This is a genomic window from Pseudomonas sp. HN8-3 (assembly GCF_020790195.1).
GTDB lineage: Bacteria > Pseudomonadota > Gammaproteobacteria > Pseudomonadales > Pseudomonadaceae > Aquipseudomonas > Aquipseudomonas synxantha_A.
Genome location: NZ_CP086206.1, coordinates 4,049,842 through 4,280,527 on the forward strand (window position 1 = coordinate 4,049,842; position 230,686 = coordinate 4,280,527).

Consider the following 230,686-nt stretch of genomic DNA (forward strand, 5'->3'; position numbering starts at 1 on the left):
CGCACATTCCACGCCATCGCTACACCACGCCCCAGCCGTTGCTGATTGCCATTGGCGTCAAAACCCTGCGCCAACGCGCCAACCGGATGCTCGCTAGACAACGCGCGGTTGCTGCCACTGGCGACCTGCATGTCGCGCGTGTAACCGACGCCACTGGACGGCACATGCCGCAACCGGGTCAGGTTGCCCCCCTCGTCATAAGCATAATGCTGGGTGTAGTTGCGACATAAACCGGCATCGGTCGAACCGAACGAAATACGCGCAGGCAGTGCTGGGGTGATGGCGGCGACGGTACTTTCCCGGCCTGTCGCCTGGGTCAGTTGGTACAGCGAGTCGTATTGATAGCAATAGGCGGCATTCACTTGCGTGTTGTGGCTCCATTGGGCCGGTTGCGCCTGATCCCGCAGCTTCGAAACATTTCCCACGGGATCATAGTCGTAGCGCAAATCCTGTAATGGCGCCGCCGGCTCATTTTGGCGGTACGCCATCAACCGGTTCATACGGCCATCCTCGGGCCGATAGGCGGCCAGACTGCTCACGCCATTGCCCAACCGGGCCGTCTCCACCTGACCGGCGGCATTATAGACGTAGCGGTCTATCACGGTTTTGCGTGCGCCACTTTTCAAGGCGAGGTGAATATGTTTCGTCTGTCCGTCCAACCCATAGGCAAACTGCCGACCATTACCCTTGGCGTCGACCTGTTCCAACGTGCCGCCGAGGGCATCAAATATCCAGCGTGTGGTGTAACGCTCGCCGTCCAACTGCGCGTCCTGATCGGCCTGAGCAAGCGGCCAGTCAACATCGCCCGGCGCCTCGCGAAATCGCCGCGTCTGCCGAAGCACTTGCCCGCTCATCCCATACGCTTCGAACACCTGGGTGCCAGCCGGGTCGGCATGGCACACCAGACGACCACCGCGGTTAAGGGCGCGGTGCTCAGACGTTGGAGTGGCATATACCAGGCGTTCGACACACCGGGGTCGCTCTTCGTCGGCAGCCTGTTCGAACACCGCCACCGGACGTTGCAAGTCATCGTAGTCGTGGCGCTGATAGGCCCCCCTACCATCCCAGACCTGCAACAGTTGCCCGGATGGCGCTGCCAGCATCAGCCGCATGCCGGCGTCCACATCGTGGTTGCGGATCAGCGTCCCGGACAGGCTGTACACCGACACCTGATTCGCCTCGATCAATGGTTCACGTGATTTAAGGGTATGCAGGCGAGAGTCCCACTGCTCAAGCATCAGGCCGCTGGCCCCATAGACTTGACGCCTGACACGGGCCGTCGGCGCAGCCTGGGGGGTAGCGCGCAGATAAGCGACACTGCGGACCGTCAACCCACGGGGGTCGAATGCTACAAGCGAGGGCGTATTTCGATGAAGTGAAGCAGACATATCACATGGCCTGAGTTGCACAATGGTCAGAAAAGCCTAGGGCTCATGTCTTGCACAGAGGTGGTATCGGTGTATAGGCACCTCAACCGGCGTGCGCCGACGACGCCTGTAAATACCTATACCTGGCCCCGTTAACCTGCGTGATAGCGTTTTTCATTGCCCGCCGGCACCCTCGGCGGGCGTGAAGGAACGTATGAATATGCAAACCGACAGCAGCCCCTTGCTCGCCAAGCTGATTGATCACTCACGTCCTCCCGCCCCCGGTCGGGACGATTTCAAGACCGCCCTGCAGCGCCTCAACCTCACCTCGGTATTGGACATCGTACGATTGTCCGAAAGCGCCTTTGCCGAGCAACTGGCAACGTACAACGATGACGATGCACACACGGTGTACCTCAAGGCCCAGAGCGCCGCCGCGCAACTGGAAACGCTATTTCGCGAACAGCAAGTCTCGTCCCCCCCTTCTTCACCGCGCAATAAACGCAGTCTCCCCCCCGAGACCAGCGCAACCTACCAGGCCTTGTTCAAGGAAAAGTGGGACCAGTTCTGCTCCAGTTCGTCGATTGCAGCGGTTGACTCACCGACTGCCTACCTGCGGGCGCTCTATTTGTTCGCCCAGCAGCTGGAAGAAAACACCAAGGACGCAAACGCGCTCAAGCTGTCGCAGCGACGCCCGGAACTCAAAGACCAGGTGATCAACCAACATAGCGTTTCGGGCCAGGTTCCCATGTTGTCGATCGTCAACCAGATCTTGCTCAAAAATATCGCGCCGGCCAAAGAAGAAGATACCTATAAGGTGCTGAGTGAAACCTGGTATCCGTTTTCTCTGCCCTATCATTTGCACCATCAGCAATGCCAACAGGGCCTGTCGGGCGACAAGCCGGCGTTGGGTGAGTTGAACTATCGCATCAGTCGCCAATTGCCTCTGGCGGGAGAAACCAGCACTTACGGGCAGGTCGGCGAACAGAACAACGAAGTCCAGTGTCAGTTATCGGGGTTGAGCCCTCAACAACAGAACATGCTGAAAAGTAGCTTGGTAACCCAAGCGGGCGCGAAAGGGTTCTATCACAACTATTACAACTGGAAGACTGATCTGATCGGACCGGCAGAACTCACTGACTTTCTGAACCATACACAACTGGATGCCGACCAACTTCAGGCGCTGCTTGCACAACAGACTCAGTCACCACGCCAATCGCCTAACTGCAAGCAAAACCCCGGCCTCACCTACGGTGCGTGCTATATCAACGGCACGACCACACCCGCTATCAGCCTGGACAACGCCAAGCTGACCCACGTTAGCCTTGAGCGCTTCGACAGGCTGCAACGCATGATTCGTCTACAGCGCTGGCTCGGCCTGCCTTTCGCGCAATTGGACACCCTGATAGTCAGCGCCATGCGCTGTGAAGGCCATCGCAACAGCACGCTGCTGATCACCCATAACACCCTCCGGTCGCTGGGGGTCTTTTGCTATTTGAGCAAACGCTACACGTTGCAAGCCGAAGAATTTGCCGCCCTGCTTCATCAGTTACCCGTCCATGCCTCAGGCGACCGCGTGTCATTGTTCGACCAGGTGTTCAATCGCACGGGTTCCGCCCTGCCTCCCCTGTATCTGGACAGCGCTACGTTCGACGGTACCACCCGGCAACAGCTCTGCGCGGGGTTGGGCCTGCAAGACACCCAGGATTCGCTTCAACTACTGATCAACCCCAACAAACCTGCAACCCGCACGATCGAGACGGTCAGCGAGATCTATCGGCAAGCGAGAGTCGCTCGCCTGTTCGGGTTATCGGTCGTGGAATGCCGACAGTTGGTGCAAATGCTCGGGAATGCGAACTTTCTCATGCAGCTGCGCAACCCAACGTTACGCAACAAACCGAAGGGCACGACTGACTTCCTCGACATGCTCATGCACCTGGAGTGGGCCAGCCGTTGGTTTAAAGAAAACGGCAGCAGCCTGGCGCTGCTCAGACGCCAGCTATTGCTGGATCGCCAGGTCCAGGACCCGATCATCAATCAGCTATTGAAGGAGTTCGCCAGCTATGACCAAGCGTCTCTTTCCGAAGCGTTGCACCGGTTTGATCTTCCTCAGCAACCCGATGACGAAACAGTTCGTTTACCCGCCGTTGACTGGGAATCCTTGGCCTATGCGGCGCTGCAACGGATGCGTCCCAATAACAGCATCGAGATGGCGCTCGATCAAGTGCTCTCCTCCGTTGAAATCAGCACTATGCCTGTACGTACGACACATTTGATCAACCAAGCGAAACCTACACTCAACACACTGCTGAGCAAGGTGCGTGATGAGTTGTGGGCTTTATATCTACGCCTTAAAGAAATCACCCAAGCCGTCCTCCATGAGCCAAGCAATACCAACGGCTATCAAAAATACGACAATGACCACCATTTCCTGCGTTTATATGCCCCCGCTGCTTCGCCGCTGCAAACGCTCAGTTATCTGATACTGCGGTTACCTCACGCCGCCGATATTCTGCAACTGCCCCTCAGCCCACAAGCACTTCACCAGTTCCTGGTCAATCCGCACTGGCTCGCGAGCAAGTACAAGATGTCTTCGTTACTTGAACTCACCCCGTACAACCTCTACCTCATGCAGCAGTTCAAACATTGCCTACACCACTGCGGCCTGACGGAAGAGCAACTGCTCGACTACTTCGAACACGCCAATACCTTGCCCAACGGCGCTACGCAAAACACCAGTGAAGAAACGAACGAGCGTCTCGCTCAACTTTTAGGTTGGAACGCCAGTGAAATCGACGTCTTCTGCGACAAACTGAGACCTCCACGCATTACCTCAATGATGCGCCTGGACTGGGTGCTGCGCTGCCGCCAAGCCAGCATCGACACAGGCCTGCCTGCCAACATGCTGATCAAAGCCAGCGAACTGAAAGCCGACTCTACATTTGCTGACTGGAAGAGCGTCGGCGAGGCGATCACAAGTGCGTATTCATAACCCATTCACACCCTACTCACATTCGACCTGCTCAAGGATTGATCATGTCTCACTCGCTTAATCAACAGCTCAATGAAAGCCTGCGCGACGCCATGCTCGCGTACTACCTGACCTACAAGGTACCTACCGACTTAAAGGAAAAGATCACCCATGTCGACGATCTTTACGAATACTGGCTGCTCGACGTACAAGTCAGCCAAGCCGTACCGACCAGCCCGGTAGCCTGTGCCATCTCCAGCCTGCAGCAGTACATCACGCGCATCCAACTCGGCCTGGAACCGGGCTATGAAAAGCAGGGCATGACCGCGCAACAGGACACCTTATGGCGCGAACAGTTGCACACCTACGCTCTCTGGAACGCCAACCAGCAGTTGCACTATCACCCCGCCAACTACTTGGACCCGACATTACGGCGTGACAAGACCGACAGTTTTGAACAGTTGGAAAACGACCTGAGCCAGTATCGAATTCAAGCGGATACCGTCACCACGGCGGTTCACAATTACCTGGCCAGGTTCGAGGAAACCGCCAACATACGCACGATCAACGGTTATATCGACGCCGACTTGAGCAAGCTGCATAGCGGCACCTATTACTTCGTCGGTAAATCGAGTTCCGAAAACACCTATTACTGGCGCTCCCTCGACCTGTCCAAGCGCGCAGGCTCGGTACTTTTTCAGGACGCCTGGTCAGACTGGGAGAGAATCAACTTGTCGGTCTCCGACGCCACCGCCGAGCAAAGTATCCGGCCGGTGTACTTCAATAACCGGTTATTTTTCATCTGGGCCGAATGCATCAAACCCGCCCCCACCAGTTCCGTCCCACCGGCGCAAACGGATTCAGAGGAAAAAAAACAGCTGACCGAATGGATCAACAGCCGCTACGTCAAGTTTCGCCTCAATTTTTCTTATAAAAAGCACGATGGTAGTTGGAGCGCGCCCAAAGCCTGCATCGAGGAGCACTGCGCCACCGAAGACGTCAATGCATTGACCTCTGCCTTTCTGAAAACCATTACGCAGACGGTAGCTATCGTCCACAGTGACGGCCCCCCGGTACTGTTTTTAAGTGTGCTGGCCACCAGCCGTAAAGACCCCAAACAGCAGGAGAACTTTATTGGCAAATTTTTCCAGGCTGTCCACGTCGACCAGTCCTTCAACATCACTACCATCGCCGATGGCGGCAGCCCCGAGCGCTACAGCGTGCTACCCGGCTCACAGGTGGACGAAGAGATAAACCGACTCCTGGAACACTTCGATCCATCGCAGAAGACAAAAGTGCAGACGGTGGTTCAAGGCAAAGATCAAAGCGTGAGTGGGTACTACAGTGAGTTGCTGCCTGACACCGCCCGGCAATACCTCACGTTCTTTGCTCATAAAAACCAAGGTAACTTGCAGTTCAAGGTGACACCCCCAAACAAGCACTCGATTTCCCCCCGGGAGGAAACGATTACCGAAGACAACAACTATTGGAACTTTGGAAAAAATCGAGAAAAAATAAAAAGCCCAGAAACAAGTGACGTCTCTTTTGATTCAAATACCAACGAACTCGTGTTTACCTCCACCCTCAATGAAAATTTCCGGCAATCGTACAGCGTCACATTAACAAAAGAAGCCCCTAAGGACATTAGCATCATACTGATAGTAGACGACGCACTGGATGATCCGAAAGCCACTCAGCTCAAACTGACCAGTGAGTCTAAAATTATCGGCCCAACAGACGCGTTAAAAACTGATTTTTACGCTCTTTATTTTAAAAATACGGCCACGCATGATGAGTTCCCCAACGCTGTACATATCAAAAACGGGTTACTCATTAACGCTAAATACAAAGACGGGAACACCGTCTCACTCGAAGATCATTATATCGACAAGAATGCGTTCATCAGTTTATATACAAGTACAAAAAACTCCATCCAGGTCGCCCTTGACCGCTACAGCAAATATCCAGACGCAAACAAAAAGACGTCGCTGCACGCACAAAATACGTTGACCATCAAAAGGCCCAACCTGCGCACATCTAATTTACGTGCCTATAAGCACATCATTATGAGAGCTAATTTTACAGACTATCCATTCACCGAAAAAATCAATGCCAACTCACATCAAATCATCAACTATCAGGACACTACCCACGAAAGCCTCACCGGATCAAATCCCGAATTACCCAGCGGGCATCGGGTCACGGCGCGGATTCCAGTGACCACGGAGGAAATAACGTCGGGCATCACCCTGATACACGGGGTGGTGACGCTTGAGCCTGCCAAAGAAGACGACTCGACAATTCTCGGCTATACCCTGAAAGCGACCACCTTGAAGCTGGCCCCTTCCACCTCTGACACAACGCTCAATCAACAACTGGCGCCGACGATCAAAAGACAGACGTCGGAAAAACTCGGCACCGCCGAATTTATTGATTTCCCAACGAGCACCTCAACCCCGCCTGCCGACACGCCCCCCCGCCTGCGCATGAATACCTGTTTTGCCGGCAATCTGGTCAAGGCGGCCAATGTCAGCCTTGAGCATTTGTTTTCGTTAACACCGAAAACGTGGCAAGAACCTCCACTCACGCCAGGTGGCGCAGCAGAGGACATTGACTTTAACGGGGCTCACGGCAAGTACTTCTGGGAGCTGTTCCTGTACGTGCCCTGGCTGGTTGCCCACCGCCTGAATCAGGAGCAGCAGTATGTCGAAGCCCAAGCCTGGCTAAAACACATCTTCGACCCAGGGCGATTGGCCGATACGACCAGCGAGCGCCCTGCATTTTGGGGGTTCAACGAGCTCGTTCGTACGGGGCCGCTCCCCGGTTCAGTCACTCACGACCCACATAAACTGGCGATTCGCTCACCGGTGCATTTTCGCAAAGCAATCTACCTGCTTTATCTCGACATACTGCTCAATCGTGGCGATGCAGCCTATCGGCAACTCACCCCCGACAGCCTGACCCAGGCCAAACTCTGGTACACGCGAGCCAATCACTTTCTCGGGCCACGCCCCCGCGTCACCACCACTGAACCGTGGGATGAAATCACCCTCGAAAGTTTGACGACGAACCGCTCTAAAGCCCTGGTAGAACTGGAGCAAGAAAACCCACCAATCAATGTCAACCCTGCGACCGAAAGCACCGCACTGGCTTCGCTCACGGACACCGATAATCTGTGCCTACCCTTCAATACCGATCTGGTGGCGCGCTGGGACAAGCTCGAAAGTCGCCTGCATAACCTGCGGTACAATCTCGATATCACTGGCAAACCCTTGCGCCTGTCGCTGTACGCAACCCCGCTCTCACCTCTAAAACTGTTGGCCAGCCGCAGCATAGGTGCCTTCGGCGAAGGAGGCGCGGCGCCGTTCATTGACGCGCAAGTCGGCCATTATCGCTTCCAGATCATGCTGGGCCACGCGCTCACGGCAACCGAGGCGGTGATTCAATTCGGCAACACGGTGCTGAGCCTGATTGAGCGCAAGGAACAGGCTGAATACCTGGAGTTGCAGCAACAACAAGCCTGGGACTTGGCCAATATCGTCGTCACCCAACAACACCAGGCATTGTTGCTCGACGAGAAAAACCGCCAGGCACTCGGCGCCAGTCGTAGCATGATCGAATCCCGGATGCGCCACTACGAACGCCTGCTCACCGAAGGCATCAGCCCCGCAGAAGCACACGCAGGCCAACTCTACCTGATCAGTAGCGGATTCGAGGCCGCAGGTTCCGCCGCCGCCGCAGCGGCCGGCATCGCGATGATCGCGCCGAACATCTTCGGTACGAGTACCGGCGGGTCGCGCTGGGAGGGCCCGTTTTATGCAGCCCAAGCCTTGGCTCAAGGCGTCGCGACAGTGTTGCGGGGCACTGCCGCAGACCTGGACCGTTCCGAGCAATTCAACCGTCGGGAGCAAGAGTGGGCGCATGCCCAGGATCAGGCCCGACTCGAATTGGCACAGGTCGATGCCCAGTTACAAGCCTATGCCGAGCAGGAAAAAGCCACGCGCCTGCAATTACGCCTGGCCGAGACCTCCCTGGCCCAGGCCTGGTCGAACTATCAATTGCTGGCCAAGCGCTTTACCAGGGCACAACTGTATGACTGGCTCAATGTACAACTGAGCAAGTTCTACTACCAAGTCTATGACCTTAGCCTTTCCCTGTGCCGCACCGCGCAAGCGTGCTGGCAGTACGAAGTCGCAGACTATGCGAGCACGTTTATCCAGCCCGGTGCCTGGAACAACAACTACCGCGGCTACCTGGCGGGTGAGGCCCTGAAGCTGTCGCTGTTGAAGATGAATGCGGCCTATGTGGACCAGAACGTGCGGGACCTGGAGATCGTCAAGACCATCTCCCTGCGTCATCGCATGATCGATTGCAAAGTCTCCACACCCACAACAGACACAACCGGCACTCAATCATCGAGTACACAAAACACATGGGCCGAGCATAAACGACAACTGGTCGATAACGGCACGCTGTGCTTCAAGTTGCCCGAGGCTCTGTTTGAAGAGGATTACCCCCACCACATCCTGCGGCGAATAAAAGGCATCAGCGTGTCGTTGCCCGCGACGCTAGGCCCCTATGAGGACATCAAGGCGATACTGACCCAAACCCATAACGAAATCGTATTGCCCGCAGGCGAGCGGCGCCGCGACATGCGTGCCCATCAGCAAATCGCACTGTCCACCGGCCTGGATGACAACGGCCTGTTCACCCTCAACTTCGAGAGCCACGATCGCTACTTGCCCTTCGAATACACCGGGGCCATCTCCAACTGGACCCTGGAATTCCCCAATCACAGCCGGCAAGAAGCCGTACTCCAATCAATCAACGATATCGTCATTCACCTGCGTTACACCGCCAGGGTGCCAGTTGCCAGCGGGGGTAAGGTATGAACGACGATACGCCCAACCTCCAAGTCAATACCCCGGCCCTGCCCAAAGGCGGCGGTGCCATTCAAGGCACCGGCAAAGGCTGGGGCGATGTCGGCGCCAGCGGTATGGCCACCTTTGAGATTCCCTTGCCGATCTCTCCCGCGCGCGGTTACGCGCCGGCCATGTCGCTGGCCTATCACAGCGGCGCTGGCAACGGCCCCTTCGGATTGGGTTGGGGGATACCCCTGCCGGCTGTCAGCCGGCGTACCTCCCATGGTGTGCCGGCCTACACGGAGCACGACGTACTGGTGGGCCCCGACGCGCAAATATGGCTACCCGAACGCGACGCCGAAGGTCGGATAGTCAGCCGCGCCGCGACCTCCTTCAATGGTTTGCCACTGACCATCGCCTACACGGCCACCCGGTACTTTCCCCGGGTTGAGAGCCATTTCGACCGTATCGAGCACTGGCACTCGGCAACCGATGCTGCAGGCTTCTGGTTGATACAAAGTGCCGATGGCAGTCAGCACTTTTACGGGAAGACCCCATTGGCCCGAATTGCCGATCCGGACCACCCGCACCATGTGGCGCAATGGTTGTTGCAGGAAAGCCTGAATACCCACGGCGAACACATTTATTATCACTACAAAAAAGAAACTGACTCCTCACGCTACCCGAGGGACTGTCGAGCCCAGCGTTACCTGGAGCGCGTCTGCTACGGCAACTTCACCGCCGAGGAGCAGGAACAACTCTACCTTTGGAAGACCGACGATGAGCCGGGCATGGGCTGGCACTTTCAGTTGCTCTTTGACTATGGCGAACGTGACCTTGAGCTGGATAAGCGGCCGACGTATCAGAAAATCCGGGAGTGGCCGACACGACCCGATCCTTGCTCGGATTTTTCGTTCGGCTTCGAGCTACGCACCCTGCGCTGTTGCAACCAGATTCTGATGTTTCACCACTTCCCCAAGGAAGCGCAAATGGGCACCGACCCGGTGCTGGTCAAACGTCTGCTGCTGGAATACCGCGCGCCCACCCATGTCAGCCTGTTGATTGGGGTCCATGAGCAGGCCTTCGACAGCTCGGGCAATAGTGTGAGCCGCCCGCCGCTGGAGTGTTTTTACCAATCGAGCCAGCTCAAGGTAGACAAGAGCGGCTATAAGCCCTTCAGTTCGCTGCCCGGGCTGCATGACAGCGATCGCTATCAACTGGTCGATCTGTATGGCGAAGGCATACCGGGTGTGTTGTATCGCACTGACAAGAGTTGGTACTACCGTGAACCGCTCAGGCCGCAGCACACGAAAACCAGCGACGAGGTGATTTACGGCGCGGCCCAGGAGTTGGCGCGGGTGCCGGTCGCCGACAGCAGCCGGCCCATCCACCAGGCGCTGGCCGATGTGGACGGCGATGGCCGTTTGGACTGGCTGGTTGCCCACCCAGGAATGAATGGCTTTTTCAGCCTGGATGAACAGCGTAACTGGTCAGCCTATACGTCGTTCGATGCATTCCCCTCGGAGTTCTTCCACCCCCAGGGCATCCTCGCCGACTTGATGGGGACGGGACGCCCTGACGTTGCCATGATCGGCCCCCGTAGCGTACGCCTGTATGCCAATCGCCGAAGAAAAGGCTTCGAACCCGCCATTGAGGTGCCTCATAAGCTCGATGACGTCTTGCCGATCGTTTCCGCCTCGCCTAACGAGCTGGTGGCGTTCAGCGATGTACTCGCCACGGGCCAACAGCATCTGGTGCGTATCCGGCATGACGAAGTGAAATGTTGGCCGAACCTGGGTCGAGGCCGCTTTGCCCGAGGGTTTGTGTTGGCTACGTTGCCACTGCGTTATGAAACGTTCAAGCCGGCCAATGTACTGCTCGTCGACCTTAATGGAGGTGGCGCTACGGACTTGCTGTATCTGAGCGCCGCCCACCTGTGGATTTTCCTCAATAAAGGCGGCAACGGTTTCGAGGCGCAGGCGATCAAGGTCCCGTGGCCAGAGGGTGTGCAGTATGACGACCACTGCCAGGTCAACATCGTCGACGTGAGCGGCCGGGGCTGCCCTAGCCTGATCCTGACCGCCGCCCACCAGACCCCCATCCATTGGCGCTACGACTTTTTCAGCCACAAGCCCTGGCTGCTCGTACGCACCGACAACAACATGGGCGCCCAGGCGTCGATCAAATATCGCAGCAGTGCCCAGGAGTGGCTGGACGAAAAACGCGAGCTGCATGCCAAGGGCCAGCCCGCTATCAGCCAGTTACCCTTCGCGCTGCTGCTGGCCAGCCAACAAACCCAACGAGACGAAATTACCGGCAACCAGCTGACCCAGCGCGTGAGCTATCGTCAGGCTTATTACGACCGTGTGGACCGCAAGTTTCGTGGCTTTGGGCTGTTGCTGCAAACCGACACCGACAGCCGCAAAGACGCCCCTCACGCGCCGGGGTCAAGCGCTCCCGTGCTCAGCAAAACCTGGTTTCATACCGGGCGCTCCCTGGACATGCCCTGCCTCGGCCAGAGCACTCACGACCCAGACGCCAAGGCTCCCGGCCGCACGCTGGTCAGCCGCTACAGGGGGACAGCTGGGGCACAACCGCTGGATCATCATGACGACTTGATCAGCGACCCCGCACCGGCGCTGGCACGCGACGTGGCCCGTGCACTCAGTGGCGCGGTGCTGCGGGTCGAAGTGATGGCAGCAGACCCGGCGCAAGACGCCGTGCCCTACTCGGTCAAACACCAGCGGTATCTGGTCCGTGAACTGGCCCCCGCCAGTGCTCATACGCCCTACCCCCGGTTGCTGCCATTAGCGCTGGAGTCGATCAGCTATCAATACGAAGGCGTGGAAAACGATCCCGTCTGCCAGCACCAGATCAATCTGCGCTGGGATGCCTATGGTTACCTGGTGCATAGCGTGACCCTGCATTATGCCCGCCGTACCACCACCGACAGCCCGCCGCCCGCCGTGCTGGTGGATGAGCACCAGCAGCGCTGGTGGCACGATACCCATGACAACGCGCAACAATTCTATTACCTGAGCGAAACGCTGGCGCAGCCCATTCATCTGGACGACGCACAGCAGTGGTGCCTGGCCTTGCCCTACCGCCAACGAGACAACGCCCTGGTGCTCGGCAAGGCGCCGGCGCCTGGCGGGCTGGACCCTGCGCGTATCGCCTATGAGGTGTTCATCGATACCAGCGTCGGGCCGCTGGCCGCAGGGGCCAGCCGCACCCTGAGCGGCTTGTCGCTGCAGTACTACCGGCAGGCCGGTAGCTCCGGTAAAACCCTGGAGCCTGGCGTCGCCACCGTCCAGGCATTGACTGACTATCTGGAAATCGCCGAGCTGGATGACCAGGCCATAAGTGCCTACAACGACATTCCGGCCATGCCCAACCAACCCAAGGTGGACCTGGTGCAAAAGCTCACCGACAGCGGCTATCACACCATGGAGTTGTTTTTTCTATTCGACGGCGAGGTGCCGCCCAAGGAAAACCGACTGTGGTCGATTCGCCGGCACTTTCCCCGCTATGGCAAGGCCACCCAGTTTTATCGGATAAGGGCGCTGCGGGCCACCGAGGCCCATGGCGAAACAAAGCTCACCTATGACCCCTACACGTTGCAAACCGTGCGCGTAAAAATGCCCGACGATTGTGTAACCAAGGCCGAATACGACTATCGATTGCTGCTGCCGATAAAAATCGTCGACCCCAATGGCACTATTCAAGAAGCGCTTTATGACGGTTTTGGGCAGTTACTCGCCAACACCTTTTACGGCCACGAACAAAGCCTCAGAGTGGGCTTCGCCGCTCTGGAAAGCTACCGCCCGCGCAAAAATGTAACGCCCGCATTGGCCATCGAACAGGCGCAAAGCGTGCTGCAAGACATGGCCAGCGCGCACTGCTACGCGCCTTTCAGTTGGATGGGCAGCATCGACTTGGCTCTGGTCAAGCCCGAGTGGATTACCAAGGGGTATCTGCTCCCCGGCGGGCATATCCGCATGAGCGCGCGATCGCGGCTGGGTGGTGCTCGCCAGCCCCTCAGTGACAGTGCAAAACAACTCAAGGCGTTGATCGATGAGGCCAGCCGTACGCCGGTACATGGGCTCATATTGCAAGCTGACCGCTACCCCGGCGATGCCGAACAACAGGTTCGCATGACCCTGACCTGCTGGGATGGCTTCGGCCGCTCATTGCAGACCAAGCAGAAGACCGAACCAGGCCCGGCCCATGCCGTCGACGACAAGGGCAACCTTTTGGTCGACGAACTGCCGGATGCAAACGCCACTTTGAAGAAACAGCTGCGCCAAGTGCAAGCCGACCCCCGCTGGCGCATCAGCGAGCGTGTCGAATACAACAACAAGGGCCTGGTCATTCGCGTCTACCGCCCCTACTTCGCCGACAAGCACACCTACGTCAATGATCAATCCATGCGCGAGCTGGGCCACAGCGACCGACAGTTCTACGACCCCCTCGGGCGCCCGACAAAGACATTGACCGCAGGAGGATTTATGCGGCGTAACACCTATTGGGCCTGGTACACCGTCAATGAGGACGAAAACGACACTTATGCAGAGCTGAACTCCGACAACATACTGACTGATACCCCCTAAAGACCTGGGTATCTACAGAACTTTTGCTCCTGCGCCAGACCTGTAGCGGTCTGGCCCCTCCAACGTGAGCCGTTCAAATGTGTGTGAGGCTTGCCTGCAAAGGCAGCCTTGAAGCCGACTGGGATGTTGAATGGGCCGCAGCGACGACCCATTCATGTTCTTGTCAGGATCGCCGGGCTGCGCCCCATCGCGACGCCAAGGTTGTATACCCGCGCCTGGCAAACGTTACGAAAAAGCCGCGCCATTCGGTCAATGATGCAATCACGCCGCGGGCCGCCATGACAATTGTTCGAGTGGTCCGGCCTTGAGCGGCCTGTGGCAGGCCCGTCAGCGCAACGGCCAATGCCTCGACACCGGACGCGGCCCAGTGCGTCCACACCTGATTGAACATTCTGCTCAGCCCACCGTGCGCCGTCGCGACAGGATCCGGCAGCTGTACGGTTTGGCCATGGGGATCGTGGACGGCGGTCCGGTGACCGCCACGCATCATCGCTCCCATCGCCCCATCGTAGGCTTCTATTGCAGGTGAGACATTGGGTTGCATCAGCGCAGGCACTTCCCCGCCATAAACAGCGTTGGCCACGGTAGCAAGGGCATAGGCGGCCGTCGCTCCGGCGGTGCGCGTGACCCTGCCGCGCAGGGGCGTGCTGCCCCAGGAGATGCCGGTACCGTGCCCACGAAGGACCTGCTGCACCAGTTCTCTGGAGAGCGCGCGCACATGTCCGCCCAACCGCTGGACCGCCACCGGGTCCCAGCTGTGCTCGGCTTGATCACCTATCGAGTCGCCATGCATGGCATACCCCATACCCGCGGCACCTGCAAAAATAGCACCGATCTGTGGCGCATATCGCGTCCAGTTACCGGCGATACCGGTGCTCATATGTGCCGTGGACACTGCATCCAGCACCGCAACGGTAAGGCGCAAGATTTGGTTGCGTTGTGCCGTGGGCTGGACGGTACTGAAGACCGCCAGATCGACGCCCGTCGCGATTGCATTGGCGATATAGGTGGATAAACCATCGCGAATCGCTGCCGCCGAGGCCGGTTGTATCCTCGGGCGCATAACCCTGCCTATATTCGCGAGCCTGCGGCTGATGGAAAGCCTGCGTATTTGTTTATCCTGCGACTCCTCCAAAGCCGGTGTGGTAGCCAGCCCTTGCGCATCGACCTTGCTAACCGGATTACCGCCAACCATGGCGTACAGATTCAAACCATCGGCATCGCCAATCGGGTCCGGGCTGATCCATCGGCATAACCACGGTGCGTAATACCTGAAGCCGTAGTAAGACAACCCACTGGCATCGCGCTCCTTGCCCGAGTAACGGATGAACCTGTAACTCGCCTCACTGGCATTCTTCGCCGCCCACCAGGCAGTCCCGCCGAAGGGGTAATAACTTTCCTGGCTGAGCAGTTGCGCCTGCTCGCCCAGTTCCAGGCTGCTGCTGCCCAAGTGGTCCGACAAGCCGTAACGGATCTGCGCGTCCTGGCGCCCCCCCGAAGGGTGGCGATCCCAAAGCAGGACGCGGACCGTGGTCGTACCGGCATCAAGGTTGAGTACATTCAGCTGCTCACCCGTTGCGCTGTCATGCCGTATTTCCAGCCCCGGCAAGTAGCGCACCTCGGCCCTATGCAGCACGCCCCGGGCCTGGGAGACCCGGCGCTTGAGGATGCGCTGGCCCGTGGCATCGTAGGCGTAACGTTCTTCATCGTCGTTGCCGCCCTCGCGCCGCACCTGCGTGAGGCGCACCAGTTGATTGCGCACATCCCAGCCCATCTTGTGATCGCCTGCCAACGCTTGCAGATTGCCGTTGCGGTCAAAGCCCTGGCCCAACCCCGGCGCAGCCTTTCCATCAGCCTGCGGCAGAAAATGATTGCTGCCCGCGGCCACGCTCATCTGCCGCGTGAAGCCCGTGCCGCTGCTGGGCACATGTTGCAACTCAAGCATATTTCCGGCGGCGTCATAGCTGAACCGCTGGGTGTAGCGACGCCATACGCTGTCGTCAGTCGAGCCGAACGTCACACTCGCTGGTAACGCCGGGCCTCCAGTGTTGCCGGCGGTTTCGCGGCCGGTGGCCTTGGTCAGTTGCGATAACGTGTCGTACTCATAAAGGCTGGTCGAACTGATTCGGGTGTTGCTGGACCATTGCGTCGGCTGGGCAAGGTCATCGATCCGCACGACGTTGCCAACGCCGTCATACTCGTAGCGCAGGTCTTGCAGCGCTGCGCCCGGTCGCGCGGGCAGATGGGCAGTCATTTGCCGCAAGCGACCATCGAATTCACGGTAGTGCATGGCACGCACAACGCCGTTGCCGGCGCGTTCGCTGAGCACCTGACCCGCTGCGTTATAGTGCCGCTGGCCCAGTACCTGCGTACGCTCGCCGCCCCTGGGCGTCACAAAGATGCTCGCCGGCTGGCCGTCAATGCGGTAGGCGTAGTCGAAGCGATTGCCCTTGGCGTCCGTGTGATGCAGGCGCTCACCCAGCGCGTTGAACCCAATGGATGTCTGGAATATCTCGGGCTCCAGGAGCACCTCGCGTTGTGCGTACAGCTGCGGCCAATCCAGCGCGGCATCCGCCTGCCGGAAGCGTCGGGTCTGCTGAGCAACTTCTGCGTGCACCCCATACCGCTCGTGGAACAACGAGCCGCCGCCGTCATCGTGGCGAACCACCCGGCCGCAGCGGTTGCGCGCCGCCTCTTCGTTCGAAGATGCAGCATAGGCAAGACGCTCGACGCACAACGCTTGCCCGTCACTGGCCGCCTGCTCGAAGACCGCCACCGGCCGCAGATATTGATCGTAGCGATGAGCCTGGTGAGCGCCCCGCCCATCCCATTCTTCCAGTAACTGCCCAGCCTCCCCCATCAGCGTCAGCCGCCAGCCGGCATCCACGCTGTCGGTGCGCAACGCTTGTCCACCAAGGCTATAGACCGTGCGTTGATTGGGCGCGGTGTCAGGCTGTGAGCGTGACAACTGCAACAAACGTGGGTCCCACTGTTCAATCATCAAGCCCGTACTGCCATACACCTGACGATGAATGCGCATCTGCGGTTCAACCTCTGTGCTTGAACGGTGGTAATCGATGTTACGAACAATTAACCCACGCGGGTCGACTGCGACCAGGGACGGCGTGTTTCGATGGATGGAATCAGACATGACCTCAGGACCTTATTGCTGAACAAGTAGTCCTGAGAGCCTAGGGATGAGGGGATGAGAAAGGTGGTGCTGGAGGATGCTTTTGTGTATCCAGTTACTGGCATCGCCCCGACCCGCTCACGTGTCAGCGTGCCGCCCGCCCTGACACCCTCGGACGGCTGGGCTTGTAGCGACGCCAAGCGGACGCGTTTGACTCCCAAGGCGCGTCGACCCGTTGTTGGTGTCGATAGAACGTCACGCGGCCTGCCAGTTGCAGACGATGCCGATAAAGCCAGCGCAGCTCGGAGGCCGTGGCAGATACCCCTTGCTTGCTGACGACGGCTCCTATGTCCAAATTGTCGAGAGCGAAATGGACCATCGCCGCACTTTGCGGGCTAGTCAAGGTTTCCAAAGCCGATTTGCTGCTTCGAGTGACGATTTTTTGCTGAATGGCCAATAGGTCTGTGCCAACGTGTTGGCGAGCCGTCGCCTCGAGTGAATACCTGCCTGCGGCAAGATCACTGACAAACCTCCTCGCGAATTGCTGGTTGCAGGAAGTTGACGTACAACCTGAATATTTCGAAACAATGCCCTCGTAAAACGGCCGGACGCCGACCGAAAGCTGCTCAATGAGCTCGGCCTTGAGTTCGTTAGCTTTCGCTGGGTCATGTGGATCTTGCGTCAAGTCGCTGAATAGCTCCGCATTCACGTTGCGAAATGCAGAGAAGGCGCGAACGGGAGGCGCCAGCCCGGCAGTCCAGCGCTGCAGTTCCGCGCCTGAAAAATAGGCCACCATCGCATCCCCGCGCGCGCTCAGCTTCGACCAGAAACTCCTGTAGGCAGCAACCGTCGCGGCCAAGCCAAAGAGAATATCGCCTCGACCGGGTTGGAATTGCTCGCCAAACGTCGTTTGCGTGCCATCGGCATCCCTGAACCCTACGGGATTGCCCCGGGCCATCGCATACAGGTTCAAGCCGTCCACATCGCCCATCGGGTCCGGGCTTATCCAGCGCTGCAACCACGGTGCGTAATAACGCGCACCGTAGTAGTACAGGCCCGTGGCGTCGCGTTCCTTGTCGGAGTAACGGCGAATCTTAGGGTGCCCCCGAACGATATTGCTGGTTGCCCACCACGCCGTTGCGCCATAAGGATAGTAATGCTCCTGGCTCAACAAGCGAGCCTGCTCGTCCAGTTCCAGCGCACAGCTCTTGAGGTGATCCAGAATGCTGAATCGCAGTGAGTGGGTACTCATCTCACTGGGTTTGCCCGACTCCCATTGCACCACGGTGACTCGCCCACCGCCCGTATCAATGTCCAGCACATTGAAGCGCTGTGCCCTTTGCTTGTGTACTTGCAGGCCCGGCAGGTAATAGGTTTCCTGGGTGTAAGGTTTTGCACGAGCCTCACGGCTGCGAACCTTGAGTGCGCGCAGGCCTTGACTGTCATACAGGTAACTCTCCACGTCAGGGTCACCGTTCTCACGCTGTACCTGGGTGGTGTAGGTCAATTGATTGCGCACATTCCAGGCCGCCTGCTGTGTGCCGTCGAGCGACAACTGATTGCCATTGGCATCGAACGCCCCATCCCATTGAACCTGCCACCCTTGCGCTACGGGCACGGCGCGGTTCGTGAGCGCCGCCACTTGCATTTCGCGGGTATAGCCTGTGCCGCTGGAGGGCACGTGTCGAAGGCGCGTCAGATTGCCCGCCTCATCATAGGCATAATGCTGGGTGTAATTGCGCCAGAGCCCCTGATCCGTCGCCCCGAACTGCACCTGCGTTGGCAAAGCCCGGCCCCCGGCATTGGCGCTATTTTCCCGACCGCTGGCCTGGATCAACTGATAAAGCGTGTCGTACTGGTAGCGATTAACCGCATCAATCCGGGTGTTGCTGTGCCATCGAGTCGGTTGCGCCAGGTCGCTGAGGCTGAGGATGTTGCCGACCGGATCGTACTCATATACCAGCTGCTGCAGCGGCGTGCCGGCCTGCCCTTGGCGGTACACCTCAAGTTGCTGCAAACGACCGTCGTGCTCGGCGTAACGGGCGACTTTGGTAACGTTATTGCCCGCCCGCTCGGACACGACTTGGCCGCTGGCGTTGTACACCCGCTGATTCATCAACACTTGGCGCTCGCCGGTCTTGAAGATCAGCAGCATTTCCAACACCCAGCCCTGTTGCCCATAGCGCCACTGTAGGCGGTTGCCCTTGGCATCGATCTGCTCCAGCATTGCACCCAGCGCATCGTAACGCCAGGTGGTGGTATAGGCCTGGCGTTCCGTCAGCAGATCCTGTGCCTCATCGCTGTTTGGCCAGTCGACCAGAGCGATATCGGCGCGAAACCGTCTGGTTTGCTTGATGACGCGTTGATCGATCGCGTACGCCTCCACCAGCAGCACACCCGCCGGGTCCGCATGGCGAATCAACCGTCCACAGCGATTGCCGACGACCTCGGCCGAGATTGCGGGCGCGTACGTCATACGCTCGACACAACGGGGTGACGGGTCCTCTGCAGATTGTTCGAACACCGCCACAGGGCGCAGCAAATGGTCATAGTGAAACGCTTGAAGGGCGCCGCGCGAGTCCCAGCTGTGCAACCGCTGCCGCGCTGCACCGTACATGACCAAGCGCCAACCGGCATCCATACTCTGGGTTCGCACGGTTTCACCCGACAGGCTGTAAAGGTTCGATTGCGCCGCCACCCCGGTCGAGCCAAGGGCGAACTGACGTGGGTCCCACTGTTCAAGCAAAAAACCACTGGCACTCAACACCTGGCGATTGACCCGCGGCTGAGGGGAGTCCGCGAGCGTTGCACGATGATACTGCACAGTGCGCACGGCTAACCCGCGAGGGTCAATGGCCGTCAAGGTAGGCGTATTTCGATGTAGGGCGTTAGACATGAATTCATGACCTGTTTTGCACTAAGGTCAACAAATCCTAGAGGTACCGGCCTCGATAAAGGGGTATAAAAAGTAGCCTTGTGTAACCAGATTCTGGCACTACCTGTCGAGACCAGCAGGCTTGGCACCTGCTGGCCTCAAAGGTTTTCAGTGCCCGCCGGCGCAGGTCGGCGAGGCCGGGGCTGCGTCGATTTTCGCCCATTCCTCAGGCGTGTAGGTATGCAGCGCCAACGCATGAAATTCGCTCATCAGGTCACCCAGGGTGGCGTAGACCTTCTGGTGGCGCTTGACGCGGTTGAGCCCTTCGAACTGCGGGCTGACCAGCACGGCCTTGAAGTGGGTCTGCAACCCACGGCTGTGCATGTGGCTTTCATCCAGCACACTCAAGTGTTCCGGCCCCAGGGCGGCGAGCGCCGTTTCGATACGCTGTTGCATGGTCATTGCTGCTTACTTCTTCTTGGCCGGTGCGGCACCTTTTGGCGCCAGCTCATTGGTCATGTCTTCCAACAGCTTGTTCACCACCGGTACGGCGCTTTCCAGTTTGGCCTGGGTCATCTGGGCCGATTGCTGAGTCAGCTGCGGCATTTTTTCCAGGACTTTCTTGCCCAGTGGCGACTGGTAGAACGCTACCAGGTCCTTGAGCTCGGATTCGCTGAAGTTGGTGGTGTAGAGCTTGACCATATCGGGCTTGAGCTTCGGCCAGCCGATGGCCTGGTCCAGGGCCGCGTTGGCCTTGGCCTGGTAGCTGTCCAGTACGGACTGCTTGGCGGCAGGCGCCTTGGTCTGTTCGAAACGCTGGGCGAACATTTGCTGCACTTGCATGTACACCGGGGTCCCCAGCTTGTCAGCGTGGGCCAGGGTAAGGAAGGCTTCGGCACTGGCGTTGTGGCTGGCGGTATCGGCAAAAACCTGGCCGCTGGCGCAAACCAGAGCAACCGCGGTACAGATGGCACGAAGACGAGTCATCGAGTTTCCTTTTCTAGCAGGCGAGGTAAGACCCCAAGGGCGCCCATTCTGCGCCTAAAAAACCTCGCGGCTCAACCCCACCCCACGCAGGCCCTGGTTTTGCGGGGCGCAATGGCACAAATGCGGATTTAGGGAACCCACGGCAGCCGCCAGGGCCTAAACTGACCAATCACGACTGGATAAGGAGGGTGCCCGATGAGCCGTATCGAAACCGACAGCCTGGGAGAAGTACAGGTCCCTGATGATGCCTATTGGGGCGCGCAAACCCAGCGCTCGCTGGTCAATTTTGCGATTGGCGAGCAGCGTATGCCGCTGGCGGTATTGCATGCCCTGGCCCTGATCAAGAAGGCCGCCGCCCGGGTCAATGACCGTAACGGCGACCTGCCCGCCGATATCGCCCGGCTGATCGAACAGGCTGCCGACGAAATCCTCGACGGCCAGCATGACGACCAGTTCCCGCTGGTGGTCTGGCAGACCGGCAGTGGCACCCAGAGCAACATGAACGCCAACGAAGTGATCGCCGGCCGCGCCAACGAACTGGCCGGCAACAATCGGGGCGGTAAAAGCCCGGTACACCCCAACGACCATGTGAACCGCTCCCAAAGCTCCAACGACTGCTTCCCAACCGCCATGAGCATTGCTGCGGTGCAAGCGGTGCACCAGCAACTGCTGCCTGCTATCGCGACGCTGTCCGGTGGCCTGGCGGAACTGGCCGCGCGGCATATGAAGCTGGTCAAGACCGGCCGCACCCACATGATGGACGCCACGCCCATCACCTTCGGCCAGGAGCTGTCGGCGTTTATCGCCCAGCTCGATTACGCCGAGCGCGCGATCCGTAGCGCCCTGCCCGCCGTGTGCGAGCTGGCCCAAGGCGGCACTGCTGTCGGCACCGGGCTCAACGCACCCCATGGCTTCGGCGAGGCGATTGCCTCCGAACTGGCGGCGCTGTCGGGCTTGCCCTTCGTGACCGCACCGAACAAATTTGCAGCCCTCTCCGGCCATGAACCGCTGGTCACCTTGCACGGCGCGCTGAAAACCCTGGCCGTGGCCCTGATGAAAATCGCCAACGACCTGCGCCTGCTGGGTTCCGGCCCACGCACAGGGCTGGCCGAAGTGAAGTTGCCGGCCAACGAACCGGGCAGTTCGATCATGCCCGGCAAGGTCAACCCCACACAGTGCGAAGCGCTGTCGATGCTGGCCTGCCAGGTATTGGGCAACGACGTGACCATCGGCATGGCCGCCAGCCAAGGGCACTTGCAGTTGAACGTGTACAAACCGGTGATCATTCACAACCTGCTGGAGTCGATCCGCCTGCTGGCCGATGGCTGCAACAACTTCCAGGAGCATTGCATCGCGGGTCTTGAGCCCGACGCCGCGCAAATGGCCGAACACCTGGAACGCGGGCTGATGCTGGTCACCGCGCTCAACCCGCATATCGGCTACGACAAGTCGGCAGAGATCGCCAAGAAGGCTTACGCCGAAGGGCTGACACTGCGCGAAGCCGCGCTGGAACTCGGCTACCTCACCGACGCCGAGTTCGACCAGTGGGTCCGCCCGGAAAACATGCTCGGCGCTTAAACCGATATCCGCAGCCGCCGGGCCCTGAGCCCGGCGAGCAGCGAAGGCGCCAACGCCACCATCGCCGACCCCGTCACCACCACCAGCGCCCCCACATACCCCAAGGCATTGATCTCTTCGGCCTGCACATAGTCAGGCCACAGCCAGGCCGCCAAGGCCACCGCCACAAAGGTCACCAACGGCGTCAACGCCAGGGTCGCACTGACCCGCGAGGCTTCCCAATGCGCCAGGGCTTCGGCAAATGCGCCGTAGGCCACCAGCGTATTCATGCAACACGCCAGCAGCAGCCATCCTTGCAGCGGGCTCAACTGCAACGCCTCCAGCGGATGCGCCCACGGCGTGAGCAACACCGCGCACGACAGGTAGATCACCATCATCACCTGCAACGAATTCCACACTGTCAGCAACTGCTTCTGCCCCAATGCATAGAACACCCAGATGGTGGTGGCGAGCAGGATCGTCAGCACACCGGCGGTGTAGGTGCCCATGGACGTCAGCAACTCCACCAGGCGTTGGTTGAAGAACAATCCAAAGCCGATAATCAGCACCACCAACCCCACACCCTGCCCCAGGCTGAAGCGCTCCTTGAACACAAACACACTGGCTACCATCAGAAAGATCGGGCCCATCTGCACTACCAGCTGCGCGGTGCCTGGGCTGAGCATTTTCAGCCCAACCAGATACAGCACGTAGTTGCCGACCAGGCCGCACACCGCCATGCCCACCAGCCAGCCGCCCCTGGGGCCGAGCACTTTACGGCTGGGCAAGCGCTTGGTGGCAGCCAGATAGACAAACAGGCAAGTACCGGCCACCGTGAGGCGAAACCAGGTGACGGTGATCGGGTCCATCACTTGCAGCACTTGCTTGAGCTTGACCGGAAGGATGCCCCACAGAAACGCGGTCAGCAGGGTCAGGAAAAAGCCGTAGACCCAGCGGCCGGAGGAGATGTGCATGAGTGCCCCAGATGCCAGAGGAAGTGGAACCGCATTCTAGGGGCAAGTCACTGGATTGGGATACGCCACAATCCTAAATGTGGGAGGGGGCTTGCCCCAATGCCAGTCAGTTAAGAGCTAGAGCAGACAACTAGTGAGATGTGGCCCGATAAGGGAGTGTCAGTCAGCACATCTGTGACTGACTCACCGCCATCGGGAGCAAGCCCCCTCCCACATTTGGACCGAGCCGGGTGCAGGCTATTTCTTTTTCTTTTTGTCGTGCTTATCGGTTTTAGCGAACGCATCCTCCAGCGCCCGGTTGATGGTGCGCAACACCTTGACCCGCGCCCAGCGCTTGTCATTGGCTTCTACCAGGGTCCAGGGCGCCACCTCGGTGCTGGTGCGATCAATCATGTCGCCCACCGCCGCGCGGTAGTCGTCCCATTTGTCGCGGTTGCGCCAATCATCTTCAGTGATCTTGAAGCGCTTGAACGGGATTTCCTCGCGGGCCTGGAAGCGCTCCAGTTGGGTGTCCTTGTCGATGGCCAGCCAGAACTTGACCACGATCACCCTCGCATCGCGCAATTGCTCTTCGAAGTCATTGATCTCGCCATAGGCGCGCATCCAGTCCGCCGGGGTGCAAAAGCCTTCGATGCGTTCCACCAGCACGCGGCCGTACCAGGAGCGGTCGAACACGGTGAACATGCCACGCGCCGGGATCTTCTGCCAGAACCGCCATAGATAAGGCTGGGCGCGTTCGTCTTCACTGGGCGCGGCAATCGGCACGATGTGGTACTGGCGCGGGTCCAGTGCTGCCGCCACACGACGGATCGCCCCGCCCTTGCCGGCTGCGTCGTTGCCTTCGAATACGCTCACCAGCGCGTGTTTGCGCATGCGTTTGTCGCGCATCAGGCCAGAGAAGCGCGCCTGCTCGGTGATCAGCTGTTCTTCGTAATCGTCCTTGTCCAGGCGCAGGGTCATGTCCAGGCTGTCGAGCAGGCTCTTCTGGTCAACCGAGGCAAGCAACGGCGCCGGGTTCATGCCGCTGGCCTTGACCTTGGCCTGTTTCAAGGCACTTTGCAGTCCATCCAGCAGGATCTTGCCCACGGTCAGCCCACGGTAATGGGGGTCGACGCCTTCGATCACATGCCACGGCGCGTAATCGCGGCTGGTGCGGCGCAGCACACGCTCACCGAAATGCACGAACTTGTCGTAGGTCTCGGACTGCTGCCAATCCAGCGGGCTGATGCGCCAGCTGTGCAGCGGGTCGTCGGCCAGGGCCTTGAGGCGCGCCTTCATCTGCTTTTTGGACAGGTGGAACCAGAACTTGAAGATCAGCGCACCTTCATCGCAGAGCATTTTTTCCAGACGTTCGGCGCCGGCGATGGCCTGGTCCAGGCGCGCATCCTTGATCTGCCCATGCACCCGGCCTTGCAGCATCTGGCTGTACCAGTTACCGAAAAAGATGCCCATGCGACCCTTGGCCGGCAGTTGCCGCCAATAGCGCCAGGCCGGCGGGCGCGCCAGTTCTTCGTCGGTCTGCTGATCGAAGGTGCGCACTTCGATCAGGCGCGGGTCCATCCATTCATTGAGCAGCTTGACGGTTTCGCCCTTGCCCGCGCCTTCGATGCCATTGATCAGGATGATCACCGGGAAGCGCTTCTGCTGCTGCAACTCGTACTGCACCTCCAACAAGGCTTCACGCAGGGCCGGCACTTCGGCGTCATAGGTGTCTTTGTCGATGGCGTGACCGATTTCGGCGGATTCGAACATGGGCAGCTCCGTTTCAAGATGGCTCAAGACTAGCGGATTGGGCACCACGGCAGGCAAGGAATTTCACTCGGCTTGCCGTGGATCAATCACCGCGGCTACGGTTAATACCCAGGAACGTGACATAGGCCCAGGTCCTGATGCTTCAACATCTGCTGTGTCAGGCGCTCCATCACTGCGGTTATTGCCTGCCGTCGCGGTGTGCGCAGGGCTTCCATTTGTTTGAAATACTCCCCGTCAGTAAGGTCCTGGCGATTCTCAAAAAGTGTTTGCTGCTGCGTATCGAAGGGCTCAGTCACCGATAGGAACTCAGCAGGAAACTGCTGTTTGAGATGGGTTTTCCAGAACGTCAACTGGGTAATAAAACGCAAGAAGGCAGGCGACAGCTCAGCTGTTCGCACCTGGGCTTGCGCCATCGCCAAATCGCTGCTGGGCACCTCGAAAAACGAGTCATAGACCATATGTTTCGGCTGCCCCGGCAGTTGCAGGTCCTTGGCCAACCCGATCCGAAATGCCAGGTTGATTTCCAGCGGATCCGAGGAGGCTTTTTCAACCGCGTATGTCGCCGCAATTTTCTCCAGCTCGCTGAGGCGAAACAAACCTCGACTCAAGTTCAACAGCGCCCCGGAGTTGCTCTGTGCACGACCCGCCTGCAGCGTTGCCTTCTCGACTTCCTTGAGAACCTCAATCTGGCTGAACATCTGCGCCGCCCCATCCTCACAACCAGTCGGATGGGCTGCCAGTTGGAAGACCTGCTCGCGCAGCCCGACATTGTCATGGGTCGCCTGCAATACGTCCCAGACACGTTGCGTCATATCCTCGCGCACACGGCGACTGTCAGCAGCACTGGTCAATTCAGCCAGCAACAGGAACAACTCTGTCGACTCCGGATCATCCCGCAGGTTGGCCCAGACGCTACGCTTGTTGGCATCGCGGGCAGCCACCTCGTCCGGCAACCACCGCGCCCTGGCCTTCAGTTCGCTCATACGAGGCTGATCGTCGTCTACATACCCCATACCAATACCCACGTCAGCGCGGTAACGCTCGAGTGCCTCTACTGTCGTGTCGGATAGCGGATTGCCGCCCAAGTCGATCGACTGGCTGAAAATGCGCGGCACCGTGAACAACCACTCGGGCAGCACGGTGATCAGGTTATCGCGCAGATCCACCTGCTCCAAGTGGGCCAACCGCCCGATGCCCGACGGCAGGTCGACGAGTCTGCTGTCCCGCAGCAACAGCGTGTGCAAGTCACGCATCCTGCTGACATCCACCAGCTTATCCAGTGGGTTATGGCTCAGGTCCAGCAGGCGCAGCGTATTCAGATCAGCCAGTTTCAGCTGGGTATGCTCGGTCAGTGCAAGACGGTTATGGGGCATCGACAAGCTTTCGAGGTCGAGCATCCGCGAGAATATTTCCGGCAAGCGCGTCAGGCGGTTACGGTCCAGCGCCAGATGCCGAATGCCTTTGAAACACTTGAGGAAATACGCGACGTCATCGCCCAATCGCATGTTCTTGAGTGACACCTGACGGACATGGTCGAAACGAATGTCGGCAGGCAGCGTCGGCAACGATCCGACGCGCATTCCGTCCAGGTTCAAACTGGCAACCGACATCTGATGTTCATCCAGAGCAAAGCTTTGACGCCGCCAACAGGCTTCAATGCGCTCAGCCACCTGCTCTCGGCTGGTACGAATGTCACTCAGGCCCGGCTGTTTATCCATGCCCTGGGTATCGGTCTTCCAGTGTTTGAGCAGCGCTCGCAGATGAGTAAGCTCTGCCTTCAAACGCTTTACCGCCCTGGCCCGGGAAAGATGGTCAGCACCCAAGGCCATCAGCAGCGAAGACACTTGTGCAGTGCTGAACAAGGGGTACAAACGCTTCACCTTGCGCACCAGCGCGCGAGGGTGCGCCAATGGCCCCGTCGGCGAATCAGCCATTTCACAGGGCATCGCGTCCAGCACCGGCTCGCTGCCCCTGCTGGAAAAAGCCTCGGCGGCCAGCTCCCGTTCCCCCTTGGCCTGGGAAGCGCTCATGTAGCGCAGGCGCCAGAGATTGTTGGCCTCGTTGAGCGGCAACCCCATTGCTACGCGCTGACTGTCGGTCAGCGCGCACTCAATCGCCTGAAACAAGCCGTCCGGTCCGGAGTAAGGCCCACCTAGACTCAGGCCGTTGTCGTCGAACGTTGCAAACCCAGCGTCCGAGCTGACCACTATTCGTCGCGCACCGGCGCCATTGCTCGCGCCCAGGGCCAATAAGTCACCCTGTGGCGAACCCTGGCGCAACTCAAGCCGCACCTCCCTGCCCCACCCTGCCAGATGCGGCATCGACCGAACCGCCACACACGCCGTATCCAGGCTGGCCAGCTCAGGCTGCTCAAACCCCATCAGGGCGCGGTCCAGGCGTTGCTCCCCGAGAGCACGCTGGACCGACTCGGCCAATGCCATGGGGATACGTTGATTATCGCGCAGGGTCTCGCGCTGCACCGTTGAGGTCTGGGCCATCAATTCGCGCATCAGCGTACAGGGCAGTTGCGGATAGGTACGCCTGAGCAACGCCCATTCGGGCGGTACAGGTCCGTCATGGGCCTGATACAACTGCTCGAACAACGGCCTGCAGTCAGCCTTGAGGTGTGCGAGCAACTGACGCTCCAATACGCCGCGCTCCTGATCAGCAGCAACCCCCTCTCCAAGCAGGCCGATTTTTTGTGCCTCGTCCAGCTCGGACAACAGCACATCAAACACTTTGCCCTCACGAAGCATCTGCTCAGTGAGCGTCAAACGCAGGCCTACATTGTCAAACGGCCCACCGGTGGGGTAACGCGCCTTGACGCGGCCCTGTGCATCCAGCACCTCAAAATAGCGCCCCACCGGCCACCCGTCTAACAAGGGCAGGGCATGCATCTGCAAGGTCAAGTTTTCTACACTGGGGGACGCACCGCTTTCCAACTGCCAGATCAGATCACGAATGGACTGGTCCAGCTTGAAACGCTCATACAAATCACGAAAACGTGCGGGAAAGGGCAGGCACTCTTCGGCCTGATAGACGCCCCATTCATGGGGCATATCCATAATGGCCTTGATCTGCACAAGCTTCCTGGGATGCAGCGAAGCACCTGGGCCTGCCGGGTTCAGGCGTGAAAAGAGATACTCCTGATCCTCCCATTCGTCGGGCGTTTCGAACGCAAAACGCCAGCGTCCTTCGCCGTTGTGCAGCAACAGCGGGCGATAAGCCGTCTGCCGCAGCGGGTGGCTGGCCCGCCATCGATCCAGTTTCGAGTCAAACGCAACCCGATGTACGCAATCATTGACCTTGACGTATGAATGCCCTCCGACTTTGTAAATTCCCGTAGCGTCCGCAACCTCGTCGTCGACAAGACGCTGATCATGGAAGTACGGCGTGACATTTGCCCGCCACAGCCGCAGATTGCCATCTGTGGGGCGTACCACTTCAAACTGGCGAAAAAAGTTATCCAGGTTAAGACCGCTGCGTTTCATCGCCGAACCGACAACCTTGCTCCCCGCCGCGAACAGCACCATCGAGGTGATGTTTTGCGCTACCGCTGCCAACTGCTTGAACGCCTCTTCTTTATCGCCACGGCGCCAGTCCTCAATGCCCTCATACAGCTCGCCGAGCATCTGGCCCACCGCCACGCCAGTCATCAATAGTCCCAACTCCGGCACAACAAACGCGGCGAGGTTGAGCACTGTCAAACCGGCATCCAGGTACGCTTGCAAGCGCTGCTCGCGGGCCACCTCATCCACGTCGGCTACCGGTACCGCCAGGGTCCGCGCGTCGGCTTGGAGTTTGGCGGCGTAAGTTGCGAAAAAATGCCCCGCCAGGCTAACCGTAATGGGGGTTGCCTCCAGCGCCCCCAAGGTACGGGATTGATCGAAATGGCTGAAGAAGCCGACCCGGTCATCCTGGCTCAGGTACCGGGTAAAGAAACTACGATAAGCCGGCACTTCAAGCTTGCCCTTGAGGTAGACCTGAAAGTCATCAAACGAGGAATACTCGAACAATGGCCGCTCCGGCTCATTGGGCATGTACACCACACAGGGTTCTTGCGGGTATTGCGCAACCGAGCGGCCGGAGAACACCAGGATGCTCCACAGGCAACTGCCCTGTACATTCAGCCATTGCCAAGTGACGGGGCGCCATTCAAACAAAATCCCTGCCGCCTGAGCCTGAGACGCTGTCAGCTTGCGGTCCAGCAATTTGCACAACACCTCGTAGACACCTTGGGAAATATCTGCGCGCATCAGGGCAATGTGGGCGTCGATTTTCATATCCAGGGTTTTCATCTGGCCGATATCGGTTGCGACATCATTGAGGTTGGGCTGATCACTCCCCAGCTTGAATACTTCACTGATGTGCTGCTGATACAGGCCACCCAGATCCAGGGCACGGCACCCCTGGGCAAACTCCAGGGGGGTTATGCCAATGACCCCGCGAGCGGCAGCCCCCAAGCGCAGCAGCGAGCCCGTCGGAAAGTGCTGCGCTCGCACTTCATCCTCGGAAAAATTCTGCATCGCCACATGCAGGAGACTGTCCTGCACCAGCCTCACCGTTTTCACATATTTCAATGGCAAGACTTCTTTCTCGTACTCGTTTACAGCACGCACCAAAAGATCTTTTTTCGGCTCCACGGTCAGTTGCCATCGGGTCTGACAGTAAGCCTTGAGCCGCTCACTGCAAAACTCATCCAGTGCTTGCAAAGGCTTCAATTGCTCGGCGACAACTGCCTGGGCATCTGCAACCCGTGCGGCATCCCTGGTCAGTGCGTCCAACACGCCAGGCGGTGCGTTGACCATCCAGCCCGGCAGTTGCTTTTGCAACACCTGGGCCTTGTCCAAATCACCCGTCATTTCCAGTAAGGCGGACTGCAGTTGCCGCTGGGTCAATTGGTTCAGTTTGCTGTTCAAATCGTCCTGCGGGCGCATCAGCAATGTCCTTTATTGCCTATAAATCAAGCCATTACGATACCGCAGCAACTTGCACAGAATTAACGCTGATAGTTGATGGATTGCAGGCCGGACGCAGCAGCTATTTCCATGCAAAACCTATGGGGCTACCACCTGGAATCGGCCCTGCGCGCCGCGATCGGCTAGAATGGCCGCCTTGTCTTTGCCTGCTGTATGTCTATGAGCCGCCCATGACCCCCATCACCCACGCCCAGCTCGACTGGGATGACCAAGGTCGCCCGCATTCGCGGGTGTTCGACGACGTGTACTTCTCCGACCAGTCGGGCCTTGCAGAAACCCGCTATGTGTTCCTGGAGCAGAACCGCTTGCAGGAGCGCTTTGCTGGCTTGCCAGCGGGCGGGCGGCTGGTGATCGGCGAAACCGGCTTCGGCACGGGTTTGAATTTTCTCTGCGCCTGGCAATTGTTTGAGCAACACGCACCGGCCGGCGCGCGCCTGCACTTTGTCAGCGTGGAAAAATATCCGCTGAGCCATGCCGACCTGCAACGCGCCCTCGCCCTCTGGCCTGAACTGCAACCCTTGGCCGAACAACTCTTGGCGCAATACATCGCCATTCACCAAGGCTTCCAACGCCTGGTACTGGATAACGGCCGCGTGGTCCTGACCCTGTTGATCGGCGATGCTCTGGAGCAATTGCCGCAACTGGATGCGCAGATCGACGCCTGGTTTCTGGACGGTTTCGCCCCGGCGAAAAACCCCGATATGTGGACCGCCGAACTGTTCGCTGAACTGGCGCGCCTGGCCGCTCCGGGCTCGACCATCAGCACCTTTACCAGCACCGGCTGGGTACGGCGCCTGATCAACGCCGCGGGCTTCAAGATGAAGCGCACGCCGGGCATCGGGCATAAGTGGGAGATCCTGCGTGGAGAGTTTCTCGGCTGGCCCGACGAGACGCCGCCGCCCGCAAAAAGCAAACCCTGGTTCGCTCGCCCCCCAGCCATCGACGGTGAACGCCACGCCATGGTTATTGGCGGTGGCCTGGCCGGTTGCGCAACGGCTGCCAGCCTGGCCGCCCGCGGTTGGCGCGTCAGCTTGCTGGAACGCCATGCCGGCCTGGCGCAGGAAGCCTCGGGCAACCCTCAGGGCGTGCTGTACCTCAAGCTGTCGGCCCATGGCACCGCATTGTCCCAACTGATACTCAGCGGTTTCGGCCACACCCGCCGCCTGCTGGAGCACTTGCACCGTGGCGTGGATTGGGATGGCTGTGGTGTGTTGCAACTGGCGTTCGACGCCAAGGAAGGCCAGCGCCAGGCCCAACTCGCCGACGCCTTCGCACCGAGCCTGCTGCACCTGCTCGACCGCGAGCAGGCGCAACAACAGGCTGGAATCCAACTGGCCCACGGCGGCCTGTTTTTCCCCGAGGGCGGCTGGGTGCATCCACCCGCACTGTGCCAGTGGCAGGCGACGCATCCGCTGATTGAGGTGCTCAGCCACCATGAGGCGCTTGAGCTGGACCGGCGAGACGACCAGTGGCACGCTCGCGCAGGCGATCGCGTGCTGGCCAGCGCCAGCGTGGTGGTGCTCGCCGGGGCGGCGGAGATCAAGCGTTTCCCCTTGAGCGCAGACATACCGCTCAAGCGTATTCGCGGGCAGATCACCCGGCTCGCACAAACCCCAGCCAGTGAGGCCCTTACTACTGTGGTCTGTGCCGAGGGTTACGTCGCACCAGCCCGCCTTGGTGAACATACCCTGGGCGCCAGTTTTGACTTCAACAACCAGGACCTCACACCCACGCTCGCTGAACACACCGGCAACCTGGAGATGCTGCGCGAGATCTCCACAGACCTGCTGCAGCGCCTGGGCGCCGACCGCCTGGCGGCCGAACAGTTGGAAGGGCGTGCTGCGTTTCGCTGCACCAGCCCCGATTACCTGCCGATCGTCGGGCCGCTGGCCGACCATGAAGCGTTCCAGCAGGCTTATGCCGTGCTGGGCAAAGACGCCCGGCAAGTACCGGATACGCCGTGCCCCTGGCTGCCCGGGCTGTACCTCAACAGTGGCCATGGCTCCCGCGGCCTGATCACCGCACCACTGTGCGGCGAACTCCTGGCCGCCTGGCTGAATGGCGAACCGCTGCCGGTACCGGCCAGCGTGGCCGCGGCTTGCCACCCCAACCGGTTTACCCTGCGCGCTCTGGTTCGAGGCCAGGCCGCAGCCCGTAAAGAGCGGGATTGATGGCTAGGCGGCCATCTGCCTTATAACTTATCGGTCTAAAACTCCACGCATAGCACTGGGTCAGTTTCTGGGTACGCGCCGTTTGGCGCATTGAGTATTGACCCCTCCCCAACGGAAAAACCGGTAAGGAACTTATGTGTGGATTAGCTGGCGAGTTACGCTTTGATCATCAACCTGCCGACCTGGCAGCCGTAGAACGCATCACTCATCACCTCGCCCCCCGTGGCCCCGACGCATGGGGCTTCCACGCCCAAGGGCCGATTGCCCTGGGCCACCGCCGCCTGAAAATCATGGACCTGTCGGACGGCTCCGCGCAGCCGATGGTTGACGCCCAACTGGGATTGTCCCTGGCGTTCAATGGCGCGATCTATAACTTCCCGGAACTACGAGAAGAGCTGGAAGCCCTGGGCTACGCCTTCTATTCCGGCGGTGATACCGAAGTGCTGCTCAAGGGCTACCACGCCTGGGGCGAAGCACTGCTGCCCAAGCTCAACGGCATGTTTGCCTTCGCCATCTGGGAACGTGACGCCCAACGTCTGTTCATCGCCCGTGACCGCTTGGGCGTAAAACCTTTGTACCTGTCGCGCACCGGCCAGCGCCTGCGTTTTGCCTCGGCGTTACCGGCGTTGCTCAAGGGCGGCGACATCAACCCGATCCTCGATCCGGTTGCGTTGAACCACTACCTCAATTTCCACGCCGTGGTACCCGCTCCGCGCACGCTGTTGGCCGGTATTGAAAAGCTGCCGCCCGCCAGCTGGATGCGCATTGATGCCAGCGGCAAGACCGAACAGAAAACCTGGTGGACCCTGCCCTACGGGCCCCATGAGGACGAAAAACACCTGACGCTGGAAGACTGGACCGACCGCGTGCTCGACAGCACCCGCGAAGCCGTGGCCATCCGCCAACGCGCCGCCGTGGATGTGGGCGTGCTGCTCTCCGGTGGCGTCGACTCGAGCATGCTCGTCGGCCTGCTGCGTGAAGTCGGTGTGCAGGACCTGTCCACGTTCTCCATCGGTTTTGAAGACGCCGGTGGCGAGCGCGGCGACGAATTCCAGTACTCGGACCTGATCGCCAAGCATTACGGAACTCGCCATCACCAACTGCGCATCGCCGAAAGCGAGATCATCGAGCAACTGCCGGCGGCGTTCCGCGCCATGAGCGAGCCGATGGTCAGCCATGACTGCATCGCGTTCTACCTGTTGTCGCGGGAAGTCGCCAAGCATTGCAAGGTGGTGCAGAGCGGCCAGGGCGCCGACGAATTGTTCGCCGGTTACCACTGGTACCCGCAGGTGGATGGCGCAAGCGACCCGTATGCCGCGTACCGCGAGGCGTTTTTCGACCGCAGCTACGATGACTACGCGGCCACCGTCGCACCGAAATGGCTGACCGCCAACGACGCTGCCGGCGACTTTGTGCGCGAACATTTTGCCATGCCGGGCGCGGAAGCCGCCGTAGACAAGGCCCTGCGCCTGGACAGCACGGTGATGCTGGTGGACGACCCAGTCAAACGCGTCGACAACATGACCATGGCCTGGGGCCTGGAAGCCCGGACACCGTTCCTCGACTACCGCCTGGTAGAACTCTCGGCCCGCGTACCGGGCAAGTTCAAACTGCCCGATGGCGGCAAACAGGTGCTCAAAGAGGCCGCGCGCCGGGTGATCCCCAGCGAAGTCATCGACCGTAAAAAAGGTTACTTCCCGGTCCCCGGCCTCAAGCATTTACAAGGCGACACCCTGAACTGGGTGCGCGAGTTGCTGCTGGACCCGAGCCAGGACCGTGGCCTGTTCAACCCGGCCATGCTCGATCGCCTGCTGACGGACCCTCAGGGTCAACTGACCCCATTGCGCGGCTCCAAGCTGTGGCAACTGGCGGCGCTGAACCTGTGGCTCAGCGAACAAGGAATCTGATCCATGAAACCTAACGCCGCGGCGTATAGCCAACGCTTGATCAAAGGCCAGGCGCCGACCTACGAGCGCCTGCAGGCCCGGCTTGCCGAAGACGGCAGCCCGCAAGGTCCCGAACCGATTGCCGTGCATTGCGGTTGGGGGCGCTTGTTGATCGGGCATACGTTTCCCGACCCTGCCAGCCTTGCCCTGGAGCTGCTCAACGAACAGCCCGGCGAACGTGATATCGCTCTGTATGTGGCCGCGCCCCAGCAAATCCTCGGGATCGACCCGCAGCAGTTATTCCTCGACCCGTCAGACACCTTGCGCCTGTGGTTCAGTGACTACCGCCCCGCCACCCGTGTGTTTCGCGGTTTTCGGATCCGTCGGGTACAGAGCGAAGCCGACTGGCACGCCGTCAACTTGCTGTATCAGGGCCGCGGCATGTTGCCCGTCGACGTCGAACGCCTCACACCGCGCCATCAAGGCGGCCCGGTGTATTGGCTGGCGGAAGACGAAGACAGCGGCGCCGTGATCGGCAGCGTGATGGGCCTCAACCATCAGAAAGCCTTTCACGACCCGGAAAACGGTTGCAGCCTGTGGTGCCTGGCGGTAGACCCACAGTGCACCCGCCCCGGCGTGGGTGAAGTGCTGGTGCGCCACCTGGTGGAACACTTCATGAGCCGTGGCTTGAGCTACCTGGACCTGTCGGTGCTGCACGATAACCGCCAGGCCAAGAGCCTTTACGCCAAGCTGGGTTTTCGCGCACTGACCACCTTTGCGATCAAGCACAAGAACGGCATCAACCAGCCGCTGTTTCTCGGCCCGGGGCCGCAGGCGGGGTTCAATCCGTATGCACGAATCATTGTCGAAGAAGCCCATCGGCGCGGTATCGATGTGCAGGTGGATGACGCCGATGCCGGGCTGTTCACCCTCAGCCACGGCGGGCGCCGCGTGCGGTGCCGCGAGTCGCTGAGCGATTTGACCAGCGCCATCAGCATGACCCTTTGCCAGGACAAGAGCCTGACCCACAAGGTGCTCAAGGCCGCTGGCCTGAAGTTGCCTGCGCAGCAGTTGGCAGGCAGTGCCGACGACAACCTGGAGTTTCTGGACGAGCACCAGCGCGTGGTGGTCAAGCCGTTGGATGGCGAACAAGGCCAGGGCGTGGCGGTGGACCTGCGAACGATCGAGGAGGTGCAGCAAGCCATCGAAACGGCACGCCAGTTCGACAGCCGCGTACTGCTCGAAAGCTTTCACGAGGGCCTGGACCTGCGCATCCTGGTGATCGGTTTCGACGTAGTCGCCGCCGCGATTCGCCGCCCCGCCGAAGTGATCGGCGACGGTCAGCATTCGATTCGTGCATTGATCCAAGCGCAAAGCCGACGTCGTCAAGCCGCCACCGATGGCGAAAGCAAGATCCCCCTGGACGGCGAGACCGAGCGCACGCTCAAGGCCGCCGGCTACGACTACGACAGCATCCTGCCCCGCGGCCAGACCCTGGCCGTGCGGCGAACTGCCAACCTGCATACCGGCGGTTGTCTGGAAGACGTCACCGCCATCCTGCACCCGACGCTGGTGGACGCCGCCGTGCGCGCCGCCCGCGCCCTGGATATTCCCATGGTCGGCCTGGACCTGATGGTACCGGCGGCCGACCAGCCGGAGTACGTATTTATCGAAGCCAATGAACGGGCCGGGCTGGCCAACCATGAACCGCAACCGACTGCAGAGAAGTTTGTGGATTTGTTGTTTCCACACAGTCAACCGGCCGCTTGAGGCTTGTGTTGAATGTGAAACCGCTATCGGGGGCAAGCCCCCTCCCACATTTTCCTGTGTTCACACATCAAGGGTGGGAGGGGGCTTGCCCCCGATGAGGCCGGCACTGGCAACGAATCTCTCAACCCTATCATCGAAACCATCGATGCCCTCAACTCATCAGGAGTTTCCATGACCAGAACCATCCCAGAACCCGATCTCGCCTACCTGCAAAAAGTGCTGCTGGAGATGCTCGCCATTCCCAGCCCCACCGGATTTACCGACACCATCGTGCGCTACGTCGCCGAACGCCTGGAAGAACTTGGCATCCCGTTTGAAATGACCCGGCGCGGCACTATTCGCGCCACCCTCAAGGGCCAGAAAAACAGCCCTGACCGTGCCGTCTCTGCGCACCTGGACACCATCGGCGCCGCCGTGCGAGCGATCAAGGACAACGGCCGCCTGACCCTGGCACCGGTGGGCTGCTGGTCGAGCCGCTTTGCCGAAGGCAGCCGGGTAAGCCTGTTCACCGATAACGGTGTCATCCGCGGCAGCGTATTGCCGTTGATGGCGTCCGGGCATGCGTTCAACACCGCCGTGGATGAAATGCCGGTCAGTTGGGACCATGTGGAACTGCGCCTGGACGCCTACTGCGCCACTCGTGCCGACTGTGACTCCTTGGGCATCAGCGTCGGTGACTATGTAGCGTTCGACCCACTGCCGGAGTTCACCGAAAGCGGGCATATCAGCGCCCGTCACCTGGACGACAAAGCTGGGGTCGCCGCCCTGCTCGCCGCGCTCAAGGCAATCGTCGACAGTGGCGAACCGCTGCTGATCGACTGCCACCCGCTGTTCACCATCACCGAGGAAACCGGCAGTGGCGCAGCGGCCGCCCTGCCCTGGGATGTCAGCGAGTTTGTCGGCATCGACATCGCCCCGGTCGCCCCGGGCCAGCACTCCAGCGAACACGCGGTGAGCGTGGCGATGCAGGACTCCGGCGGGCCGTACGACTATCACCTGTCGCGGCACTTGCTGCGCCTGGCCGCCGATAACGACTTGCCGGTGCGCCGCGATCTGTTCCGCTATTACTTCAGCGATGCGCACTCAGCGGTCACCGCCGGCCATGACATTCGCACCGCCCTGCTGGCCTTCGGTTGCGATGCCACCCACGGCTACGAGCGTACCCATATCGACAGCCTGGCCGCCCTGAGTCGCTTGCTGGGCGCCTATATCCTCAGCCCGCCGGTCTTTGCCAGCGATGCGCAACCGGCCCAGGGTTCCCTGGATCGGTTCAGTCATCAGATCGAGCATGAAACGCAAATGGAGAGCGACACCCGCGTGCCGTCGGTGGACAGCCTGGTCGGAAACAAGTCCTGACGCTGGCGACAGCTGCTACTGGCAACATAGGTCCCGGCGCAGTAGCATCGCCGGGACCTGACACCTGAGGCTTGTATGCTGATTCCCTACGATGCACTTGAAGTCGACACCCTGACCCGCCTCATCGAAGACTTCGTCACCCGCGACGGCACCGACAATGGCGACGACACGCCGCTGGAAACGCGTGTGCTGCGCGTACGCCAGGCGCTGACCAAGGGCCAGGCGCTGATCGTCTTCGACCCCGAGAGCGAGCAATGCCAACTGATGCTCAAGCACGATGTACCCAAGCATCTGTTCGACTGAAAACCCCGCCTAAGGATTGGGTACCGACACGGGATGCGTGACGGGCCCCTGGCGTTCGCGGATCTTCTGGTAAACCTCGGCGCGGTGCACATTGACGCCCACGGGGGCTTCGATACCGAATTTCACGTGGGTGCCGTTCACTTCGAGAATATAGACGGTGATGTCATCGCCAATAGCGATGGCTTCGCCTATGGTGCGGCTTAAGACCAGCATGGCGTGTGTCCTTTTCAAGTAGCAGGACCTGGACCATGCGCCCTTGGAAATGGACCGGCAATGGCTTGCTGGAAAATCAGGCATTACCTACACAGGTAGGTAATTTGCCTGACAGACTCCATCCAAATCAGCCCTTAACGACCTGCGCCTTCGCGCGCATCTTGTCGGCCATCAGCGTCATTTCGTCATACAGCAACTGCGGGTTTTTCTGCTTCAGGGCCCAGGCCATGCGCCCTTGCTCATGGGGCAGGATCATGAATTCGCCCGCGGCCACGCGCTGGTAGATGTAATCGGCGATATCGGTCGCCGAAATAGGTGAACTTTCAAGCAACTTGCCCACCTGCGCCTTCATGGCCGGGGTCGGCCCACGGAAGGAGTCGAGCAGGTTGGTCTGGAAAAACGATGGGCACACCACGTGCACGCCCACTTCCTGCTGCTTGAGCTCGACCAGCAGGCTTTCCGACAACGCCACTACGCCGGCCTTGGCCACGTTGTAGTTGCTCATGGCCGGCCCCTGCATCAATGCAGCCATCGACGCGATGTTGATGATCCGGCCCTTGCTCTTCTCCAACAGCGGCAGGAACGCCTTGCAGCCCTTGACCACGCCCATCAGATTGATTGCGATCTGCCAGTCCCAATCCTCCAGGGACAGTTCGGCGAAGAACCCACCCGAGGCCACGCCTGCGTTGTTGACGATCACATCAATGCCGCCGAGCTTGACCTCGCACGCCTGGGCAAACGCGGTGAGCTGGCTGTAGTCGCGCACGTCGCAGCGTTGGATAAACCCTTCACCCCCCGCCGCGCGCACAAGTTTGAGGGTCTCCTGCAAACCGGGCTCACTGACATCCGACAACGCCAACTGCCAGCCCTCACTGGCCCAGCGCAGAGCGATTTCACGACCCAGGCCGGACCCGGCGCCAGTGATCATCATGCGATTTTGCATAGGAAGTAGCCTTGTGGTTTACCGAAGAAGTGACCGGCAGTGTAGCGAAGGTTTTTCCCGCACCCACGCACCATCAGATTGATGAATGCCCCAGGCAAACCGTGGGCCGGGTCGCAGGCACGCATATAGCCCAAGTTCAATTTTTTTCAACTGATTAGTTCAAGTTGCGCACGGGTTAAAAGAAATAAGCAACTAATCAAAATGTTTTAGAAAAACAATGAATTTTCTGCGTAGTGCATGAGTCGGAATGGTTAAGACGTCCCGATGCACATGGACGAGATAACGGTCAAACAGCCGGTTTTTGCACAGAACCTATAAGGAATAAAACCATGAGCCTCATTCTAATCATTATCCTGATCCTTCTATTGGTCGGCGGCCTGCCAGTGTTCCCGCACTCGCGTAACTGGGGTTATGGACCGTCGGGTATCCTGGGTGTGGTGCTGGTCGTCCTGCTGGTGCTGTTGTTGCTCGGCAAGATATAAAAGCCGGGACAAAAAAAGAGGCCTCGATCGAGGCCTCTTTTTTATTGCCGGTCAGTTAGTCCGGCTTACCATCTACAACACCTGCGGTGTTATCCAGCAGGCTCTTGGTAGCGGTCTGCAGGAACGACTCAAGTTTCTGCTTGAGCGCAGCTTCGTCCGGCGACTCAGGGATCACCTTGCCAGTCGGTTCGGCGCCCAGGGTGTATTCCCACAACTTGGGTGGCATTTCCTTGGGCAATACCAGTACGCGGTCAGCGGTAAGCAAGGCCACGGTCTGGTCGCTGCCCGATGGCTTGATCACGCCGAAGCCCTTGTCGCCTTCCGGCAGGTTCAACAGGTCACGCCCCCAGCACTGGTGCAACGTGTCGCCACCCAGGCGGCCCATGATGGTCGGCACGATGTCGATCTGGGTGCCCACGGTGTGGTCACGTACGCCGAACTTTTCCTGCATGCCAGGTGCGATCATCAGCATCGGCACGTTGAAGCGGCCCAGGTCCATTTCAGTGATCTGTTGCTCGTTGCCGAAACCGTGGTCGCCCACAATCACGAACAGCGTTTCCTTGAAGTACGGCTCCTTGCGGGCCTTTTCAAAGAACTGGCCCAAGGCCCAGTCAGAGTAGCGCATGGCCGTCAAATGCTCGTTGAGACTGCCACGGTCGGTGACTTTTTCAACCGGCAATGGCGTCGGCAACGCGTACGGGGTGTGGTTGGACAAGGTTTGCAGCAATGCGTAGAACGGCTTGCCGCCTTCACGGGCTTTGAGTTCCTCCAGGCCACGGTTGAACATGTCCTGGTCGGACACGCCCCATGTCGGGTCGGAGAACACCGGGTCGACAAAGTCATTACGGCCGATGAAGTTGGTCATGCCCTGGTTGCTGAAGAAGCCCGACTGGTTGTCCCAGGCGAAATCGCCGTTGTAGACATACACATCGTCGAAATCACGCGCACTGAGCAACTGCGGCAGGCCCGACAACTTGTGGCTGCCTTCCGGGGTCTGCATCAGGTATTCGAAGCCCGGCAGGTTCGGGAAGCAGGCCATGGTGGCGAACATACCCTGGTGGGTGTGGGTACCGTTGGAGAAGAAGCGGTCGAACAGCAAGCCTTCCTTGGTCAGCTTGTCGAAGTACGGCGTGATATTGCCCGGACGCCCCAACGCGCCTACCGAGTGACCGGCGAAGCTTTCCATCAGGATCACTACGACGTTCTTGATCGGCAGGGTTTTCTCGGCCGGCGGCGTGAAATCACGGCGCACGGCAGCGGTGTCGGTATCCACCAGTTTTTCGCTCGGCAACACCAGCATGTCGCGCACGGTCTGGGTGGCCAGCGGTTGTTCGAGGGTGGCTTTCCAGATGTTGGCACGGTCTTCACCGAACCGCGCCTTGGCCGCCGCGATCAGCGACAGGGTGCCATTGAGGCCCAACTGGTTGGCGAAGTTCGAATCGGTGGTGTAGACATCCCCCCAACGCAATGGCGGGCCCTGACGCAGGGTGCCGCGAATGGCGACCACGGCGACCAGCAGGCAAACCACGAATACAGCGATGCGGCTGTACCACGGAGCCACCTGGCGCGTGCTGATCGTACCGCCGCTGAACGGGCCACGCGGGCGCGTTGCACGGTCGGCGCCCTTGAAGGCCATGCTCAGGATCAGCGTGCCCACGGCCCAGGCCAGCAGGTAGCGCACCACCGGGAAACCGTACCAGAGCATGCTCATCACGGTTTTCGGGTCTTCCTTCACATACTGGAAGACCAGGCCGTTGAGGCGCTGGTGGAATTCACGGTAGAAGTCCATTTCCATCAGCCCCAGGAACAAGGCGATGCTGGACACGACGGTCAGCCACAAACGGAAGAAACCCCGTGCCGCCATGGCCCGTACACTGAACAACGCCAGCAGCAACGGGATCAGCAGGTACATCACCAAGCGGATATCCAGGCGCAGGCCATTGACGAACGCTTCCAGGAACGTCGAGGCCGGCGTGTCCAGGATCATCTCGCGGTTGTAGACCAGCAACGCCAGGCGCAGCAGGGAAAACATCACCATCATGACCAGTGCGCAGAGCAGCGTGTACGCCAGATGGGATTTGACGGTCGGTTGCAGCAGGCGATTTGAAGCTCGCTGCTGATTCAGGGCGTCCGGGTTTGCCATGTCGTTTTAGGACCCATTGGAAGTTTAAGTTGCGAAATAATGCAGTGGCGTCCGCCCTCGCCCAGGCTGGCTGGGGTAAGCGGTTTACGCGGTGGCACAAATGGTGCCCGATCAAGGCCGGCAAGGCTATTAATTACTGAACGTGCAACCTTGTCGTGTCTTTAAAGGCCCCAGGGATAGAGCCTTGGCAGGCGAATAAAGCCGGCGAATTGTCTTGGATGGAATGTGAAAATTCTGTACAGCGAATATTTCGATACACAAATTTTTCGAACAAATGTGGGAGGGGGCTTGCTCCCGATAGCGGTGTGTCAGTGAGCTTATTTGTCACTGATCCACCGCTATCGGGAGCAAGCCCCCTCCCACATTGACTGCGCCGACTCCAGGAGGAGTGAGGCGCTCAGATCCGCACGTTACCGCGTGGCCCGGCAATAGCCCAGATAATCAGACCCAGTACCGGCAACAGCAGGATCAACAGGATCCACAGCACTTTGGCGCCCGTACTTGCGCCGCTTTTGAACACGTTGATGATCGCCCAGATATCCAGCGCGAGGATGATCAGGCCAATCAGGCCGTTGAAAGTGGAACCCATGGTGTCGCTCCTAAGTGAGGGCATGCACTTGTAGGATAGTCAGCCTTGGCGGGGGTTCCGTTTTAATTTCAGACGTGCACGGCGATCTTCAATGCCTCAAGCGACGGCTCAGCCTTGATGCCGACTTCAGCGCACAGTTGCAGCACGCGTGGCAGGTCGTTGCCGAACACCAATACGGCCTGGATCTCATCATCGAGCAACTGACTGAAGTTCATCAGCACATAACCGCCGTCTTCCGGGCTCAAGGCGCTCATCTGAATCTGGATGCGGTTCAACGCGGTCAGGTCTTCAGTCTTGGTCAATTGCTTGGGCTTGAGATTGAACGCCACGCCCGGACCAAACGAGGCGACGATCTGCGCGAACAGGTCGCCGTAGGTATCAGCCTGAAACAACACCGTGTCGGGCAGGCTGCCGACCACCACCCACTCCCCCAGCGGTATCGGGAAGCTGTCGTCGTAGTTGATATCCGGGTTAGCCGCCAGGAAAGCGGCCGGGTCTGCGTAGGCTTGCGCCGCTTCGTCGGCAATACGTGCCACCTCGTCCTCAGCCATGACGCCGGCGCTGATTTTGCTGATGAGTTCGACGAGGGCGGTTTTCATGGGCGATCCTGTAGCGGGCGGGTTTTCGAGGGCGCGTAGCCTACACCAGTTTCTGCAACTGCGCCGCCGTATCCACCGCGCCCATGGTCTGTGCCGCAGCCAGTGCCGTGGCACCTTGAGCGTCGGTAGCCTTGGGATTGGCGCCTTGACCGAGCAGGTATTCGACCATTTCAACGCGGTTGAACATCGCCGCCATCATCAACGCCGTACGCCCATCCGATGAGGCCGCCTCAACCGGCGTGCCGCCTTCGATCAGGGCCTGAACCACAGGCAGGTTGCCTTTGAACGCCGCGCCAGCAATCGGCAACTGGTTCTTGTCATTGGCGATCAAGGGGTCGGCCTTGAATTCCAGCAGTACTTTTACCGCCTCGGAGTGGCCGTGGTAGGCCGCGAGCATCAATAAGGTGTCGCCATTGTGATTACGAAAGTTGGCCGGCAAGCCCTTGGCCAACAACGCAGCAAGCATGGCTGCATCGCCGCGGCGGGCCACGTCGAAGACCTGCTCGGCAAATTCGGCGGCTTCGTCTTCGGTCATTTGTTTAGGCTGATCTGACATGGGGGCTCCTTGCTGAGGCGGCTTGTGTAACTGAATAAGGCGCCCAGTGTCGCGATGGAGTTCCCCCCTGTCATGGCTTTTTTGTCAAAAGCCGCCATAGCCAGAATCAATAACGAAAGTGCCCGCCCTGGATCTGCGCCAATAATTGCCCGGTAACCGGCACGTAGCTCTGCGAACCTGGCAGCCAGGCGTACACCGGGTCATTGCCGGCCTTGGCAGGGTCGAATGCTTCCTCTTTGAGTTTCATTTTCTGGTACTTGAAGGTGCCGGTGGTTTCCATTTTTACCTTGATCCGCAGGAACAGCGGCACCGCATAGTGCGGCAACTGGCCGTGGGCAAATTGCAGCAGTTCGCGCATGTCCAGGGCAGCCAGAGACTCACTCGGGGTGATGGCGACCATGCCAGCACGGCCATTGGTGTTCGCGATCTCGACACCATAAGCCACCACTTCGGCGATTTGCGGGTGTTGCAGCAGCACGTTTTCCACTTCGGTGGTCGAGACGTTTTCACCCTTCCATCGGTAGGTGTCCCCCAGGCGATCGACAAATTGCGCATGACCGAAGCCGATGCTGCGTACCAGATCGCCAGTATTGAAATACCGGTCGCCCTTCTCGAACACGTCGCTGATCACCACTTTGCGATTTTTTTGCGGGTCGGTGTAGCCATCGAACGGTGACTTTTCATCGATCTTCGCCAGCAACAAGCCCTGCCCGCCCGTTGAGACCTTGTGCATGAACCCATCACTGCCGCGAAACGGTTCCCCTGTGTCCGGAGCGTAATCCACCAACGCCCAATGCTGCAGGCAAAAGCCGATGGTGTTGTCAAAATTCAGCACGTTGGTAAAACCTATATTGCCGTCACTGGCCGCATACAGTTCGCAAATATGCTCCACCTCATAGCGCTGTTTGAACTGCGCCCATACACCGGGGCGCAGGCCATTGCCGACCATCTTGGTCACGCGGTTATCGCGATCCTGTTCGCTGAGGGGCTGGTCGAGCAAATAGCGGCATAACTCACCGACATAGCCGAGGGTGGTTGCGTTGAACTTGCGCGCATCCTCCCAGAACTGGCTGGCGCTGAACTTGCGCCGAATGGCGAAGCCGGACGCGCCGATAATGGCCGAGCCCCAGCACACGCACAAACCGGTGCCGTGGTACAGCGGCAAGGTGCAATAGAGAACGTCGTGCGGTGCCATGTCCAGGGCAATCCTGCCGAAGCTCACAGCGGTTTTGGTCCAGCGCCCATGCTTCATGATGCCGGCCTTGGGCAAGCCGGTGGTGCCGGAGGTGTAGATATAGAAGCAGGGATCGTTGTAGGAAATCTGCGCGCAGATCGCAAGGTTCTCCACCGGGTGCCCGGCACTGGCCGCCATCAGGTCGATGTAGCCCTCAGGAACTGCGCCATCGGGTTGATCCGCCACAAACCAGGTGCGCTCGGCCGGAATCTGCACCTGATCGCGCACCGCTGCGTAGGCGCTCAGCAACTCTGCCCCCACCACAATGGCAACCGGGTCGACCAGCGTCAGGCTGTGCACCAGCGCTCCCTGGGTTTGCGACGTATTGAGCATGGCGCAGACGCCGCCCAGCTTGGCCACGGCCAACACGTTGAGCAGCAACTCGGGGCGATTTTCAATTAACAGCGCTACCACGTCGCCTTTGCGAATGCCTTGGTCATGCAGGTGATGGGCGATGCGATTGGCCTGCTGATTGGCGTCGCGATAGCTGATCACCTGGTCAGCGTAAAGCAGCGCGGCACCGTCAGGATTGCGCAAGGTCGCTTGCTCGAAATGCCAGCCCAGGCCGCAGGGTTGCCTGGGGTCGGTGACATTGGCCGCGCGCATGCCGCGTACCACACGCGGGAGCGCCCGAACGATGGCAGGCACCTTTCGCAGCATCATGCCCCAGGTAATCATGTCGTTTTGCCGATGGCTCATGGCGGGACGTCCTTTTTCTTATTTTTGGTCGAGTCCAGATACATGACGAGCCCGTAGGCAGTCGCCCGATGCGTCACAGGAAAATACGTCAGCCCTTCTTGGGCTGTACACGCGGGATTTGAAAAGTTTTGTATCCCAAAGGGAAGTCGCCGCAGGCAACGGAATTTTCCGGCAAAAAAGGCGGTCAATAGCTGTAAGGCAAGCCCGACACCTTCGCAAAGGCGCCGACTAAATAACGCAAAATGCAGGATGCACGATGGCCTTTCATGCAAATTGCACGAAAATGAAAATTCGATTATTTTATAAGTGCCTGATTTTTAAAGAGTTTTTTCTTTAGGCAATACTGGCACAATCACTGCACCTATCACTCCATGCTTGCCAACTTGAGCCAATGGAGCTGATAGACATGAGCCTGATCCAAGATAAATTCGCTTCGGTATTCTCCAACTACGACGTCACCACCCAGCCACGTCCTGACGGTGGGATCCTGTTGACCCTGCGCAACAGCGAAGGCAAACAGGTCAAGCGCTCGATCTCGTACCAGCAATTGCACACCGCCGATCAATTGACCTGGGTGATCAGCGCCATTCGCCGTGACCTGGCCGAACAAGCCAGCGAGCTGCCGCAGATTTCCATGCTGCAAAGCCAGAACCGCTTTGCGCTGCCGACCTACCATTCGGCATAAGCGACAGACATGAAAAGGGCCGCGACGCCGTTGAGCGTCGCGGCCCTTTTTTGTGCCTTCAGCACAAGCCTTGGCGAGTGGCTTCGTTTTTCGCCTGTACCCGGTTGGTCACGTCCAGCTTGCCGTAGATATTGCGCAGATGAAACTTCACCGCCGCTTCGGAGGTGCCGCGAATCTGGCTGATCTCCCAGATGGTCTTGCCCTCGGAAGCCCACCGCAGGATTTCCAGCTCCGTTGGGGTCAGGGGCTTGCCGGACAAGTTCAGGCGTTTTCTGATAGCCGTCGGCACGCTATCGATGGGGGCACACGTCTGCTCTGGGCTGCTCATCGCTCTCTCCTTATATCTGCTGATGCGGCACCGCCTTTCGGACTCCTCCTATTGACAGATGACATAAACATTGGCGCCGCACAGAGAGTTACATAACCAGCGGAGTGAAAGCGTACAACACAGAACAAACAGCTTCGCCCTACGAATATTCAGGCGTTTTCCCACAACAAGTTCCAACTTGCCCGGGTTGAACATTTAGATATTTATGCTTAGTCGTCCAGCCCTGGAAAACGCGCGGCAATGTTATCTGCGCTGAACGTCGGCACCTCGCCCTGAGCGGTGTTGAACAAACGCAGCGCCACCAAGTGCGGGTTCTCGCCGATGTCGAGCCAGTGCGACATACCCGCCGGGATAACCAACAGGTCATTTTTCTCGGCGCGCACGCCGTATACATAATCACCCACATGCAGCATGAACAGGCCCTGGCCGGCGATGAAGAAATACGCGTTATCTTCACGATAGGTGCGCTCTACCAGGAACGGGTCACGCAATTCATGCATCTGGGGATGGTCGCCCGTCACGCTGATCACCTTCGCCGTGGCATAGCCGCGCGCATCGATCTGTGGACGGTACACCGCGATCATTTGCGCGTCACTGGCGCCTTTCTCGATAACGCTGGGCTGCCAACGTTCAAAGCCTATGCGGTGTTCGGCCAGGGTCGACTGGATGTCGTCGAAATGGGTCAGCACCTTGTTGGGTGTGTCCGCGGTGGCGATGTGGTAAACGGCTACGTAACTCATTGCACGGTTCCTTGATTCGGCTCTTGCAATCGAAGGCCAATGATAATGGCGGCGGCCAGCGCAGCGACGCTGGCGATACTGAACGTCAGGGTCGGGCCCAGCAGGTTCCAGCTATAACCGGAATACAGGGCGCCGAGGGCACCGCCAGTACCGGCCAAGGCAGCGTACAGGGCTTGGCCCTGGCCTTGCTGACGGTCACCGAAGCTGCGCTGCACAAAGGCAATCGCCGCCGCGTGAAAACTGCCGAATGTGGCTGCGTGCAGGAGCTGCGCCAACAGCAACACCCAGAAAAATTCGGCAAAGGAGCCCAGCAGCAACCAGCGCAGCGCCGCCAGCACAAAGCTGGCCAGCAGCACCCGGCGCACCGAAAAACGCGCCAGGATACGGCTCATGGCCAGGAACATCAGGACCTCCGCCACCACCCCCAGGGCCCACAACATCCCGATCACGCCACGGCTGTAGCCCAAGTGTTCCAGGTGCAGGGTGAGGAAGGTGTAATACGGGCCATGGCTCATTTGCATCAATGCCACGCAGGCATAGAACGCCAGCACCCCGGGACTGCGCAATTGCTTGAGGAAACCGTCACCGGCCAAGCGATTGCCATGGCTGGCAGGCTGGGCATTGGGCACCCACAGGCTGGCGCCGATGATGCCGGCCATGATCACTACCACCACGACCGGGTAGATATCCAGGCTCAGCCAGTCGAACAGCCGCCCCATGATCACTACAGTGAGGATAAAGCCGATGGAGCCCCACAGACGGATCTGGCTGTAGCGCGAGGTTTGCTTGTGCAGATGGGCCAGGGTGATGACCTCAAACTGCGGCAGCACCGCGTGCCAGAAGAATGCGTGCAGGGCCATGACCATCGCCAGCCAGGCGTAGGTCTTGCTGACGAAGATCAGGCAGAAACTGGCCAGGGTACAGGCCGCGCCAAATCGCACAATGGCCAGGCGCCGGCCGGTGAAGTCGCCGATCCAGCCCCACAGGTTAGGCGCCACGCAGCGCATCAGCATGGGGATGGCCACCAGTTCGCCGATACGCGCGCTGGAAAAGCCCAGGTGATCGAAGTACAACGCCAGGAACGGCGCCGTCGCCCCGAGCAGGGCGAAGTAGAACAGGTAAAAGCTGGAAAGGCGCCAGTATGGGAGCGGTGGGGTCATTTTATTGGGGCTGCTTCGCAGCCCGGCGCGAGCAAGCTCGCTCGCCACAACAAGCGCACTCACCCTGGCAAGCTCGCTTGCCGGCGGCGATCACAGTTGGCCCAGTACCGGTGTGGTCACGCGCACATCGGCATTTTGCCCACGGTTGCGCAGCAGGTGGTCCATCAACACGATGGCCATCATGGCTTCGGCAATCGGTGTGGCGCGGATGCCGACGCACGGGTCATGACGGCCCTTGGTGATCACGTCCACCGGGTTGCCGTGTACATCGATCGAACGGCCCGGTGTGGTAATGCTTGAGGTCGCCTTGAGCGCCAGGTGCGCAACAATCGGTTGGCCGGAGGAAATACCGCCAAGGATGCCACCCGCATTGTTGCTGAGGAAACCTTCAGGCGTCAGCTCATCGCGATGTTCGGTTCCGCGCTGGGCAACACAGGCGAAGCCTGCGCCGATTTCCACGCCTTTGACCGCGTTGATGCTCATCAGCGCGTGGGCCAGTTCGGCGTCGAGGCGGTCGAAGATCGGCTCGCCCAGGCCCGGCTTGACGCCTTCGGCCACCACGGTGATCTTGGCACCGACGGAGTCCTGGGCGCGGCGCAACTGGTCCATATAGACCTCCAGCTCCGGCACCTTGTCCGGGTCGGGACAGAAGAAGGCGTTGTCTTGCACGCTGTCCCAGCTCTTGAACGGGATCTCAATCGGACCCAACTGGCTCATGTAGCCACGGATGACGATGCCCTGGGTGGCCAGGTATTTCTTGGCGATGGCACCGGCGGCCACGCGCATGGCGGTTTCACGCGCCGAGCTGCGGCCACCGCCACGGTAGTCGCGCTCGCCGTATTTATGGTGGTAGGTGTAGTCGGCATGGGACGGACGGAACACATCCTTGATTGCCGAGTAGTCCTTGGACTTCTGGTCGGTGTTGCGAATCAACAAGCCAATGGCGCAGCCGGTGGTGCGGCCCTCGAACACCCCGGAAAGGATTTCGACTTCGTCCGGCTCCTGGCGCTGGGTGGTGTGGCGGCTGGTGCCGGGCTTGCGGCGGTCGAGGTCACGCTGCAGGTCGTCCAGGGACAGCTCAAGGCCTGGTGGGCAGCCGTCGACAATGGCGACCAACGCCGGGCCATGGCTTTCGCCCGCGGTGGTGACAGTGAACAGCTTGCCGAAGGTATTGCCGGACATGCAGGGCGCTCCGTGAAATCAGTTGAATCAAGTCAACCGTAATAACTTAAGGCGGCCAGTATACGCAGGCTAACCGACTAGTTCATCCTCGAAACCTTACCGGTAGACATTGGTCCAACCGGCACCTCACTGATGATGGCGCGATGATGCTGCGAGTTCTGCTGTTCACCCTTACCCTGTTTACCGCCGCGGTCCAGGCCGCCTCCCCTGTGGTACTGCAACGCCCTATCAGCCTGGACACCGGCAGCGGCCAACTGTTTGGCTCATTATTGTTGCCGCAGTCCGACAAACCGGTGCCGGTGGTGCTGATCATCGCCGGCTCCGGCCCTACCGACCGCAATGGCAACAGCGCCGACGGCGCCCGCAATGACAGCCTCAAGCGCCTGGCCTGGGTGCTTGCCCGACATAACATCGCCAGCGTGCGCTACGACAAGCGCGGGGTCGCCGCCAGCCTGGCCGCCACGCCGGATGAGCGCAACCTCACCCTGGACGCCTATGTGTCCGATGCGGTGGCCTGGGGCAAGCTACTCAAGGCCGACAAACGCATGGGCCCGTTGATTGTGCTGGGCCATAGCGAAGGCGCGCTGGTAGCCGCCCTCGCCGCGCCGCAACTGGCGCCGGCCGGGGTGATTTCCCTATCGGGCAGCGCCCGCCCGGTAGACCAGGTGATTCGCCAGCAACTGGCCGATCACTTGCCCCCTGCCCTGTTGTTGCGCAGCAATGAAATCCTCGACCACCTCAAGGCCGGCCAAGTGGATGCCGACGTGCCGCGCCCACTCGAAGGCATCTTCCGACCAAGCGTGCAGCCTTATCTGATCAGCCTGTTCCGCGCCGACCCATCGGCCGCCTTCGCCAGGCTGAACATGCCGGCGTTGATCATCCAGGGCACCAACGATATTCAGGTCGGCGTAGCGGATGCCCAGCAGTTGAAACACGCCAAGCCCGACGCGCAGTTGACGGTTATCGAAGGCATGAACCACGTGATGCGCATCGTGCCCAACAACGTGAAGCAGCAACTGGCGTCCTACAATGACCCGAAACTGCCCCTGGCTGCGGAACTGGGCCAGCGTATCGTCGCGTTTATCGACGGACTTCAACTCCGTTAAGCGACAATTTGCCTCCAGTCCTGGGCAAACCGGCCGATAAGTCCAGAGTCGACAGTAAAAAGACTGTCGGCTTGCTGGGCTTGGACAGGATCGCGCCGCATGACAACCACCGAAGCAACACCCGAATCTACCGCCGACACCTCGACTGCAACCGCGGCCGTCGAGGCGGCGGCCCTGCCGTGGGCGGACGTCCACGCCGAACACTTCAAGATGCTGCGCCTGGCTCCGCTGACCACCGACCGTGCCACTGGCGCACGGCCGTTGCGCTTTGTGCAGTTCGGCTATGCCGAGCGCCACGACAAGCACCACAGCCTGTTGCGCATGGTTATTCAACTGCCCGGCCAGCGAGTACGCCGAGAGCAGAACCACCTGGATATCTGGGTGGACCACGATAAACATCGCGTGCATTTCGGCCCAGGCAACAGCCTGGAAATCGAACCGGCCAACCGGGGGATCGGCCGTTTCCTGGTCGCTCAGGCCGCCGCCTGGGCGAAGAAGAAGTGGTCCCACTACCGCGTCGACGGCGTGGACCTGGCCAACAAGGACGCCCTCAACGAAGCCACGCGCCTGCGTCGTGATCACTTTTTGCGTATCCAGGGATTTGATGTGGCCTATGCCGACGTGCAGCACCTCAAAGGCAATGTGCAGCCGGGCAAGGTTGGCGACGTGCTGGACAGTTGGAACACCGAGAAGGTGCAGTTCGTGGAGATCCTCGAAGCCGCGCAGATGCTGCAACAGGCCGATCAGAACCTGGCGGAACAGGAAGTGAAGCTGCGCAAGGAAGAGGAAAAAGTCATCAAGTTCAAGCGCGAGGACAGCGGGCTGCGCTTTACCATCACGTGCCTGGTGGCGTTTACGGTGTTTCAGGCAGGGTTGTTGATCTGGATTGCCACTCACCGCTGATAGATTGAAATGCAATCAAAATGTGGGAGCTGGCTTGCCAGCTCCCACATTGACCGAGTTTCTGCAGTTATATCCGGGCAGCGAAAACGGCCTGGTGTTGGCGACACTGCTCAGCCGTCAGCATGAACACCCCATGCCCACCCCGCTGGAAGTCCAGCCAGGCAAAGTCGACTTCCGGATACAGCGCGTCAACATGCACCTGGCTGTTGCCCACTTCGACAATCAGCAAACCCTTCTCGGTCAGATGGTCCGCCGCTTCGGCCAGCATCCGGCGTACCAGGTTCAGGCCGTCGTCACCACAGGCCAGGCCCAGTTCCGGCTCGTGCTGGTATTCATCCGGCATGTCGGCAAAATCTTCGGCATCCACATACGGTGGGTTTGACACGATCAGGTCGAATCGCTGGCCGGGCAAGCCGTCAAAACCATCGCCCTGCACGGTATAGACCCGCTCATCGACGCCATGGCGCTCGATATTCTGGTTTGCCACTTCAAGGGCTTCGAAGGACAGGTCACCCAGTACCACTTCGGCCTCCTGGAACTCGTACGCACAGGCAATGCCGATGCAACCGGAGCCGGTGCACAGGTCGAGGATGCGCGCCGGCGGCTGCGCCAACCAGGGTTCGAAGCGGTTTTCGATCAGTTCGCCAATCGGTGAACGCGGGATCAACACGCGCTCATCGACAATAAACGACATGCCGCAGAACCACGCCTCTTTCAACAGGTACGCGGTGGGCACACGCTCGTGAATACGGCGATGCAGTAAACGCTGCACATGGGAGATTTCCTCTTCTTCGAGGTTGCAATCCAGGTAGCTGTCGGCAATTTCCCACGGCAGGTGCAAGGCGCCGAGCACCAATTGCCGAGCTTCGTCCCAGGCATTGTCGGTGCCATGGCCAAAAAACAGGTCTTCCCCATGGAAACGGCTGACAGCCCAACGGATATGGTCGCGCAACGTGCGCAGGCGGGAAGTGATCACGGGGCAAGCTCCTGGAAAAAACGACTGGCAATTCTAACAGCCTTCACCTGTACCGACGATGTACGAAAAAACTGGCGCCGTACGTCGGATTTCATCCAATTGCCCCGCATTGTGTTAAACAAGCCCACCTCTTGACATGGCTGCACGCCAGCAACGGCGTACCTTACGATAGTAGCGATTCACAGAAGCGCTCAGCCAGTGGACAATGTCGCAAAAGCCCCACTCACAGGAGCCCCAGAATGTCCGTTCCAAAGACGATGTTTCAACTCAGCGGTCGCGGTTACGCAGCAGCCAACCTCAGTCATGCGACCCTCGTGATCATCGACGCCCAGAAGGAATACCTCAGCGGCCCGCTCGCCCTCTCGGGCATGGACGCAGCTGTCGCTAATATCAAACAACTGGTCAGCGCCGCGCGCAATGCCGGGCGCCCGATTGTGCATGTACGCCACTTGGGTACCGTAGGCGGTCTGTTTGATCCACAGGGCGAGCGCGGCGAATTCATCCCGGGGCTTGAGCCAGAGGGTGACGAAACCATCATCGGCAAACTGCTGCCGAGCGCCTTCCACGGCACCGGCCTGGAAAAACACTTGCAGGACCTTGGCTCCCTGGACCTGATCGTCTGCGGCTTCATGAGCCACTCCAGCGTCAGCACCACCGTGCGTGCGGCCAAGAACCTGGGCTTTCGCTGCACCCTGGTGGAAGACGCCTGCGCCACTCGCGACCTGCCCTACAAGGGCGGCATCCTGAGCGCCGAACATGTGCAGCACACCGAAATGGCGATCATGGCCGACAACTTCGCCACCCTCGCACTGACTAAAGATCTGATCTGATCATTCTGGCGTTGAGCGGCGTGTTTATTGCTCCGCTCATCCGCAAAGCCCTTTCATTTGGCGCATTTACCCCTCCCTCCGGAACAACCTGTGTATTGTCCGGTCGAAGGGCCGATACCCTGGAGGAAAGGTCGGAATGAAGATATCCGATGGTTTTGATGCTCGTCGCTTGCGCCCCAAGGGCCCGAGCAACTGGCGTCTGCGCCTGGTGGCGGGCATTGCCGCGTTGCTGGCGATCATAGGCTTGTTGTTGGCAGGCGCTGGTGGCGCCGGCCTGTTTGGGCATTCGCCGGCACTGGGCGAGTTGAATGCCAGCCCGGGCGGCTCGGCGATCCTGTTGGGGATCGGCCTGCTGGTGCTGTGGTTGGGCGTATGGTTATGGCGCCGCAGCCGTCGGCGGATGCGTCAGCCCTTGTCGTTGAATATCGCCTCGCACCTGATGAAAAAGCACGACTGATGGCGCTTGGATAGCGTTTGCTGCGCCCTGGCCGCCGCGATTTAGGTAAACTGCCCGCCCTTCGCGGAGGCTGACATGCAAGACGACGATTTTTCCCTGTTCAAAAACGAGCTGCGCGGCGTCAAGCCGATCAAGCACGACCGCGCCGACACCGGCAAACCCAAGACCGACCGGGCACAGATCGCCAAGCTGCGCCAGGCCGCGACCGTGCGCAGCGACGCCACTACCGTGGATGGCCTGTCGGATCAGTTCGTGATTGACGTCGGCCCCGAAGATGAGCTGATGTGGGCCCGAGATGGTGTGCAAGAAAGCCAGATGCGCAAGCTCAAGGCCGGCCAGGTCCCGTTCGAAGGCAGCCTCGACCTGCACGGCATGAACGTGGAAAAGGCCCGGGAAACCCTGTGGGCGTTCCTCGCCGAAGCGACTAAATTCGAAATCCGCTGCGTGCGCGTCACCCACGGCAAGGCTGTGCGGCTGGATGGCAAGCGGCCAATGATCAAGAGCCACGTCAACACCTGGCTGCGTCAACATGCCCAGGTGCTCGGCTTTACTTCCTGCCAGGCCCGCCACGGCGGTGCCGGTGCGGTGTATGTGATGCTCAAGCGGACCATGCTCGAAGGCCGCGACGAGTAAAGTGCCATCGTCAGGCTTGCAGCGATGTGCCCGCCACCGTAACCTTGCGCTTTGCGAAAATCCCACAGGTAGTTTCATGTCCCTGGAACAGAATTACACAGAGATTCTCGGCCAACTCGGCGAGGACGTCTCCCGCGAGGGTCTGCTCGACACGCCAAAGCGTGCCGCCAAGGCGATGCAGTACCTTTGCCGCGGTTATGAACAGACGCTCGAAGAAGTCACCAACGGTGCCTTGTTCAGCTCCGATAACAGCGAAATGGTGCTGGTCAAGGACATCGAGCTGTACTCGTTGTGCGAACACCATCTGCTGCCGTTTATCGGCAAGGCCCATGTGGCCTACATTCCAAGCGGCAAAGTGCTGGGCCTGTCGAAGGTTGCACGAATCGTCGACATGTATGCGCGCCGCCTGCAGATCCAGGAAAACCTCAGCCGCCAGATCGCTGATGCGGTGCTGCAAGTGACCGGCGCCCTGGGCGTGGCCGTGGTAATCGAAGCCAAGCACATGTGCATGATGATGCGCGGTGTGGAAAAACAGAATTCGTCGATGATCACCTCGGTGATGCTCGGTGAGTTCCGCGATAACGCGGCCACTCGCAGCGAATTTCTCAGCCTGATCAAGTAACGGGCTGGGTAGGAAAGAACCGGCGTTCATCGCCGGTTTTTTTTCGCCTGCAGAAATCAGGTAAGCTGCGCCCCCTCAGTTATGGGCAAGAGGTAACAGCCATGTTCGTCAAAGCACTTCGAGTGGGCCTCGGCCAGATTATCATCGCGGGCGATTTCCTGACCCGCCCACGCAAAAAGCAGCGCCCCGCCGAACAACAGGCGCGGGTGAACGACGCGGCCAAGGCGCTGACGCTGTACCAATTCCACGCCTGCCCGTTTTGCGTGAAGACCCGCCGCACCCTGCATCGCCTGAACGTGCCGGTAGCCCTGAAGGACGCAAAGAACAACGAGCAGGACCGCCAGACCCTGCTGGAACAAGGCGGCAAGATCAAGGTGCCGTGCCTGCGCATCGAAGAGAACGGCCAGACCACCTGGATGTACGACTCCAAGGTGATCATCGACTACCTGGACAAGCGCTTCGCGGCAATCTGAAGCACGCGACGGTCAATGTAGGAGCGAGCTTGCTCGCGAAAAACTCACAGGCACCGCGTTTATTCAGGAAGCACGCGTTATCGTTGACGTTTTTCGCGAGCAAGCTCGCTCCTACAGAAATCAGATCGGTGTTGTCAGGTCCAGATCCAGCAGTGCCGAGCCCAGGCACTTGCCGTGGGCATCCAGCGCCAGCGAGCGGGTCACGCCGCCACGCAGGATGCCCGGCAACACGAAGTTCAGCGCCTGCACATTCGGCAATTCATAACGCCGAACCGGGGCCGCAAGCGGTTCGAGCAAATCCTTGAAAAACTCCGTGACGCGCTCGGCCGTCAGCTGTTCGCACAGCAATGGGTAGTCTTGCGCGCGATAGGCAATGATCGAGATGTTTGACGTGTCGCCCTTATCCCCTGTGCGGGAATGAGCCAGTCTGTGCAGTTTCATTCTTCAATCCTCGGTTTGACCGCTTCACGGGGCAACAGCAACGATGCCACCGCCACCACCTGACGCACGCTCTTGCTCGCCCCACCGCCGCCGGCCGGGCCGTTGGTGTAGAGGGTCTCCACTTCATTGCCAACCCGCACGGCGTCGCTGCGCTCGTCACAACGGGCGGCAACCCGCAGGCGCACTTCCCAAGGCTCGACGCTGCTGCGCGGGCCGTGCAATGAATCCATGCCGATCAATTCGGCGCGCAGGTCCTGCATGTTTACGCCGATCAACGCCAGGCGCCTGAGCACCACGTCCCGCGCCAACTCGGCCCGTGCGACAGCACCGGGACCGCCGTAGGACATCTGCCCTTCACCGATCCAACCGTCCAGATAACCGACGCTGACCTTCAGTTGATCAGGCCGAGCACGCCCGCTCGCCCCCTCAGCGCGCACCCGGTCCACGCCCTCCTCGACAAACCCCACCCGGGAAAAGTCGGCCGTCACATCCGGGGTCAAATAGGCTGCTGGGTCGTGAACTTCATAGATCAGTTGTTCAGCACAGGTCGCGCGACTGACCCGCCCACCGGAGCCTGCCACCTTGGTGATCACCGCATTGCCGTCGGCGTCGATCTCGGCCAGGGGAAAGCCCAGGCGCGCCAGATTCTCCACATCCTTGAAACCGGGATCAGCGAAGTAACCGCCACTGACCTGCCCCGCGCACTCCAGCAAATGCCCCACCAACGTGCCCCGGCCCAATCGTTGCCAATCATCGAAGGCCCAGCCAAACTCGAACATCTGAGGCGCCAGGAACAACGAAGGGTCGGCCACCCGCCCGGTGATGACGACATCGGCGTCGGCGCGCAGCGCCTCAAGAATGCCGTCAACACCCAGGTAGGCATTCGCAGAGATCAACCGCTCGCCAAGGGAGCCAACAGACTGGCCGTTATCCAGCACCTGCTCGGCAGGCAAAGCGTGCAGCACATCATCCCCCACCACCGCGACAACCTTCAGACCCAGGCCCAGCTCGGCAGCAATGCGCCGCACTTCAATGGCCGCCGACACCGGGTTGGCCGCGCCCATATTGGTGATCACCCGTAAGCGACGGCGACCGCCGGGCTGGCCCACGCAGGGCAATACTCGGCGCATGCGTTCACTCAGCAACGGGTCATAACCGCCCTGCGGGTCGCCGATGCGCGCCTGTTGTGCCAGGGCAATGGTGCGTTCGGCCAGGCATTCGAAGACCAGGTAATCCAGGTCGCCATGTTCGGCCAGTTCCACGGCAGGTTCGATACGGTCACCGGAATAGCCGGCGCCGGAGCCAATGCGCAAGGTGTTCATCTCAAATCACTCCCAGGAGCAACGCCGTCAGGGTCATCAACACCGAGGCGGCAAACAGAAAAGGAATCGTGAATCGCTGGTGATCGGCCAACTCGATCTTGCACAGGCCCACCAACAGGAAGGTCGCGGGCGTCAGCGGGCTGACCGGAAAACCGGTGGTGTGCACGCCCAGCAACGAGGCTTGGGCCACTTGCAGGGGATCGACGCCCAGCGCCTTGCCGACTTCGGCGATCACCGGCATCACGCCGAAGTAGTAGGAATCGGGGTCAAACAACATGCTCAGGGGCATCGACAGGAACCCCACGACCGCCGGGATCAACTTGCCGTGGCCCGCCGGAATCTGCGCCACCGCTACTTCGGCGATAGCCTTGAGCATGCCGGAGCCTTGCATGATGCCGGTGAACACCCCGGCGGCGAGCAGGATACTGGCCATGGTCAGGGCGGTTTTCGCATGGGCGTCGATGCGCGCACGCTGGGCGTCCACGTTGGGGTAGTTGATGCACAGCGCAACCACGGTGCCGAGCATGAACATCACCACCGGGTCGACCCAACCGGCAATCATCACCACCATCACCAGCACGGTCAGGATCAGGTTGACCCAGAACAACCGTGGGCGGCGCAGCTTGATATCGTCGTCGCTGAGCACCCGTTGCGGCACCGCCTCCACGCCGGAACCGGCGCCCAGGCCGAGGCGCTTTTCTTCACGATGGCCCAGCCACCAGGCGCACGCGAAGACGAAGATCAGCCCGACGATCTGCACCGGGATCAACGGCTGGAACAGATCGGCCACCGGCACATGCAGCGCCGCCGACGAACGCAGCACCGGGCCGGTCCAGGGCAGGAAGTTGACGCCTGCGGCCATCGCACACACGCAGGCGAGGATGCGTTTATCAATGCCCAGCCGCGTATACAGCGGCAGCATCGCCGGCACCGTCACCAGAAAGGTCACCGCGCCAGAGCCGTCCAGGTGCACCAGCAACGCCAGCGTCGCGGTGCCGACCACAATTCGTGTAGGACGCGTCCCTACCGTGCGCAGGATGCGATCAATGATGGGGTCGAGCATCCCGGCATCGGTCATGATCCCGAAAAACAGGATCGCGAACACAAACATGCCGACCACAGGGGCGACGTTCTTGATACCGGTGATGATAAAGGCACTGGTTTGCAGGCCGAACCCACCGACCAGCGCGGCGATGATCGGCAAGGCGATCAGGGCCACCAGTGGCGAGAGACGCTTGCTCATGACAGCGACAAGCAGGCTGAGAATGGTGATGACGCCCAGGGTTGCGAGCATGGATAACTCCAGGGTGGCCGTTTTGGGCCGGTTATTGTTTTCCCGGAGTATTGGAAGCGGGTTAGTCTTTGTAAATTGGAATATTCGGCCTAGCACGTTCGGAAAAACAAAATGAAGAACTCGATCCAGCACATCCAGGCCTTCCTCGCGGTGGCCCGCACCGGTAGTTTCACCAAGGCGGCCCACGAGCTGCACCTGTCGCCTTCGGCCCTGACCGTGCAAGTACAGCAATTGGAAGACTGGCTCGGCGTCGCCCTGCTCGACCGCAGCCCGCGCCATGTGAGCATCACCGCTGCCGGCCAGGATGCGCGCGGGCCCATGGAAAAACTGCTGCTGGACCTGGACAACATCGTCACCGGCTCACGCGACCTCGCAGCCTTGCGTCGCGGCGTGGTGACCATCGCCGCCCTGCCGTCAGTTTGCGCCGGCGCCCTGCCTCCGGCCTTGCGCCTGTTTCGCCAGCGCTTTGCCGGGATCGAGGTGCGCCTGCATGACCTGGTGGCCCATCGCATCCATGCCCAGGTCCGCAACGGCGAGGTGGATTTCGGCATCGGCGTACGGGCGCGCCTGAGCCATGGCCTGCAATTTCAGCCGGTGCTCAATGATCGCTTGTGCGCGTTTGTGCCGCTGGATCATGCGCTGACGCGCTATCGGTCACTGACCCTGGCGCAACTGGCCGACCAGCCAATTATCCTTACCGGACGTGACAGCAGCGTGCGCGAACAGGTCGACGCACTGTTCGACCAGACACGGCTGACGCTGAATGCGGGCATGGAGGCCAACTACATGTCGACGGTATTGGCGCTGGTGCGCCAGGGGTTGGGGATCAGCGTGCTGCCGGAATCGGCGGCGGACAGCCTGGAGGGATTGAAGCGAATCGACATCGATCATCCCGGCGTGAACCGGGAGATCGGCTTGATCACACGCAGCGCGATGGCATTGAGCCCGGCGGCGCAGCGCTGCTTTGAACTGCTCAACAGCACATTATCTACAAGCACATCGCTCTAAATGTGAACTCAATCCAGCATCGCCACGTGCTTGGGATGGCTGGCCACCCGCTGCAACCACGCCTGCACCGCCGGGTAAGGCGCCAAATCAAAGCCGCCTTCATGGGCTACATGGGTGTAGGCATACAGCGCGATATCAGCAATCGAATAGGTGTCGCCCACCAGGTACGGCGTGGCTTGCAACTGGCGCTCCATGACTCTCAATGCCTTGTAACCGCCCTTGTGGGTGGTCTTGTATTCCTCAAGACGGTCCTGCGGCATATTCAGGTAAAACTGGATAAACCGCGCCACCGCTATATACGGCTCATGGCTGTACTGCTCGAAAAACTGCCACTGCAATACCTGGGTGCGCAGGCGCGGTTCCGTGGGCAGGAACTCGCTGCCATCGGCGAGGAAATTGAGAATCGCATTGGACTCCCATAGGCAGGTGCCGTCTTCCAGCTCCAGCACCGGGATCTTGCCGTTGGGGTTCTTCGCCAGGAACTCAGGGGTCTGGGTGTCGCCCTTGAGGATGTCGATATCGATCCACTGAAACGGGATCCCCAACAAGCTAAGCATCAATTTGATCTTGTAGCAGTTGCCCGACTTGTAATCGCCATAAACCTTGTACATGGGCTCCCCTTATGCCGCTTTGCGCATTCCGAGCGAATGCTTGCGCCCTCAAAGTGCGGGTATTGCGGCAATGTTTCAAGGCGGCGGGCGGAATAAATCTACCTGTCCCCCTGGGAGTCAGCCTTTCATCCACTTTCGCCCAGACATTCGAAAACATTATTTGCTTTATTTGTATACAAAAGCATAATTCGCTTCGTGCGAGTTCCTGACCTTTTGGTCAACAAACCCGCCAGTACCTCAAAGCGCTGTTGCCCACTCATGTGACCGGCGCTGGACATAACAATAAAACGATTGAGGAGTACTCGCTGTGGATAGCCGTAAAACCGAAGCCCCTACGTTGGACCAGGCCACGCCGCAAGGCGGTTGGCTGGAACGCCTGTTCAAACTGCGCTTGCATGGCACCACAGTGAAGACCGAGCTGATCGCCGGCCTCACCACCTTCATCACCATGGCCTACATCATCTTCGTCAATCCCAACATCATGGCCGACGCCGGTATTGATCACGGTGCGGCCTTTGTCGCCACCTGCATCGCCGCAGCCCTGGGGTGCCTGTTGATGGGCCTGTACGCCAACTGGCCGGTGGGCCTGGCGCCGGGTATGGGCCTGAACGCGTTTTTCACTTACACCGTGGTCGGCACCATGGGCTACAACTGGGAAACCGCCCTCGGCGCGGTGTTTATCTCGGGCGTACTGTTCATGATTCTGACGCTGTCACGCATCCGAGAATGGCTGCTCAACAGTATTCCGGTCAGCCTGCGTCATGCCATGGGCGCAGGTGTGGGCCTGTTCCTCGGGGTGATCGGCCTGAAAACCGCCGGCATCATCGTCGACAGCCCGGCCACCCTGATCAAGCTCGGCTCCCTGCATGAACCCGCCCCGCTGCTGGCGGCGGTGTGCTTCCTGCTGATCGCCATCCTCAGTTATCACCGTGTATTCGGTGCAATTCTCATCAGCATCATCGCCGTGACCCTGGCCGGCTGGGGCCTGGGCCTGGTGCATTACAACGGCATTCTCTCCACCCCACCGAGCCTGGCACCGACCTGGATGGCGATGGACGTAATGGGTGTGTTCAATGTGAGCATGATCAGCGTGGTATTTGCCTTTCTTTTTGTACACATGTTCGACACTGCCGGTACACTGATGGGCGTTGCCCAACGGGCCGGGCTGGTCAAGGCCGACGGCAAGATCGACAACCTGTCCCGCGCATTGAAGGCCGACAGTGCTTCCAGTGTGTTCGGCGCCATGGTTGGCGTGCCGCCAGTGACCAGCTACGTGGAAAGCGCCGCAGGTGTGGCAGCCGGTGGCCGCACCGGGTTGACCGCTGTAACGGTGGGTGTGCTGTTCGTGGCGGCGATGTTCTTCGCACCGCTGGCCGGCATGATTCCCGCCTACGCCACCGCTGGCGCGCTGATCTACGTAGCGATGCTGATGATGGCGAGCATGGCCCATATCAATTGGGATGAAGCTACCGACAGCATTCCGGCGATCGTCACTGCCATCATGATGCCGCTGACGTTCTCGGTCGCCGACGGGATCGCTCTGGGCTTTATCACCTATGTAGCGCTGAAGGCCGGCACCGGCAAGTACCGCGAGATTTCTGTCAGCCTGTGGGTGTTGTGCGCGATTTTCGTTGCGAAATTCATATTTTTATAAAAAGGAGCAAATGATGAACCTGGATACCTGGCTGCTGTTCAGTGGGGCTGCATTGATCGTGATCCTGATTCCAGGGCCATTGTCGCTGCTGATGATCAGCAACAGTCTCAACTACGGCCTGCGCCGCTCGTACCCGGCGTTTTTGGGCGGAGTGTTTGCGTCGATCTGCCTGTTGAGTGCTTCGGCCTTGGGTCTGGGGGCCTTGTTGCTGGCCTCGGAACAGCTGTTCAGTGCCTTGAAAATTGTCGGCGCGCTGTACCTGTTCTACCTGGCCTGGCAGAGCTGGCAGCAATCGCGTCTGCCGAGCGAAGGCGCCGAAGTCCCACAAACGCCGTCTGTACCGCGCTTTCGTGCGTTGTTTGGGCGAGCCTTTGTGTTGGGCGCCAGCAACCCCAAGGACATCCTGTTTTTCGCTGCCTTCCTGCCGCAGTTTCTCAGCAGCCAGCAACCGTTCCTGCCGCAATTGCTGATCATGATCGCCACCTGGACGGTGCTCGACCTGCTGTGCAAGCTGGCCTACGGTCTGGGTGCCCATGGCGCGGCGCGTTACTTGCGCAGCGGTTCGGGCCAGAGCTGGTTCAACCGCATCAGCGCGGCACTGTTCGGCGGCGCCGGTGCGATGGCACTCATCAATGCTAAGGGGTCAATTTGACGAAATAAACAGTTGGATCGAGACGCCCCTTTGTGGGCCATTGGATGCCGGCCACAATCCGCACCAAGCGCTGTTCCTGCATCGCGGTGTCAACTGCCCTTAATAAAAGAGAGTCGGGGTGTGAGTTGATGGCTATCCGAACCCAACGGTTCGAAAGCTTCCCTCTCACGGTCATTCGCCCCAGTTCAAGCCATTGGTAGGCCACGTAGTAAATGGTGTTCGAACGGGGATGAGTAACGACTGATTCAATACTGGGTTCTCCAAAACGCATCCCTGCGCGCCGCACAGACAAGTCCTCGACGCGGTAACCCTGCTGCTCCAGCACGGTCCTGACGGCGGCGCGCTCCGCTTCAAGCCTCTGCGTCCTGACCGGGACGACACCATATTGCAGGCTCGGGTCTAACGGATGAGGCGGCGTGAAATCAACGCGCGTGAAGCCGGGTGCCTTGCCTTCGAAACCGACGTATAGATATTGCTTGCGCCGTTCATTAGTCCGCAACATCCGTAGTAAATCGTCCGTTTGGCCGCTCCTCGCAGGGAGCGGGGGTAGCCATTCGTCCAGCGTCGCGCGGATGCCGAGCAAATGGCTTGCCGTGGCAGAGTGGGAAGGATCTGCCAATTCAATCATTCTCATGACGGTAAACTTTCGAGCTTCATTCGTCATGGAGGGAAAGGCCCTGCCCACAGAGTGCTCCAACGAACTGTCGAACAGCGCCGAATGATGTTGCCATTCACCTGTAGGCAGGCGTGATACGGGAATGGGCTGGTCGCGAATATCAGTGCTGGTCCAGCGCATGATATCGGCTCGCGCGGATGGCCCCGGTGGCTCATTTCGGGTGATAAACACCAGGTCGGTCAACGATGCATGGTCGCCCTGCGGGAGCATCCGGTAAAAACCGCTGTTCGGATCCTGGAAGTCGGTATAAGGAGGAGCCACGCGCAAAAACCTGGCATTGAGCGAAGAACCTCTGGGAGCCGAGCCAACCTCAAACACTCCAGGCGCAGGGAAGCCCACAATGTCACGGGGGTGAACTTGAGCACGCCAACTCAACCACTGGGTGTCCGTTGTACGTGACTGGACAATCCGGTTCTCAGTCGCCATGCGCTCACGAGGGGGTTGCCAATCCGACGAGGGCGCCCGGGGAGCGCGCCATGGGTCATGCACCCCGGAGCTGGGCCCAGGTTGAGGATTATCGGCCTCCAGCAACCACTCCTTGGGCTGATGGATATTCAGGACCAACTCATCCTCACCGCTTTTCAGCATGTTTCTCAACCGAAACGCAGACTCGCTATCACGTTGGTAAACGGGATAATGGTGAGTGTCATCCGTTACAAATTGCTGACCGTCTTTCACATAAACGCCCTCCCTGCCACGCCCTTTGAGCGCCACAGCATCCGGAGGCACGCCCTTGACTTTGAAACGGTCCAAGGGTTTTAACGCGGCCGCAGAAGGCGCAGCCTGACGCAGCACTCGGCCACGGCTGAAATGCGAACGATGTATCCGATTCAACACCGCCCCCAGCGGGCGCCGCACGATACCCGCCGCTACGCCTCTGACCTTGGGGCCGGGGGTAAAGGTCTGCCACAAATCGAACACCAGATACTGGGTCATAAACACAATATCCACGACATCATTGGGGTCTGCGAAACGGTGAAAACGTCGTGCCACAATCAGCAATTCATAAAAGGAGTTAGCCAGCGCAAATAACGGAAAGAAAAACGATATGAGCGCTCGCAGGCTGCTATCAGTCTGCTCCGCAAGGCGGCGGACACGATACTCATCCAGCACCTTGCCGGAATTACTCGCCGCTTGAGTGCGGCGTTGCAAATCCAGCACATTGGCGTAATACAGCAATGCCCTGGGTTCACTGTGGGATATGGGAACGATCGCCAGCCAGTTTGACGGGTTAGTGGCAATTTGCTCGCGGATCAGTTTTTCGATCTCATCGAGCACTGGCGTCGGTTGCAGATGTGTAATGCTGAAGGAGCGAACAAAACCAGGGAGCCTCCACTTACCTTCGAAATAATAAGCATCCGGCATGACAGAAAGCCATCCAGGCTCTCCTGCTTCATCGGCGTCATGAATGATTGCGTCAAATGCCCAACCGGGCGCTACCTGCCGCGCCAGTAACTTTACAAGGTCAGCCGAAGCGGCAACGCGACTGAGTTCTACCCGCGCCACCGCCACGCTGATGTACTCGGTGATGATCAAGGCATGCGGCGCAGCAGGCCAGTAAACTACGCAACGCTCGCTGCCCTGATCCTGCATGACCACGACCCCTGAGATATAGCGATCATGCTGCATCGTGTGCGCCGCCAGATGAACGACGTACAACTTCAAATCATACCCATTTTTCAGCAGGTCCTCAGGCGTTCGCGCCGCCATCGCCGTGCTGAACAGGCTCTGTGCAAAGGTGCTGAGCCCTTGTTTAACCGCCGAAAAAAGCTGCATGTGCGCGCATTCATCCAGCGTGCGATTGATCAGCGCAGGAATGCGACCCGCATCCGAACTCGGTTTGGTTTTAACCGTGGGGTAGAAGGTGTGGTTGATCTGCGTGTTGTAGTTTCCGCCGATATCCAGCGAGGAGACTGTCTTGATCAGATAGTCCTTGTTCAGCCGTTGCTTCCACTGCGGTTGCAGATAGCTTGCTCGATTCAATCGCCAAGGCACCCAGGGTGCTTGCGGATCAAGATTATGCAATGCCAGCTGCAACATGCTGAAGGTTGTGGTTTGAGTACTTGGGGTCAGGACCTGCCCGCGATTGCCCGGCGTGCAGTGGCTTTGATTACCGCAGAAGCTGCCTCTGACATCGTCCGGCATCGTGATCAGGGGCTTGTCGATGTCCAGCTCCGGGTAGAAACCATCCTCGGTTAAACGGGCGATCAACTTGCGGCGGGCGAACGTTTCCAAGTCAGTCAGAGAGCGTTCAAGCAGGCTTTCAGAGGCAAAGGCGCTGCTCAGGTACCGGCGCTGCAAGCGCTTGAAGTGTTTAAGCTGGGCAGGTGTTGCGCCCGCTAACCACTGTGGCAATTTTTTTGCCTCAAGCGCAGCCTTGCGCAGAAGATCAATGTTGGCCTGAGCCTGGTTCAAGGCGGGACTGTCGGGAATCTTCAAGTGCGCGTCCAGCTCAGCCAATAGCAACAAACGGCTCAGCTCGGCATCTTTTACCTCATTGAACAGACCGGCAGTACCCTCAATGCGCTTGTTCAAGCGAAAGTAGTAGGCCATCAAGTGTTTGAAAGAAACCGTCGCAGGGTTCCCCTCAATGGGTTCATAGCGCACCGTCAGGGTTTCACGCCGGGCATGGTCACGTAAGTCGTGACGCTTATCGTGCTCTATACAGCCCCACAGGACCGAATCATCACTGCTCCCGAGGCTGGCTTTCAGACCGCGGGTCAAAGCGTCCAGGCCTGAAAAAGCCTTCAGCCCGCCATATTGCCCGAATGCATACAGCGCGACCGGAACCCCACGGGACGGGTGCTTCATCGCCGTCGCCCGAGCCACTACCCAAACGTTATGAAGCGGGTAGAAGGCAGCCTGCACGCTGCCCACAGAGACCGAAAACACCTGGGCTTTACCGCCCACGTATTTGGATGCCGACAGCCGCTCCACGACCTCCATCACCAAGTCCCGATGTGCAGTGGGTATCAGCTTGAGCCGGTGTTGCAACTGAACCTCACAGCGCAGGGCCTCGACATGGGCACGCAGGAACAAGGCATAACGTTTGTGCGCACCGGTTGGGCGCTCAATCCAAAAAGGCATATCGTAGAGCCGCTGCTGTGCACCGTTAATCAGCGAATTCAACGCTTCTTTATGCGCTTTGAGTTGGTTCTCAAACACCACAAATTCCTCAAGCGCTGCAGTCTCGACGCTCAGGTCATCGGCGTTGAATAGTGCGAGCAGACCTTTTTCGTAGCGTTTGACCTGCTGTTCTGCGGTGAGCAGGGCCAGGCCGGGCGCGGTGCTGGCAAAGATAATTTCTGCGCGTCGTCGCTGCTCGTCCCACTTGAGCAATTGATAGAGGAGGGTCCCAAGCCGGACTTTACCGACCAGTTGCTTCCTTGCACGCTCGATAAAACGCAGAAAAGGCACAGCGGTCAGCGGTTGAGGTCGCGGCTTTTTTGGAGAAAACACGTGTGCGTGATTGATCGCCAGCGCACAGGCCAGCTCGTTTTCCCATTGACCTTCCAGCAACGCTTGCGCGCTCATCGCCAGCGCATCACCGGAGATTGTCGAACCGCGATCCACGCTTAACGCGGGGGTCAGGTCCGTAGGCCGACACAACTCATGTCGGCGCTCTAACGGCAGGCATTGCCAGAGTTCGTCGAACAGTGACTCACTGGCCAACTTTACCAAACCGCATTGCAGGTCGAAGAAGGACGGGTACTCGTAGAAATTGCGCACCACACCCGGCAGGTAAATCACATGCGGTGCACCATCAGGATCGCCTTCACGGTAGATATGCAATGCACCGGGAATTGCAACCGCAGGCGTACCCGGCCACATCAACGAACTCGCTCGCACAGTGGCCCAATCGCCCCCTGCTCGCTGGCGCGCCCCAGCACTGGGTGCGTCGATCAGGGCCTGAAGCAGAGCCATCCCGGCACTCGACAGCTCGTCCAATTGCTGCGCCATAAAAGCCCGGTCAGCGAAGAGTTCGGCGTGCAGCTCTGCCCAATACCCCCTGCGTGTTTGCGAGGAACCGGGCTGCAGCGCGTCCCAATAAGGCGTGGCCGACCAGGCAATTCTGTCTTGCAGCTTCATGGCGATAACTCGCTGCAGCACTTGCAACGGCGTATAAGGCAACTGGCGAGTCGGGTCACCCTTGACGCTCAGGGCAGTGAACTGATTCAGGTTGATCGGCACTGCGGGCAAGGCCAGTGACAGCAGCGCCCGATCAGTCAGGCTGTCGACTTTCTGGGGTTCTGCTGGTGGTTTGGGCACGGTGAACAGCAGGGTGTCCGGGTCTATTTCAAACTCTTTGCGTAGCTCGTCGCGGATCACCCACAAAACTTTTGGCGCGCGCGCTATCAGCCTTCCAAGCACCTTTATTACCTCGACGCAGCGCAGTTCGGCAAAAGCAATCTGATTGATCAGGCGGCTTGGATGGGCGTGAGCGTTGATTCGCCGGGTCAGCTGGCTGCGCATACCCTGAAGCGTTGCTTGAGCAGCGATCTCCGGATCTTCTGGGTCGGGGATGTGGTTGAGTGAGGCCATGATGTTTTCTTGATTGAGGAAAACACCGAGCCTAGGCAACGCACAGGCACTTAAGGCTTTAGATAGTTGAACGCAGCACGCGCAAAAAAAGCCCGCAGTGTGCGCGGGCGAAACCAACGAAGAGCATTTTTTGGGGGGGGTGTGAAGCGAGGTGACGACTCAGCTACCGCGATAGGTGGAGTAGCTGTAAGGCGAAATCAGCAGTGGCACATGGTAATGGTCTTGTTCGGCGCTGATGCCGAAACGCAATACCACCACGTCGAGAAAAGCCTGCTCCGGCAGTTGCACACTGCGGGCGCGGTAGTAGTCGCCAGCGCTGAATTGCAATTGGTAGACACCGCTGCGGTAGTCATCGCCTTGCAGCAGCGGCGCGTCGCAACGGCCGTCGCTATTAGTCACGGCGCTACCCACCAGTTCAAGCTGCGCGCCTTCGACGCGATACAACTCGACCTTGATCGCGCTGCCGGGGCAGCCGTGTGCGGCGTCCAAAACGTGTGTGGTCAAACGTCCCATGGCTTTTATGCGCCTCCCGAAGTCAGTCATAGAGAAACCCGCACTCTTTCAGGGCAGTGAAAGAGCCGGCGATGGCCGATTAAGACACTTTTATAAAAAATTGTACACAATAAATTTCACAGCGCTTCCACCCTCCTGTAGGAGCGAGCTTGCTCGCGAAAAACGCCAACGATGACGCGGGCTCTCAGAATGAAAAGTGGCGCCCTCAGGGTTTTCGCGAGCAAGCTCGCTCCTGCAGTGGGCTTTTTCATTTTAACCTGACCACTTAGGCAAGTTTCTTGCAGACAGACCGTTCAGAAAAAATGCAGAAATGCAGGCTTACAAAGTTTGCGATAAGTTGTATACAATCACTCATCGCTGTGACGCCACCCAGTCTTTCCACTGCCCGGCCGCCACGCACCTAGCTACCACGAACAAGAAGGAAGACTGCAGTGAGCGCTGACTACCCACGCGACCTGATCGGTTACGGCAGTAACCCTCCTCACCCTCACTGGCCGGGCAACGCACGCATTGCGCTGTCGTTCGTACTCAACTACGAAGAAGGCGGCGAGCGCAATATCCTGCATGGCGACAAAGAGTCTGAAGCCTTCCTTTCGGAAATGGTCTCGGCCCAGCCGCTGCAAGGCGAGCGCAACATGAGCATGGAGTCGCTGTACGAATACGGCAGCCGTGCCGGGGTGTGGCGCATCCTCAAGTTGTTCAAAGAATTCGACATACCGCTGACTATCTTCGCCGTGGCGATGGCTGCCCAGCGTCATCCGGATGTAATCCGCGCCATGGTCGCCGCCGGCCACGAGATTTGCAGCCACGGCTACCGCTGGATCGACTACCAGTACATGGACGAGGCCCAGGAGCGCGAGCACATGCTCGAAGCCATCCGCATCCTCACCGAGCTGACCGGCGAACGCCCGCTGGGTTGGTACACCGGTCGTACCGGCCCCAACACCCGCCGCCTGGTGATGGAGGAAGGCGGTTTCCTGTATGACTGCGACACCTATGACGACGACCTGCCCTACTGGGAACCCAATACCCCTAACGGCAAGCCGCACCTGGTGATCCCCTACACCCTGGACACCAACGACATGCGCTTCACCCAGGTGCAGGGTTTCAACAAGGGTGACGACTTTTTCGAATACCTCAAGGATGCCTTCGACGTGCTGTATGCCGAAGGTGCCGAAGCGCCGAAGATGCTTTCGATCGGCCTGCATTGCCGCCTGATCGGCCGCCCGGCACGCCTGGCCTCGCTCAAGCGCTTCATTGAATACGTTAAAGGCCATGATCAGGTGTGGTTCACCCGCCGCGTGGACATCGCCCGTCACTGGCACCAAACCCACCCCTGCACGGGAGCGGCGAAATGACTGCGTTCCAGACCTTGCAACCGTCGACCCTGAGCCGCGACGCCTTCGTCGCAGCCTTTGCCGATATTTACGAACACTCGCCATGGGTAGCCGAAAAGGCCTTCGAGCTGGGCCAGGATGCGTCGATCGACCAGATCGAAATCCTGCACCAGCGCATGAGCGATATCCTGTTGAGCGCTGATCATCAAAGCCAGTTGGCTCTGATCAACGCCCACCCGGACCTGGCCGGTAAAGCCGCCGTCCAGGGCCAACTGACCGAAGCCAGCACCAATGAACAGGCTGGCGCCGGTATCCACCAATGCACGGCCGAAGAGTTTTCTCGCTTCACCGAGCTGAATGACGCCTACAAGGCCAAGTTCAAGTTTCCCTTCATCATGGCGGTAAAAGGCAGCAACCGGCACCAGATTCTCGCCGCGTTCGAAACGCGCATCCATAACTCGACAGACACCGAGTTCAAGTGCGCGCTGGACGAGATCAACAAGATCGCGTTGTTCCGTTTATTGACCCTCTAAACGACCATCCCCAGCCACTCTATCCAAGGCAGACAAGAAGAATGAAAGCTTACGCCGTACCTTTCGAAAAGTTCGTCAACCTGGCCGACGCCCGCCTGGGCACCAAGATCATCTCGGTGACCGATGACTGGTTCGCCGACGCCAACCGCCTGTTCCAGCCGACCCCGGCCGTGTGGAAGGAGGGCGTTTTCGATGACAACGGCAAGTGGATGGACGGCTGGGAGTCACGCCGCAAGCGCTTCGAAGGCTACGACAGCGCGGTGATCCGCCTGGGCGTGCCGGGTTCGATCAAAGGCGTGGACATCGACACTTCATTCTTCACCGGCAACTTCCCGCCGTCGGCCTCACTGGAAGCCTGCTTCCTGGCCTCGGGCGAGCCGGACGCCAATACCCAATGGGTTGAAGTGCTGTCGGCGGTAGAGCTGCAAGGCAACAGTCACCACTACCACGAGATCAACAACGACCAGGCGTTCAGCCACCTGCGCTTCAACATCTACCCGGATGGCGGCGTCGCCCGTCTGCGTGTGTATGGCGTGCCGTTCCGCGATTGGTCTTCGGTGGGCGACAACGAACAGGTCGACCTGGCTGCCGCGCTCAATGGCGGTCGTGCCCTGGCCTGCTCCGATGAACACTTCGGCCGCATGAGCAACATCCTCAACCCGGGCCGTGGCATCAACATGGGTGATGGCTGGGAAACCGCGCGTCGTCGTACACCGGGCAATGACTGGGTGATCGTCGCGTTGGGCCACCCGGGCGAGATCGAAAAGATCATCGTCGACACCCTGCACTTCAAGGGCAACTACCCGGACACCTGCTCGATCCAGGGCGCCTTCGTCAAAGGCGGAACCGACAGCCAGATCGAAACCCAATCGCTGTTCTGGCGTGAACTGTTGCCGGCGCAGAAACTGGAAATGCACGCAGAACACACCTTCGCCGAGCAGATCAAGGCGCTGGGGCCGATTACCCATATCCGCCTGAATGTGTTCCCGGATGGCGGTGTGAGTCGCCTGCGCGTCCTGGGCAAAGTGTCGAAATAAGCGGTGATGCCATCGCAGGCAAGCCAGTTCCCACAGGGGAATGCATTCCAAATGTGGGAGCGGGCTTGCCCGCGATAGCAATAGACCAAACAACACAGTATTCGGATAAGAGACAGCCATGCGCACACTGATGATCGAACCCCTGACCAAAGAAGCCTTCGCCCCTTTCGGAGACGTTATCGAAACCGATGGCAGCGATCACTTCATGATCAACAACGGGTCGACCATGCGCTTTCACAAACTGGCAACGGTCGAAACAGCACAGCCTGAAGACCACGCCATCATCAGCATCTTCCGCGCCGATGCGCAGGACATGCCGTTGACCGTGTGCATGCTGGAGAGACACCCGCTGGGCAGCCAGGCGTTCATACCGCTGCTCGGCAACCCCTTTCTGATCGTGGTCGCGCCACTTGGCGATGCACCTGTATCAGGCTTGGTCCGCGCCTTCGTTACCAACGGCAGGCAGGGCATCAATTACCATCGCGGCGTCTGGCACCACCCGGTGCTGACGATCGAAAAGCGGGATGACTTCCTGGTGGTTGATCGCAGTGGCACAGGCAATAACTGCGATGAGCATTTTTTCAAAGAGGATGAGCGGTTGATCCTCGCCCCCCACCAATAAGAGAAGGCCGGATCACCCGACAACAAGGGTGACAGGCGAGAGGTAAAGACTGTGGAAGCACATCTGTTGGAATGGCTGAACCTGAGCGTGCGCTGGGTTCACATGATCACTGGCGTCGCCTGGATCGGCGCTTCGTTCTACTTTGTCTGGCTGGAAAACAACCTCAATCGCGTCAACCCCAAGAACGGCCTGGCCGGTGACTTGTGGGCGATCCACGGTGGCGGTATCTACCACCTGGAAAAATACAAACTGGCTCCGCCGACCATGCCGGACAACCTGCACTGGTTCAAATGGGAAGCCTACTTCACCTGGATGTCGGGCGTCGCGCTGCTCTGCGTGGTGTTCTACCTCAACCCCACGCTGTACCTGCTCGCCCCCGGCAGCAGCCTCAGCGGCACCGAAGGCGTATTGCTGGGCATCGGCTCACTGTTCGCCGGCTGGTTCATCTACTCCTTCCTCTGCGACTCGGCCCTGGGCAAGCGCCCTGCCCTGCTCGGCTTGATCCTGTTCGTGCTGCTGATTGCGGCGGCGTATGGCTTCAGCAAGGTGTTCAGCGGCCGTGGCGCCTACCTGCACGTGGGTGCGGTGATCGGTACGATCATGGTCGGTAACGTGTTCCGCATCATCATGCCCGCCCAGCGTGCACTGGTGGCAGCCATCGCCGAGAACCGCACACCGGATCCGGCGCTGCCGGCCAAGGGCTTGCTGCGTTCACGCCACAACAACTACTTCACCTTGCCGGTGCTGTTCATCATGATCAGCAACCACTTCCCGAGTACCTACGGCAGCCAATACAACTGGCTGATCCTGGCCGGGATCGCAGTGGCGGCGGTGCTGGTAAGGCACTACTTCAACACCCGGCATGACAGCCAGAAGTATGCGTGGACCTTGCCGGTGGGCGCGTTGGCGATGATCAGCCTGGCGTATGTAACCGGGCCCAAACCTGCAGAACCGATTGCCAAGGCACCTGCTGCGATCGAGTACCAGCCGCTGCCGGAAACCGCCCTGGGCGGTGGCTTGAAACCCGCAGCGCCTGCCGCCCCCGCCGCTGAACCGGCACCGGCCCAGGCCGCGACCGACTTCGGCCAGGTGCACCATGTGATCGAGCAACGCTGCACCGTGTGCCATTCGGCCAAGCCCACCAGCCCGTTGTTCAGCACCGCTCCGGCTGGGGTGATGTTCGACACACCGGCACAGATCCAGCAGCAGGCCGCGCGTATTCAAGCGCAGGCCGTGGCCAGCCAGATCATGCCGTTGGGCAATATTACCCAGATGACCCAGCAGGAAAGAGACCTGATCGGCACCTGGATCAATCAGGGGGCCCGCACCAACTGACTGTTTCACACGGGACCAATGTGGGAGCTGGCTTGCCTGCGATAGCAGTGTGTCAGTCACCGGATGAGTTGCCGACCCTGCGCTATCGCAGGCAAGCCAGCTCCCACAATTGAGATCTGCCGTGTTTTGAAAATTGCTTTGCAAACAACACAAAAATAAAAAGATTCGAGGTGTTGCATGTCCCAGTTAGAAACGCAGACTCCTGCCGCACCCGCCATGGTGCGGCTGCCCCTCTTGCAACTGATTCTGGTTGGCTTGCAACACGTCTTGCTGATGTACGGCGGCGCCGTCGCCGTCCCCCTGATCATTGGCCAGGCCGCAGGCTTGAGCCGTGAAGAAATCGCCTTCCTGATCAACGCCGACCTGCTGGTGGCCGGTATCGCCACCATGGTGCAGTCGTTCGGCATCGGCCCGGTAGGTATCCGTATGCCGGTGATGATGGGTGCCAGCTTCGCCGCCGTCGGCAGCATGGTCGCCATGGCCGGTATGCCCGGTATCGGTTTGCAAGGCATCTTCGGCGCGACTATCGCCGCCGGGTTCTTCGGCATCCTTATCGCGCCATTCATGTCCAAGGTTGTGCGCTTTTTCCCGCCGCTGGTAACCGGTACCGTCATTACCGCCATCGGTCTCTCGCTGTTTCCCGTGGCCGTGAACTGGGCCGGTGGCGGCAGCGCTGCCGCCACGTTCGGCTCGCCGGTGTATCTGGCGATTGCCGCCCTGGTGCTGGCGACCATCCTGCTGATCAACCGCTTCATGCGCGGCTTCTGGGTGAATATCTCGGTGCTGATCGGCATGGGCCTGGGTTACGGGTTGTGCGGCGTTATCGGCATGGTCGACCTCAGTGGCCTGGCCCAGGCGCCCTGGGTGCAGGTGGTCACGCCGTTGCACTTCGGTATGCCCAAGTTCGAGTTGGCGCCGATCCTGTCGATGTGCCTGGTGGTGGTGATTATCTTTGTCGAGTCCACCGGCATGTTCCTCGCCCTGGGCAAGATCACCGGCCAGGAGGTCACCCCGAAAATGCTGCGCCGCGGCCTGTTGTGTGACGCCGGCGCGTCGTTCTTTGCCGGTTTCTTCAACACCTTTACCCACTCCTCCTTCGCGCAGAATATCGGCCTGGTACAAATGACCGGCGTGCGCTGCCGCTCGGTCACGATCATGGCCGGGGCCTTTCTGATTGTGCTGAGCCTGTTGCCCAAGGCCGCCTATCTGGTCGCGTCGATTCCGCCGGCAGTACTCGGTGGCGCGGCGATAGCCATGTTCGGCATGGTGGCGGCGACCGGGATCAAGATCCTGCAGGAAGCCGACATCGCCGACCGTCGCAACCAGCTATTGGTAGCGGTGAGCATCGGCATGGGCCTGATCCCCGTGGTACGGCCGGAGTTCTTCGCGCAACTGCCACTGTGGATGAGCCCGATTACCCACAGCGGGATCGCCATGGCCACACTCAGCGCGTTGTCGCTGAACATCCTGTTCAACATCCTCGGCGGCGCTGAACGCCCCGAAGTCGCCCATACGCATTGATTCCTTTGTTAGTACAAAAATAACAACAAACAGGGAACAGCCACATGCACAGCCTTCAACCGGGGCCGGCCACACGCCGCGCCCCATTCTCGCCCCTCGCGCTCTGTTACAGCGCACTTGAGCCCAGGCCTGGGAGCCAGTATTCTCCGCGCCCGCTCGAATCGACTCAAAAAAAAACAGCGAATGTAAAAGCTGACTTCAAGGCCAACTTATCCCGGCCTGATGTTGGCTGCCAAAGTGCGCAAAAGTCCTCTGAATTCGACTGCATCCGCTGCAGCCGACGGGGATTTTTTGGCTTTTCAAACACCTTGGCGCAGCTCTTGCTAACAGCATTAAAGCTGACCGAACAGACGATTTTTGCAGCGAACCAAAAGGCGCCATACCAGAGCGCCTGCGTAGAAGAAAAAAAACCATAAAACTTTAACTCGGGAGCAACCGAATGAAACCCATGTTCAAAGGCCTGATGCTGGCGGGATCCCTGCTGGCTGGTGGCCAGGCCGTCGCCGGTGACTTGTTGCAGTGGCAGAACAACAGCCTGACTTACCTGTGGGGCAAGAGCTTTACCGTCAACCCGCAGATCCAGCAAACCGTCACCTTCGAACATGCCGACGCATGGAAGTACGGCGACAACTTCTTCTTCCTCGACCGTATCTTTTACAACGGCAAGGAAGACGGCAATGTCGGCCCGAACACTTACTACGGCGAGTTCAGCCCGCGTTTGTCGTTCGGCAAGATTTTCGACAAGGACCTGTCGTTCGGCCCGATCAAGGACGTGCTGCTGGCCTTCACCTACGAGTTCGGCGAGGGCGATAACGAGTCCTACCTGCTGGGCCCGGCATTCGACTTGAACATCCCCGGTTTCGACTACTTCCAGTTGAATTTCTACCAGCGCCAGACCGAGGGCAATCGCCCGGGTGACGGTGTGTGGCAGATCACTCCGGTGTGGTCGTACACCATCCCCGTGGGCAACTCCGACGTGCTGATCGACGGTTTCATGGACTGGGTGGTGGATAACGACAAGAACGCCCGTGGCACTTATCACGCCAACCTGCACTTCAACCCGCAGGTCAAATACGACTTGGGCAAGGCGCTGCACTGGGGCGACAAGCAGTTGTATGTAGGTTTTGAATACGACTACTGGAAGAACAAGTACGGGATTGAAGACAGCGGCGCGTTCAAGACGACTCAGGACACCGCAAGCTTCCTGGTCAAGTACCACTTCTAAAGGTTGATCGCGGTTCCCTGTGGGAGCTGGCTTGCCTGCGATCGCGGTGTGTCTGTGCCAGCAGTGTTGGCTGGCATACCGCTATCGCAGGCAAGCCAGCTCCCACATTCAGTTAGGCGTCAGGCCGAGGAATCGGGTGATTTCGTCGCGCTTGGCCAGCGCATCCTTGCGCCCCAACTCGATCAACTCGCTGCAATACCCCGCCTCGAACAGCAAATAACTCAACACCCCCGCCCCACTGGTCTTGGTCGCCCCCGGTCCGCGCAAGAACAAGCGCAACGCCGCCGGTAATTCCTGGCGATGTCGCGCCGCGATTTCATCGATAGGCTGGCTGGGCGCAATCACCAGCACGTCTACCGGCGCCAGGCCCTGCACCGCGGCGTCGACAGGGACAACCCGACTAAACTGGTTCAAGCGCTCCAGCAGTTCGATATCGCTTTCCAGGCTGTCAATGAAGGTGCTGTTGAGCATATGCCCACCGATTTGCGCCAGGGTCGGTTGCTGGCCGGTGTAGGTACGTTGCGTCGACGCTTCATTGCCCCTGGGATTGCCGCTCACGCCGACCACCAACACGCGGCTGGCGCCCAGGTGCAAAGCCGGGCTGATGGGCGCTGACTGCCGCACCGCGCCATCGCCAAAGTACTCTTCGTCGAGTTTGACCGGAGCAAACAACAGCGGAATCGCCGAACTCGCCAGCAAGTGCTCCACCGTCAGTTGGGTCGGCACGCCGATACGCCGATGGCGCAGCCATGCATCGATGGTGCCGCCGCCCTGGTAGAAAGTCACCGCTTGCCCGGACTCATAGCCAAACGCCGTCACCGCCACTGCCTGCAAGTGCTTGCGGCGAATAGCCTCGTCGATGCCGTCCAGGTTCAAGCGTTCTTGCAGCAAGTCGCGCAGTGGCGAGCTGTTGAGCAGCGCCACGGGCACCTGGGCGCCCAGGCCCAATAGGCTGTGGATGAGGAAACGGCTGGCCTGGCGTATTACCCCAGGCCAGTCGCTGCGCAGCACCTGGTGGCTGCGAAAGCCCTGCCAGAATGCCGTCAGCCGTTGGATCGCTGCCGAGAAATCGGTAGCGCCACTGGCCAGGCTCACTGCATTGATCGCGCCGGCGGAGGTGCCGACAATCACCGGAAATGGATTCGGCGCCCCCGGTGGCAGCAACTCGGCAATCGCCGCCAACACCCCCACCTGATACGCCGCTCGCGCCCCGCCGCCGGAAAGAATCAAGCCTGTGACCGGTTCAACTGAGCGCATTGCGTCACTCCGTGTGGTAAAAATCAGCGTTATCGACGGCGCTTTTCATACAGTTTGGGCTCACCCGGCGGCCGGCTCTTGAAACGGCGATGGGTCCACAGGTATTGCTCGGGGCAATCGCGTACCGAGGCTTCGACCCATTGGTTGATGCGCAGGCAGTCGATTTCGTCGGTTTCACCCGGAAAATCGGTCAACGGTGGATGGATCACCAATCGGTAACCGCTGCCATCGGCCAGGCGCTCCTGGGTGAACGGCACCACCAACGCCTTGCCCAGGCGTGCGAACTTGCTGGTAGCGGTGACGGTAGCTGCCTGGATACCGAACAGCGGCACGAAGATGCTTTGCTTGGCGCCGTAATCCTGGTCCGGTGCGTACCAGATGGCCCGGCCGGCACGCAGCAGCTTGAGCATACCGCGCACGTCGTCGCGCTCCACGGCCAGGGAATCGAGGTTATGGCGCTCACGACCACGGCGCTGGATAAAATCGAACAGCGGGTTGCCATGCTCGCGGTACATGCCATCGATGGTGTGTTTCTGCCCCAGCAGCGCCGCGCCGATTTCCAGGGTGGTGAAGTGCAGGGCCATCAGGATCACGCCCTTGCCTTCCAAGTGTGCCTGCTTGAGGTGTTCCAGCCCTTCGACATGGGCCAGTCGCGCCAGGCGCGGCTTGGGCCACCACCAGCTCATGGCCATTTCAAAAAAGGCGATACCGGTGGAGGCAAAGTTTTCCTTGAGCAGGCGTTTGCGCTCCTGCACGGATTTTTCCGGGAAGCACAGCTCAAGGTTACGCGCCGCGATACGGCGGCGATCGCCAGCCACGCGGTACATCCCCGCACCCAGCAGGCGACCAATGGTCAACAACGCCCGGTACGGCAACTGGGTGACCAGCCACAGCAGGCCGAGCCCCAGCCATAGCAGCCAAAAACGCGGGTGAAGAAATACAGCTCGAAAACGCGGGCGATCCATTACAGATTCCGGTAAAGACAAGGGCCGCGCATTCTACAACGGTTCGACTCGGCTTGCGGCGGGTGAGTGTTCTCGTTATAAGTCTCGACACTTTTCGTGACAAGCCGCTTTCGCCGACCATGAGCCAAACCGAACCGCTAGACCAAGATCCCGTGTTCCAGCTAAAAGGCAGCATGCTCGCCATTACCGTGCTGGAACTGGCGCGCAATGACCTTGATGCCCTGGACCGCCAACTGGCCGCCAAGGTTGCCCTGGCGCCAAACTTTTTCAACAACGCCCCGCTGGTGCTGGCGCTGGACAAGCTGCCGGCCGGCCAGGGCGTGATTGATTTGCCCGGGCTGATGCGCGTGTGCCGCTCCCATGGCCTGCGCACCCTGGCGATTCGTGCCAGCCGCATCGAAGACATTGCCGCCGCCATCGCCATTGAACTGCCAGTACTGCCTCCATCCGGTGCCCGCGAGCGTCCCTTGGAACCGCTGGTCGGTGAAGAGAAGAAAAAACCGGAAAAACCACCCGAGCCTGCGATCAAGCCGACAAAGATCATCACCTCGCCGGTACGCGGCGGGCAGCAGATTTACGCCCAGGGCGGCGACCTGGTGGTGATCTCCTCGGTCAGCCCGGGGGCGGAACTTCTCGCCGATGGCAACATCCATGTATACGGCCCGATGCGCGGGCGTGCCCTCGCCGGCATCAAGGGTGATACCAGAGCGCGGATTTTCTGCCAGCAGTTGACCGCTGAGCTGGTTTCCATCGCGGGTCAGTACAAGGTTTCCGAAGATTTGCGCCGTGATCCGCTGTGGGGGGCTTCGGTACAGGTCAACCTGTCGGGCGATGTGTTGAACATCATCCGGCTTTAACGGATACTGCCGCATTTTCCAAGCATCTCTAGACTCTGATAGCAAAGCGAAACCGGCAAGACTTGTGTAGGACTTTTTGGAAGTTGGTGTTTCTCCATGGAAACTCCTTCTTTTTCCTGCAAAGGCTGTCCGCCTGCAGCGAGTTTCAAGAGATGTTTTTCAGGGACCGAAAGTCCTTTTTCCTTAGGGGTGAAACACCTTGGCCAAGATTCTCGTGGTTACATCCGGCAAGGGTGGTGTGGGTAAGACCACCACCAGCGCCGCTATCGGTACCGGCCTCGCTCTGCGCGGCCACAAGACAGTCATCGTCGACTTCGACGTCGGTTTGCGTAACCTCGACCTGATCATGGGCTGCGAACGCCGCGTGGTGTACGACTTCGTCAACGTGGTGAACGGCGAAGCCAACCTGCAACAGGCCCTGATCAAGGACAAGCGCCTTGAGAACCTGTATGTACTGGCCGCCAGCCAGACCCGCGACAAAGACGCGCTGACCAAGGAAGGCGTGGGCAAGGTTCTCGCCGAGCTCAAGGAAACCTTCGAATACGTGGTGTGCGATTCTCCGGCCGGTATTGAAACCGGTGCTCACCTGGCGATGTACTTCGCTGATGAAGCCATCGTGGTGACCAACCCGGAAGTTTCCTCGGTACGTGACTCGGACCGTATGCTGGGCCTCTTGGCCAGCAAGTCCAAGCGCGCTGAAGAAGGCCAGGACGCGATCAAGGAGCACCTGTTGCTCACCCGCTACAACCCGGAGCGCGTCAACAATGGCGAGATGCTCGGCGTTGAAGACGTGAAGGAAATCCTCGCCGTGACCCTGCTGGGCGTGATTCCGGAGTCCCAGGCCGTACTGAAGGCATCCAACCAGGGCGTGCCGGTGATTCTTGACGACCAGAGCGACGCCGGCCAGGCGTACAGCGATGCAGTCGATCGCTTGCTGGGCAAGACCGTGGAACACCGCTTCCTCGATGTTAAGAAGAAGGGATTCTTCGAGCGTATCTTTGGAGGCAACTAAACAATGAAATTTCTCGACTTCTTTCGCGCCAACAAAAAGCCAAGTACCGCGTCGGTAGCGAAAGAGCGTCTACAGATCATCGTGGCGCACGAACGCGGCCAACGCAGCACGCCGGATTACCTGCCAGCCTTGCAGAAGGAACTGGTCGAGGTGATCCGCAAGTACGTCAATATCGGCAACGATGACGTGCATGTCGCTCTGGAAAATGACGGCAGCTGCTCGATTCTGGAACTCAATATCACCCTGCCCGATCGTTGATCGAAAGGGCGGTCGCCACGGCGGCTCGATCACCTTGATCCTTCGGGAACCAGGTGGGCGAGCCGCCGTTGGCGTTTGTTACGAGGCTGTTTAATGCCGCTGTCCAATATACATATCCTGCATCAGGACGACGCTGTCCTGGTGGTGAACAAGCCGACCCTGCTGCTCTCGGTGCCTGGTCGCGCCGACGACAACAAGGATTGCCTGATTACCCGCCTGCAGGAAAACGGCTACCCCGAAGCCCGTATCGTCCATCGGCTTGACTGGGAAACCTCGGGGATCATCCTGCTGGCCCGGGATGCCGACACCCATCGCGAACTGTCCCGCCAGTTTCACGACCGCGAAACAGAAAAAGCCTACACCGCCCTGGCCTGGGGCCAGCCGGAACTGGACAGCGGCAGCATCGACCTGCCCCTGCGCTACGACCCGCCGACCAAGCCACGCCATGTGGTGGACCACGAGTTCGGCAAGCACGCCCTGACCTTCTGGAAAGTGCTGGAGCGTTGTGGCGACTGGTGCCGCGTGGAGCTGACGCCGATCACCGGGCGTTCGCACCAGTTGCGTGTGCATATGCTGTCCATCGGGCATCCGTTGCTGGGTGATGGTTTGTATGCTCATGAACAAGCCTTGGCTGCCTGGCCGCGGCTGTGCCTGCACGCAAGCATGCTCAGTTTCACCCATCCACAAAGCGGCGAGCGCTTGCGCTTCGAGTGCCCTGCCCCCTTTTAAGCTGCGAACACGGGTAAATGTGGGAGGAGGCTTGCCCCCGATGGCGGAGTGTCAGTCACTGTATTTGCTCACTGACACACCGCAATCGGGAGCAAGCCCCCTCCCACATTTGTTCTGTGCACTTCTGGCCATCGAACGGTAAACTCCGCGCATTGCTGTCTGGAGCTATTTATGCGCGAAGCGTTGAATCAAGGCCTGATCGACTTCCTCAAGGCCTCCCCTACTCCTTTTCATGCCACTGCGGCCCTCGCCCAGCGCCTGGAAGCGGCCGGTTACCAGCGTCTCGACGAGCGCGACACCTGGACCACCGAGGCCAATGGTCGCTACTACGTGACCCGCAACGACTCCTCGATCATCGCCTTCAAGCTCGGTCGCCACTCGCCGTTGCAGGGCGGCATCCGCCTGGTCGGCGCCCACACCGACAGCCCGTGCCTGCGGGTCAAACCCCAGCCTGAGCTGCAACGCCAGGGTTTCTGGCAGTTGGGCGTGGAAGTCTACGGCGGTGCGCTGCTCGCGCCGTGGTTCGACCGCGACCTGTCCCTGGCTGGCCGCGTCACCTTCCGCCGCGACGGTAAGGTCGAAAGCCAATTGATCGACTTCAAGCTGCCGATCGCCATCATTCCCAACCTGGCCATTCACCTGAACCGTGAGGCCAACCAGGGTTGGGCGATCAATGCCCAGACCGAGCTGCCGCCGATCCTTGCGCAATTTGCCGGTGACGAACGCGTGGACTTTCGCGCCGTGCTCACCGAACAGTTGGCCCGCGAGCATGGGTTGAACGCTGATGTGGTGCTCGACTACGAGCTGAGCTTCTACGACACCCAAAGCGCGGCGGTCATCGGCCTCAATGGCGATTTCATCGCCGGTGCGCGCCTGGACAATCTGCTGTCGTGCTACGCCGGCCTGCAAGCCTTGCTGACCAGCGAGACCGACGAAACCTGCGTGCTGGTGTGCAACGACCACGAAGAAGTCGGCTCCTGCTCGGCCTGCGGCGCCGATGGCCCGATGCTGGAGCAGACCCTGCGCCGCCTGTTGCCTGAAGGTGATGAGTTCGTACGCACCATTCAGAAATCACTGCTGGTATCGGCGGACAACGCCCACGGCGTGCACCCCAACTACGCCGAGAAGCACGACGCCAACCACGGTCCGAAACTCAATGCCGGGCCGGTGATCAAGGTCAACAGCAACCAGCGCTACGCCACCAACAGCGAAACCGCCGGGTTCTTCCGTCACCTGTGCATGGCCGAAGAAGTGCCGGTACAAAGCTTTGTGGTGCGCAGTGACATGGGCTGCGGCTCGACCATCGGCCCGATCACCGCCAGCCACCTGGGTGTACGCACCGTGGATATCGGCTTGCCGACGTTTGCCATGCACTCCATTCGAGAGCTGTGCGGCAGCCATGACCTGGCGCATCTGGTGAAGGTGCTGGGGGCGTTTTACGCGAGCCGCGACCTGCCCTGATTTGACGGGCAAAATGTGATCGAAATGTGGGAGGGGGCTTGCTCCCTCCCACATTTGGTTCGATGTACTGCCAAACTGACTTGTATCACCTGCACTTCCTGCAATCGCGCCTAGACTTGTCAAAACTTCCACTGCGACAAGGCTATTGCTCCCATGATTTCAATGTCCTCATTCCACGCCATGCTCATCCCCATCGTGATCGGCATGATCATGCTCGCGGTCGGCTTCAACTTTCGCGACAAGCCCCTCGGCGTGTTCGGCATGTGGATTGGTATGCTGCTGATCCTGGGCACCGTGGTCTACAAGATCCTCGCCAAACTGGCGCAATGACAAATGCGCTCGCATTGGGCATAGCGGCCTCGTACACTCGGTCAATTCGTTGCTTTGAAGGTTGACCGCCTCGTGCTTTCCCGTCTGTTTGCCCTGCCCTGCTACCTGCTGATCGCCCTGCTCACGCTGCTGCCGCTGTCATCCGCCCAAGCCGTAGGCTTGCCCGGAATGCTGGGTGGTTCCAGCAAGACCCAACCCCAGGCTGAAGTGCCCCTGGGGCAGTCGCTGGACGAGGTGATCAAGACCCTCGAAAACGACCAACAGCGCACCCAGCTGCTGAGCGACCTGAAAAAGCTGCGCGCCGCCACGCAAAAGGCCCAACCCGCTACAGAGCAAGGTGTGCTCGGGTTGATCGGCAGCACGCTGTCGGGCTTTGAACAGCAGTTTTCCGGCGCCGACAGCCCATTGGGGCGCTGGTCCAATGAAGTCGACCTGGCCAAGGATGAACTGGGCGCGCTGATGCTGCCGGCCAACGAATGGCTGCCGATCATCTTTGGTTTTGCCGTGATCCTGGCAGTGTGGAGCCTGCTGGCCGCCGCGCTGATCTGGCTCAGCCACCGGGTACGCGAGCGTTTCGGCCTGCCCGAAGAGTTGCCGCAACACCCGCGCACCTGGGACATGCTGCGCTTTGCCCTGCGCAAGCTGGGTCCCTGGTTGATCGCCCTGGTGATCACGGTTTACCTGAGCTACGCCCTGCCTTCCTCCCTGGGCAAATCCCTGGCGATGGTGCTGGCCTATGCCTTGGTAGTCGGCACCTGTTTTTCGGCAATCTGCGTAATTGCCTTCTCCGTACTTGACGGCCCGCACCGCCACCGCGCCCTGTATATCCTGCGCCATCAGGCGTTCCGCCCGCTGTGGTGGATCGGCAGCTTTGCCGCCTTCGGTGAAGCCTTGAGCGATCCGCGCCTGGTCGAGGCGCTCGGCCAGCACCTGGCCCACACCGCCGCAACCGTGGCCAATGTAATGGCGGCGCTGTCCACCGGCGTGTTTATCCTGCGTTTCCGCCGACCGATTGCACACCTGATCCGCAACCAGCCGCTGTCGCGCCGCCTGACCCGCCGCGCCCTCACCGACACCCTGTCGATCATCGGTACCTTCTGGTACATCCCGGCCTTGCTGCTGGTAGGTATCTCACTGTTCGCGACCTTCCTGTCGGCCGGCGACACCAGCACCGCCCTGCGCCAGTCGCTGCTGTGCACGGTGCTGCTGGTGTTGTGCATGGTGATCAACGGCCTGGTGCGCCGCCACGCCCTCAAGCCGCAGCGCGGGCACAAACGCCACGCGCTGTACTCCGAACGCCTCAAAGGGTTTGTCTACACCCTGGTGCACCTGGTGGTGTGGCTGGCGTTTATCGAGTTGGGGCTGCGGGTGTGGGGCCTGTCGATGATTCGCTTTACCGAAGGTGACGGCCATGAAATAGCCGTGAAGCTGTTTGGCCTCGGTGGGACCTTGCTGTTTGCCTGGCTGATCTGGATCCTCAGCGACACCGCCATCCACCACGCCCTGACCCGCTCACGCAAAGGCCTGGCCAACGCGCGTGCGCAAACCATGATGCCGCTGATCCGCAACGTGCTGTTCGTGACCATCTTCATCATCGCCGCCATTGTGGCGCTGGCGAACATGGGCATGAATGTCACCCCATTGCTGGCCGGTGCGGGTGTAATCGGTATCGCTATCGGCTTTGGTGCGCAGTCGCTGGTAGCGGACTTGATCACCGGCTTGTTCATCATCATCGAAGACTCCCTGGCCATCGACGACTACGTAGACGTCGGCGGCCACCTGGGTACGGTGGAGGGCCTGACCATCCGCACCGTGCGCCTGCGCGATATCGACGGCATCGTGCACACCATCCCGTTCAGCGAGATCAAGAGCATCAAGAACTACTCCCGAGAGTTCGGCTACGCGATCTTCCGGGTGGCAATCCCCTACAACATGGAAATTGACGACGCAATCAAGCTGATGCGCGATGTCGGCCACGCCATGCGCAATGACCCGCTGCAACGCCGCAATATCTGGTCGCCGCTGGAAATCCAGGGCGTGGAGAGTTTCGAATCCGGCAGCGCGATCCTGCGCGCACGCTTCAAGACCGCGCCAATCAAGCAGTGGGAAGTCTCGCGAGCGTTCAACCTCTCGCTCAAGCGGCACCTGGATGAAGCCGGCCTCGACCTGGCAACGCCGCGCTTGAGCGTGCAGGTAGTGACAGCAGGCAGCGTGCAGGAGAAAGATCCACAACAATAAGCAAGCAGAGGTTGGTATGCGAATGAACGGTCTGACACACCAATGGGTTTTGGGTTTGCTCTGCGCGGTCACGAGCAGTGCAGTGATTGCCGCCAGCAGCGGCCAGGACGGTGCCAGGGAAACCATTGCCTCCCAGGCAAAAATACTCGAACCCAGCCTGTTGGAAACCCGCCGCGACATCCACGCCCATCCGGAACTGGGCAATACCGAAACCCGCACCGCCGAGTTGGTCGCCAAACAATTGCGCGAACTCGGCCTTGAGGTGAAGACCGGGATAGCCCGCACCGGCGTCGTCGCCATATTGAAAGGCGCCCTGCCCGGCCCGACCGTGGCCCTGCGCGCCGACATGGATGCGCTGCCGGTCAAGGAAGTCGCCGACCTGCCCTTCGCCTCCAAAGCCAAGGGCACCTACCTGGGCAAGGAAGTCGATGTGATGCACGCCTGCGGTCACGACGCCCATACCGCCATCCTGCTGAGCACTGCGAAGATTCTTACCGGGATGCGCGACCGCCTGCCCGGCACCGTGGTGTTTTATTTCCAACCGGCCGAAGAAGGCCCCAGCGATTTTATCCCCGACGGCAAGAACACCTGGGGCGCGAAGATGATGGTGCAGGAAGGCGTGATGAAAGCGCCCAAGCCTGACGCGGTGTTCGGCCTGCATGTGTGGGCCGGTGTGCCTGCCGGGCAAATCGCCTACCGCCCAGGCCCGACCCTGGCCAGCTCCGACGACCTGCGCATCAGGATCCTCGGCAAACAGACCCACGCCGGCCGCCCCTGGGACGGTATCGACCCGATCACCGTTGGCGCGCAAACCATTGTCGGCCTGCAGACCGTGGTCAGCCGCCGTACCGATATTTCGTCATTCCCCTCTGTCGTGAGCATCGGCACCATCAACGGTGGTACCCGCTACAACATCATCCCCGAGTCGGTAGACATGAGCGGCACCATTCGCTCCTACGACTACGGCATTCGCCAGAAGCTGCATGCAGACGTGCGTCAAACCGTAGAGAAAATCGCCGAAAGCGGTGGCGCCAAGGCCGAAGTGACGATCATCGAGAAGTACGACCCCACCATCAACAACCCGGCGCTGACCGAGAAAATGCTGCCGAGCCTGCGCTGGGCGGCTCAGGGTGATGTGGTGCAAGGCCCGTTGGTGGGTGGCGCCGAAGACTTCTCGTTCTATGCCAAAGAGGCACCGGGGCTGTTTGTCTTCCTGGGGGTGACACCGAGGGACCAGGACATGAGCAAGGCGGCGCCGAATCACAACCCTGGGTTCTTTGTGGATGAGTCGGCGTTGGTGGTGGGCGTGAGGACGCTGGCGTCGTTGGCGACGGATTACCTCTACACCCACACCCCGCACTAATGCTTGATGTGGGAGGGGGCTTGCTCCCGATAGCAGTGTTTCAGTTGAACATTGGCTGACTGATACACCGCTATCGGGAGCAAGCCCCCTCCCACAGTCGGGCCCAAGTGAATCAGTTGGCGAGGGCGGCGCCGTCCATCTTCTGGCGCAAGCTCAACGGACGCATATCCGTCCACACTTCCTCGATATACGCCAGGCACTCCTTCTTCATGCCACTCTTGCCCACGGTTCGCCAGCCTTCAGGCACAGCCTTGTAGTCAGGCCAGATCGAATACTGCTCTTCGTGGTTGACCACTACCTGAAACAGGATGTCGTCGCGGTCAAATACTGAGGTCATTGCTGTTCTCCATCGCTCAAAGGCTGGCTGCGCACCACGCGCAGCGCTGATATCTGTAGAAACGTACCAGGCACCGCAAAAATTAAACGCCGGCAACCGCCGCCGCCAAGGCGCGCCCGAAGATCTCGGCCACCTGGTCGACTTCGGCCGCGGTGATCACCAGCGGTGGCAGAAAGCGCACCACGCCGCCATGGCGCCCGCCCATCTCCAGGATCAGCCCGCGCTTGAGGCACTCACGCTGCACCAGCGGTGCCAACAGGCGATGCACCGGCGGGTGCCCCAGGCTATCAAGCGGGCCCGTCGGATCCACCAGCTCGACCCCCAGCATCAGCCCACGACCACGGATATCCCCCAACTGCGGGAAGTCGCGCTGCAGGATGCGCAGGTGCTCGCACAGACGCTCACCCATGGCCGCCGCATGACTGGCCAAGTCGTGATCCTTGAGGTAGCGCATCACCGCCGAGCCCGCCGCCATCGCCATCTGGTTGCCGCGGAACGTCCCGGCATGGGCACCCGGCAGCCAGGTGTCGAGCCAGTCGCGATACACCACCACCGCCAGCGGCAGGCTGCCGCCAATGGCCTTGGACATCACCACCACATCCGGAATGATGCCGGCGTGTTCGAAGGCAAACATCTTGCCGGTACGCCCAAAGCCGCTCTGGATTTCATCGACGATCAGCGCCACCCCCGCTTGCGCGGTGATACGCCTTAAGCCACGCAACCAATCGAGGTCGGCAGGGATCACGCCGCCTTCACCCTGAATCACTTCGACAATCACCGCCGCCGGCAGCACCACCCCGGCTTCGGGATCGTTGAGCAGGTTTTCCAGGTAGTGCAGGTTGGCCCGCACACCCTGGGCGCCGCCCAGCCCGAACGGGCAGCGGTAGTCATACGGAAATGGCAGGAACTGCACGCCATTGCCCAACAACGCCCCCAGCGGCTTCTTCGGCCCCAGGCTGCCCATCAAACTCAACGCCCCCTGGCTCATGCCGTGATAAGCGCCCTGGAACGACAGCACAGTGCTGCACCCGGTTGCGGTGCGCACCAGCTTCAACGCGGCTTCCACCGCATCGGTGCCAGTGGGGCCGCAGAACTGGATTTTCGCTTCCCGCGCCAGTTCCGATGGCAGCAAGCCGAACAGGTCCTGCACGAACTGATCCTTGACCGGTGTGGTCAGGTCCAGAGTGTGCAGCGGCAACTCGTCGCTCAAGACTTGCTGGATCGCCTGGATCACCACCGGATGGTTATGCCCCAGCGCCAGGGTGCCGGCGCCGGCCAGGCAGTCGATGAAACGCCGCCCCTCGACGTCTTCCACATACAGGCCCTTGGCGCGTTTGAGCGCCAGGGGGATACGGCGCGGGTAGCTGCGGGCGTTGGACTCCTGCTGGCGCTGGCGGGCCAGCAGCGGGGTTTCGTCAAACTGGTAGAGCGTTTCCGCAGGCGCCAGGGCGTCTTCGATACGGCTGGTAGCGACTGACATCTCTCGATCCCTCAATACGCTGATGATGACCAAACTGCCGATCCGTTGGCGGCTGGCCCAAGGGCATGCGCACGGATTTCCTGTTCTGGAAACGCATCAGCTAGAACAGGATTTAGGGGGCGGCGATCGATAACTGATGAATGAAGATGCAAATGTGGGAGCAAGCCCCCTCCCACACTTCATAGCCCGCGGTATTTGTCGTTCAGTGCATACAAGATCGCGCAAGTCTCTGCATCCAGGAACCCGCAATAATCCCTAGCCCGAAAGTGCATCTGGAACGCCCGGGTGCGCTGTTCAAAGGCTCGGCGATTCTGCGCGGGCTTATAGCCGTAGCGCTGAAACGCCCGCTCTACCTCAACCTCTGGTGGCAAGCCGACACAAAAGCGGCGCTGGTACATCGCCCGTGTTGGCTCATCAAACCAGGCCCCAATACCGGCCTCATGCAGAACACGCCAGGGCAGCCGCGGCCCCGGATCACTCTTGCGCCAATAGGCCACATCCGAATGCCCGATCAGGTCAGTCGGGCCGACCTGCGGATAACGTGCAAGCACGTCGCGGACTATTGCAATCAACGCATCGATCTGTGCCGGGGAGTATTCGGGAAAGGTAAATACCCCCGCGTCATCCCGCGCCAGGTTGACGATTTCAACGCCAATCGAGCGGCTGTTGAGGTCGTCCCTCCCCGCCCAATGGCTCACTCCCGCGTGCCAGGCGCGTTTGTCCTCCTCCACCAGGCGAAACACGCGCAACTCTTCATAACCCGCGGCGCGGTAGCTGGAGTCATCGGGGTCGGGCAGCAGATAGTGAGCGCTGACGCCGTGTTGCGTAAGGGTACGCAGGGACGAAGCAAAAGGCGCCGCGGTGTAGTGCAGAATAACCTGCTGCACGGATTCACCTTGGCGGTCGTTGAAATCCCTGGCTGGGAAACTGGTGTCGATAACCAACATAAGAACCGTCCTTTTCATTTCAGGCCGAATCATTCGGCCCGTTCAAGCGCAAAAAAATTACCGCCATCCTGAAGGGTTGAATGTCAGGCGGGCGGTAATTACTTGGCACATGAAAAGCAAGGTTCAGCGGCGCAGCGGCATACCCAGCTCAACCCGCAAGCCGTCCGGCTGGCTGTCGAACTCAAGCGAGCAGGCGCAGCGCTGCACAATCGCCTGCACGATCGCCAGGCCCAGGCCGCAGCCTTCGCTGTTGCCATTACGCCAGAAGCGCTGGGTAAGGTATTGCAGGTCTTCGCTGGAGATCTGCTTGCCATGGTCACGCACGCGGAACACCACGTTATCCGGGGTAGAAAACACGTGCAGTTCCACGCGGGTATCGGCGGGGGTATGGCGCAAGGCGTTGTCCAGCAGGTTACGCAAGGCCGCGACGGCGAGGCCTACGGGCATTTCTACCGGAACGTGGGAGAGGTCCGGCGCAAGAATAAGATCGATACGGGAATTGTCACCGGCATTGGCGTCCTGGATCGCCAACCTGGCGACTTCTTCGGCACTGGACTGCAAGCCATCGTCAAACGACAAGCTGCCCTCCACCCGCGCCAACAGCAACAATTGCTCCAGCGTGCGATGCAAGCGGTCGGCTCCCTCCTCGGCGTGCGCCAGCGACTGGTCGCGCGCCGCACCTTCGGTCATGCGCGCCACTTGCAGGTGGGTCTTGATTGCCGTCAACGGGCTGCGCAGTTCATGGGCCGCGTCACCGGTCAGGCGGCGCTCGCGCTCGATGGTCTTGGCGATGCGCTGCAACAGTTGGTTCTGGGTGTCGAGCAACGGCTTGAGCTCGCTGGGCAACGGGTGAATCTGCAAGGGTTCGAGAGAGTCGGCGCTGCGGCGCATCAAGGCGTCGCGCATACGATTGAGCGGCACCAGGCTCTGGCCGATGCCCAGCCACAACAGGCACAGGCAACCGAGCAATGCCACGCCGACCGGTACCGATGCCGCCAGCAGGATCGACAGGTTGAGTGCCTCACGCTCCACCTGGCGGTCTGCGGTGGTGATCAGCAGGTCGCCCCGGGACAGGGTGAAACTGCGCCAACCCACGCCATCGATCATCTGGTCACGAAAACCACTCCTGCGCGACTCCAGACCTTCATCCGGGGTCGTGTGGCTGCGTGCCAGGATCTCGCCGCGCAAAGAGCTGACCTGACAGGCCATGCCCCCCGGCACGTTCAATTGTTCGGTGCGCAAATGTGCACCACCGCTGACGCTGGCCAAACCCGGCATCTGCTCGGTGAGCCCGGCTACCATGCGCGCCGAGGCCACCAGGCGCTGGTCGAGGGAGAACATCATCTGGTTGCGCAAATCGTTGAGCATCCAGGCGGCCGCCAGCACCCAGATCAGCACAAAAGCGGCGCCCAGCTTGAACGTCAGGCGCAGGCGCAAGCTCATCACTGAATGTTCTCTCCTGCATCAGCCGGCCCCAGGCGATAGCCCAAGCCCCTGACGGTCTCGACGATGCCATTGCCCAACTTGCGCCGCAGGTGATGGATATGCACGTTGAGCGCGTTGCTTTCCAGCTCATCACTGAACCCGTAGATGCTGTCCTTGAGCTGCTCGCTGGACAACACACGGCCCTTGTTGTGCAGCAGCGCCTGCAACAGCGCCTGTTCGCGACGGGACAGGTCCACCGGCTGGCCATCCAGGAAGGTCTCGCGGCTGCTGGGGTCGTAGGCCAGGCGGCCGTGCTCGATCAGGTTGACACTGCGCCCCGCCACCCGGCGCAACAGGGTTTGCAGGCGGGCGGCGAGTTCGCGCAGGTCGAAGGGCTTGAGCAGGTAGTCATCGGCGCCAGCTTGCAGGCCGTCGACGCGGTTGGTCACCGAGTCCCGCGCGGTGAGGATCAGCACGGGAATTTCCAGGCCCTGGCTGCGCTGTTGTTGCAGCAGCTTGAGGCCATCTTCGTCAGGCAGGCCGAGGTCGAGCACCATGATGTCGAACGCTGCAGCCTTGAGCATCGCCCTGGCGGCTGCGGCCGTGGCCACGCGCTCGACCGTAAAGCCCTGGGCACCGAGGCCGGCCACGATACCGCTGGCGATCAGTTCGTCGTCTTCACAGACCAGTACGTGCATGCTGAACCCTTCATGAAAGATGGGGGTGATTAGAAAAGCGCCAGATTAAGCGCGCATTATGCCGCTAAAGTTCACAACATCAGATTATCCCTACACTCTAGAATAGCGTCCGGTTAATCATCGGTTAATCAGCGCCACACATTGTGTGCCTCACTTGCATCGAACTAAGGCTTGACCATGCGGCATCTGTTTACCTTTCTGCTGGTGTTGTTCGCGGGATTCGCCCAGGCAGCGCCGGGCAACCCCTTCGAAACCAAACCCGACTTTCTCCCGGTGGGCAAAGCCTTCACCTTTACCTCCGAACGTCTTGAAAGTGGCGAAACCCAACTGTATTGGCAGATAGCCGACGGTTACTACCTGTACCAGCAACGCATGAAGTTCGACGGCCTGGCCGAACAACCCGTGCTGCCCCAGGGTGAAGCCCATAGCGATGAGTTCTTCGGCGAACAGCAAGTGTATCGCCAGGGCCTGGAAGTGAAGATCCCGGCCGGCGCCACCGGCAAGGTCAAGCTGGGCTGGCAGGGCTGTGCCGATGCGGGCCTGTGTTATCCACCGCAGTCGATCACCGTGGACCTGGGCGGCAACCCGGCCGTAGCCGCTACCGCGCAGGCCCAGGACCAAAGCCTGGCCAGCGGCCTGCAACAACGCAGCCTGGGCTGGAGCCTGCTGATCTTCTTTGGCCTGGGCCTGTTGTTGGCGTTTGCGCCCTGCTCGCTGCCGATGCTGCCGATTCTCGCCGGCCTGGTAGTCGGCAGTGGCGCCAGCCCGCGCCGTGGTTTTGCCTTGGCCGGTAGCTACGTGGTGTGCATGGCACTGGTGTATGCGGGCCTGGGTGTGATGGCCGCGCTGCTTGGCGCCAACCTCGCCGCGCTGCTGCAAACCCCGTGGATCCTTGGCAGCTTTGCCGCGCTGTTCGTGCTGCTGGCCCTGCCGATGTTCGGCTTCTTTGAATTGCAGTTGCCCGCCTTCCTGCGCGACCGTCTCGATAACGTCAGCCGCCAGCAAAGCGGTGGCAGCCTGGTGGGTGCTGGTGTGCTCGGCGCGCTGTCCGGCCTGCTGGTGGGCCCGTGCATGACCGCGCCCCTGGCCGGCGCCCTGCTGTATATCGCCCAGAGCGGCAATGCGCTGCACGGTGGCCTGATCCTGTTCGCCATGGGCATCGGTATCGGCATTCCGCTGTTGCTGCTGGTGACCGTGGGCAATCGCTTCCTGCCCAAGCCGGGCACCTGGATGAACGTGCTCAAGGGTATCTTCGGCTTCCTGTTCCTGGGCACCGCCGTGCTGATGATTCGCCCAGTGGTCGGCGACAGCCTGTGGATCGGCCTGTGGGGTGCGTTGGCGCTGGTGATGGCGTACTGCGGCTGGACACTGGCCCGTGAGTTCGGCCTGGCCGCCAAGGTGTTCGGCGCAGGTTCCCTGGTGCTGGGCCTGTGGGGCGCGATACTGGTGGTGGGCGCAGCCGGTGGCAGCGATGAGCTGTGGCAACCGTTGAAGGTTTACAGCGGCTCTAAGGTCGCCGGTGCACCGAGCGCTCACGATGCCTTCACCACCATCAATGACCCGGCCGTGCTGCAAAGCCAGCTCGACAGCGCCAAGGCCCAGGGCCAATGGGTGCTGCTGGATTACTACGCTGACTGGTGCGTGTCGTGCAAGATCATGGAAAAACAGGTGTTCGGCAAACCCGAGGTGATGGACGCGCTCAAAGACGTGCGCCTGCTACGCCTGGACGTCACGGCCGACAACGCTGCCAGCCGCGAACTGCTGGGCCGCTACAAGGTGCCGGGGCCACCGAGCTTCGTGTGGATCGGCCCGGACGGTGATGAACGTCGCGCCCAACGCATCACCGGCGAAGTGGATGCCGCCGCCTTCCTGCAACGCTGGACGCAAACCCGAGACGCGCGCTGATGTTGACCCTGACCATCGGCACATTCGCCATCGCCCTGAATCACATCCTGCTGATCAGCGCGCTGATTCTCGCCACCCTGGTGGGCTGGCGCGTGGCCAAGCGTGGCGGTGAGAACCCCGAATCGGTGCTGTTCAGCCTGTTCCTGCTGGGCATGTTGGCCGCCCGCGTCAGCTTCGTGCTGATGTACTGGAGTTATTACAGCAACGACTGGGTCGAGATGGTCGACCTGCGTGACGGTGGCTTCCTCGCCTGGCCCGGCATCATCGCACTGGTGCTCGGCGCGCTGGCGTATGGCTGGCGTCGCCCGGCCCTGCGCAAGCCGCTCAGCGCCGGGGTGATCACCGGTCTGTTGTTCTGGGGCATGGCCAGCCTGTCCCTCAGCCTGTATGAAAAAGGCACGCGCCTGCCGGACATCACCCTGCGCAACGCCAATGGCGAGGTGGTGCAACTGGCGGATTACCAGGGTGGCCCGCTGGTGATCAACCTGTGGGCCACCTGGTGCCCGCCGTGCCGGCGCGAAATGCCCGTGCTGGAAAACGCCCAGCGTATGCGCCCCGACGTGACCTTTCTGTTCGTCAACCAGGCCGAGAGCATGCAAAGCGTCAGCACCTACCTGGCCACCCAGGGCCTGAACCTGGACAACGTGCTGTTCGACGCCAGCGGCCGCCTCGGCCAGGCCGTGGGCTCCATGGCCCTGCCGACCACGCTGTTCTACCAAGCCGATGGGCGCCTGATCAACAGCCACCTGGGCGAACTCTCCGAAGCCAGCCTGGCCCGGGCCATGGAACCCTTCGATGACACCACGACAAGGAAACCGACATGCCTCGCCTCCGCCACCTGCTGACCCTGCTGCCCTTGACGCTCGCCGCCTCCCTGGCCCAGGCCGAAGACTGGCCGGCGCCGATCAAACAGATCGAAGCCAAGGGCGCCAGGATCATCGGTAAATTCGATGCCCCCAGCGGCCTCACCGGCTACGCCGCCCAGTACCAGAACCGTGGCATGGCCCTGTACCTGACCGCCGACGGCAAAAACGTGATCGCCGGCAACCTGTACGACGCCCAGGGCAATGACCTGAGCACCGCGCCCCTGGAAAAACTGGTGTACGCACCCATGGCCAAGGAAGTCTGGGCCAAGATGGAAAAAAGCAGCTGGATCCAGGACGGTGATAAAAACGCCCCGCGCACCGTGTACCTGTTCAGCGACCCTAACTGCCCCTACTGCAACATGTTCTGGGAACAGGCGCGGCCGTGGGTCAAGGCCGGCAAGGTGCAGTTGCGCCACATCATGGTCGGCATCATCCGCGAAGACAGCCCAGGCAAGTCCGCCGCCCTGCTCGCCGCCAAAGACCCGCAAAAAGCCCTGCAAGAACACGAAGCCGCCGGCAAGGGCAGTAAGCTCAAGGCGCTGGAGAAGATCCCGGCCGAGGTCGAGGCCAAGCTCGATGCCAATATGAAGTTGATGGATGAACTGGAGTTGTCAGCAACGCCGGCGATTTTCTATCTGGATGACAAGGGTGGATTGCAGCAGCAACAGGGGGCGCCGTCGCCGGAGAAGTTGGTGAAGATTTTGGGGCCGAAGTAAGTTGATAAAAACGATGTGCATAAAGCGCCCACCCTAAGCAGGTGGGCGTTTAGTCAAGCTGACTGAAGCTACAACCAGAAGGTAAAGAAATCAAAGTACATCCAATCGCCAGACGATATCTCTATGTAGCCTATTACCGAACCTATCGGTGCAGAAAAATCGATCCAACTATTCAAAGGACTCCCATTTAAATTTACTGCACCTAAATATCCGCCAGACGGACTGTAAAAACTCACTGTCGTAGGATAGTGATTCCAGGTATATGCACACTTCACACGCTTACATGTAAAGGTTAAATCAAGGCGCACTCTTTGATGACTCGGTGCCTGGCCTAATCCATCAGCAAAAACAAGTGCCTGCCCCTCTAGCATCCCTGGTGTCGATGGATACGTTGAGATACCCATTTTTCCTGGCCCAGATAGAAAACGTATGTTCATCGTCGGGATGCTAATACTTGCGCCTGCAGAAATCAGTCGGGTCGGCTGACCAGTAAAGTTTTCATAGCGAATTTTGGGGGGCACAATGACTGTCAATTCCAATGATGGGAACCGCACTGCGCCCGTCGCACTTGAACTCCCGTCAGTCGTGACCTCGCAAAAAACAGTCAACGGGCTGTGATCTTTCAATTTTTCCAATTCAGATCGCAGCAGTACTGCCGATAACCCGTTATCGACTTCCTCTGAAATTACGCGTGGGTCCATACGCACGTTGATTGTATGGGGGGCACCGGATTCGAGAGTCCCGACAACACGTAGCCAAGCATTTTGCCCTTCAAAAGCAAACCACCACGCTTTGTCGAAGTTTGCGTCATACACGGTGATATGCGCATCACCGGTAAAAGTCTGCAGATCTAAAATCCCGCCTTGAGTAGCAGGTGGCGTAGCCTCTGGCACAACGGGTGTCGGCAACCGGGTCGGCACACTGATCTTCAGCCCAAGCGTCTTCGACGGCGCCAACTTACAAGTACTGGTCACTATGTAGTTGATCAGGATGGTTTTACCTGCGCCCTGAATCACCGCTTCACTCGGGATCGCAAAATCAACATAGCCCGGATCACTGTTGCCCGGTTTTGATTCCAACGGCAGGCTCGTACCGTCCGCCTTGATCCACTTTACCTGAATCGTCTGATGAGGGCTGATCCGCTCATACTCCACCCGCACCGTTACACCGTCCCGGCCATTCCAGATGGTCAGTTGATCATCCACTGCTTCACATACCCTGGGAGGGGGCAGTGTCAAAGCTTCCTGCTCGATGCTGAAAGTCCGAACCGGGAACTCGACGGCAGTCTCCCACGTACACTGGCCATCGAAGTTCGCGGCAAAATGCAGCTCAAACGCTTTGCAATCCGCCAGCTTTTGCAGCTTGGCCCTGGAGATCGGTGTATCGACCCCATCGTGTAACCAGGCGGCTTTAAGCGGCTCGGCCTCCAACACATAAAAACAATAGTCGCTGCCATCCTCAAGCGTACCGGTTACCCACATCCAGCAGCAGTCCAGCTCAATGGCATAACTCCAAATGGGCACCACGCCCTTTGCGTCGCCACGAAAGGTATTGAGGTCCAGACGGTTGCCTGTGGACTGTTCAATATTCGATTTTGGCAAGCCCGTGATGCCCAGCACTTTCACCCTGCGTTCGGGTGAAGACCATTGGCTGCCGTCGCAACGCGTGACGCCGTAAGTCAAGGTAATGGTTTGCTCAAAGTTGGCACGAATCGCTAAAGGCGATACTGCAAACACCAGGCTGGTTTCACCTTCAACCGGTTGGCGACACTCCAGCACCGGCGTTCCTGGCCCCGGCGTCCCGGAAGACTTCGGGCATACCGTATCACCGCTGCATATGCCCTCATACCCCACAGTGATATGCGCACCGTTAACCGTGTTTATGGGGTTGACCACCCAGCCGTCGAACTCGGTGTGTGCAGCTTCCTTGAGGTCAGGTGGCGACAGTTCCAGGTGAGGCTCGGTGAGCAATGTCAACACTAGCGAGGGGAACGATCTATAGGGAGTGGCCCGGCTGAAGCGCACGGAGGCCAAAACAAACAGTTCGCTGTCATGTTTAAGTTGTTGGAACAACTCCCGAGGGATTGCTCGACGCCAGCCCAGGCGTATGTCTTCGTCGGTAACCGGTTCATCCTCGAATGGGTAGAGTCTGGCCTTGGACCCATCGGGATAGATGCCGCCTATATAGCAGTCGATCGTCTGGATTGTGTCGGCAAATGCCCAGGATGGGATGTAAAGAATCGGATCTTTACAGCACAACAAAGAAAGATCCAGTTTGCCATCGGTTGCTTTGAGAATTTGCACCTGAGGCAGGTTCGAGGGCAGGCTGATCCATACTTGACCTTGTAAGGACGTTTGATCATCCCCGTTTCGGGTAACGGTGTAAGTGAACAACACGTAATTGTCCAACCATAGTGCTATGTATTCGGCAGGGATATAAATGTTGATACAACCAGCGTCGTTGCCATTCTGGGGTGGTATCGGCGGATAAGCGCTGCCCGCCAGTGGCCAATTCAGAGTGATGCTGTCAGTTGCCTGCATGTCGTCGTAGCAGACGCTGACATTGCCTCCGTCTAGCAGAGTGAGTGAATCGACACGGCCATTTTCGTCAGCCTCAACCAGCGTTGGCTCGGGCAGATCCAGCAATAATTTGGGCATGAGGAGAGGTCCTTTTTCAATTGACAGGAAATGCCGAGGTACAGGTGTAAGTCCTGATCGACACCGTCCTATCACATCGAAAAAACGCCTCTTTTCCTACTGTCAGAATTCACAGTTATCAGCTGGAGAACGTATTCTCCGACCATCGGACAGTACCCACTACGCCTGAAGATCCCTGCAACTCCACAGTAGGTGCAAAAACGCTCCCGCCAATGGCGGGAGCGTTTTCAATCGGCTGTTATCAAGGTCATGCGTCCTCGATCAAAAGGTCCGTCATCGCGAAATCATTACCGCTAGCTCCCGAAGCGAGGTGAGACACAACTTGCATCTGCATCGACGAGCTGGAAGCGACGAAGACCCCCTCTATTCTTTTCCACGCCATGGCTGTGAACAGCGTTGCCGCAGTAACGGCACCTGCATTCGTACGTAGCGACAACTGTGGGAACGGGGCAGCCCCGTTATAAGTACAGCCAAGCATACTGAAGCGATAACTACGCCCCACCTCAAGCCCAGTCACATTTTTGTATAGAATGACGCCAGCGGTGCCTGAACTGGCAGTACCGTTGGCGATGCAAGACTTTCCAAAAAACGAGGCGTATCTGTTTTCCCCCTGAGAGGCCGCCCCATCGAGCCAACCATTCCGACTGCCGCCTGTAAACGATGTGAAATCCCGGTACTCAGAACGGAAAATCAACCTTAACGATGGGAACATGACCTCGTAACCTTGGTCAGAACGCGGGTTGGGCCTGGCAAAAAATGTAAACGTCAGCGCAGAGTTATTCTTCAAAACCGCCAAGTCAGATCGCTTCACGATATCTGATAATCCTGCGCTGGTATCTGTCACTGGCTTTTTCAGATACACATCAAAGGCGTAGAGACCACCGTTTTGTCGAGTGCCTTCCGCCCGCATCCTGCCTTTCTGCTGCAGCAGGATAAACCACCACTTCTCTACGTCGATATCAGCGTTGCCGGCAAACGCACTTAGGTTCAGAACACCATCCTGAGTAGCGACCGGTGTCGCTTGCCGTACCACAGGAGTCGGTAAACGGTGGGGCACGAGGACTTTCAACAGCAGACTTTCGGACGTTTTAATCCCACAGCGGGTGGTCACTGTGTATTTGATTTCCACGGAGCTACCGATGGAAGCAATCACCGCTGGCGCTGGCAAACGGAAGGTGACAGAGCCTGTTCTGTCACCGGTTTGAGGATCCAACGGCCAACAATTGTCTTCATCATCCTTCCAGCAAAGCTCGATGGTTTGCCTGTCGCTCATACGTAGATAACTCACCACCACGTCTACGCCATCTCGCGCATTCCAGGGTTCCAATTCATCACCCTCAGCCTTGTCGACTTCGGGCGTGGGCAGCACCAGGTCTTCCTGGACGATATGGAAAGTCGCCGCCGGAGCCTCGATAGCTTCTGATCGGTCAGAGGCCTCGCAGAAACTCACGGCAAAATGCAGTTCAAAATCACTGCAATCAGCCAGTTGTTGCAGCTTGTCTCTCGAGATAAACGTCTCAACACCTTTATTCTTCCAGTCCTCAGTAACAGGCGCCTTCGTCAAAATTTCCGATTGGTAGCTACTTCCGTCCTCATGTTCACCGGTGATCCACATCCAGCAGAACGTTGAGCATGTGGCATAGTCGCCAATATGAACAAACGCCGATGCGTCCTCATCGAAAATATTGAGGTTAACCTTGCCGTGAGTGGCCTCTGCAATTTCCGACTTGGAAAGTCTAGGCTTCAGCACATCGACCACCCGCTCCGGCGACTGAGGCTCTGGACCCATCAGATTAGGAAATTGAACGGTATAGCTCAGCGTCATCGGCTTATTAAAGAAACAAGCAATCACACAGCGCGGTAACTTGACGGACGCCGGGTCCCCATCGCTTTCAATATCCACACAACCCAGTAACTTCGATCCGTAGCCGGGACCGCTTACGTAGAAGCAGATCTGATCACCGGCATAAGTGTCCAGCTCCGGCGCATCTATATCTCCCCCATTTTTAGTGAGCTCCGGATTGAGGCACCACTTATCATCGAAAAACGCAGACTGCCGCAAATGGGGAGGCAGCAAATTCTCCAGGCCTTGATCCCCAATGAAAGCAGCGGTACGACGATGTTGGATTTGAAGAGCGTTCCTGGGAAGACGGGTCTCTTCATCAGGGTTTTCAACTTCAGCCGGCGGTTGGGGCTCCTCGCCACTGGTGATCCAGGCAGCCTGACAAGTAATTGATTCGTAACGTGGCTTTTGACGTGCCAGCCAACCACGAGGAATCGGAAATTCAAGTTTTTCGCCTGATGCTATATCTTCGAGCGTTAATGCATACCCGTAAGCCACGATATAGAAAACGGGTTTTCCACTGAATTGCTCAATAACGACACTGCAATAAATTTTATCTCCAACCTGGGCAAGTGGAGGAATAGGTATTTCAACTATCTCATCGCCTTTGTGATCGTGCATGTCATAGGTTGGCGTATTTTGGAATATCTTTTCATCTCTTAATCGAGGCGCTAGCGCTTTACTTTGTTCTGCAGAGTAAAAAGTCACCCCCACTTCCTTGGTCAGTGAAACGGCTGGTTTACCGCTCACTGTGCCCTCGTACCATACGATCAGCGTGTACCCCATGGACGTGGTCAGGTATTTCTGAGGAATCAGGATTTCCCTGGCACCCGGCTGCCCGCTTGAGTCAACAACATCATTCAAGCGGATCTCTGGCGCCTCCTTTATGCTGAACTTTACGGTAATGTCCAACCTGTCCATGCGCGAGTCGACAGTCAGGTATGAGTCCTTCTCCATCGCTTCTGCCGTAATCGTCCCGTACAGCTCACTGGAGATGATGGGCGCGTCGACTTCTAGCGCCTGCGGCTGTGGCGTAATTGAAGGCGTTGACGCATTGTCGGTATTTGAGGGGGTTTCAGGAATGGATGTTTGCTTGGCCACTTTCAGAACTCCGTGTTCAAGAGAGGTAGGTATCCTCGACCAGCCCAGTCCGGCCAAGGCACTCCCTTAAGTGAGTCCTATTTTTTCGCCCCCGCCTACTGTCAGAATTGACAGTCCGCGCTAAAAAAAAAACGCTGCCCGACCAACGGACAGCGCCCTTTGCGCCTTAGAGCCCCTCCAACTCCGCCATCAAATCACTCAACCGATCCACCTTCTCGGCACTGATTTCATTGGCGGCCAACCCGTGGATATACGCGGCCAACTCCGCCACCGTGCTGCACTCGAACATCGCCCGCAGCGGCACATCGCGCTGCAACGTTTTCTGCACCCGCGAAGCGATCTGCGTAGCCAGCAGCGAGTGCCCACCCAGTTCGAAGAAATTGTCCTGCACCCCTACCCGCTCGACTTTCAGCACTTCGGCCCAGATAGCCGTCAACGTGGCTTCCAGTTCAGTGCGCGGCGCCACATAGTCCTGGCTGTGCAACTGGCCGATCTCCAAAGCCGGCAGGGCCTTGCGGTCGAGTTTGCCGTTGGCATTCAGGGGCAGGCGATCAAGCCATAGCCAATGCAGCGGCACCATGTATTCGGGCAGTTCGGCACGCAGGCGTTGCTTGATGCGCTCCAAGTGTTCGCTCGGGTCCAGCGTGGCGTCGGCAGCCACCAGGTAGCCAATCAGATGTTTGCCATTGACGCCCTCTTGCACACCCACCGCCGCGTCGCGCACCTGCGGTTGCTCGTGCAGGCGCGCTTCGATTTCACCCAGTTCGATGCGGTAGCCGCGAATCTTCACCTGGTGGTCAATACGACCGACATACTCCAGCACACCATCGCTGCGACGCCGCGCCAGGTCGCCGGTACGGTAGAGGCGCTCGCCGGGCGCGCCAAAGGGGTTGGGTACAAACACCTGGGCGGTGCGCAGCGGATCGCTGACGTAGCCGCGACCGACACCGGTGCCGGCGACGCACAATTCGCCGACAGCTCCTTGTGGCACCAACTCCAAGGCGCCATCGAGCAGGTACAAACGGTTGTTGTCGGTCGGCGTACCAATCGGCAGGTAAGTGCCACGGGTCGAGGCCAGGTCGACGCGGAAGAACGCCACATCATCCGAGCACTCCGCCGGGCCATAAGCGTTAACCAGACCAATCTGCGGATAGCGCAGTAACCACTGGTGCGCCAGTTCCGGAGGCATTGCCTCACCCGTCGGCAACATCCAGCGCAAACCATCCAGGCCGATACGCTCCTGGGCCAACATGCCCTGGATCAGCGACGGCACACTCTCCAGCACAGTGATGCCCTGTGCTTGAACGTGCGCCAGCAACCCCTGCGGATCATGAGCAATGGTGTTCGGCACAATATCTACCCGCGCACCAAACAGCGGCGCGGCGAGGAACTGCCAGACGGAAATATCAAAGCTTTGCGAAGCGGTCTGGGCGATCACATCCGCGTCGCTCAGACCCAGATACGGCAACTTGCTCAACTGGTTGTTGAGCATCCCGCGCTGTTCAACCATCACGCCCTTGGGCAAGCCGGTGGAGCCCGAGGTATAGATCACGTAGGCGAGGTTGTCCGGGGCGCTATAGAAGCCTGGGTTTTCGCCACGGGCAGGGATTTCCTCCCACACCAGCAGTTGGCAATCGACCCCTTCGAGCAGTTCGATGGCCTGTTCCCGGCACGCCTCGGTGCACACCAGCAAGGGCGTGCGGCTCAGGTCGATGATGCGGCTAAGGCGCGGACCCGGCAGCCCCGGATCCAGCGGCAGGTAGCCGGCACCGGCCTTGAAACTGCCGATGATCATGCCCAGCAGATCCAACCCACGTTCAGCCAGCAACGCCACCGGTTGGTCCAGGCCCACACCCGCCGCAATCAGCGCGTGGCCCAGGCCATTGCTGCGGCGGTTCAGCTCGTCATAGCTCCATTGCTGGTCGAGGCAACTGGCGGCGATACGCTGCGGATGCTGCGCCACCTGTTGCTCGAACAACTCGATGTAGCTGCGCTCCAGCGGGTAGGCATGTGCGCTCTGGTTACAGCCTTCCACCAGGAATTCACGTTCCTGCTCGCCCATCAGCGGCAGCTCGGCCATGTCGCCATGGAAGCCCTGCACCAGCGCCAGCAGCAGGCGCTTGAACTCACTGAGCATGCCTTGCACGGTGCTTTCGTCGAAATAACGCTGGTCGTAAGACAGGTGCAAACCGAGATCATCGCCCGGATAACACACGGCTGTCAGTGGGAAGTTGGTGTGGGTACGCCCGGAATCCGAGGTGGCATTCAGGCTTTGCGCACGGTCCAGCACCGAGACTTCCACCGGGGCGTTTTCGAACACAAACAGGCTGTCGAACAATGGCTGGCCCTTGGGCAATTCGCTGTGCTCCTGGATGGTCACCAGCGGCAGGTATTCGTACTCGCGCAGCTGCATATTGCTGTCGAGCAAACCGCTCAACCACTGGCGCACGCTGCAAGGCTGGCCGTCCTCGGGCAGTTTCACCCGCAGTGCGATGCTGTTGATAAACAGGCCGACGGTACGTTGCATCTCAGGCATCTCTACCGGGCGCCCGGCCACGGTGACACCGAACAACACATCGCGATCGCCACTCAAGCGACGCAGCACCAATGCCCATGCCGCCTGGGCAAAGGTGTTGACGGTGAGCTGGTGCGCCTGCGCCAGTTCACGCAGTTGCGCACCGTCACGGGCATCGAGGCGGGTGTAGCAGTCGCCCACCACCATGCCGCCGCTGCCGCCGGCATGTTCGCGCAGGAACGGGCGATCGCTCGGGATCGGCGTGGTGCGTTCGAAGCCTTGCAGGTTTTGTTGCCACCACTGGCGCGCTTCATTGAGGTTCTGGCGTTGCAGCCAGGCGATGTAGTCGCGGTAGCGCGGCGGCGTCGCCAGTTGCGCGTCGCGACCCTCGCCCAGGGCCATGTAGATATCGAAGAAGTCATTCATCAACAGCGAACGGCACCATGCATCGATGAGGATGTGGTGGTTGCTCATCATGAACCAGTAACGTGCCTCCCCCACGCGGATCAGGCGCAAGTGGAACGGGGCCTGGTTGAGCAGATCGAATCCTGCTTCGCGCTCGGCCTTGAGCAACGCTTGCAGGCGCGGTTCCTGCTCATCCTGCGGGTCGGCGCTCCAGTCCAGGTATTCAATCGGCGTGCTGCCGGGCTTGTGGATCACTTGCAGCATGTCTTCGCCGACGTTCCAGCAGAACGAGGCGCGCAAGGCTTCATGGCGGGCGATCACCGCTTGCCAGGCCTGGGCGAAACGCTCGGGGTCCAGGGCACTGTTGATGCGGTAACGGTCCTGCATGTAATACAGGCCGGTGCCCGGTTCCAGCAAGGTATGCAGCAACAGGCCCTCTTGCATCGGGGTCAGCGGATAGACGTCTTCGATGGCGCTGGCCGGAACCGGCAAGGCATCCAGTTGCGCCTGGGTCAGGTGCGCCAAGGGGAAATCGGACGGTGTGAGGCCACCGGCATCGTCCTGCAGGCAATGGGCGATCAGGCTGCGCAGTTCGGCCAGGTAGGCGTCGGCCAGATTGCGGATGGTGTGCGCATCGTGGCGCTCACGGCTGAAGGTCCAGCGCAGCACCAGCTCACCGCCGTAGACCTGGCTGTCGACACTCAGCTCATTGGGCAGCGGTGCGTCCGGATCATGGGCCAGGCCGGCGGACTCATCCAGCGGGTGGAACAGCGCCTCGGCGCCAAAGCTCTGGTCGAACTGACCGAGGTAGTTGAAGGTGATGTCGGCGCCTGGCAATGCCGCCATGCTGCGTTTGCACAGGTCGTCCGCCAGGTAGCGCAGCACGCCGTAGCCCAAGCCCTTGTGCGGCACGCCGCGCAGTTGCTCCTTGATCGCCTTGATCGAGGCGCCCTGCTCGGCCAGCGGGGTCAGACGCAACGGGTAGGCGCTGGTGAACCAACCGACGCTGCGCGTCAGGTCGATCTCATCGAACAACGGTTCGCGGCCGTGGCCTTCCAGCTGAATCAACGCCGAGTCGTGGCCGCTCCAGCGGCACAGCACGCGGGCCAGGGCCGTCAACAACAAGTCGTTGACCTGGGTGCGGTAGGCGCTCGGCGCTTGCTGCAACAGTTGGCGCGTGGTCTCTGCGTCCAGGCGCACGCTGACCGTCTCGGCGTCACGATTGCGCAAGCTGCCTTGCGCGCGTGCCACCGGCAGTGTCACGGCCGGGCCGGCCAACTGGTCCTGCCACAGGCTTAACTCTTCGCGCAGGGATTCGCTGCCGGCGTACGCCTGCAAACGCGCGGCCCAATCGCGCAACGCGCTGGTCTTGGCCGGCAGGCTGACAGACTGGCCGTCACTGAGTTGGCGATAAACGTTTTGCAGATCCTCCAGCAATACACGCCACGACACGCCATCGACCACCAGGTGATGGATCGCGATCAGCAAGCGCTGCTGGCCCTGCGGCCCGTCCACCAGCAACGCACGCAACAGCGGCCCGTGCTCAAGGTCGAGGCTGCGCTGGGTATCGGTGAACAGCGCGGTGCATTGCTCCATGTCGCGCACCTGCGCCTGCATCAGCACGCCGCCTTCCGGCACGGCCAGGTGTTCGGCATGCCACTGCGCGTCGCGCCGGGTGAAGCTCAGGCGCAGCGCGTCGTGATGTTCCAGCACCGCCAGCAACGCTTGCTCCAGGCGATGGGGGTCGAGCAGTTGCAATGGCTTGAGCACCAGCGCCTGGTTCCAGTGCTGGCGCGCCGTAATATCGGTGTCGAAGAACCAATGCTGGATCGGCGTAAGCCCAGAGCTGCCGGTCAATACACCTTGCTCGGCGGTGACCTGCTGCGAACGGGTGGCGACAGCGGCCAGGGTTTGCACGGTCTGGTGCTGGAACAGGTCACGGGGGCTGAAATGGATCCCGGCCTGGCGCGCCCGGCTGACCACCTGGATCGACAGGATCGAGTCACCGCCCAGCTCAAAGAAGTTATCGTCGAGGCCGACTTGCTGCACATTCAACACCGCGCACCAGATGGCGGCCAGGCTGTGTTCCAGCTCACTGCGGGGCGCCACGTAGGCTTGGCGATTGGCCTCAGGGTCCGGCTCAGGCAAGGCGCGGCGGTCGAGCTTGCCGTTGGCGGTCAGCGGCATACTGTCCAGCACGATCAAATGCGCAGGCACCATGTAGTCCGGCAGTTGCGCCTTGAGGTGCGCCTTCAGCGCCTCGCGCAAGGTGACAGGCTCGGCATCGCTGACCAGGTACGCCACCAGTTGCTTGCCGCTCGGTGCATCCAGGGCCAGCACTACCGCTTCGCGCACGGCGGCATGTTCGAGCAAGCGCGTTTCAATCTCGCCCAACTCGATACGGAAACCGCGAATCTTCACCTGGTGGTCGATACGCCCCAGGTATTCCACCAGGCCATCGGCGCGTTGACGCACCAGGTCGCCGGTGCGGTACAGGCGCCCGCCCTTGGCGGCAAACGGATCGGCGACAAACCGCTCCGCCGTCATCCCTGGCCGGCGGTGGTAGCCCTGGGCCAGGCCGGCACCGCCGATATACAACTCACCACTGGCGCCTTGGGGCACCAGCGCCAGGTCGGCGTCGAGAATGTAGGCCACGCGCTCACCGATGATGCTGCCAATCGGCACGCTGCCGGCGCCCTCCTCCAACTGCTGCGGCGCCAGGCTGGCCAGCGGCATCACCACGGTTTCGGTGGGGCCATAGGCGTTGAAGAACACCTCAGGCATGAACGCCGCACGAATACGTTGCAGGTGCTCGCCGGTCAAGGCTTCGCCACCGGTGATGCACATGCGCACCGGCAAGGTCTGCTGCCGGGTCGCCAGCCACTGCGCCAACTGGCTGCCATAGCTGGGGGTAAAGCCAAGGATATTGATGCGATGGGTACGAATCAGCGCGCAGATTTCTTCGGCATCCCACTGGCCCTGGGCGCGCAATACCACGTGGGCACCGCTGAGCAGCGGCACCAGCAAACGCTCGGTGGCGGCGTCGAAGTTGATCGAATAAAAGTGCAGCTCGCAGTCATCCGGACGCATACCGAACCGTTCGATCACCGCCTGACAATGCATGGCGATTTCACCGTGGGACACCACCACGCCCTTGGGCTTGCCAGTGGAGCCGGAGGTATAGATCAGGTACGCCTGGTGTTGCGCCAGGCTCACAAACGGCAGCGCATCGGCAGGGTAATTCTCCAGCACCGGCAGGTCGTCTTCCAGGCACCAGCACGCCACGGTCGTCGGTAATTCGCCGAGGGCTTCGAACATCGCCGCATCGCTGAGCAGCAGGCCGATGTCGCTGTCCTCGATCATGTAATGCAGGCGGTCCAACGGGTATTCCGGGTCCAGCGGCACGTAGGCGCCACCGGCCTTGAGGATCGCCAGCAGGCCGATGACCATTTCCAGCGAGCGCGGCAGTGCCAGGCCGACCCGTACCTGCGGGCCCACCCCGCGCTCGCGCAGCATCCAGGCCAGGCGGTTGGCGCGGGCGTCCAGCTCTGCATAAGTGAGGGTCATACCGGCAAAGGTCAGCGCTGGGGCATCGGCACGCTGGCTGGCTTGATGGCTGAACAGCTGATGGATGCATTGGTCGAGGCGATGCTCGCCCTTCTCAACCCCGAGGCTGTCCTTCAATGCGCGCTGTTCATCTGCGCTCAGCAACGGCAATTCGCTGAGACGCTGCTGCGGGTTGGCGATCAAGGCGTGCAACAGGTTGCGCCAATGTTCGGCCATGCGCGCAATGCGCGGTTCATCAAACAGGTCGGTGCTGTAGGTCAGGCAGCAACCCAGGCGATGGTCGAGGTCGGTGACTTCCAGGTTAAGGTCGAACTTGGTCGCCCGCGCATCGTTGGCCAGGTACTCGACGGTCATGCCCGCCAGTTGGCGGCTCTGCTGGAACTCCCAGCGCTGCACGTTGCACATCACCTGGAACAGTGGGTTATACGCGGCACTTCGCGCCGGTTGCAGGGCTTCCACCAGATGATCGAACGGCAGGTCCTGGTGAGACTGGCCCTCGATCACCGTATGACGGACTTGCTCGAACAGCTGGGCGACACTCATCTGCCCATCGAGCTGGCAACGCAGCACCTGGGTGTTGAGGAACGCGCCGATCAGCCCTTCGCTTTCCGGACGAATGCGGTTGGCGACCGGCGCGCCGATGCGCAGGTCGGTCTGGCCGCTGTAGCGGTAGAGCAACACGGCCAGGGTGGCGGTCATGGTCATGAACAGCGTGAGGCCGCGCTCGGCATTGAAGGCGCGCACGCGGGCCGCCAACTCATCGCTCAGGTCAAAGCGGTACAGCTCGCCCTGGTGGCTTTGTACCGCAGGCCGTGGGCGATCACCGGGCAGTTCCAGCAGAGGATGTTCAGTGCCCAGTTGCGCGGTCCAGTAATCCAGCTGGCGTTGGCGCTCGCCGGACTCCAGCCACTGGCGCTGCCACACGCTGTAGTCGAGGTACTGCACCGGCAGCGGCACCAGCGGCGAATCGCGTTCGTCGATAAAAGCTTCGTACAAGGCGCTGAGTTCACGGGCAAAGATGTCCATGGCCCAGCCTTCGGTGACGATATGGTGCAGGGTCAGCACCAGGTAGTGTTCCTGCTCGCCGGCCTTGACCAGGCAGGCCCGCAGCAGCGGCCCGGTTTCCAGGTTGAACGGCGTGTGCGCTTCTTGATCCGCCAGTTGCTGCAAACCCAGCTGGCGTTCAGCTTCACTAAGCGCTGAGAAATCCTGCCAGTCCATGCGTACGCCGGTCTGCGGTGCGACCTTCTGGCGCGCCACGCCGTCGACGCTCGGGAAGGTGGTACGCAGGGTTTCGTGACGCATGATCAATGCCTGCAACGCCGCCTCGAATCGTTGCACATCCAGCACGCCGCGCAGGCGCGCCATGCCGCCGACGTTGTAGGCCGGGCTGTCCGGTTCCATCTGCCAGAGGAACCACATGCGCTGCTGGGAATAGGACAAGGGCACGGGCGCGCTACGGTCGACTTTGGCGATTGCGCTTTGTTGGTTGCGCTGCCCCGCCGCCTGGATCAGCCCGACCTGCTCGACAAAGGCGCCCAACTCACTGGCTTCGAACAGGGTGCGCAACGGCAGCTCGACGTCACACGCCTGGCGGGTGCGCGAGATGATTTGCGTGGCCAGCAACGAGTGCCCGCCCAAGGCGAAGAAGTCATCGCGCAGGCCAATGCGCGGCAGGCCCAAGACCTCGCGCCAGATCGCGGCGATTTGCAGCTGCAAAGGCGTGTGCGGTTCGACGTGTTCGCGGGTTTGCCAGACCGGCTCGGGCAAGGCGCGCCGGTCGAGCTTGCCGCTGGGGCTCAGCGGCATGGCGTCCAGGCGCATCAGCAGCGCGGGCACCATGTATTCCGGCAATTGGGCGGCCAGGGCGGTTTTGACCTGTTGCTCATCCAGTTCGGTGTGGGCGGTGTAATAGCCGATCAACTGCGCGTCGCGCACCAGCACCACGGCTTGGGCGATACCGTCCTGGGCCAGCAGGCGTGCTTCGATTTCTTCCGGTTCCACCCGGAACCCACGCAGTTTGACCTGCTGGTCCAGGCGCCCGAGGTATTCAAGCACGCCATCGGCACTCCAGCGCGCCCGGTCACCGGTGCGATACAGGCGTGCGCCCGCCGCACCCAAGGGGTCCGCAACAAAGCGTTCGGCCGTCAGCCCGGCACGACCAAGATAACCACGCGCCAGGCCGATGCCGCCGATGCACAACTCGCCCGGCACCCCGGCCGGCAGCGGGTTGAGCTGCTCGTCGAGCACGTGGCAGATCACATTGCCCAACGGCCGACCAATCGGCGAGCGCTCACCATCAGTGGCGGAGCAATGCCAATGGGTGACGTTGATTGCGGTTTCGGTCGGGCCATAACGGTTGTGCAACTGCACTGCCGGCAACTGCGCCAACACGCGGTTGCGCAACTCGGCGGGCAAGGCTTCGCCACCAGAGAACAGGCGGCGCAGGCTGGTGCATTCGGCTGCCAGCGGTTCATCGATAAACAGCTGTAACAACGGTGGCACGAAGTGCAGCGTGGTCACGCTATGTTCCTGCACCAACTGCGCGATGCGGTGCGGGTCGCGGTGTTCACCCGGCCCCGCGAGCACCAGGCGGCAACCGGTGATCAGCGGCCAGAAACACTCCCACACCGACACGTCAAAACTGATCGGCGCCTTTTGCATCAGTACATCGGTTTCATTCAATTGATAGGTGGCCTGCATCCACTGCAAACGTTCTGCCAGCGCGCCATGGGTGTTGCCCACGCCCTTGGGTTGGCCGGTGGAACCGGAGGTATAAATCACGTAGGCAAGGTTGTCGCCATGCAGGTGCAAGCCCGGTGCCTGGGTTGGCCAGCTGTCGAGGTGCAGGCTGTCCATGGCGATCACGCACACGCCTTCGGCAGTCGGCAACTGCTCCAGCAACGCGGTTTGGGTCAGCAGCAGGTGTACGCCACTGTCCTTGAGCATGTAGGCCAGGCGCTCGGCAGGGTAATCCGGATCGAGCGGCACGTAGGCGCCACCGGCCTTGATGATGGCCAGCAGGCCGATCAGCAGTTGCGGCGAACGCTCGGCGGCGATGGCCACACACACGTCCGGGCCGACGCCTTTGTCGCGCAGGTAGTGAGCCAGGCGGTTGGCCTGGGTATGCAGTTGGGCGAAGGTCAGGCTGCCGTGCTGCCAGACCAGCGCAGTGGCGTCCGAATTCTGTTGGCTGAGCAACTCAGGCAACCACTGCCGGGCCGGCTCGCAGGGCGCTTCGCCCCAGGGTTGCTGCTGGCCGGGCGACATCAACGGCAGGTCGCCGATGGCCTGTTGCGGTTGCTCGCAGACCGCTTGCAACACGCTGACGTAGTGCTCGGCCAGGCGCTGGATAGTCGCGCTTTCGAACAGCTCATCGGCGTAGTCGAACGACAGGCTGAAGCGCCCGTTGTGATCTTCCTCGCTATGCAGTTGCAGGTCGAACTTGGCTTCGCGGCTGTGCCATGGCAGTTCATCGGCCAACAGCCCCGGCAAGCGGCGCAAGGCACTCAGGTCACGTTGCTGGTGGTTGAACATCACCTGGAACAGGCCCTGTTCACGGGCCTGGGGGAAGGCTTCCAGCAATTGTTCGAAGGGCAAGTCCTGATGGGCCTGGGCCCCCAACGCACTGTGGCGGGTGGCGGCCAGCAGTTGGTCGAACGGCAGGCGCCCGTCCAGCTCGGCACGCAGTACCAGGGTGTTGATAAAGAAACCGATCAGGCCCTGGGTTTCCTGGCGCGGGCGGTTGGCATTGGGCACGCCGATGCGAATATCGCGCTGGCCGCTGTAGCGATGAAGCAAGGTCTGGAACGCCGCCAGCAACAGCATGAACGGGGTCGACTCATGAGCCTGAGCGGTTTGGCGAATCGCGGCGCTGAGGCGTGTATCCAGACGCAGACTGTGGCGCGAGGCGCTGTGCCGATGCTGGGCCGAACGCGGATGATCGGTGGCCAGGTTCAAGGCCGGATGCTCCTCACCCAACTGCGCCGTCCAGTACGCCAACTGGCGCGAGCCTTCGCCTTCGGCCAGCCATTGGCGCTGCCAGCTGCCGTAGTCGGCGTAGTGCAGGGCCAGCGGCAGCAGCTCAAGGGGCTGGCCCTGGACGGCAGCGGCGTACAGGCGCGAGAACTCGTCGATCAGGATATTCAGCGACCAGCCGTCGGCGATGATGTGGTGCAGCGTCACCAGCAGTTGGTGGTCTTCATCGTCCAGGCGCACCAGGGTAACCCACAGCAGCGGGCCTTTCTCCAGGTCGAATTGGGTACGCGCTTCATCTTCGCGAATCTGCTGCGCACGCGCTTGGCGCTCGGCAGCGGGCAAGTCACTGAGGTCGATGACTTGCAGCGCAAAATCCGTCGCGGCCTCGACACGCTGAAAGCCCTGACCCTCGCGCTCGTAAAAACGCGTACGCAGGGCTTCGTGGCGTTGGATCAGTTGCTGGAAGCTTGCGCGCAACGCCTCTTCATCCAGCTCGCCACGCAGGTGCAAGGCGCCGGGAATGGTGTAGGCGCTGCTGTGCGGGTCCAACTGCCAGGTGATCCACAGGCGGTTCTGTGCCAGCGACTGGGGCAGCTCTTCCTGGCGCGACAACGCGTGAATCACGCCCTGGGCAACGCCGCCGTCCTGTTGCAATTGCGCCACGCCCGCCGCAAAGGCAGACAGCGTCGGTGCCTCGAACAGCAGGCGCAGGTTCAGTTCCAGGCCCAGGGTTTCACGCAGGCGGGCGACCACTTGGGTGGCGCTGATGGAGTTGCCACCCAGCAGGAAGAAATGGTCATCGGCGGCCACGCTGGGCAGTTGCAGTTGCTCGCACCAGATCGCCGCGATCTGTTGTTGCACATCAGACGCCAGCGCCGCCCCGCTCGCAGCCTCTTGTACTCCGGGGAATTGCGCATAGCTATCGAGGCTGCCATCGGCGTGGCGAATCGCACAGGCTGCGCGCTGTACCTTACCGCTGGACGTCTTCGGCAGCGCACCGGGGTTAAGCAGCACCACCACGCTCGGGGCTTGCTGGCAGGACTCGGCCACCGCTTGGCGGATCGCTTTGATCAGTGCTTCTGGCGGCAGGATTTTCTGCACGCTGCGGCTGATTTCCGCAGCAATGCCGATGCCCTCCAGGCCCTGGTCATTCACGGCAAAGGCGGCGACGCGACCTTTGCGCACCACCTCCACTTCACGCTCGATGGTCTGTTCAATGTCCTGGGGGTAGAGGTTGTGGCCGCGCACGATCAGCAGGTCTTTGAGGCGACCGGTGATATACACCTCGCCGTCGCGGATGAAACCCAGGTCACCGGTGCGCAACCAGGTGCGGCCGGCGTGCTGAACGAAGGTCTTGGCGCTGGCTTCGGGGTTGCGCCAGTAACCGTGGGCGATACTCGGCCCCGTGGCCCAGAGTTCGCCGACACAGTTGTCGGCAAGCTCGGTGAGGGTATGCGGGTCGGCGATCAGCACAGCGTGGTCCGGCTGGCTGGTGCCGCAACTCATGATCGCACTGCCCTGGCCCGGTTCGGCACGGTTGGCGGCCAGCGCTTGCTCGTCCATGTGCATCGCGGGAATCCCGCAACCACGGGTGCCGCCGGCAACAAACAGGGTCGCTTCGGCCAAACCGTAGGAGGCGAAGAAGTTGTTCGGAGTGAAACCGCAGACGGCGAATTTTTCCGCGAAGCGCTCCAGGGTATCGAGGCGAATCGGCTCGGAGCCGGAATAGGCCACGCGCCAGCGGCTCAAATCCAGGCGTTCGAGGGCCGACTCGCTGACCCGCTCGCTGCACAGGCGGTAGGCGAAATCCGGACCGCCACTGATGGTGCCGCCGTATTCGCTGATCGCTTCCAGCCAACGCAACGGTCGGCCGAGAAAATAGGCCGGCGACATCAACACACAGGGCACGCCGCTGAAAATCGGTTGCAGCAGGCCACCGATCAGGCCCATGTCGTGATACAGCGGCAACCAGCTGACGATCACATCATCGGGGTTGAGGTCGATACCGAAGCCACGACGGATCAGCACTTCGTTGGCCACCAGGTTGCCATGGCTGACTTGCACGCCCTTGGGCAAGGCGGTGGAGCCCGAGGTGTATTGCAGGAAGGCGATGTCGTCGGCCTGCAATTGGGGCTCGACCCAGTGCTCGGCAAGCTGCGCCTCCAGGGTGTCCACGCTCAGGACCGGCGGCGCATTTTCAATCTGCGCCAGGTCCTCGCTGAGGCTGGCAATCGTCAACAACAGGCGCGGCTCGGCATCGCTGATGATCGATAGCAGGCGCTCCTGGTGATGGCGGCGCGTGGACTCCGGCGGATACGCCGGCACCGCGATCACCCCGGCGTACAGGCACCCAAAGAACGCTGCGACGTAGTCCGGGCCGCTGGGGAACAGCAGCACCGCCCGTTCGCCCAGGCCGGCATTGGCTTGCAAGGCGGCGGCGATGGTGCGGGCGCGTTGGTCCAGGTCGCGGTAGCTGAGTACCACACTCTGCTCGGCGCTGTCGGCGAGGAAGCGCAACGCGACCTGATCCGGTGTCTGCGCAGCGCGGCGTTGAAGGGACTGGGCCAGGGTGCGGGGGAGTTCGAAGGCGTCCATCATGGGGTTCCTGCCTGAAATCGGCTTACGGGAAATTCGGGAAATCGGTGAGGTTCAGCCGGCGGCAAGTTGCCGTGCCGCGCCAATGCGCCAGCGCGCCAAGTGCTCGTCGGCATAGCGCCGCAGGCAGCGCAATACGGCGCTTTCGTGCTGTACGAGAAAGAAGTGATGGCCGTCGAACATATCCAGGGAGAAACCGCTGGCGGCGTCGAGTTGCCAGTCGAGCAACTGGTCGGCGCGTACGCTGTCCTGCTTGCCGCCAAACACATGGATTGGCAGGCCAAGCGGCTCGCGCTCGCCGTAGATGAAACTGCCGCACAGCAGAAAGTCGGCGCGCAGGATCGGCAACATCAACTGCATCAACTCGGGGCTGGCCAGGGCTTCTTCGGCAGTGCCCTGCAATTCGCGCAGGCGGGCGATGAGTTGGGCATCGGTCTTCTCGATAGCGTATTCGCTGACATCGCGCCGCGCCGGGCCAGCCGTGCCTGAAGCAAATAACGCCAGGGGCGCAGGCACATTGCGCGCGCTCAAGGCATGGGCCAACTCAAACGCCAACAGCCCACCCAGGCTGTGACCGAACAAGGCATAAGGACCGTCGAGATCACGGCTGATTTCCTCAGCCAATTGCGCCGCCAGAGCCTTGATATCGCGCTGCAACGGCTCGTCCATGCGCCTGCCGCGCCCGGGTAATTCCAGCGGGCATACCTGCAACCAATCCGGCAGGACGCGGCGCCAGCGAGCATAGACCGAGGCGCTGGCGCCTGAGTGGGGCAGGCAAAACAGACGCAGCCGGGCGGGCGTATTCATCACGCAAGCACTCCAAACTGACACATGCCCAATGCACGATAAAAACCCATCTGCTCCTCCTGCGGGTGCTGATCCTTGGCCGTTTGTTAACAAGCCTGTCACCCAGAAGAACGGACGGCCCCGGCAAATAATTAGTCGCAGGCGGCGAGCGAGACGTAGTTCACACCTTCCACAAAGGCATAAGATTAGTTCGCCTTCTCATTTGACAATCATTATCATTCAGCATAATTTGTTGCCCGATGTGTAGGAGGCCTCAGCAAGGACGCCCTCCCCTAACCTCTTTTGCGACAAGGTGATTTCCATGACGGAACAAGTATCCACAGGCAGGTGCGACTCACCCCTTCTGCAGGCGTTCGTCGATAATCGACTGATATTGGTAAAGATCGCCGCACGCATTACCGGGTGCCGCTCCCGTGCCGAAGACGTGGTACAGGACGCCTACTTCCGATTGCAGTCAGCGCCGACGATCACTTCATCGTTCAAAGCCCAACTGAGTTACCTGTTCCAGATCGTGCGTAACCTGGCGATCGATCATTACCGCAAGCAGGCCCTGGAGCTCAAATACTCCGGGACCGAAGAGGAAGGCTTGAATGTGGTTATTCACGGCGCTTCACCGGAAACGTCGCACATCAATTTCAACACCCTGGAAAACATCGCCGACGCCCTGACGGAATTGCCCCAGCGCACTCGCTATGCGTTCGAGATGTACCGCCTGCATGGCGTGCCGCAAAAGGATATCGCCAAGGAGTTGGGGGTTTCGCCGACATTGGTGAACTTCATGATTCGCGATGCGCTGGTGCATTGCCGCAAGGTGTCGGGCAGCCACAGCGATACGTTTGCGCGCAGGGTTTGAGCGCGGCATAAACATATAGTGTGGAAGGAGCGGCGCGGGCAATCGGTAACCACGATGCGAAGCGAGCCGCTCTTGATCTGCTTTTGATCTTGATCTTAGGCGCCCCGTCAAACCACGCTGGCCGTAATCCGCCATCGGGGGCAAGCCCCCTCCCACATTTGGATCTTGGCGTGTCAGGTAGATATGCGCCAGCTATCCGACCGTCACGGGAGCCAGCTCCCTCGGCCCCATCAAAAAGGTTTCAAATCCCCCTCAGGGCACTGGCGTCAGATCAATACGATACGGCTCGAAAATCTTCAGCATCTGCCCATTGTCCCGCAAGCCCTTGAGCAATGCGGAAAACGCCTCTGCCGTGATCGGTGCCTTGGGCCGCAGCAACGCGTAATGGTGATACACCTGGTCAATGCGCTCGGACACCAGAAATTGCCTGGCCATGTCCACATTGCGCACCAGAAAATCACTCAGGTACGAACGCGTCACCAAGGCAATATCAGCCCGCCCACGCGCGACCATCAACAGGTTGCTGTCATGGGAATAAGTCAAGGTGGCGTTGAAGTGCTGGGCCATGTTCCTGGGATCCGGGTTGAAACCCGCAAAGGCGTAGTGATAGCCGCTGAAGACTGCCAGGCGCTTGCCGGCAAGGTCGGCAAAATAGCTTTCGTCGCGACCGGGCTGACGTTGGGCGACGAAGATTTCTGCGTCTTCCAGGCCCATGTCGACGCTGGTATGGGCAATATCCCGCCAGCCCCAGGACGGATTCTCGAAAATCGCCATGTCGACCCGGCCTTGCTCGAAATCACGGAAACGCCGGGGAATAGATGTGGGTACCAAGACAAACTGGTAGTCGGTTTGCGCAGCGTTCAGGGCCTCGATCAATTGCGGCAGCAAACCGGTATCGGCACCTTGTTCAGGACGTACGGTGTAAGGCGGAAAGTGCGCCGCGCCGATCCTCACCAATTGCGCAGCGCCCGCCTGCGTCCACGCGGCGCTGCCCAGTGCCCATAATGCAAGTCCTGCAGCCAGCCGCCATGGCGAAAACATCGAGGCACACACCGTTGAATATTCTGATGGCGCTAAGCTAGGCGTTTTTATCGGGGGAGACAACGTTCGCCCTCAAATTAATAACGTGCACCTCAATCCGCCTTTAACACCATCAGCAGGGCCTCTTCGGCCAATTCTTCAAGGGTCAGGCTGCCCTGGGTACGGAACCAGGTAGTGGTCCAGGACAACGCGCCCGTCAGGAAGCGCCGAGTAATAAACACGTCACCGCGGATATACCCGGCGGTCTTGGCCTCACCCAATACCTGCAACCAGATATCTTCATAAACGTCGCGCAAGGCCAGCACCTGGGCCTGGCCCTCGGCCGACAGCGAACGCCATTCGTAGACCAGCACCGCCATGGCCTCGCCGCTGCCGCCCATGATCGACTGCAACTCGCAGCGAATCAGCGCCAGCACACGCTCGCGCACAGTGCTCGCCTCTTCCAGCGCGGCGCGCATCATTGCGGTGTTGTAGTGGATGGTTTCTTCCATCACCGCCCGCAGAATCTCGTCCTTGCTCTTGAAATGATGAAAGATGCTGCCCGACTGTATGCCCACGGCGCTGGCGAGGTCACGCACGGTCGTGCGCTCAAAACCCTTGTTGCGAAACAGGTGAGCCGCGGTTTGCAGCAATTTGCCCCGGGCGCTCTCGGGGTCGGTCAATCGGCCACCGGCGACCATGGCGCGCATCACCCCCAGGGCTTTGTGCTCATCCATGCTGCTCTCCTTCACTTGTGCTGACATCTTGGGCGGCAATTTAGGCCGTGGCCGCCACCCAAGCAAGCGCTTGGGTAAAACTTGTGCGCACAGTTTACAAACCAAGCGCTTGCTTGGTAGTCTCGACGCCAGCCCCTGGAGGACGGATTTCTCATGAGCAAAACGGTTCGTATCGGCTGCGCCAGCGCCTTCTGGGGCGACACCTGCACGGCGGCCGCTCAATTGGTGCACGGCGGCGCCCTGGATTACCTGGTGTTCGACTACCTGGCGGAAGTCACCATGTCGATTCTCGCCGGAGCACGCATGAAAGACCCCAAGGCCGGTTACGCCACGGACTTTGTCGAGGTCCTCACGCCCTTGCTGGCGGATCTCCAACGCCAGGGCATCCGCGTGATCAGCAATGCCGGCGGCATCAACCCCCAGGCCTGCGCCTCCGCCCTGCAAGCGGCCTGCGACCAGGCCGGCATTGCGCTGAAAATCGCGGTGCTGCTCGGCGATGACCTGCACCCCCAACTCAAACACCTGCCCAACGTCACCGACATGTTCAATGGCGCCCCGCTGCCACCTTTGTGCGTGTCCGCCAATGCCTACCTCGGCGCGCCGGGGATTGCCCAGGCCCTGGGGCTTGGCGCCGATATCGTCATCACCGGCCGAGTGGTCGACAGCGCGGTGGTCAGCGCGGCCTTGGTGCACGAGTTCAACTGGTCATGGCAAAACTACGATCATCTGGCCCAGGCCGCCCTGGCCGGGCATATCATCGAATGCGGTGCCCAGTGCACCGGCGGCAATTTCACCGATTGGCGCGACGTACCGGACTACGAGCACATCGGCTTCCCCATCGTCGAAGTCAGCGCCGACGGCCAGTTCACCGTCAACAAAGTCGAAGGCAGCGGCGGCCTGATCAGTGAACTCAGCGTGGCCGAACAGCTGCTGTATGAAATCGCTGATCCGCGCGCCTATCTGCTGCCGGATGTGATCTGCGATTTCAGCCAGGTCAAGTTGCAGCAGCAAGGCAAGCATTCAGTGCGCGTGCACGGCGCCAAGGGGCTGCCACCCACCGATCAGTACAAGGTCAGCGCCACCTATCCTGATGGTTTCCGCTGTACCGCCAGTTGCCTGCTTGCCGGGATCGACGCGGTGGCCAAGGCCGAGCGGGTCAGCCAGGCGATCATCAACAAGACCGAGCAACTGTTCAGCCAACGCGGTTGGGCGCCCTACACCGACGTGAACATTGAGCTGCTGGGCAGCGAAGCCACCTACGGCGCCCATGCCCGGCGTGAGGATTGCCGCGAAGTGGTGATGAAACTGGCCGTGAGGCACCCGAGCAAACAGGCCCTGGTGCTGTTCGCCCGCGAGATCGCGCAAGCGGCCACCGGCATGGCGCCGGGGCTCACCGGCATCGTCGGCGGGCGGCCTACGGTCTACCCGTTGATTCGGCTGTTTTCGTTTCTGATCGACAAGGCGGCCTGTGCACTGAGCATCGATTATCAAGGCCAACGCCATGCCGTCGAACTGCCCGCCGCGCTCCCCCTACGCACGCCCGCTGCCCCCATCGAACCGCCCAAACCCCAAGGCCGCGCCGACGCCAGCGTGCCCCTGGTGAAACTTGCCGTGGCGCGCTCCGGTGACAAGGGCAACCACAGCAATATCGGCGTGATCGCCCGCCACCCCGACTACCTGCCATGGATCGCCGAAACGCTGACCCGGGAGGTGATCGTCGATTGGATGAGCCACGTGCTCGACCCCCTTCACGGCCGCGTCGAGCGCTGGTATCTACCCGGCAGCCACAGCCTGAATTTCCTGCTGGAAAATGCCCTGGGCGGCGGTGGTATCGCCAGCCTGCGCATCGACCCGCAAGGCAAAGCCTTTGCCCAGCAACTGCTGGAAATCCCCATCGCCGTGCCGCAACACATTGCCGACCAACTCACCTAAAGGACCGTCGCCGTGGCCTTCGACTCGATCTTCAAAGCCGACCTGTTCCAGGGGCAAACCGTGATTGTCACCGGAGGCGGCAGTGGCATTGGCCGCTGCACCGCCCATGAGCTGGCGGCCTTGGGCGCTCGCGTGATCCTGGTGGGTCGCAAGCCGGAAAAACTGCAGAAGGTCGCAGCGGAAATTGTCGAAGATGGCGGCGTCGCCCATTGGCATGTCTGTGATATTCGTGATGAAGAGGCGGTGAAGGCGCTGGTCACGCAGATTCTGCACGACCATGGACCCATCCATGGCCTGGTCAATAACGCCGGCGGCCAATACCCCTCGCCCCTGGCCGCCATCAACCAAAAGGGCTTTGAAACCGTACTGCGCACCAACCTGGTGGGTGGTTTCCTGGTGGCGCGGGAAGTGTTCAACCAGTCGATGAGCAAGCACGGTGGATCAATCGTCAACATGCTCGCCGACATGTGGGGCGGTATGCCCGGCATGGGCCATTCCGGCGCAGCGCGCGCGGGCATGGATAATTTCACCAAGACCGCCGCGTTTGAATGGGGCTATGCCGGGGTGCGCGTCAACGCCGTGGCGCCCGGCTGGATTGCCTCCAGCGGCATGGACACCTATGAAGGCGCGTTCAAGGCCGTGATCCCCACCTTGCGCGAGCATGTGCCGCTCAAACGCATCGGCACCGAGTCGGAAGTCAGCGCGGCCATCGTTTTTCTACTCAGCCCGGCCGCGGCCTTTGTCAGCGGCAGCACGCTGCGCATCGACGGTGCCGCCAGCCTGGGCAGTCGGGCATGGCCGCTGCACAAGGCGCAGGCGCCGAGCCAACCCTTCAATGGGTTCCACCGCGCCTATCTGCCGGATGTGCTCAAGACGGAGCAATAACACGATGCCGACGATTGAAACCCTGGTCGATCCCCACAGCCCACAGTTCGCACAGAATCGCGCCGCCATGCTGGCCGCCATTGCCCAGTTGCACCAACTGGAACACAACCTGCTGGCCAAGGCTGAGGAGGCCAGGCCCAAGTTCGACAAGCGCGGCCAATTGCTGCCCCGCGAGCGCCTCAACCTGCTGCTCGACCCGGGCGCGCCGTTTCTGGAACTGGCCAGCCTGGCCGGCTACAAACTCCACGACGACAAGGACGGCAGCGCCGCCGGTGGCGGGCTGATCGCCGGCATCGGCTATGTCAGCGGCGTGCGTATGTTGGTGGTGGCCAACAACAGCGCGATCAAGGGCGGCACCATTTCCCCCTCGGGCCTGAAGAAATCTCTGCGCCTGCAACAGATCGCCATGGAGAACAAACTGCCGGTGGTGACCCTCGCCGAAAGCGGCGGCGCCAACCTCAATTATGCCGCCGATATTTTCGTCGAAGGCGCGCGCAGCTTTGCCAACCAGGCGCGCATGTCGGCGATGGGCCTGCCGCAGATCACCGTGGTGCATGGCTCGGCCACGGCAGGCGGTGCCTATCAGCCGGGCTTGTCGGATTACGTGGTGGTGGTGCGCGGCAAGGCCAAGCTGTTCCTTGCCGGGCCACCACTGCTCAAGGCCGCCACCGGCGAAGTCGCCAGCGACGAAGATTTGGGCGGTGCGCAGATGCACGCGCAAACCGCCGGCACCGCTGAATACCTGGCGGAAAATGATGCCGATGGCGTGCGTATCGTGCGAGAAATTGTCGGCCTGCTGCCGTGGAATGACCGGCAGCCGCCAGCGGTAAAAAACGCCTATACCGAGCCGCTGTACCCCATCGACGAGTTGCTGGGGCTGATCCCCGATGATCCGAAAAAGCCCTACGACGTGCGCGAAATCCTCGCGCGCCTGGCCGACGCCTCTCATTTCCTGGAGTTCAAAAGCGAGTTCGACGCCCATACCGTCTGCGGCCATCTGCATATCCAGGGCCGTGCCGTTGGTGTGATCGGCAACAACGGCCCCATCACGCCGAAAGGCGCCAGCAAGGCCGCGCAGTTTATCCAGCTGTGTGATCAGAGCCGTACGCCGCTGCTGTTCCTGCACAACACCACCGGCTTCATGGTTGGCACCGAGTCCGAACAGCAAGGGGTGATCAAGCACGGTGCAAAGATGATTCAGGCGGTGGCCAACGCCCGCGTGCCCAAGCTCACGGTGGTGGTCGGTGGCTCCTACGGTGCCGGTAACTATGCGATGTGCGGGCGCGGCCTTGACCCCCGCTTTATATTCGCCTGGCCCAACAGCCGCACAGCGGTCATGGGCGGCGCGCAAGCCGGCAAGGTGCTGCGCATCGTCACCGAGGCCAAGCAGTTGAAGGACGGCCTGGTGCCCGACCCAAAGGTGCTGGACATGCTCGAACAGGTCACCGCGCAGAAGCTCGACAGCCAGTCCACGGCGCTCTACGGCAGCGCCAATCTGTGGGATGACGGGTTGATCGATCCACGGGATACCCGCACCTTGCTTGGGTTCCTGCTGGATATCTGCCATGAGGCTGAACTAAGGCAACTGCAACCGAACAGCTTTGGTGTGGCGCGATTCTAATCAGGAGAACAATAAAAATGATCTTCACCCAGGAACACCAGGAACTGCGCCGCACCGTGCGCGCCTTCGTCGACCGCGAGATCAACCCCCATGTCGACGAGTGGGAAAAAGCCGGGCGCTTTCCCATCCACGAGATCTTCCGCAAGGCCGGCGACCTGGGCCTGCTGGGCATTTCCAAGCCGCAGCAGTTCGGCGGCATGGGCCTGGACTACAGCTACTCCATCGTCGCCGCCGAAGCGTTCGGCAGCATCCGCTGTGGCGGCATCCCCATGTCCATCGGCGTGCAGACCGACATGTGCACCCCGGCCCTGGCCCGCTTCGGCTCCGATGAATTGCGCGAGGAGTTCCTGCGCCCGGCCATCAGCGGTGAACAGGTCGGCTGCATCGGCGTGTCGGAAACCGGCGCCGGCTCCGACGTGGCCGGGCTCAAGACCCATGCGCGTAAAGACGGCGACGACTATGTGATCAACGGCAGCAAGATGTGGATCACCAACTCGCCCAGCGCCGACTTTATCTGCCTGCTCGCCAACACCTCCGATGACAAGCCGCATATCAACAAGTCGCTGATCATGGTGCCGATGAACACGCCGGGCATCAGCGTCAGCCCGCCCCTGGAAAAGCTCGGCATGCACAGCTCCGAAACCGCCCAGGTGTTCTTCGACGACGTGCGTGTGCCGCAGCGCAACCGCATCGGCCATGAAGGCGCAGGCTTCATGATGCAGATGCTGCAGTTCCAGGAAGAACGCCTATTTGGCGCGGCCAATATGATCAAGGGCCTGGAGTACTGCATCGACAGCACCATCGAATACTGCAAAGAGCGCCAGACCTTCGGCAAGGCGCTGATCGACAACCAGGTGATCCACTTCCGCCTGGCCGAACTGGCCACCGAAATCGAGTGTCTGCGTGCGTTGGTCTACCAGGCTACCGAGCAGTACATCAAAGGCCAGGACGTGACTCGCCTGGCGTCCATGGCCAAGCTCAAGGCCGGACGCCTGGGCCGTGAGGTCAGCGACAGTTGCCTGCAATATTGGGGCGGCATGGGCTTCATGTGGGACAACCCGGTGGCCCGCGCCTACCGCGACGTGCGCCTGGTATCGATTGGCGGCGGTGCCGACGAAATCATGCTGGGCATCATCTGCAAACTGATGGGCACCCTGCCCGGTAAAAAACCATGAGTACCCTGCTGCTGGAAGCCCATAACGGCGTGCTGCATATCACCCTCAACCGGCCCGAATGCCGCAATGCAATGAGCCTGGCCATGGTCAAGGAACTGCGTGCAGTACTGGCGCAATTGGACAGACAGGTACGCGCCGTGGTGATCAGCGGTGCGGGGGGGCATTTCTGCGCGGGGGCCGATGTGAAGGACCTGGTCGGCGCGGGGGATCAGTTACACGCGTTGAACCGCGCGTTTGGCACCTTGCTACAAGAGGTGCAAGCGCTGCCGCAGGTGGTGATCGTAGTGCTGCAAGGCGCGGTGCTGGGCGGTGGGTTTGGGTTGGCCTGTGTGAGCGATATTGCGATCGCCGAACACAAGGCGCAGTTCGGCTTGCCGGAGACCACCCTGGGGTTGTTGCCGGCGCAGATAGCGCCGTTTGTGGTCAAGCGCATCGGCTTGACCCAGGCACGGCGGCTGGCGCTGACGGCGGCGCGGTTTGATGGGGTCGAGGCTGGCCGTTTGGGCGTGGTGCATTTTGTCGAGCACGATGCCCAGGCACTGGCGCAGCGGCTGGATGAAGTGTTGGGGCAGGTATTGCAGTGCGCGCCGGGGGCCAATGCGCGAACCAAATCCCTGTTGCTGGCAAGCGTGGATGAGCCGCTTGATGCAGTACTGGACCGCGGGGCGCAGTGGTTTGCCGAGGCGGTGAGAAGCGAGGAAGGGATTGAGGGGACGCAGGCGTTTGTGCAGAAGCGAAAGCCGGGTTGGTCTCGATGACGCCATCGCAGGCAAGCCAGCTCCCACAGGGAACACATTTCAAATGTGGGAGCTGGCTTGCCTGCGAAGAGGCCCCAACACACGCCACATCCAGTAAGGGATAACCCAATGCCCGCCTTCACCAAAATCCTGATCGCCAACCGCGGCGAAATCGCCTGTCGTATCCAGCGCACTGCCCAAGCCCTGGGCTACCGCACCGTGGCCGTGTACAGCGACGCCGACGCCCATGCCCTGCACGTGCAGATGGCCGACGAAGCCGTGAATATCGGCCCGGCTCCCGTACAACAGTCATACCTGAACATCGCCGCCATCCTCGACGCCGCCCGACGCACCGGCGCCGACGCCATCCACCCCGGCTACGGCTTCCTTTCGGAAAACCCCGACTTCGCCCGCGCCTGTCAGAACGCCCATATCGTTTTCATCGGCCCCAGCAGCGAAGCCATCGAGCTGATGGGCAGCAAGCGCCTGTCGAAGATCGCCATGCTCGACGCCGGTGTGCCCTGTATCGCCGGTTACCAAGGCAGCGCCCAGGACGACGCCACGCTGCAACAGGAAGCCGAGCGCATCGGCTTCCCGCTGATGATCAAGGCCAGCGCCGGTGGCGGCGGGCGTGGCATGCGCCTGGTACACCAACCTGAACAGCTGCTGGAGCAACTGCGCACTGCGCGCTCCGAGGCAATGAACGCTTTTGGCAGCGACGAACTGATTCTTGAGCAGGCCCTGATCGACCCGCGCCACGTTGAGGTGCAAGTGTTCGGCGACCGCCATGGCAACCTGATCTACCTGGGCGAGCGCGACTGCTCGATCCAGCGCCGCCATCAGAAAGTCATCGAAGAAGCGCCCTGCCCCGTGATGACGCCCGAACTGCGCCAGGCCATGGGCGACGCGGCGCTCAAGGCCGGGCGGGCGGTGAGCTACGTCGGCGCCGGTACCGTGGAGTTTCTGCTCGATCGCAATGGTCGGTTTTATTTCCTGGAAATGAACACGCGCCTGCAAGTCGAACACCCGGTGACCGAGCTGATCACCGGCCTCGATCTGGTGGCCTGGCAACTGCACATCGCCGCCGGCCAGCCTCTGCCGCTGGCACAAGCCGATGTGGTGCTGAGCGGCCACGCCATGGAAGTACGCCTGTACGCCGAAGACCCGGCCCAGGGCTTCCTGCCGCAAACCGGTGAGGTGCTGCGCTGGGAGCCTGCCGCCTGCGTGCGCATCGACCATGGCCTACGCGAAGGCGAAACCATCAGCCCGTTCTACGACCCGATGCTGGGCAAGATCATCGCCCACGGCGCCACTCGCGAAGAAGCTCGCCGAAAGTTGCTGCGGGCAGTGGAAGACAACGTGCTACTGGGTGTCACCACCAATCAGCGGTTTTTGGTTGATTTGCTCAAGCAGCCGGATTTTATCGCCGGCGAGTTCAGCACCGCCTTTATCGCCGAACGCTTCGGCCAGCTACTGCCCCAAGCGCCATCGACTGAACAGCTCAGCCTGGCCGCAGCGCTGTTTTACCGGCACAGCGCCGACCAGCATCCCCAAGGCCTGGCGGGATGGCGCAACACCGCCAATGTGCCGTGCACCTACCGCCTGGAGGTCAATGGCCAAACCCACAACGTGAGTGCCGACGACCTGCAACTCACCATCGACGGTCGCTGGGCCACCTGGGTGCTCAACGGCATCCGGCGGCGTACCGCCTACTACATCGACGATACCCAACTGTGGCTGCCCGGCGTGAAGGTGACCAACCGCACCCAGCAGGTCGCCAGCCGTCAGGTGGATGCCAGCAGTGGCACGGTCAAGGCGCCGATGGATGGCGCCATTGTCGATATCCAGGTCAGCGTCGGCGACACAGTCACCAAAGGCCAACTGTTGCTGGTGCTCGAAGCGATGAAAATGGAGCACCCGTTGAAGGCCGGGATCGACGGCATCGTCAAAGCGGTGCAGGTCATGGCGGGCGATCAGGTGCGCAATCGTCAGGTTTTGCTACAGATCGAATAACGCCCTAGGCGGAACTACAGGGCCGGGCTACGCTCTATCCCCATCAGAAAGGGACGAGTACGGGAACCTGCACCATGCCTCATTGGCTGATTATTGACCTTGAAGCCACAACGGATGACGGCGGTTGGCCCGTGACGGAGATGGAAGTCATCGAGATCGGCGCCAGCCTGGTCAACCGCCAGGGCCGCGAACTGGATCACTTTCAGCGCTTTGTGCGGCCACTGCGACGGCCGTTGCTGACGCCCTTTTGCCGCAAGCTGACCCATATCACCCAAGCCAATATCGACGCAGCCACACCGATCACCGAGGTGTGGCCGCTGTTCGAGCGCTGGCTGGGCCAGCACCAGGCACGCCTGGAAGGCTGGGCCAGCTGGGGTGATTACGATCGCGTGCAACTTGAACTCGAATGGCAGCGCCATGGCCTGTCCAGCGCCCTGGGGCAAACGCCCCATGTGAACCTCAAGCAACGCTTTGCCAAGGCCCGGCGCCTGGACAAACCACTGGGGCTCAATGGTGCGCTGCAATTGGCGGGGATGCAGTTCAATGGCCAACAGCATCGCGCCCTGGAAGACGCGCGTAACACCGCACGCCTGTTACCGTTGATTTTGCCGGTCTAGGCAGCTCCCGTGGGCTTGGGCATACTGGCCGACCTTTCCAGACCCTTTTTCCGAGGATTCACCCATGTTCAAAGTCAACGAGTACTTCGACGGCACCGTCAAGTCGATCGCTTTCGGCACTGCAGAAGGTCCGGCGACCATCGGCGTGATGGCTCCGGGTGAATACGAATTCGGTACCGCCCAGCGTGAAATCATGCATGTGGTCTGCGGCGCACTGATTGTCAAACTGCCCGACGCCGAGTGGGAAACCTTCGCCGCCGGCAGCCAGTTCAACGTACCGGCCAACAGCAAGTTCCAGTTGAAGGTCGCCGTAGACACCGCTTACCTGTGTGAATACCGCGGCTAAGTATCACCGGTAAACAAAAATGCCCGTCTCCAGCGAGACGGGCATTTTTTATTCCAGGACCGTCACCGGCATCCCGACTTCCAAGTGGCCGATGCCATCGTTGACCAGGTTCTGGCCGAACATCGCGCCCTTCTCGGTCTTGCGATAGGTCTCCAGCGTCGCGAAGGGTTCGCGGTCGGGGCTGCGCTCGCCGGTGCGGGGATCAATGGTGGTGAGGATGCAACGCGAGCACGGCTTGACCACCCGGAACTCCACATCGCCGATGCGCAAGCGCTTCCAGCCATCCTCGGCAAAGGCTTGGGCGCCTTCGATCACCAGGTTGGGACGAAAACGCAGCATCTCCATCGGGCGGCCGATCTTCTCACACAAGTCATCCAGGGAGCCTTGGCCGATCAGTAACAGCGGGTAGCCGTCGGCAAAGCCGACCTTGTCGTCATCCTTGCCGTAGCCGGCTTCGGTGGTGCGCGCACGTTCCAGGGGAAGCTGCACCAGGCGCGTAGGCTTGCCGATAAACTCGCTGACCCAGGCGGCCGCCTCATCGCCAGCATCGGGTACGCGCAGGGTGTCGCGCCAGATGGTCACGCCGCGCAGTTCACTGGCACCCTCCGGCAACGCCACCTCCAACGATGAGTAGCCCGGCGAACTCAAGGTCAGGCCGCCCGCGTCGTTCCACAGCGCCGACAGTTGGCTCATCTTCGCCACCGCCCGCTGCGTCAGGAACCGCCCACTGGCTTCGTCCACCAGCATCCAACGTCGATCCCCTTGCAGGCCGAGTTTATCCAGGCCGATGTGCTGCAAGGCTTCGGCCTTGCCGGATTTGAGGGGGTAACGGTACAACGCGCTGAGACGAAGCATGGGCCTGCCTTCCTGGGAAACAAAGTGTCATCCTAAAGTCAGGCGGGCACTTCGTCCAACATCAGTCGCTCGCGCACCACATCCACCAGCTTGTCCGGCTGGAATTTGGAGAGGAAATTGTCGCAGCCGACCTTTTTCACCATTGACTCATTGAAGCTGCCCGACAGCGAGGTGTGCAGCACCACATAGAGGCCGCGCAGGCGCGGGTCGTTGCGGATTTCGGTGGTGAGGCGGTAGCCGTCCATCTCGGGCATTTCGGCGTCGGTGAAGATCATCAGCAGCTTGTCGGTCATCACCTGGCCGCTGTCGGCCCAGGCTTTGAGCATGTTCAACGCCTTGAGACCGTCGCTGGCGATGTGCATCTTCACCCCCAACTGTCCCAGGGTATCGCGCAACTGCGACAGGGCCACGTTGGAGTCGTCCACCAGCAGCACTTCGCGACCACGGGCACGTTCGAGCACCGGGTCTTCGAGTTTTTCCCGCGAGACCTTGGCGTTATAGGGCACGATCTCGGCGAGGACTTTTTCCACGTCGATGATTTCCACCAACTGGTCATCGACCTTGCTGATGGCAGTAAGGTAGTGCTGGCGACCGGCGCTGGTCGGCGGCGGCAGGATGGCTTCCCAGTTCATGTTGACGATGCGGTCAACGCCGCCCACCAGAAACGCCTGCACCGAACGGTTGTATTCGGTGACGATGATGGTGCTGTTGGGCCCCGGCACCAAAGGGCGCATACCGATGGCCTGGGACAAGTCGATCACCGGCAAGGTCTGGCCCCGCAGGTTGACCACCCCGCACACGAATGGGTGGCGCTGGGGCATCAGGGTCAGCTTGGGTAACTGCAGCACTTCCTGCACTTTGAACACGTTGATCGCGAACAACTGCCGACCGAAGAGGCGGAACATGAGAATTTCCAGGCGATTCTCACCCACCAATTGCGTGCGTTGATCTACCGTGTCGAGAATGCCGGCCATTAAAAGCTCCTGGTGTACACGCCGCAGGCGCGTTGAGAGGGTGTGCAGTCGTATAGGTACATTATCGGCGGCAAGCGCCGGACCTTGACCCCAATAAAATGCCATGTAAATCCATTGATGTCACACTGACATCATGCTTTACTGCTTCGGCCCTTAATACTGTTTCAAGGCGCCGTGCGCGACAGTCGAACCGACGTGCAGTTCCACCATATAGGGGGTTCCCCTATACGCAATCAGGCCCAACCTGATATTCGCGATATCTAATAGCCATTAATGTGACGCCATTCTCATTGCATGAATGGAGTCAGGCTTTTGTTTGCCATCCCCAGCCCTTGGCCCACGGGCCTTTCAGGCACTCACGTATCGGCAACTGAAGTCGTGTCATCCCGCACCCCAGGGGCTACATACGACTTTCGTGAGCATTTCAATAAACGTCCTACTGAAACATCGGAAGCGACCTACAAGTCCAAGTCGTATTTCAGCGCTAGTTTTAAGCCATTCACCCGGTGCGACATCTCATCACCCGACCTTACGTTGCGGAGACTTGCATGATGAATAGCGCAAACGAATGGCAAACAGCACTTCTCGCGTTTCTGGGCGAGGCTCAACTGCTTCTGGGCAAATCCGAAGAGTGTTTGAGCCATCTGCATTTGATCCGCAACGACAGCGACGCCATCGACTGCATGAAAGCCAGCTTGGCCAAACTGGCTGAAAAAGCCGATGGCCTGGCGCTGCAGGCAATCAGCGAGTTCTCGGGGCATCTGCAAAATCTGATCGCCAATGCCCAAAGCCCTCTGCAGTTGCATGACGAGGCGCTGGACGCGCTGCATGACTGCCTGACCCTGCTGGCCTGGCAACTGGAACTGATCGACACCCGCACCGGTGAACTGAGCCTGGATGACAGCGAGCAAACTTCATTGATCGCAACGGTTGCCTTGCAGATCCCGCAAAAGGATTTGAGCCGTACACCGCCGCAGCATCTGCATCATGGGTCGTGAGCGTCGTGCAGGTCGTATTTAACTGCCGAGTTATCTAAAAACGACCGGCTTGGACGCAATGGGAAAATATCAATTAGCCATCAATGTAATAATTATACAAACCAACTTCGTTAATACAACTTTCCGCTTTCAACTCTGGGATTAACGGCCAGAGTATTTGTGTGGGCCATAAACCAATCAGGCGACCAACGGTAAGCGGGGTGGTACTATGCCCCGCTCGAAGTGATTTAACTTCAACATGCTTAAAGACGATTTGGCAGCGCACTCCAAACAGAGCCCGGTCAACCGGCCTCACCGCAGTGAACCCTCATTGGCTCCATCCGCTATGTACGCGAGTTTCAAGTCACTTATCGCCAGGTCCGTGTCCCGCAGCCATGTGCGCCGACTCACCCTTGCGCTGTGCCTGTGCTCATTGCTGGCAAGCCTGTGGGCCTATCTGCAGGACGCGCCGCTGCCGTTGCCGATCCTGCTGCTCAACTTCGCCACGCTGGTGGTGGTGGGGCTGCAACAGTGGAATTCGCGCAAAGCCATCAAGTTCGAGCCCCAGGAGCTGGCCGACCGCTTGCTGCAAGTGCAGGAGAACGAACGCCACCGGCTCAGCCGCGAACTGCATGACGATATCGGCCAACTGCTGACCGCCGCCAAACTGCAAAGCGAATGGTTGCAGCGCCGCCTGCCCCCGGACCTGAACACCCATTGCACGGTGCTGTGCAATACGCTCAATGAAACCCTGGCCAAGGTGCGCGACGTCTGCGCCATCCTCAACCCCCGCCAACTGACCAGCCTGGGCCTGGAAGCCAGCCTGCGCGCGCACCTGCTCAAGACCCTGGAAAACACCCAGGTGTGCTGGAGCCTGGAGTGTCAGCAACGGCTCACCGGCATCCCCGAAGAAGTGGCCGTGGCGGCCTTTCGCATCACCCAGGAAGCGGTGACCAACATGCTTCGCCATGCAAAGGCGCGCAACCTGCTGGTGCGCCTGCAACGCCTGCCTGAAGGCCTGTCGCTGATGATCTGCGATGACGGCCAGGGGTTCTCGCCTGCCCCCGACCCGGGCCGGGAAGGCCAACGGGGCATGGCCGGTATGTGCGAACGGACACACCAGCTGGGGGGCACCTTTTCCATCAGCAGCCAGCCTGGCAACGGCACCCGTATCAACGCACTTTTCCCCTGGGCGCCCCGCGCTCTCGAACGGGCCAGCGCCCCTAAGGTTCTCGAGTGACCTGCAATTTACTCCTGGTGGATGACCACGCACTGATTCGCGCCGGTGTGCGTGCGCTGATTCTGGATATTCCCGGCTACAGCGTCATCGGCGAAGCCAGCGATGGCGCACAACTGCTGGCGCAATACAGCGCCTTGCAGCCGGATATCGTGCTGCTCGATCTGTCGATGCGGCACACCGGTGGGCTGGATGCCTTGCAGCAACTCAAGCGCTTTTACCCCAACTGCAAGGTGCTGATTCTGTCGATGCACACTGAACCAGACCTGATCATGCGCGCGCTGGAGTCCGGAGCCCACGGCTACCTGCTCAAGGACACCACCGCCAACGAGCTGGAACATGCCCTGCTGGCCCTGCGTAACAACGAACGCTACCTGAGCCCCGCCATCGCCCACACGGTGATCAACCAGGCGCTGATCCGCAGCCAGAGCCCCAGCACCCCCGTTGCCCACAGCCATAATCTGACGGCGCGGCAACTGGAGATTTTGCGTTTGATCGTACGTGGCAAGTCCACCCGGGAAATTGCCCATGGCCTGGGCTTGAGCATCAAGACAGTGGAGGCCCATCGCTCGCAGATCATGAAGCGCTTGCAGATTTTCGACGTGGCGGGCCTGGTGTTATTCGCCGTGCGTGAGCAAATCATCAGCCTGGACGACTAACGGCGAACCCAGCGGCAGATGCACGCGAAGCGCCTTGGGCAACGCTTCGAAATGCAGGTCGTCGCCTTCCAGCGGCTCGCCATCGAGGTTGATGTACAAGCCTTGGGCGACCTTGATATTGACCCATGGCAGACGTGCGCGAACGAACATGGTGTCCAGCCCCCAGCCATTGTTCATCAATTCACGCAGGGTGCCGACCACTTCCTGGGGGGCTGGCAGGATGCTGACGTCGAGCAATCCATCATCGGCCAATGCGCCGGGGCACAGGACATGCCCGCCACCGGCCTGGCGACCGTTGCCGATACCCAGCGCGAGCAGCTCGCCTTTCCAGTGGAAATCCGGGCCTTCCAGCTCCCCGTAGGCGGCCTTCAATTCACTGAAGCGCGACAAACCGGTGAACAGGTAGGCGGCGCCGCCTAGGACTTTCTTCAGGTCTTCGGAGGTGTTGGCCGTGACCTGGCTACCGAAACCGCCGGTGGCCATGTTCAGGAAGATCTGCCCGCCCACCTGGCCGAGGTCGATGGCCTTGGGCTCGACGTCAAGCAACGCCAGGGCGCCGGCCGGTTCCAACGGCACGCCCGCGGCCTTGGCAAAGTCATTGGCGGTGCCCAGGGGCATCAACACCAGGCTGGCGTCGGCCTTGGCCAGCGCCATGGCCTCGGCCACATCGCGCAGCGTACCGTCGCCGCCGCCGGCGATGATATGGGTGTAGCCGTCAGCCAGGGCTTCATCGACCAGCCGCTGGGCATCACCACCCTCCCACGTCACCCGCACCGCCAACTCCCAACCCTGCTCACGTCGGGCCAGCACGGCGGCACGCACGTCCTCGTTCAGGGCTTGTTTGCCGTGAAGGATCAACAGGGCTTTGGGGGTGGTCATTTGAGGGTATCTCCTGGGTCAAGGTGCTTGAAGGATGTTGACCCTTGGAGAACGGGAAAAGTCTGTGGATGGAGAAAATTGATTGATGTACGCAGATCAAACTGTGGGAGCTGGCTTGCCTGCGATGGCGGCGGCTCAATCGACAGAGATGTCCAATCTGCCGCCCAAAGGTAACCACGATGCGAAGCGAGACGCCCTTGATCTTGATCTGCTTTTGATCTTAGGCGCCCCGTTAAACCACGCTGGCTGGAATTTGGCTGGGCCGGCATTCCGGGCTCTTTTCCAAAAGTGACCCGCTGTAAAAGCGGAACCCTAAGTGGCCGTTACCGCAGGAATGGATATGTACTCGGTATAACTGTGTCAGCTGTAAGGCCGTCATCGCAGGCAAGCCAGCTCCCACATTTGGACTGAGGGGTGTCAGGTAGATAAATGTCGGCTATCAGGCCGCCATCGCAGGCAAGCCAGCTCCCACAGTTTGGTCGCAGGGTGTCAGGCAGAGAAGCGTCGGTTGCCAGGCCGCTATCGAGGGCAAGCCCCTCCCACATGAACCCAGCAAGCGCAGCCGAATCAGCTCTTGTGCAATTTGCTCATCAACTGCGCCTCGGCCTGGGTCAAGCCGCACGACTGGGTCAGTTCGTCCACCGTCGCCCCCATCCCCACCAGCTTGGCCGCCTGGGCAAAGGACAGGTTCGAAGGGTCGCGCTGTTCCAATTGCACCAACTTATCCGGCAAAGGCCCGAGAATCGCGCGCAGTTCATGCACTTCATCGCCGACCCGCACCGCACTCTGCTGGTAATGATCCACGCGCTTGACCAGCTCCAGAATGCGCCGATCACGCACGGCATCGCGTTCGGCCTGTTGCAAGGCCAATTCCCGTTGCTGACGCATATAGCGCAGTACAAACGCCAAGGTCCCGGCCCACAACAGGGCCAGGACAATCACCGCTGCCTCAAGGAACAATCAGATGCTCTCCAGTTCCGACCACTCTTCTTCGCTCATCATCTTGTCCAGCTCAACCAGGATCAGCAGTTCGTTGTTCTTGTTGCACACGCCCTGGATGAACTTGGCCGATTCTTCGTTACCGACATTCGGTGCGGTTTCCACTTCCGATTGGCGCAGGTAAACCACTTCGGCCACGCTGTCGACCATGATCCCGACCACTTGCTTGTCGGCTTCGATGATCACAATACGGGTGTTGTCGCTGACTTCAACCGTGTCCAGGCCAAAACGCTGGCGGGTGTCGATGACTGTCACCACATTGCCACGCAGATTGATGATGCCCAGCACATAGCTCGGTGCACCCGGTACCGGAGCGATCTCGGTGTAGCGCAGCACTTCCTGCACGCGCATCACGTTGATGCCGTAGGTCTCGTTGTCGAGTTTGAAGGTAACCCATTGCAGGATCGGATCATCCAAACCTTGTGCGGACGCTGACTTGTTCATTCGTGTAACCCCTTCAAATGCCGCTATCGACGGCGTGTATGCTATTGCGCCGCGCAACCGCACGGCCCTTATTGTTCAATCAACTACGTTTGTTCTGTGGCATCGCCTTGACCGCACCGCTGGCAATCAACTCGGCCAGTTCAGCGACATCCAGCAATGCGCACATGTGCTCAATCACGGTGCCCGCCAGCCAGGGGCGCTGGCCGCGGTGGCTGCGCCATTTGATTTCATTGGGGTCCAGGCGCAACGAGCGGCTGACTTGATGCACCGCCAGCCCCCATTCGTAGCCCTGCACCGAAATCACGTATTGCAGGCCCTGGCGGAAATCGTCGCGGTAGCGGTCGGGCATCACCCAGCGCGCGGTGTCCAGCACCTTGAGGTTGCCGGCCTGGCTGGGCAGGATGCCGAGAAACCACTCCGGCTGACCAAACAGCGGTGTCAGCTCCTGGCCTTCCAAAGAATAGATCGAGCCCAGGCACACCAGCGGCACTGCCAGGGTCAAGCCGGCGACGTCGAACAGCAGGCACTCGAACGGCTCGGCCGCCCACGCCGGGCGGCCGTCACCGGTTACCGGCGGTGGCGTGATACTCGGCGGCAGGTGCACGTCCACCACCGGTTCGACCACCATCGGCGCCACCACCGCAGGGGTGATCGGCACCACGACTGGAGCCTCCACCACCTGCGCATCGCGCGCCTGCTCTTCCATGACGGCCTGCTGGAAATCGTCCAGCGTAGTGTCAGGCTCGACAGCAGGCTCAAGTACCAGAATCGGTTCCGGCAGCGCTTCGTCAGTCGCATCCTGCAGCAGCGCGTCCAGGTAGGATTCCAGCGCCAGCTGCGGCCGGGTCTTGTATTCAACAGGACGGTTCATCACGCCACCTGCGCCACAAGCTGCTGCGACAGCAGATGCTTGAGCAACGCACGGTAGGCCAGCACACCACGGCTCTTGCCATCGAACTGCGACGGCGTGAGCCCCGCACGGCTGGCATCACGCAGGCGCGTATCCACGGGGATGTAGCCGTTCCAGATGGTGTCCGGATAGGCATCGCGCAATACACGCAAAGTGCTGAGGGATGCCTGGGTACGGCGGTCGAACAACGTCGGCACGATGCTGAACGGCAGCGCCTGTTTGCGCGAACGGTTGATCATCGCCAGGGTGCTGACCATGCGTTCCAGGCCCTTGACCGCCAGGTGCTCGGTTTGTACCGGGATCACCAATTGTTGGCTGGCCGCCAGGGCGTTGACCATCAGCACGCCCAGCAACGGCGGGCTGTCGATGATCGCGTAGTCGAAATCCTGCCACAGCTGCGCCAGGGTCTTGGCGATCACCAGGCCCAGGCCGCTCTGCCCCGGCGACTGGCGCTCAAGGGTGGCCAGCGCGGTGCTCGACGGCAACAGCGAAATGCTCTCGTTGCTGGTGGGCAGCAGCAATTGCCCGGGCAAATCCGCCGGCACGCTGCCCTTGTGCAGGAACAGGTCATAGCAGCTGTGTTCCAGCGCATCCGGGTCGTAACCGAAATAGCTGGTCATGGAACCGTGGGGGTCGAGGTCGACCACGACCACACGCTTGCCCGCTTCGGCCAGCAAGCCGGCTAAGGCGATGGAGGTGGTGGTCTTGCCGACTCCACCCTTTTGATTGGCAACTGCCCAGACTCTCATTCGGTTGGTTCCTCCCGGTGGGCACAGGCGCGACCGAGACATGGCATAAGGTTATTGAGCCGGTGACGGAGAATTGACGGCGCTTGCCCGAACCGGCGACTTTACAGGGGCCGGTGCAGTTTGTGTGCCAGCGCGCTTCAACGCCGCATCCGGTGTTGCATTGGCCGTGCCGGTGCCGGTCAGGCTGCGACGTACATCCAGGTTGCGCGACACCACCAGCACCACCCGGCGGTTGCGTGCCCGCCCTTCCACCGTGGCGTTATTGGCCACCGGCTGGAATTCACCATAGCCCACCGACGCCAGTCGCTGAGGGTTCACACCCTGCATGGCCAACATGCGCACGATGCTCGATGCACGGGCCGATGACAGTTCCCAGTTGGTCGGGTACTGCGCGGTGCTGATGGGAAAATTGTCGGTGAAGCCTTCCACATGGATCGGGTTTTCAAACGGTTTAAGGATCGCCGCCACCTTGTCGATGATGGTGAACGCCTGGTCACTGGGCAACGCATCGGCACTGGCAAACAACAGGCTGGAGTTGAGTTCGATCTCCACCCACAACTCGTTGCCGCGTACGGTCATCTGATTGGAACTGATCAGGTCACCAAAGGCGGCACTGATGTCATCGGCGATGCTTTTGAGCGGGTCACTGGTGCCGCCGACACCGGCAGCGATCTCATCGCTGTCGTTAACCAGCGGCTTGGCCGGGGTGACGGTCTTGGGCCGCTCGTCACCGATGGGAATCGGCTTGAGCGCACGCTCGGTATCGTTGAACACGCCCACCAGCGCCTGGGAAATGATCTTGTACTTGCCTTCGTTGACCGACGAAATCGAATACATCACCACGAAAAACGCAAACAACAAGGTGATGAAGTCCGCGTAGGACACCAGCCAGCGCTCGTGGTTGACATGTTCTTCAGGCTCGCGACGGCGACGGCTCACAGGCGGTTCCTCCCCATCAATCCATGAAGCCCTGGAGCTTCAATTCGATGGAGCGCGGGTTCTCGCCCTCGGCAATCGAGAGGATGCCTTCGAGCAGCATTTCGCGATAACGCGACTGGCGCATGGCAATTGACTTGAGCTTGCTGGCCACCGGCAACAGCACCAGGTTGGCACTGGCCACGCCGTAGATGGTCGCCACAAACGCCACGGCAATACCGCTGCCCAGTTGCGAAGGATCAGCCAGGTTACCCATCACGTGGATCAGGCCCATCACCGCGCCGATGATGCCGATGGTCGGCGCGTAGCCGCCCATGCTTTCAAAGACTTTGGCCGCATTGATGTCACGGCTTTCCTGGGTGTAGAAATCCACCTCCAGGATGCTGCGGATCGCTTCCGGCTCAGCGCCGTCCACCAGCAATTGCAGGCCCTTGCGTGCGTAGCTGTCGGGCTCGGCATCGGCCACGCCTTCCAGGCCCAGCAAACCTTCCTTGCGGGCAGTGAGGCTCCAGTTGACCACGCGGTCGATGCCGCCGGGCAGGTCGACTCGTGGCGGGAAAATGATCCACACCAGGATCTGCATGGCCCGCTTGAACGAGCTCAGCGGCGACTGCAACAGCGCCGCGCCCACGGTGCCACCAATCACGATCAGCGCTGCCGGGCCATTGGCCAGGGCGCCGAGGTGGCCGCCTTCGAGGTAGTTGCCGCCGATGATGGCGACAAACGCCATGGTGATCCCGATCAGGCTCAAGACATCCATCAGAGGCAGGCCTCCACCAGATGCTTGCCGATGTCGTCCAGGCTGTAGACCGCGTCAGCCAGGTCAGCCTTGACGATGGCCATGGGCATGCCATAGATCACACAGCTGGCTTCGTCCTGGGCCCAGATGGCGCTGCCACCTTGCTTGAGCAGGCGTGCGCCTTCACGGCCATCGGCGCCCATGCCGGTGAGCACCACCGCCAGAACTTTGTCACCGTAGGACTTGGCCGCCGAACCGAAGGTGATATCCACACACGGCTTGTAGTTCAAGCGCTCGTCGCCCGGCAGGATTTTGATCGCACCACGGCCGTCCACCATCATCTGCTTGCCACCCGGCGCCAGCAGCGCCAGGCCAGGACGCAGGATGTCGCCATCCTCGGCTTCCTTGACGGTGATTCGGCACAGCTTGTCCAGGCGCTCGGCGAACGCCTTGGTGAACGCCGCGGGCATGTGCTGCACCAGCACAATCGGCGCCGGGAAGTTGGCCGGCAGCTGGGTCAACACCCGCTGCAAGGCCACCGGGCCACCGGTGGAGGTACCAATGGCAACCAGCTTGTAAGCCTTGCGCTTGGGCGCTGGCGAATGGGCACTCGGTGCAGCGGCGGCACGTACCGGCGCCACCGCAGGCCGAGCCACCGGCGCAGGGGCCGGGCGTGCAAACGATGAGGTTGGTGCAGCCGCTACTGGCGCAGGCGCAGGTGCCGGCGCAGGTGCACTGAACAGGCTACGACGGTTACTGCGGGAAATGCTGTGCACCTTCTCGCACAGCATCTGCTTGACCTTGTCGGGGTTGCGCGAGATGTCTTCGAAATTCTTCGGCAGAAAGTCCACCGCGCCGGCATCCAGCGCGTCGAGGGTCACCCGTGCGCCTTCGTGAGTCAGCGACGAGAACATCAATACCGGGGTGGGGCAGCGCTGCATGATGTGACGCACGGCGGTAATGCCGTCCATCATTGGCATCTCGTAGTCCATGGTGATCACGTCCGGCTTCAACGCGATGGCCTGATCGATCGCCTCTTTACCGTTGGTGGCCGTGCCGACCACCTGGATCGTTGGATCGGCGGAAAGAATTTCCGAGACGCGGCGGCGGAAGAAACCCGAATCGTCCACCACCAGGACCTTGACTGCCATAAACACTCCGTTAGGTGGGGCGGGCATGACCGCCCTGCCCCACCAGAATCAAATACGCCGTGCGGCGTAACGCTTGAGCATGCTTGGAACATCGAGAATCAACGCGATCCGACCGTCACCGGTAATGGTCGCGCCCGACATGCCCGGGGTGCCCTGCAGCATCTTGCCCAAAGGCTTGATCACCACTTCTTCCTGGCCCACCAGTTGATCGACCACAAAGCCGATGCGCTGGGTGCCCACGGACAGAATCACCACATGGCCTTCACGCTGCTCTTCATGCTTGGCCGACGCCACCAGCCAACGCTTGAGGTAGAACAATGGCAATGCCTTGTCGCGCACGATCACCACTTCCTGGCCGTCCACCACGTTGGTGCGCGACAGGTCGAGGTGGAAAATTTCGTTAACGTTGACCAGCGGGAAAGCGAACGCCTGGTTGCCCAGCATCACCATCAGGGTCGGCATGATCGCCAGGGTCAACGGCACCTTGATGACGATCTTGGAGCCCTGGCCCTTGGTCGAGTAGATGTTGATCGAGCCGTTGAGCTGGCTGATCTTGGTTTTCACCACGTCCATGCCGACGCCACGGCCGGACACGTCGGAAATCTCGGTCTTGGTCGAGAAGCCCGGGGCGAAGATCAGGTTGTAGCACTCGGTGTCGGTCAGGCGGTCGGCGGCGTCCTTGTCCATCACGCCGCGCTTGACCGCGATATTGCGCAAGATGGTCGGGTCCATGCCTTTGCCGTCATCGGTGATCGACAGCAGGATGTGGTCGCCCTCTTGCTCTGCAGCCAGGATCACCTTGCCGTTACGCGACTTGCCGGCGGCTTCGCGTTCTTCCGGGGTTTCTACCCCATGGTCGACCGCGTTGCGCACCAAGTGGACCAGCGGGTCGGCGAGGGCCTCGACCAGGTTTTTATCCAGGTCGGTTTCTTCGCCCACCAGTTCCAGGTTGATTTCTTTCTTGAGCTGGCGCGCCAGATCGCGGACCAGGCGCGGGAAGCGGCCAAAGACTTTCTTGATCGGCTGCATCCGCGTTTTCATCACGGCGGTTTGCAAGTCGGCGGTGACCACATCGAGGTTCGACACGGCCTTTTGCATGGCTTCGTCGCCGCTGTTCAGGCCCAGGCGCACCAGGCGGTTACGCACCAGCACCAGTTCGCCGACCATGTTCATGATGTCGTCCAGGCGTGCGGTATCGACGCGCACGGTGGTTTCGGCTTCACTGGCGGGTTTTTCCGCCGCGGCCGGTGCCGCTGCACGGGCAGGTGCCGGCGCGGGTGCTGGCTTGGCGACTGGCGCAGGCGCTTTGGCAGCCGCCGGTGCGGCAGTGGCGACCGCTGCGGCGGCAGCCGGGGCCACTTCGGTGAACTTGCCTTTACCGTGCAGCTCGTCCAACAGGGCTTCGAACTCGTGATCGGAGATCAGCCCGTCGTCGGCAGGCCCGGCCTTGGTGGTCGGGGCGGCAGCCGTGGCCGCGACTTCCGGCAGGGCTTCGGCCACAAAGGTGCCTTTGCCATGCAGTTGGTCGAGCAGTGCTTCGAACTCATCGTCGGTAATGTCGGTGCTGGCATTGGCATCCGGCACTTGCGGCGGCGCCACAGGGGCCACGGCATCGGCCGCGAACTGGCCCTTGCCATGCAACTGGTCGAGCAAGGATTCGAATTCTGCGTCGGTAATGTCTTCGCTGGTCGGCGTGGCGACAGGCGCCGCCGGGCCTTCGGCTTCGGCCTTGACCGCATTGAGCGAGTCGAGCAGCTGTTCGAACTCGCTGTCGGTCACGTCCGGCTCGGCTTCTACCACCGGCTCAGGCGCCGCTTGCGCAACCGGCGCAGCGGCAGCCGGTTCAGCCAGGCGCGCCAGGGCGGCCAGCAGTTCCGGGGTAGCCGCCGTGATCGGCGCACGTTCACGCACCTGGCTGAACATGCCGTTGACCGCATCCAGTGCTTCGAGAATCACGTCCATCAATTCCGAATCAACGTGACGCTCACCCTTGCGCAGGATGTCGAACACGTTCTCGGCGATGTGGCAGCACTCCACCAGTTCATGGAGCTGGAGGAAGCCGGCGCCCCCTTTTACAGTGTGAAAACCGCGAAAAATTGCATTGAGCAGGTTCGCATCATCCGGTCGGCTTTCCAGCTCGACCAGTTGCTCGGACAGTTGCTCTAGAATTTCGCCGGCCTCTACAAGGAAATCCTGAAGGATTTCTTCATCGGCGCCGAAGCTCATGGGTGTGCTCCTTAGAAGCCTAAACTGGATAACAGGTCATCTACGTCATCCTGACCTGACATAACGTCTTCACGTTTATCGGCATGAATCTGCGGACCTTCACCCTTGGCGAGATGTTTTTGTGGATCTTTTTCCGAGAGGATCGCTTCGCGGTCGTGTTCGATGCCGGCAAAACGGTCGACCTGGCCGGCCATCAGCACCAATTTGAGCAAGTTGCTTTCCACTTCGGTGACCAACTGGGTCACGCGCTTGATCACCTGGCCGGTGAGGTCCTGGTAATCCTGGGCCAGCAGGATGTCGTTGAGGTTGCTGGCCACCGTGCGGTTCTCTTGCTCGCTGCGCGACAGGAAACCGTCGACCCGACGCGCCAACTCACGAAATTCCTCAGCGCCCACTTCACGGCGCATGAAGCGGCCCCAGTCAAGGCTCAGGGCCTGGGCTTCGCTGGCCATGCCGTTGACCAGAGGCGTGGCGTTTTCCACCAGGTCCATGGTGCGGTTGGCAGCGGCCTCGGTCAGCCTGACCACATACGACAGGCGTTCAGTGGCGTCGGTGATCTGGGAAATTTCTTCGGCCTGGGGCATGCGCGGGTCAATCTGGAAATTGACGATCGCACTGTGCAGCTCGCGTGTGAGCTTGCCCACTTCCTGGTACAGGCCGCGGTCACGGGTCTGGTTAAGCTCATGGATCAACTGCACCGCATCGGCGAACTGGCCTTTTTCCAGGCTGTCGACCAACTGGTGAGCATGTTTTTTCAGGGTCGACTCAAAGTCGCCCTGTGACGTTTCGTTATGCTCCATAGCTCCCCCGTGGCGACATCAATGACCGATGCGTTCGAAGATTTTTTCAATCTTCTCTTTCAAGGCCAGCGCCGTGAATGGCTTGACCACGTAACCGTTGACCCCGGCTTGGGCGGCTTCGATGATCTGTTCACGCTTGGCTTCGGCGGTCACCATCAGCACAGGCAGGCTGCGCAACTTTTCATCGGCGCGCACGTGGCGCAGCAGGTCGATACCGGTCATACCCGGCATGTTCCAGTCGGTTACCAGAAAGTCGATGCTGCCACTGTTGAGGATCGGAATCGCCGTAATGCCGTCATCCGCCTCGACCGTGTTGGTGAACCCAAGGTCACGCAACAGGTTTTTAATGATCCGCCGCATCGTTGAGAAGTCATCAACGATGAGGATTTTCATGTTCTTGTCCAATTCGACCTCCAAGCAGTCTTAAACGCGCCCAGCACCTGGACGCGCCATTTCAATCAACAGGCGTTACACAAAAAGGACTGCCCAGGGCACCACGGTACTCACCCGCAAAACCCTGCGGTTTCGCGGTAGCGTCTGCAGTGTCCCCACACTGCCTGTCAGCGCGCGCGCCACTCTCCCAATCGCCCCCGCAAGCGGGCTGCGCACTGGCTATGCAATTGGCTGACACGCGACTCGCTGACCCCCAGGACCTCACCGATTTCCTTGAGGTTCAGCTCTTCGTCGTAGTACAGCGCCAGCACCAGGCGCTCACGCTCCGGCAAGTTGGCAATCGCGTCCGCCAACGCTTTCTGGAAACGTTCATCTTCCAGATCGCGCGACGGTTCAAGATGTGCACTCGCGCCGTCCTCGTGCAGCCCTTCGTGTTCGCCGTCCTGTAAAAGGTCGTCGAAACTGAACAGGCGGCTGCCCAAGGTATCGTTCAAAATCCCGTAGTAATCGTCGAGACTCAATTGGAGTTCGGCCGCAACTTCATGATCTTTAGCGTCACGACCGGTTTTTGCTTCAATTGCACGAATTGCATCACTGACCATGCGGGTATTGCGGTGTACCGAACGCGGCGCCCAATCGCCTTTACGCACCTCGTCGAGCATTGCGCCACGAATACGGATACCCGCATACGTCTCGAAACTCGCACCCTTGCTCGCGTCGTATTTGGTCGACACTTCAAGCAGGCCGATCATGCCGGCCTGGATCAAGTCTTCGACCTGCACGCTGGCCGGCAGGCGCGCCAACAGGTGATAGGCAATGCGCTTGACCAGAGGCGCATAGCGCTCGATCAATTCGCCCTGGCTGTCACGTGCCGACTTTTTGTAAAGGTTGTAGCCGCTGGATGTCATAGCACCGGTCCCGCACTCGTCTGATGCACCAAACGCTCGACGAAAAACTCCAGATGCCCACGCGGATTGGCGGGCAACGGCCAGGTATCGACCTTCTGGGCAATGGCCTTGAACGCCAGTGCGCATTTCGAACGAGGGAACGCTTCGTAGACCGCACGCTGCTTTTGCACGGCCTTGCGCACACACTCGTCATAGGGAACTGCGCCGACGTATTGTAAAGCCACATCGAGGAAGCGATCCGTGACCTTGGTCAACTTGGCGAACAGGTTGCGCCCTTCCTGCGGGCTCTGGGCCATGTTGGCCAGCACGCGAAAGCGGTTCATGCCGTAGTCACGGTTAAGCAGTTTGATCAGCGCATAGGCGTCGGTGATGGAAGTAGGTTCGTCGCACACCACCAGCAGCACCTCCTGCGCGGCGCGCACAAAGCTGACCACCGATTCGCCGATCCCGGCGGCGGTGTCGATCACCAGCACGTCGAGGTTGTCGCCGATATCACTGAAGGCCTGAATCAGCCCGGCATGTTGCGCGGGGCTCAGGTGCACCATGCTCTGGGTGCCCGAGGCAGCCGGCACGATACGAATGCCACCGGGCCCCTGGAGCAGCACATCGCGCAGCTCACAGCGGCCCTCGATCACATCGGCAAGGGTATGTTTGGGTGTCAGCCCCAGCAGAACGTCCACGTTCGCCAAGCCCAAATCAGCATCCAGCAGCATGACGCGACGGCCAAGCTCTGCCAGGGCCAGGGACAAATTCACTGACACGTTAGTTTTGCCGACGCCACCTTTGCCGCCGGTCACCGCGATCACCTGTACGGGATGCATGCTGCCCATTTTATTTCTTTACCTTGTCTTGCTTAGACGCAGGCTACATGGCTTGGCCGCTTGAAACGCTTGCAGACCATCGATGTAGGTACATTTCACGGTGTTCATCCTGCCTCAACCGACCCGTTTTGCCGGGTGGTGGTAAAGGTCGGCGAACATATCGGCCATCGCTTCCTCGCTAGGCTCTTCTTGCATTTGCACACTGACGGCACGGCTGACCAACTGATGACGGCGCGGCAGATGCAGATCATCCGGGATCCGCGGCCCGTCGGTCAGGTAGGCGACCGGTAATTCATGACTGATGGCCAGGCTCAACACTTCGCCCAGACTCGCGGTTTCGTCGAGCTTGGTGAGGATGCAGCCGGCCAGACCGCAGCGTTTGTAACTATGGTACGCAGCGGTAAGAACCTGTTTCTGGCTGGTGGTTGCAAGCACCAGGTAATTTTTCGACTTGATGCCACGCCCGGCCAGGCTTTCGAGTTGCATGCGCAGCGCCGGGTCGCTGGCTTGCAGGCCGGCGGTATCGATCAGCACCACGCGCTTGCGCAGCAGCGGGTCGAGGGCATTGGCCAGGGACTGGCCCGGGTCGACGTGCGTCACCGGCACATTGAGGATGCGGCCCAGGGTCTTGAGCTGCTCTTGAGCGCCGATGCGGTAGCTGTCCATGCTCACCAGGGCGATATTCTGTGCGCCGTACTTGAGTACGTAGCGTGCGGCCAGCTTGGCCAGGGTGGTGGTCTTGCCCATGCCGGCGGGGCCGACCATGGCAATCACACCGCCCTCTTCCAGGGGTTCGATTTCCGGGGTGGCGATCATGCGCGCCAAGTGCGCCAGCAACATGCGCCAGGCCTGACGCGGCTCTTCGACTTCGGCGGTCAAGGCCAGCAGGTCGCGGGACAAAGGGCCGGACAAGCCGATGCGTTGCAGGCGGCGCCACAGGTTGGCTTGCTGGGGCTTGCTGCCTTGCAGTTGCGTCCAGGCCAACGAGCCCAGCTGCACTTCCAGCAGTTCACGCAGGCCATTGAGTTCAAAGCGCATCGAATCGAACACACGCTGGTCGACAGCAGCAGCCGGGGCGGGCGCGGCTGGACGCGGCGGTTCGACAAATGTCGGCTCTACCAGCGGCTCGGCGGCGGTCAACGGCAGGCCGGCGAACAATTGGCGATTGGTGCTGGCATCGCTGTCGCCACGCATACTCAGTTCAGCCTGGGCCGATACAATGCGCGAGGCGGTCTTGCGCAGCTCGTCTTCGAGTTCCATGTTCGGCACGCGCGGGGCCAGCGCCTGGGGGGTGTAATCCAGGGCAGCCGTCAGCTCGACACCGCCGGCAATCCGACGGTTACCGATAATCGCGGCATCGGCGCCCAGCTCATCACGGACCAGTTTCATGGCCTGACGCATATCGGCGGCGAAAAAACGCTTAACTTGCATAACCCACTACCTCAGCCATTGGGCCCAACTGTCGCGACGATAGTCACTTGCTTATTGTCAGGAATTTCCTGGTAAGCCAACACGTGCAAATTCGGTACAGCCAGGCGTCCAAACCGCGACAACATCGCCCGAACCGGGCCGGCCACCAGCAGGATCACCGGGTTGCCTTGCATTTCCTGGCGCTGTGCGGCGTCGATCAACGAACGCTGCAGCTTTTCAGCCATGCTCGGCTCCAGCAAAACGCCCTCTTCCTGGCCTTGCCCTGCCTTCTGAATACTATTGAGCAATATTTGTTCCAACCTGGGTTCCAGGGTGATCACAGGCAGCTCGGACTCAATGCCTACAATGCTTTGCACGATTGCACGGGACAATCCGACGCGCACCGCCGCCACCAGAGCGGCAGTATCTTGACTCTTGGCGGCATTGTTGGCGATGGCCTCGGCAATGCTGCGAATGTCACGTACCGGCACCTGCTCGGCCAACAGCGCTTGCAGCACCTTGAGCAACTGCGACAGTGTCAGGACACCCGGCACCAGCTCTTCGGCCAGTTTCGGTGAGGATTTGGCCAGCAAGCCCATCAATTGCTGGACTTCCTCATGACCGATCAGCTCGTGGGAGTGCTTGTAGAGAATCTGGTTGAGGTGCGTGGCAACCACGGTGCTGGCATCCACCACGGTGTAACCCAGCGATTGAGCCTGACTGCGCTGGCTGACTTCGATCCACACCGCTTCCAGGCCAAAAGCCGGATCTTTGGCGGTAATGCCGTTGAGCGTGCCGAACACCTGCCCGGGGTTGATCGCCAGCTCGCGATCCGGGTAGATCTCGGCTTCGGCCAGGATCACGCCCATCAGGGTCAGGCGGTAGGCACTGGGGGCCAGGTCGAGGTTGTCGCGGATATGCACGGTGGGCATCAAGAAGCCCAGGTCCTGGGACAGCTTCTTGCGCACGCCCTTGATCCGCGCCAGCAATTGCCCGCCCTGGTTGCGGTCCACCAGCGGGATCAGGCGGTAGCCGACCTCCAGGCCGATCATGTCGATCGGGGTCACATCGTCCCAGCCCAGCTCCTTGGTTTCCTGGGCGCGGGCCGGGGATGGCAGCAGATCCTGCTGGCGGGCAATCTCTTGCTGGGCCTGGACCTTGACCGCGTTCTGCTTTTTCCAGAACAGGTAAGCTGCGCCGCCGGCCAGGGCCGCCATGCTCAGGAACGAGAAGTGGGGCATACCCGGCACGATGCCCATGATCGCCATGATGCCCGCCGCCACGGCCAGGGCCTTGGGCGAGGCGAACATCTGGCGGCTGATCTGCTTGCCCATGTCTTCGGAGCCCGAAGCGCGGGTAACCATGATGGCCGCAGCTGTCGATAACAACAGTGATGGCAATTGCGCCACTAAACCGTCACCGATGGTCAGCAAGGCGTACACCTTGCCCGCATCACCGAAGGTCATGCCGTGCTGGAAGATACCGACGGCCATGCCGCCGATCAGGTTGATAAACAGAATCAGCAGGCCGGCGATGGCGTCACCGCGCACAAATTTGCTGGCACCGTCCATGGAGCCGTAGAACTCGGCTTCCTGGGCGACTTCCGCCCGGCGCGACTTGGCCTGGTTCTGGTCGATCAGGCCGGCGTTGAGGTCGGCGTCGATGGCCATCTGCTTACCGGGCATAGCGTCGAGGGTAAACCGCGCGCTCACCTCGGAAATCCGCCCGGCGCCCTTGGTCACCACCACGAAGTTAATGATCATCAGGATCGCGAACACGACGATACCGACCACGTAGTTGCCGCCGATCACCACCTCGCCGAACGCCTGGATCACCTTGCCGGCGGCAGCGTGGCCGTCCTGGCCGTGAAGCATCACCACCCGCGTGGACGCCACGTTCAGCGCCAGGCGCAGCAGGGTCGCCACCAGCAGAATGGTCGGGAATACCGCGAAATCCAGCGGCCGCAGCGCGTACACGCAGACCAGCAGCACGACGACAGACAGGGCAATGTTGAAGGTGAAGAACACATCGAGCAGGAACGGCGGCATCGGCAACATCATCATTGCCAGCATCACCAGCAACAACAACGGCACACCCAGATTGCCCCGCGACAGGTCAGTCAGGGTGCCACGGGCCGTGTTGAGCATTTGAGAGCGATCTACCACCGGTATTCCTCGTGTCCTTGAAGCAAAGTTTTGACGCTGGGAGGCGACTTGGAGGCGGGGTTGCAAGAAGCCTTCCAACTTTGCTTTTGGGCCCGGAGAACCTCACAAACACCCCGGGCCACCGGGTGTAAATCAATCCAAATGTGGGAGGGGGCTTGCTCCCGATTGCTGAGTGTCAGGCACTGATGTTTGGCTGATTCACCGCTATCGGGAGCAAGCCCCCTCCCACATTTGATCTGTGTACAGCCGGGGCTATCGAGGAAATTTCTGACAAGGATTTGGGGTTGCCCCTAGGAAACCGGCTCTCTAGTCTCCGTACACCACTGGTGTTGCGCAGTTGATCGAACTGGCGCAATTACTGGCTGATCGCCTGCACCTTGGCGCCACAATGGCGGGCAAAGCAAGCAGCGGATAATACGGACAAGGGTGGGAGCTGGCTTGCCTGCGATTGCGGTGTGTCAGCCACTGGGATATTGGCTGTGAGTCAGCCATCGCAGGCAAGCCAGCTCCCACCTGTGATTCAGTTTCTAAACTGGCCGTATATTCTCAGCCTGTGGGCCTTTTGGACCTTGCGTGATGTCAAACTCTACTTTTTGATTCTCCTCCAGGCTTTTGTACCCAGCCGTCGCAATTGCCGAGTAATGGGCAAACACATCGGACCCTCCATCATCTTGGGTAATAAAACCAAACCCCTTCTCCGCGTTAAACCACTTCACCGTGCCAGTTGCCATTACCATTCTCCCTACACTTCACTTGAGACCCGGTTCACCTGGGTTGCACAGTTTGACGGGCAACGCATAAATACCCTCGGGTCGATGGACCATTTGGAACTCCATGCGCTTGCCAAACCACAGCGCAGTGCAACGCCAGTCTCTGCCATTGATAAACACATCCTCTCCCCCGCCATCGGGCTTGATCAACCAATCGCCTCTGAGCCAGACGTAATACCTGACCGTACCCGTAACCACCTTCACAACCGCTCTCCCTGCATCTCGTTTACTACATACGCGCAGTGCATGGAGGGTAATAAAACAGCGGGCAACGCCCTTTGGCTACTGTCAAAGTTGACAGGTAGACGCGGGCTTCCAGTGAGTGTAGGCATGGCAATGTTGCGGATCATGCATCCCCTGACTTTTTGCGTTTGCGGGGTTTGCGCTGCTCGGCAGGCGCTTGCGGGGGTTCGGCGCATTTGACATTCGTCGATTGGACGGCAACCGCATTGCCATCGCGATCCCGAGCAATAAAACCAATGCCCTTGACCGCATCGAACCACCTGACCGTGCCCCTATCCATCACCGCCTCCCGAGCCGCGCATGGCTGCGCGCCTCATCGCTGTATCAAACAGTGAAGGCGGCGTAATGGCTACTGTCAAAGTTGACAGGTCAGAGAAGAATCAGGTGTCGCGACGCAAATCCGGTGGTATCGGCAAATCCTTGAGCGGATCAGGCCGCTTGCCCTTGCCGGCGCGGTATTGGCGGATCTGGTAAACGTAGGCCAGTACCTGTGCAACGGCCAGGTACAACCCGGCGGGGATTTCCTGGTCGAGGTCGGTGGAATAGAAAATCGAGCGCGCCAGCGCCGGCGATTCCAGCAGCAGAATGTCGTTGGCCACGGCGATTTCGCGGATTTTCAGGGCGGTGAAGTCGCTGCCCTTGGCCAACAGCATCGGTGCGCCACCCTTCTCCGGGTCGTACTTGAGGGCCACGGCGTAGTGGGTCGGGTTGGTGATGATCACGTCGGCGTCGGGTACCGAAGCCATCATCTTGCGCTGGGACATTTCGCGCTGCAGTTGGCGAATGCGTTGCTTGACCTCTGGGCGCCCTTCTTGATCCTTGTGTTCGTCACGCACTTCCTGCTTGGTCATCAGCAGTTTCTTGTGGCTTTCCCACAGCTGGATCGGCGCATCCACGGCGGCAATCAGGATCAGGCCGAGGGCCATCCACAAGGCGCTCCAGCCCACCACCTGCACACTGTGGATGATCGCCGACTCCAGTGGCTCATGGGCAATGCGCTGCAAATCGTCGATGTCAGACGACAACACCGCCAGCGCCACGAACAGAATCAGGAAAAACTTGGCCAGGGCCTTGAGCAATTCAATCAAGGCCTTGGCGGAGAACATGCGCTTGAGCCCCGCGCCCGGGTTCATGCGGCTGAACTTGGGCGCCATGCTGCCCGCAGCGAACAACCAGCCGCCGAGGGCAACGGGGCCGATCAGCGCGGCGAGCAGCAAGGTGATCAAGATCGGCTGCACCGCCAATAGGGCGATTTTGCCTGAGTGCAGCAGGTACTGGCCCATGGCGTCGGGGTTGAGCAACACTTCGCGAGGCAAGCTGAAGTTGTGTTTCATCATCTCCAGCAAGTCCAGCGCCAGGCCCCCGCCGTAGATCAGCAAGGCACCGGCACCGGCGATCATGGTGGCAAAGGTGTTGAGCTCTTTGGAGCGCGCGATTTCGCCCTTTTCCCTGGAGTCCTTTTTACGTTTCTCCGTGGGGTCTTCTGTTTTGTCCTGACCACTCTCGCTCTCGGCCATGGCTCAGCGCGCCCGTGCCAGATCACGTAAGAACTGCAAGGCGTCGGTAGCCAGCGGTTGATACTGATTGAGAATGTCGGCCAGGCCGACCCAGAAAATCCCCATGCCCAACACCAGGGTCAGGGGGAAACCAATCGAGAAGATGTTCAGTTGCGGCGCCGCACGGGTCATCACCCCAAACGCGATATTGACCACCAGCAGCGCCGTGATCGCCGGTAACACCAGCAACAGCGCCGCGCCGAGTACCCAACCGAGGCGCCCCACCAGTTCCCAGAAGTGGTTGACCACCAAGCCTGCGCCCACCGGCAAGGTGGTGAAACTCTCGGTCAGCACCTCGAACGCCACCAGGTGTCCGTTCATGGCCAAGAACAGCAAGGTCACCAGCATGGTCAGAAATTGCCCGATCACTGCCGCCGACACGCCGTTGGTGGGGTCGACCATGGACGCGAAGCCCATGCCCATCTGGATCGAGATGATTTGCCCGGCCACCACGAAAGCCTGGAAAAACAGGGTCAGGGAAAACCCGAGCATGGCGCCGATCAGGATCTGTTCGGCGATCAACAGCAAGGCGCTGAGGTCCAGCGCGTTGACCGGCGGCATCGGTGGCAGGCCCGGCACAATCACCACGGTGATCGCCACGGCAAAGTACAAACGCACGCGACGCGGAACCAGGGTGGTGCCGAACACCGGCATGGCCATCAACATCGCCGTGACGCGGAACAACGGCAGGATAAACGAGGCCACCCAGGTGCTGATCTGAGTGTCGGTCAACGCCAGCAAGGACTGCATCGGCTCAGCCGATCAACTGCGGAATACTGCCGTACAACTGCAGGATGTATTCCATGAAGGTTTGCACCAGCCAAGGGCCGGCGACGATCAGGGTCACCAGCATCACCAGCAGACGCGGCAGGAAGCTCAGGGTTTGTTCGTTGATCTGGGTGGCCGCCTGGAACATCGCCACCAGCAGGCCGACCAACAGGCTCGGCACCACCAGCACGGCGACCATCAGGGTGGTCAGCCACAGCGCTTCTCGGAACAGGTCGACGGCGACTTCTGGGGTCATGGCCCTATATCCCTCCGAAACTGCCGGCCAGGGTGCCAATAATCAGCGCCCAACCGTCCACCAGCACAAACAGCATGATCTTGAACGGCAACGAGATGATCAACGGCGACAGCATCATCATACCCATGGCCATCAGCACGCTCGCCACCACCAGGTCGATGATCAAAAACGGGATAAAGATCATGAAGCCGATCTGGAACGCGGTCTTCAATTCGGAGGTGACGAACGCCGGCACCAGAATGGTCAACGGTGCCTGGTCCGGAGTGGCGATGTCGGTACGCTTGGACAGGCGCATGAACAGTTCAAGGTCGCTGGAGCGGGTTTGCGACAACATGAAGTCCTTGATCGGGCCCTGGGCTTTGTCGATGGCGTCCTGGGCGTTGAGCTTTTCCGCGAGGTAGGGTTGCAGGGCTTGCTGGTTCACCTTGTCGAACACCGGCGCCATGATGAACAGCGTCAGGAACAAGGCCATGCCGGTGAGGATCTGGTTCGACGGCGTCTGTTGCAGGCCCAGGGCCTGGCGCAGGATCGAGAACACGATGATGATCCGCGTAAAGCTGGTCATCAACATCACGAAGGCCGGGATAAAACTCAGCGCGGTCATGATCAGCAGGATCTGCAAACTGACCGAATATTCCTGCGCGCCGGCCGCGTTGGTGCCCAGGGTGATCGCCGGGATCGACAACGGGTCGGCGCCCAGGGCCAGCGGCGCGGCCAGCAACAGCATGAGCGTCAGCAAAACGCGCATTACTTCTTATCCTTCTGATCCTTGCCCAGCAACTCCATCAGGCGCTGGGCGAATTCTGGCGTGGCGGTCTCGGTCTTGGCCGCGTCCACCGGAGTCTTGAGTACATGCAGCGGGGTGATGCGTCCGGGGGTGATGCCAAGCAGGATCTGCTCCTCGCCGACTTGCACCAGCACCAGCCGATCACGCGGGCCGAGGGTGCGCGAACCGACCAGCTCGATCACCTGGCCATTGCCCGGGCCGATGCGCTGTACGCGGCGCATCAGCCAGGCCAGCACAAAGATCAAGCCGATCACCAGCAACAGGCCCAGCACCAGCTGCGTCAATTGCCCGCCGACGCTGCCGACCACCGGTGCCGCAGCCGCTTGCGCGACCGGCTCCACCGCCCAGGCGCTCAATGGCAGCGCCAGCAACAGTCCCGCCATCGAGTACTTCATCTCAGCGCAACTTCTTGATGCGTTCGCTCGGGCTGATCACGTCCGTCAGGCGGATGCCGAACTTCTCATTGACCACCACCACTTCGCCGTGGGCGATCAGCGTGCCGTTGACCAGCACGTCCAGTGGCTCACCGGCCAGGCGGTCCAACTCGATCACCGAGCCCTGGTTGAGTTGCAGCAAGTTGCGGATATTGATTTCGGTGCTGCCCACTTCCATGGAAATCGACACGGGGATGTCAAGAATCACATCCAGGTTCGGGCCGTCGAGGGTCACCGGCTCATTGTTCTTCGGCACGCTGCCAAATTCTTCCATCGGCAGGCGCTTGCCGGCAGGCGCAGTGGCGGCGTCGGCGGCCAGCAGTGCGTCGATGTCGTCCTGGCCGACATCGCCGGTTTCTTCCAGGGCCGCGGCCCACTCGTCAGCCAGGGCCTGGTCTTCGGCGGAAGTGTTTTCGTGTTCGGTAGCCATTACATGTCCTCGGCGCAGCAAACAATCATGAATTAGGGTTGAATCAGCGTCGGTTGATCGGCTCAACCACTTGCAACGCCAGGTTGCCTTTGTGGGAACCGAGCTTGACCTTGAACGACGGCACGCCATTGGCGCGCATGATCAGTTCTTCCGGCAGGTCGACAGGGATCACATCCCCGGGCTGCATGTGCAAAATATCGCGCAGGCGCAACTGCCGACGGGCCACGGTGGCGCTCAGGGGCACGTCGACATCCAGCAGGTCTTCGCGCAGGGCCTTGACCCAGCGCTCGTCCTGATCGTCGAGGTCGGACTGGAAACCGGCGTCGAGCATTTCGCGCACCGGCTCGATCATCGAGTACGGCATGGTCACGTGCAGGTCACCGCCACCGCCATCGAGCTCGATGTGGAAGGTCGACACCACAATCGCCTCGCTGGGGCCGACGATGTTGGCCATGGCTGGGTTCACTTCCGAGTTGATGTACTCGAAATTGACTTCCATGATCGCTTGCCACGCTTCCTTCAAGTCGATGAAGGCTTGCTCCAGCACCATGCGCACGACACGCAGTTCGGTGGGGGTGAATTCACGCCCTTCGATCTTGGCGTGACGGCCGTCGCCGCCGAAGAAGTTGTCCACCAGCTTGAACACCAGTTTGGCGTCGAGGATGAACAGCGCGGTGCCGCGCAGCGGCTTGATCTTGACCAGGTTGAGGCTGGTGGGCACGTACAGCGAGTGCACGTATTCACCGAACTTCATCACCTGCACGCCGCCCACCGCCACGTCCGCCGAACGGCGCAGCATGTTGAACATGCTGATACGGGTGTAGCGGGCGAAACGCTCGTTGATCATTTCCAGGGTCGGCATGCGTCCACGAACGATGCGATCCTGGCTGGTCAGGTCATAACTTTTGACGCTGCCGGGTTCGGCAGCCATTTCGGTCTGTACCAGACCATCGTCCACGCCGTGCAACAGCGCGTCGATTTCATCCTGGGACAGCAGGTCTTGCACGGCCATGTCGTGATCCTACTGCAATACGAAGTTAGTGAAGAGCGCCTGCTCGACCACGACTTTGCCGAGCTCTTTCTGGGCCACTTCCTGCACGCTGGCAGTGACCTTCTGGCGTAGCATTTCCTGGCCGACCGGCGTGGCCAGGCTGTCGAAGCTCTGCCCGGAGAACAGCATCACCAGGTTGTTGCGGATCACCGGCATATGCACCTTGAGGGCATCCAGGTCCGCCTGGTTGCGCGCCAGCAAGGTAATGCTCACTTGCAGGTAGCGCTGGCGACCGTTGACGTTGTAATTGGCAACAAACGCCGGGAGCATCTGCTCGAAGATTGCCGGTTGCTTGACGTTGGTGGCGGCATCGGCGGCGGGTGCCGGCTTGCTTGCACTGCTGTGCATGATGTACCAGGTGCCGCCAATCGAGGCACCGATAGCCAAAAGCAGGCCCAGCACAATCAACAGGATCAGCTTGAGCTTGCCTTTGCCTGCTGCGGGGGGAGTTGCTGCGTCGTCGCTCTTCGCCATGCCAATAATCCGTCACTATTCGGGAATTCATAGATCTACGGGAAGGCAAGAGCAAGTGTTATGCCAGAGTTGTCTGGCGCGAAGGCAACCCAAATCAAATGTGGGAGCTGGCTTGCCTGCGATGGCGGTGGGTCAGTTCACATATGTGTCACTGATACACCGCCATCGCAGGCAAGCCAGCTCCCACACTGACCGGGTTTGGACAGGAAGTCAGGCGTAGTAGTCGACCGCGCTGGAGCCGATCACGCTCTGGCTCACGGGCCCCGCCACTTCGGCCAAGTCCACAGGGCCACCAGCGTCGCCGCTGTCAGCACGCCTGCCGCTGCCGCTCACCCCCCGCGCCTGGCCCTGCTGTTGCTGCTGGTCCTGCCCACGGGACTGGTCGGACACATTCACATCCACCTGCCCCATCCCCTGCTGGGCAAACATCTCACGCAAGCGGCCAGACTGGCTTTCCAGCGCTTCACGCACCACCGCATGGCCGCTCATGAAATTGACCTGGGCCTGCTGGTCCGCCGTCATGTTGACCTTGATATCCAGACGTCCCAGCTCAGCCGGCTGCAACTGGATCTCGGCCGACTTGAGGTTGGCGCTGGAGAGGTACATCACGCGGTTGACGACCTCTTCGGTCCAGCCGCTCTGGTGCATGGCCAGCGGTGCATTGGCAACCGGCGGCAAGGCGTTGGCGGTTTTGGGCGTGGCGGCCTGGGTCAGCGCGGCGAGGCGGTTGGCGAAATCGTCCACGCGGGTGTCGCTGCTGGCGTTCTTGAGGTCCTTGAGGCCGTCATCGATCAACGCACCAAACGCCTTGTCGCCACCCTGGTCGGTGCTGTCCTTGGTGGCTTGCTGGTCGACCATCGTGGCCAGGCCAGCGGCAAAGCTCTGCGCGGCGGTCGGTTGATCCGTAGGGGCGGCTGCGCTTTTCTGCGGTGTCTGGCTGCTGGCCGACACATGACCGCCCTGCTCCATCGCCAGGCGTACGGCCGGCATCGCATCCAGGGGATCAGCCTGCGGGTCGAAGGCCTCCTCGACCACAGCGACCACCGGCTGGGCCTTGGCGTCCTCGTCAACCGCCGACACTTGTACAGGCACCGCCACCGGCGTCGCGGCGGCGATTACCGCAGGGTCGACAACAGGGTCTACCGCAGGTGACTGCGCCAAAACTGGATCGCTGGGTTTATCGCCCTCGGTGCCGGCGCTGTCATCGGGCTTGGCCGACGGCTTGGCAGGCAAGGGATTGCCGCTATCGGCAACCGCCGGCTTGCTGGCGGCAGGCTTGTCGCTGCCGGCAGCCGGTTTGGCGCCGGTATCGGAAGGCTTGTCACGCGTGACCTTATTGGGGGTGTCGTCGCCCTTCAGCGTCGGCTTGGCGCCCTGGTTGGCAAACACTTGAGCAAAGCCTGCGCCCTTGTCTCGCGGGGCCGCAACCGCTACCGGCGGGTTAGCGGCAGGCGCTGACGGCTTGGCCGCAGGGGCAGCCTGAAGGAGCGAATTGGGGGCGACTGGCATGGGTAAGGTTCTCCACTGCATGGGGTCGGGGATGCAGTCTGTGGAGATAGAGCAAGAGTCGGGCCAGGTTTAGCGCGATGATTCAGAAACTGAACGTTGGCGCTCCGACTCATACAGCGGCCGGACCAACGCGAACTCATGATCGATCTGGTCAACCAATTCGCCCAGATCCGATGATGGCTTGACGGACTCAGCCTCCAGGCGCTGACACAGCTGCGCCAGCCGCACCGCCCCAAGGTGGCCACTGCTGCCTTTGAAACTGTGCGCAATCTGTCCCAATGCCTTGGCATCGTCGCGCGCGTCGCGCAGCGCTTCGATGCGCTTTTGCGAGTCATCGAGGAAGGTGTCGAGCAGTTTGGGATACTCACCCTCCATGACGTCCTGCAAACCCGACAACACGTCGGGGTCCAGATGAATCTCAGCCACTTGCTCGCTCCTTGATCAAGAATCAGCGGATTATGCCAGAGCTTCCCAGCAAAACTCCACGCAGACACGGCGCCCGCCCTCGGACCAGCGTACAGCGCTGCTCAGTTGACGCACCAGGTTCAGCCCTCGGCCAGACAGACGGTCAACTTCCAAGGGCCGCGCCAGCTCCTGTTCGACATCAAAACCCGGCCCGCTGTCTTCGATGCACAGGGTCATCTTGCCGCCCTTGTCGGTCGGTACCACCTGCACATCCACGCGCACGTAGCCACTGCTCAGCTGCGCCAGACGCTCATTGCGCTGATGATAATACTGCGCAAAACCTTGCGCATCGCGCTTGAGCCGTGAGTCCAGGCCCAGCACACCATGTTCCAGGGCATTGGAATACAACTCCGCCATCACGCTGTACAGCGCGCCGCTCTGCTCGCGCAACCCATGGATCTCCAGCAGCAGTTGCAGCAGGTACGGCAGCGGGTTGTAGCGCTGCAGCGTCTGGGCGCGAAACTCAAAACCCACCGACCAATCCAGCGGGCACGACTGGCCGCTGTCGGCATACATCGGCTCGGCCACTCGCAGCGCCTGGCCGGAGAGCAAAGTGATCTCGACCATGCTGACGTCATCGCGCGCCAGCCCCCGAAACGTAGCCAGGGCGTGCTCGATATCCTCAAACAGGCGGTCAGGCTCGCGGTTGGCAGCGAACACCTGTTGCAACCGCTCGGCGCCGAACAGTTGATCATTGGCGTCAGCCGTATCCAGCACGCCATCGGAGAGCAGAAACACCCGGTCGCCCAAGGCCATGGGCCAGACCTCGGTGCTGTCATCAAAGCTTTCCGCCGACAGCACGCCCAGGGGCAGATGCCGCGACATCAGCGGCGTGCGCTTGCCAGTGGCGACTTCATGCACATAGCCTTCGGGCATACCGCCGTTCCACACCTCGACCGCACGCCGCTGGGCGCTCAGGCACAACAAGGTGGCGCAACAGAACATGTCCACCGGCAGGATGCGCTTGAGCTTGGCGTTCATCTCCCGCAAGGTCTGCGTAAGGCCGTAGCCCTTGGCAGTCATGCCGTAGAACACTTCGGCCAACGGCATGGCGCCAATGGCGGCCGGCAAGCCATGGCCGGTGAAATCGCCGAGCAACACGTGCATGTCACCGGACGGCGTGTAGGCCGCCAGCAGCAAATCACCGTTGAACAAGGCATAGGGCGATTGCAGGTAGCGGATATTGGGTGCGGCATTGATACAGCCGGAGTGGGCAACCTTGTCGAACACCGCCTTGGCTGCCCGCTGCTCATGCATCAGGTGCTCGTGGTGCCTGGCGATCAGGTCGCGTTGTTGCAAGACCGTGGCCTGCAGGCGGCGCAGGCGATCCATGGCGTTGATCTTCGCTGCCAATATCAGGGGGTTGTAAGGTTTGGGCAAGAAGTCATCGCCGCCGGCGTCCAGGCATTGGGCCAGCGCTTCGCTTTCGCGCAGGGAGGTGAGGAAGATGATCGGCACCAGCGCCTCCCCCGCCAACTGCTTGATCTGCCGGGCGGCTTCAAAGCCGTCCATCACCGGCATCAGCGCATCCATCAGCACCAGTTGCGGGCGCTCATGACGGAAGATCTCCACCGCCTCGGCACCGTTGCTGGCAGTCAGCACCTGATGGCCCTGGCGGCGGATGATGGTCGACAGCAACAGCCGATCGGCGGCGCTGTCTTCGGCGATCAGGATAGTCAGCGCCTCAAGGACCGGGGCCAAGGCGCTCAACTGATATCGAACAGTTTGTCGAAGTTGGAAATGGCGAGGATCTTGCGCACGTCGGGGTTGCTATTAACCACGCGAATATCGGACGTATCGCCACCCGTGTGGTCACGCAGCAACAAGAGCATGCCCAGGGCCGAACTGTCCATGTAGGTGGTCCTCCTCAAGTCCACCACAACAGTCTCCGGCTTGGGGTAAACATGCTCGTAGACATTGCGAAAGTCTTGGTGGCTGCCGAAATCGAACCGGCCCTTGATTGCGATCGTCAACTTCTTCCCATCCAGGGATACATCGGACTCGATTGACATGTGACTGCTTCCTTGTCATTGGCACTGTGCAACAAGGTTTAGCAGGCGAACCGGATCTGAGCAACACATCGAATCAAATGTGGGAGGGGGCTTGCTCCCGATAGCGATGTGTCAGCAATGGATTTGCTGGCTGACACACCGCTATCGGGAGCAAGCCCCCTCCCACATTTACCCTGCGTCGTTAGTTAGAATTGTTCCTGGCGGGGCAGGCGTTGGGACAATTCATCAAGCAGCTTTTGCTCGCGCTTATCTTCAATCGCCCGCGCTTCGTCGATATAGCGCTGCACCAGCTTGCGCAAACCTTCCACGCGGGCAAACGCCTGCTGCCAGCTTTCCCGGGCTTTATCGAGGTTGTTCTGGTGCCAGGCCAGGCTCTGGCGCTGCTGGCCGACGGCTGTTTCAAGCTGATTGAGAAAGCCCTGATAACCCATCAACCACTGGCCCGACACGCCCTTGCTGCCGCGCTCGATCCACTGTTGTTGGTATTCCAGGCGAAAGCGCTCCAGGTCGCCCAGCTTGCTCTCTGCCAGGCGCACCTGGCCTTGAAAGTAACCCAGGCGTTGCACGGCGGTTTTCTCGGCCTTTTCGGCCATTTCCACCACCGGGGCCAGGCGCGCGGCGCGGCTGTTGGCCATGGCTTAACCGCCTGGCGCGGGGGCGAAGATGGACTGCAGATGCGCTTCGCTTTCGCCCATGCTGATCTTGTCATTGAGGCCCTGGCGCAGGTAGTTCACCAGCTGTGGTTGCAAGGCAATGGCCAGGTCGGTGTCGCGATCGCCGCCGGCCACATAGGCGCCGACGCTGATCAGGTCGCGGCTCTGCTGGTAACGCGACCACAGTTGCTTGAACTGCTGCGCACGGGCCATATGCTCAGGGGTGACCACCGCCGGCATCACCCGGCTGATGGACGCTTCGATGTCGATGGCCGGGTAGTGCCCTTCTTCTGCCAGGCGTCGCGACAGCACAATGTGGCCGTCGAGCACGCCCCGCGCCGAGTCGGCAATCGGATCTTGCTGGTCGTCGCCTTCGGACAACACGGTATAAAACGCAGTGATCGAGCCACCGCCGGCCTCGGCATTACCGGCGCGCTCCACCAGCTTGGGCAGTTTGGCGAACACCGACGGCGGATAGCCTTTGGTGGCCGGTGGCTCACCAATGGCCAAGGCGATTTCCCGCTGGGCCTGGGCGAAACGCGTGAGCGAATCCATCAGCAGCAGCACATTCTTGCCCTTGTCACGGAAATACTCGGCGATGCGTGTGCAGTACATGGCTGCGCGCAGGCGCATCAGTGGCGCATCGTCCGCAGGCGACGCTACCACCACCGAGCGCTTGAGCCCTTCTTCACCGAGACTGTGCTCGATGAACTCCTTGACCTCACGGCCCCGCTCACCGATCAGCCCAACCACGATGATGTCGGCCTCGGTAAAGCGCGTCATCATGCCCAGCAACACCGACTTACCCACGCCGGTACCGGCGAACAGGCCCAGGCGCTGGCCGCGGCCGACCGTCAATAAACCGTTGATGCTGCGAATGCCCACATCCAGCGGCACGCTGATGGGGTTGCGGTTGAGCGGGTTGATGGTGGGGCCGTCCATCGGCACCCAGTCTTCGGCCTTCATGCCGCCCTTGCCATCCAGCGCACGCCCGGCGCCGTCGAGTACGCGGCCGAGCATACTCATGCCCATGGGCAGGCGGCCCGTGTCGGCCAGCGGCACCACGCGAGCACCCGGGGCAATACCGGCCAGGCTGCCCACCGGCATCAGGAAAATCTTGTTGCCGGAAAAACCCATCACCTCGGCTTCGACCTGCACCGGGTGGTAGCTGTCGTCATTGATCACCAGGCAGCGGCTGCCCATGGCGGCGCGCAAGCCCTCGGCTTCAAGGGTCAGGCCAACCATGCGCAACAAGCGCCCTTCAAGGATCGGCTGGCCAGGCAATTCGGTTGCCTCGGCGTAGCTGCTCAGGCGCTTGGCAAAGCTGGTGCGATCAAGGCGCATCGGGAGCGTCCAGGTCAACGCTCACGTCAGGCGCTGCCGGATGCAGGGCTTGCTCATGCAGTTGATCCAACAATTTGGCCATGATCTGGCTGATGCGGGTTTCCACCGTGGCATCGATGCGGCTGTGTTCGGTTTCGACACGGCACCCACCGGGTTGCAACGAAGCGTCCTCGACGATGCGCCAGGTTTCTTCATGGCGCTCGCGCAAGGCTTTGACCTGCTCGAAATCCTGGGGGTTGATGTACAGCCGCACATTGCCGACGCCCAGGGGCAGCAACTTGAGGGCTTCACGCATCACGCTTTCGATCTGGCTGGAGTCCAGCACCAGTTCACGCTGGATCACCTGGCGGGCAATGTGCTGCACCAGGTCGACCATGGATTTTTCCAGTTGGGTGTCCTGCTCGGCAATCGGGTCGAACAGGTTGCCCATCAGGCGTTCCAGGCTGGCCAGCTGGGTGCCCAGCGCTGCCTCGGCTTCCTGGCGGACCTTGAGGGTGGTGCTGCGAAAACCGTCTTTCTCACCCGCCGCAAAGCCTTCGTTGTAGGCTTCCTGGCGGATGGCTTCAAGCTCTTCGAGGGTCAGTGGCTGGACTTCATCCAGCGGCACTTCTTCCATTTCCACCGGAAGCTCTTCGACCGGCTCAGGCTCGGGCTCCGGCACATGGGGGTCGAAGCTGGGCAACGACCAGATGTCGAACCCGCCGACATCCCGCGCGCGAATCAGATCGCTGGGCGTCTCATCTTTGTTCGACATGCAAGGCGCCTTAGATCATTTCTTCGCCGCCCTTCCCGCCGAGAACGATTTCTCCGGCTTCGGCCATACGGCGGGCAATGGTGAGGATTTCCTTCTGCGCGGTTTCCACATCGCTGACGCGCACCGGGCCCTTGGCTTCCAGGTCGTCACGCAACAGTTCGGATGCGCGCTTGGACATGTTCTTGAAAATTTTCTCTTTGACGTTTTCGTCCGAGCCCTTGAGGGCCAGCACCAACACGTCGGAGGAGACTTCACGCAACAGCGCCTGGATGCCACGGTCGTCGACATCGGCAAGGTTGTTGAACACGAACATCAGGTCTTCGATCTGACCGGACAGGGTGTCGTCGATCTCGCGGATCGAGTCCATCAGTTGGCCTTCGACCGAGCTGTCGAGGAAGTTCATGATGTCGGCCGCGCGCTTGATGCCACCCAGGGTGGTGCGCGAGGCATTCGAGTTGCCGGAGAACTGCTTCTCCAGAATCGTGTTGAGTTCCTTGAGGGCCGCCGGTTGTACGGTGTTGAGCGACGACACGCGCAGGATGATGTCCAGGCGCACTTTGTGGTCGAAGTGGCCAAGCACTTCACCGGCCTGGTCCGGGTCCAGGTAAGCCACAACGATCGCCTGGATCTGCGGGTGTTCGTAGCGGATCACGTCGGCGACCGCACGTGGTTCCATCCACTTGAGGCTGTCCAGGCCACTGGTGTTGCCGCCCAGCAGGATGCGGTCGATCAGGCCGTTGGCCTTGTCTTCGCCCAGCGCCGAGGTGAGCATCTTGCGAATGTAGCTGTCGGAGCCGACGCCCAGGCTGGTCTGGTCGCCGACGATCTCGACGAACTCGCTCATCACCTGCTCGACTTGCTCGCGGTGCACGTTGCGCATCTGCGCCATCGCCACGCCGACACGCTGGACCTCTTTGGGGCCCATGTGGCGCAGCACTTGGGCAGCGTCGGTTTCACCCAGGGACAGCAGCAACACGGCGGCTTTGTCGACCCGAGAGAGCTTGGCCACAGCGGCTCGATCATTCATCAGCGTTAATCCACTCTTTCACGACCTGGGCCACACGGCCCGGGTCTTCTGCCACCAGACTCTTGATTGCGTTCAACTGAGCGTCATAGCCTTCGCTCGGGCTTGGCAACAGGATGCTTTGCGGGCCGCCAAGGCTGACGCGGTCGTTGGCCAGTTCGCCATCCAGGCCGCCCATGCCACCCAACTCGACGTCGCCACCTGCGAGCGCAAGCTGTTTCTTGCCGCCGCCGGTGATGTTGTTGAGCACCGGGCGCAGCACGCCGAACACCAGCACCAAGATGAACAACACCCCCAGCACTTGCTTGACGATGTCCCAGAACCACGGCTGGGTGTAGAACGCAGGGTCGCTGATCACTTCAGCGCGCTCGGCGGAGAACGGCATGTTGATCACACTGACGCTGTCGCCACGGCTGGCGTCGAAACCGACGGCGTCCTGTACCAGGCGGGTGAAGCGCGCCAATTCGTCGGCGGTCCAGGGCGCACGGGTCACGGCGCCATCGGCTGGGTTGACCTTGACCTGGTCATCGACCACCACCGACACCGACAGGCGATTGATCTTGCCCTGTTGCTGCTTGGTGTGGCTGATAGAGCGATCGAGTTCGAAGTTCTTGGTGGACTGGTTACGCTTGTCCGCCGGGTACGGTGCGAGCATCGGCTGGCCGGTGGCCGGGTCCATGATCTGCTGGCCGTTGGCATCCAGCAGCGGCTGGCCAGGCTGGATCGCGCCAGCAGTGGCAGCGGCGCCGCCAGTGGTCTGCGGTGCCGAGGCGGCCGACGGTGGCTGGTTGCTCAAGGCCCCCGGCACACCTTGCGGGCCATTGGCGGCGGTGCGCTGCTCGCTGGTGGACTGCTCGCTGCGCAGGGCCGGCTGGTCAGGGTTGAACTGTTCGGAGGTCGATTCGACAGCGCTGAAGTCTACGTCGGCGGACACTTCAGCCTTGTAGCGGTCGTTGCCCAGCACCGGTTGCAGGATGTTGTGCACGCGCTGGGTGAGCATGCTTTCCATGCGGCGGCTGTAGTCGAATTGCTTGCCGGCCTGGGTCAGCGCGGAGTTTTCGGCCATGTCGGAGAGCAGGTTGCCCTTCTGATCGACCACGGTGATTTGCGACTTGCTCAATTCGGGAACGCTGGTGGCCACCAGGTTGACGATCGCCAGCACCTGGCCAGGCTCCAGGGAGCGGCCGGCAAACAGTTCGACCAGTACCGAAGCGCTGGGCTTGCGTTCATCACGCACGAACACCGAGCTTTTCGGAATCGCCAGGTGCACACGGGCACCCTTGACGTTATTCAGGCTGGAGATGGTGCGCGCCAGTTCGCCTTCCAGGCCACGGCGATAACGGGTGGCTTCCATGAACTGGCTGGTGCCCAGGCCCTGGTCCTTGTCGAGAATCTCGAAACCGATATTGCTGTCGGACGGCGCCACGCCAGCGGCGGCCAGTTTCATCCGTGCACGGGCCACGTCATCAGACTTGACCAGCAAGGCGCCGGAGTTGGGCTCCACGGTGTAAGCGATGTCGGCAGCGGCGAGGGTTTCCATGATCTGCTTGGAATCCATGCCCGACAGGCTGCCGTACAGTGGGCGGTAATCGGGTTGTTGCGACCACAACACCACGGCAAAACCAATCGCCACGCTGGCCGCCAGGCCGACCATCAGGCCCACCTGACGCAGCATGGTCATTTGCGAGAGGTTTTCCAGGAACGACAGGCCAAACAACGGCGGCTTGCCGTCTGCCTTGGCGGGGAGGTTGTCGGAGAGTGCTTCTGCCATGACTTAAATCTCGTCCTTAAACCGGCATCTGCATGATGTCTTGATAAGCCTGAACCAGCTTGTTACGCACTTGAGTCAAGGCCTGGAAGGACACACTGGCCTTTTGCGAGGCGACCATCACATCGGTGAGGTCCACGCCGCTTTTACCGATCTCGAACGCCGTTGCCAACTGGCTGGAGGCCTGTTGGGTATCACTGACTTTATTGATTGCCTGACCGAGCATGTCGGCAAAACTGCTTTGGCCCAATTCCGGCGCTGGCGCGACGGATTTCGGTTGAGCCATGGCATCCATTTGCATGGCGCGCATATCCAACATCAACCGATTGAACTCAATACCCTGGCTCATGACCTTCTCTCTCCGACGACCCGCAATTTTTTGACACTACGCAGCGGTTACTAGGGGTGGTAGCAACAAGGGTGCCAGCTCTGGAGCAACTCGTAAGAAAAGGCGACAAAGCTTGTAGAACTTGTTACCGGTCATGTGGCGAAAAGATAAGCTTCCACATCCATACCAGCATCGCGCATCTGCGCCAGCTTGTAGCGCAAGGTGCGCGGGCTGATGCCGAGGCGCTCGGCCGCTTCTTTGCGGCGGCCACGCTCAGCGCGCAGGGTGTCGATGATCATCTGGAATTCACGGCGGCGCAGGTCATCGCCCAGGGCACCGGCCGATTCTGCCTCGGCAACCACCGGCGCTGGCGCCAGGCTGGGCAACGGCGCAGCACCATTGCCCATGGCCAGGCAAAAATCCTGGGGCTGGATCAACCCGCCCTGCTGCAAAATCAGCGCGCGCTGGATGGCATTGTCCAGCTCGCGCACGTTGCCCGGCCACGGATAGCTGACCAGGCACGCCTGAGCCTGCGGCGATAACCGCGCCTGGGCATGCTTCATTTTTTTGACGTGGTTGTTCAGCAGGCGCTCGGCCAACGGAATGATATCCGCCGGGCGCTCGCGCAACGGGCGCCAGGCCAGGGGGAACACCGAGAGCCGGTAGAACAGGTCCTCCCGGAAGCGCCCCGCCGCCACTTCGCCGGCCAGGTCGCGGTTGGTGGTGGCAACCACGCGGATATCCAGCTGGATCGGCTTGCGTGCCCCCACGCGCTCCACTTCACGCTCCTGCAACACACGCAGCAACTTGGCTTGCAGGCCCAGGGGCATTTCCGAGATTTCGTCGAGCAGGATGGTACCGCCGTCGGCCTGTTCGAACTTGCCGGCCTGGGCCGCGATGGCGCCGGTGAACGAGCCCTTTTCATGGCCGAACAACGTCGCTTCGAGCATGTTGTCGGGGATCGCCGCACAGTTGATCGCAATGAACGGTTGCTGGGCACGGCTGGACTGCTGGTGGATGTAGCGTGCCAACACTTCTTTACCGGTGCCGGATTCGCCGGAAATCAGCACAGTGGAATCACTGCGCGCCACCCGCGCTGCCAGTTCCAGCAATTGCGCGCTGGCCGGTTCAAAGGCTATCGGGCCGTCACCCTCGCCCGCCGACATCACACCCAGGGCATGTCGGGCGACCAGCTCGATCAACGCCTTGGGCTCGAACGGTTTGACCAGGTAATCCGCCGCACCCTGGCGCATGGCGTCCACCGCCCGCTCCACGGCGCCATGGGCAGTCATCAGCAGCACCGGCAGCTGCGGCTGGCGCGCACGCAGCAGGCCGAGCAACTGGTGGCCGTCCATGCCGGGCATGTTCACATCGCTGACCACCAGGCTGAAGGCTTCCTGCTCGACCGCCGCCAAGGCCTCCTCGGCAGAGCCGACCGCACGGTAGTCATGGCCCGCCAACAGCAGCGTGTCAGCCAATGCTTCACGCAGGGCGCGATCGTCTTCCACCAATAAAACCTTGATAGCCATAATCCTTTTACTCCGCGCTCGCCGCGCTGGAAAACAGCGGCAAGGTCATCAATGCACAGGTGCCGCGCCCCAACCGGGAGCGCAACTGCAATTCTCCCTGATGGGCGCGTGCCACTGCCTTGACCACGGTCAGGCCCAGGCCAGTGCCGTTAGTCTTGGTGGTAAAAAACGGCTCGCCCAGGCGCTGCAGCACCTGGGGGTCGATGCCGCTGCCGCTGTCGCTGATACACAGGCGCAGGGTTTGTTCGCGGGCGTAGAGGTGCACTTTAAGACGTGCATCCGGGCCGCTGGCCTGAGTGGCGTTTTCGATCAGGTTGAGCAAGGCGCCGACCAGGGTGTCGCGGTTGCACAGCAACTCGCCTTGGTGGCTATCACATTGCCAACGCAGGTTGGCGCCCTGTACATGGGTCGCCGCCGCTGCTTGCAAGGCCTGCATCAACCCGGCAGGCGTGACACGGTCGGTCAGCGGCAATTCGCCGCGGGCAAACACCAGCATGTCGCGCACCTGGTGCTCCAATTCATGCAAGCGCTCCTTGAGGCGCCCGGCAAATCGTTGCTGAGTGGCTACAGGCAATTGCTCATCAGTCAAATGACTGGCGTAGATCAACGCCGCCGACAAGGGCGTGCGGATCTGATGCGCCAACGAGGCGACCATCCTGCCCAACGACGACAGCCGCTCATGACGGGCCAACTGGTCTTGCAGGTGACGGGTTTGCGTCAGGTCATTGAGCAGCACCAATTGGCCTGGCTCGGCATCCAGGGAGCGAGTGGCGATAGACAGGCGGCGTCCGTCCTTGAGGGAGACTTCGTGACCGTCATCTTCTCGCGGCGCAAAGCAGCGGGTGATGACATGGCGCCACAGCTCGCCTTCCAGCGGTAGGCCCAGCAGGTCGCAGGCCGCCGGGTTGGCTTCGCGCACACGGCCCTGGTCGTCGATGACGATCACGCCGCCGGGCAACAGGTCCAGAAGATTTTGCAGACGGTTGGCCAGGCGTTCTTTTTCCGCCAGCTCTTGCATGCGCTGGGCGCTGACCACCGCCAGCTCGCCCTTGAGCTCGGAAACACGAGCCTCAAGCAGGCTGTAGGAGTCGGTCAGTTGGCTCGACATCTGGTTGAACTGCGAGAACGCTTGTTCCAGGCCCTGGCGGGTCGGTGGCTCTACAGGCGAAACCAGCCCCTGAATAGCAGGGGCCGAAGATAGTTGGGCGGCGTGGGGCATGATGCTCTCTCGCTTGGCTGACCGTCAGTTAAACGGAACGTTGCGAGGGCTGTAGCAATACCCGTGCCGAAAAAAATCTACCTATAAATCAGCTAGTTGAAAAACAGGCGTCAATCATCCGCCTGTTCATCACCTTCTTTGCGGCTCATACCGTACTTGCGCATCTTCTCCACCAGGGTGGTGCGGCGGATGCGCAGACGCTCGGCGGCGCGGGCAACGATGCCATGCGCATCGTCCAGGGCCTGCTGGATCAACCCTTGTTCCAAGTTGCCGAGGTAGTCCTTGAGGTCAAGGCCTTCGGGCGGCAGCATGGCGGTGGCACCGAAGTCCGGGGTATGACCGTTGATGGCCACGCGCTCTTCCATGTCACTGCGCAGGCTGTCCATCTGCTCGTCTTCATCATCGACGTAGCGGAATTTCTTCGGCAACTCGACCACGCCGATCACCCCGTACGGATGCATGATCGCCATGCGCTCCACCAGGTTGGCCAGCTCACGCACGTTACCCGGCCAGCCGTGGCGGCACAGGGACATGATCGCAGCGGAGTTGAAACGAATGGAGCCGCGTTTTTCGTGCTCCATGCGCGAGATCAGCTCGTTCATCAGCAACGGGATGTCTTCCACGCGCTCGCGCAGCGGGGCCATCTCGATGGGGAATACGTTGAGGCGGTAGTACAGGTCTTCGCGGAAGCTGCCGACCTCGATCATGCTTTCGAGGTTCTTGTGGGTGGCGGCAATGATGCGCACGTCCACGCTCTGGGTCTTGTTGCTGCCCACGCGCTCGAAGGTGCGCTCCTGCAACACACGCAGCAACTTGACCTGCATCGGCAGTGGCATGTCGCCGATTTCGTCAAGGAACAGCGTGCCGCCATTGGCCAGCTCGAAACGCCCGGCACGGCTGGTGATCGCCCCGGTAAAGGCGCCCTTCTCGTGGCCGAACAGCTCGCTTTCCAGCAGCTCTGCCGGGATCGCCCCGCAGTTGACCGGCACAAAAGGCCCGTCGCGACGCTTGGAGTGATAGTGCAGGTTGCGCGCGACCACTTCCTTGCCGGTGCCCGACTCGCCGAGGATCAGCACGCTGGCGTCGGTGTCGGCCACTTGCTGCATCATCTGGCGCACGTGCTGGATCGCCCGGCTGGTGCCGACGAGGCTGCGAAACAGGTTGGGTTCACGGTGACGGCCACGTTCGCGGGCCTGGTCGTACATCTCGCGATAGACCTGGGCGCGGTGCAGCGAATCGAGCAATTTGCTGTAGCTGGGCGGCATTTCCAGGGTGGAAAGCACGCGGCGGCGCTGGTCTTCCGGCAGGTCCACAGAAGAAATATCGCCCATCAGCAACACCGGAAGGAACTCATCCCAGGTTGACAGTGTCTTTAACAGGCCCAGAACTGCGCCAGGAGCGTTTACCGTCCCGATCAATACACAGATGACTTCACGGCTCGACGCCAACGAGCTGACCGCCTGCTGCCAATCGTGGCTGCCGCAGGGTAAATTTTCTTCACCAAGAAAATTTAAAATCACCGCTAAATCGCGGCGGCGGACGCTATCGTCATCGATCAGCAGAATTTTGGTTTCACGCCACATGCAATAGCAACTTCCCTAGTAAAACTTCCTGCCCCGGAATGAGGGCAATCAAGACGCCTGTAAGATTTGTTACCTACTAGACGTCTGAAATCTGAAAACAGCACTAGTTAAGTCAAAAATGCTGGCACAGTCAAATATATGACGCGCCGTGCGGATTAACTGCGCCCGTTCAACCGAAGAGATGGTAAACCTTTGACGCATTTTTCGCTTGGTTGATCTGCGACATCTCTTCGAAAATCGCCTGGCGCTCGCCGGTCGTGACCTCCAGCAACTGCTGATACACCACCAACAGGCTTTCCAGTTTCTCGCGCAAGGCGCCCTCGTCCACCGGCGCTTCGCTGAGCACCTCATCAATCACCGCGCGGCAACCCAAGTCCAACTCGCCCACGGCTTCCCAATTGCGCTCAGCCAGCGCGCCGAGAAGGGCTTCGCGGGTTTCGTCGATGCGTTGCAGTGCATGGCTCATGATGTGTCCCTCAAGGCGATCGGCCTTATTGTGGAGCGATGGCATCCCAGCCGGTCTTGACGGTGATCAGCAGGCGGGCAACTTCGTCGATTATCTCGGCGTCATTCACCTGGTTGGCCTCGACCAAACGATTGCTCATATAGCCATACAAGGCGTCCAACTGGTGCACTGCCGCCGGATCTTCGGCCTTTTCTGGCTCCAGGCCGTCACGCAGGCCAGAGATAATTTCAATCGCCTTGCCCAGCATCAGCCCTTTCTGGGCAATATCCCCACGGTTCAATGCGCCCTTGGCCTGCGCCATGCGATCAAGGCCTCCTTCCATCAGCATCTGCACCAGGCGGTGCGGGCTGGCTTCGGAGACCTGGGCATGGGAACTGACCTTCTGGTATTGGCGAAGGGCTCTCATCGGGTTCATGTTGCTACCTCGTTACTGGCGACAATCGAATAGGTTTGCTTAACCAGTTTTTCGACCGTGGCGACGAAAACTTTAATTCCCAACCATACGCCAAGGCCCTGAATCAGGGCCTGAAAGCGCGCCGCCCATCAGTTCGATTTCGGATTGTTCAGCGAGTTGAGGGTGGTCAGGATGCTGGAGCTGCTGGCGTTGATCTGCGCGATCATGGTGTCCATGGCCGTGTACTTGGCGGTCAGGGATTTTTGCAAGGCGTCCATACGTCGTGTCAGGTCGGCCGTCTCTTTGGTCAAGTCGGTCAACTTGTTGTTGAGATCCGTCGCCCGGGTTGCCAGGGTGCCGGTGGTGCCCACGTAGCTCTTCGTCGCCTTGTTCATGCGCGTGATCAAACCAGTGTCGCCGGTGAACAGCTTGGCAATATCGCCAGCGCCTTTGACTACCGCCTTGTCCCACGTCTTGTCATCCAGGCTCAGCAGGCCGGTTTTCTGATCGGTGGTGATACCCATCTGGGCCAGGCTGGTCATGGTGCCCGCGCCGGAGCCGCTGACCAGTTCGGAGCGCAGGCTGTTCACCAATTGACGCATTGATGCATCGCCGGTCAACGCACCGGCAGTGGTAGTCGACGCGTCACCGGTTGCAGTAACTTTGGTCTGGGTATTGATGGCGGTCATCAGCGTGTTGTACGCACTGACGAAGGACTGTACCGAGGTTTTCAACGTGTCAGTGTTACTGGCCACGGTAATGGTCGTCGGTTTTTTCACATCAATGGTGTCCAACAGCTCCAACGTGACGCCACTGATCGCCGACGTGATTTTGTTGCTGCTGGATGACATTGCAATGCCGTCGATGGAGTACTTGGCGTTGGTCGGCGGCGTGCCTTTGTCATACCCGCTGGCCAGTTGCGAATCACCGCTGAGGGTGATGTCGGTGCCTTCGCCCATATTGGTCGAGGTCAGTACCAGTCGCGCACCATTGGAGTCGCTCAATACGTTGGCACTGATACCCTGCGACGAGAGCTGGGTATTGATTGACTCTCGCACCTGTTGCAGGGTCGCGCCACCTGGAATCACCACATCGAAGCTTTTACCCGACTGGTTGATGGTCAGCGTTTGGTCTTCGTCTGTAGTGTTGGCCTTGCCCGAGGCACCCTCAGCATTCACCGCAGTGGTAACTTTTGAAGCGGTTGCCAGGTTATCGACTTGCAACACGTACTTGCCACTGGATGCTCCGTCACCCAACGTCACCTTGGCGTTTTTCTCTTCCGAAGAACTTGCCGCCAGCCCATTGAACGCGGAGGGGTTATTCAACTTGGTGATCGCCGCCTGATAGGCCTCCAACGCCGTCTTGATCGAACCAACTGCCGACAACTGGACGGTGGCAGTTTTCTGCTCGTTGGTGATCTGCTGTTGTTTAGGCGCTTGTTCAGCCCCCACCAACGCCTTGACGATAGCTTGCGTGTCGTAGCCCGAACCAGGGCCGGAAATCGTTGAACTAGCCATTTTTCATTCTCCTTGTCCTGCGGCGGCCGTTTTTTTGGCGCTTAAACGCCTAGACCGCAATCAGAAACATGTTTCGTGCCAACTCAAGCCTTGCTATCAAACAACAGGCTGCCGGCATCGCTCAGGTTCTGCGCCAGTTTCAGCGCGGTCTCCGATGGAATCTGTCGAATCACTTCACCACTGTCGGTGGCGATCACCTTGACCACTACCTTGCCGGTAGAGTCATCGATGGAAAAATCCAGGTTGCGCTGTGAAGCCTGCACAAACTCACGCATATCGGTAACAGCCTTCTCCAGCGCCACGCGCTGAGGCTCTTCACTCTTGATCGGCTCATTGCTGGCCACAGGCTTGGCCTGGGTCACCACTGCGCCAAGGTTGGCCGGGGCCGTGCCTGCGGGGTAAGACGAGGTCAGCTTGATGCTCATGTCCATGTCACCACCTCCAAACTGAAAAAACGGAAGGGCACGTCGTCAAACGCACCCTCCCGTTATTTAACCGCTAGCGCTATTACTGAAGCAGCTTCAGTACAGCGGATGGCAGTTGGTTGGCCTGGGACAGGATCGCAGTGGAAGCCTGTTGCAGGGTTTGTTGCTTGGTCAGCTCAGCGGCTTCAGAAGCGAAGTCAGCGTCTTCTACGCGGCCTTTGGCAGCGGAGGAGTTCTGCGAAATGCTCTGCAGGTTGGCCACGGTGCTGGTGAAGCGGTTTTGTACGGCACCCAGCTGCGAACGCTGGCTGTCGATCTGCTGCATGGCATCGTCCAGAGCCTGGGTAGCTTGTTGCGAAGCAGCGGCAGTCAGGATGTTCAGGTCAGAAACGCTGGTTTCCATGGTGACGGCGGTTTTGGTGCCGGCCGCTGCAACAGCGGTCAGACCCAGTGCAGCCAGGCCAGTACCGGCGCTACCATCCTTGATGGTGATGTCTTTGTCAGCGAACAGGTTCAGGGTGCCGTCAGCGTTTTTGCTGGCTTGAACACCGGTGCTGGCGCTGTTGATCGAAGAAACGATCGCGTCAGCGGTGTCACCTTTCTTGAACTTGACTTCAACGCCGTTCACGTCGATGGAGGTGTCAGCGGTCAACTTGGCTTGAGTAGTACCAGCCGACAGACCCAACTGCGTCAGAGAACCACTGGAGGTGTTGGACAGTTTAATGTCTGCGCCATTACCCGAAGTCAGCTTGACACGGCCGTCAGTAAAAGTGGCCGAAGCACCAGCAGCTGCGCCGCCTGCCGCGTTTTCTAGCTTGGTCAGCACAGCTGCCATGGTGTCGTTAGCAGCCCAAGTCACGGCAGTGCCATTAACCGAGACAGCACCGGCAGACTTGAGGTTGTTGTTCGAAGGAACGGTGCCCGCTGCACCCAGATTGAGCTTGGCCAGGCCGTCTGTTGCACCACCGGTTGCCGAGGCACCCAGAACGATGGCATTTTTCGAGGTCAGGCTTACGACGCCCGCAGCATCGGCAGTAGCAGTAACGCCAGTGGTTGCGGTTTGAGCGTTGATGGCGTTCAGTGCAGCGGTAGCTGCTGGAACACCGGCAGCGGCAACACCGAGGGCAATTTCAGTGCCGTTGATGGTGAATGCGTCGGTAGCAACAGTCGCCCCTGCAGCGGCTGTACCAGTTCTTTGGGCGCTATTGCCCAATACGGAACCGGTAGCAGTAGCAGCCAGGCCAGTCATCGCAGCACCGTCGACAGCAGCTTCTTTGTAGTTACCCTTCAGCGCAGTCGAGCTGATGTCGGTCATACCGAACGAGATAGTCTCGTTGGCGTTGGCGCCGATCTGGAAGGCTACGTTGCTGAACGAGCCGTCGAGCAGGTTACGACCACCGAAGGTGGTGGTGCTGGCGATACGGTTCAGCTCGCCCACTTTAGCGGTGAATTCCTGCTGCAGGGAAACACGGTCAGCGTCGCTTTTGTCACCGTTGGACGCTTGCAGGGCGAGTTCACGCAGACGCTGCAGGGTGTTGGTGGATTCTTGCATCGCGCCTTCAGCGGTCTGGGCAATCGACACGCCGTTGTTGGCGTTGGCGATGGCAACGTTCAGGCCTTTGACCTGGTTGTTCAGACGGTTGGCGATCTGCATGCCGGCAGCGTCGTCTTTGGCGCTGTTGATTTTCAGGCCGGAGGACAGACGGTTCATCGACTGGCTCAGGGCGTCGGAAGCTTTGTTCAGGTTCTTCTGGACACCCAGGGAGGTGATGTTGGTGTTTACTGATAATGCCATGACGAAATCCTCGTGGTTTGGATACTGCGGCTTCCGGCCCTGGCGACCGCCGGGTGTGGCCTAGAGAACCTACGTAATAGTTATCGTCGTGGCAGCCGGTTGCTTGAGGATTTTTTTGATTTTTTTTAGTAGCCCTGTGCCAGCCCTTGTATTTCAAGGGCTTATGCAGGCACAGAAGCCCGGTTTCATTGGCTTTTCTGGCGCCAATAAAAAAACGCCGATGATCGAAGGATCATCGGCGTTTTTTATGCAGCGGCTAAAACATCACGGGCGATAGAGAATCGCCGAGCCCCACGACAGGCCCACACCAAACCCGCTGATTGCCACGCGCTTCCAGGTAGCGTCCATCACGTGCTTTTCCAGCAGCAGCGGGATGCTCGACGACACGGTGTTGCCGGTCTCGACCATGTCCTTGATGAACTTGTCCACCGGCGCCTCTTCAAAGCGACGCGCCACGGCATCGACGATGGCCGCACTGCCCTGGTGGATGCAGAACGCATCGATGTCATCGGCCTTGAGGTCCGACTCGGCGAGCAGTTCATGCAAGTGCGCAGGCACTTTCAGCAGTGCGAAATTGAATACCTGGCGGCCGTTCATGAAGAACACGCCGTCGCTGACTTTGAGGTGCGGCGCGCCGGAACCGTCGGTGCCGAACTTGGATTTGCCGAGCAACCACGGCGCATCTTCGCCCATCCAGGTGGCGGTGGCGGCATCGCCGAACAGCATGGTGGTGTTGCGGTCTTCCGGGTCGACGATCTTCGAGTACGGGTCTGCAGTGATCAGCAGGCCGTTTTTCAGGCCGGCGGCTTCCATGAAGCCCTTCATCGCGTAGATGCCGTAGACGTAGCCGGAGCAGCCCAGGGAAATATCGAAGGCGGCAACGTGGGTAGGCAGGCCCAGTTTGTCCTGAACGATGGCGGCGGTATGAGGCAGGCCCTCTTCATCGCCGTTCTGGGTGACGACGATCAGCGCGTCGATGGACTCACGCTTCAATTCGGGGTTGTTGGCAAACAAGGCGTTGACTGCTTCGACGCACAGATCGGAAGTCTCCTGTGCAGCTTCCTTGCGCGGCAGGAACGCCGAGCCGATCTTGCCAATGATGAATTCTTCATCCTTGGCGAACTTGGCACCCTGGGCGTAGTTATCGATCCCGTCCGCCGGCACGTAACTGGCGATGCTTTTTATGCCAATCATTGTGGCTTCCCAATACTAAATAGCTGGAGAACACCCCTCGGGCTATGCCGGAAGTGCTGACAATAAAGGGGATAACCCCATAAAAATCCCGGTGAAAGCCGCCCGATGAAGGCCCTGTGACGACTTATCCTTTTCACACGATACAGTGAAGATGCGCTTTATGACTCACAGGTCACTCAATTTTGCGTGGTTTATGCAAAACGTTTCAACAATTGCGCCACGGAAACGACGACGGCCCAGCCTGTTTCCAGGCTGGGCCGTCGTGCACAGCGCCGATCACATCTTGTTGAACAGGCTCAACTGCGAGATTTTCACAAAGGCCAACTGCGAAGCCTGCAACATGGTCTGCTGCAAGCTCAGGTTGATGGCGGCCTCGGCGAAGTCGACATTGCCCAGGGCATTCATGGTGGTGGTATTGGCCAGGTCCAGGCTGACGTTTTCCTTGGACTGAATATCCAGGCCATTGAGGCGCGCACCCAGGGAACCGCGCGCCTGGTCGATCTGACTGTAGGCATTGGTCAGGTTGCCAATGGACTTGGCCACCACATCCTTGAGCTCCTTTTGCGCCGCCGGGTTGCCGTCTGACGGCGTTTCCAGGATTTTGCGCAAATGGCTCAAGGTGTCGAGGACATTCTCGTTCTTGTTGCTGGTGGCACTGATCGAAAACTGGTCGCCGGCTGCCGGCGCCGGTGCGGTGGTGACATCGAAGGTCACGCCCGCCGCCGTGATTGACGTTGCACCAGCTGCCAGGGTGCCACTGGCAATGGATTTACTGTCTGCGGTATACGGCTGCGCATACAGATCATAGGCACCGGCCGCGCCAAACTTGACGACGACACCCGAGTTGGGAAAGGTGCTGGCGTATGCCGCCGGATCGCTCACCGTGCCGCCGCTCAGTTGCGCAGTGGACGGATTGCTCGGAGTGCGCGAAACACTGAAGGTGTCCGGCTTTACCGACAGGCTGAACTCGCGATCCTTGACGATGGCGTCCGATGGCGCGCCGGGCAGTATGTCTTTGCCCAGTGCGTCCTTGCCCAGGTTCAAGCCGATGTCAAACTTGACCCCGCGCAGATTGATACTCGAACCGCCTTCCTTGGTGGCATCGAAAGTGCCGTTGCCCGGAATCTCCGAGGTGATGTCCTTGCCGGCATTGTCCGTTACGACATATTGGGTGCTGCTGGTGAAGGTCAGCTTGTACGGCTGGCCGTCGGAAAAACTGCTGTTATAGCTGGTGTTGGCCGCGATCAACCCGGCAGACACGGTGACCTTGCCATCATCGATCGCTGGCGGCACGAGGATCGGCGCCGTTTGCGTACGACCTGTATTCGCCGAGCTTTCCAGCATGCTCTTGGCGGTATTGCCCATGGCGACCGACAGGTTCTCAGCCACCTTCAGGCTCAACGGCGTGTCATCGCCCTGGTAGCTATAGGTGCCGTCATTGTTGCGGGTGTAGGGAGGCGTGTCGGTCTTGCTCCCGGAGAACAGGTAATTACCGCTGGCGTCCTTGGTATTGAGCAGGCCCAGGACCTGATCTTCAATGGCGCCGATCTCGGCGGCAGTCGATTTGCGGTCAGCGTCGCTGATACCAACGTTACCCGCCTTCAACGCCAGCTCACTGGCCCGCTGAATCGCGATATTGATGTTTTCCAGCACGCCGTCCTGGGTGGTCAGCGAGTTCTTCAACGTGTCGATATTGCCGTTGAATTGCGCCAGCATATCTTTCTGCTGTTGCAGCATCAGCAACCGCGCCGCCGCTACCGGATCATCCGCGGCGGTTTGCACACGGACACCGGTGCTGGCCTGGTCCTGGGCCTTGACCACGCTGGAATAGTTGCTCTGGTACTTGGCAGAGCTGGTCTCGAAATACTGCTGTGTAGAAATACGCATCGTCCCAGCCTCCCTTAAAGAGCATTCATCAGTGTGGTGAAGGTTTCCTGCGCAGCCTTGATGATCTGCGACGACGCGGTGTAGTACTGCTGGAACTTGATCATGTCGCCGGCTTCGTCATCCAGGTTGACCCCGGACACCGAGTTGCGCGCATCTTTATTGGCGCTCAGCAACGCACCGGTGGCGGCGCTGTCGACCCCGGCCTGGCTGGCCTTGGCGCCGACAGTGGAGACCAGCTTGCTATTGGCCCCCACCAGGCTGGTGCCCCCGTTGCCCTCGCCCATGCCAACGGTGGCCTTGGTTTGCAGGTTCAGCAGTTCCTGGGCGTTTCGGCCATCGGATTTGCCGCCGCTGTTGAAGGCGAAGGTAGTGCTGTCGCCGTCTGCCGGGGAGCCATTGACGGTGGTGTCGAACTTGAAGCTCTTGCCGGGGATGGCTGCACCGCTGGCGTCGCGCATCGGTACGTCGACGGTGATCTTGTTGCCCTGCCCCGGGATGATTGAGCCAGTGCCAATCGGGTTGCCCTTGGAATCGCTGATCGTATACGACTGCGTGCCGTCAGCGGCGGGCTTGCCAAACACCATCTTCACCGGCATCGAGTTTTCAATACCGGCGCGCAACTGTGCGGTGTCGGTGCCGCCATGGATGTCCAGCGGCACCGTCAACGACGGCTGGGTAAATGTGCCTGTGCCGCTGTTGGTCTTGCTGCTGGTACCCGCCAGCGGGCCGGCAAACGCCAGCTTGTTGGCATCGGTGAGCGCTACACCCATACCGCTTGCGCCGGTGGCGGTCGGGCTGACTTTGAAGCTGTCGCCAAACGCCATGGCGCCCTTGCCGTCCAGCGCCAGGGTAAAGCCATCCATGGTCGGCGGCGGTGTGGAGCCCATGTCAAAGGTGCCCATTGCCTTGCCGTCCGAACGCAGTACCGTGACCTTGTTGGGGTCGGTCTTGTCGCTGAAGGTCACGGTGTAGTCAAACGTGGACAACTTACTGCTGTCCTTGATCGTCACATTCAGGTTGCCGGCCCCGGCACTGTTGCCCGAGGCGCCCTGGCTGCGCGAAGCAATGGCGGCGGCACTGTTGATGTCTTTGAACAGCGAAACGCCAAAGTCACCATTGAGGTCCAGGCCTTGGCCCAGTTGGTTATTGATGGTGTCTGCGGTTGCGATGGCGATACGGCCCAGGTCGTTGATAGCGGGCATCAAGGCATCACTGCGATAACGCAACAGGCCGCCGATGCTGCCGCCACTGATGACGCCGCCCAGGTCCATGGTGGTGCCGTTCATGTCCAGCTGAATGGTGTACTGGCTGTTATCGGTTTTGCTCGGCACTGCGGAAATCGTATTGGAGATCCCGCCCTCCACCAGGGACTGGCCGCTGCCGGTGGTCACGCTGAACTGGCCGTTCTTCTCGGTGGCCGTTACGCCGATCAGCTCATTGAGCGAGCGTACCGCCTCGTTACGCGAGTCCAGCAGGTTGGCCGGTGCATTGCCAGACGCGCCTTGCACTTGGGAGATCTGCTTGTTGAGCGAGGCAATCGAGGCGGTCAATTGATTGACCTGCTCACTCATGCTGCTCAGTTGGTTGTTGATAGTCTCTTTCTGCTGGGTCAACTGCGTCGAGATCGCGTTGAAACGGCTGCTCAGGGTCTGGGCGTTGGTCACCAGCAGTTGGCGGGCCGACAGGTCGCTGGGGTTGGACGCTGCAGTTTGCAGGGTAGCGAAGAACGAGCTGAGCACCGATGACAGACCGGTGGTCTTGTCCGACAGCACTTTGTCGACGGCGCCGACCTGATCCAGATACGCCTTGGCATCGTTGTTCAGGGCCGTGCTGTTCTGGTAGGCAGTGTCCAGGTATTCGTTGTACACCCGGCGCACGTCGGCCAGGGTGGTACCAGTGCCGATGAACACACCGCCGAACGGGTTCGACGCGTTGGTATTCTGCGTGGTCTGCTGACGCGAATACCCCGGGGTGTTCACGTTGGCGATGTTGTTACTCAAGACCGACAGCGATCCTTGAGCGGCGTTGAGCCCTGACATCCCGATACTGAGCAAACTCATGGTTCAGACCTTATAAATGTGTGGTTGCGCCAGCGGCAGCGTAGTTCTGGTAACTGTTCATGGTTTTTGCGATCTGCGAAATCTTGCTGGCGTAATCCGGGTCGGTTGCATAACCGGCTTTTTGCAACTCGCGTACAAACTGTTCCGGGTTGTCGGCTGATTTCACAACTTCTTTATAGCGATCATGGCTTTGCAGCAGGGTCACGAGGTCGTGGAAGCTGTCCTGGTAGGAGCTGTAGGAACGGAACTGCGCCGTTTCCTTGACCATCGCCCCATCGCGAAACTCGCTGGTGATCGCACGGGCCTGGCCGCCCTGCCAACTCTGGCCGGCCTTGATGCCGAACAGGTTGTGGCTGCTGCTGCCGTCTTCGGCACGCATGACCGATTTGCCCCAACCGGTTTCCAGCGCTGCCTGGGCCACCAGGTACTTGGGATCGATGCCAATCCGTGCGGCGGCGGCCTTGGCCATCGGCAGCATGGTGGCAACGAATTCGTCCTGGGAGCTGAAGGCTTTCTTCGCCGGTGCCAGCGGTGGCTGGGCAATGGCGCGGCCATACACCTGCATGCGCCCGCTCGGTATGGCAAAGGTGCGCGCACTGCTGTTGATGACGTTGTCATCGGCGGCACTGTTGCGCAGCGGCGCGGCCTTGGCCTCGACCTGGGTACTGGGCACGATGCCGGCAAGCAAACGGTCAGTCAGCTTGCTGGGCAAGGCGATACGGCGCTGGTTCATCAGCTCCATGTCGTTGCTGTGAGACGCAACGGCCCCGGCCTGCGGCTCGGCCACGCGATAGGCCCACAATGGACGCTGCCCATTGGAGCGCCCCAACGGGCCCTCAGCCTGGGTACCGGCAGCAATCTCGGTCGGCACATCGACTTTCCTCACCGGCCCATCCGCTGCCGGGCCTTGCAAGGTGGCGGCCTGGGCCTCCACCGGTTTGTTCTTTTGCATCTGGCGCATCAGCACGTCGGCCAGGCCGATACCACCGCCCTCGCGGGACATCGACACCGCCAGTTGCTGGTCGTACATTTCCTGGTACTGCTTGGCCGCCGGGGTGTTCAACGGGTTGTCCTTGCCCAGGGCATCGGTGGCCGAGCGCATGGACTTGAGCATCTCGTTCAAGAACAGCGATTCGAATTCCTGCGCCACCTTGCGCATGTTGCCTTCGCTGTTCTTGTCATCACCGACCTTCAGCTGGTTAAGCCGATTCAGGTCGGAGTAAGACCCCGAGTCCGCCGTGCTGCTGATGCCGCTCTTGCGCATATCCATGGCCATGGCCTCAGATCACGATCAGGTCGGCTTGCAAGGCGCCGGCCTGTTTCAAAGCTTCGAGGATGGCCATCAAGTCGCCGGGCGCTGCGCCCACCTGGTTCACCGCACGGACAATCTCGTCCAGGGTGGTGCCGGGGCCGAACTTGAACATCGGCTTGGCTTCTTGCTGGGCATTGACCCGCGAGCGCGGGACCACGGCGGTCTGGCCGTTGGACAGCGGGCCCGGCTGGCTGACGATCGGGTCTTCGGTGATGGTCACCGTCAGGCTGCCGTGGGTCACCGCTGCCGGCGAGACCTTGACGTTCTGACCGATCACGATAGTGCCGGTACGCGAGTTGATGATGACTTTTGCCACCGCCTGGCCAGGGTCGACCTCCAGGTTTTCCAGGATCGACAGGTAGTCCACACGCTGGCTGGGGTCCAGTGGTGCGGTGACGCGAATCGAACCGCCGTCGATGGCCTGGGCCACACCTGGGCCGAGCATGTCGTTGATCTTGTCGACCACGCGCTTGGCAGTGGTGAAGTCGGAGCGATTGAGGTTCAGGGTCAGGCTGTTGCCCTGGTTGAAACCGCTCGGCACGGTGCGTTCAACCGTCGCGCCACCGGGAATGCGCCCGGCCGACGGTACGTTGACAGTGATCTTCGAACCATCGCGGCCTTCAGCGTCAAACCCGCCGACCACCAGGTTGCCCTGAGCAATGGCGTAGACGTTGCCGTCGATACCTTTGAGCGGCGTCATCAGCAAGGTGCCGCCACGCAGGCTTTTGGAGTTGCCCATGGACGAAACGGTAATGTCCACCACCTGGCCCGGCTTGGCGAATGGCGGCAAATCGGCACTGATCGACACCGCGGCAACGTTCTTCAATTGCACGTTGCCCGAGCCTGGCGGCACCTTGATACCGAACTGGGACAGCATGTTGTTGAAGGTCTGCAGGGTGAACGGCGTCTGGGTGGTCTGGTCACCCGTGCCATTGAGCCCCACCACCAGGCCATAGCCGATCAACTGGTTGGAGCGCACGCCGGAAATACTGGCGATATCTTTGAGCCGCTCGGCCTGGGCCACAGTGCTCAAGGCCAGCAAGAGCGCCGTCGCCATCAGCTGTTTGAAATTCAAAATGGCCACCTAGAAAGGGAACAGCGGGCTAAGGAAGAAACGATCGAACCAGCCCGGCTGGCTTGCATCAGCAAACGAACCCGTCCCCGAGTAGGTGATGCGCGCATCGGCAATGCGCGTCGACGGCACGGTATTGTCGGTGGAAATATCATCGGCACGGACCATCCCGGCAATGCGCACCAGCTCGTCGCCGGTGTTGAGGGTCATCCACTTTTCACCGCGTATGGCGATGATGCCGTTGGGCAATACGTCGGCCACGGTCACGGTGATCGAACCGGTCAGGCTGTTGCCCTGCCCCGCCGCACTCTTGCCGTTGGTGGCACGGTCGCCGCTGTAGCCGGCGTCCAGGCTCAGGTCACCACCGCCCAGCGGGTTGTTGGTGTTCAGGCCACCGCCGAACAGCGACGTCAGGCCGATGCTGGTCTTGCTGTTCTTGCCGATCTGCGAGTTGGCGTTCTTGCTGGCCTGGGTCTTCTCGTTGAGGGTGATGGTGATGATGTCACCGACCCGGAAGGCCTTGCGGTCGCTGTACAGGTTCTGTTCGAAACCAGCCTGGTAGATCGAGCCGTTATTGGCCGCCGCCGGCAGCGGCGTGCGTGGCAACACCGGCGCGTAGTACGGGTCATTGGGCTTTGGCGTTGGGGCAACACAGCCCGCGAGCACGGCGATCCCACTCAATGCCAAAACGGAAACATAGCGATTCATGACCCTTACCTCATGGTGTTGCAGGCGCCGTCAAGAGCGCCCCATAGACGTGATTACAGATTTTGCGTGACGAACGAGAGCATCTGGTCGGCGGTGGAAATCACCTTGGAGTTCATCTCGTAGGCGCGCTGGGTGGTGATCATGTTGACCATCTCCTCAACGGTGCTGACGTTGGAGGTTTCCAGGGTGCTTTGCAGCGTGGTGCCAAACCCGTTCAGGCCCGGGGTGCCGATTTGCGGCGCGCCGCTGGAGGCAGTTTCCAGGAACAGGTTATTGCCCATCGCTTGCAAGCCGGCCGGGTTGATGAAGTCGGCGGTTTGCAGGTTGCCGATCACTTGCGACGCCGGGTTGCCGGCCACAGTGATAGACACGGTGCCGTCGTTGCCCACGGTAAAGGTCTTGGCATCCGCCGGAACCACCACGGCCGGTTCCAGGGCGAAACCGTTGGCGGTGACGATCTGGCCGTTGGAGTCCAGGTGGAAAGTACCGTCGCGGGTGTATGAGGTAGTCCCATCCGGTTGCAGGATCTGGAAGAAGCCACGGCCATTGATGGCCATGTCCAGCGGCTGGCCGGTTTGCTGCAGGTTACCGGCGCTGAAGTTTTTCTGGGTGCCGACGATCTGCACACCAGTACCCAATTGCAGGCCCGACGGCAATTCGCTGTCCTGGGTCGATTGGGCACCTGGCTGCTTCTTGATCTGATAGAGCAGGTCCTGGAACTCGGCGCGATCACGTTTGAAGCCCGTGGTCGACACGTTCGCCAGGTTGTTGGAAATGGTCGTCAGGTTGGTGTCCTGGGCGGACAGGCCTGTCTTGGCAACCCATAGAGCCGGAAGCATGCTGTTCTCCTTCGTGCGCCGGGTGGTGGGCGCTACGTTGCAAATTAGTTAATGGGCTTGAATCAGCTCATCTGCATGACGCGCGTCATGGCCTGGTCGTCTTCTTTAGCGCTGTTCATCATCTTGATGTGCAGCTCGAACTGCTTGGAAAGCGCCAGCACCGCGGTCATTTCTTCCACGGCATTGACGTTGCTCGCCTGCAGGAAGCCCGAAGTCAGCTTGACGTTCGCATCGGCCTGGGCTGGCTGGCCATCCTTGGTGTGGATGGTGCCGTCCAGGCCTTTGGTCATGTTCTTGAGGTCGGGCTGGACCATCTTGATCCGGTCCACTTCCGCCATCACCCGCGGGCCTTCGCCCATGGCGCGGATGCTGATGGTGCCGTCGGCACCGACTTCGATTTTCTGCTGGGGCGGCACGGCAATCGGGCCACCGTTACCCATGATCGGCATACCATTGCCGGCACGCAGCACCCCCAGCGCATCCACGTTCATGCTCGCGCTGCGTACGTAGGCTTCGCCGCCATCGGGGGTTTGCACGGCCATCCAGCCGTCGCCGCTGACGGCCACATCCAGGTCGCGACCGGTTTCGATCATCGCGCCCGGGGAGAAGTCAGTGGCCGGCCGCTCGGTCATGGCAAATGCCCGCGCCGGAAAGCTGTCACCGAACACCGGCATCGAACGCGCCTGCTCCAGGTCGCGCTGGAAACCGTTGGTGGAAATGTTCGCCAGGTTGTTGGCATGGGCCTTCTGCGCCAGTGCATTCTGGCTGGCGCCGGTCATTGCCACATAAAGGTACTTGTCCACGCTCTTTCCTCTTTCTGACGGACGCTTGCCGCCCACCGCTGTACTGAGGAGGCTTAAGCAATTTGCGAACCAACTTTAAAAAAAACGAAGGAGCCCCCTGAATACGGGGGGTTGAGGGCTGGAGCGTCGAGCAGACCCACTCTCAAGAGTCGAAAAAACGGCGGACTTATGCCGCTTGCGGCAAGACCTGACGCCCGAAGCCTTCCCCATGCCTGAATTACGCCGGTGCGTCGCCATTTCAGCTTCCTGGGCCGCTCTTATCGAGGGAAATGTTGCGATGGGTTATTAATACACACGCGGTGACTACCAGACTTATTATTTCAAATTCACGTACAGCGAGTGAAACCCATCTTTATCAGGCGCTTGAGCATTTAGTTAATACATGTTTTTACGCTTGCTTTCTCGGACATCTCACGACACTTACACCAAATTAAAACGTCTCGACACACGCTTACAATTACTAAACAACGACAACTTGAACACACCCTACTGCGTGCGTAAATTCTGCCCATCGCAACATCACCACCCCGAGTATTTAAAGTTGCGTGTTTGCGACACACCTATCACTAACTACAGGATCAGTATCATGTCCACTACTTCACAAGTACCCACCCTGCCTTTCAGTGTTCCTTACTTCCCTACAAGAGCGGGTGGCAGACCGGACCATGATGTATACCGACCTAACTACCCATCGGCCGCGCCCCATTATCACGCGTGCACCCACGAGCACAGGGCCGATGTTTCAGACTATCGTCCTGACCGATACTTTCCAGAGATGCACCGTGCCAGGGACTATTACCCCGACCGACGCATCTCGGACATGCAACCAGACTGGGACTATCGCCCTGGCCGGGATTTGCCGCAAATGCGTCGCGACTGGGACTACCTTCCCGAGCGGCGCGTACCAGACATGCGCCGTGACTGGAGCTACCCTACTGACAGGTATGCTGATCAGCGGCCAAGTTATCTTGTCTCTCCAAGGCTCGCAGACGAATTCGCACCAATAAATCAACATTGGAACCCGGCCGTAAAGGCGCTGGATAAACTTATCGACACACTGCCACAGGCCATGATCCGTATGGACATGGATATCACCACCAAGGATCTGCTTGGCGGCAAATATGGGCCACTCTCCCCCAGTATTACCAAGGAACTGGGGAAACTGGATGAACATAGGGACTACCGGATGGTGACTCAGTTTAACGGATACGCATTGACCTACCTCTGGGCACCCGTCGACGGTGGCAGGCCTGTATTTATTGAACAGCCAGAAAACGGCTATATGACGCCAACGAGCGGTACGGATTTATTAAAGCTGTTGAATTCTAATTCCGAAGCCCAACAATTCAAGGATTACGGCGTAACTGCCAAGGACCTGAAAAACGGCAAGTACGGAAAACTCTCTCCCGAGATTCAAAAAAGTTTGAGCAACTTGGAACATGACAAGAACTACAGCCTGATTGAGCTCTTTAAAATTGACAACGAAAACACAACGCTGGCCTGGAGGGACAAAAGTACAGGCAAGATTGAAGAAATAGGCCAGTACAACATTGTCTACGGCTGACACACTGGACAGTTGTCAGATCGGACACTGCGTTCACAAGACGCAGTGTCCAGCATCGCGATACCCTTACTTGATCACCTTATAGTCGCGCAACTTATTCGCAATGGTGGTGTGCGATACACCCAAGCGCTTACCCAGTTGCCGGCTGCTTGGGTGCTCGGCGTACAGGCTTTCCAACACGGCCTTTTCGAACCGCCCCACGATATCCTCCAAACCGCCTTCCAACGAAAAATCCCCAAGCGGCTGACGCACGCCGTAATCCGGCAGACGAATATGCTCGACCTTGACCGTGCCGCCCTCACACAACGATACCGCCTGAAACAACACGTTTTCCAACTGCCGCACATTGCCTGGCCAGTGGTAGTGGCTAAGACGCTCCATGGCAGCGGGCGCCAACTTGGGCAGCGGGCAACCGATCTGCCGACTGGCTTGGTCAAGAAAATGCTCGACCAAGGGCGCCAGGCCGTCCAGGCATTCACGCAAGGGTGGAATGTGCAGCGACAGCACGTTCAGTCGGTGATAGAGATCCTGGCGAAACTCACCCCGGGCGCAGAGTTCCGACAAGTCCACCTGGGTCGCACAGATCACCCGCACATCCAGATACACCTCTTCATCACTGCCGACCCGACGGAAACACCCATCCTGCAAGAAGCGCAGCAACTTCACCTGCAATCTCGCGCTCATTTCACCAACGCCATCAAGAAACAAGGTACCGCCCGCCGTCAACTCCAGCAGCCCGAGCTTGCCCTCCGCTCGCGCCCCCTCAAAAGCACCGGGGCCGTAGCCGAATAGTTCAGTCTCAGCCATCGACTCGGGCAACCCCGCACAATTGAGGGCCATCAAAGGCGACTGCCCTCGCGGGCTGGCCAGGTGACACGCACGGGCCAGCAGTTCTTTGCCGGTGCCGGTTTCGCCTTCTATTAATAGCGGCGCATCCAGCGGTGCCATGCGCCGTGCTTCGCGGACCACCGCAGCCATCACTTTGGAGCTTTGAAAGATGCTGTCAAAGCCGCGCAGCTCTTGCTTGCGCACGTTGTAGATGCGCTCACCCACACGGTCAGCGCGATGCAAGGTCAGCACGGCACCGGCCATGGCCTCACTGTCGTCATGCTCGCTGGATTGCAGTGGGGCGATATCCGCCAAAAACACGTCACCTTTGACCTTGACCCGCAAGCCGTTGATCCGCGATTTGCTGGCACGCACCAGTTCCGGCAAATCGAAGTCCTCGGCATAGCGCGACAGTGGAATACCCGGCACCTCATCCACCCGCACACCGAGTAACTGTGCCGCTGCACGATTGGCAGCGACGATAGAACCGCCCATGTCGATGGACAGCACCGGAAATTCAAGGGCGCCGAGCAGCGCATTGAGTTCCATATGCCGCCGCTCGCTCGGCATCAGCCCCACCCTTTTGACGCCGAATACGCCGGCAATCGCCTCGAACTGCGGGCGCAATGCCTGGAATTGCATGTTCACCAGGTTCGGGCAAAACAGGTAGATGGCATTGCCATGCTCACCGCCGACCTCGCCCTTGGCGACGTTGACGCCGTACTCCACCAACAGGTTGAGGATGTCCCGCAGGATGCCGATGCGGTTCTGGCAGTGCACTTTGATACGCATGGAAAGGCTCGAAAAGTAGGGAGGCACCGCGTCTTTTTGCCGCTGGGCGCAGATAGTCGTCAAGATTATGTGACAGCGCGTCACCTTTTCACAGCCCAAGACACAGATAAGGCCTACACCCGTAACGAATACTTTACGAAAACGGGTAGTTTTTCCTACGCACCCAGGCAAGACCGCGATGGAATCCGGCGCTGTTCGGGTTATCAATAGGTGCATCGCAGGACATAACAAGAACGAATGCCTAGCAGGAGAGCCGTATGAAGCAGACGCACTACGTGGCCCGCGAGCCCGATGCGCAAGGTTTTATCCATTACCCGCCAGAAGAACACGCGGTATGGAACACGCTGATCACTCGCCAACTCAAAGTGATCGAAGGCCGTGCCTGCCAGGAATACCTGGACGGCATCGACAAGCTCGGCCTGCCGTTGGATCGCATCCCCCAGTTGGGCGAAATCAACAAGGTGCTGGCCGAAACCACCGGCTGGCAAGTCGCGCGTGTACCCGCACTGATTCCCTTCCAGACCTTTTTTGAATTGCTCGCCAGCAAGCAATTTCCGGTGGCGACCTTTATTCGTACCCGTGAAGAGCTGGACTACCTGCAAGAACCGGATATTTTCCACGAGATATTTGGCCACTGCCCGCTGCTGACCAACCCGTGGTTCGCCGAATTCACCCACACCTACGGCAAGCTCGGCCTGGCGGCCACCAAGGAGCAACGGGTGTACCTGGCGCGCCTGTACTGGATGACCATCGAGTTCGGCCTGGTGGACACGCCCCAAGGGCGCCGCATCTACGGTGGCGGCATTCTGTCTTCGCCTAAAGAAAGCGTGTATTGCTTGTCGGATGAGCCCGAGCACCAAGCCTTCGATCCGCTGGAAGCGATGCGCACCCCTTATCGTATCGACATCCTGCAACCGCTGTACTTCGTATTGCCCGAACTCAAGCGCCTGTTCGACGTGGCGCAGGAAGACATCATGGGCATGGTCGAGCGCGGTATGGAATTGGGCTTGCACGCACCGAAATTCCCGCCAAAGCCCAAGGCTGCTTGAGCTGTGCCTTTTTAGGCCAGGTGAGTCTGTTCCCTGGCCGCGCGTTGCTTTAGGGTAACGCCACTGACCTTCAAACATTCGAATTCAGGACACCTCCCATGACCACCTTGAACCAAGCCCACTGCGAAGCCTGCCGCGCCGATGCCCCGCAAGTCAGCGATGAAGAACTGCCGGTGCTGCTCAAGCAGATCCCTGACTGGAACATCGAAGTGCGCGACGGCGTCATGCAGCTGGAAAAGGTCTTCCTGTTCAAGAACTTCAAGTTCGCCATGGCCTTCACCAACGCCATGGGTGAAATCTCCGAAGCCGAAGGCCATCACCCTGGCCTGCTCACCGAATGGGGCAAAGTCACCGTGACCTGGTGGAGCCACTCCATCAAGGGCCTGCACCGCAACGACTTCATCATGGCTGCGCGCACCGACGAAGTGGCCAAGACTGCCGAGGGCCGCAAGTAATGCACTTCGATGCGATTGGCCGCGTGCCCGGTGACCCGATCCTCGGGCTGATGGACCTGTATGCCCAGGATGCCAACCCGAACAAGTTCGACCTGGGCGTGGGCGTGTATAAGGACGACCAGGGCCTGACGCCGATTCCCCACTCGGTGAAGCTGGCGGAACAGCGCCTGGTTGATACCCAGGTGACCAAGACCTACATCGGTGGCCATGGTGACGCGGCTTTCGGCCCCCTGATCAGTGAGCTGGTGCTCGGTGCCGATTCGGCCTTGTTGCGCGAACGCCGCGCCGGCGCCACCCAGACCCCAGGCGGTACCGGCGCCCTGCGCCTGAGCGCTGACTTTATCGCCCAGAGCCTGCCTGGCCGTGGCGTGTGGTTGAGCAACCCGACCTGGCCAATCCACGAGACCATTTTTGCCAAGGCCGGGCTTAAGGTCAGTCACTACCCTTACGTAGGCAGCGACAATCGCCTGGATGTGGCGGCGATGCTTGCGACCCTGTCCACGGTACCCAAGGGTGACGTGGTGCTGCTGCATGCCTGCTGCCATAACCCGACCGGCTTCGACCTGACCCAGGATGACTGGCGCCAGGTGTTGCAGATTGTGCGGGAACGCCAGTTGCTGCCGCTGATCGACTTTGCTTACCAGGGCTTTGGTGATGGCCTGGAGCAGGACGCGTGGGCGGTGCGCCTGTTTGCAGCCGAGTTGCCGGAAGTGCTGGTCACCAGTTCCTGCTCGAAGAACTTCGGTCTGTATCGCGACCGGGTCGGCGCACTGATCCTGTGTGCTGCGGATGCCGAAAAGCTCACCGATGTGCGCAGCCAACTGGCGAATATCGCCCGCAACCTGTGGTCGACGCCGCCGGATCATGGCGCTGCCGTGGTGGCGACCATCCTCGGTGATACCGAGCTGAAAAAACTGTGGAGCGAGGAAGTCGAGGCCATGCGCTCGCGGATCGCGCACTTGCGCTCCGGGTTGGTGGAAGCCTTGAAGCCCCATGGCTTGGCCGAGAAGTTTGCCCATATCGGCGCGCAGCGCGGGATGTTTTCCTATACCGGTTTGAGTGCCGAGCAGGTCAAGCAACTGCGCGAGGAGCACAGCGTGTATATGGTCAGTTCAGGCCGGGCCAACGTGGCCGGGGTGGATGCGACACGTTTGACGCTGCTGGCCCAAGCTATCGCCGACGTTTCCAACTGAAAACTGCGGGATCAAAAATGTGAGAGGGGGCACGCCCCCTCCCACATTTTTACCGAGGCGAGGCTTTTAGCCAGCGACCATTTCAGCCTTGAGCTGCGCCTCCCTGGCCTGGACGTCCGCCAACCGATACAACTCGATATGCCCATCCCAGTGCTCGATCAGCGCGGTGCACGATTCCACCCAATCCCCGCAATTGAGGTAATCCACCTCGCCCACTTTGCGAATCTCGGCATGGTGGATATGCCCGCACACCACCCCATGCAGTTCGCGCCTGGTGACTTCGTGGGCAATCGCTTCTTCGAAATCGCTGATAAAGCTCACGGCGGTTTTCACCTTGTGTTTCAGGTACGCCGACAGCGACCAGTAGCCATAACCGTAGCGCGCGCGCCAATGGTTGAGCCAGCGGTTAAGCGTGAGGGTGAATTCGTAGGCCGAGTCGCCGAGGAACGCCAGCCAACGGTGATAACGGGTGATCACATCGAACTGGTCGCCATGGATCACCAATAGATGCCGACCGTCGGCGGTCACATGCACTGCCTCATCGACCAACTGGATATTGCCCAGGATCAGCTTGGAATAGCGTCGTAAAAATTCATCATGGTTGCCAGTGACGTAGATCACCTCGGTGCCGCGCTTGGCCATGGTCAGCAGTCGACGGATCACATTGGTGTGGGCCTGGGGCCAATACATGCCGCCACGCATTTTCCAACCATCGATAATATCGCCCACCAGGTAGACCTTGTCGGCGTGGTAGCCCTTGAGAAACTGCGACAAGTGCTCGGCCTGGCAATCCCGGGTGCCTAGATGCACGTCGGAAATCCACAGGGTTCGCACCCGTTGCTTGCGGCTGGGCTGGGTGAACTCGGCATGGGTCATGGGCATCCCTCGACGCTGTTTTCGCGAGCTTGCGCCTTGGCGATTAATAGCCCATGACAGCTGTGCGTCAGTCTGATGACAGCGCTCAATGCCCGCAAAGCGTTGTAGACTGGCGCCTTGCCGCCCTGGAGATTGCGATGAGCCCGAGCCTCACGCTACGCCACTACCTCGAAGCCCCCATCGCTCACAGCCATGATCATGCGCAGTTGGTGTTCGGCCTGTCCGGGCACCTGGAGCTGGAAGTCGATGGCCGTGGCAGCCAAGTGCGCGAGAGCAGTGTGATGGTGCTGCCCTTCTCCACTCACCATGCCTGTGGCAGCCGCGATGGCAGCCGCTGCCTGGTGCTGGATGTGCCGACCGAGCATTGGGTGGTGCAATCCCTGGGCGAGCATGCCGATGCCAGTCGCCGCTTGCTGGGGCAACCGGCGCGACTGACGCTGGATCCGCGGCAAAGCCAACTGGTGCAGTGGCTGGCGCACAGCCCGGTGGACGACCCGCTGATCGTCCAGCAAGGTGCGGTGCTGTTACTGGCCAGCCTCAATCATCCCCAGGCTAAATCGCAGCCTGGCCGGCGCCTGCCTTATGCAGCGTTCAATGCCCATATCCAGCGCCATGCTGCGCGCCCGTTGCAGGTGGCCGACCTGGCGCGCATCGCCGGGCTTTCCGTGGCGCGCCTGCATGCACGCTTCATGGCCGAATGCGGGCAAACGCCGATGGATTATCTTCGCAGTCGTCGCTTGCACATGGCGCTGGGGCTTTTGCGCGGCACACCGCTTGCCATTGGTGAGGTTGCCGAGCGCGTCGGCTACGCCTCGCAAAGCGCATTCAGTGCCGCCATGTTGCGCGAGTTTGGCGCCACGCCCAGCGCCCTGCGTCGGGCCGACTGACAAGAGCCCCACGCTAAAAATCGCGAGGCCGGCGACAGACGCCCGCAAACCATGCCTCTAGACTGCGAGGCTGTTACCCCCGTTGCTTCAAGGATCGCAATGACTCCCCGTTCAGCCCTCGGCGCCCTGCATATCGGCGCATTGATGTTTGGCCTCACCGGCGTATTCGGCAAGCTGGCGGCGGCCTCCCCTGCCATCATCGTGTTTGGTCGCGCCGCGTTTGCTGTGCTCGCCCTGGCGGTGTTTGCCCGCTTTGCCAGCAACGCGCCCTGGAAGACACTGGAGATGCGCGACTGGCGCCGCCTGCTGGTCAGCGGTGTGTTGCTGGCCGCGCATTGGGTGACGTTCTTTATTGCCGTCAAAGTCGCCGGCGTGGCCGTGGCGACCCTGGGGTTTACCGCCTTTCCGGCCTTTACCGTGATCCTTGAAGGGTTGATCTTCCGCGAGCGCATTCGCGCCAATGAAGTGCTGCTAGTGGCCCTGGTCACCGTTGGCCTGGTGCTGGTGACCCCGGATTTCAACCTCGCCAGCGAGGCCACCAGCGGCCTACTGTGGGGGATCGCCTCGGGGCTGTTGTTCTCGTTGTTATCGCTGAACAATCGCGCCAGCTCCGGGCGCATTCCTGCTGTACAGGCCGCGCTGTGCCAGAACGTGGTGGTCGCGGCCTGCCTGCTGCCGGTGGCCGCACCAGGGCTGGCGGATGTACGTGGGATTGACTGGCTATGGATCGGGTTGCTGGGAGTGTTTTGTACGGGTCTTGCCCATAGCCTGTTTGTCGCCAGCCTTGCCGTGATCAAGGCGCGCACTGCCTCGGTGGTGTTTGCCATGGAACCTGTCTACGGCATCACCGTGGCCTGGCTGTTGTTTGCCGAAACCCCGACCTTACGCATGTTGCTGGGCGGCGCCTTGATCATCCTCGCCATCGTGCTTTCCGGCCTGATGGGCAGCGCCAGCCAGGCCAAACAACCGGCAACCACAGCCTGATCTATACTTTAAACGTCCGCAACAGTCTGTAGTCGTTCAACGGATAAAGACTCCTCGACGACAGCCATGGTGCTTTCTGAAGTTGCTGCAAGCGAGTGGTCACCCCTCAATGCGATGCAGGAGTTTCATCATGGAAATGCTCATCAGCTTGCTGGTCCAGATCATCAGCGGTGCCGTCGGTGGCAACATCGCCGGCATGACCAAACAGAGCCTGGGGACAGGGCTCAATACCTTTCTCGGCGGAGTCGGCGGCTTGGTGCTGGGCCAGATTGTCGCCGCACTCACGGGCACCACCAGCGGCGAAGCGCTGGATGTTGCCGCGATCGGCAGCAATATTGTCGGCGGTGGCGTCGGTGGGTTGGTATTGACGTGGGCCGTCGGTTTTATCAAACAAAAGCTCGCTGCCAAGTAGCGGTAGGGTCACCGCCCCTCTGTGGCGGTGACTTTCATTGCGTACGATCGTTATGGCCCAGATCGCGCTGCGGGTCGATCTGGTCGCGTACCCGCTGTTTTAGTACCTTGGCCTCGGGAAAGCCGCCGTCGGCTTTGCGTTCCCAGATCTGCACGCCATCACAGGTGATGCGAAAGGCGCCACCGGTGGCCGGCTCCAGCGCCACGCGCCCCAGATCATCGGCAAATGTACTGAGCAACTCCTGGGCCAGCCACGCGGCGCGCAGCAACCACTGGCACTGGGTGCAATAAGTGATAACGATCTCGGGTTTGCTTGCAGACATAATTTAAGCGGCTCCTGACATGACGGGCCCAGCGAATCGAGTGGCTATAATAGCGGCCTTTATCGCCCAGCCTCGAGATTGATGATGCGCCGCCTGCTGTCTTGCCTGTTCCTATGCCTAGTCCCCCTGCTTGCCGAAGCCTTGGAAGCACCCCGCCCTAAAATCGGCCTGGTGTTGTCCGGTGGTGCCGCCCGTGGCCTGGCGCATATCGGTGTGCTCAAAGCCCTTGAGGAACAGGGCATCCATATTGATGCGATTGCCGGCACCAGCATGGGTGCGGTAATTGGCGGGCTGTACGCATCGGGCTACAAAATCGACGAACTGGAGAAGCTGGCGCTGGGCATCGACTGGCAACAGGCCCTGTCGGACGCCCCACCACGCGAAGACGTACCGTTTCGGCGCAAACAGGACGACCGGGATTTCCTGGTCAAGCAGAAACTCAGTTTCCGCGACGACGGCAGCCTCGGCCTGCCACTGGGTGTGATCCAGGGCCAGAACCTGGCGCTGCTGCTGGAAAGCATGTTTGCCCACAGCAGCAACACGCGTAACTTCGACAAGCTGCCGATCCCGTTCCGCGCAGTGGCCACCGACATTACCACCGGCGAAAAAGTCGTGTTCAGCAAGGGCCACCTGCCCCAGGTGATACGCGCCAGCATGTCGATCCCCGCCGTGTTCGCCCCGGTGGAACTGGACGGCCGCCTGCTGGTGGACGGCGGTATGACCGACAACATCCCGTTGGATGTGGCGCGGGAGATGGGCGTCGATATTGCCATCGTGGTCGACATCGGCACCCCGCTGCGCTCGCGCAAGCAATTGGCGACCGTGGTGGACGTGCTCAACCAGTCCATCACCCTGATGACCCGGCGCAATTCCGAGGAGCAACTCAAGGCTCTGAACCCCAAGGATGTGCTGATCCAACCGCCTCTGGCCGCCTATGGCGTGACCGACTTCGGCCGCGCCAAAGACATGATCGACGCCGGTTACCGCGCCACCCGCGCTCTCGATGTGCGCCTGGCGAACCTGCGTCCGGTCGAGCCCATCGACGCGCAACTGGTGGCTGCACGCACGCCGGGCGAGCGCACCCCGGTGATCACCGCTATCAAGGTGGAGAACGACTCCAAAGTCAGCGACGACGTGATCCGCTATTACATCCGTCAGGGGCTGGGAGAACCGCTGAACCTGGGGCGCCTGCAATCGGACATGGGCACACTGTACGGCCTGGATTACTTCGAGCAGGTGCAATACCGCGTGGTCAAAAAGGGCCAGGACAACACCCTGGTGATCAGCGCGCGGGGCAAGCGCAGCGGCACCGACTACCTGCGCCTGGGCTTGAACCTGTCGGATGACATGCGCGGCGACAGCGCTTTCAACCTTGGCGCCAGCTATCGAGTGAACGGCATCAACCGCCTCGGCGCGGAATGGCTGACTCGGGTGCAGATCGGTGATCGACAGGAGCTGTACAGCGAGTTCTACCAACCGATGGACACCGGGTCGCGCTACTTCGTCGCGCCTTACATCAGAGCCGAGGCGCAGAACGTTGAGCTGATCCTGGACAACGACCCCATCTCCGAATATCGTTTGGAACGCTATGGCTTTGGCTTGAACGTAGGACGCCAGATCGGCAACAGCGGCGAGATCCGCTTCGGCGTAGGTGAGGCGTGGGGCAAGGCGGACGTGCGTATCGGCGAGCGCGACCTGCCGAGCGTGAGTTTCAGCGAAGGGTTCTATGAGCTTAAATATTCCTTCGACTCCCTCGACAACGTCTACTTCCCGCACAGCGGCGAAGACATAGGTCTGGCCTTTCGCGAATTCGAACCCGGACTGGGTTCGGACCAGCGCTACCGTCAATGGGAGTTCAAACTGGACAAGGCCATGAGCCATGGCCCGGACACTCTGATACTCGGCGGTCGCTATGGACGCACGCTGGATAATTCCGATGTGGTGATCTCCAGCTTCCTGCTGGGTGGGGCGCGGCAATTGTCGGGCTTTCGCCAGGATGCGATTTCGGGCCAGAACGTCAGCCTGATGCGCGCGGTGTACTTCCGCCGGCTGACCCCACGCTCGTACCTGCCACTGGACTTCCCGTTGTACCTGGGTGCCTCACTGGAACGGGGCCGGGCGTGGAACAACGACAACGAATTCGACAGCGGGTATATCAATGCCGCGAGTATTTTCCTGGGGTTTGATACGCCACTGGGGCCGCTGAATTTCAGCTATGGGTTCAATGATGATAATCAGAAGGCGGTGTACCTGAACCTGGGGCAGACCTTCTGACACAGCACAGAACTAATGTGGGAGGGGGCTTGCTTCCGATGGCGGGGTATCAGTCAACAATTCTGTAGCTGGCCCACCGCAATCGGGAGCAAGCCCCCTCCCACATTTGGTTCTCGGCGAATTGGGAGTCAGGACTTTTCCAGGTTCGCCAGAATGTGCTCGTGCACACGCATGCACACGCGCAGATCCTCTTCATTCACCCCAACGAACAGCTCATGGCGCAAGGCCGTGGCGATGGTCTCGATCTGGTCGATCAGCGGTTGAGCGGTATCACACAACAAAATGCGTTTGGCGCGGCGGTCTTCCACCACGGCCTGGCGTTGCACCAGGCCCTGGCCTTCCAGGCTGTCGAGCAGGCGCGCCAAGGTCGGCCCTTCGACGCCGACACTTTGTGCCAGTTCACGTTGGGTAGGTGCTTCGACAAAACGGGCCAGATGCAGCAGCACCAGCCAGCGCGCCTGGGACAACCCTAGCCCCGCCAAACGACGGTCCAGCTCAGCGCGCCAACCTCGGGACATTTGCGCCAACTGCATGCCAAAACGGTGTTGATCGGTTAACGGCATAAAAAACTCATGTTTAAGACTGAAAATAAAGTGTGGCTAATTATTAGTCAGCTAAGCATGAGCCATGCCAGTAGGCAAGGCCCGGTATGTACTGATTCGTTACATTGTCGTAATTGCCACACTAAATTTCGAATTCCGACTGCAAAGCGGCACGCACGCAGTACAAAACACCCTCGGGAACACGCCCGGTGAACAATGGAGCGATCTCCACTACAGGTGGCAATTCGCCTTCTCCGTCGAGGAAGGCATCCTGGATTTCGCCGAGTAAATCCTCAGGCAAATCAAGGGCCTGCTCCAGCGACAACTGTTGCTTGCCAATGGCTTCGGCGAGCAGGGTATACACATTTTTTTCCGAGCATTGCAGTTGGCCGGCGATCTGGATCGGGGTCATGCCAGCGCGGGCCAGGCTGATCAGTTCGTGGCGAATATCGGCGATTTCCTTCGGCGCTTCTGCCTGGCCGCCGAGCACTTCGAGGAAGGCCTGCCCGTAACGCTCCAGCTTGCGCGCACCCACGCCACTGACCCGAGCCATCTCGGCCATGGTGGTGGGTTGCTCGCGGAGCATTTCCAGCAAGGTGGAGTCGGGGAAGATAACGTAGGGCGGCACGCTGTGTTCCTGCGCCAATTTGCGCCGCAGGGTACGCAACGCCTCCCACTGCTCGCGCTCCTCGCCCCGCACCAACTGGCTGGCCTGGCTGGTGCTGCTGCTTTTGGCGCTGGCCTGCGGCTTTAGGTCGCGGCGCAGTTCCAGGCTGACTTCACCCTTGAGCAACGGCCGGCAACTGTCGTTCAGGCGCAGCCCGCCATAGCCTTCGATATCAATGTCGACGAGGCCACGGGCAACCATCTGGCGAAACAGCGAACGCCATTCGCCCTCGGCACGGGCCTTGCCGACGCCATAGACCGACAGTTTTTCGTGGCCGAAGCTACGAACTTTTTCATTGTCCTTGCCGAGCAACACATCCACCAGATGGCCCACGCCATAGCGCTGGCCAGTGCGATAGATCGTCGACAACGCCTGGCGCGCAGGCTCGGTAGCGTCCCAGGTTTGCACGCCGTCGATGCAGTTGTCGCAGTGACCGCAGGGTTGCGGCATGTCTTCGTCGAAATACGCCAGCAGCGTCTGACGGCGGCAGCGGGTTTCTTCGCACAACGAAAGCATGGCGTCGAGCTTGTGCTGCTCCAGACGCTTGTGACGCTCGTCACCTTCGGAGTTCTGCAGCATCTGCTTGAGCATCACCACGTCCTGCAGGCCGTAGACCATCCAGGCATCCGCCGGCAGGCCATCTCGGCCGGCACGACCGGTTTCCTGGTAATAGGCCTCAAGGGACTTGGGCAGGTCCATGTGCGCCACGAAACGCACGTTGGATTTGTCGATACCCATGCCGAAGGCGATGGTCGCCACCATGATCAGGCCTTCCTCGTTGAGGAAGCGTTTCTGGTGCGCAGAGCGCGTTTCATTGGGCAGGCCGGCGTGGTAAGGCAGCGCCGGGTAGCCTTGCTCGCACAGGAACGCAGCGACTTCATCGACCTTCTTGCGTGACAGGCAGTAGACAATACCCGCATCGCTGCGCCGCTCGGACAGGAACGCGAGCAACTGCTTGCGTGGCTGCTCCTTGGGTACGATGCGATAGAAGATATTCGGCCGGTCAAAGCTGGACAGGAAGCGCTCGGCATTCTGCAAATGCAGGCGCTCGACGATCTCTTCACGGGTACGTTTGTCGGCGGTGGCGGTCAGGGCGATGCGCGGCACGTCGGGGAACAGCTCCGCCAATTGACCAAGCTGCAGGTATTCGCGGCGGAAATCGTGGCCCCACTGCGATACACAGTGGGCTTCGTCGATGGCGAACAGGGCGATTTCCAGGCTCTGCAAAAAGGCCAACATGCGTGGCTGCACCAGACGCTCCGGCGCCAGGTACAACATCTTCACTTCACCGCGCTTGATTCGTGCGGCCAGGTCGCGCTGCTGCTCGGCGCTGAGAGTGGAGTTCAGGGAAGCGGCGGCGACGCCCAGTTCTTCGAGGGTGGCAACCTGATCGTCCATCAACGCGATCAGCGGCGACACCACCACCGCCAGGCCGTTGCGCAACAGCGCGGGTACCTGGAAGCACAGCGACTTGCCGCCACCGGTAGGCATCAGCACCAGGGCATCGCCGCCGCTGGCCACACGCTCAATGATCGCACCCTGGCGGCCACGAAAACTGTCGTAGCCGAAGATGTCCTTGAGGACGCGTTGAGCCTGCTCGAGCATGTAAAACTCCAAAATGGTGCCGAAATCCCTCTGTACAGGCTGGCCGAAAAAATACGCTTTCACGGAAAATAATCCGTAAGCGAAGTTTTCCCGGATTGGCGCTAAGCCTGCAGGGGCATCACAAAACGCGGCAGTATACCCGAGCGTCATCGGCCAAAGGGCGCGACTGACGAATAGACGCCTGCTCTAAAACCGGGCAAATATGCCGTGCGGCTGGCCTGGGCGCTCAAGAAAGCCTAGAATTCAGCATCGTTTATTCCCAAGGTAGCCCTTCAATGTCCTTCGCTGAGCAACTAACCCGCCTGCAAGCCTTCCTCGACGCCGATGAGCTGCATGACGAGGCGCTGGACTACGTGGCCGCCCACGGCTACCTGACCGCCCTGTCGATCTGCTCCGAAACCGTCCCGGACCGTGAATGGATCGACGCGCTGTTCGCTGAAGAGCCTCATTACAGCGACGCCGCCCAGCGCGAAGAAATCGAATCCACCCTGATCGCCCTCAAGGCCCACATTGCGCGCCAACTGGCCTCCGACGAAGAGTTCGAGCTGCCATGCGACCTCGACCTGGGCGACGACCCGGACGACTCCGACCTGCGCGGCTGGTGCATCGGTTTCATGGAAGGCGTGTTCCTGCGTGAAGCCGCCTGGTTCGAAACCGCCGAAGAAGAAGTCAGCGAAATGCTCCTGCCGATCATGGTTGGTTCGGGCCTGTTCGAAGAAGAAGCAGAGTTCTCCGACATCGCCGCCGATGCCAACCTGATGGACGACATGATCGTGCAGATCCCGGAAGCCCTGACCGCGCTGTACCTGCTGTGCAACGCGCCTGACGAAAAACCGGCGATCCTCAAGCCACGTCACCACTGAGTCGCTTGCCCGTGGCACCCATGGGCAACCGCTCACTGCTCCTGCGCTACGTACTACTGGCCATCGGCTGGCTGAGCGTAGCGCTGGGAGTGATTGGCATTTTCCTACCGGTATTGCCGACCACGCCCTTTCTACTGCTGGCCGCCGCCTGCTTCGCTCGAAGCTCCCCGCGGTTCTATCACTGGCTGGTGGAACACCCACGGCTGGGCCCATGGATTCGTGATTACCTGGATGGCAACGGCATTCCACTAAAGGGTAAGGTCTACGCCATCGGCCTGATGTGGCTGAGCATCGCGCTATCCTGTTACCTGGTGCCCTTGCCGTGGGCTCGCGGCTTCATGCTGACCAGCGCCGTGCTGGTGACGATCTACATCCTGCGCCAGAAAACCCTGCCCCCGCGCTGAATGCACCTGCGACATTAGATCCCACGCGACCTTGGTCGACACTGACTAACAACAGGCATCATGCGAGACTGTCCAACCGGGCCCGGAATGCCCGGGTGTTCTTATGCTCGGAGTTACCATGACGCTGTCCAGCGGGCTGATCGCCGCCGTTGCCCTGGCCTATATGGCCATTATGTTTGCCATCGCTTTTTACGGTGACCGCCGCCATGCGCCGCTGCCACCCCGGGTGCGTGCGTGGGTCTATAGCTTGTCGCTGGCGGTGTACTGCACCAGTTGGACGTTCTTTGGAGCGGTAGGCCAAGCCGCCGAGCAGCTGTGGGCATTTTTACCGATCTACCTGGGGCCGGTGCTGTTACTGGTGTTGGCGCCTTGGGTGCTGCAGAAGATGATCCTGATCAGCAAGCAGGAAAACATCACCTCCATCGCCGACTTTATCGCCGCTCGCTATGGCAAATCCCAATCCCTGGCGGTGGTGGTCGCGCTGATCTGTCTGGTCGGCGTGCTGCCCTATATCGCGCTGCAACTCAAAGGCATCGTGCTGGGCGTAAACCTGTTGATCGGCGCCGGCCCCGACACCACCGGTACCCGGGCTCAGGACACAGCCTTGATCGTGTCGCTGGTGCTGGCGCTGTTCACTATCGTGTTTGGTACGCGCAACCTCGATGCCACCGAACACCACCGGGGCATGGTGCTGGCGATTGCCTTTGAGTCTTTGGTCAAGCTGTTCGCATTTCTCGCGGTCGGCGCGTTTGTGACCTACGGCTTGTACGACGGTTTCGGCGATCTGTTCAGCCAGGCCATGCTCGCGCCGCGCCTGGAGGAATACTGGAAAGAAACGATCAACTGGCCATCAATGGTGGTGCAGACTGGCGTCGCCATGATGGCGATCATCTGCCTCCCCCGGCAATTCCATGTGACTGTCGTTGAGAACATTGACCCGCAGGACCTGCGCCTGGCCAAGTGGGTATTTCCGGCGTACTTGATCCTCGCCGCGTTGTTCGTGGTACCGATCGCCCTGGGCGGAAAAATGCTGTTGCCCGGTTCGGTGCTGCCCGACTCCTACGTGATCAGCCTGCCGATGGCCCAGGCCCACCCGGCCCTCGCCGTACTGGCGTTCATCGGCGGGGCTTCGGCAGCCACCGGCATGGTCATCGTGGCCAGCATCGCGTTGTCGACCATGGTCTCCAACGACATGCTGTTGCCGTGGTTGCTGCGCCGCTCCAGCGCCGAGCGGCCGTTCGAAGTGTTCCGCCACTGGATGCTCTCGGTACGCCGGGTGAGCATTGTGATCATTCTGCTGCTGGCGTATGTGAGCTACCGTCTGCTGGGCTCGACTGCCAGCCTGGCCACCATCGGCCAGATCGCTTTTGCCGCCGTGACCCAACTGGCCCCGGCGATGCTCGGTGCGCTCTACTGGAAGCAGGCCAACCGGCGCGGTGTATTTGCCGGCCTGGCCGCCGGTACATTCCTGTGGTTCTACACCTTGGTCCTACCGGTGACGGCGAAAAGCCTTGGCTGGTCGCTCAGCCTTTTCCCCGGCCTGACCTGGATGCACTCCCACCCATTCGGGCTGTCGGTGACGTCGCTGACCTTGGGTACAGTGTTCTCCCTGGCGGGTAACTTCACCCTCTTCGTCTGGGTATCGATGCTGTCGCGCACGCGAGTTTCCGAGCACTGGCAGGCCGGCCGGTTTATCGGCCAGGAAATCAACCAGCGCGCCAATGCTCGTTCCATGTTGTCGGTGCAGATCAGCGACCTGCTCAGCCTGGCTGCACGTTTCGTCGGCGAAGAACGTGCCCAGCAGAGCTTCATTCGCTTTGCCTATCGCCAGGGTAAAGGCTTCAACCCCAACCAGAATGCCGACAACGATTGGATCGCCCATACCGAGCGTTTGTTGGCCGGCGTACTCGGCGCCTCCTCGACGCGGGCAGTGGTGAAAGCCGCGATCGAAGGCCGGGAAATGCAGCTGGAGGACGTAGTACGCATCGCCGACGAAGCCTCCGAGGTGCTGCAATTCAACCGCGCCCTGCTGCAAGGCGCTATCGAGAACATTACCCAGGGCATCAGCGTGGTGGACCAGTCGCTCAAGCTGGTGGCCTGGAACCGGCGCTACCTGGAGCTGTTCAACTACCCGGACGGTTTGATCAGCGTCGGCCGGCCGATTGCCGACATTATTCGCTACAACGCCGAGCGCGGCCTGTGCGGGCCGGGTGAAGCCGAAGTGCACGTGGCGCGACGCCTGCACTGGATGCGCCAGGGCCGCGCGCACACCTCCGAGCGCCTGTTTCCCAATGGCCGGGTGATCGAGTTGATCGGCAACCCGATGCCCGGTGGCGGTTTTGTCATGAGTTTCACCGACATCACCGCGTTCCGCGAAGCCGAACAGGCACTGACCGAGGCAAACGAGGGCCTGGAACAACGAGTGACCGAGCGCACCCATGAGTTGTCGCAGCTCAACGTGGCGCTGACCGACGCCAAAGGCGTGGCCGAATCTGCCAGCCAGTCGAAGACCCGGTTCCTGGCGGCAGTCAGTCATGACCTGATGCAACCCTTGAACGCGGCGCGGCTGTTCTCCGCCGCCCTCTCCCACCAGCACGACGGCCTGTCCGACGAGGCGCGGCAACTGGTGCAGCATCTGGACAGCTCGTTGCGCTCAGCCGAAGACCTGATCAGCGACTTGCTGGACATATCGCGCCTGGAAAACGGCAAGATCAATCCACAACGCCAGCCCTTTGTACTCAATGAGCTATTTGACACCCTTGGCGCAGAATTCAAGGCGCTGGCCCATGAGCAAGGCTTGCGCTTCCGTTGGCGCGGCAGCCGCCTGCGAGTGGACAGCGACATCAAGTTGCTGAGGCGGGTGTTGCAGAACTTTCTGACCAATGCCTTCCGTTATGCCGACGGGCCCGTACTGCTGGGCGTACGTCGACGTCAGGGCGAACTGTGCCTGGAAGTATGGGACCGAGGCCCGGGCATTCCGCCGGACAAGCAAAAAGTGATCTTCGAAGAATTCAAGCGCCTGGACAGCCACCAGACCCGCGCCGAGAAGGGCCTGGGCCTGGGCTTGGCGATTGCCGACGGCCTGTGCCGCGTGTTGGGCCATCGCCTGAGCGTGCGCTCGTGGCCGGGCAAGGGCAGCGTGTTTAGCGTGTGCGTGCCGCTGGCGCGCAACCAGGCCAGCCCGCAGCCAAAAGCCGCCATGGAGAACGGCCTGCCCCTGAGCGGTGCGCGGGTGCTGTGCGTGGATAACGAGGAAAGCATCCTGATCGGTATGCGCAGCCTGCTGACACGCTGGGGCTGCGAAGTCTGGACCGCCACCGACCAGGCCCAGTGCGCAGCGCTGCTGGCCGACGGTATGCGACCGCAACTGGCGCTGGTGGATTATCACCTGGACCACGGCGAAACCGGCACCGAACTGATGGGCTGGCTGCGAGCGCAATTGGCCGAGCCTATTCCCGGCGTGGTGATCAGTGCCGACGGGCGCCCGGAGATGGTGGCGCAGGTGCATGGGGCGGGGCTGGACTACCTGGCCAAGCCGGTGAAGCCGGCGGCGTTGAGGGCACTGTTGAGCAGGCACCTGCCCTTGTAAAAGGGTCGTGCGTGGTCAAAATGTGGGAGTGGGCTTGCCCCCTCCCGCATTTGGCCCCAAGTCTATTCGGGGAGATGCGCCACGCCATCCGAATCTGTCATCGCTCGCTCCAGCAAATCCGCCGGAAGGCTCTTGCTGGCTCGGGCGCCGAGCAACCTTAACTGCTCGGTACGGCTGACCAGATTCCCACGCCCGTCCGTCAATTTGTTGCGCGCCGCACTGTAAGCCTTGTCCAACTGCTGCAGCCGGTTGCCCACTTCGTCCAGGTCCTGGATAAACAACACGAACTTGTCGTACAGCCAACCGGCACGCTCGGCGATTTCCCGGGCGTTCTGGCTCTGACGCTCCTGCTTCCACAGGCTATCGATCACCCGCAGGGTGGCGAGCAAGGTGGTGGGGCTGACAATCACGATATGGCGATCGAAGGCTTCCTGGAACAAATTCGGCTCAGCCTGCAAGGCCGCGGAAAAAGCCGCCTCGATCGGTACGAACAGCAGAACGAAATCCAGGCTGTGCAAACCTTCCAGGCGCTTGTAGTCCTTGCCGGCCAAGCCCTTGACGTGATTGCGCAAAGACAGCACATGCTGCTTCAACGCCGCCTGGCCAATCACTTCGTCATCCGCCGCGACGTACTGTTGATAGGCGGTCAAGCTGACCTTGGAGTCGACCACCACCTGCTTGTCACCCGGCAACATGATCAGCACGTCCGGCTGGAAGCGCTCGCCATCCGGGCCCTTGAGGCTGACCTGGGTCTGGTATTCGCGGCCTTTTTCCAGGCCTGCGTGTTCCAGCACCCGCTCAAGAATCAGTTCCCCCCAGTTGCCCTGGGTTTTCTGCCCCTTGAGGGCGCGGGTCAGGTTGGTGGCTTCGTCCGACAGGCGCAGGTTCAGTTGCTGCAGGCGCTCAAGCTCCTTGGCCAGGGAGAACCGCTCACGGGCTTCGTTTTGATAGCTTTCTTCAACGCGTTTCTCGAAGGACTGGATGCGCTCCTTGAGCGGGTCGAGCAACTGGCCCAGGCGTTCCTGGCTGGTTTCGGCGAAGCGCTGTTCACGCTCGTCGAAGATTTTACCGGCAAGCTCGGCGAATTGAGCACGCAGCTCGTCCCGTGAGCCTTGCAGGTCAGTGAGGCGCTGCTGATGGCTCTCCTGTTGCTCGCGCAATTCCGCGCTCAGGGCTGCGGCCAAGGCATCGAGACGGCGCAGTTCGGTCTCCTTGGCGCTGCGATCGAGGTTCCAGGCATGGGCGGCATCGCGGGCGTTATCGCGGTCGATCTGCAACAGTTCGACTTCGCGACCCAGTGCCGCCAGGTCGGCTTGTTTGGCGGCGTTGGCCTGGCTCAGGTCGCTGATTTCATCGCGACTGGCATCCAGCTGGGCGGCGAGCCCCTCTTGGGCCAGTTGCGCGTTTGCCAGGCGTTCTTCCAGCAGTTCCCACCCGGTGTTGCGCGCGTTCAAGCGCCGCTGAATCTGCCAGCACAGCGCCAGTAACGGTACGGCTGCGCCAACGAGCCCCAAGGCAATACTGGTCCAGTCAAAAACCATAGCCATTTCTGCCATCACCAAAAAAGATCAAGGGTAACCAAGCACAGGGCCCGAAGACAGCTCAGTCTTCGACCTGGCGCAGTTCACTCTGGGCGCGACGATCGCCGGCGCGAGCGGCCGAGCGTAATAGATCATGACCAATGCGCCGGTCACGTGCGTTTCCGCACTCGCGGCACATCAGCTGGCCGAGACGACTCTGTGCGGCCACCACGCCTTCCCGGGCAGGCTGCTTGAGCAAACGCCCAGCGAAGTGCTTGACGTTGCGGCTCTGGCCCAGACGCGGGCTGTCGAGCAGCCACAGAGCGACCTTCAAGGAAAAACGCTTGGGTGCGGTAACAGTTTGAGTAGTGTCGGTAACAGAAGGTGATACTGAGCGAAACTTCATAAAGCACTGTGGGACAGAACGGAAGGCGCGCCACTCTACTCTTTTTTTCGTACAGGTAAAGCTGAAAAAAACCTGCACGCCCGTCCTAGAGCAAGCGCTTGGGACAATCCACAGAAGCTGTGGATAACTCAGTGGACAACCCTCCTTGAACTCGCGCAAAGGCCCATGGAACGGGGCCCCCGGTCAAACTGACGATTTTTTCACCAATAAAAAAAAGCCAGATTTTTCATTGACTTAAATTTTGATTACAGGCAAATGGGCGCCCTTCGCGGTGAGTGGCAGGAGGGTTACACATGCCGCAACCAATGTGCACAAGTAACTATTCAAGGGTTATATCGCCGGCGTTTTTTGATTCAACACGCGTTAAACATGTTACTGCCAGGACAAACCCGGGGGCTTTTCAAATCTGTCCCGGCTCGCCACACTGCGCCACCGTCAACGCAACTCTGTAGGGCCGATGAAAGGAATTCTGCTTTTCGCCATGCTGCTGTTGGCCATCTGCGCGACATCGTTGGGAATCAATGCAGCGCTACCCTCTCCGGACGGCGCGTTGTTCGCTATCGCGATTTTGCTCTCGGCCGCCTTTACCGCCGCGAGCCTGTGCATCGAACTGAGTGACGGCCGGATCAATGATCTTCACGAGGTCATGAAACTGATCGAGACCGGCCAGTCCTTGCGCCTGACGCTCGCCGCTTACGCACTGGGCTGCGCCCTGGCTGCGTCTGTGACCGTATTGGTCTATCGTGGACTGCTCGGCGGCTGATTAAAGTTTTTTGCCAACCCCCTTCCCTTCCCTGCTTCATTCCGTTACTATCCGCGGCGTTAGTACCAAGCTGAAAGTCAATTCTGGTCGAACAAGTCCCCTGAACCACACGGGATCGACCACCTCGATGGTTTCCAGGTATCGCTTGCGACGACACTGCCTTTGAACAAGCAAAGGGTGTCGCGAAGTTTACATACTCTGACCGAACCAACCTGCAAATTGATCAGGATCTTCACCCCGGGCCCAGAACCTTTGCCCCTGTTGTGTTGCCTGCCCTCCTAAGTACCTACCTGCCAGCCCAAGCGCGCCTAAATTATTAGCGCTTCAAACTGGCTGCTTTGTTCCAGTCAGGTTCTTCGTTTGATCAATGGTGATCAGCGTTACTGGAACGTTTTAACGTTGCACGGTTCTTATCCGTGTCATTTGTAGGAACACCAATAATATGAACGCTCAAATCCACACTCAGGATGCCATTCGCACCCTCACTAACGCTTTTGCCCCAATGAACTGCCTGATCATGGCCGCTCGCAAAGGCTGCTTCAGCTTCACCCTGGTCAATGAACACGGTATCGCTCGTCACAGCGAACGCCTGTACCCCGATCAATACTCCAGCGCAGAACCGCTGCAGGCCGTGATCGAGCGTACCCGTCAGGCACTGACTGCCTGATCGACCGAGTCGCTGAAAACAAAAACCCTGTCTGAAAAACAGGGTTTTTTATTGCCTGAAATTTGGCGCGGGCCGGTATTTACTAAGCACCGATAGATATAAACGTTATAACTGAATAGATAAGATGTTTTAAAAACAGTCCTTTACATCATGAATATGACACTACACTTCAACTCAAGCGGCATCGTCCGCTTGCGACGGGCCTGAGATCCGATTCACCGCTGCCAAGCCCTCCTTCTCAGGCTCGTCAACCCCATTTATGGACTGAGGCTTGTATGGGTATTGCCGCCAGCGAATTGTGTCGTTATGTGATCAGGCCGACCTTGACCTACCTCGGCTGCCATAACCCAACAGCCGAGTCCTTGTTACTGGGGATCGCCGCCAGCCAGTCAGAACTGGGGTCGGCCCTGCATGATCGGCGCGGCCATGGCCTCTATAGCATCACTGAACCCCGCCACCGTGCCCTCTGGGACGAATACCTGGCGCTGGACCCGGAACGCGCAAGCCTGGTGCGCGGGCTGGCCAGCCAACATGCGTTTCTGAGTGCGCCCCAGTTGGAGTTGACGGTAAACCTGCGATACGCCACGGCAATCGCCTGGCTGCTGGTAGAACAACATCGCCCAGCACTCCCCGCCCCAGGCGACGTATTGGCCATGGCGCGTATCTGGAAAGAAATATTTCACCCTCAAGGGCGGCTGCGGGATTTTACCCAAGCCTGGCAAAGCTGCGTCCCAACCATAAAACAGGTGATCTGCTGACCGGGCAAATTGCAAGATTCGGCAAAAAACAGCGAATCTGGTCGGATTGTCCTACAAAACCGCTCTATCTCCTGCATTACACCCTATAGCGCGATCGCAAATTTATTGTTACTTTCCGCTGCGGTGATCACCTCGGAGTTCTAATAATGAAAAAAGTAATGCTCAAGACCACACTTAGCCTCGCCGTTGCCATGGCATCCTCCCAACTATTCGCCAGCGGCTTTGCCCTGAACGAACAGAGCGTCAGCGGGATGGGTACTGGTTTTGCAGGTCGATCTTCTTCTGCCGATGATGCAAGCACTGTGTTCGGCAACCCTGCCGGTATGGCACGCCTGGAAGGTCAACAGATCACCGGCGGCGTTGCAGCCATTGATGCTTCTACTGATATCAGCGACGTCAGCGGCCGCTCCCGCGGCAGCAACAAAGGCGACATGGTGCCATTCACCGCCGTCCCTTTCGGTTTCTACACCAATAAACTCAACGATCAGTGGGCTGTCGGCTTCGGTGTCTATGCACCGTTCGGCCTGGTAACCGACTACGAAAGCGGCTTCCAGGGCCGTGGCTTTGGCAGCAAGAGTGAAGTGAAAGTCATCACCTTCCAGCCAACGGTCAGCTACGCCTTCAACGACCGTGTTTCCGTTGGTTTTGGCCCGACCATCAACCGCATCGCCGGCACCCTGGAATCAGACCTGACGCTGAACGCTCTCGCGCCAGACACCAACATCAAGATCAAGGGTGACGACACCGCGCTGGGCTTCAACATCGGCGTGCTGGTACAAGCCACCGATACCACCCGCGTCGGCCTGACCTATCACTCCAAGGTCAGCTACAAGCTGGACGGCCACACCGAAGTCACCGCACCAGCCGCGACCGCTGCCGCCCTGCGCAGCAATCGCTACGATGCGTCGCTGAAGATCGATACGCCTGAGTCCTACGACCTGTCGGTGACCCAAGACCTGACCGACGCCTGGAAACTCTATGCAGGTGCAACCTGGACACGCTGGAGCCGCTTGAAAGACATCACCGTCAAGAACGACGGCGTGTCCGGCGCAACAGGCGGCGCGCTCGCCCCTGCCTTGGTAGGCACTATCAAGGAAGACCAGAACTGGCACGATACCTGGGCCTATGCCGTGGGTACTTCGTATCAGCTCACCAAGCAAGTGGTGTTGCGTACCGGCCTGACTTTCGACCAGTCGCCTACCAACAACACGGATCGTTCGCCACGCATCCCGACCGGCGACCGCACGATCTTCAGCCTGGGCCTGGGCTACGAGGTCATGCCGAACATGACCATCGACCTGGCCTACTCCTACCTGAAGGAAGAAGACGTCAAGGTTTCGCGCTCCAACCAATTGGCCAGCTACAACGCCAAGTATGAAAACAGTGCCAACGGTTTCGGCCTGGGCATGACCTACAAGTTCTAAACCGCGACCGTATAAAAAAGCCCCGCTCTCCTGTGAAGGAGGCGGGGCTTTTCAGTGGCTGGTTATCAGGGTTTGGATGCTATCGCCTGCTCGACCGCCTTGATCAACTCCGGGCTGTCCGGCTTGGTCAGGCTGGAAAAGCTGGCGACAACATTGCCCTGGCGGTCAACCACGTACTTGTAGAAGTTCCACTTCGGCGCCGCGTCGGCCTGCTCGGCAAGGACCTTGAACAGATGCACCGCATCCGGCCCCTTGACCTTCTGCGGCTCGGTCATGGTGAAGGTCACACCATAATTCACGTAGCAGACCTTGGCGGTCTCCTCCCCGGTCTTGGCTTCCTGCTTGAAGTCATCGGACGGCACGCCAATTACTTCCAGGCCTTCGCCCTTATAGCGTTGATATAAGCCTTCCAGGCCCTTGAACTGCGGGGCAAAGCCGCAGAAGCTCGCCGTATTGACGATCACCAAGGGTTTGCCAGCGAATTGCTGGCACAGGTCAATGGATTCCTTGGCCCGCAGTTTGGGCAATTGGCCCGTAAGCAGCGACGGGCAGCTGGCGGCCATGGCCACGCTGCCAACAGCCATGAGGACGGGTACAGCGAGCCAGCGCATCAACATGATCAAAGTCCTTGAGTCAGTTCAGGCATTGAACTTAACAGATCGCCATGCCCAGTTGCATCAACGCCAGGCCACCTTGCTGCCAACCCCACCAGGCCAGTAGCAACAGAAGCAACCCTGCCGCCATCACCATCAAGCGCACCGCTACCCACATGCCGCCTCCATCTGCGCCTGCACACGCGCCACCGGCCGCTCACGCACCGGCCAGTTCAAGGCCGCGGCGAGCAGGCTGAGCAGAATCGCCACCTGCCAGATCAAATCGTAGTTGCCGGTTCGATCATAGACTACCCCGCCCAGCCAACCGCCGAGGAACGAACCGAGTTGATGGAACAGGAACACAATCCCGCCGAGCATCGAAAGGTTGCGTACGCCAAACAACGTCGCGACGGTGCCGTTGGTCAGCGGCACGGTGGACAACCACAGAAACCCCATCGCCATGCCAAACAGATAGGCCGTCACTTCAGTGACTGGCGCCCACAGGAACAACACAATCACCACCGCCCGCAGCAGGTACAGGCCGGTCAGCAAGCGCGGCTTGGACATGCGCCCGCCCAGCCAGCCAGCGGTATAGGTGCCAAACACATTGAACAGACCGATCAGGGCCAGCACCGTGGTGCCCACCGTGGCCGGCAGATGTTGGTCGACCAGGTACGCCGGCAAGTGCACACCGATAAACACAACCTGGAACCCGCACACAAAAAAACCGAAAGACAGCAGCCAGAACCCGGAGTGAGAGCAGGCTTCCTTCAACGCTTCGCGCAGGGTTTGCTGACCGACCGTGACCGGCAACGGCCGGTCCTTGAGCATGGCAACCAGCGGCAGGATCAACGCCACCATCAAGCCCAACGCCAGCAACGCTGCGGACCAGCCCAGCCAACCGATCAAGCCGAGGGTGCCGGGCACCATGGCGAACTGGCCGAAGGACCCGGCGGCGCTGGCAATGCCCATGGCCATGCTGCGTTTTTCCGGCGGTACGGCGCGACCGACCACACCGAGAATCACTGAAAACGAGGTACCGGACAGGCCGATGCCAATCAGCAAGCCTGCACTCAGGGACAATGACCACGCGGAGTCGGACATCCCCATCAGCACCAGGCCCACGGCGTACAACACGCCGCCGACAAACACCGCTCTGGTTGCGCCGAAACGGTCGGCCAAGGCGCCGGTAAACGGCTGCGCCAAGCCCCAGATCAAGTTCTGCAAGGCAATGGCGAAGGCGAAGGTCTCACGCCCCCAGCCGAATTCGCTGCTCATCGGCGCCAGAAACAGGCCGAAGCCATGCCGTACGCCCAAGGACAACGCCAGGATCAGCGCACTCCCCACAAGGATCCAACCGCTGGCGCGCCACATCGAGGTCATTTTTTATTCTCCGCTCGCGGGTATATACCCGCTTGTAGTCGAACAAACTGCCGTTCAGGCGAGTTCATCCAGCAAGGCCAACAAGGTTTCGCGCTTTTCAGCGCCGAGCTTATCAATCAGTTTCTGTTGCGCCGCTTCCCATGCCGGCAACGCGGCGGCCAATCGCTGCTGGCCACTTTCAGTCAACAGCACAAGGCGGTTTCGCAGGTCATCGCCCTCGACCAATTGCACCAACCCCTCGCCCTCCAGAACACGCAGGTTGCGCCCCAGGGTGCTGCGATCCAGGCCCATGGCTTCGGCCAGGCTGGAAATGCTCGGTTGGTCGAGGCGCTGCAGGTTACACAGCAAAGAATACTGGGCGACGTTGATCCCGAAGCCGTCGAGAGCGCCGTCGTAATGCCTGCTGACGCCACGGGCGGCGCGTCGCAGGTTGGTGCATAAACATTGGGAAGCAAGCATAGAGCGTGTATATACCCGGAGTTAAGGAATTGCAAGAAAGCGTTACAGCACCAACCCGACCAGGACAGCGACTTCCAGTAGCTCCAATAGCGCGCCTGCCGTGTCGCCCGTGGTACCGCCAAGGCGCCTGATCATCAAGTGACGCAGCCCCATAAAGCACAGCGCCGCCAGCAACACCGCAATACCGCCGTTGAAACCACCGATCAGGATGCAGGTCAATCCGCTGAGGATCAGCACCTGCTGGCCGACAATCCGCGGTAAGTAGTCCGACAAGGCCTGGCCCAACCCTCCTGCCCGCACATAGCGCGTGGTAAGAAACAGCGCCAGCATCGAAGCCCGTCCGATCAACGGCGCCAGGATCAGGGCGGCGCCATTACGCTGCTCGATCAAGGCCACCAACGCGCTGAACTTGAGCAATAGCACCAAGCCCAGGGTAACCACCGCAATCGGCCCGCTGCGCGGATCTTTCATGATACTGAGCGTGCGTTCGCGATCACCAAAGCCACCCAACCAGGCATCGGCGCTGTCCGCCAGGCCATCCAGGTGCAGGCCACCGCTGAGCAGCACCCAGGCCGTCAGCAACAGCGCGGCGTGCAGCAGCAAGGGCGCGCCCATCAATACCAGGTTCAACCCCCACAGCAATAGACCGAACAGCAGTCCCACCAGCGGATAAAACAGTAACGAACGGCCTAGCTCCTGAGGCTGCGGCATACCCGGTAAGCGGATCGGCAGGCAGCTGAGAAATTGCAGGGCGATCCAGAACGGCAACATCGTCATGATCCTTCTTTCAGTACGCCGTCGGCACCGACCTGCAGGCTGAAAAGCGCGCCGTGGCCGACCTCGACGTTCAGCAGTTGCTCGCGCGGCATCCCACGCGCCCGGGCCAGCAGCAGGCGCATCACGCCGCCATGGCTGACCAACAACACGCGCTGGCCGGCGTAAGCCTGATGCAGGCGTGACACCGCGCCGAGCACCCGCTCGGAAAATGCACTGACAGACTCGCCTTGGGGCGGCGTGAACGCGTAGGGATCGGCCCAGAACAAACCCAGCCCTTCGGCATCGGTCTTCATCAGCGCCGCGGCGCTCTGGCCTTCCCAGGCACCGAAGTGGAGTTCTTGCAAAGCCGGCTCAAGGCTGACCGGCAGGCAGAGCTTTGCTCCCAGCTCCTGGGCAAACAAGGCGCAGCGTTGCAACGGTGAGCCGATCAACCTATCCCATGGCCCCTGCCCCACCACCGCGGCTCGCATCTGCGCCCAGCCCTTGGCGGTCAAGGCATCGTCCAGGCTGCCGCGCAGGCCGCCGCCCAGCTCGGTTTCGCCGTGGCGCAGCAGGTCCAGGTGCAAGGTCATGCGGGGCGATCTGCCACGGCCGCTTCGGCGAAGGTTGCCATCTGCCCGTGCAACGCACAGGCCAAACGCAACAACGGCACCGCTAGCGCCGCGCCGCTGCCTTCGCCCAGGCGCAAGCCCAGTTCCAGTAGCGGTTCGGCATCCAGGCTGTGCAACACATGGCGATGGCCCGGCTCGGCACCGCGATGCCCGAACACCAGCCATTCGCGGCACGCCGGGTTCAAGCGCACCGCCACCAGCGCGGCAACGCTGCAGATAAACCCATCCACCAGCACCACGATACCTGCCTGCGCACAGGCCAGGTAAGCGCCAACCAACGCGGCAATTTCAAAACCGCCGAGATTGAACAGCGTTTGCAACGCATCACCCCGTTGCCCGGCATGCAGCGCCAAAGCGCGCTCGATGACCGCGACCTTGTGGCTGACGCCCACTGCATTCAAACCTGTGCCCGGGCCAGTCAGGTCGCTCACCTGGCAATCCAGCAATGCACAGGCCAACGCGCTGGCCGCGGTGGTATTGCCGATACCCATCTCGCCGCCGATAAACACCTGCGCACCGCGTTCCAGAGCGCGGTGCGCGCTGTCTCGGCCGGCTTGCAATGCCAACAGCCCTTGAGCCTGGGTCATCGCCGGGCCATCGACGAAGTTGGCCGTGCCAGCGCCGATATTCACATGACGCACGCCGGGCAAATTCAGCGAGGGCGTCACCGTGCCAAGATCAATCACTTCCAGCTGCGCATCCAGTTGCCGCGCCAACACGCTGATCGCCGCACCACCGGTGACGAAGTTTTGCAGCATCTGCCCGGTGACCGCCTGGGGAAACGCCGATACGCCCTCAGCCACCACACCGTGATCGCCGGCAAAAATCGCGATCCACAGTTGCTCCACCGACGGCTTGACCTGGCCCTGCAAACCCGCCAGCTGCACCGCCAGCGCCTCCAGCTGGCCGAGGGAACCGGCGGGCTTGGTCAATTGCTGCTGACGCGCCAGCGCCTGTTCATGAGCAGCGGCATCGATGGCCTTGCAGGGGTTGAGCCACCAGGAGTCCGTCATAACGCAGTACCTTTCAAAGTCAGGGGCAGGCCGGCAACCGTCAACACCACACGCTGACACCGCTCGGCCAAGGCTTGATGCAGCCAACCGGCTTCATCCACATAGCGGCGAGTCAATTCGCCCAGCGGCACGACACCCAGACCGGTCTCGTTGCTGACAAAAATGATTTCACCCGGCAGCGAGGCCAGGGTTTGCAGCAGTTGATCGCGCTCGAACACCAGACGATCGCTATCGTCGAGCATCAGCAGATTGGTCAGCCATAACGTCAGGCAGTCCACCAACAGGCAGCGGTCGGTAGCGGCGTTTTCACGCAGCACATGCGCCAGCTCGATGGGTTCTTCAATCAGCCCCCAATGATCCGGGCGACGTTCGCGATGCAGCGCCACCCGCTGATTCATTTCACCATCCAGCGGTTGGCTGGTGGCGATATAAGTGACCGGCAAAGCGCTGTCGCAGGCGAGCTTTTCAGCCAGGCGACTCTTGCCCGACCGGGCACCACCGAGGATTAATTGATACATGAGCAAATACCTTTTCCAGCCAGCCGAAAAAATTGCGATTGACACCATCCATTGTGGAAGGGGGCTTGCTCCCGATTAAGGTGTATCAGTCGATGCCTCAGTGACTGTGAAGCACTTATCGGGAGCAAGCCCCCTCCCACATTTGCGTCCTATACATGCCGTCAAATCCCGCACAATCGACGCAATAAATCCGTATCCAGGTGGTTCTCCACCAAGTCCGCCAACCGCTCGATATCACGCTCGCGCAACCCGTGATAATCCACCTCTTGCACCTCCTGCAATCCGGCCCACCGCAGCAAGGCACTGCACGCCGCCGGTGTTTCGAACAGCCCGTGCAGGTAGGTGCCGAGAATCTGCCCATCAGCACTCAGCGCGCCATCGCTGCGACCATCGTCCAGCAGCACCGCAGCGCTGAGCAGGGCATCGCCTGATGTCACACCCGCGTGAATCTCATACCCACTCACTTCAGCATCTTCGAGCACCAAGCGTCCGCGCACATTGCGCAGCTGCTTGTGCTCCTCCAGCGTTGTGGTAAACGCCAGCAGCCCGAGGCCGGCACTGGACCCGGCCACACCCTCCAGCCCAAGCGGGTCATGCACCTGCTCACCCAGCATCTGCAAACCGCCGCAAATCCCCAGCACCTTGCCGCCATAACGCAGATGCCGCGCCACGGCCGCATCCCAGCCATTGGCGCGCAAGAAGGCCAGATCGCTGCGTACGCTTTTGGAGCCAGGCAGGATGATCAGGTCAGCCGCAGGCATCGCCTGGCCCGGCCCGACAAACTGCAAATCCACCTGAGGATGCAGGCGCAGCGGGTCAAAGTCAGTGTGATTGCTGATCCGCGGCAACACCGGCACCACCACCTTGAGCACGTGGGCGGCCTTGTCGATCTGGCGCTGGTCGATGCCGTCTTCCGCTTCCAGGTGCAGGTCCATCACATAGGGCAACACGCCGACAACCGGCTTGCCGGTGCGCGCCTCCAGCCAATCCAGGCCAGGCTGCAACAGCGCGATATCACCGCGAAAACGGTTGATGATGAAGCCCTTGACCCGTGCCTGCTCGCTGGGCGACAGCAATTCCAGGGTACCGACCAGATGGGCAAACACGCCGCCGCGATTGATATCGGCGATCAACAGCACCGGGCAATCCACCGCTTCGGCGAAACCCATGTTGGCGATGTCATTGGCGCGCAGGTTGATCTCGGCCGGGGAGCCCGCGCCTTCGACCATCACCACCGGGTAGGCTTGGCTCAAACGTGCGTGGGAAGCCAACACCGCCTGCATCGCAATGGCTTTGTAGTCGTGATAGGCCACGGCGTTCATGCTGGTCACGGCGCGACCGTGGATGATCACTTGCGAGCCGGTGTCGCTGTTGGGCTTGAGCAGCACCGGGTTCATATCGGTGTGGGGTGCCAGGTTGGCAGCCTGGGCCTGCACTGCCTGGGCGCGGCCGATCTCGCCGCCTTCGGCCGTCACCGCGCTGTTGAGCGCCATGTTCTGCGGCTTGAACGGCGCCACCGCGACACCCTGGCGCACCAGCCAACGGCACAGCGCGGTCACCAGGGTGCTCTTGCCGGCGTCGGAGGTAGTGCCCTGCACCATCAGCGTACTCATGTGGCTTCCTTGTATGCGGCCAAAGCCTCGTCCAGCCGCAACCAGTCGGCTTCGGTGTCGGGCAAGCCGAAACGCACGCTGCTGTCGTGCACAAACAGGCGCAGCAGGATGCCGCGCTGGGCCATGAATTCGTGCAGGCGCTCGGCATGAGGCGTGATCAACCACTGGAACAATGCGCAGCCGCCGTGAGGTTGAAAGCCTCTGCGCTCAAGCAGTTCGAACAAGCGCTGGCCCGCTTCGATGCATCGATTGCGCTGGCGGGTGTGCCCATCCGTATCGCGCAGGCACACTTGGCCCAATACCCGCGTCGGCCCGCTGACTGCCCAGGGCCCGACCTGTTCGGCCAGCAACTTGAGCAACTTGCGTTCGGCCAGCACAAAGCCCAGGCGTACACCCGCCAGGCCAAAAAACTTGCCGAACGAGCGCAGTACGATCAGACCGACCTGATCGGCATGGCTCGCCAGGCTTGAATCGGGGGTCACGTCCATAAACGCTTCGTCCACCACCAGCCAGCCACCGCGCTGGACCAGCCGCGCGTGCCAGTCCAGCAAGCGTTGCGGGGGCAGGCTCAGGCCCGTGGGGTTGTTGGGGTTGACCACCACCAGCACATCGAGGCTGTCGAGAAAGAAGTCGACCTCCTGCTCCTGCACTTCACGCACCACATAACCGGCGCGGCGCCAGGCTTCGGCGTGCTCGGCATAGCAAGGCGAAAGCACGCCGACCTTGCCGGAGCGGCGCAGGCGCGGCAGTAACTGGATCGCGGCCTGGGAGCCCGGCACCGGTAACAACTGGGCGGCGCCGTAATACTCGCAGGCGGCCTTCTCCAGGCCGTCATCGGTTTCCGGCAAGCGGGCCCAGGCACGCAGCGGGATCTCGGGAATCGGCCACGGCCAGGGCGCCAGGCCACTGGAGAGATCAAGCCAATCCGCTTCGGCAATCCCGTATTCAATCGCGGCCTTTCGCAGCCGACCACCGTGTTCAAGCATAGATTTGCGCCCCTACGCACAAGACCAGCAGCCACAACCATACGCCGCGCTGCACCAGGTGCCAGCCACGATCAATGGAGTCGGCATCGGCCGGCGGGCCTTCGCCCAACTGCGGGCGCTGATGCACCTCGCCGTGATAAATCGCTGCGCCACCGAGTTCGACGCCCAACGCACCGGCACCGGCAGCCATCACCGGACCGGCGTTAGGGCTGTCCCACGTCGGGCCCTGGGTGCGCCAGCATTTGAGAGACAGGCGGGTTTTGCCCAATAGCGCGTAGGTCAAGGCCACCAGCCGCGCAGGAATGTAGTTGAGCACATCGTCGATCTTTGCAGCCGCCCAGCCAAAACGCACAAAGCGCTCGTTGCGATAGCCCCACATGGCGTCGAGGGTGTTGCTCAGGCGATAAAGCACCACGCCTGGCACGCCTGCCACCACAAACCAGAACAACGCGGCGAATACCGCATCGCTGCCGTTCTCCAGCACCGACTCGGTTGCGGCGCGCGCAACTTCGGTGCGGTCCAGTTCGCTGGTCTGGCGACTGACCAGGTAACTCACGCGTTTGCGTGCCTCATCCAGATCATCGCTGCGCAGGGCCTGGGCCACCGGCGTCACATGCTCGCCCAGGCTGCGCATGCCCAAGGCGCAGTACAACGCCAGGATTTCCAGGAGCCAGCCGATATAAGGCGCCCACGATAACGCGGTGGTCAGCAAGGTCAGAGGCACTACTGCGATAAACCACGCGGTCACGCCATGGCTGCGCCAGCCACGCCCACCGCTATTGAAACGCTGCTCGATGCGCCCGGCGAAGTTGCCGAACGCCACCAGCGGATGCCAGCGCCTGGGTTCACCCAGCAGCGCATCCAGCGCCACCGCAGCGACACACAGCAAGGCCACACTCATTGACTCACTCCCCACTTGTTTTCATACAGCATGTCACTCAGCGGCCGTGGCTCGGTCCAGCCTTCGAGCTGCAACATCGGTGCCGGGTAGAACTCAGCCACCGGCCCCAGGCACAGTATGGCCAGGGGTTTCGCGCCGGCTGGCAAGCCAAGCAGTTCGGCCAACGCCAGGGGTTCGAACAGCGACACCCAGCCCATGCCCAGGCCTTCCACGCGCGCCGCCAGCCACAGGTTCTGGATTGCGCAAGATAGAGACGCCATGTCCATTTCCGGCAAGGTGCGGCGCCCGAAGATGTGGCGCTCGCGATCATCCATCAGTGCAGCCACCAGCACCTCGGCGCAGTCGCTGATGCCTTCGACCTTGAGCTTCATGAAGTCATCGGAGCGCTCGCCCAGGGCCTGCGCGGTGCGCGCGCGCTCTTCTTCCACCAACTGTTGAATCTGCCTGCGCAATGATCGGTCGCTGATGCGGATAAAACGCCACGGTTGCATCAGGCCTACACTGGGTGCCTGGTGCGCGGCCTGGAGCAGACGGTGCAACAGTTCCGGGGTGACGCTGCCGCCGGTGAAGTGGCGCATGTCGCGGCGTTCGGCGATGGCGCGGTATACGGCCTGGCGGTCGGCCTCGGGGAAGGCGTTGTCAGTCATGGCCTCATCGGGGGCAAGCCCCCTCCCACATTGGATTGGGTTTCAACTCGGTCAACTGTGGGAGCTGGCTTGCCTGCGATAGCGGTCTCAAGGTCTGGCGCGAACAACGCGGCCACCGCGCCAGGATTCGACGGAAAATAAAAGTGCACGTAGGAAGCGGTCAGCCGCCCTTGTCGGTAAACCGCTTCAGCCCCGCGCCCGCCGTTAGGGCTCAGGCCACGGGAGATCGGCGCCAATGCGGTGCTGGTCAAGGAGTGGTGATAAGTGTGCCCGCGCAACGTGCCTTCCGGCAATTCGACACTTTGCAGGGCCAGTGCCGCGAGTTTCTTTTGCATCACCGCATCGCCTGGCAGCACGCCAACCAGTTCGGCTCGGGCGCCCTCTACATCCGTCAGCGAATCGAGCAGATAGAGCATGCCGCCACATTCGGCGAGCAGTGGCTTGCCGGCGGCGTGATGAGCACGGATGGCCTCCAGCATCGAGGTGTTTGCCGACAGCGCCTGGTGGTGCAGTTCCGGATACCCGCCTGGCAGGTAAAGGCTGTCTGCCTGCGGCAGTTGGCGATCATGGATAGGTGAGAAAAACTCAAGCTCGGCCCCCATGGCCCGCAGCAAATCCAGGCTGGCGCCATAGGTAAAGGCAAAGGCTTCGTCACGGGCGACGGCGATACGCACACCGGCAAGTAACGGTTCGGCCTTGATCACTTCGGGCGCGGCAAAGGTCACGGGCGGCGGCAGGGCCACTTCGCAGCTACTGCCCAATGCCTGGGCGGCAGCATCCAGGCGTACATCGAGGTCATTGAGTTCGCTGGCTTGCACCAGGCCCAGGTGGCGGCTCGGCAGTTCGATACCGGTCTCGCGGGATAACGCGCCGTACCAACGCAAGCCCTCCGTGAGGCTGCCTTCGAGCAACTGGGCATGGCGCAGGGTGCCGACACGGTTGGCCAGCACGCCGGCGAACGGCAGGTCGGGCTGATAGCGCGCCAGGCCCAGGGCCAGGGCACCAAAGGTCTGGGCCATGGCAGTCCCGTCGATCACCCCCAGCACTGGCACGCCGAAGTGCCGCGCCAGATCGGCGCTGGAGGGGGTACCGTCGAACAGCCCCATCACGCCTTCGATCAGGATCAGGTCGGCCTCCCCCGCCGCCTCCCACAGCAAACGACGACTTTCCTGCTCGCCCACCATCCACATGTCCAATTGATACACCGGCGCACCGCTGGCGCGCTCGTGGATCATCGGGTCGAGAAAGTCCGGCCCGCATTTGAACACGCGCACCTTGCGCCCCAGGTTGCGATGCAAACGGGCCAGCGCAGCGGTGACCGTGGTTTTGCCTTGGCCGGACGCCGGAGCGGCGATCAAGACGGCTGGGCATTGGCGGGGCTGATTCAAAGTTCAACGCCCTTCTGTGCCTTGATACCGGCCTGGAACGCGTGCTTGAGCATGCCCATTTCGGTGACGGTGTCGCCCATTTCGATCAATTCAGGCTTGGCACCACGGCCAGTGACCACCACATGCTGCATCGGCGGGCGGGCTTGCAGGTCGCTTAGTACCTGGTCCAGGTCGAGGTAGCCGTGCTTGAGAGCGATGTTCAGTTCATCCAGCACCACCAGGCCAATGGAAGGGTCATTGAGCATTGCCCGCGACACCGCCCAAGCTGCTTCGGCGGCGGCGATATCGCGTTGACGATCCTGGGTTTCCCAGGTGAAGCCTTCGCCCATGACGTGGAAGCGAACTTGCTCGGGGAAGCGCCGGAAGAACAGCTCTTCGCCTGTGCTGTTGCGGCCCTTGATGAACTGCACCACACCGCACTGCATGCCGTGGCCCATGGCGCGGGCCAACATGCCGAAGGCCGAACTGCTCTTGCCTTTGCCGTTGCCGGTCAATACCAGCAACAAGCCGCACTCATTCGGCGAATTGGCGATGCGCTCGTCGATCACGGCTTTTTTGCGCAACATGCGCGCCAGGTGGCGTTCGTCGCGGTCGGGGGAATCGGTCATGGCAGCTCTCCGTTGGGGCTGGACAAAAACGGCGGGCAGGAAAAAGAAAAAACAGACAGCCAAGCATCGCCCACCGTGATGCTGTTGAATGTTCAAGGCCGGTCTCCGGACTCATGAGTGGCGCGTCTTGTCGAAGCAGCCGAGGGCGCGCCTTCCCATATCGCGGGCGATACAGTGGCAAACAGCACCGTCTTGACTCATTTACCGTTGCGGGGGCAGCGCCGGAATCGCGGCAGCACTGTGTACAAGTGCGCTCGCTCACCGGCTTCCCTGTTTCACCCTGTCGACGCGCACGCCACAGAGCACCTGGAACAAGCCGCGAAGGTTAGTGGGTTGGGGGTGGAGCGTCAATTAAAGCTGGCCTTGTACTTGAACCATCCGTACAGCGTGCTTCTCTACCCTTACAGGTATCAAGGAGAAAACCATGCCTAAAACCCGACTGGCCTTACTGATCATGCTCACCGGCAGCCTCGCCGCCTGCGGCGAAAGCTCTACCTTGCAAGTCTCCGATGGCACCGGGCCCTCGCCCAAACTGCCGGAGCCGAACAAGACGCTGATTCCCACCGTCAACATCGCCCCGGCGATCGGTTGGCCTGAAGGCGCCAAGCCAACGGCTGCCGCCGGCACCCAAGTGGCCGCATTCGCCGAGGGCCTGGAGCATCCACGCTGGCTCTACGTACTGCCCAACGACGACGTGTTGGTGGCCGAGACCAATGCGCCACCCAAGCCAGACGACACCAAAGGCGTGCGGGGTTGGGTGATGGAAAAAGTCATGGGCCGCGCCGGTGCCGGTGTGCCGAGCCCGAACCGCATTACGTTGTTGCGCGATGCCGATCATGACGGCGTGGCCGAAACGCGTACGGTATTTCTGCAAAATATGAATTCGCCGTTTGGCATGACACTGGTGGGCAACGACCTGTACGTGGCGGACTCGGACAAGTTGCTGCGTTTTCCTTATCAGCCAGGTGAAACCGCAATCACATCCCCAGGCACAACAGTCGTGGAGTTGCCAGGTGGCCCCTTGAACCACCACTGGACGAAAAACGTGGTGGCCAGCAAGGATGGCAGCAAGTTGTATGTGAGCGTCGGCTCCAACAGCAACGTCGGTGAAAATGGCCTGGACGTCGAGCAAGGCCGAGCTGCAATCTGGGAAGTCGATCGCGCCACCGGCCAACACCGCATTTTTGCCTCCGGTCTGCGTAACCCCAATGGCATGGCCTGGGAACCACAGAGCGGCAAGCTGTGGACGGCGGTCAATGAGCGCGATGAAATCGGCAGCGACCTGGTGCCGGACTACATCACCTCGGTCAAGGATGGCGGCTTCTATGGCTGGCCCTTCAGCTATTACGGCCAGCATGTGGATGTTCGCGTCACGCCGCAAAACCTGGACTTGGTTGCCAAAGCCATCGCGCCAGACTACGCGGTAGGCCCGCACACCGCTTCACTGGGGCTGACCTTCGCCGAGGGCAGCAAGTTGCCTGCGCAATTCAGCAACGGCGCGTTTATCGGCCAGCATGGTTCGTGGAATCGCAAGCCGCATAGTGGCTACAAGGTGATTTTTGTGCCGTTTGAAGAGGGCCAGCCGAAAGGACAGCCGGTGGATGTGCTGACGGGGTTTCTCAACAGCGACGAGAAAGCCATGGGCCGGCCGGTGGGCGTGGTGATTGATCAGCAGGGTGATTTGCTGGTGGCTGATGATGTGGGCAATAAGGTGTGGCGGGTTTCTGCAGCCAAGTAACCCATCTCAAGAGCATTGCAAATAATGTGGGAGGGGGCTTGCCCCCGATTGCGGTCTGTCAGCTGAGTATGTGCCGACTGTTACACCACTATCGGGGGCAAGCCCCCTCCCACACTGGATCTATGTACGACTCAAGGGTTGCGTGCCAGATTCCCCGGTAAAACCCGCTTGGCACTCAGGTAGGCATTCTGCCAATACGCTTTGGATAGCGTGTCGAGCTTAACCGTACCGCCGGTTTGCGGCGCATGCACAAAGCGCCCTTCCCCGACATAGATTCCCGCATGGCTGACCCGTGAACCACCGCCTGTGGCGAAGAACAGCAAGTCACCGGTTTGCAGGTTCTGCTCGCTGACGTCCTGGCCACGCATCACGATCAGTTCGCGGGTGGTGCGCGGCAGGGAAATGCCGGCGGCGTCGCGGAACACAAAGCCGATCAGGCCACTGCAATCAAACCCCGAATCCGGTGTGTTGCCGCCCCAGCGATAAGGCGTGCCGACCAGGCCCAGCGCACGGAAGAGCACGTCTTCGGCAGCAGGCGAAAAATTCTGGGTGGCGTAGTTGAATACCGGCTTGGGCTTGACCGCTACAGGCGCGGGCGGCGGTGGACGGCTGGCGCAGGCGCTGAGCAGCGCGGCGCAAACAATGAGCATCAGGCGGGCCGAGGTCGACATGTGCAGAACAATCCTGGTCTGGATGCGGCTTTCGCTGCCGAACGTTGAAAACCAGAACGCGCAAGCAAAGCTCGCGCGAACGGATAACAACAATGTCCAGGGATTCTAGCGCTTACACGTCAAACTTCAAGTATCACTTTAACTTTACTTACTAGCGGTAACCGTAGTCGGGGCCATGGCGAGTGCGCGCTTGGCTTCGATGAAGGTTTTGCTCCAGTAGCTGTCGCCCAGGTTATCGACCCGAACACCACCGCTGCGGCGGCTGCTGGAGTGGATAAACTGGTTATCGCCCAGGTAGATACCGGCGTGGCTGACACGACCACGACCACTGGTACTAAAGAAAAGCAGATCGCCCGGCTTGAGGTTGTTGCGTGCGACCAACGGTGCATCCACGTTGATCATTTCGCGGGTGGAGCGAGGCAGGTTCATGCCAGCTTCTTCACGAAACAGATAACCGATGAAACCGCTGCAATCGAAACCGGCTTCAGAGGTGCCGCCAAAACGGTAACGAGTACCGATCAGGGACTTGCCGCGTTCAAGAATGCTGTCGGCCAGAAGGGGCAGCTGGTAAGGCTTGCTGTCTGAAAACTCGGCGAGTTCTTTTTCGGTTGCCATCTCTTCTTCATAAACAGAAGCAGACTGTGCAGCAACGAACTTGGCCTGATTTTGAACCTGTGGTTTGGGCTGTTCTGCCACCTGTTGAGGGTGGGAGGCGCAACCAAACAATAGGGTAACGAGTGCGAGAGGCACGAGGGGTGCGAAGCGATTTAGCATGGGCACGACCGTGGCTGATGTGTAAAGAAGCCGAGACTATGCCCTCTATCACATCGATTTGCAAATTCAATCGTGATCTATGTGACTTATTGTTTGGACTATGCCATCTAAGCCGTAATTCCATTTATCACTGCACTTGCGTGGCCCGCTGGGCTCAAACGCAGGTTTTCTGGCGCCCGTAAAATGCCGATTAGTGGCAAATCAACGCCTTACCAACCCAGCGTTTCTTTCAGAAAAGGAATCGTCAATTTTCTTTGCGCCTGCAACGAAGCCTGGTCAAGCTGCTCAAGCAAATCGAACAGCGCGCTCATGCTGCGGGTGCCACGAGTCAGGATAAAGTGCCCGACTTCGTCGGTCAGGTGCAGGCCACGTCGGGAAGCACGCAGCTGCAGGGCACGCAACTTGTCCTCATCGGATAACGGGCGCATCTGGAAGATCAGCGCCAGGGTCAGGCGCGACTTGAGGTCGGCCAGCTTCACCGGCAGCTCACGAGGCGATGTGGAAGCGGCGATCAGCAAACGACGACCGCTGTCGCGCAGGCGGTTGAACAGGTGAAACAGCGCTTCTTCCCAATCCGCCTTGCCGGCCACCGCCTGCAAGTCGTCCAGGCACACCAGTTCGTATTGCTCAAGGTTGTCGAAGATGCCGATGCCGCGGTCCATCAACTCGGCCAGGGGCAAATACACTGCCGGCTCGCCCATCTGTTCGAAACGCAGGCACGCGGCCTGCAACAGGTGGGTACGCCCCACGCCATGCTTGCCCCACAGATAGATCAGGCTTTCAGTCCACCCGGCGTCGGCTTCGCAAAGCCGCTCCACATAGCCGAGTGCAGCGGCATTGGCGCCTGGGTAGTAATTGATAAAGGTAGCGTCATCACGCAGACGCACACCTAGGGGCAGCTGAATCGGTTTCATGCTGACTGAACGGCTCCCATCGAACCGTTAGTGGCCTCTGTGTAAAGTTTGCAAAGTTTATACCCGTGACGCCGGGTGCACAATGCAGCAGACCACAAGCAAAATCAAAGGTTTGCGTTAACTTGGCGGTTTCACGCGGATTGTTTGACGCACCACCGCCAGAAACAACAAACCCGGCCTTGGCCGGGTTTGTGACATTGCGATTACAACTCGGGCTCATCAACGCCCGTATACACGTCCGAATCCTTGTACAAGTCGTGAACATGACGCACCAGCACCATGATCACCGCCGCCACCGGCAGCGCCAGCAGAATGCCGGTAAACCCGAACAACTCGCCACCCGCCAGGATCGCAAAGATCACCGCCACCGGGTGCAGGCCAATCCGATCGCCTACCAGCAACGGCGTAAGTACCATGCCTTCCAATGCCTGGCCGACCATGAACACCGCGACAATCCCCAGCATTGGGTAGAGGTCGCCGCCAAACTGGAACAGTCCGGCCACCAGCGCCGCACCGATACCAATCACAAAGCCCATATACGGCACGATGGCTGCCAGGCCTGCGATCAAGCCGATCAACAGCCCCAGCTCCAGACCGATGGCCATCAAGCCAGCTGCGTAGATCACCCCCAACGCCAGCATCACCAGCAACTGACCGCGAACGAATGCCCCCAGTACTTCATGGCATTCTGCAGCAAGGGAGACGATGCGTTCTTCACGGTCACGGGGCAGCAGGCTGCGGATCTTGGCCATCATGATGTCCCAATCACGCAGCAGGTAAAACGCCACCACCGGGATCAGCACCAGGTTGGTCAACCAGCCGATCAGCGCCAGGCTCGAAGCGGTTGCCTGGCTGAGCACCACCGTGACGATATCGGTGGTCTTGTCCATATGCTCGCTGATGGCCGCCTTGACCTTGTCGAACTTCCAGAACCCATCCGCCAACCCGAACTTGGACTGGGCCCACGGCATTGCCGTGTGCTGCAACCAGTCGAGCATCTGCGGCGCCAGCTCGTAGAGGCGAAACAGCTGCTTGGCCAGCATCGGCACCAGTATCAACACCAGCGCCGTGATAATCAGCGTGAACAGTGCGAACACCGTGACCACGCCCAAAGTACGCGACATACCGGCTTTTTCCAGGCGATCCACCACGGGATCGAACAGATAGGCGAGCAACAGCGCCACCAGAAACGGCGTCAGGATCGAATGCAGCAAGAACACAAAACCGCACAGCAGGACTATCCCGCCAAGCCACACCCAACGACGCGTATCCGCCATAAACCACTCCATCTATTATCGACGCCCTTCTTCTATATAGAAGAAGGAACACTATTTACCAACGAAACCGCAGTTGCGCCTGAGGCTCAGGCACAGCAGCCGGTTGCGTGCCATCGACCACAGGTTGCTGGGCCGGGGTTTCACCTGCGGGAATTTCCTGCAACTTGGCCAGGCTCAATTGGGTACGCAGCTGCTCGGCACTGCCGTTGACGCGATACACAATGCGATTGCCATCCACTAACTGCGGCTGACCGCCAAAGGGTTCCAGCAACCGGCCCAGGGCGGCGTAGCGCTCCAGGTTCATGCCTTGCACTTCAAGCAGCTGCTCGCTGCTCACACCAGGCTTGACCGCAAAGCGCGGCGCCAGCTTTTGGCTGACCTCCATCAATACAGCATCTGCCAGTGCGGCAGTATCAGCGCCTTGGACGGTGCCTTGCTCAGACTTATCGCCCAGCCACAGACGCCATTTGGCCTGCCACTGATTACCTTCCTGGCGCGCATGCACAGCCAGCAACGCATCGGCTCCGTAGCGCTCGGAGGCTGCACGCAAGGGCGCAGCGTCCGCGCTTTCCAGATTCGGCGCAGTGGCAACCACTTGCTCATCCAGGTCGCCCAGCGGCAGGCGCAACGGCAAGCCACGGTGTTGCGCGGCCCGGCGCAGTGTCTGGGCAACCGCCTGGCCATCGCCGACCAGGCTGCTGCCTTCGGTGGAATCGTTCAGCCACCAACCGAGAATCGACGGCCGATTACTGCCCCAGATCGACAGGCCGGCATCACGCAAGGCGCGGTCGGTGCTGACCGGGTCGAAGTCCACTTGCAGGCTCTCGGGCGGGCCCGCGTCGTAGCCATATTGGGTGATGATTTGTTGCGGGTCCTTGCGGATTGCCGCCAGGCCCGGGCCATCGGCGGCCTTGGCGTCGCCGGTGAGGCGAATCACCAGAGTCTGCACGGCGCGCTGGGTGGCCTGGTCACGCTCCTGGGGCGACTGGCTGCTGACCGGTTCGAGCACTTGATAGAGGCCATTGAGGGTTTCGGCATGACTCGCCAGGCTGACCAACGACAAACAGCCCACAAAGAAGAATTTACACAGACGCATGGAAGATTCCCGAACGACAAATTTAGCGGCTGGAACAGACCGCGTGAATCGGTTTAGCCAGGCTGTGACCACAGCACCCGGCAAAACATTCACAGGGCCTCGGTAAGTTTTTGTACTGTCATAACGATAGCGGGTTCAAGGCTATACCTTAATACGCCGCTTGGCAGAGCCGATCAGCATTTTTTAACCGGCTTTTTTAATCTATATGGCCCTGCCCGTCGGCCCGAGGATGGCCGCTGCCCTTCAAGCCTGATAAAATCGCGCGCCTTCGCAGACCGTCAACGGCAGCGGCCTTTTTAAAAAGCGCCCGCCCGCTCGGTCGTTACCCCTGAATCCCCCCCTAAAGGCCTGGATCATGAGCAAGCAACCCTCCCTGAGCTACAAGGACGCCGGTGTAGACATCGACGCCGGTGAAGCATTGGTCGAACGCATCAAGAGCGTCGCCAAGCGCACTGCGCGCCCTGAAGTCATGGGCGGCCTGGGCGGTTTTGGCGCCCTCTGCGAAATCCCGGCCGGCTACAAGCAGCCTGTACTGGTGTCCGGCACCGACGGCGTAGGCACCAAGCTGCGCCTGGCCCTGAACCTGAACAAGCACGACAGCATCGGCATCGACCTGGTTGCCATGTGCGTCAACGACCTGGTGGTGTGCGGCGCCGAGCCGTTGTTCTTCCTCGACTACTACGCCACCGGCAAGCTCAATGTCGAAACCGCAACCCAGGTGGTCACCGGCATCGGCGCCGGCTGCGAACTGTCGGGGTGCTCGCTGGTCGGCGGCGAAACCGCTGAAATGCCAGGCATGTACGAAGGCGAAGATTACGACCTGGCCGGTTTCTGCGTCGGCGTCGTGGAAAAAGCCGAGATCATCGACGGCTCCAAAGTGGCTGCTGGCGACGCCCTGCTCGCCCTGCCATCGTCCGGCCCGCACTCCAACGGTTACTCGCTGATCCGCAAGATCATCGAAGTGTCCGGCGCCGACATCGAGAACATCCAGCTCGACGGCAAGCCTCTGACCGACCTGCTGATGGCCCCGACCCGCATTTACGTCAAGCCACTGCTCAAGCTGATCAAGGACACCGGCGCCGTCAAGGCCATGGCCCACATCACCGGCGGCGGTCTGCTGGACAACATCCCGCGCGTCCTGCCAAAAGGCGCCCAGGCGATTGTCGACGTGGCCAGTTGGCAGCGCCCGGCAGTCTTCGATTGGCTGCAAGAGAAAGGCAACGTCAACGAAACCGAGATGCACCGCGTGCTGAACTGCGGTGTGGGCATGGTCATCTGCGTGGCGCAAGAGCACGTTGAAACCGCGCTGAACGTATTGCGTGAAGCCGGCGAGCAACCTTGGGTCATCGGCCAGATCGCCACTGCTCCAGAAGGCGCAGCCCAGGTTGAACTGAAGAACCTTAAGGCGCACTGATGCCTGCAACCTGTGATGTCGTGGTGCTGCTCTCCGGCACCGGCAGTAACTTGCAGGCCCTGATCGATAGCACGCGCAGCGGTGACAGCCCGGTGCGCATCGCTGCGGTGATTTCCAACCGCAGCGACGCCTACGGCCTGCAACGCGCCAGGGATGCGGGTATCGACACCCGCTCGCTGGATCACAAGGCGTTCGACGGCCGCGAGGCCTTCGACCGCGCCCTGGTCGAACTGATCGACGCCTTCAAACCCAAGCTCGTCGTGCTTGCCGGCTTCATGCGCATCCTCAGTGCTGATTTCGTGCGGCACTACGAAGGGCGCCTGCTCAATATCCACCCTTCCCTGCTGCCCAAGTACAAAGGCATGCACACCCATCAGCGCGCCCTCGACGCCGGCGACAGCGAGCATGGCTGCAGCGTGCACTTTGTCACCGAGGAACTCGATGGCGGGCCTCTGGTCGTACAGGCAGTGGTTCCGGTAGAGTCAGGCGACTCGGCGCAGACGCTTGCGCAACGGGTTCATACCCAGGAACACAGGATTTACCCGCTGGCTGTTCGCTGGTTTGCCGAGGGACGGTTGATTCTTGGTGACCAGGGTGCATTATTGGACGGTCAGTTACTCGCGGCCAGCGGCCACTTGATTCGAACCTAGGAGATTTTATGCGTCGCGCCCTGCTCTTCGCTTTTGCGCTGTTCGCTTTGCCTGCCGTACAAGCGGCAGACCTTCACCCTTTCTCCGTCAGCTACACCGCCGACTGGAAGCAACTGCCCATGAGTGGTTCGGCTGAACGCAGCCTGACCAAAAACGGCGACGGCACCTGGACCTTGAACTTCAAGGCCTCGATGATGATTGCCAGCCTGACCGAAACCAGCGTGATCCTGTTCGACAAGGACACCCTGCAACCCAAGAGCTACAGCTTCGAGCGCGGCGGTTTGGGCAAGGCTAAGAAGATCAACCTGGATTTCGACCAGGCGAACAAGAAAATCACCGGCTTTGAAAACAAGGATCCGGTCAACGTCACCCTCGAAAGCGGCATGCTCGACAAGTCCACGTATCAGCTCGCCCTTCAGCGCGACGTGGCTGCCGGCAAGAAGAGCATGAGCTACCGAGTGGCCGAAGGTACTGATGTCGATACCTATGACTTCCGTGTGATTGGCCCGGAAAAGGTTCAGACCAAGGTAGGCTCCATTGACGCGATCAAGGTTGAACGCGTACGTGATCCCTCCCAGAGCAAGCGCATCACGCAGATGTGGTTTGCCAAGGACCAGGGCGGCATTCTGGTTGCCCTGCGCCAGGTTGAGACCGACGGCAAGGAATACAACATCATGCTGCAGGATGGCACCGTTGACGGTAAGGCCGTCAAAGGCAGCTGATTGCGCTGATGAGCTGGAAGAGAGCCTCGCTGAATGCGGGGCTTTTTTTTGCCTGGAAATTTTACTGTGAAGCTTATGGCGCTATCGGGAGCAAGCCCCCTCCCACAGTGGAATGCATTTCAAATGTGGGAGGGGGCTTGCTCCCGATAGCGGTGGTAGGGCCGACAAAGGTCTTATTGCTAGAAGCAAACATGAAACTTTTGTCATAAAACTCATGCCCCTGCGACCGAATGCCACGGGTTTAGCGGCCTGCGCGATTGTTGCGTTTTCTGCAATGAATTATTGCGCGCAAAATCAGTTTACTTAGCAAGCTAACAAATAATATAACAGAGGCCTGCGACGACTTGCCGCAGATCAACCAGAGATTGGAGCAAGCAGATGACTGTAAAAGTAACTGAACGCGACGATGAGCATATGTCCCACGAGGCGGTAGGCCACGGGATTCACATCTGGGATGTCCATCAGCAAGACGTATTGGTCGGCATGTTTCACAACGAGAGCGATGCCCACAATTATAAAAACGAGCTTGAAACTCTCGAATTGCAACGCCAGGCGAAAAGCTCCTGAAACTCTGAAATCAAGTCGACGCCCGGCCCACGCAGCCGGGCCGTCTACATCAAAAACCGCGCTTTTCGAGCGCGGTTTTTTTGTCAAAAATTCGATATGAATTAATGTAACAAAAGCACACACAAATAATGATTCTCGATATCATTCATGCGCCTTTCATTCAGGCTCACGATTAGGGAATCAATTAGATGCACGGAAATAGCAGGAAGCCGGAAAACGCGTTACTGGAACGCTGGAGCGAAGCGCTTGCCACTGCGCAATTCCAGGCCAGCCACATCAGCCTCGACGACTTGGTCAATACGCTGGCACCTGCCGCTGAACGTAGCTTCCAACGCCTGATCCAAGCATTGTTTCGTGAAAGCCTGCTGGACCCCAGCACCCTCATTTACGACGAACATGGGCAATGCTCGCTGACACTGCCTTGTCAGGCTCGCCTGCGCTTTGATCATTTGCGTCCTGGCCGCATGGCCAGCTGGGACCTGCGTGGCAAAGTCATCCTGTTGCGCGAAGGTCAGCTCGACCAGAAGATTCAGTTCCCATCACAGTTGTTGACGTTGCTTAACGCCAGCCTCACGTCACCTGCCGACCTGGAAGTGCTCAACCGCCTCAATGCCGAGATCGACGACAGCTTCATCAACGACACCTTGTGCCTCGCTTTCCATGAGCAATGGACGCTCAAGCTGCATGCGTCCATGGACCCAGTACATCAAGGCAACCTGCTGAGTCATCTCAAGCACGGTGCAGGCACGATCAATCCGACATCCGTACTTGAGCAGTGGGGAACATTGGGGCACCCGTGGCACCCCAACTACAAGACCAAGCTGGGCCTGGATACCAGCCAAGTCATCGACTATTCGCCGGAGTTCGAAGCACGCTTCCCCGTGCTGCTGTGCGCGCTGCATCGCCAGTTTGCCCATGTCGAAACGTTGGCCGGGACGGCAGATTACTGGCAGTGGTGGAGCAGTCACTTTCCACACGCGGCGCAGCAATTAACCGCGACACTTCAAGCACAAGGCCTTGAAGCAGGCGATTATCTGCCGGTGCCTGCCCATCCCTGGCAGGCACGTCAGGAGCTGCCCCAGCTGTTCGCCGATGCAATCGGCGACAAGCTGCTGGTGCTGACCGATATCGTCGCGTTTACCGCCCACCCCACCATGTCATTCAGGACCGTATTGCCTGACGGACGTTGCGATGCGCCCATGGTCAAACTGCCGGTGTCGCTGCGCCTGACCAGCGTGCAGCGCACCGTCTCACCGCGCTCGGCGCGCATGGGCCCACGGATCAGCCACCTGCTGCTGACCATCCTGGAGCGCGAGCCTGCGATTCAGAAAATCCTCAGCATCGTTCCCGAGCGTATCGGTGTGCATTTCAAGCCACAACCGGCCAATGACGAGCACTCCCGCCACCTGGCGGTGCTCTATCGCGACAATCCCCAGAGCCAGCTCAAGCCCGGGGAAATGGCCGTACCGGTGGGCAGCCTGTTTGCCATTGATCAACACGGCCAGCCGCTGCTGCGCCAATGGGTGCGCCTGAGCCAAGGCAAAGACGATGCGGCGGCCATGCTCGCGTTCTTCCATGAGTACGCGGCGATCAGTGTGCCGGCGCTGCTGGGCATGTATTTGCGTTACGGTGTCGCTTTCGAGGCCCATCAGCAGAACTCCTTCATGGTCATGACTGCAGATGGGCAATTGAGCCGCCTGCTGTTGCGCGATTTCGGCGATATCCGTATCGACCGCAAGACCTTGCACGCCCACGGCCTGGACGTCGAACTACACGACCCGAAGATGACGCTGTACGACGACGCAGGTTTCGTACGGGACAAACTGCTGCACACCGTATTCATGTGCCATCTGGGTGAGTTGATCCTGCTTGCTGCGCGCCACTTCGACATCCCCCAGGCGCTGCTCTGGAATGAACTGTCGGCACAGGTCAGCCAGTGTTTCGACAACCTGCGCTCACAGGTTGAACCGCAACGCTGGGCAGCCGAGCGCGAAGCACTGCTGGAGCAACCGTGGCCGGCCAAGTCGTTCATGCGCATGCGCCTGCTGGAGAGTCATGCCGATATCGTCGGACGCCTGCCCAACCCGTTGAGCGCGGCCGCCAATGCCGACTAACAACACAGCGCTGCGGCTGCTGGTGGTGATTCAGTTGGTGTCGATGGGGGCGATGGAGATGAGCGGGCCGTTTTGGCCGCTGCAAATCCAGAAGCTGCTGGGCGTCGCCAATGCCCAGTACACCGGCCTGCTGTCTTCGCTGGTATATGCTGGGCCGATGATGGCAGCGATGATCCTCACACCCATGTGGGGGAAACTGGGCGACCGTACCGGCCATAAGCCGATGATCATCCGGGCGTTGCTGGCATTGGCGGTGTGCCAGGCGCTGGCTGCGATGACGCCCGATCCGTGGTGGCTGGTGGTCATCCGCGTGGTGCAAGGTGCATTGGCCGGTTTCATTGCAGCTGCCCAAGCCTACGCGCTGGCCTGCTGCGGTGAGAGTGGACGCGGGCACATTCTTGCGCGACTGCAATCAGCCACCGCCGTAGGCTCCCTGGCCGGGCCGGTATTGGGCGGCTGGCTGATGGACATATCCGGTTTCGCATTGCTGTGCTACAGCGCCACCGCCGTCTGCCTGTTGTGCGCGATAATCAGCGCGTTCTTGCCCAGCGATTCACCACGATCCAGACCTGCCCGCCCATCGAAGCCTGTCGCACTGCCCAAAGGCTGGCTGGGCGCAATGTTGGGAATCATCGTATTGATCCAGGCGGCCAGGATGATGCCGCAACCGTTTTACGCCTTATATGTTGCCGAGGTTTTGCAGGCACCCGCGTGGCTGATCGGCGCCAGCTATGGCGCCAGCGCCTTGACCCTGGCACTGTCCGCGCCGTTATGGGGCCGCCTGTTCGATCGACATCAACCAGCGCATACGCTGCGCATCATCGAGTGGGTCACCTGGGCGTGCGCGCTCACACTGGCCGGCACGGCGCTGGCCAGTGAGTGGTTGGGGTTCATCGCCAGCCGGCTGCTATGGGGCGTGTGGCAGGGTGCTTTATTGCCCGTGGCCTACACGCTGATCGCCAATACCGTAGCGTCCAGCCAGCAGGGTTTCGCCCTGGGCATGGGCAACAGCGCCGCCAAAGCAGGTGCGCTGTGCGGCGCATTGATAGGCGGTATCAGCATGGGATGGGTGG

At 60.4% G+C, this 230,686-nt stretch carries 191 protein-coding genes and 1 riboswitch (2 of these 192 running past the window's edge); of the genes, 74 read left to right on the plus strand and 117 right to left on the minus strand.

Annotation, left to right across the window (positions count from 1 at the left end; translation table 11 throughout):
• A protein-coding gene (locus LJX92_RS18000; protein ID WP_228308763.1) for an RHS repeat-associated core domain-containing protein crosses the window boundary here: on the minus strand, positions 1–1,388 show its start. The gene continues 1,519 nt to the left of window position 1, outside the view; the window shows 1,388 of its 2,907 coding nt (coding positions 1–1,388); its start codon is at positions 1,386–1,388; the stop codon falls past the left edge of the window.
• A 220-nt stretch (positions 1,389–1,608) separates the two neighbouring features.
• On the opposite strand from LJX92_RS18000, the gene LJX92_RS18005 reads away from it, so the two are divergent.
• The 3 genes from LJX92_RS18005 to LJX92_RS18015 are packed head-to-tail and all read left to right on the plus strand — an operon-like array spanning position 1,609 to position 13,810.
• Complete coding sequence (locus LJX92_RS18005; RefSeq protein ID WP_266105136.1) at positions 1,609–4,359, plus strand: Tc toxin subunit A; 2,751 nt, start codon at positions 1,609–1,611, stop codon at positions 4,357–4,359.
• Positions 4,360–4,403: 44 nt separating this feature from the next.
• Positions 4,404–9,230, plus strand: a complete 4,827-nt coding sequence (locus LJX92_RS18010; protein WP_228308764.1) for a neuraminidase-like domain-containing protein — start codon at positions 4,404–4,406, stop codon at positions 9,228–9,230.
• On the plus strand, positions 9,227–13,810 hold the full coding sequence (locus LJX92_RS18015; protein WP_228308765.1) for a SpvB/TcaC N-terminal domain-containing protein: 4,584 nt from the start codon (positions 9,227–9,229) through the stop codon (positions 13,808–13,810). Before LJX92_RS18010 ends, LJX92_RS18015 begins: the two co-directional genes overlap by 4 nt.
• A 163-nt stretch (positions 13,811–13,973) precedes the next feature.
• On the opposite strand, the gene LJX92_RS18020 is transcribed toward LJX92_RS18015, so the two are convergent.
• The 4 genes from LJX92_RS18020 to LJX92_RS18035 form a co-directional block, all read right to left on the minus strand.
• Positions 13,974–16,961 (minus strand): RHS repeat-associated core domain-containing protein, encoded by a 2,988-nt coding sequence (locus LJX92_RS18020; RefSeq protein ID WP_228308766.1) that lies wholly within the window; start codon positions 16,959–16,961, stop codon positions 13,974–13,976.
• A 124-nt stretch (positions 16,962–17,085) separates the two neighbouring features.
• Positions 17,086–19,773, minus strand: coding sequence for an RHS repeat-associated core domain-containing protein (locus tag LJX92_RS18025; RefSeq protein ID WP_228308767.1), 2,688 nt, complete (start codon positions 19,771–19,773; stop codon positions 17,086–17,088).
• Between the two features lie 210 nt (positions 19,774–19,983).
• The gene (locus LJX92_RS18030) at positions 19,984–20,277 is read right to left on the minus strand and encodes a BolA family protein (RefSeq protein WP_032880157.1); all 294 of its coding nucleotides are present in this window, start codon (positions 20,275–20,277) and stop codon (positions 19,984–19,986) included.
• A 6-nt stretch (positions 20,278–20,283) separates the two neighbouring features.
• A complete protein-coding gene (locus LJX92_RS18035) occupies positions 20,284–20,802 on the minus strand; it encodes a DUF2059 domain-containing protein (protein ID WP_032880156.1) in 519 nt (172 codons plus the stop codon).
• A gap of 195 nt (positions 20,803–20,997) precedes the next feature.
• Here LJX92_RS18035 and LJX92_RS18040 point away from each other — a divergent pair, with 195 nt between their 5' ends.
• The gene (locus tag LJX92_RS18040) at positions 20,998–22,380 is read left to right on the plus strand and encodes a class II fumarate hydratase (protein WP_032880155.1); all 1,383 of its coding nucleotides are present in this window, start codon (positions 20,998–21,000) and stop codon (positions 22,378–22,380) included.
• Here LJX92_RS18040 and LJX92_RS18045 read toward each other — a convergent pair.
• From LJX92_RS18045 to LJX92_RS18055, 3 genes are all read right to left on the minus strand, one after another.
• The gene (locus LJX92_RS18045; RefSeq protein ID WP_032880154.1) at positions 22,377–23,333 is read right to left on the minus strand and encodes a DMT family transporter; all 957 of its coding nucleotides are present in this window, start codon (positions 23,331–23,333) and stop codon (positions 22,377–22,379) included. The genes LJX92_RS18040 and LJX92_RS18045 overlap by 4 nt on opposite strands.
• Before the next feature lie 237 nt (positions 23,334–23,570).
• Positions 23,571–25,085 carry a polyphosphate:AMP phosphotransferase gene (gene pap / locus LJX92_RS18050; protein ID WP_228308768.1) on the minus strand — a complete coding sequence of 505 codons (1,515 nt, stop codon included), beginning with the start codon at positions 25,083–25,085 and terminating at the stop codon, positions 23,571–23,573.
• Positions 25,086–25,186: 101 nt separating this feature from the next.
• Positions 25,187–30,022 carry an NEL-type E3 ubiquitin ligase domain-containing protein gene (locus tag LJX92_RS18055; RefSeq protein ID WP_228308769.1) on the minus strand — a complete coding sequence of 1,612 codons (4,836 nt, stop codon included), beginning with the start codon at positions 30,020–30,022 and terminating at the stop codon, positions 25,187–25,189.
• A 212-nt stretch (positions 30,023–30,234) separates the two neighbouring features.
• Between LJX92_RS18055 and mnmC the strand changes: the two genes are divergently transcribed.
• From mnmC to LJX92_RS18080, 5 genes are all read left to right on the plus strand, one after another.
• Positions 30,235–32,235: a bifunctional tRNA (5-methylaminomethyl-2-thiouridine)(34)-methyltransferase MnmD/FAD-dependent 5-carboxymethylaminomethyl-2-thiouridine(34) oxidoreductase MnmC gene (mnmC, locus tag LJX92_RS18060; RefSeq protein WP_228308770.1), complete on the plus strand. Its 2,001-nt coding sequence runs from the start codon at positions 30,235–30,237 to the stop codon at positions 32,233–32,235.
• 134 nt (positions 32,236–32,369) lie between these two features.
• Positions 32,370–34,142, plus strand: a complete 1,773-nt coding sequence (locus LJX92_RS18065) for an N-acetylglutaminylglutamine amidotransferase (RefSeq protein ID WP_032880150.1) — start codon at positions 32,370–32,372, stop codon at positions 34,140–34,142.
• 3 nt (positions 34,143–34,145) lie between these two features.
• On the plus strand, positions 34,146–35,891 hold the full coding sequence (gene ngg / locus LJX92_RS18070) for an N-acetylglutaminylglutamine synthetase (protein ID WP_078821927.1): 1,746 nt from the start codon (positions 34,146–34,148) through the stop codon (positions 35,889–35,891).
• A 171-nt stretch (positions 35,892–36,062) separates the two neighbouring features.
• Positions 36,063–37,247, plus strand: coding sequence for an osmoprotectant NAGGN system M42 family peptidase (locus tag LJX92_RS18075; protein WP_005789901.1), 1,185 nt, complete (start codon positions 36,063–36,065; stop codon positions 37,245–37,247).
• 75 nt (positions 37,248–37,322) lie between these two features.
• Positions 37,323–37,550, plus strand: a complete 228-nt coding sequence (locus LJX92_RS18080; RefSeq protein ID WP_003192759.1) for a YheU family protein — start codon at positions 37,323–37,325, stop codon at positions 37,548–37,550.
• Positions 37,551–37,559: 9 nt separating this feature from the next.
• Here LJX92_RS18080 and csrA read toward each other — a convergent pair whose 3' ends face one another.
• Together csrA and LJX92_RS18090 are read right to left on the minus strand one after the other, a co-directional pair.
• Positions 37,560–37,763, minus strand: coding sequence for a carbon storage regulator CsrA (csrA, locus tag LJX92_RS18085; protein ID WP_005789902.1), 204 nt, complete (start codon positions 37,761–37,763; stop codon positions 37,560–37,562).
• Positions 37,764–37,890: 127 nt separating this feature from the next.
• Positions 37,891–38,706, minus strand: a complete 816-nt coding sequence (locus tag LJX92_RS18090; protein ID WP_228308771.1) for an SDR family oxidoreductase — start codon at positions 38,704–38,706, stop codon at positions 37,891–37,893.
• 329 nt (positions 38,707–39,035) lie between these two features.
• Between LJX92_RS18090 and LJX92_RS18095 the strand changes: the two genes are divergently transcribed.
• On the plus strand, positions 39,036–39,188 hold the full coding sequence (locus LJX92_RS18095) for a DUF3309 family protein (protein WP_003192767.1): 153 nt from the start codon (positions 39,036–39,038) through the stop codon (positions 39,186–39,188).
• Positions 39,189–39,243: 55 nt separating this feature from the next.
• On the opposite strand, the gene LJX92_RS18100 is transcribed toward LJX92_RS18095, so the two are convergent.
• From LJX92_RS18100 to LJX92_RS18120, 5 genes are all read right to left on the minus strand, one after another.
• The gene (locus LJX92_RS18100) at positions 39,244–41,331 is read right to left on the minus strand and encodes an LTA synthase family protein (RefSeq protein WP_228308772.1); all 2,088 of its coding nucleotides are present in this window, start codon (positions 41,329–41,331) and stop codon (positions 39,244–39,246) included.
• Positions 41,332–41,728: 397 nt separating this feature from the next.
• Positions 41,729–41,920, minus strand: a complete 192-nt coding sequence (locus LJX92_RS18105; protein ID WP_003172956.1) for a PLDc N-terminal domain-containing protein — start codon at positions 41,918–41,920, stop codon at positions 41,729–41,731.
• Between the two features lie 68 nt (positions 41,921–41,988).
• Positions 41,989–42,519: a hypothetical protein gene (locus LJX92_RS18110; RefSeq protein WP_005789905.1), complete on the minus strand. Its 531-nt coding sequence runs from the start codon at positions 42,517–42,519 to the stop codon at positions 41,989–41,991.
• A 40-nt stretch (positions 42,520–42,559) separates the two neighbouring features.
• Positions 42,560–43,075, minus strand: coding sequence for an ankyrin repeat domain-containing protein (locus tag LJX92_RS18115; RefSeq protein ID WP_078821929.1), 516 nt, complete (start codon positions 43,073–43,075; stop codon positions 42,560–42,562).
• A 106-nt stretch (positions 43,076–43,181) separates the two neighbouring features.
• Positions 43,182–45,008: a long-chain-acyl-CoA synthetase gene (locus LJX92_RS18120; protein ID WP_228308773.1), complete on the minus strand. Its 1,827-nt coding sequence runs from the start codon at positions 45,006–45,008 to the stop codon at positions 43,182–43,184.
• A 406-nt stretch (positions 45,009–45,414) separates the two neighbouring features.
• Here LJX92_RS18120 and LJX92_RS18125 point away from each other — a divergent pair, with 406 nt between their 5' ends.
• Positions 45,415–45,693: a DUF3509 domain-containing protein gene (locus LJX92_RS18125; protein ID WP_003172952.1), complete on the plus strand. Its 279-nt coding sequence runs from the start codon at positions 45,415–45,417 to the stop codon at positions 45,691–45,693.
• Positions 45,694–45,751: 58 nt separating this feature from the next.
• Here LJX92_RS18125 and LJX92_RS18130 read toward each other — a convergent pair whose 3' ends face one another.
• From LJX92_RS18130 to aroC, 4 genes are all read right to left on the minus strand, one after another.
• Entirely contained in the window at positions 45,752–46,021 is a 270-nt protein-coding gene (locus tag LJX92_RS18130; RefSeq protein WP_032880144.1) for a response regulator transcription factor, read from the minus strand.
• A gap of 209 nt (positions 46,022–46,230) precedes the next feature.
• Positions 46,231–46,761 carry a 1,2-dihydroxy-3-keto-5-methylthiopentene dioxygenase gene (locus tag LJX92_RS18135; RefSeq protein WP_223018163.1) on the minus strand — a complete coding sequence of 177 codons (531 nt, stop codon included), beginning with the start codon at positions 46,759–46,761 and terminating at the stop codon, positions 46,231–46,233.
• Positions 46,758–47,921, minus strand: a complete 1,164-nt coding sequence (locus LJX92_RS18140; protein WP_032880141.1) for an MFS transporter — start codon at positions 47,919–47,921, stop codon at positions 46,758–46,760. Before LJX92_RS18140 ends, LJX92_RS18135 begins: the two co-directional genes overlap by 4 nt.
• A 90-nt stretch (positions 47,922–48,011) precedes the next feature.
• The gene (gene aroC / locus LJX92_RS18145; RefSeq protein ID WP_228308774.1) at positions 48,012–49,103 is read right to left on the minus strand and encodes a chorismate synthase; all 1,092 of its coding nucleotides are present in this window, start codon (positions 49,101–49,103) and stop codon (positions 48,012–48,014) included.
• A gap of 143 nt (positions 49,104–49,246) precedes the next feature.
• On the opposite strand from aroC, the gene LJX92_RS18150 reads away from it, so the two are divergent.
• On the plus strand, positions 49,247–50,209 hold the full coding sequence (locus tag LJX92_RS18150; RefSeq protein WP_228308775.1) for an alpha/beta hydrolase: 963 nt from the start codon (positions 49,247–49,249) through the stop codon (positions 50,207–50,209).
• A 99-nt stretch (positions 50,210–50,308) separates the two neighbouring features.
• Positions 50,309–51,112, plus strand: a complete 804-nt coding sequence (locus LJX92_RS18155; RefSeq protein WP_005789918.1) for a hypothetical protein — start codon at positions 50,309–50,311, stop codon at positions 51,110–51,112.
• Positions 51,113–51,179: 67 nt separating this feature from the next.
• Here the strand turns inward: LJX92_RS18155 and prmB are convergent, their stop codons facing one another.
• On the minus strand, positions 51,180–52,088 hold the full coding sequence (gene prmB / locus LJX92_RS18160; RefSeq protein ID WP_032880136.1) for a 50S ribosomal protein L3 N(5)-glutamine methyltransferase: 909 nt from the start codon (positions 52,086–52,088) through the stop codon (positions 51,180–51,182).
• Between the two features lie 239 nt (positions 52,089–52,327).
• On the opposite strand from prmB, the gene LJX92_RS18165 reads away from it, so the two are divergent.
• The 5 genes from LJX92_RS18165 to LJX92_RS18185 all read left to right on the plus strand — a co-directional run bounded on the left by LJX92_RS18165 (position 52,328) and on the right by LJX92_RS18185 (position 55,103).
• Positions 52,328–52,918, plus strand: a complete 591-nt coding sequence (locus tag LJX92_RS18165; protein ID WP_032880134.1) for a cysteine hydrolase family protein — start codon at positions 52,328–52,330, stop codon at positions 52,916–52,918.
• A gap of 136 nt (positions 52,919–53,054) precedes the next feature.
• Complete coding sequence (locus tag LJX92_RS18170; protein ID WP_005789923.1) at positions 53,055–53,375, plus strand: hypothetical protein; 321 nt, start codon at positions 53,055–53,057, stop codon at positions 53,373–53,375.
• Positions 53,376–53,450: 75 nt separating this feature from the next.
• Entirely contained in the window at positions 53,451–54,008 is a 558-nt protein-coding gene (locus LJX92_RS18175) for a Smr/MutS family protein (protein ID WP_005789925.1), read from the plus strand.
• 76 nt (positions 54,009–54,084) lie between these two features.
• On the plus strand, positions 54,085–54,630 hold the full coding sequence (gene folE / locus LJX92_RS18180; RefSeq protein WP_005789928.1) for a GTP cyclohydrolase I FolE: 546 nt from the start codon (positions 54,085–54,087) through the stop codon (positions 54,628–54,630).
• A gap of 101 nt (positions 54,631–54,731) precedes the next feature.
• The gene (locus tag LJX92_RS18185) at positions 54,732–55,103 is read left to right on the plus strand and encodes a glutathione S-transferase N-terminal domain-containing protein (protein WP_005789930.1); all 372 of its coding nucleotides are present in this window, start codon (positions 54,732–54,734) and stop codon (positions 55,101–55,103) included.
• Between the two features lie 120 nt (positions 55,104–55,223).
• Here the strand turns inward: LJX92_RS18185 and LJX92_RS18190 are convergent, their stop codons facing one another.
• From LJX92_RS18190 to LJX92_RS18200, 3 genes are read right to left on the minus strand one after another with little or no spacing between them, the layout of a single operon-like run.
• The gene (locus LJX92_RS18190; protein ID WP_032880132.1) at positions 55,224–55,544 is read right to left on the minus strand and encodes a hypothetical protein; all 321 of its coding nucleotides are present in this window, start codon (positions 55,542–55,544) and stop codon (positions 55,224–55,226) included.
• The gene (locus tag LJX92_RS18195; RefSeq protein ID WP_228308776.1) at positions 55,541–56,866 is read right to left on the minus strand and encodes an acyclic terpene utilization AtuA family protein; all 1,326 of its coding nucleotides are present in this window, start codon (positions 56,864–56,866) and stop codon (positions 55,541–55,543) included. The genes LJX92_RS18190 and LJX92_RS18195 overlap by 4 nt, the downstream gene beginning before the upstream one ends.
• 1 nt (position 56,867) lies before the next feature.
• Positions 56,868–58,160, minus strand: coding sequence for a CitMHS family transporter (locus LJX92_RS18200; RefSeq protein ID WP_032880128.1), 1,293 nt, complete (start codon positions 58,158–58,160; stop codon positions 56,868–56,870).
• A 111-nt stretch (positions 58,161–58,271) separates the two neighbouring features.
• Here LJX92_RS18200 and LJX92_RS18205 point away from each other — a divergent pair, with 111 nt between their 5' ends.
• A complete protein-coding gene (locus LJX92_RS18205; protein WP_032880126.1) occupies positions 58,272–59,168 on the plus strand; it encodes a LysR family transcriptional regulator in 897 nt (298 codons plus the stop codon).
• Between the two features lie 8 nt (positions 59,169–59,176).
• Here LJX92_RS18205 and LJX92_RS18210 read toward each other — a convergent pair whose 3' ends face one another.
• Entirely contained in the window at positions 59,177–59,779 is a 603-nt protein-coding gene (locus tag LJX92_RS18210; RefSeq protein ID WP_032880125.1) for a glutathione S-transferase family protein, read from the minus strand.
• A 307-nt stretch (positions 59,780–60,086) separates the two neighbouring features.
• Here LJX92_RS18210 and LJX92_RS18215 point away from each other — a divergent pair, with 307 nt between their 5' ends.
• A complete protein-coding gene (locus LJX92_RS18215; protein ID WP_228308777.1) occupies positions 60,087–61,433 on the plus strand; it encodes an NCS2 family permease in 1,347 nt (448 codons plus the stop codon).
• 13 nt (positions 61,434–61,446) lie between these two features.
• Positions 61,447–62,085: a LysE family translocator gene (locus LJX92_RS18220; RefSeq protein WP_032880122.1), complete on the plus strand. Its 639-nt coding sequence runs from the start codon at positions 61,447–61,449 to the stop codon at positions 62,083–62,085.
• On the opposite strand, the gene LJX92_RS18225 is transcribed toward LJX92_RS18220, so the two are convergent.
• Both LJX92_RS18225 and uraH read right to left on the minus strand, forming a co-directional pair.
• Complete coding sequence (locus tag LJX92_RS18225) at positions 62,069–67,303, minus strand: dermonecrotic toxin domain-containing protein (RefSeq protein WP_228308778.1); 5,235 nt, start codon at positions 67,301–67,303, stop codon at positions 62,069–62,071. The genes LJX92_RS18220 and LJX92_RS18225 overlap by 17 nt on opposite strands.
• Positions 67,304–67,462: 159 nt before the next feature.
• Complete coding sequence (gene uraH / locus LJX92_RS18230; protein WP_032880118.1) at positions 67,463–67,816, minus strand: hydroxyisourate hydrolase; 354 nt, start codon at positions 67,814–67,816, stop codon at positions 67,463–67,465.
• Positions 67,817–68,247: 431 nt separating this feature from the next.
• On the opposite strand from uraH, the gene puuE reads away from it, so the two are divergent.
• From puuE to LJX92_RS18270, 8 genes are all read left to right on the plus strand, one after another.
• Positions 68,248–69,174 (plus strand): allantoinase PuuE, encoded by a 927-nt coding sequence (gene puuE / locus LJX92_RS18235; RefSeq protein ID WP_005789948.1) that lies wholly within the window; start codon positions 68,248–68,250, stop codon positions 69,172–69,174.
• Positions 69,171–69,686: a 2-oxo-4-hydroxy-4-carboxy-5-ureidoimidazoline decarboxylase gene (uraD, locus tag LJX92_RS18240; RefSeq protein ID WP_223018159.1), complete on the plus strand. Its 516-nt coding sequence runs from the start codon at positions 69,171–69,173 to the stop codon at positions 69,684–69,686. Before puuE ends, uraD begins: the two co-directional genes overlap by 4 nt.
• A gap of 41 nt (positions 69,687–69,727) precedes the next feature.
• Entirely contained in the window at positions 69,728–70,723 is a 996-nt protein-coding gene (alc, locus tag LJX92_RS18245; protein WP_005789952.1) for an allantoicase, read from the plus strand.
• Between the two features lie 118 nt (positions 70,724–70,841).
• Positions 70,842–71,345 carry an ureidoglycolate lyase gene (locus tag LJX92_RS18250; protein ID WP_005789953.1) on the plus strand — a complete coding sequence of 168 codons (504 nt, stop codon included), beginning with the start codon at positions 70,842–70,844 and terminating at the stop codon, positions 71,343–71,345.
• A gap of 51 nt (positions 71,346–71,396) precedes the next feature.
• Positions 71,397–72,680: a urate hydroxylase PuuD gene (locus tag LJX92_RS18255; protein WP_228308779.1), complete on the plus strand. Its 1,284-nt coding sequence runs from the start codon at positions 71,397–71,399 to the stop codon at positions 72,678–72,680.
• A gap of 177 nt (positions 72,681–72,857) precedes the next feature.
• On the plus strand, positions 72,858–74,201 hold the full coding sequence (locus tag LJX92_RS18260) for a nucleobase:cation symporter-2 family protein (protein WP_032880111.1): 1,344 nt from the start codon (positions 72,858–72,860) through the stop codon (positions 74,199–74,201).
• A gap of 44 nt (positions 74,202–74,245) precedes the next feature.
• Positions 74,246–74,617: a hypothetical protein gene (locus LJX92_RS18265; RefSeq protein ID WP_143508472.1), complete on the plus strand. Its 372-nt coding sequence runs from the start codon at positions 74,246–74,248 to the stop codon at positions 74,615–74,617.
• Between the two features lie 23 nt (positions 74,618–74,640).
• A complete protein-coding gene (locus LJX92_RS18270) occupies positions 74,641–75,426 on the plus strand; it encodes an outer membrane protein OmpK (protein WP_005789957.1) in 786 nt (261 codons plus the stop codon).
• Between the two features lie 108 nt (positions 75,427–75,534).
• Here the strand turns inward: LJX92_RS18270 and LJX92_RS18275 are convergent, their stop codons facing one another.
• Positions 75,535–76,683: a patatin-like phospholipase family protein gene (locus LJX92_RS18275; RefSeq protein ID WP_032880110.1), complete on the minus strand. Its 1,149-nt coding sequence runs from the start codon at positions 76,681–76,683 to the stop codon at positions 75,535–75,537.
• A gap of 29 nt (positions 76,684–76,712) precedes the next feature.
• The gene (locus LJX92_RS18280; RefSeq protein WP_005789961.1) at positions 76,713–77,648 is read right to left on the minus strand and encodes a lipid A biosynthesis lauroyl acyltransferase; all 936 of its coding nucleotides are present in this window, start codon (positions 77,646–77,648) and stop codon (positions 76,713–76,715) included.
• Between the two features lie 119 nt (positions 77,649–77,767).
• On the opposite strand from LJX92_RS18280, the gene minC reads away from it, so the two are divergent.
• From minC to LJX92_RS18320, 8 genes are all read left to right on the plus strand, one after another.
• Positions 77,768–78,505 (plus strand): septum site-determining protein MinC, encoded by a 738-nt coding sequence (minC, locus tag LJX92_RS18285; protein WP_005789962.1) that lies wholly within the window; start codon positions 77,768–77,770, stop codon positions 78,503–78,505.
• 199 nt (positions 78,506–78,704) lie between these two features.
• Positions 78,705–79,517 (plus strand): septum site-determining protein MinD, encoded by an 813-nt coding sequence (gene minD / locus LJX92_RS18290; protein ID WP_103733707.1) that lies wholly within the window; start codon positions 78,705–78,707, stop codon positions 79,515–79,517.
• A 3-nt stretch (positions 79,518–79,520) separates the two neighbouring features.
• A complete protein-coding gene (gene minE / locus LJX92_RS18295; RefSeq protein WP_003175252.1) occupies positions 79,521–79,775 on the plus strand; it encodes a cell division topological specificity factor MinE in 255 nt (84 codons plus the stop codon).
• Positions 79,776–79,868: 93 nt separating this feature from the next.
• Positions 79,869–80,504 carry an RluA family pseudouridine synthase gene (locus LJX92_RS18300; RefSeq protein WP_005789965.1) on the plus strand — a complete coding sequence of 212 codons (636 nt, stop codon included), beginning with the start codon at positions 79,869–79,871 and terminating at the stop codon, positions 80,502–80,504.
• A gap of 171 nt (positions 80,505–80,675) precedes the next feature.
• Positions 80,676–81,965 carry a M18 family aminopeptidase gene (locus LJX92_RS18305; protein ID WP_228308780.1) on the plus strand — a complete coding sequence of 430 codons (1,290 nt, stop codon included), beginning with the start codon at positions 80,676–80,678 and terminating at the stop codon, positions 81,963–81,965.
• Between the two features lie 153 nt (positions 81,966–82,118).
• Positions 82,119–82,295 carry a hypothetical protein gene (locus tag LJX92_RS18310; RefSeq protein ID WP_005789968.1) on the plus strand — a complete coding sequence of 59 codons (177 nt, stop codon included), beginning with the start codon at positions 82,119–82,121 and terminating at the stop codon, positions 82,293–82,295.
• Positions 82,296–82,367: 72 nt separating this feature from the next.
• Complete coding sequence (locus LJX92_RS18315) at positions 82,368–84,533, plus strand: mechanosensitive ion channel family protein (protein ID WP_228308781.1); 2,166 nt, start codon at positions 82,368–82,370, stop codon at positions 84,531–84,533.
• A gap of 16 nt (positions 84,534–84,549) precedes the next feature.
• Positions 84,550–85,896, plus strand: coding sequence for an amidohydrolase (locus tag LJX92_RS18320; protein ID WP_228308782.1), 1,347 nt, complete (start codon positions 84,550–84,552; stop codon positions 85,894–85,896).
• A gap of 112 nt (positions 85,897–86,008) precedes the next feature.
• On the opposite strand, the gene LJX92_RS18325 is transcribed toward LJX92_RS18320, so the two are convergent.
• The 5 genes from LJX92_RS18325 to LJX92_RS18345 form a co-directional block, all read right to left on the minus strand.
• On the minus strand, positions 86,009–86,233 hold the full coding sequence (locus LJX92_RS18325; RefSeq protein WP_003192847.1) for an MbtH family protein: 225 nt from the start codon (positions 86,231–86,233) through the stop codon (positions 86,009–86,011).
• Between the two features lie 82 nt (positions 86,234–86,315).
• Complete coding sequence (locus tag LJX92_RS18330; RefSeq protein WP_228308783.1) at positions 86,316–87,713, minus strand: aspartate aminotransferase family protein; 1,398 nt, start codon at positions 87,711–87,713, stop codon at positions 86,316–86,318.
• A gap of 179 nt (positions 87,714–87,892) precedes the next feature.
• Positions 87,893–88,660, minus strand: coding sequence for an N-acetylmuramoyl-L-alanine amidase (locus tag LJX92_RS18335; protein WP_228308784.1), 768 nt, complete (start codon positions 88,658–88,660; stop codon positions 87,893–87,895).
• Positions 88,661–88,783: 123 nt separating this feature from the next.
• Positions 88,784–90,103 carry an ATP-binding protein gene (locus tag LJX92_RS18340; protein ID WP_078821947.1) on the minus strand — a complete coding sequence of 440 codons (1,320 nt, stop codon included), beginning with the start codon at positions 90,101–90,103 and terminating at the stop codon, positions 88,784–88,786.
• Entirely contained in the window at positions 90,103–90,783 is a 681-nt protein-coding gene (locus tag LJX92_RS18345; RefSeq protein ID WP_228308785.1) for a response regulator, read from the minus strand. The genes LJX92_RS18340 and LJX92_RS18345 overlap by 1 nt, the downstream gene beginning before the upstream one ends.
• Before the next feature lie 177 nt (positions 90,784–90,960).
• Here LJX92_RS18345 and dsbD point away from each other — a divergent pair, with 177 nt between their 5' ends.
• The 3 genes from dsbD to dsbG are packed head-to-tail and all read left to right on the plus strand — an operon-like array spanning position 90,961 to position 94,270.
• Positions 90,961–92,688 carry a protein-disulfide reductase DsbD gene (gene dsbD / locus LJX92_RS18350; protein WP_005789981.1) on the plus strand — a complete coding sequence of 576 codons (1,728 nt, stop codon included), beginning with the start codon at positions 90,961–90,963 and terminating at the stop codon, positions 92,686–92,688.
• Positions 92,688–93,533, plus strand: coding sequence for a TlpA disulfide reductase family protein (locus LJX92_RS18355; RefSeq protein WP_032880099.1), 846 nt, complete (start codon positions 92,688–92,690; stop codon positions 93,531–93,533). The genes dsbD and LJX92_RS18355 overlap by 1 nt, the downstream gene beginning before the upstream one ends.
• The gene (gene dsbG / locus LJX92_RS18360) at positions 93,509–94,270 is read left to right on the plus strand and encodes a thiol:disulfide interchange protein DsbG (RefSeq protein WP_032880097.1); all 762 of its coding nucleotides are present in this window, start codon (positions 93,509–93,511) and stop codon (positions 94,268–94,270) included. The genes LJX92_RS18355 and dsbG overlap by 25 nt, the downstream gene beginning before the upstream one ends.
• A gap of 68 nt (positions 94,271–94,338) precedes the next feature.
• Here dsbG and LJX92_RS18365 read toward each other — a convergent pair whose 3' ends face one another.
• The 4 genes from LJX92_RS18365 to LJX92_RS18380 form a co-directional block, all read right to left on the minus strand.
• Positions 94,339–96,927: a hypothetical protein gene (locus LJX92_RS18365; RefSeq protein WP_228308786.1), complete on the minus strand. Its 2,589-nt coding sequence runs from the start codon at positions 96,925–96,927 to the stop codon at positions 94,339–94,341.
• A 247-nt stretch (positions 96,928–97,174) separates the two neighbouring features.
• Entirely contained in the window at positions 97,175–99,871 is a 2,697-nt protein-coding gene (locus LJX92_RS18370) for a hypothetical protein (protein WP_148852718.1), read from the minus strand.
• A gap of 166 nt (positions 99,872–100,037) precedes the next feature.
• The gene (locus tag LJX92_RS18375) at positions 100,038–112,934 is read right to left on the minus strand and encodes a non-ribosomal peptide synthetase (protein ID WP_228308787.1); all 12,897 of its coding nucleotides are present in this window, start codon (positions 112,932–112,934) and stop codon (positions 100,038–100,040) included.
• Positions 112,935–112,985: 51 nt separating this feature from the next.
• Positions 112,986–113,738 carry a thioesterase II family protein gene (locus LJX92_RS18380; protein ID WP_032880094.1) on the minus strand — a complete coding sequence of 251 codons (753 nt, stop codon included), beginning with the start codon at positions 113,736–113,738 and terminating at the stop codon, positions 112,986–112,988.
• A 301-nt stretch (positions 113,739–114,039) separates the two neighbouring features.
• Here LJX92_RS18380 and LJX92_RS18385 point away from each other — a divergent pair, with 301 nt between their 5' ends.
• The gene (locus LJX92_RS18385; RefSeq protein ID WP_005789991.1) at positions 114,040–114,591 is read left to right on the plus strand and encodes an RNA polymerase factor sigma-70; all 552 of its coding nucleotides are present in this window, start codon (positions 114,040–114,042) and stop codon (positions 114,589–114,591) included.
• 252 nt (positions 114,592–114,843) lie between these two features.
• Here LJX92_RS18385 and LJX92_RS18390 read toward each other — a convergent pair whose 3' ends face one another.
• Together LJX92_RS18390 and LJX92_RS18395 are read right to left on the minus strand one after the other, a co-directional pair.
• The gene (locus tag LJX92_RS18390) at positions 114,844–115,632 is read right to left on the minus strand and encodes a substrate-binding periplasmic protein (RefSeq protein ID WP_032880092.1); all 789 of its coding nucleotides are present in this window, start codon (positions 115,630–115,632) and stop codon (positions 114,844–114,846) included.
• Between the two features lie 92 nt (positions 115,633–115,724).
• Positions 115,725–116,348, minus strand: a complete 624-nt coding sequence (locus LJX92_RS18395; protein WP_005789994.1) for a TetR/AcrR family transcriptional regulator — start codon at positions 116,346–116,348, stop codon at positions 115,725–115,727.
• Between the two features lie 153 nt (positions 116,349–116,501).
• Here LJX92_RS18395 and LJX92_RS18400 point away from each other — a divergent pair, with 153 nt between their 5' ends.
• From LJX92_RS18400 to LJX92_RS18435, 8 genes are all read left to right on the plus strand, one after another.
• On the plus strand, positions 116,502–118,280 hold the full coding sequence (locus LJX92_RS18400; RefSeq protein ID WP_228308788.1) for an acyclic terpene utilization AtuA family protein: 1,779 nt from the start codon (positions 116,502–116,504) through the stop codon (positions 118,278–118,280).
• A 12-nt stretch (positions 118,281–118,292) separates the two neighbouring features.
• Positions 118,293–119,165: an SDR family oxidoreductase gene (locus tag LJX92_RS18405; RefSeq protein ID WP_103733698.1), complete on the plus strand. Its 873-nt coding sequence runs from the start codon at positions 118,293–118,295 to the stop codon at positions 119,163–119,165.
• A gap of 4 nt (positions 119,166–119,169) precedes the next feature.
• Positions 119,170–120,786 carry an acyl-CoA carboxylase subunit beta gene (locus tag LJX92_RS18410; protein WP_228308789.1) on the plus strand — a complete coding sequence of 539 codons (1,617 nt, stop codon included), beginning with the start codon at positions 119,170–119,172 and terminating at the stop codon, positions 120,784–120,786.
• A gap of 17 nt (positions 120,787–120,803) precedes the next feature.
• The gene (gene atuD / locus LJX92_RS18415) at positions 120,804–121,961 is read left to right on the plus strand and encodes a citronellyl-CoA dehydrogenase (RefSeq protein WP_148852721.1); all 1,158 of its coding nucleotides are present in this window, start codon (positions 120,804–120,806) and stop codon (positions 121,959–121,961) included.
• Complete coding sequence (locus tag LJX92_RS18420; protein WP_216091899.1) at positions 121,958–122,719, plus strand: enoyl-CoA hydratase/isomerase family protein; 762 nt, start codon at positions 121,958–121,960, stop codon at positions 122,717–122,719. Before atuD ends, LJX92_RS18420 begins: the two co-directional genes overlap by 4 nt.
• Before the next feature lie 108 nt (positions 122,720–122,827).
• Complete coding sequence (locus tag LJX92_RS18425; protein ID WP_228308790.1) at positions 122,828–124,711, plus strand: acetyl-CoA carboxylase biotin carboxylase subunit; 1,884 nt, start codon at positions 122,828–122,830, stop codon at positions 124,709–124,711.
• Positions 124,712–124,785: 74 nt separating this feature from the next.
• Positions 124,786–125,328, plus strand: a complete 543-nt coding sequence (locus tag LJX92_RS18430) for an exonuclease domain-containing protein (protein ID WP_005790007.1) — start codon at positions 124,786–124,788, stop codon at positions 125,326–125,328.
• Positions 125,329–125,392: 64 nt separating this feature from the next.
• Positions 125,393–125,674 carry a pyrimidine/purine nucleoside phosphorylase gene (locus tag LJX92_RS18435; RefSeq protein WP_032880083.1) on the plus strand — a complete coding sequence of 94 codons (282 nt, stop codon included), beginning with the start codon at positions 125,393–125,395 and terminating at the stop codon, positions 125,672–125,674.
• Between the two features lie 48 nt (positions 125,675–125,722).
• Here LJX92_RS18435 and LJX92_RS18440 read toward each other — a convergent pair whose 3' ends face one another.
• Together LJX92_RS18440 and LJX92_RS18445 are read right to left on the minus strand one after the other, a co-directional pair.
• Positions 125,723–126,529, minus strand: coding sequence for an MOSC domain-containing protein (locus tag LJX92_RS18440; protein ID WP_005790011.1), 807 nt, complete (start codon positions 126,527–126,529; stop codon positions 125,723–125,725).
• A 38-nt stretch (positions 126,530–126,567) separates the two neighbouring features.
• The gene (locus tag LJX92_RS18445) at positions 126,568–127,503 is read right to left on the minus strand and encodes a chemotaxis protein CheV (RefSeq protein ID WP_005790014.1); all 936 of its coding nucleotides are present in this window, start codon (positions 127,501–127,503) and stop codon (positions 126,568–126,570) included.
• A 548-nt stretch (positions 127,504–128,051) separates the two neighbouring features.
• Here LJX92_RS18445 and LJX92_RS18450 point away from each other — a divergent pair.
• The 3 genes from LJX92_RS18450 (at position 128,052) to LJX92_RS18460 (ending at position 130,376) form a co-directional block, all read left to right on the plus strand.
• Positions 128,052–128,501, plus strand: a complete 450-nt coding sequence (locus LJX92_RS18450) for a hypothetical protein (protein WP_103733692.1) — start codon at positions 128,052–128,054, stop codon at positions 128,499–128,501.
• Positions 128,502–128,826: 325 nt separating this feature from the next.
• Entirely contained in the window at positions 128,827–129,720 is an 894-nt protein-coding gene (locus LJX92_RS18455) for a sensor histidine kinase (RefSeq protein WP_148852724.1), read from the plus strand.
• Complete coding sequence (locus LJX92_RS18460; RefSeq protein WP_032880079.1) at positions 129,717–130,376, plus strand: response regulator transcription factor; 660 nt, start codon at positions 129,717–129,719, stop codon at positions 130,374–130,376. The genes LJX92_RS18455 and LJX92_RS18460 overlap by 4 nt, the downstream gene beginning before the upstream one ends.
• On the opposite strand, the gene yegS is transcribed toward LJX92_RS18460, so the two are convergent.
• The 51 genes from yegS to LJX92_RS18720 all read right to left on the minus strand — a co-directional run bounded on the left by yegS (position 130,335) and on the right by LJX92_RS18720 (position 181,335).
• Positions 130,335–131,255: a lipid kinase YegS gene (gene yegS / locus LJX92_RS18465; protein WP_032880078.1), complete on the minus strand. Its 921-nt coding sequence runs from the start codon at positions 131,253–131,255 to the stop codon at positions 130,335–130,337. The two genes, LJX92_RS18460 and yegS, sit on opposite strands and share 42 nt — an antisense overlap.
• A gap of 567 nt (positions 131,256–131,822) precedes the next feature.
• Positions 131,823–132,215 carry a DUF2802 domain-containing protein gene (locus LJX92_RS18470; protein WP_005790023.1) on the minus strand — a complete coding sequence of 131 codons (393 nt, stop codon included), beginning with the start codon at positions 132,213–132,215 and terminating at the stop codon, positions 131,823–131,825.
• Positions 132,216–132,698, minus strand: coding sequence for a chemotaxis protein CheW (locus tag LJX92_RS18475; RefSeq protein WP_005790025.1), 483 nt, complete (start codon positions 132,696–132,698; stop codon positions 132,216–132,218).
• Between the two features lie 79 nt (positions 132,699–132,777).
• Complete coding sequence (locus LJX92_RS18480) at positions 132,778–133,569, minus strand: CheW domain-containing protein (protein WP_032880075.1); 792 nt, start codon at positions 133,567–133,569, stop codon at positions 132,778–132,780.
• Entirely contained in the window at positions 133,569–134,357 is a 789-nt protein-coding gene (locus LJX92_RS18485) for a ParA family protein (protein WP_005790028.1), read from the minus strand. The genes LJX92_RS18480 and LJX92_RS18485 overlap by 1 nt, the downstream gene beginning before the upstream one ends.
• 51 nt (positions 134,358–134,408) lie before the next feature.
• Entirely contained in the window at positions 134,409–135,296 is an 888-nt protein-coding gene (gene motD, locus LJX92_RS18490) for a flagellar motor protein MotD (RefSeq protein ID WP_032880074.1), read from the minus strand.
• Between the two features lie 16 nt (positions 135,297–135,312).
• Positions 135,313–136,053: a flagellar motor protein gene (locus tag LJX92_RS18495; RefSeq protein ID WP_005790033.1), complete on the minus strand. Its 741-nt coding sequence runs from the start codon at positions 136,051–136,053 to the stop codon at positions 135,313–135,315.
• Positions 136,053–137,183, minus strand: coding sequence for a protein-glutamate methylesterase/protein-glutamine glutaminase (locus tag LJX92_RS18500; RefSeq protein ID WP_228308791.1), 1,131 nt, complete (start codon positions 137,181–137,183; stop codon positions 136,053–136,055). Before LJX92_RS18500 ends, LJX92_RS18495 begins: the two co-directional genes overlap by 1 nt.
• Positions 137,184–137,231: 48 nt before the next feature.
• Complete coding sequence (locus LJX92_RS18505; RefSeq protein ID WP_216091905.1) at positions 137,232–139,409, minus strand: chemotaxis protein CheA; 2,178 nt, start codon at positions 139,407–139,409, stop codon at positions 137,232–137,234.
• A gap of 11 nt (positions 139,410–139,420) precedes the next feature.
• Entirely contained in the window at positions 139,421–140,209 is a 789-nt protein-coding gene (locus tag LJX92_RS18510) for a protein phosphatase CheZ (RefSeq protein ID WP_032880071.1), read from the minus strand.
• Positions 140,210–140,227: 18 nt separating this feature from the next.
• Positions 140,228–140,602, minus strand: coding sequence for a chemotaxis response regulator CheY (locus tag LJX92_RS18515; protein ID WP_005790040.1), 375 nt, complete (start codon positions 140,600–140,602; stop codon positions 140,228–140,230).
• Between the two features lie 167 nt (positions 140,603–140,769).
• Positions 140,770–141,510, minus strand: coding sequence for an RNA polymerase sigma factor FliA (fliA, locus tag LJX92_RS18520; RefSeq protein WP_005790042.1), 741 nt, complete (start codon positions 141,508–141,510; stop codon positions 140,770–140,772).
• Positions 141,507–142,340 (minus strand): flagellar synthesis regulator FleN, encoded by an 834-nt coding sequence (fleN, locus tag LJX92_RS18525; protein WP_003192912.1) that lies wholly within the window; start codon positions 142,338–142,340, stop codon positions 141,507–141,509. Before fleN ends, fliA begins: the two co-directional genes overlap by 4 nt.
• A 105-nt stretch (positions 142,341–142,445) precedes the next feature.
• Positions 142,446–143,762: a flagellar biosynthesis protein FlhF gene (flhF, locus tag LJX92_RS18530; RefSeq protein WP_005790047.1), complete on the minus strand. Its 1,317-nt coding sequence runs from the start codon at positions 143,760–143,762 to the stop codon at positions 142,446–142,448.
• An 11-nt stretch (positions 143,763–143,773) separates the two neighbouring features.
• The gene (gene flhA, locus LJX92_RS18535; protein WP_032880069.1) at positions 143,774–145,888 is read right to left on the minus strand and encodes a flagellar biosynthesis protein FlhA; all 2,115 of its coding nucleotides are present in this window, start codon (positions 145,886–145,888) and stop codon (positions 143,774–143,776) included.
• Between the two features lie 545 nt (positions 145,889–146,433).
• Positions 146,434–146,637: a cold-shock protein gene (locus LJX92_RS18540; RefSeq protein WP_103733689.1), complete on the minus strand. Its 204-nt coding sequence runs from the start codon at positions 146,635–146,637 to the stop codon at positions 146,434–146,436.
• An 18-nt stretch (positions 146,638–146,655) separates the two neighbouring features.
• Complete coding sequence (locus tag LJX92_RS18545; protein ID WP_032880067.1) at positions 146,656–146,880, minus strand: hypothetical protein; 225 nt, start codon at positions 146,878–146,880, stop codon at positions 146,656–146,658.
• Between the two features lie 419 nt (positions 146,881–147,299).
• Positions 147,300–148,436: a flagellar biosynthesis protein FlhB gene (gene flhB, locus LJX92_RS18555; protein ID WP_228308792.1), complete on the minus strand. Its 1,137-nt coding sequence runs from the start codon at positions 148,434–148,436 to the stop codon at positions 147,300–147,302.
• Positions 148,437–148,439: 3 nt separating this feature from the next.
• Positions 148,440–149,225, minus strand: coding sequence for a flagellar biosynthetic protein FliR (gene fliR, locus LJX92_RS18560; RefSeq protein ID WP_005790062.1), 786 nt, complete (start codon positions 149,223–149,225; stop codon positions 148,440–148,442).
• A 4-nt stretch (positions 149,226–149,229) separates the two neighbouring features.
• Entirely contained in the window at positions 149,230–149,499 is a 270-nt protein-coding gene (fliQ, locus tag LJX92_RS18565) for a flagellar biosynthesis protein FliQ (protein WP_003192936.1), read from the minus strand.
• Positions 149,500–149,503: 4 nt separating this feature from the next.
• Positions 149,504–150,247, minus strand: coding sequence for a flagellar type III secretion system pore protein FliP (fliP, locus tag LJX92_RS18570; protein WP_103733688.1), 744 nt, complete (start codon positions 150,245–150,247; stop codon positions 149,504–149,506).
• The gene (gene fliO / locus LJX92_RS18575) at positions 150,247–150,681 is read right to left on the minus strand and encodes a flagellar biosynthetic protein FliO (protein WP_228308793.1); all 435 of its coding nucleotides are present in this window, start codon (positions 150,679–150,681) and stop codon (positions 150,247–150,249) included. Before fliO ends, fliP begins: the two co-directional genes overlap by 1 nt.
• Before the next feature lies 1 nt (position 150,682).
• A complete protein-coding gene (gene fliN, locus LJX92_RS18580; RefSeq protein WP_005790067.1) occupies positions 150,683–151,150 on the minus strand; it encodes a flagellar motor switch protein FliN in 468 nt (155 codons plus the stop codon).
• A gap of 43 nt (positions 151,151–151,193) precedes the next feature.
• Positions 151,194–152,162: a flagellar motor switch protein FliM gene (gene fliM, locus LJX92_RS18585; protein ID WP_005790068.1), complete on the minus strand. Its 969-nt coding sequence runs from the start codon at positions 152,160–152,162 to the stop codon at positions 151,194–151,196.
• Between the two features lie 9 nt (positions 152,163–152,171).
• Positions 152,172–152,675, minus strand: a complete 504-nt coding sequence (gene fliL, locus LJX92_RS18590) for a flagellar basal body-associated protein FliL (RefSeq protein WP_228308794.1) — start codon at positions 152,673–152,675, stop codon at positions 152,172–152,174.
• A 210-nt stretch (positions 152,676–152,885) separates the two neighbouring features.
• Positions 152,886–154,184: a flagellar hook-length control protein FliK gene (locus tag LJX92_RS18595; RefSeq protein WP_228308795.1), complete on the minus strand. Its 1,299-nt coding sequence runs from the start codon at positions 154,182–154,184 to the stop codon at positions 152,886–152,888.
• A gap of 69 nt (positions 154,185–154,253) precedes the next feature.
• Positions 154,254–154,610, minus strand: a complete 357-nt coding sequence (locus tag LJX92_RS18600; RefSeq protein ID WP_032880065.1) for an Hpt domain-containing protein — start codon at positions 154,608–154,610, stop codon at positions 154,254–154,256.
• Between the two features lie 30 nt (positions 154,611–154,640).
• The gene (locus LJX92_RS18605) at positions 154,641–156,359 is read right to left on the minus strand and encodes a fused response regulator/phosphatase (RefSeq protein WP_032880064.1); all 1,719 of its coding nucleotides are present in this window, start codon (positions 156,357–156,359) and stop codon (positions 154,641–154,643) included.
• The gene (locus tag LJX92_RS18610; protein WP_103733684.1) at positions 156,356–156,661 is read right to left on the minus strand and encodes an STAS domain-containing protein; all 306 of its coding nucleotides are present in this window, start codon (positions 156,659–156,661) and stop codon (positions 156,356–156,358) included. Before LJX92_RS18610 ends, LJX92_RS18605 begins: the two co-directional genes overlap by 4 nt.
• A gap of 185 nt (positions 156,662–156,846) precedes the next feature.
• Positions 156,847–157,296 carry a flagellar export protein FliJ gene (fliJ, locus tag LJX92_RS18615; RefSeq protein ID WP_005790077.1) on the minus strand — a complete coding sequence of 150 codons (450 nt, stop codon included), beginning with the start codon at positions 157,294–157,296 and terminating at the stop codon, positions 156,847–156,849.
• A 3-nt stretch (positions 157,297–157,299) separates the two neighbouring features.
• A complete protein-coding gene (gene fliI, locus LJX92_RS18620; protein WP_005790078.1) occupies positions 157,300–158,658 on the minus strand; it encodes a flagellar protein export ATPase FliI in 1,359 nt (452 codons plus the stop codon).
• Positions 158,648–159,412, minus strand: a complete 765-nt coding sequence (gene fliH / locus LJX92_RS18625; protein ID WP_032880062.1) for a flagellar assembly protein FliH — start codon at positions 159,410–159,412, stop codon at positions 158,648–158,650. The genes fliI and fliH overlap by 11 nt, the downstream gene beginning before the upstream one ends.
• Positions 159,413–159,422: 10 nt before the next feature.
• Complete coding sequence (fliG, locus tag LJX92_RS18630; protein ID WP_003192957.1) at positions 159,423–160,439, minus strand: flagellar motor switch protein FliG; 1,017 nt, start codon at positions 160,437–160,439, stop codon at positions 159,423–159,425.
• On the minus strand, positions 160,432–162,207 hold the full coding sequence (gene fliF, locus LJX92_RS18635; RefSeq protein WP_032880061.1) for a flagellar basal-body MS-ring/collar protein FliF: 1,776 nt from the start codon (positions 162,205–162,207) through the stop codon (positions 160,432–160,434). The genes fliG and fliF overlap by 8 nt, the downstream gene beginning before the upstream one ends.
• A gap of 16 nt (positions 162,208–162,223) precedes the next feature.
• Positions 162,224–162,553, minus strand: a complete 330-nt coding sequence (gene fliE, locus LJX92_RS18640) for a flagellar hook-basal body complex protein FliE (RefSeq protein WP_005790083.1) — start codon at positions 162,551–162,553, stop codon at positions 162,224–162,226.
• A gap of 131 nt (positions 162,554–162,684) precedes the next feature.
• A complete protein-coding gene (locus LJX92_RS18645; RefSeq protein ID WP_032880060.1) occupies positions 162,685–164,061 on the minus strand; it encodes a sigma-54-dependent transcriptional regulator in 1,377 nt (458 codons plus the stop codon).
• Between the two features lie 7 nt (positions 164,062–164,068).
• Positions 164,069–165,280 carry a sensor histidine kinase gene (locus LJX92_RS18650; protein WP_005790086.1) on the minus strand — a complete coding sequence of 404 codons (1,212 nt, stop codon included), beginning with the start codon at positions 165,278–165,280 and terminating at the stop codon, positions 164,069–164,071.
• A 110-nt stretch (positions 165,281–165,390) separates the two neighbouring features.
• On the minus strand, positions 165,391–166,863 hold the full coding sequence (locus LJX92_RS18655) for a sigma-54 dependent transcriptional regulator (protein ID WP_032880059.1): 1,473 nt from the start codon (positions 166,861–166,863) through the stop codon (positions 165,391–165,393).
• Positions 166,864–167,032: 169 nt separating this feature from the next.
• Positions 167,033–167,329 carry a hypothetical protein gene (locus tag LJX92_RS18660; protein WP_014719354.1) on the minus strand — a complete coding sequence of 99 codons (297 nt, stop codon included), beginning with the start codon at positions 167,327–167,329 and terminating at the stop codon, positions 167,033–167,035.
• A gap of 25 nt (positions 167,330–167,354) precedes the next feature.
• Positions 167,355–167,744, minus strand: coding sequence for a flagellar export chaperone FliS (gene fliS, locus LJX92_RS18665; protein WP_005790090.1), 390 nt, complete (start codon positions 167,742–167,744; stop codon positions 167,355–167,357).
• 128 nt (positions 167,745–167,872) lie between these two features.
• On the minus strand, positions 167,873–169,240 hold the full coding sequence (gene fliD / locus LJX92_RS18670; RefSeq protein ID WP_005790092.1) for a flagellar filament capping protein FliD: 1,368 nt from the start codon (positions 169,238–169,240) through the stop codon (positions 167,873–167,875).
• A gap of 83 nt (positions 169,241–169,323) precedes the next feature.
• Positions 169,324–169,671: a flagellar protein FlaG gene (locus LJX92_RS18675; protein WP_032880057.1), complete on the minus strand. Its 348-nt coding sequence runs from the start codon at positions 169,669–169,671 to the stop codon at positions 169,324–169,326.
• 76 nt (positions 169,672–169,747) lie between these two features.
• Positions 169,748–171,460, minus strand: a complete 1,713-nt coding sequence (locus tag LJX92_RS18680; protein ID WP_103733682.1) for a flagellin — start codon at positions 171,458–171,460, stop codon at positions 169,748–169,750.
• 264 nt (positions 171,461–171,724) lie between these two features.
• Positions 171,725–172,654 carry a ketoacyl-ACP synthase III gene (locus LJX92_RS18685; protein ID WP_005790096.1) on the minus strand — a complete coding sequence of 310 codons (930 nt, stop codon included), beginning with the start codon at positions 172,652–172,654 and terminating at the stop codon, positions 171,725–171,727.
• Between the two features lie 276 nt (positions 172,655–172,930).
• Entirely contained in the window at positions 172,931–174,541 is a 1,611-nt protein-coding gene (locus tag LJX92_RS18690; RefSeq protein ID WP_078821976.1) for a flagellar hook-associated protein 3, read from the minus strand.
• 14 nt (positions 174,542–174,555) lie between these two features.
• Positions 174,556–176,601, minus strand: a complete 2,046-nt coding sequence (gene flgK / locus LJX92_RS18695; RefSeq protein WP_005790099.1) for a flagellar hook-associated protein FlgK — start codon at positions 176,599–176,601, stop codon at positions 174,556–174,558.
• A 10-nt stretch (positions 176,602–176,611) separates the two neighbouring features.
• On the minus strand, positions 176,612–177,877 hold the full coding sequence (flgJ, locus tag LJX92_RS18700; RefSeq protein WP_103733680.1) for a flagellar assembly peptidoglycan hydrolase FlgJ: 1,266 nt from the start codon (positions 177,875–177,877) through the stop codon (positions 176,612–176,614).
• A gap of 4 nt (positions 177,878–177,881) precedes the next feature.
• The gene (locus LJX92_RS18705) at positions 177,882–178,991 is read right to left on the minus strand and encodes a flagellar basal body P-ring protein FlgI (RefSeq protein WP_371920236.1); all 1,110 of its coding nucleotides are present in this window, start codon (positions 178,989–178,991) and stop codon (positions 177,882–177,884) included.
• Positions 178,992–178,997: 6 nt separating this feature from the next.
• Positions 178,998–179,693, minus strand: a complete 696-nt coding sequence (gene flgH, locus LJX92_RS18710) for a flagellar basal body L-ring protein FlgH (protein ID WP_005790104.1) — start codon at positions 179,691–179,693, stop codon at positions 178,998–179,000.
• A gap of 53 nt (positions 179,694–179,746) precedes the next feature.
• Positions 179,747–180,532 carry a flagellar basal-body rod protein FlgG gene (gene flgG / locus LJX92_RS18715; RefSeq protein ID WP_005790105.1) on the minus strand — a complete coding sequence of 262 codons (786 nt, stop codon included), beginning with the start codon at positions 180,530–180,532 and terminating at the stop codon, positions 179,747–179,749.
• Between the two features lie 62 nt (positions 180,533–180,594).
• Positions 180,595–181,335, minus strand: coding sequence for a flagellar basal body rod protein FlgF (locus LJX92_RS18720; RefSeq protein ID WP_032880052.1), 741 nt, complete (start codon positions 181,333–181,335; stop codon positions 180,595–180,597).
• Positions 181,336–181,921: 586 nt separating this feature from the next.
• Here LJX92_RS18720 and LJX92_RS18725 point away from each other — a divergent pair.
• Positions 181,922–182,899 (plus strand): hypothetical protein, encoded by a 978-nt coding sequence (locus LJX92_RS18725; RefSeq protein WP_228308796.1) that lies wholly within the window; start codon positions 181,922–181,924, stop codon positions 182,897–182,899.
• 66 nt (positions 182,900–182,965) lie between these two features.
• On the opposite strand, the gene LJX92_RS18730 is transcribed toward LJX92_RS18725, so the two are convergent.
• A complete protein-coding gene (locus tag LJX92_RS18730) occupies positions 182,966–184,519 on the minus strand; it encodes a sigma-54-dependent phenylalanine hydroxylase transcriptional regulator PhhR (RefSeq protein ID WP_005790109.1) in 1,554 nt (517 codons plus the stop codon).
• Between the two features lie 257 nt (positions 184,520–184,776).
• Here LJX92_RS18730 and phhA point away from each other — a divergent pair, with 257 nt between their 5' ends.
• The 3 genes from phhA (at position 184,777) to LJX92_RS18745 (ending at position 187,216) form a co-directional block, all read left to right on the plus strand.
• Positions 184,777–185,568, plus strand: a complete 792-nt coding sequence (gene phhA, locus LJX92_RS18735; RefSeq protein ID WP_043049667.1) for a phenylalanine 4-monooxygenase — start codon at positions 184,777–184,779, stop codon at positions 185,566–185,568.
• A 98-nt stretch (positions 185,569–185,666) separates the two neighbouring features.
• Positions 185,667–186,023, plus strand: coding sequence for a 4a-hydroxytetrahydrobiopterin dehydratase (locus LJX92_RS18740; protein WP_228308797.1), 357 nt, complete (start codon positions 185,667–185,669; stop codon positions 186,021–186,023).
• On the plus strand, positions 186,023–187,216 hold the full coding sequence (locus tag LJX92_RS18745) for an amino acid aminotransferase (protein WP_228308798.1): 1,194 nt from the start codon (positions 186,023–186,025) through the stop codon (positions 187,214–187,216). The genes LJX92_RS18740 and LJX92_RS18745 overlap by 1 nt, the downstream gene beginning before the upstream one ends.
• Positions 187,217–187,282: 66 nt before the next feature.
• Here the strand turns inward: LJX92_RS18745 and LJX92_RS18750 are convergent, their stop codons facing one another.
• Positions 187,283–188,092 (minus strand): UDP-2,3-diacylglucosamine diphosphatase, encoded by an 810-nt coding sequence (locus LJX92_RS18750; RefSeq protein WP_228308799.1) that lies wholly within the window; start codon positions 188,090–188,092, stop codon positions 187,283–187,285.
• Between the two features lie 137 nt (positions 188,093–188,229).
• Here LJX92_RS18750 and LJX92_RS18755 point away from each other — a divergent pair, with 137 nt between their 5' ends.
• The 3 genes from LJX92_RS18755 to LJX92_RS18765 all read left to right on the plus strand — a co-directional run bounded on the left by LJX92_RS18755 (position 188,230) and on the right by LJX92_RS18765 (position 190,375).
• Positions 188,230–188,979, plus strand: a complete 750-nt coding sequence (locus LJX92_RS18755; protein WP_032880047.1) for an AraC family transcriptional regulator — start codon at positions 188,230–188,232, stop codon at positions 188,977–188,979.
• Positions 188,980–189,078: 99 nt separating this feature from the next.
• A complete protein-coding gene (locus LJX92_RS18760; RefSeq protein WP_032880046.1) occupies positions 189,079–189,963 on the plus strand; it encodes a DMT family transporter in 885 nt (294 codons plus the stop codon).
• 130 nt (positions 189,964–190,093) lie between these two features.
• On the plus strand, positions 190,094–190,375 hold the full coding sequence (locus tag LJX92_RS18765) for a hypothetical protein (RefSeq protein ID WP_003193002.1): 282 nt from the start codon (positions 190,094–190,096) through the stop codon (positions 190,373–190,375).
• Positions 190,376–190,409: 34 nt separating this feature from the next.
• On the opposite strand, the gene LJX92_RS18770 is transcribed toward LJX92_RS18765, so the two are convergent.
• A complete protein-coding gene (locus LJX92_RS18770; RefSeq protein ID WP_043049661.1) occupies positions 190,410–190,697 on the minus strand; it encodes a SelT/SelW/SelH family protein in 288 nt (95 codons plus the stop codon).
• 84 nt (positions 190,698–190,781) lie between these two features.
• Here LJX92_RS18770 and LJX92_RS18775 point away from each other — a divergent pair, with 84 nt between their 5' ends.
• Positions 190,782–192,971, plus strand: coding sequence for a patatin-like phospholipase family protein (locus LJX92_RS18775; RefSeq protein ID WP_005790125.1), 2,190 nt, complete (start codon positions 190,782–190,784; stop codon positions 192,969–192,971).
• 128 nt (positions 192,972–193,099) lie between these two features.
• On the opposite strand, the gene LJX92_RS18780 is transcribed toward LJX92_RS18775, so the two are convergent.
• Together LJX92_RS18780 and recQ are read right to left on the minus strand one after the other, a co-directional pair.
• The gene (locus LJX92_RS18780) at positions 193,100–193,534 is read right to left on the minus strand and encodes a MarR family transcriptional regulator (protein WP_003193007.1); all 435 of its coding nucleotides are present in this window, start codon (positions 193,532–193,534) and stop codon (positions 193,100–193,102) included.
• Between the two features lie 121 nt (positions 193,535–193,655).
• Complete coding sequence (gene recQ, locus LJX92_RS18785) at positions 193,656–195,785, minus strand: DNA helicase RecQ (protein ID WP_005790127.1); 2,130 nt, start codon at positions 195,783–195,785, stop codon at positions 193,656–193,658.
• Positions 195,786–196,060: 275 nt separating this feature from the next.
• Between recQ and LJX92_RS18790 the strand changes: the two genes are divergently transcribed.
• The 3 genes from LJX92_RS18790 (at position 196,061) to LJX92_RS18800 (ending at position 200,641) form a co-directional block, all read left to right on the plus strand.
• Positions 196,061–196,648: a YecA family protein gene (locus LJX92_RS18790; protein WP_005790129.1), complete on the plus strand. Its 588-nt coding sequence runs from the start codon at positions 196,061–196,063 to the stop codon at positions 196,646–196,648.
• 20 nt (positions 196,649–196,668) lie between these two features.
• Positions 196,669–197,052 carry a YbaN family protein gene (locus tag LJX92_RS18795; RefSeq protein ID WP_032803663.1) on the plus strand — a complete coding sequence of 128 codons (384 nt, stop codon included), beginning with the start codon at positions 196,669–196,671 and terminating at the stop codon, positions 197,050–197,052.
• A 118-nt stretch (positions 197,053–197,170) separates the two neighbouring features.
• A complete protein-coding gene (locus LJX92_RS18800) occupies positions 197,171–200,641 on the plus strand; it encodes a PAS domain-containing hybrid sensor histidine kinase/response regulator (RefSeq protein ID WP_228308800.1) in 3,471 nt (1,156 codons plus the stop codon).
• A gap of 62 nt (positions 200,642–200,703) precedes the next feature.
• Here LJX92_RS18800 and rmuC read toward each other — a convergent pair whose 3' ends face one another.
• Both rmuC and LJX92_RS18810 read right to left on the minus strand, forming a co-directional pair.
• Positions 200,704–202,068: a DNA recombination protein RmuC gene (gene rmuC / locus LJX92_RS18805; RefSeq protein WP_177464428.1), complete on the minus strand. Its 1,365-nt coding sequence runs from the start codon at positions 202,066–202,068 to the stop codon at positions 200,704–200,706.
• A 175-nt stretch (positions 202,069–202,243) separates the two neighbouring features.
• A complete protein-coding gene (locus tag LJX92_RS18810) occupies positions 202,244–202,567 on the minus strand; it encodes a hypothetical protein (protein ID WP_032880044.1) in 324 nt (107 codons plus the stop codon).
• A 457-nt stretch (positions 202,568–203,024) separates the two neighbouring features.
• On the opposite strand from LJX92_RS18810, the gene LJX92_RS18815 reads away from it, so the two are divergent.
• The 4 genes from LJX92_RS18815 (at position 203,025) to LJX92_RS18830 (ending at position 206,179) form a co-directional block, all read left to right on the plus strand.
• Entirely contained in the window at positions 203,025–203,330 is a 306-nt protein-coding gene (locus LJX92_RS18815; RefSeq protein WP_032880043.1) for a hypothetical protein, read from the plus strand.
• Between the two features lie 442 nt (positions 203,331–203,772).
• Positions 203,773–203,997: a hypothetical protein gene (locus tag LJX92_RS18820; RefSeq protein WP_005790139.1), complete on the plus strand. Its 225-nt coding sequence runs from the start codon at positions 203,773–203,775 to the stop codon at positions 203,995–203,997.
• A 275-nt stretch (positions 203,998–204,272) separates the two neighbouring features.
• A complete protein-coding gene (locus LJX92_RS18825; RefSeq protein ID WP_032880042.1) occupies positions 204,273–204,755 on the plus strand; it encodes a hypothetical protein in 483 nt (160 codons plus the stop codon).
• 146 nt (positions 204,756–204,901) lie between these two features.
• Positions 204,902–206,179, plus strand: a complete 1,278-nt coding sequence (locus tag LJX92_RS18830) for an OmpP1/FadL family transporter (protein ID WP_005790143.1) — start codon at positions 204,902–204,904, stop codon at positions 206,177–206,179.
• A 65-nt stretch (positions 206,180–206,244) separates the two neighbouring features.
• Here the strand turns inward: LJX92_RS18830 and LJX92_RS18835 are convergent, their stop codons facing one another.
• The 13 genes from LJX92_RS18835 to cobO form a co-directional block, all read right to left on the minus strand.
• The gene (locus LJX92_RS18835; protein WP_005790144.1) at positions 206,245–206,796 is read right to left on the minus strand and encodes a glutathione peroxidase; all 552 of its coding nucleotides are present in this window, start codon (positions 206,794–206,796) and stop codon (positions 206,245–206,247) included.
• 144 nt (positions 206,797–206,940) lie between these two features.
• A complete protein-coding gene (locus LJX92_RS18840) occupies positions 206,941–208,146 on the minus strand; it encodes an MFS transporter (RefSeq protein WP_228309920.1) in 1,206 nt (401 codons plus the stop codon).
• Between the two features lie 63 nt (positions 208,147–208,209).
• The gene (locus LJX92_RS18845; protein ID WP_005790150.1) at positions 208,210–208,614 is read right to left on the minus strand and encodes a MarR family winged helix-turn-helix transcriptional regulator; all 405 of its coding nucleotides are present in this window, start codon (positions 208,612–208,614) and stop codon (positions 208,210–208,212) included.
• A 42-nt stretch (positions 208,615–208,656) separates the two neighbouring features.
• The gene (locus LJX92_RS18850; RefSeq protein WP_223018129.1) at positions 208,657–209,385 is read right to left on the minus strand and encodes an adenosylcobinamide-GDP ribazoletransferase; all 729 of its coding nucleotides are present in this window, start codon (positions 209,383–209,385) and stop codon (positions 208,657–208,659) included.
• A gap of 2 nt (positions 209,386–209,387) precedes the next feature.
• Positions 209,388–209,963 (minus strand): alpha-ribazole phosphatase family protein, encoded by a 576-nt coding sequence (gene cobC, locus LJX92_RS18855; protein ID WP_228308801.1) that lies wholly within the window; start codon positions 209,961–209,963, stop codon positions 209,388–209,390.
• On the minus strand, positions 209,960–211,015 hold the full coding sequence (gene cobT / locus LJX92_RS18860) for a nicotinate-nucleotide--dimethylbenzimidazole phosphoribosyltransferase (protein ID WP_228308802.1): 1,056 nt from the start codon (positions 211,013–211,015) through the stop codon (positions 209,960–209,962). Before cobT ends, cobC begins: the two co-directional genes overlap by 4 nt.
• Positions 211,012–211,533: a bifunctional adenosylcobinamide kinase/adenosylcobinamide-phosphate guanylyltransferase gene (cobU, locus tag LJX92_RS18865; protein WP_032880036.1), complete on the minus strand. Its 522-nt coding sequence runs from the start codon at positions 211,531–211,533 to the stop codon at positions 211,012–211,014. The genes cobT and cobU overlap by 4 nt, the downstream gene beginning before the upstream one ends.
• 161 nt (positions 211,534–211,694) lie before the next feature.
• Positions 211,695–213,146, minus strand: a complete 1,452-nt coding sequence (locus LJX92_RS18870; protein WP_228308803.1) for a cobyric acid synthase — start codon at positions 213,144–213,146, stop codon at positions 211,695–211,697.
• Complete coding sequence (gene cobD, locus LJX92_RS18875) at positions 213,143–214,132, minus strand: threonine-phosphate decarboxylase CobD (protein WP_103733670.1); 990 nt, start codon at positions 214,130–214,132, stop codon at positions 213,143–213,145. The genes LJX92_RS18870 and cobD overlap by 4 nt, the downstream gene beginning before the upstream one ends.
• Positions 214,125–215,033: an adenosylcobinamide-phosphate synthase CbiB gene (cbiB, locus tag LJX92_RS18880; protein ID WP_228308804.1), complete on the minus strand. Its 909-nt coding sequence runs from the start codon at positions 215,031–215,033 to the stop codon at positions 214,125–214,127. The genes cobD and cbiB overlap by 8 nt, the downstream gene beginning before the upstream one ends.
• Entirely contained in the window at positions 215,030–215,680 is a 651-nt protein-coding gene (bluB, locus tag LJX92_RS18885) for a 5,6-dimethylbenzimidazole synthase (protein WP_228308805.1), read from the minus strand. Before bluB ends, cbiB begins: the two co-directional genes overlap by 4 nt.
• On the minus strand, positions 215,677–217,068 hold the full coding sequence (locus LJX92_RS18890; RefSeq protein WP_228308806.1) for a cobyrinate a,c-diamide synthase: 1,392 nt from the start codon (positions 217,066–217,068) through the stop codon (positions 215,677–215,679). The genes bluB and LJX92_RS18890 overlap by 4 nt, the downstream gene beginning before the upstream one ends.
• Positions 217,065–217,676: a cob(I)yrinic acid a,c-diamide adenosyltransferase gene (gene cobO, locus LJX92_RS18895; protein WP_005790169.1), complete on the minus strand. Its 612-nt coding sequence runs from the start codon at positions 217,674–217,676 to the stop codon at positions 217,065–217,067. The genes LJX92_RS18890 and cobO overlap by 4 nt, the downstream gene beginning before the upstream one ends.
• 78 nt (positions 217,677–217,754) lie before the next feature.
• Positions 217,755–218,001: riboswitch (cobalamin riboswitch) on the minus strand.
• A gap of 99 nt (positions 218,002–218,100) precedes the next feature.
• Between cobO and LJX92_RS18900 the strand changes: the two genes are divergently transcribed.
• Positions 218,101–219,414 (plus strand): PQQ-dependent sugar dehydrogenase, encoded by a 1,314-nt coding sequence (locus LJX92_RS18900; protein ID WP_228308807.1) that lies wholly within the window; start codon positions 218,101–218,103, stop codon positions 219,412–219,414.
• Between the two features lie 131 nt (positions 219,415–219,545).
• Here LJX92_RS18900 and LJX92_RS18905 read toward each other — a convergent pair whose 3' ends face one another.
• The 5 genes from LJX92_RS18905 to LJX92_RS18925 form a co-directional block, all read right to left on the minus strand.
• Entirely contained in the window at positions 219,546–220,085 is a 540-nt protein-coding gene (locus tag LJX92_RS18905; protein WP_005790173.1) for a C40 family peptidase, read from the minus strand.
• A gap of 144 nt (positions 220,086–220,229) precedes the next feature.
• Entirely contained in the window at positions 220,230–220,859 is a 630-nt protein-coding gene (locus LJX92_RS18910) for a C40 family peptidase (protein WP_005790175.1), read from the minus strand.
• Between the two features lie 209 nt (positions 220,860–221,068).
• Entirely contained in the window at positions 221,069–221,773 is a 705-nt protein-coding gene (hda, locus tag LJX92_RS18915) for a DnaA regulatory inactivator Hda (protein WP_027603798.1), read from the minus strand.
• Between the two features lie 203 nt (positions 221,774–221,976).
• Positions 221,977–223,050 (minus strand): AI-2E family transporter, encoded by a 1,074-nt coding sequence (locus LJX92_RS18920; protein ID WP_005790179.1) that lies wholly within the window; start codon positions 223,048–223,050, stop codon positions 221,977–221,979.
• Positions 223,051–223,105: 55 nt separating this feature from the next.
• A complete protein-coding gene (locus LJX92_RS18925; RefSeq protein ID WP_228308808.1) occupies positions 223,106–224,146 on the minus strand; it encodes a DUF2066 domain-containing protein in 1,041 nt (346 codons plus the stop codon).
• 355 nt (positions 224,147–224,501) lie between these two features.
• Between LJX92_RS18925 and purM the strand changes: the two genes are divergently transcribed.
• The 6 genes from purM to LJX92_RS18955 all read left to right on the plus strand — a co-directional run.
• Complete coding sequence (gene purM, locus LJX92_RS18930) at positions 224,502–225,560, plus strand: phosphoribosylformylglycinamidine cyclo-ligase (RefSeq protein WP_005790182.1); 1,059 nt, start codon at positions 224,502–224,504, stop codon at positions 225,558–225,560.
• A complete protein-coding gene (gene purN, locus LJX92_RS18935) occupies positions 225,560–226,210 on the plus strand; it encodes a phosphoribosylglycinamide formyltransferase (RefSeq protein WP_032880020.1) in 651 nt (216 codons plus the stop codon). Before purM ends, purN begins: the two co-directional genes overlap by 1 nt.
• 8 nt (positions 226,211–226,218) lie before the next feature.
• Positions 226,219–226,932 carry a DUF3108 domain-containing protein gene (locus LJX92_RS18940; protein ID WP_032880017.1) on the plus strand — a complete coding sequence of 238 codons (714 nt, stop codon included), beginning with the start codon at positions 226,219–226,221 and terminating at the stop codon, positions 226,930–226,932.
• A gap of 378 nt (positions 226,933–227,310) precedes the next feature.
• Positions 227,311–227,499, plus strand: coding sequence for a hypothetical protein (locus LJX92_RS18945; RefSeq protein ID WP_003193064.1), 189 nt, complete (start codon positions 227,311–227,313; stop codon positions 227,497–227,499).
• Positions 227,500–227,687: 188 nt separating this feature from the next.
• Entirely contained in the window at positions 227,688–229,613 is a 1,926-nt protein-coding gene (locus LJX92_RS18950; protein ID WP_228308809.1) for an IucA/IucC family protein, read from the plus strand.
• Positions 229,603–230,686, plus strand: the 5' portion of a protein-coding gene (locus LJX92_RS18955; protein WP_228308810.1) for an MFS transporter. The gene runs 143 nt beyond the window's last position; the window shows 1,084 of its 1,227 coding nt (coding positions 1–1,084); it begins with the start codon at positions 229,603–229,605; its stop codon lies beyond the right edge, outside the window. Before LJX92_RS18950 ends, LJX92_RS18955 begins: the two co-directional genes overlap by 11 nt.

What these genes read in the sequence shown, in the direction of transcription:
- LJX92_RS18475 (WP_005790025.1), bottom strand. Translation starts at nt 132,698, where the DNA reads ATGAACAAGTCAGCGTCCGCACAAGGTTTGGATGATCCGATCCTGCAA.
- LJX92_RS18825 (WP_032880042.1), top strand. Translation starts at nt 204,273, where the DNA reads ATGGGTATTGCCGCCAGCGAATTGTGTCGTTATGTGATCAGGCCGACC.
- LJX92_RS18010 (WP_228308764.1), top strand. Translation starts at nt 4,404, where the DNA reads ATGTCTCACTCGCTTAATCAACAGCTCAATGAAAGCCTGCGCGACGCC.
- LJX92_RS18125 (WP_003172952.1), top strand. Translation starts at nt 45,415, where the DNA reads ATGAGCCTGATCCAAGATAAATTCGCTTCGGTATTCTCCAACTACGAC.
- fliR (WP_005790062.1), bottom strand. Translation starts at nt 149,225, where the DNA reads ATGCAGTCCTTGCTGGCGTTGACCGACACTCAGATCAGCACCTGGGTG.
- LJX92_RS18800 (WP_228308800.1), top strand. Translation starts at nt 197,171, where the DNA reads ATGACGCTGTCCAGCGGGCTGATCGCCGCCGTTGCCCTGGCCTATATG.
- LJX92_RS18110 (WP_005789905.1), bottom strand. Translation starts at nt 42,519, where the DNA reads ATGAAAACCGCCCTCGTCGAACTCATCAGCAAAATCAGCGCCGGCGTC.
- LJX92_RS18090 (WP_228308771.1), bottom strand. Translation starts at nt 38,706, where the DNA reads ATGCAAAATCGCATGATGATCACTGGCGCCGGGTCCGGCCTGGGTCGT.
- LJX92_RS18850 (WP_223018129.1), bottom strand. Translation starts at nt 209,385, where the DNA reads ATGTTGCCGTTCTGGATCGCCCTGCAATTTCTCAGCTGCCTGCCGATC.
- flhB (WP_228308792.1), bottom strand. Translation starts at nt 148,436, where the DNA reads ATGGCCGAGAGCGAGAGTGGTCAGGACAAAACAGAAGACCCCACGGAG.
- LJX92_RS18200 (WP_032880128.1), bottom strand. Translation starts at nt 58,160, where the DNA reads ATGCTCGCAACCCTGGGCGTCATCACCATTCTCAGCCTGCTTGTCGCT.
- LJX92_RS18150 (WP_228308775.1), top strand. Translation starts at nt 49,247, where the DNA reads ATGATGCTGCGAGTTCTGCTGTTCACCCTTACCCTGTTTACCGCCGCG.
- fleN (WP_003192912.1), bottom strand. Translation starts at nt 142,340, where the DNA reads ATGGGCAGCATGCATCCCGTACAGGTGATCGCGGTGACCGGCGGCAAA.
- LJX92_RS18065 (WP_032880150.1), top strand. Translation starts at nt 32,370, where the DNA reads ATGTGTGGATTAGCTGGCGAGTTACGCTTTGATCATCAACCTGCCGAC.
- fliP (WP_103733688.1), bottom strand. Translation starts at nt 150,247, where the DNA reads ATGCGCGTTTTGCTGACGCTCATGCTGTTGCTGGCCGCGCCGCTGGCC.
- LJX92_RS18340 (WP_078821947.1), bottom strand. Translation starts at nt 90,103, where the DNA reads ATGAGCTTGCGCCTGCGCCTGACGTTCAAGCTGGGCGCCGCTTTTGTG.
- LJX92_RS18770 (WP_043049661.1), bottom strand. Translation starts at nt 190,697, where the DNA reads ATGTCTGCAAGCAAACCCGAGATCGTTATCACTTATTGCACCCAGTGC.
- uraH (WP_032880118.1), bottom strand. Translation starts at nt 67,816, where the DNA reads ATGGGACGTTTGACCACACACGTTTTGGACGCCGCACACGGCTGCCCC.
- cobU (WP_032880036.1), bottom strand. Translation starts at nt 211,533, where the DNA reads ATGTATCAATTAATCCTCGGTGGTGCCCGGTCGGGCAAGAGTCGCCTG.
- LJX92_RS18140 (WP_032880141.1), bottom strand. Translation starts at nt 47,921, where the DNA reads ATGACCCCACCGCTCCCATACTGGCGCCTTTCCAGCTTTTACCTGTTC.
- LJX92_RS18375 (WP_228308787.1), bottom strand. Translation starts at nt 112,934, where the DNA reads ATGATGGACGCCTTCGAACTCCCCCGCACCCTGGCCCAGTCCCTTCAA.
- LJX92_RS18075 (WP_005789901.1), top strand. Translation starts at nt 36,063, where the DNA reads ATGACCAGAACCATCCCAGAACCCGATCTCGCCTACCTGCAAAAAGTG.
- LJX92_RS18395 (WP_005789994.1), bottom strand. Translation starts at nt 116,348, where the DNA reads ATGGATGAGCACAAAGCCCTGGGGGTGATGCGCGCCATGGTCGCCGGT.
- LJX92_RS18220 (WP_032880122.1), top strand. Translation starts at nt 61,447, where the DNA reads ATGAACCTGGATACCTGGCTGCTGTTCAGTGGGGCTGCATTGATCGTG.
- minE (WP_003175252.1), top strand. Translation starts at nt 79,521, where the DNA reads ATGAAATTTCTCGACTTCTTTCGCGCCAACAAAAAGCCAAGTACCGCG.
- LJX92_RS18420 (WP_216091899.1), top strand. Translation starts at nt 121,958, where the DNA reads ATGAGTACCCTGCTGCTGGAAGCCCATAACGGCGTGCTGCATATCACC.
- LJX92_RS18750 (WP_228308799.1), bottom strand. Translation starts at nt 188,092, where the DNA reads ATGACCCATGCCGAGTTCACCCAGCCCAGCCGCAAGCAACGGGTGCGA.
- LJX92_RS18435 (WP_032880083.1), top strand. Translation starts at nt 125,393, where the DNA reads ATGTTCAAAGTCAACGAGTACTTCGACGGCACCGTCAAGTCGATCGCT.
- LJX92_RS18595 (WP_228308795.1), bottom strand. Translation starts at nt 154,184, where the DNA reads ATGCCAGTCGCCCCCAATTCGCTCCTTCAGGCTGCCCCTGCGGCCAAG.
- LJX92_RS18835 (WP_005790144.1), bottom strand. Translation starts at nt 206,796, where the DNA reads ATGTTGATGCGCTGGCTCGCTGTACCCGTCCTCATGGCTGTTGGCAGC.
- LJX92_RS18265 (WP_143508472.1), top strand. Translation starts at nt 74,246, where the DNA reads ATGCACAGCCTTCAACCGGGGCCGGCCACACGCCGCGCCCCATTCTCG.
- recQ (WP_005790127.1), bottom strand. Translation starts at nt 195,785, where the DNA reads ATGCTCGAGCAGGCTCAACGCGTCCTCAAGGACATCTTCGGCTACGAC.
- LJX92_RS18020 (WP_228308766.1), bottom strand. Translation starts at nt 16,961, where the DNA reads ATGTCTGATTCCATCCATCGAAACACGCCGTCCCTGGTCGCAGTCGAC.
- dsbD (WP_005789981.1), top strand. Translation starts at nt 90,961, where the DNA reads ATGCGGCATCTGTTTACCTTTCTGCTGGTGTTGTTCGCGGGATTCGCC.
- LJX92_RS18500 (WP_228308791.1), bottom strand. Translation starts at nt 137,183, where the DNA reads ATGGCAGTCAAGGTCCTGGTGGTGGACGATTCGGGTTTCTTCCGCCGC.
- LJX92_RS18780 (WP_003193007.1), bottom strand. Translation starts at nt 193,534, where the DNA reads ATGCCGTTAACCGATCAACACCGTTTTGGCATGCAGTTGGCGCAAATG.
- LJX92_RS18830 (WP_005790143.1), top strand. Translation starts at nt 204,902, where the DNA reads ATGAAAAAAGTAATGCTCAAGACCACACTTAGCCTCGCCGTTGCCATG.
- LJX92_RS18155 (WP_005789918.1), top strand. Translation starts at nt 50,309, where the DNA reads ATGACAACCACCGAAGCAACACCCGAATCTACCGCCGACACCTCGACT.
- LJX92_RS18380 (WP_032880094.1), bottom strand. Translation starts at nt 113,738, where the DNA reads ATGAATACGCCCGCCCGGCTGCGTCTGTTTTGCCTGCCCCACTCAGGC.
- phhA (WP_043049667.1), top strand. Translation starts at nt 184,777, where the DNA reads ATGAAGCAGACGCACTACGTGGCCCGCGAGCCCGATGCGCAAGGTTTT.
- cbiB (WP_228308804.1), bottom strand. Translation starts at nt 215,033, where the DNA reads ATGAGTGTGGCCTTGCTGTGTGTCGCTGCGGTGGCGCTGGATGCGCTG.
- uraD (WP_223018159.1), top strand. Translation starts at nt 69,171, where the DNA reads ATGACTGCGTTCCAGACCTTGCAACCGTCGACCCTGAGCCGCGACGCC.
- LJX92_RS18755 (WP_032880047.1), top strand. Translation starts at nt 188,230, where the DNA reads ATGAGCCCGAGCCTCACGCTACGCCACTACCTCGAAGCCCCCATCGCT.
- LJX92_RS18260 (WP_032880111.1), top strand. Translation starts at nt 72,858, where the DNA reads ATGTCCCAGTTAGAAACGCAGACTCCTGCCGCACCCGCCATGGTGCGG.
- LJX92_RS18390 (WP_032880092.1), bottom strand. Translation starts at nt 115,632, where the DNA reads ATGTTTTCGCCATGGCGGCTGGCTGCAGGACTTGCATTATGGGCACTG.
- LJX92_RS18120 (WP_228308773.1), bottom strand. Translation starts at nt 45,008, where the DNA reads ATGAGCCATCGGCAAAACGACATGATTACCTGGGGCATGATGCTGCGA.
- LJX92_RS18115 (WP_078821929.1), bottom strand. Translation starts at nt 43,075, where the DNA reads ATGTCAGATCAGCCTAAACAAATGACCGAAGACGAAGCCGCCGAATTT.
- LJX92_RS18820 (WP_005790139.1), top strand. Translation starts at nt 203,773, where the DNA reads ATGAACGCTCAAATCCACACTCAGGATGCCATTCGCACCCTCACTAAC.
- LJX92_RS18940 (WP_032880017.1), top strand. Translation starts at nt 226,219, where the DNA reads ATGCGTCGCGCCCTGCTCTTCGCTTTTGCGCTGTTCGCTTTGCCTGCC.
- LJX92_RS18185 (WP_005789930.1), top strand. Translation starts at nt 54,732, where the DNA reads ATGTTCGTCAAAGCACTTCGAGTGGGCCTCGGCCAGATTATCATCGCG.
- LJX92_RS18270 (WP_005789957.1), top strand. Translation starts at nt 74,641, where the DNA reads ATGAAACCCATGTTCAAAGGCCTGATGCTGGCGGGATCCCTGCTGGCT.
- alc (WP_005789952.1), top strand. Translation starts at nt 69,728, where the DNA reads ATGAAAGCTTACGCCGTACCTTTCGAAAAGTTCGTCAACCTGGCCGAC.
- bluB (WP_228308805.1), bottom strand. Translation starts at nt 215,680, where the DNA reads ATGACTGACAACGCCTTCCCCGAGGCCGACCGCCAGGCCGTATACCGC.
- LJX92_RS18920 (WP_005790179.1), bottom strand. Translation starts at nt 223,050, where the DNA reads ATGGCGGATACGCGTCGTTGGGTGTGGCTTGGCGGGATAGTCCTGCTG.
- LJX92_RS18335 (WP_228308784.1), bottom strand. Translation starts at nt 88,660, where the DNA reads ATGTTGGTTATCGACACCAGTTTCCCAGCCAGGGATTTCAACGACCGC.
- fliJ (WP_005790077.1), bottom strand. Translation starts at nt 157,296, where the DNA reads ATGGCCAACAGCCGCGCCGCGCGCCTGGCCCCGGTGGTGGAAATGGCC.
- LJX92_RS18305 (WP_228308780.1), top strand. Translation starts at nt 80,676, where the DNA reads ATGCGCGAAGCGTTGAATCAAGGCCTGATCGACTTCCTCAAGGCCTCC.
- LJX92_RS18725 (WP_228308796.1), top strand. Translation starts at nt 181,922, where the DNA reads ATGTCCACTACTTCACAAGTACCCACCCTGCCTTTCAGTGTTCCTTAC.
- flgK (WP_005790099.1), bottom strand. Translation starts at nt 176,601, where the DNA reads ATGAGTTTGCTCAGTATCGGGATGTCAGGGCTCAACGCCGCTCAAGGA.
- fliG (WP_003192957.1), bottom strand. Translation starts at nt 160,439, where the DNA reads ATGAATGATCGAGCCGCTGTGGCCAAGCTCTCTCGGGTCGACAAAGCC.
- LJX92_RS18385 (WP_005789991.1), top strand. Translation starts at nt 114,040, where the DNA reads ATGACGGAACAAGTATCCACAGGCAGGTGCGACTCACCCCTTCTGCAG.
- LJX92_RS18055 (WP_228308769.1), bottom strand. Translation starts at nt 30,022, where the DNA reads ATGCGCCCGCAGGACGATTTGAACAGCAAACTGAACCAATTGACCCAG.
- LJX92_RS18900 (WP_228308807.1), top strand. Translation starts at nt 218,101, where the DNA reads ATGCCTAAAACCCGACTGGCCTTACTGATCATGCTCACCGGCAGCCTC.
- LJX92_RS18740 (WP_228308797.1), top strand. Translation starts at nt 185,667, where the DNA reads ATGACCACCTTGAACCAAGCCCACTGCGAAGCCTGCCGCGCCGATGCC.
- LJX92_RS18320 (WP_228308782.1), top strand. Translation starts at nt 84,550, where the DNA reads ATGCGAATGAACGGTCTGACACACCAATGGGTTTTGGGTTTGCTCTGC.
- LJX92_RS18675 (WP_032880057.1), bottom strand. Translation starts at nt 169,671, where the DNA reads ATGGACATGAGCATCAAGCTGACCTCGTCTTACCCCGCAGGCACGGCC.
- LJX92_RS18105 (WP_003172956.1), bottom strand. Translation starts at nt 41,920, where the DNA reads ATGGGTTCCACTTTCAACGGCCTGATTGGCCTGATCATCCTCGCGCTG.
- LJX92_RS18610 (WP_103733684.1), bottom strand. Translation starts at nt 156,661, where the DNA reads ATGTCAATCGAGTCCGATGTATCCCTGGATGGGAAGAAGTTGACGATC.
- cobC (WP_228308801.1), bottom strand. Translation starts at nt 209,963, where the DNA reads ATGACCTTGCACCTGGACCTGCTGCGCCACGGCGAAACCGAGCTGGGC.
- LJX92_RS18410 (WP_228308789.1), top strand. Translation starts at nt 119,170, where the DNA reads ATGCCGACGATTGAAACCCTGGTCGATCCCCACAGCCCACAGTTCGCA.
- LJX92_RS18015 (WP_228308765.1), top strand. Translation starts at nt 9,227, where the DNA reads ATGAACGACGATACGCCCAACCTCCAAGTCAATACCCCGGCCCTGCCC.
- LJX92_RS18505 (WP_216091905.1), bottom strand. Translation starts at nt 139,409, where the DNA reads ATGAGCTTCGGCGCCGATGAAGAAATCCTTCAGGATTTCCTTGTAGAG.
- LJX92_RS18080 (WP_003192759.1), top strand. Translation starts at nt 37,323, where the DNA reads ATGCTGATTCCCTACGATGCACTTGAAGTCGACACCCTGACCCGCCTC.
- cobO (WP_005790169.1), bottom strand. Translation starts at nt 217,676, where the DNA reads ATGACCGATTCCCCCGACCGCGACGAACGCCACCTGGCGCGCATGTTG.
- LJX92_RS18325 (WP_003192847.1), bottom strand. Translation starts at nt 86,233, where the DNA reads ATGACCTCAGTATTTGACCGCGACGACATCCTGTTTCAGGTAGTGGTC.
- LJX92_RS18810 (WP_032880044.1), bottom strand. Translation starts at nt 202,567, where the DNA reads ATGAAGTTTCGCTCAGTATCACCTTCTGTTACCGACACTACTCAAACT.
- dsbG (WP_032880097.1), top strand. Translation starts at nt 93,509, where the DNA reads ATGCCTCGCCTCCGCCACCTGCTGACCCTGCTGCCCTTGACGCTCGCC.
- LJX92_RS18910 (WP_005790175.1), bottom strand. Translation starts at nt 220,859, where the DNA reads ATGCTAAATCGCTTCGCACCCCTCGTGCCTCTCGCACTCGTTACCCTA.
- LJX92_RS18650 (WP_005790086.1), bottom strand. Translation starts at nt 165,280, where the DNA reads ATGCCCCACGCCGCCCAACTATCTTCGGCCCCTGCTATTCAGGGGCTG.
- LJX92_RS18430 (WP_005790007.1), top strand. Translation starts at nt 124,786, where the DNA reads ATGCCTCATTGGCTGATTATTGACCTTGAAGCCACAACGGATGACGGC.
- fliN (WP_005790067.1), bottom strand. Translation starts at nt 151,150, where the DNA reads ATGGCTACCGAACACGAAAACACTTCCGCCGAAGACCAGGCCCTGGCT.
- pap (WP_228308768.1), bottom strand. Translation starts at nt 25,085, where the DNA reads ATGTTCGAATCCGCCGAAATCGGTCACGCCATCGACAAAGACACCTAT.
- LJX92_RS18660 (WP_014719354.1), bottom strand. Translation starts at nt 167,329, where the DNA reads ATGAGCCATGCACTGCAACGCATCGACGAAACCCGCGAAGCCCTTCTC.
- LJX92_RS18765 (WP_003193002.1), top strand. Translation starts at nt 190,094, where the DNA reads ATGGAAATGCTCATCAGCTTGCTGGTCCAGATCATCAGCGGTGCCGTC.
- LJX92_RS18515 (WP_005790040.1), bottom strand. Translation starts at nt 140,602, where the DNA reads ATGAAAATCCTCATCGTTGATGACTTCTCAACGATGCGGCGGATCATT.
- LJX92_RS18310 (WP_005789968.1), top strand. Translation starts at nt 82,119, where the DNA reads ATGATTTCAATGTCCTCATTCCACGCCATGCTCATCCCCATCGTGATC.
- ngg (WP_078821927.1), top strand. Translation starts at nt 34,146, where the DNA reads ATGAAACCTAACGCCGCGGCGTATAGCCAACGCTTGATCAAAGGCCAG.
- atuD (WP_148852721.1), top strand. Translation starts at nt 120,804, where the DNA reads ATGATCTTCACCCAGGAACACCAGGAACTGCGCCGCACCGTGCGCGCC.
- LJX92_RS18775 (WP_005790125.1), top strand. Translation starts at nt 190,782, where the DNA reads ATGCGCCGCCTGCTGTCTTGCCTGTTCCTATGCCTAGTCCCCCTGCTT.
- fliS (WP_005790090.1), bottom strand. Translation starts at nt 167,744, where the DNA reads ATGAACCCGATGAGAGCCCTTCGCCAATACCAGAAGGTCAGTTCCCAT.
- fliM (WP_005790068.1), bottom strand. Translation starts at nt 152,162, where the DNA reads ATGGCCGTGCAAGACCTGCTGTCCCAGGATGAAATCGACGCGCTGTTG.
- LJX92_RS18330 (WP_228308783.1), bottom strand. Translation starts at nt 87,713, where the DNA reads ATGTCAGTCGCTACCAGCCGTATCGAAGACGCCCTGGCGCCTGCGGAA.
- fliF (WP_032880061.1), bottom strand. Translation starts at nt 162,207, where the DNA reads ATGGCAGAAGCACTCTCCGACAACCTCCCCGCCAAGGCAGACGGCAAG.
- LJX92_RS18400 (WP_228308788.1), top strand. Translation starts at nt 116,502, where the DNA reads ATGAGCAAAACGGTTCGTATCGGCTGCGCCAGCGCCTTCTGGGGCGAC.
- LJX92_RS18455 (WP_148852724.1), top strand. Translation starts at nt 128,827, where the DNA reads ATGTACGCGAGTTTCAAGTCACTTATCGCCAGGTCCGTGTCCCGCAGC.
- LJX92_RS18685 (WP_005790096.1), bottom strand. Translation starts at nt 172,654, where the DNA reads ATGATTGGCATAAAAAGCATCGCCAGTTACGTGCCGGCGGACGGGATC.
- LJX92_RS18510 (WP_032880071.1), bottom strand. Translation starts at nt 140,209, where the DNA reads ATGGAGCATAACGAAACGTCACAGGGCGACTTTGAGTCGACCCTGAAA.
- LJX92_RS18730 (WP_005790109.1), bottom strand. Translation starts at nt 184,519, where the DNA reads ATGCGTATCAAAGTGCACTGCCAGAACCGCATCGGCATCCTGCGGGAC.
- LJX92_RS18925 (WP_228308808.1), bottom strand. Translation starts at nt 224,146, where the DNA reads ATGCGTCTGTGTAAATTCTTCTTTGTGGGCTGTTTGTCGTTGGTCAGC.
- fliD (WP_005790092.1), bottom strand. Translation starts at nt 169,240, where the DNA reads ATGGCTAGTTCAACGATTTCCGGCCCTGGTTCGGGCTACGACACGCAA.
- LJX92_RS18275 (WP_032880110.1), bottom strand. Translation starts at nt 76,683, where the DNA reads ATGCGCTCAGTTGAACCGGTCACAGGCTTGATTCTTTCCGGCGGCGGG.
- LJX92_RS18680 (WP_103733682.1), bottom strand. Translation starts at nt 171,460, where the DNA reads ATGGCATTATCAGTAAACACCAACATCACCTCCCTGGGTGTCCAGAAG.
- flgH (WP_005790104.1), bottom strand. Translation starts at nt 179,693, where the DNA reads ATGAATCGCTATGTTTCCGTTTTGGCATTGAGTGGGATCGCCGTGCTC.
- LJX92_RS18175 (WP_005789925.1), top strand. Translation starts at nt 53,451, where the DNA reads ATGCAAGACGACGATTTTTCCCTGTTCAAAAACGAGCTGCGCGGCGTC.
- LJX92_RS18210 (WP_032880125.1), bottom strand. Translation starts at nt 59,779, where the DNA reads ATGTACAAGGTTTATGGCGATTACAAGTCGGGCAACTGCTACAAGATC.
- aroC (WP_228308774.1), bottom strand. Translation starts at nt 49,103, where the DNA reads ATGTCCGGCAATACCTTCGGCAAGCTGTTCACTGTCACCACCGCGGGC.
- LJX92_RS18845 (WP_005790150.1), bottom strand. Translation starts at nt 208,614, where the DNA reads ATGCTTGCTTCCCAATGTTTATGCACCAACCTGCGACGCGCCGCCCGT.
- fliE (WP_005790083.1), bottom strand. Translation starts at nt 162,553, where the DNA reads ATGAGCCAGGGTATTGAGTTCAATCGGTTGATGTTGGATATGCGCGCC.
- LJX92_RS18045 (WP_032880154.1), bottom strand. Translation starts at nt 23,333, where the DNA reads ATGCACATCTCCTCCGGCCGCTGGGTCTACGGCTTTTTCCTGACCCTG.
- LJX92_RS18690 (WP_078821976.1), bottom strand. Translation starts at nt 174,541, where the DNA reads ATGCGTATTTCTACACAGCAGTATTTCGAGACCAGCTCTGCCAAGTAC.
- LJX92_RS18495 (WP_005790033.1), bottom strand. Translation starts at nt 136,053, where the DNA reads ATGGATGTCTTGAGCCTGATCGGGATCACCATGGCGTTTGTCGCCATC.
- flgG (WP_005790105.1), bottom strand. Translation starts at nt 180,532, where the DNA reads ATGCTTCCGGCTCTATGGGTTGCCAAGACAGGCCTGTCCGCCCAGGAC.
- LJX92_RS18365 (WP_228308786.1), bottom strand. Translation starts at nt 96,927, where the DNA reads ATGCCCAAATTATTGCTGGATCTGCCCGAGCCAACGCTGGTTGAGGCT.
- cobT (WP_228308802.1), bottom strand. Translation starts at nt 211,015, where the DNA reads ATGACGGACTCCTGGTGGCTCAACCCCTGCAAGGCCATCGATGCCGCT.
- fliH (WP_032880062.1), bottom strand. Translation starts at nt 159,412, where the DNA reads ATGTCGAACAAAGATGAGACGCCCAGCGATCTGATTCGCGCGCGGGAT.
- csrA (WP_005789902.1), bottom strand. Translation starts at nt 37,763, where the DNA reads ATGCTGGTCTTAAGCCGCACCATAGGCGAAGCCATCGCTATTGGCGAT.
- LJX92_RS18345 (WP_228308785.1), bottom strand. Translation starts at nt 90,783, where the DNA reads ATGCACGTACTGGTCTGTGAAGACGACGAACTGATCGCCAGCGGTATC.
- minC (WP_005789962.1), top strand. Translation starts at nt 77,768, where the DNA reads ATGAGCCAAACCGAACCGCTAGACCAAGATCCCGTGTTCCAGCTAAAA.
- LJX92_RS18655 (WP_032880059.1), bottom strand. Translation starts at nt 166,863, where the DNA reads ATGTGGCGTGAAACCAAAATTCTGCTGATCGATGACGATAGCGTCCGC.
- LJX92_RS18170 (WP_005789923.1), top strand. Translation starts at nt 53,055, where the DNA reads ATGAAGATATCCGATGGTTTTGATGCTCGTCGCTTGCGCCCCAAGGGC.
- flhA (WP_032880069.1), bottom strand. Translation starts at nt 145,888, where the DNA reads ATGCTCAACACGGCCCGTGGCACCCTGACTGACCTGTCGCGGGGCAAT.
- LJX92_RS18280 (WP_005789961.1), bottom strand. Translation starts at nt 77,648, where the DNA reads ATGGATCGCCCGCGTTTTCGAGCTGTATTTCTTCACCCGCGTTTTTGG.
- LJX92_RS18485 (WP_005790028.1), bottom strand. Translation starts at nt 134,357, where the DNA reads ATGAGAGTCTGGGCAGTTGCCAATCAAAAGGGTGGAGTCGGCAAGACC.
- purN (WP_032880020.1), top strand. Translation starts at nt 225,560, where the DNA reads ATGCCTGCAACCTGTGATGTCGTGGTGCTGCTCTCCGGCACCGGCAGT.
- LJX92_RS18225 (WP_228308778.1), bottom strand. Translation starts at nt 67,303, where the DNA reads ATGGCCTCACTCAACCACATCCCCGACCCAGAAGATCCGGAGATCGCT.
- LJX92_RS18905 (WP_005790173.1), bottom strand. Translation starts at nt 220,085, where the DNA reads ATGTCGACCTCGGCCCGCCTGATGCTCATTGTTTGCGCCGCGCTGCTC.
- mnmC (WP_228308770.1), top strand. Translation starts at nt 30,235, where the DNA reads ATGACCCCCATCACCCACGCCCAGCTCGACTGGGATGACCAAGGTCGC.
- yegS (WP_032880078.1), bottom strand. Translation starts at nt 131,255, where the DNA reads ATGACCACCCCCAAAGCCCTGTTGATCCTTCACGGCAAACAAGCCCTG.
- flhF (WP_005790047.1), bottom strand. Translation starts at nt 143,762, where the DNA reads ATGCAAGTTAAGCGTTTTTTCGCCGCCGATATGCGTCAGGCCATGAAA.
- LJX92_RS18205 (WP_032880126.1), top strand. Translation starts at nt 58,272, where the DNA reads ATGAAGAACTCGATCCAGCACATCCAGGCCTTCCTCGCGGTGGCCCGC.
- LJX92_RS18130 (WP_032880144.1), bottom strand. Translation starts at nt 46,021, where the DNA reads ATGAGCAGCCCAGAGCAGACGTGTGCCCCCATCGATAGCGTGCCGACG.
- LJX92_RS18190 (WP_032880132.1), bottom strand. Translation starts at nt 55,544, where the DNA reads ATGAAACTGCACAGACTGGCTCATTCCCGCACAGGGGATAAGGGCGAC.
- LJX92_RS18250 (WP_005789953.1), top strand. Translation starts at nt 70,842, where the DNA reads ATGCGCACACTGATGATCGAACCCCTGACCAAAGAAGCCTTCGCCCCT.
- LJX92_RS18950 (WP_228308809.1), top strand. Translation starts at nt 227,688, where the DNA reads ATGCACGGAAATAGCAGGAAGCCGGAAAACGCGTTACTGGAACGCTGG.
- fliA (WP_005790042.1), bottom strand. Translation starts at nt 141,510, where the DNA reads ATGACATCCAGCGGCTACAACCTTTACAAAAAGTCGGCACGTGACAGC.
- LJX92_RS18945 (WP_003193064.1), top strand. Translation starts at nt 227,311, where the DNA reads ATGACTGTAAAAGTAACTGAACGCGACGATGAGCATATGTCCCACGAG.
- LJX92_RS18355 (WP_032880099.1), top strand. Translation starts at nt 92,688, where the DNA reads ATGTTGACCCTGACCATCGGCACATTCGCCATCGCCCTGAATCACATC.
- LJX92_RS18135 (WP_223018163.1), bottom strand. Translation starts at nt 46,761, where the DNA reads ATGAGTTACGTAGCCGTTTACCACATCGCCACCGCGGACACACCCAAC.
- LJX92_RS18425 (WP_228308790.1), top strand. Translation starts at nt 122,828, where the DNA reads ATGCCCGCCTTCACCAAAATCCTGATCGCCAACCGCGGCGAAATCGCC.
- LJX92_RS18035 (WP_032880156.1), bottom strand. Translation starts at nt 20,802, where the DNA reads ATGACTCGTCTTCGTGCCATCTGTACCGCGGTTGCTCTGGTTTGCGCC.
- fliL (WP_228308794.1), bottom strand. Translation starts at nt 152,675, where the DNA reads ATGGCGAAGAGCGACGACGCAGCAACTCCCCCCGCAGCAGGCAAAGGC.
- LJX92_RS18100 (WP_228308772.1), bottom strand. Translation starts at nt 41,331, where the DNA reads ATGGCAAACCCGGACGCCCTGAATCAGCAGCGAGCTTCAAATCGCCTG.
- LJX92_RS18840 (WP_228309920.1), bottom strand. Translation starts at nt 208,146, where the DNA reads ATGTGGCGCGCCAGCGGTTGGATCCTTGTGGGGAGTGCGCTGATCCTG.
- LJX92_RS18645 (WP_032880060.1), bottom strand. Translation starts at nt 164,061, where the DNA reads ATGGCTATCAAGGTTTTATTGGTGGAAGACGATCGCGCCCTGCGTGAA.
- fliO (WP_228308793.1), bottom strand. Translation starts at nt 150,681, where the DNA reads ATGAAGTACTCGATGGCGGGACTGTTGCTGGCGCTGCCATTGAGCGCC.
- cobD (WP_103733670.1), bottom strand. Translation starts at nt 214,132, where the DNA reads ATGCTTGAACACGGTGGTCGGCTGCGAAAGGCCGCGATTGAATACGGG.
- fliI (WP_005790078.1), bottom strand. Translation starts at nt 158,658, where the DNA reads ATGCGCCTTGATCGCACCAGCTTTGCCAAGCGCCTGAGCAGCTACGCC.
- folE (WP_005789928.1), top strand. Translation starts at nt 54,085, where the DNA reads ATGTCCCTGGAACAGAATTACACAGAGATTCTCGGCCAACTCGGCGAG.
- LJX92_RS18760 (WP_032880046.1), top strand. Translation starts at nt 189,079, where the DNA reads ATGACTCCCCGTTCAGCCCTCGGCGCCCTGCATATCGGCGCATTGATG.
- purM (WP_005790182.1), top strand. Translation starts at nt 224,502, where the DNA reads ATGAGCAAGCAACCCTCCCTGAGCTACAAGGACGCCGGTGTAGACATC.
- LJX92_RS18195 (WP_228308776.1), bottom strand. Translation starts at nt 56,866, where the DNA reads ATGAACACCTTGCGCATTGGCTCCGGCGCCGGCTATTCCGGTGACCGT.
- LJX92_RS18480 (WP_032880075.1), bottom strand. Translation starts at nt 133,569, where the DNA reads ATGAACCGTCCTGTTGAATACAAGACCCGGCCGCAGCTGGCGCTGGAA.
- LJX92_RS18440 (WP_005790011.1), bottom strand. Translation starts at nt 126,529, where the DNA reads ATGCTTCGTCTCAGCGCGTTGTACCGTTACCCCCTCAAATCCGGCAAG.
- LJX92_RS18450 (WP_103733692.1), top strand. Translation starts at nt 128,052, where the DNA reads ATGATGAATAGCGCAAACGAATGGCAAACAGCACTTCTCGCGTTTCTG.
- LJX92_RS18815 (WP_032880043.1), top strand. Translation starts at nt 203,025, where the DNA reads ATGAAAGGAATTCTGCTTTTCGCCATGCTGCTGTTGGCCATCTGCGCG.
- LJX92_RS18870 (WP_228308803.1), bottom strand. Translation starts at nt 213,146, where the DNA reads ATGAGTACGCTGATGGTGCAGGGCACTACCTCCGACGCCGGCAAGAGC.
- LJX92_RS18745 (WP_228308798.1), top strand. Translation starts at nt 186,023, where the DNA reads ATGCACTTCGATGCGATTGGCCGCGTGCCCGGTGACCCGATCCTCGGG.
- LJX92_RS18095 (WP_003192767.1), top strand. Translation starts at nt 39,036, where the DNA reads ATGAGCCTCATTCTAATCATTATCCTGATCCTTCTATTGGTCGGCGGC.
- LJX92_RS18790 (WP_005790129.1), top strand. Translation starts at nt 196,061, where the DNA reads ATGTCCTTCGCTGAGCAACTAACCCGCCTGCAAGCCTTCCTCGACGCC.
- LJX92_RS18165 (WP_032880134.1), top strand. Translation starts at nt 52,328, where the DNA reads ATGTCCGTTCCAAAGACGATGTTTCAACTCAGCGGTCGCGGTTACGCA.
- LJX92_RS18795 (WP_032803663.1), top strand. Translation starts at nt 196,669, where the DNA reads ATGGGCAACCGCTCACTGCTCCTGCGCTACGTACTACTGGCCATCGGC.
- fliQ (WP_003192936.1), bottom strand. Translation starts at nt 149,499, where the DNA reads ATGACCCCAGAAGTCGCCGTCGACCTGTTCCGAGAAGCGCTGTGGCTG.
- LJX92_RS18030 (WP_032880157.1), bottom strand. Translation starts at nt 20,277, where the DNA reads ATGACCATGCAACAGCGTATCGAAACGGCGCTCGCCGCCCTGGGGCCG.
- flgJ (WP_103733680.1), bottom strand. Translation starts at nt 177,877, where the DNA reads ATGGCCATGGATATGCGCAAGAGCGGCATCAGCAGCACGGCGGACTCG.
- LJX92_RS18445 (WP_005790014.1), bottom strand. Translation starts at nt 127,503, where the DNA reads ATGGCCGGCATTCTCGACACGGTAGATCAACGCACGCAATTGGTGGGT.
- LJX92_RS18540 (WP_103733689.1), bottom strand. Translation starts at nt 146,637, where the DNA reads ATGGCAACTGGCACGGTGAAGTGGTTTAACGCGGAGAAGGGGTTTGGT.
- hda (WP_027603798.1), bottom strand. Translation starts at nt 221,773, where the DNA reads ATGAAACCGATTCAGCTGCCCCTAGGTGTGCGTCTGCGTGATGACGCT.
- LJX92_RS18300 (WP_005789965.1), top strand. Translation starts at nt 79,869, where the DNA reads ATGCCGCTGTCCAATATACATATCCTGCATCAGGACGACGCTGTCCTG.
- LJX92_RS18040 (WP_032880155.1), top strand. Translation starts at nt 20,998, where the DNA reads ATGAGCCGTATCGAAACCGACAGCCTGGGAGAAGTACAGGTCCCTGAT.